Annotated in this window: 201 protein-coding genes, 5 tRNA genes, 3 rRNA genes, 3 pseudogenes and 1 riboswitch (2 of these 213 cut by a window edge); of the genes and pseudogenes, 102 read left to right on the top strand and 110 right to left on the bottom strand. The window is 55.1% G+C overall.

The annotated features are described in order from the left end of the window. Positions 1 to 761: the 3' portion of a 2-keto-3-deoxygluconate transporter gene (kdgT, locus tag HV242_RS01615; protein WP_014168273.1), read on the top strand. 232 nt of this gene lie to the left of the window's left edge; the window shows 761 of its 993 coding nt (coding positions 233-993); its start codon lies beyond the left edge, outside the window; the stop codon is at positions 759 to 761. 32 nt (positions 762 to 793) lie between these two features. Here kdgT and HV242_RS01610 read toward each other — a convergent pair whose 3' ends face one another. Next, the gene (locus HV242_RS01610) at positions 794 to 1,672 is read right to left on the bottom strand and encodes a diguanylate cyclase regulator RdcB family protein (protein ID WP_014168272.1); all 879 of its coding nucleotides are present in this window, start codon (positions 1,670 to 1,672) and stop codon (positions 794 to 796) included. Then, positions 1,669 to 4,023, bottom strand: coding sequence for a clamp-binding protein CrfC (crfC, locus tag HV242_RS01605; RefSeq protein WP_020882809.1), 2,355 nt, complete (start codon positions 4,021 to 4,023; stop codon positions 1,669 to 1,671). The genes HV242_RS01610 and crfC overlap by 4 nt, the downstream gene beginning before the upstream one ends. Positions 4,024 to 4,618: 595 nt before the next feature. On the opposite strand from crfC, the gene HV242_RS01600 reads away from it, so the two are divergent. The 16 genes from HV242_RS01600 (at position 4,619) to phnP (ending at position 16,270) form a co-directional block, all read left to right on the top strand. Continuing rightward, positions 4,619 to 4,954 carry a zinc ribbon domain-containing protein YjdM gene (locus HV242_RS01600; protein ID WP_020882810.1) on the top strand — a complete coding sequence of 112 codons (336 nt, stop codon included), beginning with the start codon at positions 4,619 to 4,621 and terminating at the stop codon, positions 4,952 to 4,954. Between the two features lie 80 nt (positions 4,955 to 5,034). Beyond that, positions 5,035 to 5,472, top strand: a complete 438-nt coding sequence (gene yjdN / locus HV242_RS01595; protein ID WP_014168269.1) for a VOC family metalloprotein YjdN — start codon at positions 5,035 to 5,037, stop codon at positions 5,470 to 5,472. A gap of 136 nt (positions 5,473 to 5,608) precedes the next feature. Next, positions 5,609 to 6,397: a phosphonate ABC transporter ATP-binding protein gene (phnC, locus tag HV242_RS01590; RefSeq protein WP_014168268.1), complete on the top strand. Its 789-nt coding sequence runs from the start codon at positions 5,609 to 5,611 to the stop codon at positions 6,395 to 6,397. 24 nt (positions 6,398 to 6,421) lie between these two features. Further along, positions 6,422 to 7,438 carry a phosphonate ABC transporter substrate-binding protein gene (gene phnD / locus HV242_RS01585; protein ID WP_014168267.1) on the top strand — a complete coding sequence of 339 codons (1,017 nt, stop codon included), beginning with the start codon at positions 6,422 to 6,424 and terminating at the stop codon, positions 7,436 to 7,438. Between the two features lie 52 nt (positions 7,439 to 7,490). Next, positions 7,491 to 8,270, top strand: a complete 780-nt coding sequence (gene phnE / locus HV242_RS01580; protein WP_181616879.1) for a phosphonate ABC transporter, permease protein PhnE — start codon at positions 7,491 to 7,493, stop codon at positions 8,268 to 8,270. A 20-nt stretch (positions 8,271 to 8,290) separates the two neighbouring features. Continuing rightward, positions 8,291 to 9,016 (top strand): phosphonate metabolism transcriptional regulator PhnF, encoded by a 726-nt coding sequence (phnF, locus tag HV242_RS01575; protein WP_020882813.1) that lies wholly within the window; start codon positions 8,291 to 8,293, stop codon positions 9,014 to 9,016. After that, positions 9,017 to 9,469: a phosphonate C-P lyase system protein PhnG gene (gene phnG, locus HV242_RS01570; RefSeq protein ID WP_020882814.1), complete on the top strand. Its 453-nt coding sequence runs from the start codon at positions 9,017 to 9,019 to the stop codon at positions 9,467 to 9,469. Further along, entirely contained in the window at positions 9,466 to 10,050 is a 585-nt protein-coding gene (gene phnH, locus HV242_RS01565) for a phosphonate C-P lyase system protein PhnH (RefSeq protein WP_014168263.1), read from the top strand. The genes phnG and phnH overlap by 4 nt, the downstream gene beginning before the upstream one ends. Continuing rightward, positions 10,050 to 11,114, top strand: a complete 1,065-nt coding sequence (locus HV242_RS01560) for a carbon-phosphorus lyase complex subunit PhnI (RefSeq protein ID WP_063858551.1) — start codon at positions 10,050 to 10,052, stop codon at positions 11,112 to 11,114. The genes phnH and HV242_RS01560 overlap by 1 nt, the downstream gene beginning before the upstream one ends. Further along, entirely contained in the window at positions 11,107 to 11,952 is an 846-nt protein-coding gene (gene phnJ / locus HV242_RS01555; protein WP_014168261.1) for an alpha-D-ribose 1-methylphosphonate 5-phosphate C-P-lyase PhnJ, read from the top strand. Before HV242_RS01560 ends, phnJ begins: the two co-directional genes overlap by 8 nt. Further along, entirely contained in the window at positions 11,949 to 12,704 is a 756-nt protein-coding gene (gene phnK / locus HV242_RS01550) for a phosphonate C-P lyase system protein PhnK (RefSeq protein WP_032679401.1), read from the top strand. The genes phnJ and phnK overlap by 4 nt, the downstream gene beginning before the upstream one ends. 9 nt (positions 12,705 to 12,713) lie before the next feature. Continuing rightward, a complete protein-coding gene (gene phnL / locus HV242_RS01545) occupies positions 12,714 to 13,394 on the top strand; it encodes a phosphonate C-P lyase system protein PhnL (RefSeq protein WP_014168259.1) in 681 nt (226 codons plus the stop codon). After that, a complete protein-coding gene (gene phnM, locus HV242_RS01540) occupies positions 13,391 to 14,527 on the top strand; it encodes an alpha-D-ribose 1-methylphosphonate 5-triphosphate diphosphatase (protein WP_014168258.1) in 1,137 nt (378 codons plus the stop codon). The genes phnL and phnM overlap by 4 nt, the downstream gene beginning before the upstream one ends. Continuing rightward, positions 14,524 to 15,075, top strand: coding sequence for a ribose 1,5-bisphosphokinase (gene phnN / locus HV242_RS01535; RefSeq protein ID WP_040018699.1), 552 nt, complete (start codon positions 14,524 to 14,526; stop codon positions 15,073 to 15,075). Before phnM ends, phnN begins: the two co-directional genes overlap by 4 nt. Beyond that, positions 15,068 to 15,502: an aminoalkylphosphonate N-acetyltransferase gene (phnO, locus tag HV242_RS01530; RefSeq protein WP_014168256.1), complete on the top strand. Its 435-nt coding sequence runs from the start codon at positions 15,068 to 15,070 to the stop codon at positions 15,500 to 15,502. Before phnN ends, phnO begins: the two co-directional genes overlap by 8 nt. A 9-nt stretch (positions 15,503 to 15,511) precedes the next feature. Continuing rightward, a complete protein-coding gene (phnP, locus tag HV242_RS01525) occupies positions 15,512 to 16,270 on the top strand; it encodes a phosphonate metabolism protein PhnP (RefSeq protein WP_014168255.1) in 759 nt (252 codons plus the stop codon). A gap of 55 nt (positions 16,271 to 16,325) precedes the next feature. On the opposite strand, the gene yjdP is transcribed toward phnP, so the two are convergent. Continuing rightward, complete coding sequence (gene yjdP, locus HV242_RS01520; protein ID WP_014168254.1) at positions 16,326 to 16,649, bottom strand: DDRRRQL repeat protein YjdP; 324 nt, start codon at positions 16,647 to 16,649, stop codon at positions 16,326 to 16,328. A 69-nt stretch (positions 16,650 to 16,718) separates the two neighbouring features. Further along, positions 16,719 to 19,001: an ATP-binding protein gene (locus tag HV242_RS01515; RefSeq protein WP_050737724.1), complete on the bottom strand. Its 2,283-nt coding sequence runs from the start codon at positions 18,999 to 19,001 to the stop codon at positions 16,719 to 16,721. 181 nt (positions 19,002 to 19,182) lie between these two features. On the opposite strand from HV242_RS01515, the gene HV242_RS01510 reads away from it, so the two are divergent. The 6 genes from HV242_RS01510 (at position 19,183) to HV242_RS01485 (ending at position 25,313) form a co-directional block, all read left to right on the top strand. Further along, positions 19,183 to 20,703, top strand: coding sequence for a sugar ABC transporter ATP-binding protein (locus tag HV242_RS01510; RefSeq protein WP_050737725.1), 1,521 nt, complete (start codon positions 19,183 to 19,185; stop codon positions 20,701 to 20,703). Beyond that, entirely contained in the window at positions 20,700 to 21,695 is a 996-nt protein-coding gene (locus tag HV242_RS01505) for an ABC transporter permease subunit (RefSeq protein ID WP_014168244.1), read from the top strand. The genes HV242_RS01510 and HV242_RS01505 overlap by 4 nt, the downstream gene beginning before the upstream one ends. A gap of 30 nt (positions 21,696 to 21,725) precedes the next feature. Continuing rightward, positions 21,726 to 22,667 (top strand): ABC transporter substrate-binding protein, encoded by a 942-nt coding sequence (locus HV242_RS01500; protein ID WP_014168243.1) that lies wholly within the window; start codon positions 21,726 to 21,728, stop codon positions 22,665 to 22,667. An 84-nt stretch (positions 22,668 to 22,751) separates the two neighbouring features. Further along, positions 22,752 to 23,438: a D-lyxose/D-mannose isomerase gene (locus HV242_RS01495; RefSeq protein WP_032681905.1), complete on the top strand. Its 687-nt coding sequence runs from the start codon at positions 22,752 to 22,754 to the stop codon at positions 23,436 to 23,438. 10 nt (positions 23,439 to 23,448) lie between these two features. Further along, positions 23,449 to 24,309 (top strand): ketose 1,6-bisphosphate aldolase, encoded by an 861-nt coding sequence (locus HV242_RS01490; RefSeq protein WP_032681907.1) that lies wholly within the window; start codon positions 23,449 to 23,451, stop codon positions 24,307 to 24,309. Further along, a complete protein-coding gene (locus tag HV242_RS01485; protein WP_086462941.1) occupies positions 24,306 to 25,313 on the top strand; it encodes a carbohydrate kinase family protein in 1,008 nt (335 codons plus the stop codon). The genes HV242_RS01490 and HV242_RS01485 overlap by 4 nt, the downstream gene beginning before the upstream one ends. Here the strand turns inward: HV242_RS01485 and HV242_RS01480 are convergent. Further along, positions 25,310 to 26,041 carry a response regulator gene (locus tag HV242_RS01480; protein ID WP_014168239.1) on the bottom strand — a complete coding sequence of 244 codons (732 nt, stop codon included), beginning with the start codon at positions 26,039 to 26,041 and terminating at the stop codon, positions 25,310 to 25,312. The two genes, HV242_RS01485 and HV242_RS01480, sit on opposite strands and share 4 nt — an antisense overlap. A gap of 255 nt (positions 26,042 to 26,296) precedes the next feature. Between HV242_RS01480 and fdhF the strand changes: the two genes are divergently transcribed. Together fdhF and HV242_RS01470 are read left to right on the top strand one after the other, a co-directional pair. Then, positions 26,297 to 28,444, top strand: a complete 2,148-nt coding sequence (gene fdhF, locus HV242_RS01475) for a formate dehydrogenase subunit alpha (protein WP_080471945.1) — start codon at positions 26,297 to 26,299, stop codon at positions 28,442 to 28,444. Between the two features lie 324 nt (positions 28,445 to 28,768). Next, entirely contained in the window at positions 28,769 to 29,443 is a 675-nt protein-coding gene (locus HV242_RS01470) for a tetratricopeptide repeat protein (protein ID WP_014168236.1), read from the top strand. Positions 29,444 to 29,516: 73 nt separating this feature from the next. Here the strand turns inward: HV242_RS01470 and gltP are convergent, their stop codons facing one another. Further along, positions 29,517 to 30,830, bottom strand: a complete 1,314-nt coding sequence (gltP, locus tag HV242_RS01465) for a glutamate/aspartate:proton symporter GltP (protein ID WP_013095082.1) — start codon at positions 30,828 to 30,830, stop codon at positions 29,517 to 29,519. 423 nt (positions 30,831 to 31,253) lie between these two features. Here gltP and acs point away from each other — a divergent pair, with 423 nt between their 5' ends. From acs to actP, 3 genes are all read left to right on the top strand, one after another. Next, entirely contained in the window at positions 31,254 to 33,212 is a 1,959-nt protein-coding gene (acs, locus tag HV242_RS01460; protein ID WP_020882831.1) for an acetate--CoA ligase, read from the top strand. 71 nt (positions 33,213 to 33,283) lie between these two features. Then, a complete protein-coding gene (locus tag HV242_RS01455; RefSeq protein ID WP_014168233.1) occupies positions 33,284 to 33,598 on the top strand; it encodes a DUF485 domain-containing protein in 315 nt (104 codons plus the stop codon). Then, on the top strand, positions 33,595 to 35,244 hold the full coding sequence (gene actP / locus HV242_RS01450; RefSeq protein WP_014168232.1) for a cation/acetate symporter ActP: 1,650 nt from the start codon (positions 33,595 to 33,597) through the stop codon (positions 35,242 to 35,244). Before HV242_RS01455 ends, actP begins: the two co-directional genes overlap by 4 nt. Positions 35,245 to 35,276: 32 nt before the next feature. Here actP and HV242_RS01445 read toward each other — a convergent pair whose 3' ends face one another. Together HV242_RS01445 and HV242_RS01440 are read right to left on the bottom strand one after the other, a co-directional pair. Then, positions 35,277 to 35,966, bottom strand: a complete 690-nt coding sequence (locus tag HV242_RS01445) for an LrgB family protein (protein ID WP_023310063.1) — start codon at positions 35,964 to 35,966, stop codon at positions 35,277 to 35,279. Next, positions 35,959 to 36,369: a CidA/LrgA family protein gene (locus HV242_RS01440; protein ID WP_032679393.1), complete on the bottom strand. Its 411-nt coding sequence runs from the start codon at positions 36,367 to 36,369 to the stop codon at positions 35,959 to 35,961. Before HV242_RS01440 ends, HV242_RS01445 begins: the two co-directional genes overlap by 8 nt. 102 nt (positions 36,370 to 36,471) lie before the next feature. Between HV242_RS01440 and HV242_RS01435 the strand changes: the two genes are divergently transcribed. Then, positions 36,472 to 37,353, top strand: a complete 882-nt coding sequence (locus HV242_RS01435) for a LysR family transcriptional regulator (RefSeq protein WP_025206385.1) — start codon at positions 36,472 to 36,474, stop codon at positions 37,351 to 37,353. Between the two features lie 48 nt (positions 37,354 to 37,401). On the opposite strand, the gene HV242_RS01430 is transcribed toward HV242_RS01435, so the two are convergent. From HV242_RS01430 to soxR, 4 genes are all read right to left on the bottom strand, one after another. After that, positions 37,402 to 39,048: a Na+/H+ antiporter gene (locus HV242_RS01430; RefSeq protein WP_014168228.1), complete on the bottom strand. Its 1,647-nt coding sequence runs from the start codon at positions 39,046 to 39,048 to the stop codon at positions 37,402 to 37,404. A 152-nt stretch (positions 39,049 to 39,200) separates the two neighbouring features. Continuing rightward, a complete protein-coding gene (ghxP, locus tag HV242_RS01425; protein ID WP_020882835.1) occupies positions 39,201 to 40,550 on the bottom strand; it encodes a guanine/hypoxanthine transporter GhxP in 1,350 nt (449 codons plus the stop codon). Positions 40,551 to 40,846: 296 nt separating this feature from the next. Then, positions 40,847 to 41,518 carry a glutathione S-transferase family protein gene (locus tag HV242_RS01420; RefSeq protein ID WP_063858549.1) on the bottom strand — a complete coding sequence of 224 codons (672 nt, stop codon included), beginning with the start codon at positions 41,516 to 41,518 and terminating at the stop codon, positions 40,847 to 40,849. Positions 41,519 to 41,820: 302 nt separating this feature from the next. Beyond that, positions 41,821 to 42,279 carry a redox-sensitive transcriptional activator SoxR gene (soxR, locus tag HV242_RS01415; RefSeq protein ID WP_014168225.1) on the bottom strand — a complete coding sequence of 153 codons (459 nt, stop codon included), beginning with the start codon at positions 42,277 to 42,279 and terminating at the stop codon, positions 41,821 to 41,823. 98 nt (positions 42,280 to 42,377) lie between these two features. Between soxR and soxS the strand changes: the two genes are divergently transcribed. Continuing rightward, positions 42,378 to 42,704 (top strand): superoxide response transcriptional regulator SoxS, encoded by a 327-nt coding sequence (soxS, locus tag HV242_RS01410; RefSeq protein WP_013095071.1) that lies wholly within the window; start codon positions 42,378 to 42,380, stop codon positions 42,702 to 42,704. A 6-nt stretch (positions 42,705 to 42,710) separates the two neighbouring features. Here the strand turns inward: soxS and HV242_RS01405 are convergent, their stop codons facing one another. Both HV242_RS01405 and HV242_RS01400 read right to left on the bottom strand, forming a co-directional pair. Continuing rightward, positions 42,711 to 44,276, bottom strand: coding sequence for an EAL domain-containing protein (locus HV242_RS01405; RefSeq protein ID WP_063858548.1), 1,566 nt, complete (start codon positions 44,274 to 44,276; stop codon positions 42,711 to 42,713). A 339-nt stretch (positions 44,277 to 44,615) separates the two neighbouring features. After that, on the bottom strand, positions 44,616 to 46,016 hold the full coding sequence (locus HV242_RS01400) for a sensor domain-containing diguanylate cyclase (protein WP_044857504.1): 1,401 nt from the start codon (positions 46,014 to 46,016) through the stop codon (positions 44,616 to 44,618). A gap of 489 nt (positions 46,017 to 46,505) precedes the next feature. On the opposite strand from HV242_RS01400, the gene HV242_RS01395 reads away from it, so the two are divergent. Continuing rightward, complete coding sequence (locus tag HV242_RS01395) at positions 46,506 to 46,787, top strand: YjcB family protein (RefSeq protein ID WP_063858547.1); 282 nt, start codon at positions 46,506 to 46,508, stop codon at positions 46,785 to 46,787. Positions 46,788 to 46,850: 63 nt separating this feature from the next. Here HV242_RS01395 and ssb1 read toward each other — a convergent pair whose 3' ends face one another. After that, positions 46,851 to 47,378 carry a single-stranded DNA-binding protein SSB1 gene (ssb1, locus tag HV242_RS01390; RefSeq protein ID WP_020882840.1) on the bottom strand — a complete coding sequence of 176 codons (528 nt, stop codon included), beginning with the start codon at positions 47,376 to 47,378 and terminating at the stop codon, positions 46,851 to 46,853. A gap of 251 nt (positions 47,379 to 47,629) precedes the next feature. Between ssb1 and uvrA the strand changes: the two genes are divergently transcribed. Next, positions 47,630 to 50,452, top strand: coding sequence for an excinuclease ABC subunit UvrA (gene uvrA / locus HV242_RS01385; protein ID WP_014168220.1), 2,823 nt, complete (start codon positions 47,630 to 47,632; stop codon positions 50,450 to 50,452). A 3-nt stretch (positions 50,453 to 50,455) separates the two neighbouring features. Here uvrA and HV242_RS01380 read toward each other — a convergent pair whose 3' ends face one another. The 8 genes from HV242_RS01380 to dnaB form a co-directional block, all read right to left on the bottom strand. Then, positions 50,456 to 50,809, bottom strand: coding sequence for an MmcQ/YjbR family DNA-binding protein (locus HV242_RS01380; protein ID WP_014168219.1), 354 nt, complete (start codon positions 50,807 to 50,809; stop codon positions 50,456 to 50,458). A 2-nt stretch (positions 50,810 to 50,811) separates the two neighbouring features. Continuing rightward, positions 50,812 to 51,228: a secondary thiamine-phosphate synthase enzyme YjbQ gene (locus tag HV242_RS01375; protein WP_014168218.1), complete on the bottom strand. Its 417-nt coding sequence runs from the start codon at positions 51,226 to 51,228 to the stop codon at positions 50,812 to 50,814. 113 nt (positions 51,229 to 51,341) lie between these two features. Beyond that, complete coding sequence (gene aphA, locus HV242_RS01370) at positions 51,342 to 52,055, bottom strand: acid phosphatase AphA (protein WP_014168217.1); 714 nt, start codon at positions 52,053 to 52,055, stop codon at positions 51,342 to 51,344. A 253-nt stretch (positions 52,056 to 52,308) separates the two neighbouring features. Then, the gene (tyrB, locus tag HV242_RS01365) at positions 52,309 to 53,502 is read right to left on the bottom strand and encodes an aromatic amino acid transaminase (protein ID WP_063858546.1); all 1,194 of its coding nucleotides are present in this window, start codon (positions 53,500 to 53,502) and stop codon (positions 52,309 to 52,311) included. Positions 53,503 to 53,577: 75 nt separating this feature from the next. After that, the gene (locus HV242_RS01360; RefSeq protein WP_063858545.1) at positions 53,578 to 54,588 is read right to left on the bottom strand and encodes an AAA family ATPase; all 1,011 of its coding nucleotides are present in this window, start codon (positions 54,586 to 54,588) and stop codon (positions 53,578 to 53,580) included. After that, complete coding sequence (gene pnuC, locus HV242_RS01355; protein WP_014168213.1) at positions 54,585 to 55,142, bottom strand: nicotinamide riboside transporter PnuC; 558 nt, start codon at positions 55,140 to 55,142, stop codon at positions 54,585 to 54,587. Before pnuC ends, HV242_RS01360 begins: the two co-directional genes overlap by 4 nt. Positions 55,143 to 55,164: 22 nt before the next feature. Continuing rightward, positions 55,165 to 56,244, bottom strand: a complete 1,080-nt coding sequence (gene alr, locus HV242_RS01350) for an alanine racemase (protein WP_050737729.1) — start codon at positions 56,242 to 56,244, stop codon at positions 55,165 to 55,167. A gap of 16 nt (positions 56,245 to 56,260) precedes the next feature. After that, a complete protein-coding gene (gene dnaB, locus HV242_RS01345) occupies positions 56,261 to 57,673 on the bottom strand; it encodes a replicative DNA helicase (protein ID WP_008503375.1) in 1,413 nt (470 codons plus the stop codon). Positions 57,674 to 57,739: 66 nt separating this feature from the next. On the opposite strand from dnaB, the gene HV242_RS01340 reads away from it, so the two are divergent. Further along, positions 57,740 to 58,723, top strand: a complete 984-nt coding sequence (locus tag HV242_RS01340; protein WP_014168211.1) for a quinone oxidoreductase — start codon at positions 57,740 to 57,742, stop codon at positions 58,721 to 58,723. Between the two features lie 184 nt (positions 58,724 to 58,907). Here HV242_RS01340 and pspG read toward each other — a convergent pair whose 3' ends face one another. From pspG to HV242_RS01320, 4 genes are all read right to left on the bottom strand, one after another. Further along, the gene (pspG, locus tag HV242_RS01335) at positions 58,908 to 59,150 is read right to left on the bottom strand and encodes an envelope stress response protein PspG (RefSeq protein ID WP_020882842.1); all 243 of its coding nucleotides are present in this window, start codon (positions 59,148 to 59,150) and stop codon (positions 58,908 to 58,910) included. 136 nt (positions 59,151 to 59,286) lie between these two features. Continuing rightward, positions 59,287 to 60,282 (bottom strand): tRNA dihydrouridine(20/20a) synthase DusA, encoded by a 996-nt coding sequence (gene dusA, locus HV242_RS01330; RefSeq protein ID WP_014168209.1) that lies wholly within the window; start codon positions 60,280 to 60,282, stop codon positions 59,287 to 59,289. Positions 60,283 to 60,364: 82 nt separating this feature from the next. Then, complete coding sequence (gene traF, locus HV242_RS01325; RefSeq protein ID WP_153853120.1) at positions 60,365 to 61,624, bottom strand: conjugal transfer protein TraF; 1,260 nt, start codon at positions 61,622 to 61,624, stop codon at positions 60,365 to 60,367. A gap of 221 nt (positions 61,625 to 61,845) precedes the next feature. Continuing rightward, positions 61,846 to 62,334, bottom strand: a complete 489-nt coding sequence (locus HV242_RS01320) for a cupin domain-containing protein (RefSeq protein WP_025206396.1) — start codon at positions 62,332 to 62,334, stop codon at positions 61,846 to 61,848. 115 nt (positions 62,335 to 62,449) lie between these two features. Between HV242_RS01320 and zur the strand changes: the two genes are divergently transcribed. Then, a complete protein-coding gene (gene zur / locus HV242_RS01315; protein WP_014168206.1) occupies positions 62,450 to 62,962 on the top strand; it encodes a zinc uptake transcriptional repressor Zur in 513 nt (170 codons plus the stop codon). Positions 62,963 to 63,010: 48 nt separating this feature from the next. Here the strand turns inward: zur and HV242_RS01310 are convergent, their stop codons facing one another. The 4 genes from HV242_RS01310 to HV242_RS01295 all read right to left on the bottom strand — a co-directional run bounded on the left by HV242_RS01310 (position 63,011) and on the right by HV242_RS01295 (position 65,826). Then, positions 63,011 to 63,220 carry a CsbD family protein gene (locus tag HV242_RS01310; protein WP_014168205.1) on the bottom strand — a complete coding sequence of 70 codons (210 nt, stop codon included), beginning with the start codon at positions 63,218 to 63,220 and terminating at the stop codon, positions 63,011 to 63,013. A gap of 119 nt (positions 63,221 to 63,339) precedes the next feature. After that, positions 63,340 to 64,677, bottom strand: coding sequence for an MATE family efflux transporter DinF (gene dinF / locus HV242_RS01305; RefSeq protein ID WP_014168204.1), 1,338 nt, complete (start codon positions 64,675 to 64,677; stop codon positions 63,340 to 63,342). A gap of 63 nt (positions 64,678 to 64,740) precedes the next feature. Further along, on the bottom strand, positions 64,741 to 65,349 hold the full coding sequence (gene lexA / locus HV242_RS01300) for a transcriptional repressor LexA (protein ID WP_014168203.1): 609 nt from the start codon (positions 65,347 to 65,349) through the stop codon (positions 64,741 to 64,743). 108 nt (positions 65,350 to 65,457) lie between these two features. Next, complete coding sequence (locus HV242_RS01295; RefSeq protein WP_014168202.1) at positions 65,458 to 65,826, bottom strand: diacylglycerol kinase; 369 nt, start codon at positions 65,824 to 65,826, stop codon at positions 65,458 to 65,460. 154 nt (positions 65,827 to 65,980) lie between these two features. On the opposite strand from HV242_RS01295, the gene plsB reads away from it, so the two are divergent. Further along, positions 65,981 to 68,401, top strand: a complete 2,421-nt coding sequence (plsB, locus tag HV242_RS01290) for a glycerol-3-phosphate 1-O-acyltransferase PlsB (RefSeq protein WP_050737730.1) — start codon at positions 65,981 to 65,983, stop codon at positions 68,399 to 68,401. Between the two features lie 65 nt (positions 68,402 to 68,466). Here plsB and ubiA read toward each other — a convergent pair whose 3' ends face one another. The 5 genes from ubiA to malK all read right to left on the bottom strand — a co-directional run bounded on the left by ubiA (position 68,467) and on the right by malK (position 73,557). Further along, complete coding sequence (gene ubiA, locus HV242_RS01285) at positions 68,467 to 69,336, bottom strand: 4-hydroxybenzoate octaprenyltransferase (RefSeq protein ID WP_025206398.1); 870 nt, start codon at positions 69,334 to 69,336, stop codon at positions 68,467 to 68,469. Positions 69,337 to 69,348: 12 nt separating this feature from the next. Next, positions 69,349 to 69,846, bottom strand: coding sequence for a chorismate lyase (gene ubiC, locus HV242_RS01280; protein WP_032679383.1), 498 nt, complete (start codon positions 69,844 to 69,846; stop codon positions 69,349 to 69,351). Between the two features lie 180 nt (positions 69,847 to 70,026). Beyond that, positions 70,027 to 70,980 (bottom strand): maltose operon protein MalM, encoded by a 954-nt coding sequence (malM, locus tag HV242_RS01275; protein WP_032681924.1) that lies wholly within the window; start codon positions 70,978 to 70,980, stop codon positions 70,027 to 70,029. A 114-nt stretch (positions 70,981 to 71,094) separates the two neighbouring features. Then, positions 71,095 to 72,405 (bottom strand): maltoporin, encoded by a 1,311-nt coding sequence (locus HV242_RS01270; RefSeq protein WP_020882848.1) that lies wholly within the window; start codon positions 72,403 to 72,405, stop codon positions 71,095 to 71,097. Positions 72,406 to 72,447: 42 nt separating this feature from the next. Further along, positions 72,448 to 73,557 carry a maltose/maltodextrin ABC transporter ATP-binding protein MalK gene (gene malK, locus HV242_RS01265; RefSeq protein WP_014168196.1) on the bottom strand — a complete coding sequence of 370 codons (1,110 nt, stop codon included), beginning with the start codon at positions 73,555 to 73,557 and terminating at the stop codon, positions 72,448 to 72,450. Positions 73,558 to 73,929: 372 nt separating this feature from the next. On the opposite strand from malK, the gene malE reads away from it, so the two are divergent. The 3 genes from malE to malG all read left to right on the top strand — a co-directional run bounded on the left by malE (position 73,930) and on the right by malG (position 77,636). Next, the gene (malE, locus tag HV242_RS01260; RefSeq protein WP_020882849.1) at positions 73,930 to 75,120 is read left to right on the top strand and encodes a maltose/maltodextrin ABC transporter substrate-binding protein MalE; all 1,191 of its coding nucleotides are present in this window, start codon (positions 73,930 to 73,932) and stop codon (positions 75,118 to 75,120) included. 66 nt (positions 75,121 to 75,186) lie between these two features. Continuing rightward, a complete protein-coding gene (malF, locus tag HV242_RS01255; RefSeq protein ID WP_020882850.1) occupies positions 75,187 to 76,731 on the top strand; it encodes a maltose ABC transporter permease MalF in 1,545 nt (514 codons plus the stop codon). A gap of 14 nt (positions 76,732 to 76,745) precedes the next feature. Beyond that, positions 76,746 to 77,636, top strand: a complete 891-nt coding sequence (gene malG, locus HV242_RS01250; protein ID WP_014168193.1) for a maltose ABC transporter permease MalG — start codon at positions 76,746 to 76,748, stop codon at positions 77,634 to 77,636. Between the two features lie 96 nt (positions 77,637 to 77,732). Here malG and psiE read toward each other — a convergent pair whose 3' ends face one another. Continuing rightward, positions 77,733 to 78,143: a phosphate-starvation-inducible protein PsiE gene (gene psiE, locus HV242_RS01245; protein WP_020882851.1), complete on the bottom strand. Its 411-nt coding sequence runs from the start codon at positions 78,141 to 78,143 to the stop codon at positions 77,733 to 77,735. A 129-nt stretch (positions 78,144 to 78,272) separates the two neighbouring features. On the opposite strand from psiE, the gene HV242_RS01240 reads away from it, so the two are divergent. Then, positions 78,273 to 78,788: a GNAT family N-acetyltransferase gene (locus HV242_RS01240; RefSeq protein ID WP_014168191.1), complete on the top strand. Its 516-nt coding sequence runs from the start codon at positions 78,273 to 78,275 to the stop codon at positions 78,786 to 78,788. 8 nt (positions 78,789 to 78,796) lie between these two features. Next, positions 78,797 to 79,252: an acyltransferase gene (locus tag HV242_RS01235; RefSeq protein ID WP_014168190.1), complete on the top strand. Its 456-nt coding sequence runs from the start codon at positions 78,797 to 78,799 to the stop codon at positions 79,250 to 79,252. A 38-nt stretch (positions 79,253 to 79,290) separates the two neighbouring features. Here HV242_RS01235 and HV242_RS01230 read toward each other — a convergent pair whose 3' ends face one another. The 5 genes from HV242_RS01230 to pgi form a co-directional block, all read right to left on the bottom strand. Next, positions 79,291 to 81,387, bottom strand: coding sequence for a YjbH domain-containing protein (locus tag HV242_RS01230; protein ID WP_014168189.1), 2,097 nt, complete (start codon positions 81,385 to 81,387; stop codon positions 79,291 to 79,293). Further along, positions 81,387 to 82,124: a capsule biosynthesis GfcC family protein gene (locus HV242_RS01225; protein ID WP_032679376.1), complete on the bottom strand. Its 738-nt coding sequence runs from the start codon at positions 82,122 to 82,124 to the stop codon at positions 81,387 to 81,389. The genes HV242_RS01230 and HV242_RS01225 overlap by 1 nt, the downstream gene beginning before the upstream one ends. Beyond that, the gene (locus tag HV242_RS01220) at positions 82,121 to 82,759 is read right to left on the bottom strand and encodes a YjbF family lipoprotein (protein WP_050737731.1); all 639 of its coding nucleotides are present in this window, start codon (positions 82,757 to 82,759) and stop codon (positions 82,121 to 82,123) included. The genes HV242_RS01225 and HV242_RS01220 overlap by 4 nt, the downstream gene beginning before the upstream one ends. A 118-nt stretch (positions 82,760 to 82,877) precedes the next feature. Beyond that, positions 82,878 to 83,120, bottom strand: a complete 243-nt coding sequence (gene yjbE / locus HV242_RS01215; RefSeq protein ID WP_014168186.1) for an exopolysaccharide production protein YjbE — start codon at positions 83,118 to 83,120, stop codon at positions 82,878 to 82,880. 367 nt (positions 83,121 to 83,487) lie between these two features. Further along, positions 83,488 to 85,137: a glucose-6-phosphate isomerase gene (pgi, locus tag HV242_RS01210; RefSeq protein ID WP_025206404.1), complete on the bottom strand. Its 1,650-nt coding sequence runs from the start codon at positions 85,135 to 85,137 to the stop codon at positions 83,488 to 83,490. A 375-nt stretch (positions 85,138 to 85,512) separates the two neighbouring features. Here pgi and lysC point away from each other — a divergent pair, with 375 nt between their 5' ends. From lysC to HV242_RS01195, 3 genes are all read left to right on the top strand, one after another. Further along, entirely contained in the window at positions 85,513 to 86,862 is a 1,350-nt protein-coding gene (gene lysC / locus HV242_RS01205; RefSeq protein ID WP_014168184.1) for a lysine-sensitive aspartokinase 3, read from the top strand. Between the two features lie 92 nt (positions 86,863 to 86,954). Beyond that, positions 86,955 to 87,899 carry a ketopantoate/pantoate/pantothenate transporter PanS gene (gene panS / locus HV242_RS01200; RefSeq protein WP_014168183.1) on the top strand — a complete coding sequence of 315 codons (945 nt, stop codon included), beginning with the start codon at positions 86,955 to 86,957 and terminating at the stop codon, positions 87,897 to 87,899. A 50-nt stretch (positions 87,900 to 87,949) separates the two neighbouring features. Next, positions 87,950 to 88,222, top strand: a complete 273-nt coding sequence (locus HV242_RS01195; RefSeq protein ID WP_014168182.1) for a YjbD family protein — start codon at positions 87,950 to 87,952, stop codon at positions 88,220 to 88,222. Here HV242_RS01195 and rluF read toward each other — a convergent pair whose 3' ends face one another. The 3 genes from rluF to metH all read right to left on the bottom strand — a co-directional run bounded on the left by rluF (position 88,223) and on the right by metH (position 94,656). Further along, a complete protein-coding gene (gene rluF / locus HV242_RS01190; RefSeq protein WP_050737732.1) occupies positions 88,223 to 89,092 on the bottom strand; it encodes a 23S rRNA pseudouridine(2604) synthase RluF in 870 nt (289 codons plus the stop codon). A 134-nt stretch (positions 89,093 to 89,226) separates the two neighbouring features. Next, positions 89,227 to 90,858 (bottom strand): Na/Pi cotransporter family protein, encoded by a 1,632-nt coding sequence (locus tag HV242_RS01185; RefSeq protein ID WP_020882860.1) that lies wholly within the window; start codon positions 90,856 to 90,858, stop codon positions 89,227 to 89,229. A 114-nt stretch (positions 90,859 to 90,972) separates the two neighbouring features. Then, positions 90,973 to 94,656 (bottom strand): methionine synthase, encoded by a 3,684-nt coding sequence (gene metH / locus HV242_RS01180; RefSeq protein WP_032681927.1) that lies wholly within the window; start codon positions 94,654 to 94,656, stop codon positions 90,973 to 90,975. 194 nt (positions 94,657 to 94,850) lie between these two features. On the opposite strand from metH, the gene iclR reads away from it, so the two are divergent. Continuing rightward, a complete protein-coding gene (iclR, locus tag HV242_RS01175) occupies positions 94,851 to 95,678 on the top strand; it encodes a glyoxylate bypass operon transcriptional repressor IclR (protein WP_020882862.1) in 828 nt (275 codons plus the stop codon). A 43-nt stretch (positions 95,679 to 95,721) separates the two neighbouring features. Here the strand turns inward: iclR and aceK are convergent, their stop codons facing one another. The 7 genes from aceK to HV242_RS01140 all read right to left on the bottom strand — a co-directional run bounded on the left by aceK (position 95,722) and on the right by HV242_RS01140 (position 106,686). Further along, the gene (aceK, locus tag HV242_RS01170) at positions 95,722 to 97,449 is read right to left on the bottom strand and encodes a bifunctional isocitrate dehydrogenase kinase/phosphatase (protein WP_020882863.1); all 1,728 of its coding nucleotides are present in this window, start codon (positions 97,447 to 97,449) and stop codon (positions 95,722 to 95,724) included. A gap of 88 nt (positions 97,450 to 97,537) precedes the next feature. After that, on the bottom strand, positions 97,538 to 98,842 hold the full coding sequence (gene aceA, locus HV242_RS01165) for an isocitrate lyase (protein ID WP_020882864.1): 1,305 nt from the start codon (positions 98,840 to 98,842) through the stop codon (positions 97,538 to 97,540). 31 nt (positions 98,843 to 98,873) lie between these two features. After that, a complete protein-coding gene (gene aceB / locus HV242_RS01160) occupies positions 98,874 to 100,475 on the bottom strand; it encodes a malate synthase A (protein WP_032681929.1) in 1,602 nt (533 codons plus the stop codon). Positions 100,476 to 100,745: 270 nt separating this feature from the next. Beyond that, the gene (gene metA / locus HV242_RS01155; RefSeq protein WP_014168174.1) at positions 100,746 to 101,675 is read right to left on the bottom strand and encodes a homoserine O-acetyltransferase MetA; all 930 of its coding nucleotides are present in this window, start codon (positions 101,673 to 101,675) and stop codon (positions 100,746 to 100,748) included. A gap of 177 nt (positions 101,676 to 101,852) precedes the next feature. Further along, positions 101,853 to 101,968 (bottom strand): 5S ribosomal RNA (gene rrf / locus HV242_RS01150). A 64-nt stretch (positions 101,969 to 102,032) separates the two neighbouring features. Then, positions 102,033 to 104,938: ribosomal RNA gene (locus HV242_RS01145) — 23S ribosomal RNA — on the bottom strand. A gap of 208 nt (positions 104,939 to 105,146) precedes the next feature. Continuing rightward, positions 105,147 to 106,686: ribosomal RNA gene (locus HV242_RS01140) — 16S ribosomal RNA — on the bottom strand. The 16S, 23S and 5S rRNA genes sit together here, the layout of an rRNA operon. Before the next feature lie 562 nt (positions 106,687 to 107,248). Here HV242_RS01140 and purH point away from each other — a divergent pair. Both purH and purD read left to right on the top strand, forming a co-directional pair. Then, positions 107,249 to 108,838: a bifunctional phosphoribosylaminoimidazolecarboxamide formyltransferase/IMP cyclohydrolase gene (gene purH / locus HV242_RS01135; protein ID WP_044857198.1), complete on the top strand. Its 1,590-nt coding sequence runs from the start codon at positions 107,249 to 107,251 to the stop codon at positions 108,836 to 108,838. A gap of 15 nt (positions 108,839 to 108,853) precedes the next feature. After that, positions 108,854 to 110,146 carry a phosphoribosylamine--glycine ligase gene (gene purD / locus HV242_RS01130; RefSeq protein ID WP_020882989.1) on the top strand — a complete coding sequence of 431 codons (1,293 nt, stop codon included), beginning with the start codon at positions 108,854 to 108,856 and terminating at the stop codon, positions 110,144 to 110,146. A 43-nt stretch (positions 110,147 to 110,189) separates the two neighbouring features. Here the strand turns inward: purD and HV242_RS01125 are convergent, their stop codons facing one another. The 5 genes from HV242_RS01125 to hemE all read right to left on the bottom strand — a co-directional run bounded on the left by HV242_RS01125 (position 110,190) and on the right by hemE (position 113,730). Next, the gene (locus HV242_RS01125) at positions 110,190 to 110,882 is read right to left on the bottom strand and encodes a DUF1481 domain-containing protein (protein ID WP_063858817.1); all 693 of its coding nucleotides are present in this window, start codon (positions 110,880 to 110,882) and stop codon (positions 110,190 to 110,192) included. 11 nt (positions 110,883 to 110,893) lie between these two features. After that, a complete protein-coding gene (hupA, locus tag HV242_RS01120) occupies positions 110,894 to 111,166 on the bottom strand; it encodes a nucleoid-associated protein HU-alpha (RefSeq protein WP_002445246.1) in 273 nt (90 codons plus the stop codon). Between the two features lie 186 nt (positions 111,167 to 111,352). Beyond that, a complete protein-coding gene (locus HV242_RS01115) occupies positions 111,353 to 111,943 on the bottom strand; it encodes a YjaG family protein (protein ID WP_014168169.1) in 591 nt (196 codons plus the stop codon). A 44-nt stretch (positions 111,944 to 111,987) separates the two neighbouring features. After that, positions 111,988 to 112,656 (bottom strand): deoxyribonuclease V, encoded by a 669-nt coding sequence (gene nfi / locus HV242_RS01110; protein ID WP_025206412.1) that lies wholly within the window; start codon positions 112,654 to 112,656, stop codon positions 111,988 to 111,990. 9 nt (positions 112,657 to 112,665) lie between these two features. Then, positions 112,666 to 113,730 carry a uroporphyrinogen decarboxylase gene (gene hemE, locus HV242_RS01105; RefSeq protein WP_020882986.1) on the bottom strand — a complete coding sequence of 355 codons (1,065 nt, stop codon included), beginning with the start codon at positions 113,728 to 113,730 and terminating at the stop codon, positions 112,666 to 112,668. Between the two features lies 1 nt (position 113,731). Between hemE and HV242_RS24440 the strand changes: the two are divergent. Beyond that, positions 113,732 to 113,821, top strand: a pseudogene (locus HV242_RS24440) (hypothetical protein); the annotation flags it as partial. Here the strand turns inward: HV242_RS24440 and nudC are convergent. Further along, positions 113,790 to 114,542, bottom strand: a pseudogene (gene nudC, locus HV242_RS01100) (NAD(+) diphosphatase); the annotation flags it as partial. The pseudogenes HV242_RS24440 and nudC overlap by 32 nt on opposite strands. 95 nt (positions 114,543 to 114,637) lie before the next feature. Here nudC and HV242_RS01095 point away from each other — a divergent pair. From HV242_RS01095 to HV242_RS01050, 10 genes are all read left to right on the top strand, one after another. Further along, positions 114,638 to 115,135, top strand: coding sequence for an Rsd/AlgQ family anti-sigma factor (locus tag HV242_RS01095; RefSeq protein ID WP_014168165.1), 498 nt, complete (start codon positions 114,638 to 114,640; stop codon positions 115,133 to 115,135). 98 nt (positions 115,136 to 115,233) lie between these two features. Next, positions 115,234 to 115,343, top strand: a riboswitch (TPP riboswitch). A 78-nt stretch (positions 115,344 to 115,421) separates the two neighbouring features. Beyond that, positions 115,422 to 117,317, top strand: a complete 1,896-nt coding sequence (thiC, locus tag HV242_RS01090) for a phosphomethylpyrimidine synthase ThiC (protein ID WP_063858815.1) — start codon at positions 115,422 to 115,424, stop codon at positions 117,315 to 117,317. Continuing rightward, a complete protein-coding gene (thiE, locus tag HV242_RS01085; protein WP_063858814.1) occupies positions 117,317 to 117,952 on the top strand; it encodes a thiamine phosphate synthase in 636 nt (211 codons plus the stop codon). Before thiC ends, thiE begins: the two co-directional genes overlap by 1 nt. Next, a complete protein-coding gene (locus HV242_RS01080; RefSeq protein ID WP_063858813.1) occupies positions 117,945 to 118,700 on the top strand; it encodes a HesA/MoeB/ThiF family protein in 756 nt (251 codons plus the stop codon). The genes thiE and HV242_RS01080 overlap by 8 nt, the downstream gene beginning before the upstream one ends. Next, a complete protein-coding gene (gene thiS, locus HV242_RS01075; protein WP_014168161.1) occupies positions 118,684 to 118,884 on the top strand; it encodes a sulfur carrier protein ThiS in 201 nt (66 codons plus the stop codon). The genes HV242_RS01080 and thiS overlap by 17 nt, the downstream gene beginning before the upstream one ends. A gap of 1 nt (position 118,885) precedes the next feature. Further along, complete coding sequence (gene thiG / locus HV242_RS01070) at positions 118,886 to 119,656, top strand: thiazole synthase (RefSeq protein WP_014168160.1); 771 nt, start codon at positions 118,886 to 118,888, stop codon at positions 119,654 to 119,656. Then, complete coding sequence (thiH, locus tag HV242_RS01065) at positions 119,653 to 120,786, top strand: 2-iminoacetate synthase ThiH (RefSeq protein WP_063858812.1); 1,134 nt, start codon at positions 119,653 to 119,655, stop codon at positions 120,784 to 120,786. The genes thiG and thiH overlap by 4 nt, the downstream gene beginning before the upstream one ends. Positions 120,787 to 121,115: 329 nt before the next feature. Further along, a complete protein-coding gene (locus tag HV242_RS01060; protein WP_181616878.1) occupies positions 121,116 to 122,657 on the top strand; it encodes a sensor domain-containing diguanylate cyclase in 1,542 nt (513 codons plus the stop codon). 180 nt (positions 122,658 to 122,837) lie between these two features. Continuing rightward, a complete protein-coding gene (locus HV242_RS01055; RefSeq protein WP_014068453.1) occupies positions 122,838 to 123,143 on the top strand; it encodes a PTS sugar transporter subunit IIB in 306 nt (101 codons plus the stop codon). 3 nt (positions 123,144 to 123,146) lie between these two features. Then, positions 123,147 to 123,464, top strand: a complete 318-nt coding sequence (locus tag HV242_RS01050) for a PTS lactose/cellobiose transporter subunit IIA (protein ID WP_014168157.1) — start codon at positions 123,147 to 123,149, stop codon at positions 123,462 to 123,464. Positions 123,465 to 123,523: 59 nt separating this feature from the next. On the opposite strand, the gene rpoC is transcribed toward HV242_RS01050, so the two are convergent. The 13 genes from rpoC to HV242_RS00985 all read right to left on the bottom strand — a co-directional run bounded on the left by rpoC (position 123,524) and on the right by HV242_RS00985 (position 137,589). After that, a complete protein-coding gene (gene rpoC / locus HV242_RS01045; protein WP_014168156.1) occupies positions 123,524 to 127,747 on the bottom strand; it encodes a DNA-directed RNA polymerase subunit beta' in 4,224 nt (1,407 codons plus the stop codon). Positions 127,748 to 127,823: 76 nt separating this feature from the next. Continuing rightward, complete coding sequence (rpoB, locus tag HV242_RS01040) at positions 127,824 to 131,852, bottom strand: DNA-directed RNA polymerase subunit beta (protein ID WP_020882980.1); 4,029 nt, start codon at positions 131,850 to 131,852, stop codon at positions 127,824 to 127,826. Positions 131,853 to 132,171: 319 nt separating this feature from the next. After that, the gene (gene rplL, locus HV242_RS01035) at positions 132,172 to 132,537 is read right to left on the bottom strand and encodes a 50S ribosomal protein L7/L12 (RefSeq protein WP_014168154.1); all 366 of its coding nucleotides are present in this window, start codon (positions 132,535 to 132,537) and stop codon (positions 132,172 to 132,174) included. A gap of 66 nt (positions 132,538 to 132,603) precedes the next feature. Then, complete coding sequence (gene rplJ, locus HV242_RS01030; RefSeq protein WP_004097644.1) at positions 132,604 to 133,101, bottom strand: 50S ribosomal protein L10; 498 nt, start codon at positions 133,099 to 133,101, stop codon at positions 132,604 to 132,606. 291 nt (positions 133,102 to 133,392) lie between these two features. Further along, complete coding sequence (rplA, locus tag HV242_RS01025) at positions 133,393 to 134,097, bottom strand: 50S ribosomal protein L1 (protein WP_006810530.1); 705 nt, start codon at positions 134,095 to 134,097, stop codon at positions 133,393 to 133,395. Positions 134,098 to 134,100: 3 nt separating this feature from the next. Next, the gene (gene rplK, locus HV242_RS01020) at positions 134,101 to 134,529 is read right to left on the bottom strand and encodes a 50S ribosomal protein L11 (RefSeq protein WP_008808007.1); all 429 of its coding nucleotides are present in this window, start codon (positions 134,527 to 134,529) and stop codon (positions 134,101 to 134,103) included. A gap of 155 nt (positions 134,530 to 134,684) precedes the next feature. Continuing rightward, on the bottom strand, positions 134,685 to 135,230 hold the full coding sequence (gene nusG / locus HV242_RS01015; protein WP_003862341.1) for a transcription termination/antitermination protein NusG: 546 nt from the start codon (positions 135,228 to 135,230) through the stop codon (positions 134,685 to 134,687). Between the two features lies 1 nt (position 135,231). Further along, positions 135,232 to 135,615, bottom strand: coding sequence for a preprotein translocase subunit SecE (gene secE, locus HV242_RS01010; RefSeq protein ID WP_003862342.1), 384 nt, complete (start codon positions 135,613 to 135,615; stop codon positions 135,232 to 135,234). Positions 135,616 to 135,844: 229 nt separating this feature from the next. Continuing rightward, on the bottom strand, positions 135,845 to 137,029 hold the full coding sequence (gene tuf / locus HV242_RS01005) for an elongation factor Tu (protein WP_014830236.1): 1,185 nt from the start codon (positions 137,027 to 137,029) through the stop codon (positions 135,845 to 135,847). 118 nt (positions 137,030 to 137,147) lie between these two features. Further along, positions 137,148 to 137,223, bottom strand: a tRNA-Thr gene (locus HV242_RS01000). Positions 137,224 to 137,229: 6 nt separating this feature from the next. After that, positions 137,230 to 137,304 (bottom strand) — tRNA-Gly (locus HV242_RS00995). A 116-nt stretch (positions 137,305 to 137,420) separates the two neighbouring features. Then, a tRNA-Tyr gene (locus tag HV242_RS00990) sits at positions 137,421 to 137,505 on the bottom strand. An 8-nt stretch (positions 137,506 to 137,513) separates the two neighbouring features. After that, positions 137,514 to 137,589 (bottom strand) — tRNA-Thr (locus tag HV242_RS00985). 315 nt (positions 137,590 to 137,904) lie between these two features. Between HV242_RS00985 and coaA the strand changes: the two genes are divergently transcribed. Next, on the top strand, positions 137,905 to 138,855 hold the full coding sequence (gene coaA, locus HV242_RS00980; RefSeq protein WP_025206418.1) for a type I pantothenate kinase: 951 nt from the start codon (positions 137,905 to 137,907) through the stop codon (positions 138,853 to 138,855). A 50-nt stretch (positions 138,856 to 138,905) separates the two neighbouring features. Here coaA and dppF read toward each other — a convergent pair whose 3' ends face one another. The 9 genes from dppF to HV242_RS00935 form a co-directional block, all read right to left on the bottom strand. Continuing rightward, positions 138,906 to 139,919: a dipeptide ABC transporter ATP-binding subunit DppF gene (gene dppF / locus HV242_RS00975; protein WP_020882631.1), complete on the bottom strand. Its 1,014-nt coding sequence runs from the start codon at positions 139,917 to 139,919 to the stop codon at positions 138,906 to 138,908. Then, a complete protein-coding gene (gene dppD, locus HV242_RS00970; RefSeq protein WP_014168148.1) occupies positions 139,916 to 140,899 on the bottom strand; it encodes a dipeptide ABC transporter ATP-binding protein in 984 nt (327 codons plus the stop codon). Before dppD ends, dppF begins: the two co-directional genes overlap by 4 nt. 10 nt (positions 140,900 to 140,909) lie before the next feature. Beyond that, entirely contained in the window at positions 140,910 to 141,812 is a 903-nt protein-coding gene (gene dppC / locus HV242_RS00965) for a dipeptide ABC transporter permease DppC (RefSeq protein ID WP_014168147.1), read from the bottom strand. Between the two features lie 9 nt (positions 141,813 to 141,821). Continuing rightward, the gene (gene dppB / locus HV242_RS00960) at positions 141,822 to 142,841 is read right to left on the bottom strand and encodes a dipeptide ABC transporter permease DppB (protein WP_020882632.1); all 1,020 of its coding nucleotides are present in this window, start codon (positions 142,839 to 142,841) and stop codon (positions 141,822 to 141,824) included. 161 nt (positions 142,842 to 143,002) lie between these two features. Then, positions 143,003 to 144,610, bottom strand: a complete 1,608-nt coding sequence (gene dppA, locus HV242_RS00955) for a dipeptide ABC transporter periplasmic-binding protein DppA (protein WP_014168145.1) — start codon at positions 144,608 to 144,610, stop codon at positions 143,003 to 143,005. A gap of 620 nt (positions 144,611 to 145,230) precedes the next feature. After that, positions 145,231 to 145,307, bottom strand: a tRNA-Pro gene (locus tag HV242_RS00950). Positions 145,308 to 145,398: 91 nt separating this feature from the next. Continuing rightward, a complete protein-coding gene (gene eptB / locus HV242_RS00945; protein WP_025206419.1) occupies positions 145,399 to 147,090 on the bottom strand; it encodes a kdo(2)-lipid A phosphoethanolamine 7''-transferase in 1,692 nt (563 codons plus the stop codon). A 261-nt stretch (positions 147,091 to 147,351) separates the two neighbouring features. Then, positions 147,352 to 148,554 (bottom strand): L-lactate MFS transporter, encoded by a 1,203-nt coding sequence (locus HV242_RS00940; RefSeq protein ID WP_050737616.1) that lies wholly within the window; start codon positions 148,552 to 148,554, stop codon positions 147,352 to 147,354. Between the two features lie 238 nt (positions 148,555 to 148,792). After that, the gene (locus HV242_RS00935; protein WP_050737617.1) at positions 148,793 to 149,491 is read right to left on the bottom strand and encodes an autotransporter domain-containing protein; all 699 of its coding nucleotides are present in this window, start codon (positions 149,489 to 149,491) and stop codon (positions 148,793 to 148,795) included. Between the two features lie 162 nt (positions 149,492 to 149,653). Here HV242_RS00935 and tag point away from each other — a divergent pair, with 162 nt between their 5' ends. Both tag and HV242_RS00925 read left to right on the top strand, forming a co-directional pair. Next, on the top strand, positions 149,654 to 150,235 hold the full coding sequence (gene tag / locus HV242_RS00930) for a DNA-3-methyladenine glycosylase I (protein WP_014168140.1): 582 nt from the start codon (positions 149,654 to 149,656) through the stop codon (positions 150,233 to 150,235). Beyond that, the gene (locus HV242_RS00925; RefSeq protein ID WP_032679358.1) at positions 150,213 to 150,653 is read left to right on the top strand and encodes an N-acetyltransferase; all 441 of its coding nucleotides are present in this window, start codon (positions 150,213 to 150,215) and stop codon (positions 150,651 to 150,653) included. The genes tag and HV242_RS00925 overlap by 23 nt, the downstream gene beginning before the upstream one ends. On the opposite strand, the gene HV242_RS00920 is transcribed toward HV242_RS00925, so the two are convergent. Continuing rightward, positions 150,622 to 152,901 carry a molybdopterin guanine dinucleotide-containing S/N-oxide reductase gene (locus tag HV242_RS00920; RefSeq protein WP_050737673.1) on the bottom strand — a complete coding sequence of 760 codons (2,280 nt, stop codon included), beginning with the start codon at positions 152,899 to 152,901 and terminating at the stop codon, positions 150,622 to 150,624. The genes HV242_RS00925 and HV242_RS00920 overlap by 32 nt on opposite strands. Before the next feature lie 212 nt (positions 152,902 to 153,113). Here HV242_RS00920 and HV242_RS00915 point away from each other — a divergent pair, with 212 nt between their 5' ends. From HV242_RS00915 to ghrB, 6 genes are all read left to right on the top strand, one after another. Next, positions 153,114 to 153,776, top strand: a complete 663-nt coding sequence (locus tag HV242_RS00915; RefSeq protein WP_014168137.1) for an OmpA family lipoprotein — start codon at positions 153,114 to 153,116, stop codon at positions 153,774 to 153,776. A gap of 124 nt (positions 153,777 to 153,900) precedes the next feature. Further along, the gene (locus HV242_RS00910) at positions 153,901 to 154,917 is read left to right on the top strand and encodes a LacI family DNA-binding transcriptional regulator (RefSeq protein WP_032679356.1); all 1,017 of its coding nucleotides are present in this window, start codon (positions 153,901 to 153,903) and stop codon (positions 154,915 to 154,917) included. Positions 154,918 to 155,020: 103 nt separating this feature from the next. Next, positions 155,021 to 155,770: a sugar phosphate isomerase/epimerase family protein gene (locus HV242_RS00905; RefSeq protein WP_020882639.1), complete on the top strand. Its 750-nt coding sequence runs from the start codon at positions 155,021 to 155,023 to the stop codon at positions 155,768 to 155,770. Positions 155,771 to 155,773: 3 nt separating this feature from the next. Then, a complete protein-coding gene (locus HV242_RS00900) occupies positions 155,774 to 156,712 on the top strand; it encodes a sugar kinase (RefSeq protein ID WP_014168134.1) in 939 nt (312 codons plus the stop codon). A gap of 108 nt (positions 156,713 to 156,820) precedes the next feature. Next, positions 156,821 to 158,101 (top strand): MFS transporter, encoded by a 1,281-nt coding sequence (locus HV242_RS00895; RefSeq protein ID WP_050737618.1) that lies wholly within the window; start codon positions 156,821 to 156,823, stop codon positions 158,099 to 158,101. 26 nt (positions 158,102 to 158,127) lie between these two features. Next, on the top strand, positions 158,128 to 159,102 hold the full coding sequence (gene ghrB / locus HV242_RS00890) for a glyoxylate/hydroxypyruvate reductase GhrB (protein WP_014168132.1): 975 nt from the start codon (positions 158,128 to 158,130) through the stop codon (positions 159,100 to 159,102). A 58-nt stretch (positions 159,103 to 159,160) separates the two neighbouring features. Here ghrB and cspE read toward each other — a convergent pair whose 3' ends face one another. Both cspE and HV242_RS00880 read right to left on the bottom strand, forming a co-directional pair. After that, the gene (gene cspE / locus HV242_RS00885; RefSeq protein WP_014168131.1) at positions 159,161 to 159,373 is read right to left on the bottom strand and encodes a transcription antiterminator/RNA stability regulator CspE; all 213 of its coding nucleotides are present in this window, start codon (positions 159,371 to 159,373) and stop codon (positions 159,161 to 159,163) included. Between the two features lie 245 nt (positions 159,374 to 159,618). Beyond that, positions 159,619 to 160,329 (bottom strand): DUF3053 domain-containing protein, encoded by a 711-nt coding sequence (locus tag HV242_RS00880; protein ID WP_050737619.1) that lies wholly within the window; start codon positions 160,327 to 160,329, stop codon positions 159,619 to 159,621. 331 nt (positions 160,330 to 160,660) lie between these two features. On the opposite strand from HV242_RS00880, the gene HV242_RS00875 reads away from it, so the two are divergent. Further along, positions 160,661 to 160,948, top strand: coding sequence for an HTH-type transcriptional regulator (locus HV242_RS00875; RefSeq protein WP_014168128.1), 288 nt, complete (start codon positions 160,661 to 160,663; stop codon positions 160,946 to 160,948). Between the two features lie 47 nt (positions 160,949 to 160,995). On the opposite strand, the gene HV242_RS00870 is transcribed toward HV242_RS00875, so the two are convergent. The 4 genes from HV242_RS00870 to HV242_RS00855 form a co-directional block, all read right to left on the bottom strand. Further along, entirely contained in the window at positions 160,996 to 162,615 is a 1,620-nt protein-coding gene (locus HV242_RS00870) for an ABC-F family ATP-binding cassette domain-containing protein (RefSeq protein WP_050737620.1), read from the bottom strand. Between the two features lie 272 nt (positions 162,616 to 162,887). Continuing rightward, positions 162,888 to 164,957 (bottom strand): glycine--tRNA ligase subunit beta, encoded by a 2,070-nt coding sequence (gene glyS / locus HV242_RS00865; protein ID WP_014168126.1) that lies wholly within the window; start codon positions 164,955 to 164,957, stop codon positions 162,888 to 162,890. A 9-nt stretch (positions 164,958 to 164,966) separates the two neighbouring features. Further along, entirely contained in the window at positions 164,967 to 165,878 is a 912-nt protein-coding gene (glyQ, locus tag HV242_RS00860; RefSeq protein WP_014168125.1) for a glycine--tRNA ligase subunit alpha, read from the bottom strand. Positions 165,879 to 166,039: 161 nt separating this feature from the next. Further along, positions 166,040 to 166,345 carry a YsaB family lipoprotein gene (locus tag HV242_RS00855; protein WP_014168124.1) on the bottom strand — a complete coding sequence of 102 codons (306 nt, stop codon included), beginning with the start codon at positions 166,343 to 166,345 and terminating at the stop codon, positions 166,040 to 166,042. 184 nt (positions 166,346 to 166,529) lie between these two features. On the opposite strand from HV242_RS00855, the gene HV242_RS00850 reads away from it, so the two are divergent. After that, positions 166,530 to 167,525, top strand: coding sequence for an acyltransferase (locus HV242_RS00850; protein WP_014168123.1), 996 nt, complete (start codon positions 166,530 to 166,532; stop codon positions 167,523 to 167,525). Here the strand turns inward: HV242_RS00850 and HV242_RS00845 are convergent. From HV242_RS00845 to xylA, 4 genes are all read right to left on the bottom strand, one after another. After that, positions 167,518 to 168,438, bottom strand: coding sequence for a GlxA family transcriptional regulator (locus tag HV242_RS00845; protein ID WP_050737621.1), 921 nt, complete (start codon positions 168,436 to 168,438; stop codon positions 167,518 to 167,520). The genes HV242_RS00850 and HV242_RS00845 overlap by 8 nt on opposite strands. Next, on the bottom strand, positions 168,438 to 168,977 hold the full coding sequence (locus tag HV242_RS00840) for an isochorismatase family protein (protein ID WP_020882645.1): 540 nt from the start codon (positions 168,975 to 168,977) through the stop codon (positions 168,438 to 168,440). The genes HV242_RS00845 and HV242_RS00840 overlap by 1 nt, the downstream gene beginning before the upstream one ends. Positions 168,978 to 169,080: 103 nt before the next feature. Then, a complete protein-coding gene (gene xylB, locus HV242_RS00835; RefSeq protein ID WP_050737622.1) occupies positions 169,081 to 170,535 on the bottom strand; it encodes a xylulokinase in 1,455 nt (484 codons plus the stop codon). Between the two features lie 71 nt (positions 170,536 to 170,606). After that, positions 170,607 to 171,929, bottom strand: a complete 1,323-nt coding sequence (gene xylA, locus HV242_RS00830) for a xylose isomerase (RefSeq protein WP_086462926.1) — start codon at positions 171,927 to 171,929, stop codon at positions 170,607 to 170,609. 371 nt (positions 171,930 to 172,300) lie between these two features. Between xylA and xylF the strand changes: the two genes are divergently transcribed. The 4 genes from xylF to xylR all read left to right on the top strand — a co-directional run bounded on the left by xylF (position 172,301) and on the right by xylR (position 177,277). Next, entirely contained in the window at positions 172,301 to 173,293 is a 993-nt protein-coding gene (gene xylF / locus HV242_RS00825) for a D-xylose ABC transporter substrate-binding protein (RefSeq protein WP_020882647.1), read from the top strand. A 71-nt stretch (positions 173,294 to 173,364) separates the two neighbouring features. Further along, on the top strand, positions 173,365 to 174,906 hold the full coding sequence (locus tag HV242_RS00820) for a xylose ABC transporter ATP-binding protein (RefSeq protein ID WP_020882648.1): 1,542 nt from the start codon (positions 173,365 to 173,367) through the stop codon (positions 174,904 to 174,906). Continuing rightward, positions 174,884 to 176,065 (top strand): xylose ABC transporter permease XylH, encoded by a 1,182-nt coding sequence (gene xylH, locus HV242_RS00815; RefSeq protein ID WP_063858525.1) that lies wholly within the window; start codon positions 174,884 to 174,886, stop codon positions 176,063 to 176,065. The genes HV242_RS00820 and xylH overlap by 23 nt, the downstream gene beginning before the upstream one ends. 33 nt (positions 176,066 to 176,098) lie before the next feature. After that, positions 176,099 to 177,277, top strand: coding sequence for a D-xylose utilization transcriptional activator XylR (gene xylR / locus HV242_RS00810; protein WP_020882649.1), 1,179 nt, complete (start codon positions 176,099 to 176,101; stop codon positions 177,275 to 177,277). A gap of 47 nt (positions 177,278 to 177,324) precedes the next feature. On the opposite strand, the gene HV242_RS00805 is transcribed toward xylR, so the two are convergent. Continuing rightward, positions 177,325 to 178,149, bottom strand: a complete 825-nt coding sequence (locus tag HV242_RS00805) for a protein bax (RefSeq protein ID WP_050737623.1) — start codon at positions 178,147 to 178,149, stop codon at positions 177,325 to 177,327. Between the two features lie 314 nt (positions 178,150 to 178,463). Here HV242_RS00805 and HV242_RS00800 point away from each other — a divergent pair, with 314 nt between their 5' ends. Both HV242_RS00800 and avtA read left to right on the top strand, forming a co-directional pair. Next, positions 178,464 to 180,494: an alpha-amylase gene (locus tag HV242_RS00800; RefSeq protein ID WP_044866230.1), complete on the top strand. Its 2,031-nt coding sequence runs from the start codon at positions 178,464 to 178,466 to the stop codon at positions 180,492 to 180,494. 180 nt (positions 180,495 to 180,674) lie between these two features. Further along, positions 180,675 to 181,931 carry a valine--pyruvate transaminase gene (avtA, locus tag HV242_RS00795; RefSeq protein ID WP_050737624.1) on the top strand — a complete coding sequence of 419 codons (1,257 nt, stop codon included), beginning with the start codon at positions 180,675 to 180,677 and terminating at the stop codon, positions 181,929 to 181,931. A 4-nt stretch (positions 181,932 to 181,935) separates the two neighbouring features. Here avtA and HV242_RS00790 read toward each other — a convergent pair whose 3' ends face one another. Further along, positions 181,936 to 182,391 (bottom strand): 4Fe-4S binding protein, encoded by a 456-nt coding sequence (locus tag HV242_RS00790; RefSeq protein ID WP_050737625.1) that lies wholly within the window; start codon positions 182,389 to 182,391, stop codon positions 181,936 to 181,938. A 3-nt stretch (positions 182,392 to 182,394) separates the two neighbouring features. Beyond that, entirely contained in the window at positions 182,395 to 183,213 is an 819-nt protein-coding gene (gene yiaJ, locus HV242_RS00785; protein ID WP_020882654.1) for an IclR family transcriptional regulator YiaJ, read from the bottom strand. Between the two features lie 223 nt (positions 183,214 to 183,436). Here yiaJ and yiaK point away from each other — a divergent pair, with 223 nt between their 5' ends. From yiaK to araD, 8 genes are read left to right on the top strand one after another with little or no spacing between them, the layout of a single operon-like run. Next, on the top strand, positions 183,437 to 184,435 hold the full coding sequence (gene yiaK / locus HV242_RS00780; RefSeq protein WP_014168108.1) for a 3-dehydro-L-gulonate 2-dehydrogenase: 999 nt from the start codon (positions 183,437 to 183,439) through the stop codon (positions 184,433 to 184,435). A 10-nt stretch (positions 184,436 to 184,445) separates the two neighbouring features. Continuing rightward, positions 184,446 to 184,913: a YhcH/YjgK/YiaL family protein gene (locus tag HV242_RS00775; protein ID WP_020882655.1), complete on the top strand. Its 468-nt coding sequence runs from the start codon at positions 184,446 to 184,448 to the stop codon at positions 184,911 to 184,913. 27 nt (positions 184,914 to 184,940) lie between these two features. Continuing rightward, on the top strand, positions 184,941 to 185,867 hold the full coding sequence (locus tag HV242_RS00770) for a DUF4862 family protein (RefSeq protein ID WP_050737626.1): 927 nt from the start codon (positions 184,941 to 184,943) through the stop codon (positions 185,865 to 185,867). 43 nt (positions 185,868 to 185,910) lie between these two features. After that, positions 185,911 to 187,230 carry an MFS transporter gene (locus HV242_RS00765; RefSeq protein WP_047742797.1) on the top strand — a complete coding sequence of 440 codons (1,320 nt, stop codon included), beginning with the start codon at positions 185,911 to 185,913 and terminating at the stop codon, positions 187,228 to 187,230. A gap of 48 nt (positions 187,231 to 187,278) precedes the next feature. Then, positions 187,279 to 188,784, top strand: coding sequence for an FGGY-family carbohydrate kinase (locus HV242_RS00760; protein WP_050737627.1), 1,506 nt, complete (start codon positions 187,279 to 187,281; stop codon positions 188,782 to 188,784). Further along, the gene (ulaD, locus tag HV242_RS00755) at positions 188,781 to 189,434 is read left to right on the top strand and encodes a 3-keto-L-gulonate-6-phosphate decarboxylase UlaD (RefSeq protein ID WP_050737628.1); all 654 of its coding nucleotides are present in this window, start codon (positions 188,781 to 188,783) and stop codon (positions 189,432 to 189,434) included. Before HV242_RS00760 ends, ulaD begins: the two co-directional genes overlap by 4 nt. A 2-nt stretch (positions 189,435 to 189,436) precedes the next feature. Beyond that, on the top strand, positions 189,437 to 190,297 hold the full coding sequence (locus tag HV242_RS00750; RefSeq protein ID WP_014168102.1) for an L-ribulose-5-phosphate 3-epimerase: 861 nt from the start codon (positions 189,437 to 189,439) through the stop codon (positions 190,295 to 190,297). Further along, entirely contained in the window at positions 190,291 to 190,986 is a 696-nt protein-coding gene (gene araD, locus HV242_RS00745; RefSeq protein ID WP_032679343.1) for an L-ribulose-5-phosphate 4-epimerase, read from the top strand. The genes HV242_RS00750 and araD overlap by 7 nt, the downstream gene beginning before the upstream one ends. Here araD and HV242_RS00740 read toward each other — a convergent pair whose 3' ends face one another. Then, positions 190,987 to 191,805 carry a helix-turn-helix domain-containing protein gene (locus tag HV242_RS00740; RefSeq protein WP_020882659.1) on the bottom strand — a complete coding sequence of 273 codons (819 nt, stop codon included), beginning with the start codon at positions 191,803 to 191,805 and terminating at the stop codon, positions 190,987 to 190,989. Between the two features lie 224 nt (positions 191,806 to 192,029). Here HV242_RS00740 and HV242_RS00735 point away from each other — a divergent pair, with 224 nt between their 5' ends. Continuing rightward, positions 192,030 to 193,430: an MFS transporter gene (locus HV242_RS00735; RefSeq protein WP_032679341.1), complete on the top strand. Its 1,401-nt coding sequence runs from the start codon at positions 192,030 to 192,032 to the stop codon at positions 193,428 to 193,430. Between the two features lie 10 nt (positions 193,431 to 193,440). Continuing rightward, positions 193,441 to 195,396, top strand: a complete 1,956-nt coding sequence (locus tag HV242_RS00730; RefSeq protein WP_050737629.1) for a glycoside hydrolase family 127 protein — start codon at positions 193,441 to 193,443, stop codon at positions 195,394 to 195,396. A gap of 95 nt (positions 195,397 to 195,491) precedes the next feature. On the opposite strand, the gene HV242_RS00725 is transcribed toward HV242_RS00730, so the two are convergent. After that, positions 195,492 to 196,232 (bottom strand): MipA/OmpV family protein, encoded by a 741-nt coding sequence (locus HV242_RS00725; RefSeq protein ID WP_050737630.1) that lies wholly within the window; start codon positions 196,230 to 196,232, stop codon positions 195,492 to 195,494. A gap of 117 nt (positions 196,233 to 196,349) precedes the next feature. On the opposite strand from HV242_RS00725, the gene HV242_RS00720 reads away from it, so the two are divergent. Further along, positions 196,350 to 197,315, top strand: coding sequence for a LysR family transcriptional regulator (locus HV242_RS00720; protein ID WP_062777982.1), 966 nt, complete (start codon positions 196,350 to 196,352; stop codon positions 197,313 to 197,315). Here HV242_RS00720 and exaC read toward each other — a convergent pair. From exaC to HV242_RS00690, 6 genes are all read right to left on the bottom strand, one after another. Then, positions 197,312 to 198,850, bottom strand: coding sequence for an acetaldehyde dehydrogenase ExaC (exaC, locus tag HV242_RS00715; protein WP_020882663.1), 1,539 nt, complete (start codon positions 198,848 to 198,850; stop codon positions 197,312 to 197,314). The two genes, HV242_RS00720 and exaC, sit on opposite strands and share 4 nt — an antisense overlap. Before the next feature lie 86 nt (positions 198,851 to 198,936). Continuing rightward, on the bottom strand, positions 198,937 to 200,784 hold the full coding sequence (gene selB / locus HV242_RS00710; protein WP_050737631.1) for a selenocysteine-specific translation elongation factor: 1,848 nt from the start codon (positions 200,782 to 200,784) through the stop codon (positions 198,937 to 198,939). Continuing rightward, positions 200,781 to 202,166, bottom strand: a complete 1,386-nt coding sequence (selA, locus tag HV242_RS00705; RefSeq protein WP_050737632.1) for an L-seryl-tRNA(Sec) selenium transferase — start codon at positions 202,164 to 202,166, stop codon at positions 200,781 to 200,783. Before selA ends, selB begins: the two co-directional genes overlap by 4 nt. A 103-nt stretch (positions 202,167 to 202,269) precedes the next feature. Further along, entirely contained in the window at positions 202,270 to 202,878 is a 609-nt protein-coding gene (locus HV242_RS00700; RefSeq protein ID WP_050737633.1) for a glutathione S-transferase, read from the bottom strand. Positions 202,879 to 202,967: 89 nt separating this feature from the next. Further along, positions 202,968 to 204,104, bottom strand: coding sequence for an HlyD family secretion protein (locus tag HV242_RS00695; RefSeq protein WP_014168091.1), 1,137 nt, complete (start codon positions 204,102 to 204,104; stop codon positions 202,968 to 202,970). A 2-nt stretch (positions 204,105 to 204,106) separates the two neighbouring features. Continuing rightward, the gene (locus HV242_RS00690; protein ID WP_014168090.1) at positions 204,107 to 204,463 is read right to left on the bottom strand and encodes a DUF3302 domain-containing protein; all 357 of its coding nucleotides are present in this window, start codon (positions 204,461 to 204,463) and stop codon (positions 204,107 to 204,109) included. Between the two features lie 655 nt (positions 204,464 to 205,118). Between HV242_RS00690 and HV242_RS00685 the strand changes: the two genes are divergently transcribed. From HV242_RS00685 to trmL, 9 genes and pseudogenes are all read left to right on the top strand, one after another. Beyond that, entirely contained in the window at positions 205,119 to 207,026 is a 1,908-nt protein-coding gene (locus tag HV242_RS00685; protein ID WP_014168089.1) for a PTS mannitol transporter subunit IICBA, read from the top strand. Positions 207,027 to 207,125: 99 nt separating this feature from the next. Beyond that, the gene (gene mtlD / locus HV242_RS00680; RefSeq protein WP_050737634.1) at positions 207,126 to 208,274 is read left to right on the top strand and encodes a mannitol-1-phosphate 5-dehydrogenase; all 1,149 of its coding nucleotides are present in this window, start codon (positions 207,126 to 207,128) and stop codon (positions 208,272 to 208,274) included. After that, entirely contained in the window at positions 208,274 to 208,861 is a 588-nt protein-coding gene (gene mtlR, locus HV242_RS00675) for a mannitol operon repressor MtlR (RefSeq protein WP_025206446.1), read from the top strand. The genes mtlD and mtlR overlap by 1 nt, the downstream gene beginning before the upstream one ends. A gap of 58 nt (positions 208,862 to 208,919) precedes the next feature. Beyond that, positions 208,920 to 209,282, top strand: a complete 363-nt coding sequence (locus tag HV242_RS00670; RefSeq protein ID WP_014168086.1) for a YibL family ribosome-associated protein — start codon at positions 208,920 to 208,922, stop codon at positions 209,280 to 209,282. A 285-nt stretch (positions 209,283 to 209,567) separates the two neighbouring features. Next, positions 209,568 to 211,223: an L-lactate permease gene (lldP, locus tag HV242_RS00665; protein WP_032680001.1), complete on the top strand. Its 1,656-nt coding sequence runs from the start codon at positions 209,568 to 209,570 to the stop codon at positions 211,221 to 211,223. Beyond that, complete coding sequence (gene lldR, locus HV242_RS00660) at positions 211,220 to 211,993, top strand: transcriptional regulator LldR (protein ID WP_044858573.1); 774 nt, start codon at positions 211,220 to 211,222, stop codon at positions 211,991 to 211,993. The genes lldP and lldR overlap by 4 nt, the downstream gene beginning before the upstream one ends. Then, positions 211,990 to 213,177: an FMN-dependent L-lactate dehydrogenase LldD gene (gene lldD, locus HV242_RS00655; RefSeq protein ID WP_050737635.1), complete on the top strand. Its 1,188-nt coding sequence runs from the start codon at positions 211,990 to 211,992 to the stop codon at positions 213,175 to 213,177. The genes lldR and lldD overlap by 4 nt, the downstream gene beginning before the upstream one ends. 182 nt (positions 213,178 to 213,359) lie before the next feature. Continuing rightward, positions 213,360 to 214,701 (top strand): annotated as a pseudogene (locus HV242_RS00650) (MFS transporter). 45 nt (positions 214,702 to 214,746) lie between these two features. Then, the gene (gene trmL / locus HV242_RS00645; RefSeq protein WP_044866019.1) at positions 214,747 to 215,220 is read left to right on the top strand and encodes a tRNA (uridine(34)/cytosine(34)/5-carboxymethylaminomethyluridine(34)-2'-O)-methyltransferase TrmL; all 474 of its coding nucleotides are present in this window, start codon (positions 214,747 to 214,749) and stop codon (positions 215,218 to 215,220) included. Here trmL and cysE read toward each other — a convergent pair. The 5 genes from cysE to HV242_RS00620 form a co-directional block, all read right to left on the bottom strand. Beyond that, positions 215,217 to 216,038, bottom strand: coding sequence for a serine O-acetyltransferase (gene cysE / locus HV242_RS00640; RefSeq protein WP_008502718.1), 822 nt, complete (start codon positions 216,036 to 216,038; stop codon positions 215,217 to 215,219). The genes trmL and cysE overlap by 4 nt on opposite strands. A 78-nt stretch (positions 216,039 to 216,116) precedes the next feature. Then, entirely contained in the window at positions 216,117 to 217,136 is a 1,020-nt protein-coding gene (gpsA, locus tag HV242_RS00635) for an NAD(P)H-dependent glycerol-3-phosphate dehydrogenase (protein ID WP_050737637.1), read from the bottom strand. Next, positions 217,136 to 217,603, bottom strand: a complete 468-nt coding sequence (gene secB / locus HV242_RS00630) for a protein-export chaperone SecB (protein ID WP_014168079.1) — start codon at positions 217,601 to 217,603, stop codon at positions 217,136 to 217,138. The genes gpsA and secB overlap by 1 nt, the downstream gene beginning before the upstream one ends. Positions 217,604 to 217,635: 32 nt before the next feature. After that, a complete protein-coding gene (gene grxC, locus HV242_RS00625) occupies positions 217,636 to 217,887 on the bottom strand; it encodes a glutaredoxin 3 (protein WP_044866021.1) in 252 nt (83 codons plus the stop codon). A gap of 11 nt (positions 217,888 to 217,898) precedes the next feature. Beyond that, positions 217,899 to 218,330, bottom strand: coding sequence for a rhodanese-like domain-containing protein (locus HV242_RS00620; RefSeq protein ID WP_014168077.1), 432 nt, complete (start codon positions 218,328 to 218,330; stop codon positions 217,899 to 217,901). 246 nt (positions 218,331 to 218,576) lie between these two features. Between HV242_RS00620 and gpmM the strand changes: the two genes are divergently transcribed. Genes gpmM through HV242_RS00605 form a run of 3 tightly spaced genes read left to right on the top strand, consistent with a single transcriptional unit; the run spans position 218,577 to position 222,350 of the window. Next, positions 218,577 to 220,121, top strand: coding sequence for a 2,3-bisphosphoglycerate-independent phosphoglycerate mutase (gpmM, locus tag HV242_RS00615; RefSeq protein WP_020882671.1), 1,545 nt, complete (start codon positions 218,577 to 218,579; stop codon positions 220,119 to 220,121). A gap of 33 nt (positions 220,122 to 220,154) precedes the next feature. Further along, a complete protein-coding gene (gene envC / locus HV242_RS00610) occupies positions 220,155 to 221,414 on the top strand; it encodes a murein hydrolase activator EnvC (protein WP_025206449.1) in 1,260 nt (419 codons plus the stop codon). Positions 221,415 to 221,417: 3 nt separating this feature from the next. Next, the gene (locus HV242_RS00605) at positions 221,418 to 222,350 is read left to right on the top strand and encodes a divergent polysaccharide deacetylase family protein (protein WP_050737638.1); all 933 of its coding nucleotides are present in this window, start codon (positions 221,418 to 221,420) and stop codon (positions 222,348 to 222,350) included. 69 nt (positions 222,351 to 222,419) lie between these two features. On the opposite strand, the gene HV242_RS00600 is transcribed toward HV242_RS00605, so the two are convergent. Further along, entirely contained in the window at positions 222,420 to 223,178 is a 759-nt protein-coding gene (locus tag HV242_RS00600) for a glycosyltransferase family 2 protein (RefSeq protein ID WP_044866025.1), read from the bottom strand. A gap of 324 nt (positions 223,179 to 223,502) precedes the next feature. Here HV242_RS00600 and HV242_RS00595 point away from each other — a divergent pair, with 324 nt between their 5' ends. Continuing rightward, entirely contained in the window at positions 223,503 to 224,636 is a 1,134-nt protein-coding gene (locus HV242_RS00595; RefSeq protein ID WP_237760700.1) for a glycosyltransferase family 9 protein, read from the top strand. A gap of 39 nt (positions 224,637 to 224,675) precedes the next feature. On the opposite strand, the gene tdh is transcribed toward HV242_RS00595, so the two are convergent. Both tdh and kbl read right to left on the bottom strand, forming a co-directional pair. Continuing rightward, positions 224,676 to 225,701 (bottom strand): L-threonine 3-dehydrogenase, encoded by a 1,026-nt coding sequence (gene tdh / locus HV242_RS00590; RefSeq protein ID WP_020882675.1) that lies wholly within the window; start codon positions 225,699 to 225,701, stop codon positions 224,676 to 224,678. 9 nt (positions 225,702 to 225,710) lie between these two features. Beyond that, positions 225,711 to 226,907: a glycine C-acetyltransferase gene (kbl, locus tag HV242_RS00585; protein WP_020882676.1), complete on the bottom strand. Its 1,197-nt coding sequence runs from the start codon at positions 226,905 to 226,907 to the stop codon at positions 225,711 to 225,713. Between the two features lie 215 nt (positions 226,908 to 227,122). Between kbl and rfaD the strand changes: the two genes are divergently transcribed. The 4 genes in view from rfaD to HV242_RS00565 are tightly spaced (at most 3 nt apart) and all read left to right on the top strand, a layout consistent with a single transcriptional unit that may run on beyond the window. After that, positions 227,123 to 228,055 (top strand): ADP-glyceromanno-heptose 6-epimerase, encoded by a 933-nt coding sequence (gene rfaD, locus HV242_RS00580; protein ID WP_008502707.1) that lies wholly within the window; start codon positions 227,123 to 227,125, stop codon positions 228,053 to 228,055. A 2-nt stretch (positions 228,056 to 228,057) separates the two neighbouring features. Continuing rightward, positions 228,058 to 229,104: an ADP-heptose--LPS heptosyltransferase RfaF gene (rfaF, locus tag HV242_RS00575; protein WP_020882677.1), complete on the top strand. Its 1,047-nt coding sequence runs from the start codon at positions 228,058 to 228,060 to the stop codon at positions 229,102 to 229,104. 3 nt (positions 229,105 to 229,107) lie between these two features. Beyond that, positions 229,108 to 230,091, top strand: a complete 984-nt coding sequence (gene rfaC, locus HV242_RS00570) for a lipopolysaccharide heptosyltransferase RfaC (protein ID WP_032679328.1) — start codon at positions 229,108 to 229,110, stop codon at positions 230,089 to 230,091. A gap of 3 nt (positions 230,092 to 230,094) precedes the next feature. Further along, a protein-coding gene (locus HV242_RS00565; RefSeq protein ID WP_032680004.1) for a glycosyltransferase family 9 protein crosses the window boundary here: on the top strand, positions 230,095 to 230,686 show its 5' portion. It continues 503 nt past the right edge of the window; the window shows 592 of its 1,095 coding nt (coding positions 1-592); the start codon lies at positions 230,095 to 230,097; its stop codon lies beyond the right edge, outside the window.

The raw sequence follows: 230,686 nt of genomic DNA, 5'->3' as shown, positions 1-230,686 counted from the left end.
TGATTACGAAAATTGCCGTGGCCTGGGTAGTGGCAATGATCTGTGCGATGTTCATTCCGGAGAATGGAATTCAGACCGGATTCTTCGCCGGATTATCGGTTCTGGCAATTGTCTCTGCGATGGATATGACCAACGGCGGTTTGTATGCCAGCCTGATGAACCAGTACGGCACCAAAGAAGAGTCAGGTGCATTTGTCCTGATGTCTCTGGAGTCCGGCCCGCTGATGACCATGCTGATTCTGGGCTCTGCTGGCCTGGCGTCCTTTGAACCCCACCACTTTATCGGCGCGATCCTGCCCTTCCTGATCGGTTTTGCTCTGGGTAACCTGGATCACGATCTGCGTGATTTCTTCAGCAAAGCCACACCGGTGCTGATCCCGTTCTTCGGTTTTGCGCTGGGTAACACCATCAACCTGAATGTCATCCTCGATACGGGTCTGCTGGGTATCGTGCTGGGCGTGGCGGTTATCATCATCACCGGTATTCCGCTGATTATTGCCGACCGGGTCATTGGGGGAGGAAACGGAACGGCGGGGATCGCCGCCTCTTCAGCCGCAGGTGCAGCCGTGGCCAACCCGGTAATCATTGCGCAGATTAACCCGGCTTTTGAACCGGTGGCCGCGTCCGCGACGGCACTGGTTGCAGCCAGCGTGATTGTAACTGCGATTCTGGTTCCCATCATCACCGCACTGTACGCAAAACGTGTCGGACATGTTGCTGAGGTTCAGACAGAGCCTAAGCCTGTTGAAACACACCACTAACCGGTGCTCCCCCTCCCGGTGAGAGGGGGATTTCAGCCACCAAAAATCTCTTCCACCATCCCATCCACAAGCCGTTTTGCCGAGCACAGCCTCGGCATACCCAGCGCGACAGTGTGCCAGCTTTGCGTCACCGACCAGCTCACCGGATGGTTATCCGCCTGACACCAGTCGCCCAGCCAGCCGAGCATGTCTTTATGATCTATCAATCCCGGCGACGCGGGCGTTGTCAGCCACTGATGGTAGAAATGGCGGGTGGAAGGAGAAGCGTTGATGCCCTGCGCAAGATAGTTTGCCGCCATACTGCGTAAGTTATCCTTGAGCATCGCCGCCACGTCTTCATTCGCCAGGCGACAGGCATCACCAAATGCGCCCCAGCGCAGCTCTTCCAGGACGACATAGCAACGCCCGGCCAGCGACCAGCCATCGTAGTGGCCGGCTCGCCAGCGGGTAAAAATTTGTTCACTGTGCTCACCCGCCTGCACCGTCAGCCCTCGCTGGGAGAGCGCCTTCTCTTTATAGGCGGCTCGTTGCGTAAAATGAGCGGAAAGCTCAGCGTACTGCTGAATCAGGCCGGGCGACTGCTGGGCCCGCGGGTTAGTCTGCTGACGCAGCGCAATCAATTTGTCTGCCATCAGCGTCAGCGCAAGGTGCCCGGGGTCAAGCATACCGGCCAGCTTTTCCGCCAGCCCCAGGCGCAGCGCCGCATTTTCATTAAGCATACCCGCCATCGCCCAGGGCCGTAGCCGGGTATGCGTCATGATCTCCTGGGTCAAACGCTCACGAAACTGCAGCTGTTGTGGTCCCGGGTGGGGATGACGCGCCGCGTCCACCCCCTGAACCAGATCGACCATAAATTTTGGATGAATACACTCCAGCGTTCGCCCGGGGCCGTCCAGTAGTTGTGTTGTCATGGTTGTTCTGCCGCGAATAGGGTTTGAATATCATCGCGTAACAGTCGGGTATCTTCCTGTATCCACGTCGCAGTCGTGATACTTTGCTTTAACAGCTGGCTGAGCGCTCGGGTCGAATGCTCATTTTGCTGACGTACTGCGAGGCTATCACGCAAACTTTCCTGTAACCCGGTCAGGCATAACGAAAATTCCGCAAAGAACGTTGCCATCCCCGCCGTAACAGAGACATCGACCTGGGCGGTCAAAGCTTTACGGATTTGTTCACAGAACTGATCGATATGCTGCTTGAATTTTTCATGCAGCTGTTCAATGTCAATGACATAGCGTGTGCGTGCAACAACATAATCTTCCCAGCCCCAGCCCGGGTTATTCAGCCAGCGAGAGACGGTTTCACGCATGCTCGCCGCGCCCGCTGGCTGGCCTGCCGGGCGGTGATCCTGCGCAATGGCATCGTTAAACAGCGCCCGGGTGTTGAAGTTAAGTTGATGCGCCTGAAACGCCGGGAAGCTTATCCGCGCGCGAAAACCCGCATGGCTGAGTTGTTCTTTAATACGCGTTTCGATTGGCCGCATGGCTTCATTCAGCGAGCGCGCCAGCGTCGACTCCAGTTGATCGAAGCGTAACGCCAGCTCCCGGCCGATCTTCGTCTGCGCATCCAGCATGATCAGCTCGCAGGAGGAGCGGATTTTACTCAGCGCAATTTGCGCCTGCCCTTCATCATCCAGTACCAGCTGTTTCAGCGCCTGCGGCTCGTCACGGCGAAGATCCCGCGGTTCGATGCCCGCCAGGTCGAGAACAGAGCGGGCGCTAAACACATGGCTAATCGCCTGCTGGAGTGAAGTATTCTGCGACATCATAAAGTCAGCGGTGGCGTTAAGCGCCTGCTCCACTTCATGCTTCACTTCGTCGCTCACCACGCGCTGACGCGTATGCAGTAGGGCCATGTCCTCTTCCAGGCGCGCGATATTCAATTCCAGCGCCTCAAAAGCGACCGTCAGCCCCTGGTAGCGGAAGTCGAGGTACTCCCGGGCATTTTGGGCGTAGTTAAGCAGCTTATGCGACGCCGAACGCAGAGCGAAGAGCGATGCATTGGCATAGGCGGCATAAATAAGCTTGCGGATCGGCTGTTCAAATAACGAATCTTCCCACAGCAAATCGGCAGCATGACGAATATGGTCGATGTCGTCCAAATCCTCCGTACGCCAGCGGCGTCCCAGCGCGGCTTCGGCAAAATCCTGAACCCAGCGCTGCTCCTTGTGATCCGGTAGCTGACCGTGGGTAGTCATCTCATAACGGGCGCGGTTCGCCAGATACGCCCACATCGACGAAACGGGATAAATTTGCCCCGGCGAAATATTCCCTTTCATTAAGGTGCCCGAGATCATCGCTTTAACCTGTTCTTCATCGTCGCTGTTACGATCTTTCTGATCGAATTTATTGACCAGCGCATACAGCGGCACCGATTTACCGGCGACTGAAATGGCCTGCCGGACCTCTTGATCGGAAATCGATTTGAGCTGGGTGTAATCCATCACCGCCAGCACCGCCGACGCGCGAGATAACTGCTCGCTCAGCATTTTTTGCAGATGCGGTTGCCCGGCCTCATTCGGCCCGGGGGTATCAAGCAGCGTCAGTTGCCCAAGGTGGGCATCCAGACCCGCGAGATGCACGAACTCCACTTCAATCACCGGAATGTGTTCGATGGCCGCATATTCAGAGAACGGAAATTCGACGCCCAATGCCTGTGAGAGCCTCACCAGGTCGTTAAGGCTTTTCAGACAATGAAATATCGGCTGCGCACCAAGGTGATGCTTCTCGAAAGCCTCACCTTTTTCAATTCTTTCCAGCAGCGTAATCATGTCCTTATCAATTTCCAGACGCTGCGCCAGCTTACCGCGATCGTAATCGCAGAGCTTTTTCTGTAACAGGAGGATTAATTCATCGATAGGAGAGACGTGAGCAAAATGGAGCACCGGCTCTTTCTGACCCGGCGTATGACGGATCAATGTCGGAAGCGCCGTCATCGGTCGGTTGCGGTTCGGCAACACTTCGGTTCCGACAATGGCATTAATGGTGGTCGATTTCCCCGCTTTCATGGTGCCCACAATTGCCAGCACCATTTCCAGACGGGTTATTTTCCGTAATTCATTATTCAGCATAGCCTGCTGGGCTTCGACACCCCGCGCACTAAAATGCAAAGGTAAGACGTTGTTCTTTTCACCCGTAATGGCTGCGGCGGTGCTTTCCAGCTTCGCCGTCGGCATTGATTTCAACGTATCAAGATTTTGCAGGGCGAGCTGTAACAAACGCTCTGCTTCCTGGCTTAATTCAAAAATGGTCTGTGTGTGCATGATAAAAGCCTTTCCTTAACGCAAATTTATTACTTTTATTAAGCCACTGGTTTTAATTATGTTGTTCAGGCTTATATGATCACGTGTGGAAAACATGTTCACCGAAATATAACTGATTGAAGATAATCAGAAATAAATCGCTATCCTTGCATGGCGTGTAAAGCTTCCCTCTGGCATGACAGCCAAAAGATAAAAGCCTGGCCCATTTTTAAGAAACTTCAGGATATATCATCATTATTTAACCACCTAAAAAGAGAGGTAATGCGTCACCGCCATAAGATATGAATGACGGGGAAGTCAGGAGATAAATAACAATGTGTCGCTTCACCTTATCCGAAATGGAGGTGCGTAGCAATTTGCTGCAATAAAATATTCGATATATTTACTGCCATTTCTTTCCACCGTGTTAATGCCGTCAGCATCGCTTAACTGACTGACAGGAAATGTCACTGGCGACACGCTTTTTGCTTTTTTTTTAAATAGAATATCACCGACAACGGTGTGGATTTGCGTTATACTTGCCCCCTTTTTCGGCACCCAGCCGTCATTTTGCTGGCACTTTCCAGCGTGTTACGCACTTTTTGAGGATAACCTTATGCAACTCCCACACTGCCCGAAATGCAATTCTGAATACACCTATGAAGATAATGGCATGTTCATCTGCCCGGAATGCGCTCACGAATGGAATGACGCCGAGCCGTCGCACGATACTGATACGCTTGTTGTAAAAGATGCGAACGGTAATCTGCTGGCTGATGGCGACAGCGTCACCGTGATTAAAGATTTGAAGGTTAAAGGCAGCTCTTCCATGCTGAAGATCGGCACTAAAGTGAAGAATATCCGTCTGGTAGAAGGCGACCATAATATTGACTGCAAAATTGACGGCTTTGGCCCGATGAAACTGAAATCAGAGTTTGTGAAAAAGAACTGATTTACCCGCCCGGTGGCGCTTCGCTTACCGGGCTGGCGAGAACTACACTTAACGGGCTCTTCTTACGTGAGGTATAGATTATGCCGTTAAGTCCCTACATCTCTTTCGCCGGTAACTGTGCCGAGGCCTCCGCCTTTTATCAGCACGCCGTCGGCGCAGAGCTCCTCTATAAAATCACCTTCGGTGAAATGCCAAAAGGCGACAGCAGCGAAGAAGGCTGTCCGTCTGGCATGCAGTTTCCGGATTCGGCGATCGCCCACTCGAATGTTCGCATTGCGGGCAGCGATATCATGATGAGTGATGGGCAGCCGCCCGGCAGCAAAGCGCAGTATGCCGGGTTCACGCTGGTGCTGGACACCCAGGACGTGGCGGAAGGCAAACGCTGGTTCGACAATCTGGCCGCGGAAGGCCATATCGAAATGGCCTGGCAGGAGACCTTCTGGGCGCACGGTTTCGGTAAAGTCACCGACAAATACGGCGTGCCGTGGATGATTAACGTCGTTAAGCAACAGCAGTGATCTTCTGGCGGTGGGCAGTCTGCCCCCGCCTGTCATCAAACTCCCCTCAACTCTTCAAACTCCCGCAACCGAGACTTAACCCAAATGTCATATTGATGCGCCAGCATGAGGCCACATTTATTGTGAGGCCCAGCATATGCAAACTGTTATCCGCGTCGAGAAACTGAGCAAGACCTTTCATCACAACAAGGCCCTGCATGCCGTTGATCTGACCGTCCAGCAGGGCGAAATGGTGGCGCTCCTGGGGCCATCCGGCTCTGGTAAATCCACCCTTATGCGTCATTTAAGCGGCCTTATCACCTGTGATAAGACCTCAGAAAGCCACGTCGAGCTGCTGGGCAACACCGTGCAGCGTGCAGGACGCCTGGCGCGGGATATCCGCAAAAGCCGCGCCCAGACGGGCTATATCTTCCAGCAGTTCAACCTGGTCAATCGCCTGACGGTACTGGAGAACGTGCTGATTGGCGCGCTCGGCAGCACCCCGTTCTGGCGTACCTGTCTGCGCTGGTTCTCCCCGTCTCAAAAGCAGGAAGCGTTGCAGGCGCTGACCCGCGTCGGAATGGCGCATTTCGCCCACCAGCGCGTCTCCACCCTGTCCGGTGGACAGCAGCAGCGCGTGGCTATCGCCCGTGCCCTGATGCAAAAAGCGCAAATCATTCTTGCCGATGAACCCATTGCCTCGCTGGACCCGGAATCGGCTCGCATCGTGATGGAAACCCTGCGCGACATCAACCTCAACGACGGCATCACCGTGGTGGTGACGCTGCACCAGGTGGACTACGCCCTGCGCTATTGCGAGCGCATCGTCGCGTTGCGTCAGGGGCATGTGTTCTTTGATGGCCCAAGCCATCAGTTTGATAACGACCGTTTCGACCATCTCTACCGCAGCATTAACCGCGTCGAAGAGAACGCGCAGGCTGCTTAATTAAAACCGATCCGAGGAAAGTACATGAGCTACAAAGCCGTTGCCGCGCTGGCGTTTACCAGCATGTTCAGCATAAGCACTCTGTTAAGCCCTGCGTACGCCCAGGAGCAGGAAAAAGCGCTGAACTTTGGCATTATTTCGACGGAATCACAGCAGAACCTGAAACCTCAGTGGGAACCGTTCCTGAAAGATATGGAAACCAAACTGGGGATCAAAGTGAACGCCTTCTTCGCCCCGGACTATGCGGGCATCATCCAGGGGATGCGCTTTAACAAAGTCGACATCGCCTGGTACGGTAACCTCTCCGCCATGGAAGCGGTGGATCGCGCGAACGGCCAGGTCTTTGCCCAGACCGTTGCCGCGGATGGCTCTCCGGGTTACTGGAGCGTGCTGATCGTCAATAAAGACAGCCCCATTAACAACCTGAACGACATGCTCGCCAAACGTAAAGAGCTGACGTTTGGTAACGGCGATCCCAACTCCACCTCTGGTTTCCTGGTGCCGGGCTATTACGTCTTTGCTAAAAACAACGCCTCTGCCAGCGAGTTTAAGCGCACCGTGAACGCCAGCCATGAAACCAACGCGCTGGCCGTGGCCAATAAGCAGGTGGATGTCGCCACGAATAACACCGAGAACCTCGACAAGCTGAAAACCTCGGCACCGGACAAGCTGAAAGCGCTGAAGGTTATCTGGAAATCCCCTCTGATCCCGGGCGACCCCATCGTCTGGCGCAAAAACCTGTCTGAGACCACCAAAGACAAGGTGTACGACTTCTTTATGAATTACGGCAAAACGCCGGAAGAAAAAACGGTTCTGGAACGTCTGGGCTGGGCACCTTTCCGCCCGTCAAGCGACCTGCAGCTGGTCCCGATTCGCCAGCTGGCGCTGTTTAAAGAGATGCAGGGCGTGAAGGACAACAAGGGCCTGAAGGAGGAGGAGAAGAGCAGCAAAGTGGCTGCGATTCAGGCTCAGCTCGAAGACCTTGACCGCCTGACCGCGGCGCTCGGCGCCATGAGCAGCGTGAATAAAGCGGTGCAATAACGCTTACCGCCCTCTCCCGGTGGGAGAGGGCATTCAGACCAAAGGGGCATACATGCAAACCATCACCCTCCCACCGCCGAAACGCAGCTGGTTCTCGCTTTTTAGCTGGGCCATTTTGCTTGCGGTGCTCGTTATCTCCTGGCAGGGCGCGGAAATGGATCCGCTGCTGCTGTTTAAAGATGCCGGCAATATGGCCACTTTTGCCGCCGACTTCTTCCCGCCTGATTTCAGCCAGTGGCAGGATTACCTCAGCGAAATGGCGGTCACTCTGCAAATCGCCGTCTGGGGCACCGCCCTGGCCGTCATCCTTTCTGTTCCGTTCGGCCTGATGAGCGCCGAGAACATCGTACCGTGGTGGATTTACCAGCCGATGCGTCGCCTGATGGACGCCTGCCGCGCCATCAACGAAATGGTCTTTGCCATGCTGTTCGTGGTGGCCGTCGGCCTGGGTCCGTTCGCCGGGGTGATGGCGCTGTTTATTCATACCACCGGCGTGCTCTCCAAGCTGCTCTCCGAAGCGGTGGAAGCTATCGAGCCGGGCCCGGTCGAAGGGATCCGCGCAACGGGCGCCAACAAAATTGAAGAGATTCTCTTCGGCGTACTGCCCCAGGTAATGCCGCTGCTGATCTCCTACTCCCTGTACCGTTTCGAATCCAACGTTCGTTCCGCCACCGTCGTCGGCATGGTGGGCGCAGGCGGTATTGGCGTCACGCTGTGGGAAGCGATTCGCGGGTTCCAGTTCCAGCAAACCTGCACCCTGATGGTGCTCATTATCATCACCGTCAGCCTGCTGGATTTTATGTCTCAACGTTTGCGTAAGCACTTCATCTGAGAAGCGAGGCTTTGATTTGTATGCACTTATCCAGACATCCGACCAGTTACCCTACCCGCTGGCAAGAGATAGCGGCAAAGCTCGAGGTGGAACTTCGCACCCACTACCGCTGCGGAGACTACCTGCCTGCCGAGCAGCAGCTTGCCGACCGCTATGAAGTGAACCGACACACGCTGCGCCGCGCCATTGATCAGCTGGTCGAGCGCGGCTGGGTGCAGCGCCGTCAGGGCGTCGGCGTGCTGGTGTTGATGCGCCCGTTTGACTATCCGCTCAATGCGCAGGCGCGTTTTAGCCAGAACCTGCTGGATCAGGGCAGCCACCCGACCAGCGAAAAACTGCTGTCGGTGCTGCGCCCGGCCTCAAGCCACGTCGCGGACGCGCTGGGCATTCAGGAGGGCGACAATGTCATCCACCTGCGTACCCTGCGTCGGGTCAACGGCGTGGCGGTGTGCCAGATAGACCACTACTTCGCCGACCTGGCGCTGTGGCCGGTGCTGCAAAATTTCTCCAGCGGCTCGCTGCATGATTTTCTTCAGGATGCCACGGGCATCGCGCTTAAACGTACCCAGACGCGCATCAGTGCCCGCCGCGCGCAGGCCAAAGAGAGCAAAGTGCTGGAGATCCCCAACATGGCTCCGCTGCTCTGCGTTCGCACCCTCAACCACCGTGACGGCGAAATAGACGCGACGGAATACTCCGTCAGCCTGACCCGCGCCGACATGATCGAATTCACCATGGAGCACTGAATGCATTTCGATACCTCCACCCGCCAGCGCTGGATGGGCGTACTGGCGCACAGCCAGCCCGCTGCGCTTTCGGACCGCATGCAGGCGCTGAATCTGACGCCGGAATATGACCTCATCCGCGCGCCGGAAATTGGTCTGGTGCAGATCCAGGCGCGTATGGGCGGTACCGGTGAGCGTTTCTTCGCCGGCGATGCCACCCTCACCCGCGCAGTGATCCGCCTGAACAGCGGCACGCTGGGCTACAGCTACGTGCTCGGGCGCGACAAACCACACGCCGAACGCTGCGCGGTGATTGACGCCCTGTTACAGGAACAACCTCATTTCCAGACCCTGATGGAAACCCTTATTGCCCCGCTGGAAGCCGACCGTGCCGCACTGATTGCCGCCCGCCAGGCCCAGATAAACACCAGCCGGGTCGACTTCTTTACGCTCGTTCGCGGAGATAACGCATGACGCTTCAACCCGCTTTTACCCTGGCCGTCCAGGATGCCCAACAAAGTTTTCGTCGCCTGCTGAAAGCCATGAGCGAACCGGGCGTCATCGTCTCGCTGCATCAGCTCTCTCAGGGCTGGCTGCCGCTGAATCTGGCGACCACCAGCGTACTGCTGACGCTCGCCGACAACGACACCCCGGTGTGGCTCTCTGGCGCGTTATCGAATGATATCGCCAGCCAGAACCTGCGCTTTCACACCAACGCCCCGCTGGTTGAACAACCCCGGCAGGCGGTGTTTGCCGTGGCCGACGAGCAAATCAGCCACGAGCAGCTTAATGCCCTGAGCGAAGGAAGCGCGGTGGCACCGGAGACCAGCGCCACGCTGATTTTGCAGGTATCAAGCCTGAGCGGTGGCCGCATGCTGCGACTCACGGGGGCGGGTATTGCCGAAGAGCGCATGGTCGCGCCACAGCTGCCGGAGTGCATCATTCATGAACTGACCGAACGCCCGCATCCGTTCCCACTCGGTATTGACCTGATCCTCACCTGCGGAGAACGCCTGCTGGCCATCCCTCGTACCACTCATGTGGAGGTGTGCTGATGTACGTTGCCGTCAAAGGGGGCGAGAAGGCTATCGCCGCCGCCCATGCCTTGCAGGCGCACAGACGACGGGGTGATGACGCGCTTCCCGAGCTCAGCGTCACCCAGATTGAGCAGCAGCTCAATCTGGCCGTCGACCGGGTAATGACTGAAGGCGGCGTCGCTGACCGCGAACTGGCGGCGCTGGCGCTGAAACAGGCCAGCGGCGACAACGTCGAAGCCATCTTCCTGCTGCGCGCTTATCGCACCACGCTGGCGAAACTGGCGGTGAGCGAACCGATCAATACGGCAGAAATGCGTCTGGAACGTCGTATTTCAGCGGTCTATAAAGACATCCCCGGTGGCCAGCTGCTTGGGCCCACCTATGACTACACCCACCGTCTGCTGGATTTCACCCTGCTGGCGAACGGCGAAACGCCCCAGTTGAACACCTCGGATGCAGAGCAGGTTCCCTCCCCGCACGTTTTTAGCCTGCTGGCGAAACAGGGTCTGGCGAAGGCCGAAGACGATACTGGCGCGCAACCTGACGACATCACCCGCACGCCGCCGGTTTACCCCTGTTCACGCTCGTCGCGCCTGCAGCAACTGATGCGCGGCGACGAGGGGTATTTACTGGCGCTGGCCTACTCCACCCAGCGTGGCTACGGCCGCAACCATCCGTTCGCGGCGGAGATTCGTAGCGGCTTCCTTAACGTCGAGATCGTGCCCGAAGAGCTTGGTTTTGCGGTGAACGTCGGCGAACTGCTCATGACCGAATGCGAAATGGTGAATGGATTTGTCGCCCCCGAGAACGAGGCCCCGCATTTTACCCGCGGTTACGGGCTGGTGTTCGGCATGAGTGAGCGCAAGGCGATGGCGATGGCGCTGGTCGACCGTGCCCTGCAGGCACCGGACTACGGCGAAGCGGTCTCCGGCCCGGCGCAGGACGAGGAGTTCGTGCTGGCCCATGCGGATAACGTCGAGGCCGCGGGCTTCGTTTCCCACCTCAAGCTGCCGCACTACGTCGATTTCCAGGCCGAACTGGAACTGCTGAAACGCCTGCAACGGGAGCGCGCACATGACTAACTTAAGCGGCTACAACTTTGCTTATCTGGATGAACAAACCAAACGCATGATCCGACGCGCCATTTTGAAAGCGGTGGCTATCCCCGGTTATCAGGTGCCGTTCGGCGGCCGCGAAATGCCCATGCCTTACGGCTGGGGTACCGGCGGCATTCAGCTGACCGCCAGCGTCATTGGCGAGTCGGACGTGCTGAAGGTCATCGACCAGGGGGCTGATGACACCACCAACGCCGTGTCGATTCGCCAGTTCTTTCAACGCGTGACGGGCGTCAATACCACCGAAAAAACCGAAGATGCGACGCTGATCCAGACCCGTCACCGCATTCCGGAAACGCCGCTGACGGAAGATCAGATTTTAATTTTTCAGGTGCCTATTCCGGAGCCCCTGCGCTTTATCGAGCCGCGTGAAACGGAAACCCGCACCATGCACGCCCTGGAAGAGTACGGCGTCATGCAGGTGAAGTTGTATGAGGATATCGCCCGCTTCGGCCATATCGCCACGACTTACGCCTATCCGGTCAAGGTCAATGGACGCTACGTGATGGACCCGTCCCCCATCCCCAAATTCGACAACCCGAAGATGGACATGATGCCTGCCCTGCAGCTGTTTGGTGCCGGGCGTGAAAAACGCATCTACGCCGTACCGCCTTACACCCGCGTGGAAAGTCTCGATTTCGACGACCACCCGTTTACGGTGCAGGAGTGGGACGAGCCGTGCGCCATTTGCGGCTCAAAACACAGCTATCTGGACGAAGTGGTGCTGGATGACACGGGCAAACGGATGTTTGTCTGCTCCGATACCGACTTCTGCCGCCAACAGAGCGAGGCGAAAAGCCAATGAAACCGCTGCTTTCGGTTAACAACCTGACTCACCTTTACGCGCCTGGCAAAGGCTTCAGCGACGTCTCGTTTGAGCTGTGGCCGGGCGAGGTGCTGGGCATTGTCGGCGAGTCCGGCTCGGGCAAAACCACCCTGCTGAAATCTATCTCTGCACGACTGACGCCGCAAAATGGCGACATTTTATATGAGGGCCGGTCGCTGTACGGCATGAGCGAGGCCGAACGCCGTCGCCTGCTGCGCACCGAATGGGGCGTGGTGCATCAACATCCCATGGACGGCCTGCGCCGGCAGGTCTCGGCCGGAGGCAATATCGGTGAAAGGCTGATGGCCACCGGCGCACGCCATTATGGCAACATCCGCGCCACGGCACAGCAATGGCTGAGCGATGTGGAGATCCCCACCTCGCGCATTGATGACCTGCCCACCACCTTCTCCGGCGGTATGCAGCAGCGCCTGCAGATTGCCCGCAATCTCGTCACTCACCCGAAGCTGGTGTTTATGGATGAACCCACCGGTGGGCTGGACGTCTCCGTTCAGGCGCGTCTGCTCGACCTGCTGCGCGGCCTGGTGGTGGAACTGAACCTGGCCGTGGTGATTGTCACCCATGATTTAGGCGTTGCCCGCCTGCTGGCGGACCGTCTTCTGGTGATGAAGCAGGGTCAGGTGGTGGAAAGTGGGCTGACCGACCGCGTACTCGACGATCCCCACCATCCGTACACCCAGCTGCTGGTGTCATCGGTATTGCAGAATTAAGAGGCCCCCATGATCCGCGTAGAAAATGTCAGTAAGACCTTTGTGCTCCACCAGCAAAACGGCGTGCGCCTGCCGGTCCTGCACAGCGCCTCTCTGGACGTTAGCAAGGGTGAATGCGTGGTGTTGCACGGCCATTCCGGCAGCGGCAAATCGACGCTGCTGCGCTCCCTGTACGCCAACTATCTGCCGGACGAAGGCCACATCTACATTCGTCATGGCAATGAATGGGTCGATCTGGTGCAGGCGCCGGCGCGTAAGGTGCTGGACGTGCGCCGCTCGACGATCGGCTGGGTCAGCCAGTTTTTGCGGGTGATCCCACGGATCTCCGCCCTGGACGTGGTCATGCAGCCGCTGCTGGACCTGGGCGTTCCGCGCGAGACCTGCGCCGCGAAAGCCGCCGGCCTGCTCACGCGCCTGAACGTGCCGGAACACCTCTGGCACCTTGCCCCGTCGACCTTTTCCGGTGGCGAGCAGCAGCGGGTGAATATCGCCCGCGGGTTTATCGTCGACTACCCGATTTTACTGCTTGATGAACCCACTGCCTCGCTCGACAGCAAGAACAGCGCGGCGGTGGTTGAACTGATCGAACAGGCCAAAGCACGCGGCGCGGCGATCGTGGGGATCTTCCACGACGACACCGTTCGCTCCCGCGTCGCAGACAGGCTGCACCCGATGGGGACGCTCGCATGATCGTGAATAACGTAAAGCTGGTGCTGGAAAATGAAGTCGTTGATGGCTCGATTGAGATCCAGGCCGGAGAGATCCGCGCCTTTGCGGAAACCCAGAGCCGCGCCCCGGAAGCGATGGACGGTGAAGGGGGCTGGCTGCTGCCGGGCCTTATCGAACTGCACACCGATAATCTGGATAAATTCTTTACCCCGCGTCCGAAAGTCGACTGGCCAGCTCATTCCGCAATGAGCAGCCATGACGCGCTGATGGTCGCCAGCGGCATCACCACCGTGCTGGACGCCGTAGCGATTGGCGACGTGCGCGACGGCGGCGACCGTCTGGAAAACCTCGAGAAGATGATCAACGCCGTGGAAGAGACGCAAAAACGCGGCCTTAACCGCGCCGAGCATCGTTTGCACCTGCGGTGTGAACTCCCGCATCACACCACTCTGCCGCTGTTTGAAAAGCTGGTGGACCGCGAGCCGGTCTCACTGGTCTCGTTGATGGACCACTCGCCGGGGCAGCGTCAGTTCGCCAGAATAGAGAAATACCGCGAGTACTATCAGGGAAAATACGCGCTGACCAACGAGGAAATGGCGCGTTATGAAGAGGAACAGAGACAGCTTGCGGCGCAGTGGTCTCAACCAAACCGGCTCTCCATTGCCGCCATGTGTCGGGATCGCAACATTGCCTTAGCCAGCCATGATGATGCGACGCATGAACATGTGCGCGAATCGCACCAGCTTGGCAGCGTAATCGCTGAATTTCCCACCACGTTTGAGGCAGCAGAAGCCTCCCGCACCCACGGCATGAACGTCCTGATGGGGGCGCCGAATATCGTGCGCGGCGGCTCCCACTCCGGCAACGTGGCGGCAAGCGCGCTCGCGTCGCTAGGTCTGCTGGATATCCTCTCGTCCGACTACTACCCCGCCAGCCTGCTGGACGCCGCCTTTCGGGTCGCGGCTGACGAAAACAATCGCTTTACGCTGCCGCAGGCGATTCGTCTGGTAACGAAAAACCCGGCAACGGCACTCAATCTTCACGATCGTGGAGAGATAGCTGAAGGTAAACGGGCGGATCTGGTGCTGGTTCACCGTAAGGGCGAGCACATCCATATCGACCACGTCTGGCGTCAGGGAAAACGGGTGTTCTGATGGGAAGACTAATCTGGCTAATGGGGCCGTCAGGCTCCGGTAAGGACAGCCTGCTGTCCGCGTTACGGCAGCGGGAACATCCCCAGCTTCTGGTTGCGCACCGCTATATCACCCGTGCGGCGAATGCCGGGAGTGAGAACCATATCGCCCTGAGCGAGCCGGAATTTTTCACGCGCGCCGGGCAAAATCTGCTGGCGCTTAGCTGGCACGCCAACGGTTATTACTACGGGATAGGCATCGAGACAGACCTGTGGCTGCACGCCGGGTTCGACGTGCTGGTCAACGGCTCACGCGCACACCTTCAACAAGCGCGCGCCCGCTATGAAGCAGCGCTGTTGCCGGTCTGTCTGCAGGTCTCACCTGATGTGCTGCGCAGCCGGTTGCAGAGCCGGGGTCGCGAAAACGCCAAAGAGATCGAGCAGCGGCTTGAACGTGCGGCGCGCTATACCCCATCGAACTGTCATATCCTCAATAACGACGGAAGTTTGCTACAGTCAGTCGATAACTTTTTAACGCTTATCCGTCAGAAGGAGAAACAGCATGCCTGACTGCCAGCTTCGCCCCGCCACTGCCGACGATGCGCAGATTGTTTACGCGCTGATTTGCGAACTCAAGCAGAGTGAGTTTGATCATCAGGCGTTCCACGCCGGGTATCTTGCCAATCTGCAGGACCACAATATGCGCTACCAGCTGGCTGAACTAAACGGCCAGGTGGTGGGCATGATTGGACTGCATATGCAGTTTCACCTGCACCACGCCAGATGGATTGGCGAGATCCAGGAGCTGGTGGTCATGCCGCAGGCGCGCGGTCTCAGGGTGGGCAGCCAGCTGTTGGCCTGGGCGGAGAACGTGGCGCGGCAGGCGGGCGCTGAACTGACAGAGCTATCCACCAGCGTGAAGCGCCTGGACGCTCACCGTTTTTATGCGCGTGAAGGATATACGCAGAGCCATTTTCGTTTCACCAAACTGTTGTAGAGGTGCACGATGAGTCTGACGATTACGTTAACGGGAACCGGTAGCGCTCAGCTGGTGCCGGTGTTTGGCTGCGACTGCGCCGCGTGTCGCCGGGCGCGTCTGCAGGATAACCATCGCCGTCGCCCCTGTAGCGCGGTAGTCAAATTCAACGATGCGGTAACGCTGCTGGACGCCGGTATCCCGCACCTGATGGACGACTGGCCGGCAGGCAGCTTTCAGCAGTTTTTACTGACCCACTACCATATGGATCACGTCCAGGGGCTGTTCCCCCTGCGCTGGGGCGTCGGTGCCCCTGTTCCGGTGTACGGTCCGCCAGACGAGTCGGGGTGTGACGACCTGTTTAAACACCCGGGGATTCTGGATTTCAGCCATACGGTAGAGCCGTTTGTGGTGTTTGAACTGCAGGGCCTGCGGGTCACGCCGCTGCCGCTGAATCACTCGAAAATCACCTTTGGCTACCTGCTGGAGTCCGCCCACAGTCGCGTGGCCTGGCTCTCCGACACCGCCGGATTACCCGATAAAACGGTAAAATTCCTGCTCAATAACCGGCCGCAGGCGATGATCATCGACTGCAGCCACGAACCGCGTGACGAAACGCCGCGCAACCATTGCGATCTGAATACGGTTATTGCCTTAAATGAGATCATCGGCTGTCCGCAGGTGATCCTGACCCATATCAGTCATCAGTTCGACGTATGGATGATGGATAACCCGCTACCCGATGGGTTCGAGGCGGGATATGACGGAATGACGTTGTTGCTGGATTAGGTTCTCCCCCTCTCTGGATGAGAGGGCGAGGCGTATGGATGCTAAACCGCGCGTATCAGCGATCGTAATCGTCTTCTAACCGGCGCTCATCTTCTTCTAACTGACGTCTGTCATCATCCAGCTGGCGTTGACGCTCATCCAGACGGCGACGGCGATCCTCCAGTTGCCTGCGGCGATCGTCATACTGACGGCTGTCGGTCTGGCGGCTGCGATCGTAGCGATCGTCGTCATCATCGCTACTGCGACTGCTGCTGGGGTTATAGGCATCGTTGATCGCCTGCTGAATATTGCCAATGGCTTCATCAATAACATCGGCGTGAGCCAGTTGGCTGGTAAGTGACAGCAGACCAAATAACAGAGCGGTAGAGTAACGTTTCATAAGACCAGACTCGCAGGTGGACTGGCCTTACGGTAATGAACAACAGCTGGCTGGGGTAGCGGAGGAATCTCAAATTACCATCACCTTGCGCAACGCCTGCGCCAGCTGTACACGGGTAAAAGGCTTACGCAGTAACGCCACGTCCGGCAGTTGCGGGTTATGCGTCGGACGCAAATCCTGGCCGCTGATCAGCAACACCGGAAGCTGCGGATAATGGCTGCGCACATGGTTGATCACCTCGGCACCGCTGAGGTTACCGGGCAGCATTAAGTCGCTAATGAACATGCCAATATCCGGTGACGCGTCCAGCATCTTCAGGGCCTGTTCGCCGTTGTCCGCTTCAAGCGTCAGATAGCCCAGCTGATGCAGCTGCTCGCACAGGGTCTGGCGGACATCGGCTTCATCTTCCAGCACCAGTACCAGGCGTTCATTTTCAACGGCAGCCGCGGCGGCCTGGGTCTCATCAGCAGAACGAACAGGCAGCGTCGAGCGTGGCAGATGCAGCCGCACGGTGGTCCCCTGCCCTGGCGCGCTTTCAATCTCCACGCGCCCACCGGACTGGCGTACAAAACCGTAGACCATCGACAGGCCTAATCCGCTACCGCTCCCGGTTTGCTTGGTCGTGAAGAACGGTTCGAAGACCCGGGATTTGACCTCCTGCGACATTCCACTTCCCCGGTCAATAACCTCCAGCGCCACCATATCCTGCCTGCGTCCGTCACTGCGGGTCACGCGCTGATTCCACGTGCGGATCTTAATAACCCCTGTCTGTCCCTCCATCGCATCGCGGGCGTTCATCACCAGGTTAATAATGGCGTTTTCCAGCTGGCTGACGTCTATCCACGCCGGCCACGCCGGTGATTGCGCTTCAATTTCCAGCGTCAGGGTGGCCGGCAGCGAGTGGTACATCAACTCCCGCAGGTTCTCGAGCAGCGGTTTCATCTCTACCGCGTGCGGCGTCAGGGATTGCTTGCGGGAAAACGCCAGCAGGCGCTGGGTCAGCACCGCACCACGCTCGGCGGCCTTGAGTGCCCGGGTGATACGCGGGGCGTCCTGTGAGTCAGGATCGGTGAGTTCCAGACTGCCAATGATCACCGCCAGCAGGTTGTTAAAGTCATGCGCCAGACCGCCCGTCAGCTGCCCGACGGCCTTCATCTTCTGGCTGTGCACCAACGCCTCTTCCAGCCCCTGACGCTCGATGCGGTCGATCTCCATCTGCGTGGTTTTTTCTTTCAGCAGGCGGGTGGTGTGGACAAGCGAGGCGGTGTTGCGGGCAAAAACGTTAAACGCTCGCGCCAGCTCACCCAGCTCATCACGGCGCTGCAGTCCGGGGACGGAAACATCCTGTTCGCCGTGGGCAAGGCGCGACATCGCCCGGGAGATGGCCGTCAGGTTGGAGGCCAGATTACGGTAGATATACCAACAGGCGCACCCGGTGATGATCAGCGCCAGCACGGCGAACACACTGATAAATACGCTGATGGAGCGCAGCTCCTGGTGACTCTGGGCAGTGCGCAGCCGGGAGGCCTGCGCCACCTGTTCAACGTACTGATTGATGTCGCTGTTTAATATCGCCACCAGCGCCTTGATGTGGAACATATACCAGCTGATCGCCAGATCGCTCTCCTCCAGCTGCGTCGAGAGCGGAACAAGCTTGTGAAGCTCGGCATTAAAATCGGGCAGGATAGCGTTCACCACGGGCTGCGTCACGCTCCGGGGCAGCGTTGCCGTCACGGCATCCAGCTGCTGAACCATGGCGCGCGGCGAGGGCGTTTCAATAGCGGCGATGATTAGCCTGTCCATTTCCATAAGCTGTTGCGCATCCGGGACGTTGCTGGCGTAACGGCGGTTGATGTCCTGCAGATGGCGCAAATAGCTCTGGCTTTGATAGAGCGCGCTGAGAAGCGCATTACGCTCCAGATGACGCCGCTGCCCGCGCTCCAGCATGCCCGTCACGCTCTGCTGTAACTCATTACTTCTCTGAATAATTCGCGCCACCAGCGCGGGCTCCTGTTGCGCCAGTGGCGCATCGGCAAGCTGTTCCAGCGAGTGACGCAGCGCCATCTGCGTCTGCTTCAGGCGCTCGGCTTCGCCCTTGTATTCCAGCGCGCCTACAACTTGCGATAGCCGTACCGCCGCCGTTGCCACATTGGCGGTATCGCGGGCGAGGTTCATGCTGCCGGTCATGTCATCCAGCGTCTGCTGCTGCACCTGTTCCTGGATCTGGCTGGCATGACGAAAGCCGAGCACCGCCACGCCGCTGACCATCAGCGTCACCGCCACCACCAACAGATTAAAAATCAGCAGGCGACCACGGGCGCTGGCAAAGAAGGGCGGACGGTGTGATGGCATACGGTAAGCTCCAGTGCAATGTGATGCCCTCACCCTGGCCCTCTCCTGCTGAGAGGGAAAAAGCGGGGAATTGTGATGTAAGTTAACTATTCATAACTATGACAAATATGAACGGCTTCTGACATTTTGCATTTACCAACCTGTGATGAAGTGCGGATATCGACATTCAAGGAGATCCGCCATGAGCAGAACCCCGGTACTGGAGATGCGCAACATTGCCAAAACGTTTGGCCATTTCCACGCGATCAAGGGTGTGGATTTGACGGTGTACCCCGGTGAGATCCACGCGCTGATGGGGGAAAACGGCGCAGGAAAGAGTACCCTGATGAAGATCCTCGCGGGGGCCTATACCGCCACCAGCGGCGAGATCCTGATTGACGGACAGCCGTTTCACATCAAAGGGCCAAAGGATGCGCTGGCCGCGGGTATCACCCTCATTTATCAGGAGATGCAGCTTGCCCCCAATCTGACCGTCGCTGAAAACATTTTCCTGGGCAGCGAGCTGTCGCGCGCCGGGCTGGTACAGCGCAAAGAGATGGCCGCACAGGCGCAGGCGGTGATTGACCGTCTGGGCGCGCACTTCAAGGCGACCGACCTGGTAATGAGGCTAACCATCGCCGAGCAGCAGCAGGTTGAAATTGCCCGCGCGCTGCACCGCAACAGCCGCATTCTGGTGATGGATGAACCCACCGCCGCCCTCTCCTCACGTGAAACCCATCGCCTGTTCGAGCTGATACTGCGCCTGCGAGAGGAAGGAATGGCGATTATCTATATCAGCCACCGCATGGCGGAAGTGTATGAACTCTCCGATCGCGTCAGCGTTCTGCGTGACGGGCAGTACGTCGGTAGCCTGACGCGCGACAAACTGAACGCCTCTGAGCTGGTGAAGATGATGGTCGGCCGTCCGCTAAGCGATCTGTTTAACAAAGAGCGCGATATCCCGCTCGGCAGCCCGCGTCTTAACGTGCATCACCTTACCGACGGCAAGAAAGTGCTCCCCTGCAGTCTGCAGGTGCGTTCCGGAGAAATTGTCGGGCTGGCAGGTCTGGTGGGCGCCGGACGTTCCGAACTGGCGCAGCTGATCTTCGGCGCGCGCAAAGCCACGGGCGGCATGATTGAGGTCGACGGCGAACCGGTGGTGATCCACTCCCCACGTGCCGCCATCGACAACGGGATCGGTTTTCTCACCGAGAACCGCAAAGAACAAGGGCTGTTCCTCGAGCTGGCCGCACAGGAGAACATCACCATGGCGACGCTGGAGCGCGACGCCACCTTCGGCATGCTGAACCGCAAAAAAGCGCAGACCATTTCTGACGATGCGATCGCCCTGCTTAACATCCGCGTGCCGCATTCACAGGTCCGCGCGGGTGGCTTGTCCGGGGGCAATCAGCAAAAGCTGCTTATCTCCCGCTGGGTGGCCATCGGCCCACGCATTCTGATTCTGGATGAACCGACGCGCGGCGTCGACGTCGGGGCGAAAAGTGAAATCTACCGCATCATGAACCAGATGGCGCGCAAAGGCGTGGCGATCCTGATGATCTCCAGCGAGCTGCCGGAAATCGTCGGCATGAGCGACCGCGTCTATGTCATGCGTGAAGGCAGCATTGCAGGTGAACTTCACGGAGCAGAAATTTCTCAGGAAAACATCATGACGCTGGCGACCGGCGTGAACGACTCTCATCATCAGGCGGTGCAACTATGACAAATTCAACCCATCCGCAGCAGGTGGCGAAGTCCGCCTCTGCCAAAAAAATGCTGATGAGCGATCTGATGCAGACGGTCGGCATTTTGCCCATCTTGATCCTGATTGTGGCGGTATTTGGTTTTATCGCGCCTAACTTCTTTACCGAAAGTAATCTGCTCAATATCACCCGCCAGGCGTCGATCAACATCGTACTGGCCGCAGGGATGACCTTCATCATTCTGACCGGCGGGATCGACCTCTCCGTCGGCTCCATTCTGGGCACCACGGCCGTGGCGGCGATGGTGGTGTCGTTAATACCTGAGTTCGCCATGCTTTCTATTCCGGCAGCGCTCATGCTCGGCCTGGTGCTGGGTTTGTTCAACGGCGCGCTGGTGGCTTTTGCCGGGCTGCCGCCGTTTATCGTGACGCTCGGTACCTATACGGCCCTGCGCGGTGCGGCTTATTTGCTGGCGGACGGTACGACCGTCATTAACTCCAACATTAACTTTGAGTGGATCGGCAATAACTACCTCGGCCCCATTCCGTGGCTGGTGGTGATCGCGCTGGCGGTAATTGTGCTGTGCTGGTTTATTCTGCGCCGCACCACGCTTGGCGTTCACATTTATGCGGTTGGCGGCAACATGCAGGCGGCGCGTCTGACAGGCATTAAGGTCTGGCTGGTGCTGTTGTTTGTGTACGGCATGAGCGGGCTGCTCTCGGGCCTGGGCGGCGTGATGAGTGCCTCGCGTCTCTACAGCGCCAACGGCAACCTGGGCATGGGCTACGAGCTGGATGCGATCGCGGCGGTGATCCTCGGCGGCACCAGCTTTGTCGGCGGGATCGGCACGATCACCGGCACGCTGGTGGGGGCGCTGATCATCGCCACGCTTAACAACGGCATGACGCTGATGGGCGTCTCCTACTTCTGGCAACTGGTGATCAAAGGGGCGGTGATCATCATAGCGGTGCTAATCGACAAATACCGTACCCGACACCATCAAAGTGCATAACAACAATACCCTACAAGCGAGGAAGAGAAGATGCGTTTGAAACCGTTAGTGACCGCGCTCTGTGCTGGCGCGCTGCTTGCCGCAACGCCGTTTGCGCAGGCGAAAGATCTGAAGTCCATCGGCGTGACGGTGGGCGACCTGGCCAACCCATTCTTCGTGCAGATCACCAAAGGTGCCGAGCTGGAAGCGCGCAAACTGGCGGGGGATAACGTCAAAGTGACGCTGGTCTCCAGCGGTTACGATCTCGGCCAGCAGGTGGCGCAGATCGACAACTTTATTGCGGCCAAAGTGGACATGATCATCCTTAACGCCGCGGATTCCAAAGGGATCGGCCCGGCGGTTAAACGCGCGAAAGAGGCCGGGATCGTGGTTGTCGCGGTTGACGTCGCGGCGGAAGGGGCGGATGCCACCATCACCTCCGATAACACCCAGGCGGGGGAAATGGCCTGTAAATACATTACTGACCGCCTGAAAGGCAAAGGCAACGTGGTCATCATCAACGGGCCGCCAGTGTCCGCGGTGCAAAACCGCGTCGAAGGCTGCCAGACCGAGTTCAAAAAACATCCGGATATCAAGGTGCTCTCTGATAACCAGAACGCCAAAGGTAGCCGTGAAGGCGGTCTGGAAGTGATGACCTCACTGCTGGCGGCCAATCCGAAGATCGACGGCGTGTTCGCGATTAACGATCCGACGGCGATCGGTGCCGATCTGGCGGCAAAACAGGCCCAACGCAATGAATTCTTTATCGTTGGCGTAGACGGCAGCCCGGACGGCGAGGAAGCGCTTAAGCGTGAGAACTCCCTGTTTGTCGCGACGCCGGCTCAGGATCCGCAGGTAATGGCGGCAAAAGCGGTTGAGATCGGCTATGACATTCTGCAGGGCAAACCTGCGCCTAAAGAGCCTGTGCTGATCCCGGTGACGATGATCGATAAAAAGAACGTCGGATCCTATAAGGGGTGGACAGTGAAGTGATGTAGTGCGGTTTGATGCCCTCACCCTGATCTTCTCTTCGCGGGAGAGTTGGGGTGAGGCCTGACATAGCGTCCAGGGGGCCCCATGAAACGCTCCGAAATCAATGAAATCCTTGGCCACACGCGGCAGTTCTTCTCCATGCACGATGTGCATCTCCCTCCCTTTGCCAGTTTTCCGCCGACGAAATGGCAGCAGCTTGACCCGGCCGCCTGGCAGGAAGTGTTTGATCTCAGGCTTGGCTGGGACGTAACGGCATTCGGCAGCGACCATTTTGCCGCACAGGGGCTAACGCTCTTTACCCTGCGCAATGGCTCACCGAACGGCGTGCCCTATGAAAAGTGCTATGCCGAAAAAATCATGCACGTCCGGGATGGTCAGGTGACGCCCATGCATTTTCACTGGCGTAAACGGGAAGACATCATCAACCGTGGCGGCGGAAACCTGATCGTCGAGTTATGGAATGCCGGCGCACATCAAGAACCTGAAAATACCGACGTGACCGTTACCCTCGACGGCTGTCTGCAGACCCACGCGCCCGGCAGTCAGTTACGCCTGCAACCCGGGGACAGCATCTGCCTCCCCCCCGGCCTGTACCACAGTTTCTGGGGCGAACGCGGTTTTGGCGACGTACTGGTGGGGGAAGTGTCATCGGTGAATGACGATGAACACGATAACCATTTTTTACAGCCCATTGCCCGCTATAACAATATCGAGGAAGACGAACCGGCGGTGCTGGTGTTGTGCAACGAGTACAACCTGTTTCGGAAATAAGGAGTAAATAATGCCATTGATTTCTCTTGCCGACGGTCTTGAGCACGCCAGGAAACACCGCTACGCGCTCGGCGCGTTTAACGTTCTCGACTCCCATTTTTTGCGCGCGCTGTTTGCTGCCGCGAAACAGGAACGCTCGCCGTTTATCATTAATATTGCGGAAGTCCACTTTAAGTATGTCTCCCTGGAGTCGCTGGTCGAAGCGGTCAGGTTTGAAGCCGCCCGTCATGATATTCCGGTGGTGCTCAACCTCGATCACGGCCTGCATTTCGAGGCGGTGGTACGTGCGCTGCGCGTAGGCTTCAGCTCCGTGATGTTTGATGGATCCACTCTGAGCTACGAAGAAAACATTCGCCAGACGCGGGAGGTGGTGAAGATGTGCCACGCGGTTGGCGTATCGGTAGAAGCGGAGCTGGGTGCGGTAGGCGGTGACGAAGGTGGCGCGTTGTATGGCCATGCGGATGAAGCGTTGTTTACGGACCCGCTGCGGGCGCGCGAGTTTGTCGATGCCACCGGCATTGATGCGCTGGCGGTCGCCATTGGCAACGCGCACGGTAAATACAAAGGCGAGCCAAAACTCGATTTCCCTCGTCTGGACGCCATTCGCCAGAAGACCGGCCTGCCGTTGGTCTTACACGGCGGCTCCGGCATCAGCGATGCCGATTTTCGTCGCGCCATCGAACTGGGGATCCATAAAATCAACTTTTATACCGGCATGTCACAGGCCGCGCTCTCCGCCGTTGAGCAACGGATGGCAAAACGTCAGCCTCTGTACGATGAATTTGCAGAACTGTTGCTGGGCATAGAGGAGGCGATTACCGATACGGTCGCCGCGCAAATGCGCATCTTTGGCAGCGCGGGGCAGGCATAATGGAACGTAAAGGGATTATCGCCGCCGGCAATATGCTGGTGGATCATGTCCACCAGATTGTGCAATGGCCGGAGCGCGGCTGGCTGGCGGAGATTACCCACAGCGAACGTTCAACCGGCGGTGCGCCGCTGAACGTCCTGCTGACGCTGGCCAAAATGCACGTTGGCCTGCCGCTGCAGGCCGTCGGCCTGATTGGCGAAGATAGCGACGGCGATTACATCCTGGCGATGCTCGACCAGTATCACGTCAACCGCCAGCGGGTGCAGCGCACGACCTTTGCGCCAACCTCTATGTCACAGGTTATGACCGACCCCAGCGGGCAGCGCACTTTTTTCCACTCCCCGGGCGCCAACCGTCTTCTGGATCTGCCCGCCTTCGACCGCCTCGACGGCGCGATGAAGATTTTCCATCTCGGCTACCTGTTACTGCTCGACAGCCTGGATATGCCCGATGACGAGTACGGCACCCGCAGCGCACGGCTGCTGGCCCAGATGCGCGATCAGGGGTATGAAACCTCGCTCGATCTGGTCTCGCGAAAGGGTGACCCGCGCTATCAGCCGCTGGTCCTCCCTGCCCTGCGCCATCTTGATTATCTGGTCATCAACGAACTGGAAGCCGGCGAGTTTAGCGGGCTGGAAATGCGCGACGAGAACGATGCCCCGCACATTGCCCATATCGCGGAAGCCGCCTCACAGCTTCTGGCGGCTGGGGTGCGTCAGCGGGTGGTGATCCACTGTCCGGAAGGGGCGTGGGGGTTAACACCGGACGATGAAGGGCGTTGGATCCCCTCCTGGTTGCTGGAGCGGGAAGAGATTATCGGCAGCGTCGGAGCGGGTGATGCCTTCTGCGCAGGCTTCTTATACGGCTGCCATGAAGCGTTGCCGCTGGTCGAGAGTATTTACCTGGCCCATGCCTGCGCGCGGGCAAGCCTGCTGGCTGCGAACGCCATTGATGGGGCAAAAACGCTGGCCGAGCTGCAGCTGTTTATTAAAGAGAATATTTAAGCCGCTTTCTCGCTGTGAGACACATCGGCAGCAAAGACGTAGCCCAGCCCCCGGACGGTTTTAATGAGTGCGGGCTGATGCGGGTTGGCTTCTATTTTACGGCGCAGGCGCATGATCAACACATCGATTGTGCGGTCGAACACCTCGGCACTTTCGCTGTGCGTCAGCTCGAGCAGTTGTTCCCGGCTGAGCACCCGCCGGGCGTTCTGGGTGAGCGCCAGCAGCAGACCATATTCTCCCTGGGTCAACGGTACGGGGTTACGCTGCGGATCGCTGAGTTCACAGCGGGAGGTATCCAGCGTCCAGCCATTGAACGTCACGCCCGCCACGCGTGGCACCGGGGTGTCTGCGGCCAGTGCCCCGGTACGGCGAAGCACGGCTTTAACCCGGGCAACCACCACGCGCGGGTTAAACGGTTTGCCAATATAATCGTCGGCCCCCATCTCCAGCCCCACCACCACGTCTGACTCACTGCCCAGCCCGGTCAGCATCACCACCGGCAGCTCCGGACGTTGCTTTTGCAGGTGCAGTAATACCTGCAGGCCGTTGATATCCGGCAGCATCATATCCAGCAGGACAAGGGCGATGTGTGGCTCATGCTGAACCAGACTCAGCGCGTCCTGGCCGTTATGGCAGACAAGCACGCTAAAGACGTGCTCACTCAGCACATCCTGCAGCAGCTCGCAGACTGCGGTATCGTCATCAACCACCAGAATCGCCGGTTTCATCGCATGCTTCCATCAGGGGATTATGTTAAGTCTGAACTATTCTGCCGTCGGCTCCAGCCAATTTGACTTTTACATGACGGAATTACAACCCATGTCACATCCACTGCCCATTCGACACGTCAATTTTGACGATTCGCTGTTTTTCGTCAGGGTTTTGCCCCTCTGTTGGCCGTAAAGTCTGCGGATACCCACAATAAAAACATGGCATAGAAGCTGCATAGTGGGGCGTAAGCATTGATTAACTGGAGCAGACTGATGAAAAAAGTCGTCACGGTTTGCCCTTATTGTGCCTCGGGTTGCAAGATCAACCTGGTGGTCGATAACGGCAAAATCGTCCGGGCGGAGGCCGCCCAGGGGAAAACCAACCAGGGCACGCTGTGCCTGAAAGGCTACTACGGCTGGGATTTTATTAACGATACCCAAATCCTTACCCCACGCCTGAAAACCCCTATGATCCGCCGCGAGCGCGGTGGCAAGCTGGAAGCCGTTTCCTGGAGCGAGGCGCTGGATTATGTCGCCACGCGCCTGAGCGCCATCAAAGCCAAGTATGGCCCGGATGCGATCCAGACTACCGGCTCTTCACGCGGTACCGGTAATGAAACCAACTATGTAATGCAAAAATTCGCGCGCGCCGTTATTGGTACCAATAACGTCGACTGCTGCGCTCGCGTCTGACACGGCCCATCGGTTGCAGGTCTGCACCAGTCGGTCGGTAACGGCGCTATGAGTAACGCGATCAACGAGATAGATAACACCGATCTCGTGTTTATTTTTGGCTATAACCCGGCGGATTCTCACCCTATCGTCGCGAACCACGTGATTCGCGCCAAACAGAATGGGGCGAAAATCATCGTCTGCGATCCGCGCAAAATTGAAACGGCACGTATTGCGGATATGCACATTGCACTGAAAAACGGTTCGAATATCGCGCTGTTGAATGCGATGGGCCACGTCATTATTGAGGAGAATCTCTACGACCAGGCGTTCGTCGCGACCCGTACGGAAGGGTTTGACGAGTATCGGAAAATTGTCGAAGGCTATACGCCGGAGTCCGTCGAAGCGATAACCGGCGTAAGCGCGCAAGAGATCCGTCAGGCAGCGCGGATGTACGCCGGGGCGAAAACCGCGGCCATTTTGTGGGGCATGGGCGTCACCCAGTTCTATCAGGGCGTGGAAACCGTACGCTCCCTGACAAGCCTCGCGATGCTGACCGGAAATCTGGGCAAACCGCATGTGGGCGTGAACCCGGTGCGTGGTCAGAATAACGTGCAGGGTGCGTGTGACATGGGCGCACTGCCGGATACCTATCCGGGCTATCAGTACGTTAAGTTCCCGGAAAATCGTGAGAAATTCGCGAGGGCCTGGGGCGTGGAGAGCCTGCCGGAACATACCGGGTATCGCATCAGCGAGCTGCCGCACCGTGCGGCACACGGTGAAGTGCGGGCTGCCTACATTATGGGTGAAGATCCGCTGCAGACCGACGCCGAGCTGTCAGCGGTGCGTAAAGGCTTTGAGGATCTCGAACTGGTGATTGTCCAGGACATCTTTATGACCAAAACCGCGGCGGCGGCGGATGTGATTTTACCGTCAACGTCATGGGGCGAGCATGAAGGTGTTTACACGGCGGCAGACCGCGGCTTCCAGCGCTTCTTCAAAGCGGTGGAGCCGAAGTGGGATCTGAAAACCGACTGGCAGATCATCAGCGAAATCGCCACCCGCATGGGTTATCCGATGCACTACAACAACACTCAGGAAATCTGGGACGAGTTGCGCAAACTGTGTCCGGACTTCACCGGTGCCACCTATGAGAAAATGGGTGAACTGGGGTATATCCAGTGGCCGTGCCGCGATGAGTCAGAGGCCGATCAGGGCACGTCGTATCTCTTTAAAGAGAAGTTCGACACCCCGAACGGACTGGCGCAGTTCTTCACCTGCGACTGGGTCGCGCCAATCGATAAACTCACCGATGAGTATCCGATGGTGCTCTCTACCGTGCGTGAAGTGGGCCACTACTCCTGTCGTTCGATGACCGGTAACTGCGCTGCGCTGGCGGCACTGGCGGATGAACCGGGCTATGCGCAGATCAACACCGCTGACGCAGAGCGTCTGGGTATTGAAGATGAAGCCCTGATCTGGGTGCACTCGCGTAAAGGACGCATCATTACCCGTGCGCAGGTCAGCGACCGACCTAACAAAGGGGCGGTCTATATGACCTACCAGTGGTGGATTGGTGCCTGCAACGAACTGGTGACGGAGAACTTAAGCCCGATAACCAAAACGCCGGAGTATAAGTACTGCGCCGTACGCGTGGAGCCGATTGCTGACCAGCACGCCGCGGAACAGTATGTGATTGACGAATATAGCAAGCTGAAAGCCAGACTGCGTGAAAGCGCGTTGGGTTAATGCTGTTAATTAATCGATGAATAAAAGGGGGTGACTTATTCACCCCTTTTTTATTTCTTAATAAGCTATTTATATTATCAATATATATTGTGCACGCTGCCCCGCAGCAATAATGTCATTAGCACCGAAATAAATACCCGGCTTTGTATTTTAATTCAGTGAGAGAATCTCCCCCGCGAGCGTCTAATACCCTCTTTCACAAGCATTATTGTGAGACGAAACGCGGTGGGCACCGGGAAATGTTCATTCACCTTTACCGCGCCCGTTTTTTTCTTCTGCGACGACGATTATACTGCGCGGCGTGTACCCAGATGATAAGAATCCATGAAATCAATTTTTCTGATGTTGTTATTTTTTACGTCACTCGTCCACGCGGATGAGATTGGCAGCCAGTACAAGCAACAGGCGGAAGCGGGTGACGCCCGCGCCCAGTATTACCTTGCCGATACCTACTTCAGTTCCGGCGACAGCAAGCAGGCCGCGCAGTGGGCAGAGAAAGCAGCAAAAGGGGGCGATGTCGACGCCATGGCGTTGTTATCGCAAATCCAGTTTACACAGGGCGATTACGCGCAGGCCAAAGCGCTGGCGCAGCAGGCCACTATCGCCGGCAGTAAACGTGGCGCAATTATGCTGGCACGCGTGCTGGTCAACACCCAGGCAGGGAAAACTGACTATCCACAGGCCATCGCACTGCTGCAAACGGCAACCGAAGATATCGACAACGACTCCGCGGTGGATGCGCAAATGCTGCTGGGGATGATTTATGCCAACGGCGTTGAGGTGGCGCAGGACGACGTCAAAGCCGCGTCGTGGTTCAAACGCAGCTCCTCCCTTTCGCGTACGGGTTACGCGGAGTACTGGGCCGGAATGCTGTTCCAGCAGGGCGAGAAAGGCTTTATAACGCCGAATAAGCAGAAAGCGCTCTACTGGCTGAACCTGAGCTGTACCGAAGGGTTTGATACGGGATGTGAAGAATTTGACGCGTTGAGTGGAGAGTAAAGTCTCTTACACGGCCCTCTCTTTTGGCAGAGAGGGAGTGCGAAAAGGCCGGGTTAACCCCGGCCTTTTTATTTTACTGGTCTGCGGTCTTATCAAAACGACCCAGCACTTCGCGTTCATACGCCAGCGCTTTTTTACGGTCGAATTTGTGCTCCCACTTAGCGATAACCAGCACCGCCAGGGCGTTACCCACTACGTTCAGCGCCGTACGCGCCATGTCGAGTATACGGTCGACACCGGCGATAAACGCCAGACCTTCCAGCGGGATCCCTACGCTGCCCAGGGTCGCCAGCAGGACGACAAAGGAGACGCCAGGTACGCCTGCGATGCCTTTTGAGGTCACCATCAGGGTCAGCACCAGCACGATCTCCTGCCACAGAGACAGGTCAATGCCGTACAACTGAGCAATAAAGATAGCCGCAATACTCTGGTACAGCGTTGAGCCGTCCAGGTTAAAGGAGTAGCCGGTTGGCACCACAAAGCTGGTAATCGACGCCGGCGCGCCGTAGGCCTCCATCTTCTCGATAATACGCGGCAGTACGCTTTCAGAGCTTGCCGTGGAGTACGCGAGAATCAACTCATCTTTGAGAATACGGATCAGGATCCAGATGCTCAGCCCACACAGGCGCGCCACAATTCCCAGCACCACCAGCGCGAAGAACAGGATGGCGAAGTGAACCAGAATCACCAGCTTCGCCAGCGGCCACAGGGAGGCGAAACCGAAGTTCGCCACGGTTACCGCGATAAGCGCAAACACCCCAACCGGCGCGTAGCGCATCACCATGTGAGTCACTTTGAACATGGTTTCAGAAATTGAGCGGAACACGGTGACCAGCGGTTCACGGTGCGTGGCAGGCAGGGAGGAGAGACCCAGACCAAACAACACAGAGAAGAAGATGATCGGCAGCATCTCGCCCTTCGCCATGGAAGCCACGATGTTGGTCGGCACCAGCGAAAGGATGGTTCCCATCAGGCCATGCGCGTGGCTCTGTACTTCAGCGGTAGTGCTTTGATATTTCGAAATATCCACCGTCGCCAGCTGCGACATATCGATCCCGGATCCTGGCTGGAACACGTTCGCCAGTGTGATCCCCAGAATGATGGCAATCGTCGTGATCACTTCGAAATAAAGAATTGTCTTCGCGCCGATACGGCCTAACTGTTTTGCATCCCCCACACCGGCAATGCCGACGACCAGCGTTGAGATAACAATCGGTACGACAATCATCTTGATCAGATGAATAAAGATATCTCCTGCCGGGGAGAGCAGGTTCGCAATCAGCCACTCGCGGCTGTCGCTGTGATAATGCAGGTAGCTACCCAGCAGGATACCCAGCACAAGGGCTAGCAAGATTTGCCAGGCCAGGCTGACTTTAACGTTTTTCATAGAAACTGACTTCCTCAATGAAGCGCCCTATTCACATAAACTGCATGAATATGGATACATACTGAAAGGGTATGAATTGTGTTGCGTTGGTTTATGGGATTTTTTAACGCGGCGTATGAGTATCATTTGCGCGGCATGTTGCGCAAGCCTTAAAGAACGGCACATTTCGCTGCAAAAAGCGGTCATGACGTGAGTTTGTCACAATTCCCATCAATAACTTTTTGTTATAAAAAGGCTTTTTTAATCGAAATTGTGAATAATCGGCACGGTGAATTATTTTCCTTCAAAGTTTCATTCGCTCATTTTTCATACTCTTCAAACAATGCGTGATCTGTAGCCCAAATAATAAACAAAGCTTGTAAAGCCCCTACTATTAACGTTTTTGCGACATATTATTAACATCTTACAAGGAGAAAAAAAGCCATGAGCCAAGTACATAAACACGACATTCCCGCAAACATTGCGGACCGTTGCCTGATAAACCCGGAGCAGTACCACGAGAAGTATCAGCAATCCGTCTCCAGCCCGGACGTCTTCTGGGGTGAGCAGGGCCATATTCTTGACTGGATTAAACCTTATCAGAAGGTGAAGAACACCTCCTTTGCGCCCGGCAACGTCTCCATTAAATGGTACGAAGACGGCACGCTGAACCTGGCAGCAAACTGTCTTGACCGCCACCTTGCCGAACGCGGTAATGAAACGGCCATTATCTGGGAGGGTGACGACGCCTCTCAAAGCAAACACATTACTTATAAAGAACTGCACCGCGACGTGTGCCGCTTTGCCAACGTTCTGCTGGAAAGGGGCATTAAAAAAGGCGACGTGGTGGCTATCTATATGCCAATGGTGCCTGAAGCGGCAGTAGCCATGCTGGCCTGCGCACGCATCGGTGCGATTCACTCGGTGATTTTTGGCGGCTTCTCACCGGAAGCGGTAGCCGGACGTATTGTCGATTCCAGCTCGAAACTGGTGATCACGGCCGATGAAGGCGTGCGCGCTGGCCGTGGCATTCCCCTGAAGAAAAACGTCGATGAAGCGCTGAAAAATCCGAACGTGAAAACCGTCAGCAACGTCATCGTCCTCAAGCGTACCGGCGGCAAGATTGACTGGAACGAAGGACGCGACCTGTGGTGGAGCGATCTGATTGAAAAAGCCAGCGACCAGCATCAGCCGGAAGAGATGAACGCGGAAGACCCGCTGTTTATTCTTTACACCTCCGGCTCAACCGGCAAACCGAAAGGCGTGTTGCACACCACCGGCGGCTATCTGGTCTATGCCGCTACCACCTTCAAGTACGTATTCGACTACCATCCGGGCGACATTTACTGGTGTACTGCCGACGTAGGCTGGGTCACCGGTCACAGCTACCTGCTATACGGCCCGCTGGCCTGTGGTGCCACTACGCTGATGTTTGAAGGCGTACCGAACTGGCCAACGCCGGCACGCATGTGTCAGGTGGTCGACAAACACAAGGTCAATATTCTCTATACCGCCCCAACGGCGATCCGCGCATTAATGGCGGAAGGCGATAAGGCCATTGAAGGCACTGACCGCTCTTCGCTGCGCATCCTCGGTTCCGTTGGCGAGCCCATCAACCCGGAAGCCTGGGAGTGGTACTGGAAGAAAATCGGCAACGAAAAATGTCCGGTAATGGACACCTGGTGGCAGACCGAAACCGGCGGCTTTATGATCACCCCTATGCCGGGTGCGACGCAGTTAAAAGCCGGTTCAGCAACTCAACCGTTCTTCGGCGTACAACCTGCGCTGGTGGATAACGAAGGCAATCCGCTGGACGGAGCCACCGAAGGCAATCTGGTGATCACCGATTCCTGGCCGGGCCAGGCGCGTACCCTGTTCGGCGATCACGAGCGCTTCGAGCAGACCTACTTCTCGACCTTTAAAAATATGTACTTTAGCGGTGACGGCGCCCGGCGTGACGAGGACGGTTATTACTGGATAACCGGGCGCGTGGACGACGTGCTGAACGTCTCCGGCCACCGTCTGGGTACCGCGGAGATTGAATCCGCGCTGGTATCTCATCCGAAGATCGCCGAAGCCGCCGTCGTCGGGATCCCACACAACATTAAAGGCCAGGCGATTTACGCCTACGTCACGCTGAATCATGGCGAAGAGCCGTCACCAGAGCTGTATGCCGAGGTGCGCAACTGGGTACGTAAAGAGATTGGCCCGCTTGCCACGCCGGACGTGCTGCACTGGACCGACTCTCTGCCGAAAACCCGCTCAGGCAAAATTATGCGCCGCATATTGCGCAAAATCGCAGCCGGTGACACCAGCAACCTCGGTGATACCTCAACGCTTGCCGATCCTGGCGTGGTGGAAAAACTGCTCGAAGAGAAGCAGTCCATCGCAATGCCATCGTAACGCGATCTCCCCTCTCCCCCCGGGAGAGGGAATAAAAAAACCTCCCCTATAAATACTTCTGGAGACCTCTGATGAATAACGATATTTGTCAGCAGATAGAGAATAGTGCGCACTACAGGGAGCTCGTGGATAAACGGCAACGGTTTGCCTTCTTACTTTCCATCATCATGCTGATTATTTACGTCGGCTTTATTCTGCTGATTGCCTTTGCCCCACACTGGCTCGGTACGCCGCTGCACGCGGGCACCAGCGTCACGCGCGGAATTCCGATTGGGATTGGCGTGATAATCATTTCGTTTGTGCTGACCGGCGTGTACGTCTGGCGCGCCAATGGCGAATTCGATCGTCTTAACAGAGCAGTCCTGGCTGAGGTAAAAGCATCATGAAGAGAGTCCTGACGGCGCTTGCCGCCACACTTCCCTTTGCCGCCAACGCCGCTGATGCCATCACCGGCGAGGTACAGCGCCAGCCAACCAACTGGCAGGCGATTATCATGTTCCTGATTTTCGTGCTGCTGACGCTGTACATCACGTACTGGGCCTCGAAACGCGTGCGCTCCCGTAATGATTACTACACCGCAGGCGGCAACATTACCGGTTTTCAGAACGGGCTGGCGATTGCAGGCGACTTTATGTCCGCCGCCTCCTTCCTCGGTATCTCCGCGCTGGTGTACACCTCCGGCTACGATGGTCTGATTTACTCCCTCGGCTTCCTTGTGGGCTGGCCGATTATTTTGTTCCTGATCGCAGAACGCTTGCGCAACCTGGGCCGCTATACCTTCGCAGACGTGGCCTCCTACCGGCTGAAGCAGGGGCCGATTCGTACCCTCTCCGCCTGCGGCTCGCTGGTGGTGGTCGCGCTGTATCTGATTGCGCAGATGGTCGGCGCGGGTAAATTGATCGAACTGCTGTTCGGCCTGAACTACCACATCGCGGTGGTGCTGGTGGGTGTGCTGATGGTGATGTACGTCCTGTTCGGCGGCATGCTGGCCACGACCTGGGTGCAAATCATCAAAGCGGTCCTGCTGCTGTTCGGCGCCAGCTTTATGGCCTTTATGGTCATGAAACACGTCGGGTTCAGCTTCAATAATCTGTTCACTGAAGCGATGGCGGTACACCCGAAAGGGGAAGCGATCATGAGCCCTGGCGGGCTGGTGAAAGACCCTATTTCTGCGCTTTCGCTCGGTCTGGGTCTGATGTTTGGTACGGCTGGCTTGCCACACATCCTGATGCGTTTCTTCACCGTGAGCGATGCGCGTGAAGCGCGCAAAAGCGTCTTCTACGCCACGGGCTTTATGGGTTACTTCTACATCCTGACCTTTATCATTGGTTTTGGCGCCATCATGCTGGTGGGGGCGAATCCGGCGTTTAAAGACGCGGCGGGCGGGCTGATTGGCGGTAACAACATGGCGGCAGTGCATCTGGCCGACGCGGTAGGCGGTAATCTGTTCCTTGGCTTTATCTCGGCCGTGGCCTTCGCCACCATCCTCGCGGTGGTTGCCGGGCTGACGCTGGCGGGCGCGTCTGCGGTATCGCACGACCTCTATGCCAACGTTATCCGCAAAGGAGCAAGCGAACGTGATGAGCTGAAAGTCTCGAAAATCACCGTGCTGGTGCTGGGCGTGGTCGCTATTCTGCTGGGGATTTTGTTCGAGAAGCAGAACATCGCCTTTATGGTGGGGCTGGCCTTCTCCATTGCGGCAAGCTGTAACTTCCCTATCATCCTGCTCTCCATGTACTGGTCAAAACTGACCACACGTGGGGCGATGATTGGCGGCTGGCTGGGGCTTTTGACGGCCGTGATTCTGATGGTCCTTGGCCCGACGATTTGGGTACAGATCCTCGGTCACGAAAGCGCTATCTTCCCGTATGAATACCCGGCGCTGTTCTCCATTGCCGTGGCGTTTATTGGTATCTGGGTCTTCTCCGCGACCGATAACTCGCCGGAAGGTAACCTGGAGCGTGAGAAATTCCGCGCCCAGTTTATCCGCTCACAAACGGGTCTGGGCGTCGAGCAAGGCCGCGCGCACTAACCTCGTCTCCCCGGCCTTACTGGCCGGGGAAATCAGAACATCACCCACGCCACCAGCGGTGCAATCAATACCATCACCACGCCCGAGAGCATCATCACCAGGCTTGCCACCACCCCTTCCTGCTGCCCGAGTTCATACGAACGTGCCGTTCCCGCACCGTGCGATGCCGCGCCAAATCCCGCCCCTTTCGCCATTCCTTCACGGATCGACAGCCGCAAAAAAAGCATGTCGCCAACCGCCATCCCGAAGACGCCCGTCACGACCACAAATAACGCGACCAGATCCGGCTGTCCGCCGAGCGGCTTGGCCGCGGCCAGCGCAAACGGGGTGGTGACCGAACGGACGGCCAGGCTGCGCTGAATTTCATCGGGCAGCGTAAACAGCCGGGCCAGCCAGACGGAACTGCAGACCGCCACCACCGTGGCCGTGATCACGCCAGCGCTGAGCGACATCCAGTGGCGTTTGATGATCGCCAGGTTGTCATACACCGGTACCGCAAAGGCAATGGTCGCAGGCCCCAGTAGCCACAGCAGCCAGTGGGATTCCCCAATGTAGTTCTGCCAGGAGATATGCCCGAAGACCAGCATCAGGACCAGCAGGATCGGCGTGAAGACCAGCGGCATCAGCGGCAGCGCGTGAAAACGGCGATACAGCCGTTTATTGGCAAAGTAGATCGCCAGGGTGGCAATCAGGCACAACACGCTTATCTGGAAGTTAGTCATGCTTTTGCCTGCTGATTTCAAACCGATACACTTTATCAACCACCCAGGCGGTGGCCCCCAGCACCATCAGCGTGCTCAGCGCAATGACCGCGAAGATACGCCAGCCATCTACCCTCAGCAGTTGCGCATAGTTCACCACCGCGACCACGGCAGGCACAAAGAACAGCAGCATCTCCGCCAGCAGCCAGCGCGCGCCGGCGCGTACCCAGTTGAGGGGGATAACGCGGCAGAGGATAAGCGTCAGCATCAGTACCATTCCGACCAGGTTGGCAGGCAGCGGCAGATGCAACCAGTTGACAAGATATTCCGCGAAAACAAACAGTCCCGCATAAAGCAGTACCTGAACCGGTACCTGAAGTCGTTGCACAACGGCAGGCGTAACACGGCTTAACGCCACGGCCATGGGGGTTTTCCTCAAAAATGAGACGAGGCGCCAGTATAGTGAGCGCACGTAATGGACTGAAATGAATTAAAATCATCAAAGGTATAGTTCCGAGGAATAATCATGGACATAAGAACGCTGCGCTATTTTGTCGAAGTGGTTCGTCAGCAAAGTTTTACCCGCGCAGCGGAGAAGTTGTTTGTCACCCAACCCACCATCAGCAAGATGCTGAAAAACCTCGAAGATGAACTGAACTGCACCCTGCTTATCCGCGACGGACGCAAGCTGCTGCTGACCGATACCGGGCGGGTCGTCTTTGAACGCGGGCTGGCGATCCTGGCGGAGTTCCGCCAGCTGGAAGCGGAGCTTGGCGATATCAATCACCTGACAAAAGGGCTGCTGCGCCTCGGCATCCCACCGATGGTTGGGATGATGATGGCCGGCCCCATCAGCCTGTTTCGCCAGCGTTATCCCGGCGTTGAACTGAAAATTTCCGAGTTTGGCGGCTTAACGGTTCAACAGGCCGTCACCAACGGCGAGCTGGATGTCGCCATGACCGCCCTCCCCGTGGAGGAAGAGAGCGGTCTGGCGACGCTGCCGCTCTTTAGCCATCCGCTGTGCGTGCTGGTCCCCCGCTCTGGTGACTGGCTGAAGGTCGACACGGTGAAACCCGAACGGCTCGGTGAACACCCGCTGCTGATTTACAACGAAGATTTCGCCCTCAGCCGCCAGCTGATGGCGCTGTTTAATCAACACAACGTGAAGCCGCGCATTGCGGTGCGCAGCGGGCAGTGGGATTTCCTGGCCGCGATGGTGCAGGCTGGCGTCGGCATTGCGATATTGCCGCAGCCGATTTGCGAACGGCTCGATAAAAACACCCTGCGCTGGATCCCGCTGGAAAGCGATTTGCACTGGCAGTTAGGGATGATTTGGCGCGAAGGGGTTTATTTATCGCACAGCGCGCAGGCGTGGCTGAAATGCTGTGAAGGGTTTTGGGTTCCCTGACCCTCTCCGGGCGGAGAGGGTCAGGGTGAGGGCATCAGCCCGCACGGGCTACTGATTCTCTATCAGCAAGGCTTCCAGCAAATCCAGATCGTGCAGCAGTTTTTGCAGCGTCTCATTGCTGATTTGCCGCGTGGCGCGCAGGTGGTACAGCTCCGCACGCTCTGAGCGCAGCGCCGCCAGACGGAACCGGCGCTCCAGGTTCTCCTCCTGCAGCGAACTTTCCACATCGTTGCGGCCATCGGCACGACGACGCAGGTTACCAATCACGCGCGAGCTCACTTCAGTCAGCAGCTGGTTGTCGATGTTCTCTTCCGTGTCCGCCGCAAGACGTTCTTCCATCTTCTGAATGGCCACAATCGCCACTTCGGCGGTCGCCGCGCGGGCAATACGCTCCTCTTTATGCTGCTGAGTCGAGTCACCCGTCTCAATATGCTGCAGCAGAAGAGGCAGCATTATCACGCCGACAAACAGTGAGAACAGAATCACCCCTGCCGCCAGGAACACCAGTTCATAGCGCGCCGGGAAGACATCGCCCGTGGGCAGCAGCAGCGGAATGGACAGCACACCGGCAAGCGTAATCGCCCCGCGAACGCCAGCAAAAGAAGCAATCAGCAGCTCCCGCGTGGTCCACGAGCCGAACTCCATCGGTTTTTTCGTCAGGAAGCGCATGCTGAATTTTTTCATCGTCCACAGCCAGCCGAAACGCACCAGCATCAGCGCCATGTAGATCAGCACGATATCGGTGAACAACATCCACGTTTCGACGTTCGGGTCGGCCTCGGCCGCCACCAGCGAGGATTCCATGATGCCCGGCAACTGCAGGCCCAGGAGCAGGAACACCATCCCGTTAAAGACAAATTCCAGCATCGCCCAGGTGCTGTTTGCACGCAGGCGCATGGCCAGCGGCGCGCGGCGCATTACGCCGGAGCGGGTGATGGTCATCCCTGCCGCCACCGCCGCCAGAATGCCCGACACGCCGATATGTTCGGCAATCAGGTAAGAGGCAAACGGCAGAAGGAACAGCAGCACAATCTGTGTCGCCGGTTCATCGCCGCCCCAGCGGCTGAGGAAGCGCAGCGAACGACCATACAGCCAGCTCACCACAAACCCGGCCAGGATACCGCCAATCGCCACCTTGAAGAATTCCAGGGTCGCGCCGCCTACGGTAAAGATCATCGTGCCCATCGCGACGGCCACGGCAAATTTCAGGGCAACCAGGCCAGAGGCGTCATTCATCAGCGCCTCACCCTGTAAAATCCCCATGATTTTCTTCGGAATACGGCCTTCACCGACAATGCCGGACAACGCCACGGCATCGGTTGGTGACAGCACCGCGGCCAGCGCAAAGGCCGGAATTAACGGAATGCCCGGTACCGCCCAGTAGATCAGGAAGCCAATCCCGACCACCGTGACCACCACGAGCGCCAGCGCCAGACCTAATATCTCTCGCCCGTGCTCAAGGAATTCACGCGTGGGCGTTTTCCAGCCATCGGCAAACAGCAGCGGCGGAATAAACAGCACGAGGAACAGTTCGGGGTCGAACTCCACGTGCAGGCCAAACGTCGGCCACGCCAGCAGCGCGCCGATGGCAATTTGCATTAATGGCAGGGGGACCTGAAAGGGCAGTACGCGTGTGACTACCCCGGATAGCGAGACCACAAGAGTCATGATGAGTATTGTGAAGAAGATTTCCATGCGTTCCCTGTTTGCTGTGTTTCTTAAAAGCCAAACCTAAGGCGTCGTGCCTGTTATTCTATCTTCCCCAGAGTAACGCAAAAGACAACGGGATGAGTCCTGAAAATAAAAACGGGCGGCCTGAGCCACCCGTTTTCGCATCAATGGACAACTTAGATTGCCCAGCCGCCCGCGTAGAACGCCACCAGCGCGACGGCAATCACAACGGTGCCGATGTTCAGCTTGCGCCACTCGCCGGAGACCAGACGCCCAATCACCAGCGACGCGAAACCGATCATGATGCCGGTCACGATATTACAGGTCAGCACGATAAAGACCGCCGTGATGAGGCCTGACATCGCATCCACAAAATCAGCAAAATCGATTTTCGCCACGTTGCTCAGCATCAGCAGACCAACGTACATCAGCGCAGGTGCGGTCGCGTAGGCCGGCACCAGGTAGGAGAGCGGAGAGAGGAACAGGATCAGCAGGAACAGCACGCCAACGGTAATGGCCGTCAGGCCAGTTTTACCGCCTGCCGCCGTACCCGCAGCGGACTCGATATACACCGCAGCCGGAGCCGCGCCCACCAGACCCGAGAAGACGCTGCTCAGGGAGTCGGTGGTCAGCGCTTTGCCGCCATCGATAATCTGACCGTCTTTATCCAGCAGGTTCGCCTGACCCGCGACGGCACGGATGGTACCCGTTGCATCAAACACCGCGGTCATCACCAGCGCCAGCACGCTTGGCAGGATCACCGGGTTCAATGCCCCCATGATATCCAGACTGCCAATCAGAGAGTTGCCTTTGTCATCGCTCAGCGACGGCATGGCGAAAATCCCGGAGAAGTGAACGTTAGGATCGAAAATCAGGCCAACAATGGACACCCCGATAATGGTCAGCAAAATGCCGCCCGGGACTTTCAGTTTTTCCAGACCAATAATTACCGCCAGACCGATCAGGGACATAATGACCGGGAAGCTCGCGAAATGACCCAACGCCACCGGCAGACCGTCCAGCGGATTCTTGATCACCAGGCCGACGCCGTTTGCGGCAATCAGCAGCAGGAACAGCCCGATACCAATGCCGGTGCCATGCGCCACGCCCTGAGGCAGGTTGCGCAAAATCCAGCTACGGATGCCGGTGGCGGAGATAACGGTAAACAGTACCCCCATCAGGAACACGGCGCCGAGCGCAACCGGTACGCTGATGTGCTGACCCAGAACCAGGCTGAAAGCGGTAAAGGCGGTCAACGAGATTGCACAACCGATTGCCAGCGGCAGGTTCGCCCACAGGCCCATCACGATGGAGCCAACGCCCGCCACGAGACAGGTAGCAACAAAGACGGCCGCCGGTGGGAAGCCCGCTTTACCCAGCATACCCGGAACGACAATGACGGAGTAAACCATCGCCAGAAACGTGGTCAGACCGGCAACGATTTCCTGACGCACGGTGCTGCCGCGAGCCGAAATTTTAAAGATGGCGTCAAGCGAACCGCCAGTACGCGCAGATGGCGTAGACATAGAAAACATCCCCTGAGAGTTTTTATAGAAAGTCCGTAAGCATGGTGGAGACGCCACTGCCAGCTAAACGTCAAATCCGTGTTTTGCATTTGCGACGAAAGGGGCGTCACAGAAAAAGCAAACGTTTAGCTCCGCGCTTACAAACGGGTGGTCAAATTAAGGCAAACGATTATCTAGCCTAATCCCCGCCCTTTTCAACTGAACTTTATCGTTTTTCGCTAAAATTCCCTTATGACGCTGAAGAAATAAACAGAGGATGCGCAAACGTTATCGTCTGTGCGCAATTTGTTTACATTTCACTCCCCACCCGGAATCGATAACGGGCCACCTTGCTCCAGCGTTTTTTGCCAGCCAGGGCTGCTCTCCACTTTTTTCTTCCAGGCCTGGGTATGCGGGAGGTTATCGATGCCACCTCGCGCCAGCAGGGCAAAAATCGGGAAGCTCATCTGAATATCCGCCATGCTGAGCGTATCGCCGGCAAACCAGCTGTTTTCGGCAAGATGCGACTCAATAAAGCGTGCATGGGTTTCAAGCTGGCGGTTGAGATACGCTTTTTGCACTCCCTGCCCCAGCGCTTTACCCAACGTGCGGATACCAAACGGCACGGGCGGCTTACCGAGGCTACTGAAAACCAGCTTCATCAACAGCAGCGGCATTAGCGAACCTTCGGCATAGTGCAACCAGAAGCGGTATTGCACCTTATGCGCAGGATCCAGAGGCTTAAGCCGCGACTCCGGATCGTAGGTTTCCTGAAGATATTCGAGGATGGCCCCCGACTCGGCGAGGATCAGGCCGTTATCTTCAATAACCGGCGATTTGCCCAACGGGTGCACTTTTTTGAGCGACTCAGGCGCCAGCATGCTCTTTTCGCGCTGGTAACGAACAATCTCATAGGGCAGGGAAAGTTCTTCCAGCGCCCAGATCACACGGTGTGAGCGGGACTGGTTCAGGTGGTGTACCGTGAGCATTGTGTTCTCCTTTTATTCATACTTTTTAACTATAGAAAATCGAACAACACCGCGAAAAAAATTCGCCTAAAAAATGGCCTGACCGACTGGCGAAAAGACGGGTCTTGCATAGAATTAAAGTGTCAGCACAATCCGGAACCTCCCCAACACGCTCGACATGAGGGGTGCTGATGTCGGGGGAAACCCTCCCGTGAACCAGCGGGATAGAGTGAAAGACAAAGACCGGGAAAAACTAAAGCGCCCTTTTGTGGCGCTTTAGTTCTTTATGAGGTGCGGTATGAGGTGCGGTTTTCCGCCGGATCTCAGTCTTCCTCCAGCAATCGCGCCCCTGTCCCCTGCTCACCCAGCCTGTCGCCCGGGTTACGCAACGGACAATCACTGCGCGACAAACAGCCGCAGCCAATACATCCGTCCAGTTCATCACGCAGCGCTACCAGCGTGTGAATGCGTCGATCCAGCTCTTCACGCCACTGAGAGGAAAGCTCTTTCCACTCTTTCGGGCTGAGAGAGTGCCCTTCCGGCAGCACGCCGAACGCATCGCCGATGGTGGCCAGGGGGATTCCGATTCGTTGGGCAATTTTGATAATCGCGACATAACGGAGCACGTCACGCGTGTAGCGTCGCTGGTTTCCGGCGTTTCGGATGCTTTTAATTAACCCTTTGCTTTCATAGAAGTGGAGCGCCGACACCGCAACACCGCTTCGCTTCGCCACTTCGCCGGGGGTTAACAACGCTTTAATTCGCGGCAATCTCTTTTCCATAAAACCTCTTTACCTCAAGTTAACTTGAGGAATTATACTCGCCCGCAGAGAAAACGACGAATCAACCAGGGCAGTTGTATCTACAGAGGGGCAACCTTATGTCGCATCAGCAAATTATTCAGACACTTATTGAATGGATTGATGAACATATCGACCAACCGTTGAACATTGATGTGGTCGCTAAAAAATCCGGCTATTCGAAATGGTATTTACAGAGAATGTTCCGTACCGTTATGCACCAGACGCTGGGTGAGTACATTCGTCAGCGCAGACTGCTGCTGGCGGCGCAGGCCTTACGCTCAACGCAGCGGCCCATTTTTGATATCGCGATGGATCTGGGATATGTGTCGCAACAAACCTTTTCCCGCGTGTTTCGCCGCGAGTTTGACCGCACACCGAGCGACTATCGCCACCAGTTGAATTAATGGCTCTCAATGCAAAGGTTGCTGCTGCCAGGTCATAAACTCCTGGGGCGGCATCGCTTTCGCGAAGTGCCATCCCTGACAGAACTGAACGCCACGCTTCAACAACCAGCTCACCTGCTCTGCTGTTTCCACCCCTTCCGCAATGGTTTTAAGCCGCAGGCTTTGTGCCATCTCAATAATATGCTCGGCGATAAGGTGGCTGGTGCTGTTGGTTGTTAGGGTGTCGATAAAGGATTTGTCGATTTTCAGAATATCGACATTCAGCGAATAAAGGTTGTGCAGGTTAGAGTAACCCGTTCCAAAATCATCAATCGCCACTTCGTAACCCGCCTGACGGAACGCCTGAATAACCGGAGTGGTTTTAGGGACATCAATAAAACCGCGCTCCGTGACTTCGATTTTAATTTGCTGCGCACGCACGGCGTAGTGTCGGGCCTTGTCCGAAATCATGGCGATCAGCCGTGAAGAGTGGAAATCCGTGGCCGACAGGTTAATCGAAATATAGAGATGCGGATGCGTTGCCAGGAATGTGCCCAGATCGCTGAATACCTCTTCGACAACATAATCCGTAATTCGCTCGCTCATGCCCTCTTTTTCCGCCAGCGGAATAAATTCAGCCGGGCTCATGACCGGCCCGTTAAAGCCAGGCCAGCGTAATAACGCCTCGGCTCCCACGCACTGGTTGTTCTTGATATCAATAATCGGCTGATAGTGAACACAAAGCTGGCGTTTATTGAGCGCTCGCTGCAGTAACCGCCCGGGAGAATTGAGTTCACGATGGGTGCGAGACCACACCAGCAAAATAATTATGCTGCAGATCATCCCCAGCGGTAGCGTCAACGTCGCCTGGTGATAAAGCATTTCATAAAAACGTTTATTCGACGTCGACACGATAGCGGCAATAGGCCGTTTTGGGGATTTGACGACTGTATAAAAACGGTTATCTTTTTGAAATACCGATTCCTTATCCCGAATCATCGAACTTAATAAAGAAACATTCGCGCGCTGACTGACGGAAAAGAATGCATTCGTTACCGTGTCGTATACCCCCCACGAAAGGGAATGATCTGTCGACATTACTTCGCTGTAGGAAAGCGGATTGACCACCACAACATAATTTCCGCGCTGCATATATGTCATTTTATAGCCAGTAAAAAATGGCGTATCGCGATAATAATAGATAGCAACGTCAGGTTTACGTGTGTAATTAGCCGTGGATATCAGATAAGGTTTGGCGGGTGTAAAAACGGTCGAACAAAGAAAATTCTGACCTTCTGCATAAATTAAATCCGCAACAAACAGACGACCCCGAACAACGTTCAACATATATTGGCGATGTTCTGGTGTACAACGCTCACCCTGATATTTTTCAGCCTCGTCGCGGGCCAGATCAACCTGTTGAATTACCAGCTCTGTTTTGTCTAACGCCAGTTCAGCAAAGGTGCGTAGTTGGGCGCTTGTTTCCGACACGGCTCTTATCTGGGCAAACCATAGCGCAAGCATCACCGGCAGCATAACTACCATGATGATCCCTACCACCCTGAGCATCTTGCGCCGCGCGCTACGATTCATTTCCCGCCCTATATCCCTGCATGTTGTACGCCTGTAGTAATGAAGGCCGGATGCTTTGTTTAACAGGTGATTACGTTGCATGAATCATGCGAAGTTAGCAACTGACTTTTAGTATTAAAAATCTTAATTTTCGTTATGACGATAATATTTTCCCGTAAGCTAAACTGTAAGTATTCGTTCCGTTTCAATTAAGGAAAATAATTATCCAGCGGGTACGGGAGGTTTGAAGATAACACAACAGAGGATCGTTGATTAAGCCAAACTTCTGGCAGTGTGAAAAAACAACAACGGCAACATGACATTTTATGCTATTTACTCGCGCGTATTTTGTTTTTTGATTTATAAATAATCAGCAGCCACCACCGTTTTCCCCCGACCCGTACGCTTGGCGTCATATAATGCTTTATCGGCACGCATCAGTAATCCAGAAGTATCGCGTTGGCCCTGGCAGACCTCCACCGCCCCGGCGCTGAATGACAGCACCAGCTTTTTCTCTCCCACCACCAGCGGGTTGGTTTTGAGGGCAGTACGTAGCCTCGCCGAAAAAAGGGCGCCCGCGTTGCCGTCGGTTCGCGCCAGCAGGAGTAAAAACTCCTCGCCGCCCACACGGCCAAGCGCAGCGTTCTCGGGGCTTAACTCACGGATAGCCTGGCAAAAGTGGATAAGCGCCCGATCGCCCACCTGATGCCCCCACCGATCGTTGATCTGTTTGAAAAAATCCAGGTCAAACATGAGCACGCAAAAATGGCTGTCAGCATCCTGCCTGGCATTTGCCGCCAGCGCGGATTCCAGCTGCTGTAAAATGGTTGAACGGTTAAAACACCCGGTAAGATCGTCCGTGGTGGCTTTCACTTCCAGCTGCTGTTCGGCTTTTTTACGCTCGGTAATATCAAGCCCGATATTCAGGACTGAGCTGTCCGGCAGCAGAATGTTTGACCACAAAACCGTCAACGGCGTACCGTCTTTACGCAGTGGATGCCACTCGTACATATCCTTTAGCGGCGAGACATTTACCGACTCCCTGACCCGTCGCCGCTCTTCCGGGTCGGGGTAAAACAGTGAGAGCGGATCGGCATGGGCGCTGATCTCCGCCATTGTCCAGCCAAACACTTTTTCACACTCAGCATTCCACAGCACGCAGCGGTTAAATTTATCGAATGAGTTCATTAAAACAGGCGCTCGTTCAAACAAGGTTTTATATTGGGTCACCACACGCTGCATTTCCTGCGCTGTTTTTTCACGAACGATAATTTCTGAAAAATAGTCTTTTAATTTTTCGACCAGTACCGCAACAATACTTTTCAGGATGGCCAGAGAATATAACGGCTCAGCAAACGCCAGAAAAAAATAGCCGCTGCCTTGTCCGTTATGGGTTGAAAGCTTACATAACACCCCGCTTTGCAATTGCGAATAGCCAGGATGATGAGCGGAGAATAATGCGCGGCCGATATTCTCTTTCCAGTAGACGACCCGCCACGCACGGTGATGCTTCTCCAGCAGGGTACCGGCAAGAAAATCGGCCACCTCAAATGAGTGACAGGTCACTTCACCGGCACAGACCACGCGCTGTAGCCCGTCAGTATCAACGCTAATCCAGGCCAGGCTTGCCCCGAAGGCCCGGTTGATCGTCTCAAGCATCTCACTCAGCGAACAATGGGCGTGAAGCTGGGGCATCAGATCTGCCAGCGCATGCAACGCCCGCAGGCTGTCATTAACAATCTCACGTCGTTTTTCTTTCATTTTTTTCGCAGATTATTATGCGTTAAACCGGACGCAACTTTCTTCAGATTCAAAAATCGGCGAGCCAGAGCAGGATGCTGAATATCAGCACAGCTGGAGTGCGAGACGTTGTGTGTAATTAAAAACGTACAAAGAGAAAAAAACCAATAAAATTCAAAAACCTGAATTATAGAATGCGAGTAAATTTATTTATCCACTCAAGCATAATCCAAAGGGTTGTTGCTGTAAACGTTCTACAGCACACCTCAATTTGCAGAGGATTTGTTATCTCAATGAATTTATTACCTGGAAGCGATAAAAGGGGGTCATTAGCGTGCAAAGATATATTTTCCCCTCAATCCTCGTGCGACGCCTGGCTGTGATAATTCCTGCTTTTTTCACCCGTCTGAGGCTGGCGAATAAATCAGCAAATGTGATATAGTTCACACATATTGTGTAACGAGAAACACTGTTTCATTCAGTTCGTCTGCTTTGTTGAGGATGGGTTTTATGGAAACCATTACTACCAGCATGGTTCTCCTGCGCTGGCCTTTGTTAAGTGCGGTGCTGATGTTCCTGGCCAGCACGCTAAACATTCAGTTTCGTAAATCTGACTATGCTGGCCTTGCTGTCATCAGCACCCTGTTGGGGTTGGGCGCAGCATGCTGGTTCGCAACGGGCCTGCTTGGCATCACCCTGCTGGATCTCGCTGCCGTCTGGGAAAATATTAAAGTGGTCATGGTGGAAGCCATGAGCCATACCCCGCCAGACTGGCCGATGGTGATTACCTGATCCCTGAGATGAATAAAAAAACCCAGACCGAGGTCTGGGTTTTTTATTTTAAACAGTCGGATATCAGAACGGAATATCGTCGTCGAAGTCCATTGGGGGTTCGTTAGACGGTGCTGGCGCGGACTGCTGCTGTGGGCGAGACTGCGCGCCACCGCTGAACTGGTTGCCGCCCTGTGGCTGCTGAGGCTGACCCCAACCGCCCTGCTGCTGCTGACCGCCACCTGCTGGTGCGCCACCGCCCTGACGGCCACCGAGCATCTGCATGGTGCCACCCACGTTGACCACAACTTCCGTGGTGTACTTCTCAGCGCCGGCTTGATCGGTCCATTTGCGGGTACGCAACTGGCCTTCAATATAAACCTGAGAACCTTTACGCAGATACTCACCAGCCACTTCCGCCAGTTTGCCAAACAGCACAACGCGGTGCCATTCGGTCTGCTCTTTCATCTCACCGGTCGCTTTATCACGCCAGGATTCGGAAGTAGCCAGCGTAATGTTGGCAACTGCGCCACCACTCGGCATGTAGCGTACTTCCGGGTCCTGGCCCAGATTACCGACGAGAATCACCTTGTTTACGCCTCTGCTGGCCATGTTCGTGTCTCCTGAATACGTTTCTTAATAGTGTAAACGCGCGAGTGTACCATTTCCACGCTGCAATTTGCATAGTTGCGTAGTCGGTTCCGAAATCTCTCGCGAACTCGACATTGTTACACAGTGAATCAGAAAATGCATTCCAATACTGTATATTCAAACAGGTCATTTTGTGTCATAATTAGCCGTTTCTGACAGCCGTTTGTCCTTCAAACAAACCAGGCAATCCGTGTTCCAACCGGGAAAGGTGAATGGATAAGATCGAAGTTCGGGGCGCCCGCACCCACAATCTCAAGAATATCAACCTCATAATCCCTCGCGACAAACTCATCGTCGTGACCGGGCTTTCGGGGTCTGGCAAATCCTCACTGGCTTTCGACACTTTATATGCCGAAGGACAGCGTCGTTACGTGGAGTCACTCTCTGCATACGCACGTCAGTTCCTGTCACTGATGGAAAAACCGGATGTAGACCATATTGAAGGGTTATCACCTGCTATCTCCATTGAGCAGAAATCCACCTCGCATAACCCGCGTTCAACGGTTGGTACGATTACCGAAATTCATGACTACCTGCGTCTGCTGTATGCACGCGTGGGTGAGCCGCGCTGCCCGGATCACGACGTCCCGCTGGCCGCGCAGACCGTAAGCCAGATGGTGGATAACGTGCTGTCGCAGCCGGAAGGTAAACGCCTGATGCTGCTGGCGCCCATCATTAAAGAGCGTAAGGGCGAGCACACCAAAACGCTGGAGAACCTGGCAAGCCAGGGCTATATCCGCGCCCGTATCGACGGCGAAGTGTGTGACCTGTCGGATCCGCCTAAGCTGGAGCTGCAGAAGAAGCACACCATCGAAGTGGTGATTGACCGTTTCAAAGTCCGTGACGATCTGGCGACCCGCCTGGCCGAATCCTTCGAAACCGCGCTGGAACTCTCTGGCGGTACGGCCGTGGTCTCCGATATGGACAACCCGAAAGCGGAAGAGCTGCTCTTCTCCGCCAACTTTGCCTGTCCGATTTGTGGTTACAGCATGCGCGAGCTGGAGCCGCGTCTGTTCTCGTTCAACAACCCGGCGGGCGCCTGTCCGACGTGTGACGGACTGGGCGTACAGCAATATTTTGACCCGGACCGCGTGATCCAAAACCCGGAGCTGTCGCTGGCTGGCGGTGCGATCCGCGGATGGGATCGCCGCAACTTCTACTATTTCCAGATGCTGAAGTCGCTGGCAGAGCACTATAAATTCGACGTCGAAGCCCCGTGGGCCAGCCTGAACCCGAACGTGCACAAAGTGGTGCTGTTCGGTTCCGGCAAAGAGAACATCGAGTTCAAGTACATGAACGATCGCGGTGATACCTCCGTGCGCCGTCACCCGTTTGAAGGGGTGCTGCACAATATGGAGCGCCGCTACAAAGAGACCGAATCCAGCGCGGTTCGCGAGGAGCTGGCGAAGTTTATCAGCAACCGTTCCTGTGCGACCTGTGAAGGTACGCGTCTGCGCCGTGAAGCTCGCCATGTGTTTGTTGAAAACACGGCGCTGCCGACCATCTCAGACATGAGCATCGGTCACGCGATGGACTTCTTCAACAACCTGAAGCTCTCCGGCCAGCGCGCCAAAATCGCGGAAAAAGTGCTGAAAGAGATCGGCGATCGTCTGAAGTTCCTGGTGAACGTCGGCCTGAATTACCTGACGCTTTCCCGCTCCGCAGAGACCCTCTCCGGTGGCGAAGCTCAGCGTATCCGCCTCGCGAGCCAGATTGGCGCAGGCCTGGTCGGCGTGATGTATGTACTGGATGAACCCTCAATCGGCCTGCACCAGCGTGACAACGAGCGTCTGCTCGGCACGCTTGTCCACCTGCGTAATCTCGGTAACACGGTGATTGTGGTTGAGCACGATGAAGACGCGATTCGCGCCGCTGACCACGTTATCGATATCGGCCCGGGCGCTGGCGTACACGGCGGCCAGGTGGTCGCGGAAGGAACGCTGAAAGATATTATGGCGGTGCCGGAGTCATTGACCGGCCAGTACATGAGCGGCAAGCGCAAGATTGAAGTGCCGAAACAGCGTGTACCGGCGAACCCGGAAAAAGTGCTGAAGCTGACCGGCGCCCGCGGCAATAACCTGAAAGATGTGACGCTGACGCTGCCGGTTGGGCTGTTTACCTGTATCACCGGCGTATCCGGTTCCGGTAAGTCGACGCTGATCAACGATACGCTGTTCCCGATTGCGCAGACGCAGCTGAACGGCGCGACGCTGGCCGAACCGGCGCCGTACCGTGACATCCAGGGGCTGGAGCATTTCGATAAAGTGATCGATATCGATCAGAGTCCAATCGGGCGGACTCCGCGTTCCAACCCTGCCACCTATACGGGCGTATTCACACCCGTACGTGAACTGTTTGCAGGTGTGCCGGAAGCGCGTTCACGCGGGTATACGCCAGGACGTTTCAGCTTTAACGTGCGCGGCGGACGCTGTGAGGCGTGCCAGGGCGACGGGGTTATCAAGGTTGAGATGCACTTCCTGCCGGATATTTACGTGCCGTGCGACCAGTGCAAAGGCAAACGCTATAACCGCGAAACGCTGGAGATTAAGTACAAAGGCAAAACCATCCACGAAGTGCTGGATATGACCATCGAAGAGGCGCGTGAGTTCTTTGACGCGGTCCCTGCGCTGGCGCGTAAGCTGCAGACGCTGATGGATGTGGGCCTGACCTATATTCGTCTGGGGCAGTCTGCCACCACGCTGTCTGGCGGTGAAGCACAGCGCGTGAAGCTGGCGCGTGAGCTCTCCAAACGCGGTACCGGCCAGACGCTGTACATTCTCGATGAGCCGACCACCGGTCTGCACTTTGCCGATATCCAGCAGCTGCTTGATGTTCTGCATCAGCTTCGCGATCAGGGCAACACGATTGTGGTCATTGAACACAACCTGGACGTGATTAAAACCGCGGACTGGATTGTCGATCTCGGCCCGGAAGGCGGCAGCGGCGGCGGTGAAATCCTCGTCTCCGGTACGCCAGAGACCGTTGCAGAGTGCGAAGCCTCGCACACCGCGCGCTTCCTCAAACCGTTGCTGTAATTGTCACACGGAGAGTTGCTGTCGGGTCGCTTCCGGCAGCAGCTCTACCGCCTGCTGATAAGACGCGTCCACCAGATAGTAAATTTGCGAACCCGGCAGTGAACCGTCGAGATAAACGGTGCTCCAGTGCGCTTTGTTGAGATGCTTGCTTGGCCGGACGTCATGGTGCTGCTGGCGTAACAGCTCCGCCAGTTCCGGGCTGGTTTTCAGCGACGCCGCCGGGCGACCCTCAACCTCTTTCACCATCGCAAACAGAATATCCCCCACTTTAATCTGCGTGGCTTTCCAGTCGCTGTGAACGCTCTGCTCCGCGCCAGGTTTACTCATGCAGTACTGAAGTAGCTCCGAAATTGTCATCTTTATTCCCCTTGTAGCGTTGCGATAATTTTACGCGAACCACCGTGAATACGATGTTCTCCCAGCCAGATCCCTTGCCACGTTCCCAGCAGTAACCGACCATTGTGCACCGGCAGCATCAGCGATACGCCCAGCAGAGAGGATTTGATATGCGACGGCATGTCATCTGCTCCCTCATAGTCATGTTCATAAGGGGCGTTGTCCGGAACGGTTTTGAGAAAATGCTGCTCCATGTCAGACCGGACGGTGGGATCGCAATTTTCATTAAGCGTGAGAGAGGCTGATGTGTGCTGAAGCAGCAGATGCAGTAACCCCGTCCTGATGCGCGAGAGGTCGCGAATTTGCCCAATGACTTCATCAGTCACCAGATGAAATCCACGAGGTTTCGCGCTTAAGGTCAGGGTCTGTTGATACCACATGTGCTGCTCCGTTATGAAAGATGAATCTTTCTAAGTGTGCAGCAAGAAAGCGAAAGGTAAAACCCACAGCGGCGAGATTTGATTAAAAAAGAGGCAGCCTCGCCGCCCGGCGGTTAATACTCAGAATTAACAATCACTTCTTCGCCAAACTTTCCGGCCATGGGCAACGGTCGATACGTAGAGTTTGAGGCGCGTAACACCCTGATCCCTCTGGCTCCGACGTCATGCGCGGCGGTGATATCGTTATCTGAATCGCCATAGAAGACTTTGATGTTCTTCTGTTCCAGCCATTGGGTTTTGGTGTTTTGGCCGGGTTTGTCGCCGGCAAAAATAACCGGATTCATGCTGGAAGCCGGGATCTGAAAATCATCCTGCAGCGTTTTAGAGACGGTTTCGGTTTTGGTCTGGCTGCGTCCGGTCACAAAGTAAATGCTGTCACCGCGTTTAACGTGCATGGCGATAAGCGCGCGCGCCACCTCTTTAGGAATGCTGAACTCGTCCCAGCCGTTATTCATCTTTTCCCAGAACTCGGGGTTCTTCAGATACGCTTCGCTGTCCGGTGAGTAGGTTTTTTTGCCCCGCCAGAATCCCGGGCTGGAAAACAGGACCGTATCGTCGATATCAAAGCCTACAGCCATTGGCGGGCGCCCTAACAGGCTATTTTCGATTTGGGCTACGGATACCCAGTGAACAGGTGCTTGCTCGGCAAGCATGGCGGCTGTTGTGCCGGTGTAAAGCGGCGTCGGTGCGGAAGCGCGCGCGACGACGGCACTATTTAGCGAGAACAATAAGCAGGCGGCGCTGAGCGCCAGTGTGATCTTGCGCATGTTTTCCCCTGAATATTCAGTTTGTTATCGTTTTATTTTGAGTGAATGGTCAAAAAACTATCCGACCATAACCCCGGGGGGAGATGAAGGGAAGGAGTTTTTACTTATGAAGCTGAATAAAAAGAAGAAGATCACAAAGCGCGGATGGGGTCTGAAAGCCCGGTAGACGCAGCGCCACCGGGCAAGATTTTTGTGCGTCCTGATGCTCTCATTCGGCCCTCTCCCGCAGGGAGAGAGGGATGATAGTGAGTGCTTACATCACTGCAGCAAACGCCTGCGCAACACGATGAACGTTGCTGGCATTAAGCCCCGCCACGCACATACGGCCGCTGGAAATCAGGTAGACGCCGAACTCTTCACGCAGGCGATCGACCTGAGCCGCGCTGAGGCCGGTGTAGCTGAACATCCCGCGCTGCTTAAGCAGATAGTCAAAATTATGCCCTGGGACGGCCTCTTTCAGCACGTCGACCAGCTCCTGACGCATTGTCAGGATGCGCTTGCGCATAGATTCCACTTCGGCGAGCCACGACGCTTTCAGCCGATCGTCACCCAGCACCGTGGCGACTACCTGCGCACCAAAGTTTGGCGGGCTGGAGTAAATGCGGCGTACGGTCGCCTTCAGCTGACCGAGCACACGCCCGGCCGCTTCAGCGTCCTCACAGACCACTGACAGGCCGCCGACGCGCTCACCGTACAGGGAGAAGATTTTTGAGAACGAGTTGCTGACCAGCGCAGGCAGTCCGGCGCTGGCAACGGCGCGGATAGCGTAGGCATCTTCTTCCATGCCCGCGCCAAAGCCCTGATAGGCGATGTCGAGGAAGGGGATCAGGTTACGCGTCTTCAGCACGTCGATTACCGCATCCCACTGGGCATTAGTCAGGTCTGCACCGGTCGGGTTATGGCAGCACGGATGCAGCAGAACAATACTGCGCTCCGGCAGCGTATTCAGTTTTTCCAGCAGCGCGTCAACGCGCACGTCGTTGGTTTCGCTGTCAAACCACGGATAGGTCTGCACCGTAAAGCCAGCGCCCTCAAAAATCGCCACGTGGTTTTCCCACGTCGGGTCACTGACCCACACGCCAGAATCCGGGAAGTATTTTTTCAGAAAGTCAGCGCCAACTTTTAATGCGCCCGAGCCACCCAGCGTCTGGATGGTCGCCACCCGTTTTTGTGTCAGCACGGCGTGATCGGCACCAAACAGCAGCGGCGCAATGGTATTGCGGTAGCTGTTTAACCCTTCCATTGGCAAATAGAGCGAGGCCCCGTGCGGGACGGCGTTAAGACGCGCTTCCGCTTCTGCCACGGCTTGCAGCTGAGGAATAATGCCCTCCTCGTTGTAATACAAACCAATACTGAGGTTAACTTTGTCGCTGCGAGGATCTTCTTTGAAACGCTCCATTAAGGAGAGAATGGGGTCGCCGGCATAGGCGTCAACTTTCTGAAACACGCGATGATTCTCCGGAATTCGATGAGGCAGGGATTTCAACAATAAACCGGATATGACAGAAGATCGAGAGCGATATCAGATCCGTTCCTGCAGATGTCGTCGAATCTGTTCAATGCGTTCAGCGAGCGAACCAGAAACAGACAGATAGGGGATATTTCTGTCTGTTAACGCGCGGATATACCATGCCTGTTGTCGCTGGCGGAATGCAGCCCCCTGACGGGTACCATCCTGAACAAAAGGAAACTCATCGCCACAGAGCACCACCAGAGAATATGCGCGCCCGGCTAATTCCTCTAGCTCGCGTGGCGCGCTGCCAAACTGGTCGAGCATATAAAACAGCGTGGTTAAGGGCGAGGTATCGCAAACCAGGAAGGGAGCCGTGCTGGCCATCGCTTCACGACGCACCTGCTCGCGGGCAATATGCAGCAGATCGTCGCATCCCAGCACGCCGTTCTTCTCTTCCCAGTATTCTCGGCCAAACTCGGCGACAAACGGGGCGTTGAGCGTCGTCGCCAGCGCGCGGGAAAGCGTGCTTTTCCCTGTCGATTCGCCCCCCAATAAACAAATCCGAAAGACAAAGCTACGGTAGACCTCCGGGGACATCATCGTGCGGTAGCGATGGACGTCAGAACGTATCAGGGTTCCCGAGGGCGCATCAGGCCCTTTCGGACGCTGGAGGCGGACATGCGTAACCTGCTTGCCAAAACGCTGGCTTAACACCGCCGCAAATCCGTCGCCGTAGTCTTCGGCGGTAAATACGGCCTGTGGCTGGCAGCGAAGTATTTTTTCACACAGCGTTGCCACGTAATGCCGGTGAAGATCGGCATCCGCATCATTATGCGGCAGTGGTTCAAGCGCATGGGTCGCGATGACCTCCGGCGTGAGCACAAGGTGATGACATTGCGGGAAGCGCGCGGTTAACCAGTGAAGGCGCTTGTCGGGGTCATAACCCGGAATTTCCGGACGCGAATAACTGATGATATAGACCGTCCCACACTGGGCCAGCGCAGCATTTATCAGCGCTTCATGCCCCACGTGTAATGGCGCAAATTTGCCCACAACCAGACCGTCGCGATAAGGCTTCACTGGGCGCGAATCTCCTTACGCCACTGATATAAACCGTGCCAGGCATTAAACCAAAACACCAGATATAAACCCGCGGTCAAATGCAGATCTCTCATCGCATATAACGGTACCGCCAGCGTGTTTACAGCCAGCCAGACGTACCAGTTCTCCAGGCGTCGCCCCATTAACATAAACTGTGCAAGCACGCTAAATGTCAAAATAACGGAGTCCACCCAGGGGGCCCAGGCGTTAGTGTAGCGATGCAAGATCAGGCCATAACCCGCGGCCACCAGCAGGGCGCAGGCGAGCAGGATGAAGAAATGCCTGGGCGGGGTACGCCGAACGGGCAATACCTCCCCGCGATGACCTTTGAGCCAGTGCACCCAGCCGGTGATGCTGGTGATGATGAAAAAGAGCTGCAGGGTAACGTCTGCGTAAAGCTGAACCGAATAAAAGACCCAGCCATAAAGCCCACTGCCGATGATGCCTATCCACCACGTGTGAATACTGTTTCTGGCAGCCAGCCAGACCGAGAGGGCATAAGCCAGACAAGCGGCCATTTCGGATGGTGACATTACCCCTCCCTGGAAAGGTCTGTTAGTCGATGTACTTCATCGCAACCCTTGATGTCAGGCGCGTGATAAGTTCGTAAGCACTCACTTTTGTGATTTCAGCGATGCGTTCAACAGGCAAACCCTCACCCCACATCACCACGTCATCACCCGGTTTATCCTGTGCATCTGGCCCGAGGTCAATGCAGATCATGTCCATCGCCACGCGGCCCACGATGTTCGCTTCACGGCCATTGACCAGTACCGGCGTGCCGGACGGCGCGGCACGGGGATAACCGTCGCCATAGCCCATCGCCACCACGCCAAGGCGTGTGTCGCGCTCGCTGATCCAGGTTCCGCCGTAGCCCACGGGTTCACCCGCTTTGTGATCGCGCACGGCAATCAGGTTAGACACAAGGGACATTACCGGCTGGAAACCAAAATCCGGCCCCCAGGGTCTGTTCTCCAGCGGAGAGACGCCGTAAAGAATAATGCCTGGACGCGCCCAGTCGAAGTGCGACTGCGGCCACAGCAAAATACCGCCAGACGCGGCAATGGAGCGCATTCCTGGCTTGCCTTCGCAGAAAGTATTAAAAATATCCAGCTGCTGCTCGGTCGCGCCACACTCGGGTTCATCGGCACGGGCAAAGTGGCTCACGATATTCACCGGCTGACGGACGTTTTTGCACTGACACAGACGCTGATAAAACGCGTCCGCCTTTTCCGGGCGCACGCCCAGACGGTGCATGCCGGTATCGAGCTTCATCCAGACGGTGACCGGCTCACTCAGCTCGGCGGTTTCCAGCGCCGCGAGTTGTTCTTCGTTATGTACCGCGGTGTGCAGATGCTGGTCAGCAATGGTCGGCAGATCTGCCGCTTCAAAAAAGCCTTCCAGCAGCAAAATCGGTTGAGTGATCCCACCCGCGCGCAGGCGGATGGCTTCTTCAAGACGGGCGACGCCAAAGGCGTCGGCATCGGGGAGCGTTCGCGCGGTCTCAATAAGACCGTGTCCGTAAGCGTTCGCTTTCACGACTGCAACGAGTTTACTGGCGGGAGCCAGTTCACGCAGACGTTGCAGGTTGTGTCGCAGAGCGCGGCGGTTAATGACTACAGTTGCCGCTTGCATTTGAATTCCTTAGAAATTACTCATCATCATATTGAGGACCGGCGTAGTTGTCGAAACGCGACCACTGTCCGTTAAAGGTCAGACGTACCGTACCGATAGGGCCGTTACGTTGTTTACCAATAATAATTTCGGCGATCCCTTTCAGGTCGCTGTTCTCGTGATAAACCTCATCACGGTAGATGAACATGATTAAGTCGGCATCCTGCTCGATGGAGCCCGATTCACGCAGGTCGGAGTTGACCGGGCGCTTATCAGCACGTTGTTCCAGGGAGCGGTTAAGCTGCGACAGCGCCACCACGGGCACATGCAACTCTTTGGCTAACGCCTTGAGCGAGCGGGAAATCTCCGCGATTTCCAGCGTACGGTTGTCGGACAGCGACGGCACGCGCATCAGCTGAAGGTAGTCAATCATGATAAGGCCAATACCGCCATGTTCACGGGCGATACGGCGCGCACGGGAGCGCACTTCCGTCGGCGTCAGGCCGGAGGAGTCATCGATATAAATATTCCGTTTTTCCAGCAGGATACCCATGGTGCCGGAGATACGCGCCCAGTCCTCATCGTCGAGCTGGCCGGTACGGATACGGGTCTGATCCACGCGCGACAGCGACGCCAGAGAACGCATCATGATCTGTTCTGATGGCATCTCAAGACTGAAGATAAGAACCGGCTTGTCCTGCAACATCGCCGCATTTTCGACGAGGTTCATCGCAAATGTCGTTTTACCCATGGAGGGACGCGCCGCAACGATAATCAAATCCGACGGCTGCAGACCCGCGGTTTTCTTATTGAGATCGTCATAGCCGGTGTTCACGCCGGTGACACCGTCGTGCGGCTGCTGGAACAGTTGCTCAATACGCGCGACGGTAGCATCAAGCACATCAGCGATATTTTTCGGGCCTTCGTCTTTATTTGCCCGGCTTTCCGCGATTTTAAAGACGCGGGACTCGGCGAGATCAAGCAGGTCTTCGCTGGTACGCCCCTGCGGATCAAAACCGGCTTCGGCGATCTCATTCGCCACCGAGATCATCTCACGAACAACAGCACGTTCGCGCACGATATCGGCATAAGCGCTGATATTCGCCGCACTTGGCGTATTTTTTGACAGTTCCGCCAGGTAAGCAAACCCACCCACGCTGTCCAGTTGCCCCTGACGCTCCAGCGATTCCGCGAGCGTGATAAGGTCAATCGGGCTGCCCGACTCCTGCAGACGTGCCATTTCAGTAAAGATATGACGGTGCGGACGGGTATAGAAATCCTCGGACACCACGCGCTCGGCGACGTCGTCCCAGCGTTCGTTATCCAGCATTAAACCGCCCAACACCGACTGTTCCGCTTCAATCGAGTGCGGCGGGACTTTTAATCCTGCGACCTGGAAATCACGCTCGCGAGGTTCAGTCTGTTTGTTGAAGGGTTTGTTTCCTGCCATAGTGAATGGAGTTACCGAGATAAAGAGTGGGTCGAAAGATTACCATATTTTTCTGACGGAGGGAGCATGGCAACGCGCATTGAATTCCAGAAACATGGTGGGCCAGAAGTGTTAAACGCGGTGGAGTTTACCCCCGCAGCGCCTGGTGAAAACGAAGTACAGGTTGAAAACAAAGCCATCGGCATTAACTACATCGACACCTATATTCGCGGCGGTCTCTATCCGCCTCCCTCCATGCCAAGCGGACTGGGAACGGAAGCGGCAGGCGTCGTGCTCAAAGTGGGCAGCGCCGTTAAGCATATTAAAGAGGGCGATCGCGTGGTGTACGCGCAATCCGCGCTGGGTGCCTACAGTTCCGTGCACAACGTGCCGGCCGATAAAGCCGCCCTTCTGCCAAATGCCATCTCGTTTGAACAAGCGGCCGCCTCATTCCTGAAAGGACTCACGGTCTATTATCTGCTGCGCAAAACCTATGAGATCAAACCTGACGAGCAGTTCCTGTTTCATGCCGCGGCGGGCGGCGTGGGGCTGATCGCCTGTCAGTGGGCCAAAGCGCTCGGTGCAAAACTTATCGGCACGGTGGGCAGTGCACAAAAAGCCCAGCGCGCGCTTCAGGCCGGCGCCTGGCAGGTGATTAACTACCGTGAAGAGAGCATTGCTGAGCGCCTCAAAGAGATAACCAACGGCAAAAAGGTGCGCGTGGTTTATGACTCGGTGGGTAAAGATACCTGGGAGGCGTCGCTGGATTGTCTGCAGCGTCGCGGGCTGATGGTGAGCTTCGGCAACGCCTCGGGCGCTGTGACCGGCATTAATCTTGGCATTCTCAACCAGAAAGGGTCGCTGTATGTGACTCGCCCTTCCCTGCAGGGGTATATCACTAACCGGGAAGAGCTGATCGAGGCCAGCAACGAGCTCTTTTCGCTGATCGCCAGCGGCGTGATTAAAGTGGATGTGGCGGAGGCGCAGAAATACGCGCTAACCGATGCCAGGCGTGCACATGAGGTGCTGGAGAGCAGAGCGACACAGGGTTCAAGTCTGTTAATTCCCTGACCCCTAAAAAGAAATTGGGCTTCCCGTGGGAAGCCCTTTCTTTTTTTAGTTCGGCTGTATGTAGGGTACAGCTCGATGAATTCTTTAGCGGCAGTCATAGTGACAGATTCGATAAGTAAATCCTATTCTGTTCTAAGCAATGCTGCCGGAAAAGTTGCAGGTATGTGACGAACACCTCAATACCTTAGTAACGAAAACGGTTATTGCGCTGATAAGTGGGCAGTTTTGGTGATTTAATCGCCCGTATCACCCACACCACGGCAATGGCCAGCAGCAGCCACGGCAGGAGCTTCAGCGTCAGGGCAAATAATCCCCCGATAAACATGACCACCGTCGCCACGACGATAGCCGCCAGAATCCCGAGCAGGGAAATCCCCGTCATCATCAGCATGACAAAAAAGCCAATCACAAAAAGTAGTTCTAACATGGTGCTCTCCCACGCGTTCCCGAATGATACCGCGATCATTACAAGAATCATGCCAACCATAACCCGCTGTTCTTAAAGCAAAACGCCCCGCACGGGTGTGCGAGGCGTGGTGAATTTGACGATCTTTTAGCGAAAATTATCGCTTATCAGCGACCAGACGTAGCGCGTGTTCCAGCACCTCGATATCTGCACCGGCTTTATGCGCGTTCTCGCTAAGGTAGCGACGCCACTGGCGTGCTCCCGGGATCCCCTGGAACAGGCCCAGCATATGACGGGTGATATGACCAAGATACGTCCCGTTACTCAGCTCACGCTCAATGTAGGGATACATGGCGCGTACCACGGCCACCGGGTCGGTATCTGCGCCTTCAACGCCAAAGATTTCCCTGTCGACCGTCGCCAGAATGCCTGGATTTTGATACGCCTCGCGCCCGACCATTACGCCATCCATATGCTCCAGGTGTGTTTTGGCCTCTTCCAGCGATTTAATGCCGCCGTTGATCGACATCGTGAGCTGCGGGAAGTCACGTTTTAGCTGGTACACGCGCGGGTAGTCCAGCGGCGGGATTTCACGGTTCTCTTTCGGGCTAAGTCCGGAGAGCCAGGCTTTACGCGCATGGATGATAAACATCTCGCACTCGCCTTTTCCGGAGACCGTATTGATAAAATCGCAGAGAAATTCGTAGCTGTCCTGGTCGTCAATGCCGATACGGGTCTTGACCGTCACCGGAATGGAAACCACATCGCGCATCGCCTTGATGCAGTCTGCCACCAGGGATGCATTGCCCATCAGACACGCGCCGAACATGCCGTTCTGCACACGATCAGACGGACAGCCAACGTTAAGGTTAATCTCGTCATAGCCGCGCGCTTCTGCAAGCTTCGCACACTGCGCCAGCGCAGCAGGATCGCTACCGCCAAGCTGCAGCGCAACCGGATGCTCTTCTTCGCTGTAGGCCAGATAGTCGCCCTTTCCGTGAATAATTGCTCCGGTGGTCACCATTTCGGTGTACAGCAGCGTATGGCGGGAGAGCTGACGCAGGAAGTAGCGACAGTGTCTGTCCGTCCAGTCGAGCATCGGCGCAATGGAGAAACGGTGTGCAGGGAAAGCAGTCTGTAATTCTGACGACATGGCGAAGTTTTAAGCATCTGGTGAAAAGGGGGCGCTACTATAGCACAAAGAAAAGCCGGAGGCGCAGCGCCTCCGGTGCACTTTAGAAGGTCATGCTCAGCTGGGCGCCTGCGCCCCAGGTCTCGTCTTCACCGTACAGGCCCATCAGGTCGACATGGACCGTGTTAAACGGTGCAAAACCGACACCGCCAGTGAAGACATTGCTGTCGTTACCTTTCATGTCAGCACGGAAACCCGCACGCACCGCCAGCCAGTTCAGCGGCGTCACTTCGGCGCCTACGCCAACATACTGAGAAGTGTCTTCGCTTTTGAAGCCTTTGGTTTCCGTCAGATCGCCATCGGCGGTTAACGTCACCAGATCGTTATGCCAGGCGGCACCTGCGGTAACCAGAGGGCGGATCTGGTAGGTGTCTTTATAGCTCACCACCTCCCCCGTGCGCCCGTTGCGGATGCGAATGTCTTTGGTGTCGATATCGCGTGACATCAGGTTTTGTCCGCTCACGCCGACCGTCCAGTGCTCACCAAAATCGGCCGCGATACCGGCATCAACGTTAAAGCCGGTGTCGTCAGTACGGTAGCGACTGTCGTTCCACTTGTTGCTGTCATAATCGTAAATGGAGGTGGTGTAGTTATAGACCCAGGTCTTTTGCAGTTTTGGAGTGACGCCAACAGACACCGGAACACCGCCAAGCTCGAACTGACGCGCCACCGCGATACCATAGTCGGAGACAATTGCCGCCCGGCCAGACGCCGTTGAGTTGAGGTTTTTCGTGATTTGATCGGTGCCGTTCAGCGCAGCGTCCAGTGCAACGCCGGCAGCCACCGCATCACTGCGTTGAATACCGCGCAGGTAATCAATATCTTGCTGATCAATAGAAGAACTGACGCGTCCGTGGGCATAGCCTTTAGCCATAAAGGCCACGGAAAGGACATCGTTAGGAATACTGACGGCTATCCCCGCCCCCGCCGTGGCGCGTGCCGTTTTGCCCTTAAGATAATCCAGCTCATCGGCGAGATCTTTCGCCGCGCCCTGGAACTGGTTGATGGAACCTAACGGGTTGGTAATGATCTCAATCGGTGTAAGGTTATCAACCACGTCTTTGTAATGGTTGATTTTATCATTGATGGTATCAATCTCATCCTGAAGATTGTCTTCATCGGTCACCTGCACGCCAGCGGACGGTAAAATGACCGTCACATCGTCGTCCGGTTTCGCCTTCGCCAGTAGCGCAGGGTTGATTAACGCCCCGCTGCCATAGTTTCCGGCCGCGACACCCGTGCCCCCCATGGCGTCGCTACGTGATTCTGTCCAGGTATTGGCTGCTCCCGCCTGATTTGCCATAAACAAGGAGACAGCGATGCTAACCACCGAAAATTTAAAATGTTTTTTCACAGTATGCTCGTCTTATAGTCTGTTATTAAATAACCCCTGTCTGTTATCTCCCAAACAGGAACGAACTATTGCTGTGAATAAGTGCAAAAAGACCCGCTATTTCCTTAAGTTAAATCCCCTCCAGGCCTGTAGTTATTTGTGACGGCCCTCAATATTTATAGAAGAGGAAATTATTTTTTCCCAGGTTTTCCATCGTGCGGTCCAAAAAACTGAGGAGGGTGGTCTACCCAGCGATCTTCGCGCGTGGCGGCGTACTCCGGATTAAGCGGGTAATAGATACGGTTATGCTTCTTGTTGGCCTCACCCACCACCAGAAGCCGTACCTCTTCGTCGGTGTTGTTGATGAAGGTATGACAGACCCCGGTTCCGGCGGGAAAGCCCACGCTGTCGCCAGGTTCAAGTTTCCATAAATATCCGTTAATCCAGGCTTCAGGGTAGCCTTCAAGCACGTAGATAAACTCTTCTTCGTCGCTTTCAGCATGTGGATAAGAGGTCCGTCGGCCTGGCGGTAAACGCTCATGGTGTATACCAATGCGTCCAAGGCCGAGCTTACGCGCCAGCGGTGCGCCAATGGCAAAGCGTTCACTACTGTCGGGATAGGTTGAGTCATCTGCGCCTTCTACGTCGCGCCAGTGTCGAATACAGTCAGGTCTTTTCATCGTTTATTCCCCGGATTGCGTTGCGTCAGGTATAGCACAGCCTGGCGGATCTCGGTGTTTTTAGCAGAACATGATAAAGTGGGGGTTTTCCAGCCTATAACATCCGGGGTGCTAAATGGATAAGTCCACAAAAGAGCTGTTAGCGCAGGCAGAAAAGCTGTGCGTGCAACGCAATGTGCGCCTGACTCCGCAGCGCCTTGAAGTATTACGTTTGATGAGCCTGCAGCAGGGCGCGATCAGCGCGTACGATCTGCTTGATCTGCTGCGCGAAAGCGAGCCACAGGCTAAACCGCCAACGGTGTACCGCGCGCTGGATTTCCTGCTGGAACAGGGCTTTGTGCATAAAGTTGAATCGACAAACAGCTATGTGCTGTGCCATCTGTTCGATCAGCCAACCCATACGTCGGCCATGTTTATCTGCGATCGCTGCGGCAGCGTGAAGGAAGAAGGTGCGGAAGGCGTTGAAGATATTATGCATACGCTGGCAGCCAAAATGGGCTTTGCGTTGCGTCATAACGTGATTGAAGCGCACGGCCTGTGCTCAGCCTGCGTAGAGGTAGAAGCCTGTCGACACCAGGATGAGTGCCAGCACGACCATTCGGTACTGGTGAAGAAAAAGCCGCGTTAACGGCAAAAGAAAAGGCGGCCCGAAGCCGCCCTCAGGGGGAGTAAAGGATTACCAGCGATAATCGTTACGGGTTTCCCAGTCTTTCACTTCGTTTTCAGCACGATCTTTCTCGTAGCCGTAACGTTCCTGAATTTTACCCACCAGCTGATCGCGTTTACCTTCGATGATGGTCATATCATCATCCGTCAGCTTACCCCACTGTTCTTTCGCTTTACCTTTGAACTGCTTCCAGTTGCCGCCGATTTCGTCTTTATTCATAATCGTGTCCTCGTGTTAAGCGTCTGTAAGTTTCGTCCGCTTCGTTCTTTTCTGCTGGACGTGATTATTATTGTAGTTAAGGATCCGGCAGTTGTTTTTATATTCGGAATCTTTAACCGTCACGATATATCGTGGCGGGAAGGCAGCCAGGTGTTATTTCGCCAGTGACGATGCCAGATAAAGGCCAGCGACAGGCCACGTAACGCGAGGAAAACCGCCAGAGCCAGCCACAAACCGTGGTTGCCCAGATACGGCAGCGTCAGCAACGTCAGACCAAATCCCGCCGCAGCGACCGCCATGCTATTGCGCATCTCCGCACCTCGCGTCGCGCCAATAAACATGCCGTCCAGCAGATAACACCACACGCCCACCACCGGTAAGATTGCCTGCCAGAAGAGATAGTGACTCGCCAGTTCGCGCAGCGATGGGAGGGAGGTGAGTAAGGCAACGATCTGTTCACCCAGACAGGCGTAAATGAGTGCAAACGCCAGCGCCACCAGGCCTGACTGACGACAGGCGGCCCGCCACACCTCGCGGAGCTGGCCGCTTTCGCGTGCGCCATACGCTTGCCCGGAATGGGCTTCAACGGCATAGGCAAAGCCATCCAGCGCATACGCGGTAAAGGTGAGCAGCGTCATCAGGACCGCATTAACCGCGACGATCTCCGGCCCAAGTCGCGCCCCAAAGACCGTCAGCGCGCCAAAGCAGAGCTGAAGCAGTAACGAGCGCAGCATAATGTCGCGGTTAAGCGCCAGCAGCGTGCGGATATTACCGCGCCACGCGGTTTTGAGCATCGCAAGTGAGATACCGCGCAGGGCCAGCACGCGCCAGACCATCCACAGGCCGATGAAAAAGGTACCGTATTCTGCAATTGCCGTCGCCAGCGCGGCGCCCTGCACGTTCATATGCAGACCCATCACCAGCCAGACATCAAGCACGATGTTGAGAAGATTGCCTGCCACCAGCAGAATGACTGGCGCACGGGCATACTGCACGCCGAGTAACCAGCCAAGCAGAACCAGGTTCGCCAGTGATGCAGGCGCGCTGAGCCAGCGAATTTCAAGGAAGCGCCGCGCCTGCTCAAGTACCGCCTCGCTCCCGCCAACGACATGCAGCGCCAGATCAATTAGTGGCGTGCGCAACACCACGATCAGCGCACCCGCGCCCAGGGCAAGGATCAAGGGTTGTACCAGCGCACGCGCCAGACGCAACGGATCTTTTGCGCCGTACGCCTGAGCCGTAAGCCCGGTGGTACTCATGCGCAAAAAGAGCAGCAGCATAAAAAGGAAGCTGGTTGCCGTCGCGCCGATCGCGACGCCGCCCAGATAAACGGGGGAATCCAGATGACCAATAACAGCCGTGTCTACCAGTCCCAGCAGAGGGACGGTGATATTGGAAAAAATCATTGGCAGTGCAAGACGCCACAATGCCTTATCTGATGTCGTCAGCAGTGACATGAAAAATACCGGCAGTGGAGATTGAATCAGGCTACGGCAGGTCCGTAGCCTGTTATGACATGATTACAGCCATTCACCGTTGCGGATAACCCCAACAGCCAGCCCTTCAATAGAGAAGTTATGTTCGCGGAGATCCACCACAATCGGGGAGAACTCGTTGTTTTCAGGCAGCAACTGGACGGTGTTACCCTGCTTTTTCAGACGCTTAACGGTAACTTCATCGTCAATACGCGCGACCACAACTTGCCCGTTGCGCACGTCCTGGGTTTTATGAACTGCGAGCAGATCGCCGTCCAGAATACCGATATCTTTCATCGACATGCCGCTGACGCGCAGCAGGAAATCTGCGCTCGGTTTAAACATGCCCGGGTCAACCTGATAGTGACCTTCAATATGCTGTTGTGCCAGCAAAGGTTCACCTGCCGCGACACGGCCCACCAGCGGAATGCCTGTCTCTTCTTCCACCAGCAGACGGATGCCACGTGAAGCGCCCGATACAATCTCAATGACGCCTTTACGCGCCAGCGCTTTCAGGTGTTCTTCGGCAGCATTCGGAGAACGGAAACCCAGACGCTGAGCGATCTCCGCACGCGTGGGTGGCATACCCGTCTGGCCGATATGATCCCGGATGAGATCAAACACCTCTTGCTGCCTGGTCGTTAACGCTTTCATTCCGCCCCCTGGGTGTATATACAGTTATGCTGTGAGTATATACAGTCAAAGGCGATTTTGGAACCAAAAACTGCACAAAAAACCAGGGACTTAATTATTTCTCGAGGCTTATCGGAAATGTGACCAAAGCAGCGTGACCCAGGTGATGACCGCAGTGATAATCGCCAGCAATACGGCAGCAGACCCCATGTCTTTCGCCCGGCCGGAGAGCTCATGGAAATCAGAGCCGATACGGTCCACCACGGCCTCAATAGCGCTATTGAGAATTTCCACTATCATCACCAACAGCACGGAGCCGATCAACAAAACGCGGGTAATCGCATCAACATCAAGGAAACAGGCGATAATCACCGCGATGATAGCGGCGACGCCCTCCTGGCGAAACGCGGCTTCATTGACCCACGCGGCACGGAAACCTTTCCATGAATAGCCGGCGGCTTTGATGATTCGGGTCAACCCAGTGGTATTATTGGCCATTAAAAGAACCTTTTAATTAAAATAGCGTCAGTAACAGTAGGCGCAGCGTGTTTCGCTGCTGCCTGAAGTATGACGGGTAACAACAGAAATTTTGCGCGCTTTCTGTTATCCTTGCGCCGCAATTGCATTATTAACCAGAGGCTTTACATCGTTTATGTCCGGCTGGCCACGAATTTACTACAAATTACTTAATTTACCATTAAGCGTCCTGGTAAAAAGCAAGTCTATCCCAGCGGAACCCGCGCTGGAATTGGGGCTCGATACGTCACGCCCAATTATGTACGTTTTGCCTTATAACTCGAAGGCAGACCTACTGACGCTTCGCGCCCAGTGTCTGGCGCATGATTTACCTGACCCGCTTGAACCCCTCGAAGTCGACGGCACTCTGCTGCCGCGCTATGTGTTCATTCACGGCGGGCCGCGCGTGTTTACCTATTACACGCCAAAGGAAGAGTCCATCAAGCTTTTCCACGACTATCTCGACCTGCACCGCAGCAATCCGGGTCTGGATGTGCAGATGGTGCCGGTATCGGTGATGTTTGGTCGCCGCCCGGGCAGAGAGAAAGGTGAAGAGAACCCACCGCTGCGCATGCTTAACGGCATTCAGAAATTCTTCGCGGTCTCCTGGCTGGGACGTGACAGCTTCGTGCGTTTCTCCCCGTCCGTTTCGCTGCGCCGTATGGCGGACGAACACGGCACCGACAAGATTATCGCGCAGAAACTGGCGCGCGTGGCGCGTATGCACTTCGCCCGTCAGCGTCTGGCTGCCGTCGGCCCGCGTCTTCCTGCACGTCAGGACCTGTTCAACAAGCTGCTGGCCTCCAAAGCGATTGCCAGGGCCGTTGAAGACGAAGCGCGCAGCAAAAAGATTTCCCATGAGAAAGCACAGCAGAACGCTATTGCGCTGATGGAGGAGATTGCCGCGAACTTCTCTTACGAGATGATTCGTCTTTCCGATCGTATTCTGGGCTTTACGTGGAACCGCCTCTATCAGGGCATCAACGTTCATAACGCCGAGCGCGTACGCCAGTTGGCCCATGATGGCCATGAGATTGTCTATGTCCCCTGCCACCGCAGCCACATGGACTATCTGCTCCTCTCCTATGTGCTCTATCACCAGGGTCTGGTACCGCCGCACATCGCTGCCGGCATTAACCTGAACTTCTGGCCAGCCGGCCCGATTTTCCGCCGCCTGGGGGCGTTCTTTATCCGTCGTACCTTTAAGGGCAACAAGCTCTACTCCACCGTATTCCGTGAATATCTTGGCGAGCTGTTCAGCCGCGGTTATTCCGTTGAATACTTCGTGGAAGGGGGTCGCTCCCGTACCGGTCGTCTGCTCGATCCTAAAACCGGCACGCTGTCGATGACCATTCAGGCGATGCTGCGCGGGGGAACCCGCCCGATCACTCTGGTACCCATCTACATTGGCTACGAGCACGTGATGGAAGTGGGCACCTACGCCAAAGAGCTGCGCGGTGCGACCAAAGAGAAAGAGAGCCTGCCGCAGATGCTGCGCGGCCTGAGCAAGTTACGCAACCTTGGCCAGGGCTACGTCAACTTTGGCGAGCCGATGCCGCTGATGACCTACCTGAACAACCATGTTCCAGAGTGGCGCGAGTCTATCGATCCTATCGAAGCGATTCGCCCGGCCTGGCTGACGCCTACGGTCAACAGCATCGCCTCTGAACTGATGGTGCGTATTAACAACGCCGGTGCGGCAAACGCCATGAACCTGTGCTGTACGGCGCTTCTGGCCTCTCGTCAGCGTTCACTGACCCGTGAACAGCTTACGGAGCAGCTGGATTGCTATCTCGACATGATGCGCAACGTGCCGTACTCGGTGGATTCGACCGTACCGGTAAGCACGGCAAGCGAGCTTATCGAGCATGCCCTGCAGATGAACAAGTTTGAAGTCGAAAAGGACACCATCGGCGACATCATCATTCTCCCGCGCGAGCAGGCGGTGCTGATGACTTACTATCGCAACAACATCGCGCATATGCTGATGCTGCCCTCGCTCATGGCGGCCATCATCACTCAACATCGTCACATCTCGCGTCAGGAGCTGTTGCGTCATGTTGAAACGCTCTATCCAATGCTGAAAGCGGAGCTGTTCCTGCGCTGGGACAAGGACGAACTGGCGACTGAGCTGGATAAACTGACCGAAGAGCTGCGTCGTCAGGGGCTGATTACCGTCACGAATGACGAGCTGCATATCAATCCGTCACGGTCCCGTACCCTGCAACTGCTGGCGGCGGGCGCGCGTGAAACGCTGCAGCGCTACGCCATTACCTTCTGGTTGCTGAGCGCGAATCCGTCCATTAACCGCGGTACGCTTGAGAAAGAGAGCCGGACGCTGGCACAGCGCCTGTCTGTTCTGCACGGGATTAACGCCCCGGAATTCTTCGACAAAGCGGTCTTCAGCTCTCTGGTGCTGACGCTGCGTGATGAAGGGTTTATCAGTGATACGGGCGATGCCGAGCCGGAAGAGACGCTGAAGGTGTACCAGATGCTGGCCGAACTGATCACGTCTGATGTGCGTTTAACGATTGAAAGTGCGACGCAAGGCGAGTGAAGCGTGCAGCGGTCTGATGACCTGCGATGAAAACAAAAACGGCAGCCTTCTGGCTGCCGTTTTTTTTACGAAAAGTAGCTCATCGCCAGCCCTAAAAACAGCACCAGACCGACATAGTTGTTATTCATAAACGCCTTGAAGCAGGCTTCACGCTCCCGTTTCGCAATCAGCTTCTGCTGGTAGACAAACAGCATTCCCGCCACCAGCACGGCCCAGTAAAACGCCCAGTTGAGCCCGTTCAGGTAACCCATCGTCACCATCAACGCCAGCACCGCAACCTGCAGGATACCGATGATCAGCTTGTCATGACGTCCGAAGAGGATCGCCGTCGATTTAATGCCAATCTTCAGGTCATCGTCGCGGTCTACCATCGCGTATTGCGTGTCGTATGCCACGGCCCAGAGAATGTTCGCCAGGAACATCAGCCAGCAGCTTAACGGGACGGACTCACTCACCGCCGCAAACGCCATCGGGATCGACCAGCCAAACGCCGCGCCCAGCACCACCTGAGGCAGGTGGGTGTAGCGCTTCATGAACGGATAAACCCAGGCCAGAGCCAGGGCCGCGACTGAAAGCAGAATGGTCATGGTGTTCAGGGTTAACACCAGCAGGAAAGAGAGCAGCACCAGTACGATAAACAGCGTACGGGCCTCTTTTTCGGTCACTTGCCCGCTGGGCAACGGACGATGGGCCGTACGTTTTACGTGCCCGTCGAATTTACGATCCGCATAGTCATTGACCACGCAGCCCGCCGCACGCATCAGCCAGACGCCTGCAATGAACACCCCCAGGATCCACAGCGGCGGTACCCCTGGTGTTGCTACCCATAGCGCCCAAAGGGTCGGCCACAGCAGCAGCAGCGCGCCGATGGGTTTATCTGTACGCATCAAGCGGTGATAAGCCAACAGCTTATTCTGCGTCAGGCTCCACTCCATTTTTTCTTCCTCTTAGTACAACGGCGATGCCGGTAAAAAAAGCTCCGTCAGTATTAACGGTTTACCGCTCAGGCGAAGGCGGGAACGACGCCCCCACAGTTCGGCATCGCGACCAATCTCAATAAAATCCCGGGTAAGCTCGGACGACGTGAAAAGATAGCGCCCCAGCGGCGTATTCCCCAGCCGTTGTAGCGCCAGCTCTGGCCCGGAAAGGGTGGACTCGGGAACGACCGTTCGTCCGGCAAGCCATGGCTCACCGTCCGCACAGAGTAAAATTTCGCGCAGCCAGTAGCGTTCTTCCTGCGGCAACAGCGGCAGCTCAGAGGCGATGTCAGCGCAAGAGACAAACCCTTCCTGAACCAGGGTCACCGTAACGGTTTTGCCCTGCTGCTCGAAACGTTTAGTCATGGAATCTTCCAGCAGCAGCCAGTCCAGTTGCTCCGGGTCAAGCGCAGGTATTTGGTCGAAATAGCGCAGCGCACGCAGTTGCGTTAGCGCGGGGTGTGACATGCCAGACTCTCCGATACATAACGTAATGGCATTGTATCGCAGAAAAGCGGATTGAGGGGGGCCAAACGTTATTTAACGATCACGATCGCAACAAGAGCGCAACAGCCCGTGTGACACCAAAAAAAGTGCGCCCACTCAGGCGCACTAAACTACTAACAAATCAGCACTGTGGGGAAACGGTTACCCCTTGCCTTTTACACTGCTGATAAAGGTGGAACGGGCAGTGGTTGAACCTAAACGTTCGGCTTCATCAAGCAGTTTCAGCGCTTTGTCGACATCGCCGCGCTTCACCGCCTGCTTAATGGCGTTATTGAAGTATTCTTCGGTGTCGTTCAGTACCGGCTCGGCTTTCTTCGCCGGAGCTGGGGCTGCGGTTGCAGCCGGAGCCGCCGCCGTAGCAACGGGTGCGGCATACACAGGCGCAGCAGTGTTCCCCACCGTGACCGGGCCTGTACCGGATGAACCAAACAGAGGGCCAACCAGTACGCTGGAAGCACTGTTTGTTGAGACTTTCAGCTTCAGCAGCCCGTCGGTGACATGACGCGCTAACGGATCCGGGATATCCGGAACAGAGTTACCGGTTCCTTTGGCATAGGCTTTTGCCGGATCGGTGAGCTTAGTGGTCTGCTGCAAATCTTTGTCCGTGGTGAAGACCAGGACATAAATCTTCTGCTGTCCCAGAGCAGGCGTCAGGCGCATTTTGCCTTCGAGGCGGTCAGCGCTCATGACGCCAGGTTCCTGGTAGCCAAAATAGTCGCTCGGGAAGAAGGCAGATGGCGTCAGATTTTGGTCCAGAATCAGGACGTTAGGTGCAAATACGCTGGTCTGCTTGCTTACTTCGCTGGTCAGCGTCAGGGTCAGCTCACCAATATTGGCCGGGACGCTGAAAGCGGCAACCGGACCGGCAATCCCCGGCACGTTAAGCTGTTGGCCTGCCGCAGAAAGTTGGGTTGACTGGGTTTTAGATTGGTCAACCGGCGTCCAGGTCAGTTGCTGGAGCGCCGCCGCCGGAATGGCAGGCGCAGCGCTGGTATTTTGTGGCACGAAATTGACATCTGCGAAGGTGATCGCCGGAACACAGGCCAGCAGCCCCGCAGAGAGGCACAGCGCGACGAGACTTTTCTTCATTTTCATTGTTATTACCTCTGATAGCGTGAGCACTGCGGTGGCCAGGCAATAGCGCGCAGCACCCTAAGGATAGAGGGGCTTGCGCCCCTCTTTTTAGGTCATTACGTCAGGTCTACCGAATTACCACCAGATTTCCATCTGGGCACCGAAGGTCCACTCGTCGGAGTCGCCACGGCTGAAGGTTTTCGCGGAAGTGTCGCTATACGCTACGCCAGAGGTGTAACCTGCGCCTGAGTCGTTGTTCGCATAGCCCCATTTCTCATCCCACTTCGCGTAGGTTGCGAAGACACGGATAGCCGGGCGAGACCAGATGCTGTCGCCTGCCTGCCATTGCTGTGCCAGGGTGATTTTGTATTGGCTGTTTTTCTCGTCAGTTTTCTGAGACTTAACGTTGTCGTAGCCCACTTCAAGCAGGGTGCTCATGATTGGCGTCCATTTGAACATTGGACGCACGCCGACAGTCCACCACTCTGTACCATTGTTGTTGTCACGATCGATATTCTGGTACATACCGACGTACATCAGGTCCCAACGGTCTGCCAGGGTGATTGCACCGTGGTCCAGCACACGCCACATGGAACCGTCGTTATCAATGCTACCGCCCTGCGGAATACCTTTGCCGTTAGAGGTCATGGAGTCCGTACCGTACTGCAGCACGAACTTGTTGAAGCCTTTCAACATGCTCTGGGTGTGTTCAGCGGTGAACAGCCAGCCATCTTTAGAGGCGCCAGGCTGCAGATAGTAGTCGTCAGGAATGTTGGTGTGACCATAGTCAACACCCAGTTCCAGTGTACCACCCGGGTTGGTTTCCAGGCCGGCCAGACGGACGTCGAAGACATCGTTTGGTACTACGTTGTCATAAATACGGTCGCCGTTCGCATCACGATCGGCGAAGGTTGCAGAACCGCCGGACTCGGAAGAACGGGTCGCGGCCAGAGACAGTTTACCGAAGCCCAGATCGATGTTTTCGATACCCGCACCAGGACCAGAGATATCCCAGTAGTAGAAGTCGATCATGTGGACGTCATGACGCTGATAGAAACGCTTACCGGCCCAGATGGTGGAGCCTGGCAGCCATTCAATCAGGTTTTTACCCTGCACGTTTGCTTCACGGAAGGCCGGGCTGGTGGATTCCCAGTCATTCTGCTGAGAAACGGAATACGCAACGTTAGTGTCGAAATAGAAGCTCTTATCGCCCTCTTTCCACACTTCCTGACCCAGTTTCAATTCGGCGTAGGTTTCACATTCGTTACCGAGACGGTATTTACTTTGTGCACCGGTTGCCTGGAAACATTGTTGTTCACCGCCACTCCCGGTCCAGCCAATGCCAGAACGAGCATAACCTTTAAAGTCCACGGCACCCGCGTGTGCAGACAAAATGCCTGCCGTCACGGCGATTGCCAGAGGAAGCTTGCGCAGAGTAATCATCATTCTATCTCCTGAGATCATTGCTTTTCTTTGTAATTGGAATGCTTAAACGCCTGGCTCTTTGTGCAACCGACGACATGCGGTGCCATCCTCACGGAACAGATGGCAACGCTCTGGCGGCAAACCGATAGCGAATGTGGCACCCTCTTCTACCAACACCACGTCATTCTGGCGGTAGACCAGGTTCTGACGGATGGCGGGGATCTGGATATGAATCTGTGTTTCGTGACCAAGTTGTTCGACGACCTGAACGTCACCTTCCAGCGTCACATCGGCGATGTGGCTCGGCAGTAAATGCTCAGGACGAATACCGAGGGACATATTGGCCCCCACCTGTACGTTGGCGCTGTCGACCGGCAGCCACACTTGCTGACGGTTTGGCAGCTCCACCTGTACCTGTTCAATGGCTGTCGCGGTCACTTTGACGGGCAGGAAGTTCATCTTTGGCGAGCCAATAAAGCCCGCAACAAAGCGGTCTGCCGGGTAGTGATAAAGCTCCAGCGGTTTACCCACCTGCGCCACGCGACCGGCGTCCAGCACCACAATTTTGTCGGCCAGCGTCATCGCTTCGACCTGATCGTGGGTGACGTAAATCATCGTGCGGCCAAGACGTTTGTGCAGACGGGAGATTTCGATACGCATCTGGACGCGCAGAGCGGCATCCAGGTTAGAAAGCGGTTCATCGAGCAGGAACACACGCGGTTCGGCGACCAGCGTACGGCCAATTGCCACACGCTGACGCTGACCACCAGAAAGGGCTTTTGGTTTACGCTCAAGCAGGTGTGCCAGCTGTAACACTTCCGCCACCTGCGTGACACGCTGGTTAATCACCTCTTTTTTCGCGCCCGCCAGCTTCAGACCGAAGGACATGTTCTCGGCTACGGAAAGATGGGGATAGAGTGCATAAGACTGGAAAACCATGCCGACGCCACGTTCGGCAGGCGGAATGTCATTCATTCGGGTATCACCAATCAGCAAATCGCCGCTGGTGATGGTTTCAAGACCGGCAATCATACGCAGCAGAGTTGATTTACCGCAGCCAGATGGGCCGACAAATACCACGAATTCACCTTCGTGGATGTCCAGATTGATGTCTTTCGACACCACAACGTCACCCCAGGCTTTCGTTACATTACGCAGCTGTACGCTCGCCATGCCCTTCTCCCTTCGTTACAACCTGTCACCGACAGAAACATTCAAGATAAGTTCACTATGGGGTATCCATTACTTTCGTGAATCCTCCACCCCCCGGCTTTTTTATGGGGGAGGAGGCGGGAGGATGAGAGAGCAGGCTCTGCGACCGCCGCTGGAGGGCTGAGGCGAAATTCGTGAAGCCACCTGCAAAATTCACTGTGTTTTTATGTGCGCCAGCACTCATAACTTAAATTTATGTAACGGAGATCACACAAACGGGGGGTGGGGCGTAGGGGTTGGGAGGATGGAAAGAGGATGTCAAATAAGGAGACTGAGTCACGTTGAACCACCTCAGTGTATCCACGAGCACATCACCAAAAAAGGATGGCAGATATGAAGATCAAGACTGGCGCACGCGTTTTCGCATTGTCCGCCCTTGCAGCAATGATGATTTCCGCACCGGCTCTCGCCAAAATTGAAGAAGGTAAGCTGGTTATCTGGATTAACGGCGATAAAGGCTATAACGGCCTGGCCGAAGTGGGCAAGAAATTCGAGAAAGACACCGGTATCAAAGTTACCATTGAACACCCGGACAAACTGGAAGAGAAATTCCCGCAGGTTGCTGCAACGGGTGACGGTCCGGACATCATCTTCTGGGCACATGACCGTTTCGGTGGCTACGCCCAGTCGGGTCTGCTGGCTGAAGTGACGCCGGACAAAGCTTTCCAGGACAAACTGTACCCGTTCACCTGGGATGCCGTTCGCTATAACGGCAAGATCATCGCTTACCCAATCGCGGTAGAAGCGCTGTCTCTGATTTACAACAAAGACCTGGTACCCAACCCACCGAAAACCTGGGAAGAGATCCCGAAACTGGATAAAGAGCTGAAGGCGAAAGGTAAGAGCGCGCTGATGTTCAACCTGCAGGAACCGTACTTCACCTGGCCGCTGATTGCTGCCGACGGCGGTTACGCGTTCAAATTTGAAAACGGCAAATATGACGTGAAAGACGTGGGCGTGGACAACGCTGGCGCGAAAGCAGGCCTGACCTTCCTGGTTGACCTCATTAAGAACAAACACATGAACGCGGATACCGACTACTCCATCGCAGAAGCGGCGTTTAACAAAGGCGAAACCGCGATGACCATCAACGGTCCGTGGGCCTGGACCAACATCGACAAGAGCAAAATCAACTACGGCGTAACCCTGCTGCCAACCTTTAAAGGCAAGCCGTCTAAACCGTTCGTTGGCGTGCTGAGCGCAGGTATTAACGCTGCCAGCCCGAACAAAGAGCTGGCGAAAGAGTTCCTGGAAAACTACCTGCTGACCGATCAGGGTCTGGATGAAGTGAACAAGGACAAACCGCTGGGCGCGGTTGCGCTGAAATCCTTCCAGGATCAGTTGGCGAAAGACCCCCGTATCGCGGCAACCATGGATAACGCCCAGAAAGGCGAAATCATGCCGAACATCCCACAAATGGCAGCGTTCTGGTACGCCACCCGTACCGCCGTCATCAACGCTGCAAGCGGTCGTCAGACGGTTGATGCTGCGCTGAAAGATGCTCAGGGTCGTATCACGAAGTAAGGCTTTTATCCCCTCTCTCCCCTGCGGAGAGAGGGAGAACAAAATGTGTTGTAGAGGAAGAACCCCATGGATGTCATTAAAAAGAAACACTGGTGGCAAAGCTCTGCCCTGAAGTGGTCTGTAATGGGTCTGCTGTGTCTGCTGGTGGGTTACCTTGTTGTTTTAATGTACGTACAAGGGGAATATCTGTTCGCCATCATGACGCTGATTTTAAGCTCTGCTGGCCTGTATATTTTCGCCAACCGTAAAGCCTATGCCTGGCGATATGTTTACCCGGGCGTGGCCGGGATGGGTCTGTTTGTCCTGTTCCCGCTGATTTGTACCATTGCTATCGCGTTCACCAACTACAGCAGCACCAACCAGCTTGCTCAGGAACGCGCCCAACAGGTGCTGATGGACCGCTCTTATCAGGCGGGCAAAACCTTTAACTTCGGCCTGTATCCTGCGGGCAGCGAGTGGAAGTTAGCACTCACTGACGAAGAAACCGGCAAAAATTATGTCTCTGACGCTTTCAAATTTGGCGGCGAGCAGAAGCTGGCCTTAAAAGAGGCTGCGGCCCTGCCGGAAGGCGAACGCGCTAACCTGCGCATCATTACGCAGAACCGTCAGGCGCTGACGCAGCTTACCGCCCAACTGCCGGACGAAAGCAAAGTGACCATGAGTTCACTGCGCCAGTTCTCCGGGACACAACCGCTCTATACGCTGGCGGACGACGGCACGCTGACCAACAACCAGAGCGGCGTGAAGTACCGTCCAAACAACGACATTGGTTTCTACCAGTCCATTACGGCTGATGGCAAATGGGGTGATGACAAGCTCAGCCCGGGCTACACCGTGACGATAGGCTGGGACAACTTCACCCGCGTCTTCACCGATGAAGGGATCCAGAAACCGTTCTTCGCCATCTTTGTCTGGACCGTAGTGTTCTCCATACTGACGGTGATCCTGACCGTTGCCGTGGGCATGGTGCTGGCGTGTCTGGTGCAGTGGGAATCTCTGAAAGGGAAAGCCATTTACCGCGTGCTGCTTATTCTGCCGTATGCCGTCCCGTCGTTTATCTCGATTCTGATTTTCAAAGGGCTGTTTAACCAGAGCTTCGGTGAAATCAATATGATGCTGAGCGCGTTGTTCGGCATCAAACCGGCCTGGTTCAGCGACCCCATCACCGCCCGCTCGATGATTATCATCGTGAACACCTGGCTCGGTTATCCGTACATGATGATCCTGTGCATGGGCCTGCTGAAGGCGATTCCGGACGATTTGTACGAAGCCTCGGCAATGGATGGCGCGGGTCCGTTCCAGAATTTCTTTAAGATTACGCTGCCGCTGCTCATTAAGCCGCTGACGCCGCTGATGATTGCCAGCTTTGCCTTCAACTTTAACAACTTCGTGCTGATTCAGCTGTTGACCAACGGTGGGCCTGATCGTCTTGGCACCACCACGCCGGCAGGCTATACCGACCTGCTCGTCAGCTACACCTACCGTATCGCCTTCGAAGGCGGCGGCGGTCAGGACTTCGGTCTGGCGGCAGCGATTGCCACCCTGATCTTCCTGCTGGTTGGCGCTCTGGCGATTGTGAACCTGAAAGCAACACGCATGAAATTCGACTAAGGAGGGCACAGAATATGTCTATGGTCCAACCCAAATCTCAGAAACTGCGCCTCTTCGCGACGCATTTAGGGCTGCTGATTTTTATCGCGGCAATCATGTTCCCGCTGCTGATGGTCATCGCCATCTCCCTGCGTGCCGGTAACTTCGCGACCGGGAGCCTGATCCCGGATGAAATCTCCTGGGAGCACTGGAAGTTAGCGCTGGGCTTCAGCGTTGAACACGCGGATGGCCGCGTCACGCCACCGCCGTTCCCGGTGCTGTTATGGCTGTGGAACTCGGTGAAAATTGCCGGGATTACCGCGATTGGAATTGTCGCACTCTCCACGACCTGTGCTTACGCCTTTGCCCGTATGCGTTTCCCGGGTAAGGCCACGCTGCTGAAAGGGATGCTGATTTTCCAGATGTTCCCGGCGGTACTGTCACTGGTGGCGTTGTATGCCTTGTTTGACCGACTGGGCCAGTACGTGCCGTTTATCGGCCTGAACACCCACGGTGGCGTCATCTTCGCCTATCTTGGCGGTATCGCGCTGCATGTGTGGACCATCAAAGGGTATTTCGAAACCATCGACGGCTCGCTGGAAGAAGCGGCGGCGCTGGATGGCGCGACCCCGTGGCAGGCATTCCGTCTGGTGCTTCTGCCGCTGTCGGTGCCGATCCTGGCGGTGGTCTTTATCCTGTCGTTTATCGCAGCCATCACCGAAGTGCCGGTCGCTTCCCTGTTACTGCGTGATGTCAACAGCTATACGCTGGCCGTCGGTATGCAGCAATACCTCAATCCGCAGAACTATTTGTGGGGCGACTTTGCTGCGGCGGCTGTACTCTCCGCCATCCCTATCACCGTCGTGTTCCTGCTGGCGCAGCGCTGGCTGGTGAATGGCCTGACGGCGGGCGGTGTGAAAGGTTAAGTTTCATTTGTTATGCCACTGCAACCCTCAACTTTAGACGTATTGTATTGACCCAACTTGTGACTGTTGTTAGGCGGCCTCCGGGCCGCCATTTTTTTATTCCCGTTTCAGCCGTTTCGAATTGCACAGCCAGAGCGTGATCACCAGCAGCAGGATCGCCGCCGAATAGATCAGTACGTCGAGCGGGGAGGTATGATCCACGATGATCAGCCGCACAATCGCGGTGATCCCGATGTAAACAAAATAGCGTAGCGGGAAGTGAAAGCCTGACTGGAAATACTTCACAATCAGCGCGATAAATTCAAAGTAGAGAAAGTAAACCACCAGGCCTTCCACCAGCTCATATTTGCTGGTTTGTTCAGGGGCGAACAGCACATCCGCCAGATGCACCGTCTCTTTGCCTAAAAAGACGACCAGTATCAGGCCAAGGCTCAGCAGACCGAGGTTCAGCACGGTCTGGAGGATTGTTGAGATAAACTCAACGCGCGGGCGAGTCAGGGATGTCATAGAGCACCTCATTCTCCAGGGCGAGGTTCCTGTATAACGCAAAAATGTGACGGTGATCTATATTTTTTGTTTATATTATGTTCAGAGCTGTGGCATGTTGCACTGTGACACGCTTATTTCGACGAAGGGATGATGAAATTAACCATTCAACGCGCCACCGTGGATGATGCAAAACAGCTGAGTGAAATGGGGTATGCCAGCTACCGGCATCACTTTGGGCATCTATGGGAAAGCCAGACAGAGCTTGCCGCCTTTCTTGAGCAAGAATACGCGCCGCAGGCGATAGCAGACAGCCTGCTGCAGCCGGGCACTTACTGGCTCATTGCCAGCGCACAGACACCCGTCGGTTTCGCAAAATTCTCAACCCAGCAGACCATCGAGCCCGAGGGGCTGTCGGGTACGCTCCTGCATAAACTCTATTTATTGCCGGATGCCACGGGACACCGCTACGGCGAGCAACTCCTTGCGGAAGTGATTCGCCAGGCAAAAGCCTGTTCGGAAAATCTGCTGTGGCTGGAAGTCCTCGAAAAGAACCCTCGCGCACGCCGGTTTTACGAAGCGCAGGGGCTGAAACATGTCAAAGACACCCTCTTCGTCACTGCGGCGCAAACCAGCACCCTCCATATTATGTCGATGCCAGTCTAAGGAGATGTATGCCAGAGCAACGCCAGACGGCTATTCGTCATGTTGTCTGCGGCGAAAACGTCGTCATTTACGAACCCGCGAATCTTTATGAGTGTTCGCTGGGCGATAACGTCTTTATCGGCCCGTTTGTTGAAATCCAGGCTAACTCGCACATCGGTGCTGACAGCAAAATTCAGTCCCATACCTTCATCTGCGAGTACGTCACCGTCGGCGAGCGCTGTTTCATTGGCCATGGGGTGATGTTCGCCAACGATATGTTCCGCGACGGTAAACCCAATGCCGACCGGCGCAGCTGGGGACACATTCGCGTGGGCAACGACGTTTCAATCGGCAGCGGGGCCACCATTCTGGCTGTCTCAATTTGCGATGGGGCGGTGATTGGGGCGGGAAGCGTGGTGACAAAGTCCATCACCGAGAAAGGGGTTTACGCCGGCAACCCGGCGAGGCTGTTGCGGCGTTTGTAAGGTGCCCGGCAGGCGTAACGCTACCGGGCACTCACGCATCATCTGAAGTTGATGTTCTTATCGCTGGTCATGTCGTACAGCTGGAATTTACGTCCCAGCTGCTGACCACCGTCACGCGTCAGCGGCGTCCAGCCAATTGCCGCACGGCTGCGGGTTGGGCCTGACGAGAACAGATCCAGCGGAATGGAGACGTACACGCCTTTGGTGAAGTCCCCTTCCCCGTACTCGTCCGGCGAGACGTTAGTGATCGTGGCATAGCCACCGACCACCACACCGCTGTCGAAGTGTTTAGAGATATCCAGCGTGCCGCCTTTATCCCCCGCCAGATACTGACCAACGCTGGCTTTCACCAGTACGTCCGGGGCAAACGACGGCGTCCAGTAGGCCGTCAGGTGGCCGGTTTTAACGCTGTAGTCGGTGAACTTCATCATGTCCTGCGCGCTGCGCCAGTCACGCTGTTTCACGTAGTTGGCATCAAGACCGAACGCCCAGTTGCTGTCTACCGGACGGTAGAGCACTTCAGCCCCCGCGCCGCCAAACATCGTTTCCAGATAACCGCCGTAAACCTGGCCGTAGAAACCGTTACCAAAGTACTGGAAGTAGTTGGCCTGCAGGTTGTTTACGTAAGCGTCGTTCTGCACATATTCACGTACACGAGTACGCACGCGCGGCAGCTTCGAGTCGTTCGGCGGGTTGGTATAGTTGAACTTGTCGTAGTTGTTGGCAAGGTTACCGAACAGGCTGCCGGTGGTCAGCAGGTGGTCGGTGACCCACAGATCCGCCGTCGCCATGACGCCCAGCTGATACATGTAGAAGTTTTCTGGCCCACCAACAGACTGGTTCAGTACCGGATCGATATGGAAATCAAAGCGCGACTTATCGATATACCAGCCCTGCTCGGTGGTGTCTGGCACCACTGGCTCAACGCGTTTTTGCACCAGCTCGGTTTCATGCCCAAGCGGTTCGCCTTCCAGATGGCGCTTAAGGCTGGCGACATCCGTTTCCGTCGTAACCTGCGGCATGTTCAGACGGTTTTCGGTCACGCGGATCGTACTGATCCCGTCCGGCAGATCGTTCATGATGATCCGGTTGGCGCGTTCGATCCCTTCCCGCGAGTCGCGGTATTTCACCTGCTCGCCGGTCACGTACAGCGTATCGCCTTTCACCTGAATCTTCGGATCCGCCAGACCGGCGTTGTATTTCAGCAGGGTCAGCTGGTTCGCCACGACGGAGTGCTGCAGAATGGCATCCTGCGGCTCCGGCTGGTAGGCAGGGCGCGCGTTGTCGTTGTAGTGTGGCCGCATATCGTTAAAGTTGGTACGCAGCGTCACGCCAAACATCACGGTATTGCCACGCTCATAGCTGAGGTTAACGTCAGCCCAGTCAGCCACACGGTAAATGGCACCGACGTTAAATTTGCTCTTCTGCTCAATCTTGCCGGCGAAATCCTGTGAATAGTCATTCCCTTCGTATTCCAGCTTCAGGCGCAGCGGCTGCCAGGGCGTCTGGTACTCTACGCCGCCAAACAGCGAGGCCGGGCCGTGGAACATCTGGTCGCCGTTGATGGAGCCCGCTTTCTGATAGCTGTTATCGCGATAGCAATATTTGTCGCTGTAGGAGCAGAACGGGTTTTTCACGTTGCCGCTGGTGCCCAGATACCCCCAGCCGAGACCGAGTGAGAAATCAAACGGTCCCCAGGCTTTGCTGGCCACAACGTATTCCGCATCAAACAGACCGGTACCGCCGATATCCCGCGCGCCAACGGAGACCTGCGGCATCCAGTAACTCTCTTCCCACAGACGCAGCTTCACGTCGAACGCTTTATCTTTGTAGGTCTGATCGCCGGAGAAGGACTCGACGCTGCTGTACCGTTTGGTGCGCACGTCAGTGTAGCGCAGCGTGGTTTCGAGCCACGGAAACAGCTGTACAGCGGCGGAGTAGTAGCGGTACTGATCGTTATCACGGTAGTTGAGGCTGATTTCCCCTTCCCGCGCCATGCGCGCGGTAGGCGTTTGCAGTAAACCGACGCCGCCGAAATCTGACTGAGACGGGCCAATGGGTGCCGGATACGTTTCTGCATGGCAGGCGGCACTCACGCACAACGCCAGCATGCTATAGAGATAGGTTCTTTTCATTATTCCGGTATCCGCTGTTTCAGGGAGTGAAGGATATCGGCGTTCAGCCCGTCATATGCCTTCGTCCAGAAATGGTCGGCAAAACCGACAAAAATGACGCTGCCTGGCATCGGTTCGATATGGCGTTTATTCCAGTAGGCTACCGGTGCTTTTTGCGTTTGGCCGTCCGGGTACACCACCCATGCGTAGCTCTTATCCGCACCGCTCAACAAATTTTGTTCATCGAGATAGCTCGCCACATCGCGACCCGGCATAAACGGCTTGTCACCGGGACTGCTGACAAGCCCGAACACGGTAATGGTAGAAGGCTGAACAGGTAGCCAGAGCGTGTACTCACCTTCCAGTGACGGGTTAGCCGTTTCCGCGACGCGAACGTGGTCCGGATCGAGATTGACCGGCAACCGTCCGGTGACCTTCAGCGCCTTAAGCTGCTGGCGAAGGCTGTTAATGGCCGCCGCGTCGTCACCCTCTTCCTGCTCCGCCAGCCCTGTTAGCCTGGCGAGCAGCGCGTTGTGTTGTTGCTCCGCCACCACCGTCGCCTGTCGTTCACTGATGACCGCACCCGGCCACCAGCTGTTCGCCAGCCTTGGCTGGCCGACGAGATCGATTAAGTGTCCGGCGTTGGTCAATGTTTTAGGCTTCGTATTGTCCTGCGTATAGACTTTCACCGTCCCGGCAGACCATGCGAGCGGCGTAGCAAAGCTTGCGATCAGCGCCACGCGAATAAGTGTTTTCATGATTTCGCGGCCTTGATCAGCGTGGTTTTGACCGGGAAGAATCCGGCACCAAGATACTGTAACGACTGGCGTATCTGGCCGTCATCGTCCACCCAGAAGCGGTTATGCCAGGTTGCCTGATCGGTAGTGACCTCTTCATCCAGCACGCGAACCCGAGTTTCGTCGCTGCCCACATTGACGCTGTCCGTGCCATCCCAGCGGAAGGTGGAGCGGGTGGTGGCATAGCGAACCTGCTTGTGTTCGGTCCAGCCCATCGTGCGGGTCCAGCTTGCCCCGTCGGTTATCTGGTTCGGCTTGTTCAGCGGATCGGCAGCGAGATTGTTGACTTCAAGCAGGTTGTCGCCCCCGAGCAGGGTTTTCACGATACGGCTATGCTGCGTTACGATGGTGGCCTGATCCTGTGTCACCCATTTCTGCTGCCCGTTTTCATCGAAAGCGAGCACCACAAACAGCTGTGGGCCATCGTTGAGCTGCATGTACTGACTGGCATAGGGCATGTTCTGAAGTTCGTCATCGGTCAGATGCACGCCCGGCGTACCGAACATGCTTTCCCACAGTGAATGGCCCAGCCCTTTGGTGGTGGCCGAGCATGCCTGCAAAAGCAGACAAATCAGGATGATCCCAGGTCGCTTCACGACTCTTCTCCGCATTATTGCCGGGTGATGCTGCGCTTACCCGGTCTACAGGTCCCGAAGGCTACTGAAAAGCCAGAATAACCACACCGAAGTGTGGTTATGATTAAAACACCCGTTATTACTGGGTGCTGGTGGTCGTGGTGGTCGTGGTTCCGGTATTGGAGCCATCACCGCCACCGGTTGCCGCCAGGGCGACACCCACGGCTGAACTTACGGTGCTGGCGCTGGACGCGGTAGAAATCCCCGCAGACGCAGACGTCGCAGCCGAACCTGCCGCTTCTCCGACCTGAACCGGAGCCGCATTAACAGATGTCGCCGCAAGCGCAGATATGGCGAAAATGCCATACAGTACTTTCTTCATAAGAATTTCCCTTCATTTAATGAATGGAGATTTGCCCAAAAAGAATTTCAGGCGGATTCGAGTATACACAACTAAAGGAGAGGGTTTGCCGTAGGGGTAAATAGAAGAAGGGTTTTCGGACAATTGGATAAAATGGAAACAAAAGGACGATTAGATAATAATATAACTTATATAAATCAATGGAATAGAATTAGAACCCGTAATGGTAATTATCCGTATTTTCCTAAAATAAACCGCAGCAATTAACAGGTTAACGACTATTTTCAGATTAAACTCACTGCCGGAATTTGAGTTTAATAACAGACATCAGGAATTATCCGATAAAAAAATGCCGGCATTTCGCCGGCACTTTTTCATGACACTTTAATTACGCGCGCCATGCTTTATAACGGTTGATCAGACCATTTGTGGAGCTGTCGTGGCTGTTAATCGCGTTATCGTCACCCAGTTCAGGCAGGATACGGTTTGCCAGCTGTTTACCCAGCTCAACGCCCCACTGGTCAAAGGTGAAGATGTTCAGGATAGCGCCCTGAGTGAAGATCTTATGCTCGTACAGGGCAATCAGCGCCCCCAGGCTGAACGGCGTAATTTCGCGCAGCAGGATGGAGTTGGTTGGACGGTTGCCTTCGAACACTTTGAACGGCACAACGTGATCCAGCGTGGCCGGATCTTTACCCTGGTCGCGGTATTCCTGCTCAACCACGTCACGAGACTTACCGAACGCCAGCGCTTCAGTCTGTGCGAAGAAGTTAGACAGCAGCTTCGGATGGTGGTCTGACAGCGGGTTATGGGTAATGGCCGGGGCGATGAAATCGCACGGAACCATTTTGGTGCCCTGGTGGATCAGCTGATAGAACGCATGCTGGCCGTTAGTGCCTGGCTCGCCCCAGATGATTGGGCCAGTCTGGTAATCCACGGCGTTACCGTTACGGTCAACGTATTTACCGTTGGATTCCATGTTGCCCTGCTGGAAGTAGGCCGCAAAACGGTGCATGTACTGGTCGTATGGCAGAATCGCTTCGGTTTCAGCCCCGAAGAAGTTGTTGTACCAGATACCAATCAGCGCCAGCAGCACAGGCAGGTTTTTCTCAGGTGCTGTGGTGGAGAAGTGTTTATCCATCGCATGCGCGCCGGAGAGCAGCTCAACAAAGTTGTCGAAGCCGACGGAGAGGATGATCGACAGGCCGATAGCGGACCACAGAGAGTAACGACCGCCCACCCAGTCCCAGAACTCGAACATGTTCGCGGTGTCGATACCGAACTCGCTAACGGCTTTCCCGTTGGTCGACAGCGCGGCGAAGTGTTTCGCCACGTGCTTGTTGTCGCCTGCGGTTTTCAGGAACCAGTCGCGCGCGCTGTGGGCGTTGGTCATGGTTTCCTGAGTGGTGAAGGTTTTAGACGCGACCAGGAACAGGGTCGTTTCCGGATTCACGTTCTTCAGCACCTCGGCGATGTGGGTACCATCGACGTTAGAAACAAAGTGCATGTTGAGGTGGTTTTTGTATGGGCGCAGCGCTTCGGTGACCATGAATGGGCCAAGGTCAGACCCGCCGATACCGATGTTAACGACATCCGTAATCGGTTTGCCGGTGTAGCCTTTCCAGCTTCCGGAGATGATCGCTTCAGAGAAAGCTTTCATCTTTTCCAGCACCGCGTTCACTTCCGGCATCACATCTTTGCCGTCAACGACAATCGGAGTATTGCTACGGTTACGCAGCGCCACGTGCAGCACGGCACGGTCTTCGGTGCGGTTGATCTTCTCACCGGAGAACATGGATTTGATGGCGTCGGCCAGCTCAGTCTCTTTCGCCAGATCCTGCAGCTTCGCCAGCGTTTCTTCGGTAATGCGGTTTTTGGAGAAATCCACCAGCATCAGGTCATCGAAGGTCGCGGAGAACTTATTGAAACGATCGGCATCTTTCGCGAACAGGTCCGCGATGGTGACGTCTTTCATTTCATCATAATGTTTCTGTAGTGCCTGCCAGGCAGCGGTCTGCGTTGGGTTGATGTTTTTCATTAGCAATACTCTTCTGATTTGAGAATTGTGACTGCGGTCGATTGTAGCGCCTGCAAATAAAAATTGTGATGGTTTTTATGCCATTGCCCTGGCCTGCATCAAACACAGGTGAAAAGACCCGAAAAGTATAGCTGCTGAAACGCCCTTCAGGGGCGGCGAAATGTCGGTCAAAAGGCGGTAAAAAGAAGCATAAAATATGGCCCTGTTATAAGTCCTGTTACTGAGGGGTACCCCCCCATAAAAAATCCGCATAATCCCAGCATTGACAGGACCTCCCCCACATTTTATTTATAGGGCCGTATTTTGCGCCTGCACCTGTTCTCGTTTCATTCTTGTGCCAAGGTCGCTTTATTCATTCCCTGACACGAGGTTGTTATGACGAGTTTTGTGGTCGCCAAATTTGGCGGCACCAGTGTGGCCGATTACGATGCCATGAACCGCAGCGCCGATGTGGTGCTGGCCGATCCGAATACCCGCCTGGTGGTGCTTTCCGCCTCTGCTGGCGTGACGAACCTGCTGGTTTCTCTGTCTGAAGGACTGGAAGCAACCGAACGTTTCGTTAAGCTGGACGCACTGCGCAAAATTCAGTTCAACATCCTTGAACGTCTGCAGAATCCGAACGTGATCCGTGAGGAAGTGGAACGCCTGCTGGAAAATATCACTACCCTGGCTGAAGCCGCCTCTCTGGCGACCTCCACCGCGCTGACCGATGAACTGGTCAGCCACGGCGAGCTGATGTCCACGCTGCTGTTCGTGGAGATCCTCCGCGAGCGTAACGTCCATGCCCAATGGTTTGACGTGCGTAAAGTCATGCGCACCAGCGATCGCTTTGGCCGTGCCGAGCCGGATGTTGAAATGCTGGCCGAGCTGACCCAGCAGCAGCTGGCCCCGCGCCTGGCAGAAGGGATGGTGATCACTCAGGGCTTTATCGGTAGCGAAGCCAAAGGCCGTACAACAACGCTTGGCCGCGGCGGCAGTGACTATACGGCAGCCCTGCTCGGCGAAGCGCTGCATGCCACCCGTGTGGATATCTGGACTGACGTGCCGGGTATTTACACCACCGACCCGCGCGTGGTCTCTGCGGCGAAACGCATTGATGTGATCGCGTTTGAAGAGGCGGCAGAAATGGCCACCTTCGGCGCGAAAGTATTGCACCCGGCGACGCTGTTGCCGGCCGTGCGCAGCGATATCCCGGTCTTCGTTGGCTCCAGTAAGGATCCCAAAGCAGGCGGTACGCTGGTGTGCAAGAAAACCGAAAACCCGCCATTGTTCCGAGCGCTGGCCCTGCGCCGCCGCCAGACGCTGGTGACGCTGCACAGCCACAATATGCTGCATTCTCGCGGTTTCCTGGCGGAAGTGTTTGGCATCCTCGCGCGCCATAATATCTCCGTGGATTTGATCACCACATCCGAAGTGAGCATCGCGCTGACGCTGGACACCACTGGCTCCACGTCAACCGGCGACACCCTGCTGACGCAGTCGTTGCTGATCGAACTCTCTGAGTTGTGCCGCGTGGAAGTGGAAGAAGATCTGGCGCTGGTTGCTATCATCGGCAACAAGCTGTCGCGTGCCTGCGGCGTGGGTAAAGAGGTCTTCGGCGTACTCGACCCGTTCAGCATTCGTATGATTTGCTACGGCGCCTCCAGCTACAACCTCTGCTTCCTGGTGCCAGCCGATCAGGCCGAGCAGGTCGTGCAAAAACTTCATCAGAATTTGTTTGAATAAAATTCGTTAGCACGATAAACAATACCTATAAGCCGGGCACAGACCCGGCTTTTTTATAACTAAACAACACGACAATACTGCAAGGACTATCTATGTTATCCGCCATCACCCGGCTGTTCCCGTTGTGGGCACTGCTGCTTTCCGTACTCGCGTATTACACTCCCACCCACTTTACGGGCATTGGCCCGTGGGTCACGACGCTGCTGATGCTGATTATGCTCGGCATGGGCGTACACCTGAAAATTGACGACTTCAAACGCGTTCTGTCGCGCCCAGCCCCCGTAGCGGCAGGAATTTTCCTGCACTACCTGGTCATGCCGCTTGCGGCGTGGCTGCTGGCCATGGCCTTTAAAATGCCGCCAGATTTATCCGCCGGTATGGTGCTGGTCGGCAGCGTGGCCAGCGGCACGGCATCCAATGTGATGATTTACCTGGCAAAAGGTGATGTGGCGCTCTCGGTGACCATCTCTTCCGTTTCAACGCTGGTGGGCGTGATTGCCACGCCGCTGTTAACGCGTCTGTATGTGGATGCGCAGATTCAGGTAGACGTCATGGGGATGCTGCTCAGTATTCTGCAGATTGTGGTGATCCCGATTGCGCTGGGCCTGGTGATTCACCATCTGTTCCCACGCGTGGTCAAAGCCGTTGAACCGTACCTGCCTGCCTTCTCGATGGTCTGTATTCTGGCCATCATCAGCGCCGTGGTTGCCGGCTCTGCATCGCACATTGCCTCAGTGGGCTTTGTGGTGATCATCGCGGTGGTGTTGCATAACACCCTTGGTCTTTTGGGCGGTTACTGGGGCGGGAAGCTGTTTGGTTTCGACGAATCTACCTGTCGTACGCTGGCAATCGAAGTGGGGATGCAAAACTCGGGGCTGGCCGCAGCACTGGGCAAGATCTACTTCTCGCCGCTGGCAGCCCTGCCGGGTGCGCTGTTCTCCGTCTGGCATAATCTGTCCGGCTCGCTGCTGGCAGGCTACTGGTCAGGCAAACCCATTAATGAGCCCGCGAAAAAAGATGCAGTGAAACAGGGTTAATTTCCTTCGCTTGCTTTACACTGGAGCCTCCCCTTCAGGAGGCTTCAGCAATGGCTACACCACGTTTGACCCAGAAAGACATGACGGAAGCTGAGCAGCGCGAACTGAAAACGCTCCTCGACCGCGCTCGTATCGCCCATGGCCGCACGCTGACTAACGCCGAAACCAATCAGGTTAAAAAAGAGTACATCGATAAATTGATGGCTCAGCGTGAAACTGAGGCGAAACAAGCCCGCAAGCTGAAAAAAGAGCAGGCTTATAAACCCGATAAAGAAGCGACCTTTTCCTGGTCAGCCAATACCTCACCCCGTGGAAGGCGCTAATTAGCGCCCTTTCTTTTTACGGCCCGGCTGGACGAAGCGTTTGCCCGCAGGCTTGCCGCGGCTTTTCTCTTCTGATGGCGGCGCTTTCACCACCGGACGCTTAATGGCCTGGGTTTTCGGTTTGGCTTTCGTTTTTGGCTTCGCTTCAGACGATGAATTCTCGATGAGCCTGAACAGCTCAATCAGTTCGTCATCCGTTAAATCACGCCACTCGCCCAGTGGAATACCGGACAGACTCACGTTCATAATGCGCGTACGTTCGAGCTTCACCACGTCATAACCGAAGTGCTCGCACATCCGGCGGATCTGACGGTTTAAGCCCTGCACAAGGGTAATGCGGAAAGCAAACGGCGCCTCTTTCTTCACCTTGCACTTCTTCGTGACGGTCCCCAGAATCGGCACACCTGCGCCCATACCGTGGATAAAGTCGTCCGTGACCGGCTTATTGACCGTGACGATGTACTCTTTCTCGTGGTCGTTACCGGCACGCAGAATTTTGTTCACCAGATCGCCGTGGTTGGTCAGGAAAATCAGCCCCTGTGAGTCTTTATCAAGGCGGCCAATCGGGAAGATACGGCTGCTGTGATTAACGAAATCAACAATGTTGTCCCGCTCGCCGTCTTCCGTGGTACTGACGATGCCAACCGGCTTATTCAACGCGATAAATACCAGGTCTTCCGCATCACGCGGTTCAATGAGCTGACCATTCACTTTGACCACGTCACCGGGGACGACCTGATCACCGATGGTGGCGCGTTTGCCGTTGAGGAACACGTTACCCTGTTCAATGTAACGGTCCGCCTCGCGACGTGAGCAGATCCCGCTCTCGCTAATGTATTTGTTTAATCGTGTTGATTGAGTTGGCAGCATAGTTTCTCCTGTAAAGGCGAAATATACCTTAGGTTTGGGCTGGTAAAAAGATTAGCCGACGGTTACCGGGCATCATGCCCGGCGTAAACCTGCTGGTTTTGAGGTTAACCACCTTATCAAGGCGCTTTCAGAGATTAATATTCATCTCGATCGTCGTCTTCATCCGGCTGCTCCATGACGCTATAAGCGACCGCGCAGAATAACGAGTTGAGACGCTTCATGTCCCCCAGCAACCCCAGGTGCAGGGAGCTGGTTTCAATGCTCTGGACGTTCTGCTGGTGCAGTCGTTCAACGTGGGCGTGCGAGTAGCGCCGGTTGAGGATACGGAATCGATGTTTGTTACGACGCAAGCGGCGTGCGCTCGGTACGTCGCTGGAGAAGAAGACCAGCATCGCCAGCTTCAGGTTGCTCAGCAACTGCTCGTGCAGCGCCTCCAGCTCCTTCAGGCCTTCAACCGAGAAGGCGCGGCGCGCGGCAAGGGATTTGTCAGCAATTTCACTTCCCATACGCTCCACGATATCCGAGGCCTGTTCGAGGTTAAGCGACATTTCGATGATTTCCGCCCAGCGGCGGGACTCTTCCTCTGCCAGTTCATCCTGCGGAATACGCGCCAGGTAGAGCTTGATGGCGGTATAGAGCACGTTGATATCGTCCGCCAGCCTGCGCAGCTCTTTCTCTTCTCGCGGCTCTCCGTGCATGACCTTTTGCAGCCCTTCAAGCATCGTTTCCATGGCATCGCCCATGCGCAGCGTCTCGCGCGCGGCATTAGCCAGCGCCAGTGCCGGGGTATCCAGCGCGGAGGTGTCCAGATGCTTAGGTTTCAGACGCGCATCCAGCTCCGGTTCATCCCGGATAAGCCGTTCGCAGAAGCGGGCCATGGGTTCAGCAAAAGGCACCATCGCCAGGCAACGCACCAGGTTGTAAAACACGTGGAAATAGATAACCAGCTCAGCCTTCGGTAACGGGAGATTGTCCATCAGGTTAGCCAGCGGATAGACAAACGGCAGAATAATCAGGCTGCCCACCAGCTTAAACAGCAGGCTTCCAAGCGCCACGCGCCGGGCTGCAGCGTTTGCGGCGCTGTTATTGAGCATCGCCAGCAGGCCAGAGCCAAGGTTGGCCCCGATCACCAGACACAGCGCGACCGGGAAAGAGATCGCCCCCGCGGCGGTTAACGTCGCCGTCAGCAGCACGGCGGCCAGGCTGGAGTAACTGACGATGGCAAATACCGCGCCGATCAACGCATCCAGCATGATGTCCCCGGTCAGCGAGGCAAAGATGACCTGAACGCCGTTGGCCTCGGTGATGGGGGTCACCGCCTGCACAATCAGCTCCAGCGCCAGCAGGATCAACCCAAGGCCAATCCCCACGCGGCCAAGCTGTCCGGCACGCGTCTGCTTACGGCCAAGGAAGAAGATGACACCGATAAAAATCAGCAGCGGCGACAGCCAGGAGAGATCGAAGGTCAGGATACGCGCCATCAGCGCGGTCCCCACGTCAGCGCCCAGCACAATGACCAGCGCGGGTGCCAGCGCCACCAGATCCTGCGCCACAAACGAGGTCACGAGCAGGGTCGTCGCATTACTGCTCTGCACCAGTGCCGTCACGCCGATGCCCGCGCAGAAGGCGAGCGGCTTCTTCTCAACGCTGCTGCTGAGAACGGTGCGTAAGCGCGCGCCAAAGACGCGCATAACGCCGGTACGGACAATATGCGTGCCCCATACCAGCAGTGCTACTGCGGAAAGCAAGTGTAACAGGGTCAGCACGGAAGGTTCTCCTCCTTATCGTTCTACGTTTTTATGATTCAGTATAAGGGTTTAAACGTAAGAAAGAGACAGGGCGCCTAATGAGCGCCCTGTTTGTTGTAAGGAAAAGTGACGTTAGTCAGCGTCGTAGCCTAAATTGGGTGCCAGCCAGCGTTCAACCTCTGAGACACTCATACCTTTGCGCAGGGCGTAATCTTCAATCTGATCGCGCTGCAGCTGCGCGACGGCGAAGTATTTGCTGTCGGGATGGCTGAAATACCAGCCGGACACCGATGCCCCAGGCCACATGGCGAAAGACTCGGTGAGCTTCATGCCGGTATGGGCTTCTACATCCAGCAATGTCCAGATAGTGCCCTTTTCGGTGTGTTCCGGGCAGGCTGGATAGCCCGGAGCCGGACGAATCCCCTGGTAGTTTTCGCGGATCAGCTCCTCGTTGCTGAGATTCTCATTGGCCGCGTAGCCCCAGTGCACCTTGCGCACGCGCTCGTGGAGGTACTCTGCGAAGGCTTCCGCCAGACGATCGGCAATCGCTTTCACCATGATTTTATTGTAATCATCGTGCTGCGCGTCGAACGCCTCCGCCAGCGCATCTTCCTCAAGACCCCCGGTCACGGCAAACGCCCCGATATAATCCGCTTTCCCGGAAAGCTTCGGTGCAACGAAATCGGCCAGGCAGTAGTTAGCAAAGCCCACTTTCTCGGTTTGCTGGCGCAGATGGCGACTTACTGCCAGCACGTGCGTGCGGGTCTCGTCGCGATAAATTTCGATGTCGTCGCCCACACGGTTCGCCGGGAACAGGCCCACCACGCCGCGCGGGTTGAGGCTTTTCTGCGCGCTCAACTGGTCAAGCATTTCGTTGGCGTCGTTGAACAGGCGTTTGGCTTCTTCCCCGACCACCTCATCTTCAAGGATGCGTGGATATTTGCCCGCCAGTGACCAGGTCATGAAGAACGGTGTCCAGTCGATGTAGTTGCGCAGCGTCTCAATGCTGGCAGTAACGTCCTGAACGCCCAGACGATGCGCCACAGGGGGCGTATAGCTGGCCCAGTCAAACGCCAGATCGTTATCGCGCGCGGCCTGGAGTGTCACCGGCGGCGTCCGCGGTTTTTTACGGCCATGCTGAATACGCACGGTCTCGTACTCTTTGCGGGTACGCGCGACAAAATCATCACGCTGGGTGGCAGACAACAATGCCGACACGACGCCCACGGTACGCGAGGCGTTTTGCACATAAACCGTCGGGCCACTGTAGTTCTGCTCGATTTTCACCGCCGTGTGCGCTTTGGACGTTGTCGCCCCGCCAATCAGCAGTGGAATGGTAAAGCCCTGACGTTCCATCTCTTTCGCCACGTTGACCATCTCGTCCAGCGACGGGGTAATCAGCCCGGAAAGTCCAATCAGGTCAGCATTCACTTCGCGCGCAGTTTTGAGGATTTTATCCGCCGGCACCATCACGCCAAGATCGATAATCTCGTAGTTATTACACTGCAGTACGACGCCCACAATGTTCTTACCGATGTCATGCACGTCGCCCTTCACGGTGGCGATCACCATTTTACCGTTGCTGGAGCCTTTCTCTTTGCTGGCTTCGATAAAGGGTTCGAGATAGGCCACCGCCTGCTTCATGACGCGTGCGGATTTCACCACCTGCGGCAGGAACATTTTGCCTTCGCCAAACAGATCGCCGACCACGTTCATGCCGTCCATCAGCGGCCCTTCGATCACTTCAATCGGGCGCGTCGATTGCTGACGTGCTTCTTCGGTGTCCTGTTCAATAAACTCGGTAATCCCTTTTACGAGTGAGTATTCCAGACGTTTTTTCACGTCCCAGGCACGCCACTCCGCCTGCTGAATGTTTACCGATGCATCGGATTTACTGCCGCGGTATTTCTCGGCCAGATCCAGCATGCGCTCGGTGGCATCATCTCGCCGGTTGAGGATCACGTCTTCTACGGCGTCGCGCAGTTCCGCCGGCAGGTCGTCGTAAATGGCCAGCTGTCCGGCGTTAACGATCCCCATGTCCATACCGTTACGGATAGCGTAATAGAGGAACACGGCGTGGATAGCTTCACGCACCGGATCGTTACCGCGGAAGGAGAATGACACGTTCGATACGCCGCCGGAGATCAGCGCATGCGGCAGCTCGCGTTTGATGTCTTCACACGCGCCGATAAAGTCCTGCGCGTAGTTATTGTGCTCTTCAATACCTGTAGCAACCGCGAAGATGTTCGGGTCGAAGATGATGTCTTCCGGCGGGAAGCCCACCTCTTCGGTCAGAATTTTGTATGCGCGGCGACAAATCTCAATTTTGCGCGCACGGGTATCGGCCTGGCCCATTTCATCGAAGGCCATCACCACCACGGCGGCACCATAACGGCGCACCATCTTCGCGTGGTGGATAAAGGTATCAACGCCTTCTTTCATCGAGATGGAGTTAACAATGCCTTTACCCTGAATACACTTCAGCCCTTTCTCGATGACTTCCCACTTAGAGGAGTCAATCATGATCGGCACCCGGGCAATGTCCGGCTCGCCGGCAATCAGGTTGAGGAAGCGCACCATCGCCGCTTCGGCGTCGAGCATTCCCTCATCCATATTGATGTCGATGATCTGGGCGCCGCTCTCAACCTGCTGGCGGGCCACGTCCAGCGCTTCACTGTACTTCTCTTCTTTAATCAGCCGTTTGAATTTCGCCGAACCGGTCACGTTAGTCCGCTCCCCGACGTTCACAAACAGGCTATCGTCACCGATGGTCAACGGCTCAAGGCCGGCCAAACGGCAGGCAACCGGCAGCGTAGGCAGTTGACGCGGCGGCAGACCCGCCACCGCATTGCTCATCGCGGCAATATGCTCTGGCGTGGTACCGCAGCAACCACCGACGATATTCAGAAAACCGGATTCGGCCCACTCGCGGATTTGCGCCGCCATGGTGTCTGCATCCAGATCGTATTCACCAAAGGCGTTCGGCAGGCCGGCGTTCGGGTGTGCGGTGACATAGCATTCAGCGATGCGCGAAAGTTCCTGCACATACTGGCGCAGCTCATCGGGACCCAGCGCGCAGTTCAGGCCGAAGGAGAGCGCTTCAGCGTGACGCAGGGAGTTGTAAAAAGCTTCTGTGGTCTGGCCGGAGAGGGTACGACCAGAGGCGTCGGTGATGGTACCGGAAATCATGATCGGCAGGTCGACGCCCAGCGCCTCGAACTCCTCTTTCACCGCGTAAATCGCGGCTTTGGCATTGAGGGTGTCGAATACCGTCTCAATCAGGATCAGATCGGAACCGCCTTCCACCAGCGCTTTGGTCGATTCACGATACGCCGCCACCAGCTGATCAAAGCTGATGTTACGAAAGGCCGGGTCGTTCACATCGGGTGAAATCGACGCGGTACGGTTGGTCGGGCCAAGCACCCCGGCCACGTAGCGCGGTTTGTCCGGCGTACGGGCTGTCCATTCATCAGCGCAGGCGCGGGCCAGCTTTGCCGCGGCAAGGTTTATCTCCGCCGACAGGGATTCCATCTGGTAATCCGCCATGGCGATGGTTGTCGAGTTAAAGGTGTTGGTTTCGACGATATCCGCACCCGCCTCGAAATACGCGTTGTGGATCGCCGAAATGACCTGTGGTTTGCTGAGCACCAGAAGGTCGTTGTTACCTTTGAGGTCGCATGGCCAGTCGGCGAAACGCTCGCCGCGGAAATCGTCTTCACTCAGACGATAGCTCTGGATCATGGTACCCATGCCGCCGTCCAGCACCAGAATTCGTTTATTTAACTGCGCACGCAGTTGCTCTACTTTGCTGCTCACACTTGCTCCCGACAACGCTCAACCAGGCCAAAAGGCCAGCAGTCCATACTGGCACAATCTCGCAGGGTGTAAAAGTCACACAGCGGTAACATGAGACATGTTCACTATCACTCATCCGATCAGTCAGGATAACGGTTGCAAAATCACCAAATAAAACGAAAATGATTTCCACGATACAGAAAAAGGAGTTCGTCATGGTCACGACCGTTCCCGCTAAACGCGGCAGAAAACCTGCTGCCACCACCGCCGCCTCTCAGGGCGGACAGGTTCAATCGCTCACGCGCGGTTTGAAGCTGCTGGAATGGATAGCCGAGTCACACAGCAGCGTGGCCCTGACAGAGCTGGCACAGCAGGCTGGCCTGCCAAACTCAACGACCCATCGACTGTTGACCACGATGCAGCAGCTGGGCTTTGTGCGCCAGGTGGGCGAGCTGGGACACTGGGCGGTGGGCGCACATGCGTTTATCGTCGGCAGCAGCTTCCTGCAGAGCCGCAACCTGCTGGCGATTGTGCACCCTATTCTGCGTAAGCTGATGGAAGATTCCGGCGAGACGGTAAACCTGGCCGTGCTCGACCAGAGCGACCATCAGGCCATTATCATCGACCAGGTACAGTGCACGCAGCTAATGCGTATGTCGGCACCGATTGGCGGCAAGCTGCCGATGCATGCCTCCGGGGCGGGGAAAGCGTTTCTGTCGCAGCTCAGCGAAGAGCAGGTCACCGGGCTGCTGCACCGTAAAGGGCTGCACGCCTACACCCACGCCACGCTGGTCTCACCGGTACATCTGAAAGAAGATCTGGCCCTGACCCGCAAGCGCGGCTATTCGTTTGATGACGAGGAGCATGCGTTAGGCCTGCGCTGCATTGCAGCCTGCATCTTTGACGAGCACCGCGAGCCGTTTGCCGCCATTTCGATCTCCGGACCGATTTCCCGTATGACCGATGACCGCGTCACGGAGTTAGGTGCGCTGGTGATTAAGGCGGCGAAAGAGGTCACGCTGGCATATGGCGGGATTCGATAACATCGGGTGCACCTGAATCCCTCTCCCGTCGGGAGAGGGGGCATTACACCGCATATCGGATGCAAAACCGTTGTTTGCGGCGATAGGCATACACATCTTCCACATGCCCATTCTTGATGCGCGTCTGCAGGCCCCGCCAGTAGCTGGCGCGGAACAGGTCATCATGCATCTCTTCAAACAGTGGCCTGATGCGCGGGTCAGCGCACAGCCAGTGGCGAAACTCCTCAGGAAAGACATCTCCCGGTGAGATGCTGTACCACGGCTCGCCGGACAGTTCATCTTCCGGATAGCGGGGCTGCGGTATATCGCGGAAATTCACCTCAGTCATATAGCAAATTTCATCATAATCGTAGAACACCACCCGCCCGTGACGGGTGACCCCGAAGTTTTTAAACAGCATGTCACCCGGGAAGATATTCGCGGCGGCAAGCTGACGGATAGCGTTGCCGTATTCTTCAATGGCATCACGCAGTGCCTGACCTTCGGACTGCTCCAGCCAGATATTGAGTGGGATCATGCGGCGTTCGATATAGAGATGGCTGATGGCAATTTTGTCGCCCAGATCGGTGATTTTCGCCGGCGCTTCCTGCAGTAATAACGCCATTAATGCCGGATCGATCTGCTGCTTATCCAGCACAAAGTTCTCGAACTCCTGGGTGTCCGCCATTCGCCCGACGCGATCGTGCTCTTTAACCAGCTGGTAGCAGGCGCGGACGTGAGCAGCGGTCATCTCCTTCTGCGGCGCGAACGTATCTTTGATGACCTTAAACACCCGATCAAAACCCGGCAGGGTAAAGACCAGCATCACCATGCCGCGAATACCGGGGGCTTCGATAAATTGCTCATCTGCCGTGGTGACATAGCGCAGATATTCCCGATAGCTTTCCGTCTTGGCGTGTTTCTGACAGCCAATGGCCATGTACAGCTCGGCGGTGGTTTTCCCCGGCAGGATCTCGCGCAACCACTCCACCAGAGCAGCAGGCAGCGGGGCATACACCATAAAGTAGGAGCGGGCGAAACCAAAGACAATGCTGGCCTCGGCGCTGGTCGTCAGGCAAGTATCAACAAACAGTTCACCGTCATCGGTACGATGGATGGGTAACAGAAACGGCACAATGGCCGACGGTGTCATCAGTTTACCGACCAGCCAGGCGGCCTTATTACGGTAAAAAAGCTCATTGGCAACCTGCAAATGGCTTTGCCCGAGCACCTCTTCGCCAAAGGTCTCCTTGAGATGCGCAGAGATATAGCCGATATCACGGGTTTTATTCTCCCAGGGCAAACGCAGCGGCAAATCCGTTAATACGCGATGCAGGAGTTTTTCCCAGCCGCGATCGGGAAAGAAATCCTTCGCCAGCGGACGCGGAATAGTGCGAAAGCGGCGTTCCGGCTGAGAGCTAAAGATAAATAACCGCTCAGGAGATAATGAGCGGTGGTCAAATAACCGGCAATAGACGGAGTTGAAAAAGCTCTCCGCAATCTCGAAGCGCGGGTAATCAGGTAACAGATGGGTGTAATGCTCCTTCACGCGCAGTAAAAACTCCGCGTCAGGGATTTTGCCGTCGGTAATGCAACGCAACTGCTCCACCACCAGACCCACATGGTGGTCGTAAAGGTGGATTCGCTGCTTCATGGCCTGCTGAACCGCATGCCAGTCGGCGTGCTCAAAACGCTGCTGCGCGCCGGATGTGACTTCCAGGAAACGTCCGTACTGGGCATCGAAGCCCTGCAGAATAGTTTGGGCAATCAGTAATTCCAGACCACGCGACATTGTTCATGCTCCCTCACCCCGGCCCCCTCCCGACGGGAGAGGGAGTATGTTCACAGGCCCGGTAGCGTGCCACCGGGCATTACACGGCTCAGAACTGGGCTTCTTCCGTCGATCCCGTTAAGGCGGTGACGGAGGAGGTGCCCCCCTGGATGATAGTGGTCACGTTATCGAAGTAACCGGTCCCGACCTCCTGCTGATGCGAAACGAAGGTATAGCCCTCTTTACCGGCAGCAAATTCCGGCTGCTGCACCTTCTCAACGTAATGCTTCATGCCTTCACCCTGCGCGTAGGCATGCGCCAGGTCGAACATGTTGAACCACATGCTGTGAATGCCAGCCAGCGTGATGAACTGATATTTGTAGCCCATGTCGGACAGTTGCTGCTGGAAGCTGGCGATGGTTTTATCGTCCAGTTTCTTCTGCCAGTTGAAGGACGGCGAGCAGTTATAGGCCAGCAGTTTGCCCGGATATTTGGCGTGGATAGCATCGGCAAAGCGTTTTGCCAGCGCCAGGTCCGGCGTGGAGGTTTCGCACCAGACCAGGTCCGCATACGGTGCATATGCCAGCCCACGGCTGATCGCCTGTTCAATGCCAGCATGGGTACGATAAAACCCTTCGCTGGTGCGTTCACCGGTAATGAACTCGCTGTCGTAAGGATCGCAGTCAGAAGTGATCAGGTCAGCCGCATCCGCATCGGTACGGGCAATCACCAGCGTGGGTACGCCGAGCACGTCAGCCGCCAGACGCGCCGCAACCAGCTTCTGAATCGCTTCCTGGGTTGGGACAAGGACTTTCCCGCCCATGTGTCCGCATTTCTTCACTGACGCGAGCTGGTCTTCGAAGTGAACGGCCGCTGCACCGGCCTCAATCATCGATTTCATCAGCTCAAAGGCGTTCAGCACGCCGCCGAATCCCGCTTCCGCATCCGCGACGATTGGCAGAAAATAGTCAATAAAACGCGGATCGTTTGGCTCAATGCCTGCCGCCCACTGGATCTGATCCGCACGGCGGAAGGTGTTGTTGATCCGATCCACCACGGTTGGTACCGAGTTTGCCGGATAGAGCGACTGATCCGGATACATGCTGGAGGCCAGGTTGGCGTCCGCCGCAACCTGCCAGCCGGAAAGATAGATGGCTTCGATGCCGGCTTTCGCCTGCTGCAGGGCCTGGCCGCCAGTCAGCGCGCCGAGGCTATTGATGTAACCTTTTTTGGCACCGCCGTGCAGCAGATCCCACATTTTCGCCGCGCCGCGCTGCGCCAGGGTACATTCCGGGTTGACCGAGCCACGCAATTTCACCACCTCTTCCGCGCTATACGGGCGGCGGATGCCTTCCCAGCGAGGTTGGGTCCACTCTTTCTTCAATTCTTCGATTTGTTGGGTACGGGTTTTCATGTGCAGATGCTCCATATTGTTGTGGGGTGAATTACGCCAGGAAGCGGTAGCCCGGCAGGGTCAGGAAGTCGATTAAGTCATCGGATGTGGTGATTTGCTCCATCAGGCGTGCGGCGTCATCAAAACGTCCGCTGCTGAAGCGGTGTTCACCCAGTTCGTCCTGGATCACCCGCATCTCTTCGGCCAGCATCTGACGGAACAGGGATTTGGTCACCGGCTTGCCGTTGCTGAGCGTTTTTTGATGGTGGATCCACTGCCAGATTGAGGTACGAGAGATTTCGGCGGTAGCGGCATCTTCCATCAGGCCGTAGATCGGCACGCAGCCGTTACCGGAGATCCACGCTTCAATGTACTGGACGGCTACGCGGATATTGGCGCGCATGCCCTCTTCCGTACGCTCGCCCGCACACGGTGCCAGCAGGTGTTCTTCAGCCGTTGGGGCATCCTCATCACGCGTCACAAACAGCTGGTTTTTGTTCTCACCGAGTACGCGGTTGAAGACGTCCATTGCCGTATCCGCCAGACCCGGATGCGCGATCCACGTTCCGTCATGGCCATTTCGTGCTTCAAGCTCTTTATCGGCTTTCACCTTGTTGAGCACCTGATTGTTACGTTCAGCATCTTTGCTTGGGATAAATGCCGCCATTCCCCCCATCGCAAAGGCCCCACGCTTGTGGCAGGTCTTAATCAACAGGCGTGAGTAGGCACTCAGGAACGGTTTATCCATGGTGACAACCTGGCGATCCGGTAGTACACGATCGGGATGATTTTTCAGGGTCTTGATGTAGCTGAAGATGTAATCCCAGCGTCCACAGTTCAGCCCAACAATATGGTCGCGCAGCGCATGCAGAATTTCGTTCATCTGGAACACGGCAGGCAGCGTTTCAATCAGCAGGGTGGCTTTAATGGTGCCGCGCGGCAGGTTGAAACGATCTTCCGTGAAGCTAAACACTTCACTCCACCAGGCCGCTTCCTGCCAGGCCTGTGTTTTCGGCAGATAGAAATAGGGGCCGCTGCCTTTTGCCAGCAGATTCTTGTGGTTGTGGAAGAAATAGAGGGCGAAGTCAAACAGACTGCCCGGAATGGCTTCGCCACGCCAGGTGACATGCTTTTCAGGCAGATGCAGTCCACGTACGCGACAGATCAGAACCGCCGGATTGGGTTTCAGTTGATAGATTTTGCCGGCTTCGTTGGTATAGCTGATGGTGCCATTTACGGCATCGCGCAGATTGATTTGCCCGTCGATGACCTTATGCCAGTCCGGCGCCAGTGAGTCCTCAAAATCTGCCATAAAGACTTTTACGTTCGCGTTCATGGCGTTGATCACCATTTTGCGCTCCACCGGGCCGGTGATTTCGACGCGCCGATCCTGTAAATCATCCGGAATGCCGCGGATTTTCCACTCACCACGGCGAATGGAAGCGGTTTCCGAAATAAACCCAGGCAACTTGCCATCATCAATTTCCTGCTGCTGATGAATGCGTGCCGCCAGCAGCTTATTGCGCGTTGGCGTAAAGCGGGTCACCAGTTCGGTCAGGAATTCGACAGCGTCTGCTGTCAAAATTTGCTGTTCTTGCTCGCCATGCGGCTGGGTAAAGGCCAGTTCATCGACCGTCGTTGCCTGTTGAGTCATTACTCTGCTCCTCATCAAAGATCCAAAATCACGCCCCCGATGCGAACGAAAGATCGTTGTGTAGTTTTCGCTCAGCAGAATTAAGACTATCTATATTTTTTCCAAAATCAAAAACAATTTCCATTTTAATTATTAAATGCATTTAACGCATTGATTAATATGAAATTAAAGTTTTATTGTTTGTTGAGTGACATTTCGGAAATGAAAAAGGCACCCGAAGGTGCCTGATGTGAATAGCTGAAACGCTTTAGGATCGTTTAGTGCAGAAGATTACTCCAGCGTTGGATTCATGTGGCGCAGATCGTATGGTGTGATCTGGTAGACGTAATAGTTGAGCCAGTTCGTAAACAGCAAATTCCCGTGGCTACGCCAGGTGGCTCTCGGTTTGTTCTGTGGATCGTTTTTGGGGAAATAGTTGTACGGAACGTCCGGATTCAGACCGGCTTCAACGTCACGGAAATACTCCGACGCGAGGGTGTTCGGATCGTACTCAGGATGGCCGGTAACAAAGGCAATGCGCTTGTCTTTACTGGCAAACAGGTAAGCATCCCCGTCTTCGGTTTCGGCCAGGATATCGAGATCGGTGTAATCACGAATCAGCTGTGCCGGAAAATCGGCGTAGCGCGAGTGTGGGGCCAGGAAGGAGTCATCGAACCCGCGCGTCAACAGGGCGTGAGGTTGAACAAGGTGGTGCTCGTAAACACCTGAAAGCTTCTCAGTGCGGGTTTGTTTGGGGATCCCATAGAGGATATTCAGGGCGGCTTGCACCGCCCAACAAACAAACAGCGTGGACGTGACGTGATCTTTAGCCCACTCCAGTACCTGTTTGATCTGCGGCCAGTAGGCAACATCATTAAATTCGACCAGGCCCAGCGGTGCACCGGTCACAATCAGCCCATCGAAGTTTTCGTCGCGAATGTCGTCGAAGTTACAGTAAAAATTATTCAGATGCTCAGAAGGCGTATTTCGCGACTCACGGGCATCGATTCGCAGCAGCTGGATATCAACCTGCAGCGGCGAGTTCGAAAGCAAACGCAGGAACTGGTTCTCTGTTTCGATCTTTTTCGGCATCAGATTGAGAATAAGCACCTTCAGTGGGCGAATTTCCTGACCTGTAGCGCGTGAAGTCGTCATCACAAAGACGTTTTCATCACGTAAGAAATTGACGGCTGGTAGCTCGTCCTGCACCCGAATCGGCATAACCTCATATCCTCGCAGCATACGTATAAACGTTTAGACATCCAGACAGCTAACGATACCCAGAAACAGGCTGAATGTCGAGTCTGCAAGCGGAAGGTGAGAAAGTTTCAAGGAGGAAGTAAGAAGCCCCAAAGCAAAAAACCCCGCACCATACGGTACGGGGTTCTTTTAATTGATGCCTGGCAGTTCCCTACTCTCACATGGGGAGACCCCACACTACCATCGGCGCTACGGCGTTTCACTTCTGAGTTCGGCATGGGGTCAGGTGGGACCACCGCGCTAAAGCCGCCAGGCAAATTCTGTTAATCTGTATCAGCTGAAAATCGTCTCTCATCGCCAAAACATCTTCGGCGTTGTAAGGTTAAGCCTCACGGTTCATTAGTATCGGTTAGCTCAACGCATCGCTGCGCTTACACACCCGACCTATCAACGTCGTAGTCTTCAACGTTCCTTCAGGAGACTTAAAGTCTCAGGGAGAACTCATCTCGGGGCAAGTTTCGTGCTTAGATGCTTTCAGCACTTATCTCTTCCGCATTTAGCTACCGGGCAGTGCCATTGGCATGACAACCCGAACACCAGTGATGCGTCCACTCCGGTCCTCTCGTACTAGGAGCAGCCCCCCTCAATTCTCCAGCGCCCACGGCAGATAGGGACCGAACTGTCTCACGACGTTCTAAACCCAGCTCGCGTACCACTTTAAATGGCGAACAGCCATACCCTTGGGACCTACTTCAGCCCCAGGATGTGATGAGCCGACATCGAGGTGCCAAACACCGCCGTCGATATGAACTCTTGGGCGGTATCAGCCTGTTATCCCCGGAGTACCTTTTATCCGTTGAGCGATGGCCCTTCCATTCAGAACCACCGGATCACTATGACCTGCTTTCGCACCTGCTCGAGCCGTCACTCTCGCAGTCAAGCTAGCTTATGCCATTGCACTAACCTCCTGATGTCCGACCAGGATTAGCTAACCTTCGTGCTCCTCCGTTACTCTTTGGGAGGAGACCGCCCCAGTCAAACTACCCACCAGACACTGTCCGCAACCCGGATCACGGGTCTACGTTAGAACACCAGCCATTAAAGGGTGGTATTTCAAGGTTGGCTCCACGCAGACTGGCGTCCACGCTTCAAAGCCTCCCACCTATCCTACACATCAAGGACCAGTGTTCAGTGTCAAGCTATAGTAAAGGTTCACGGGGTCTTTCCGTCTTGCCGCGGGTACACTGCATCTTCACAGCGAGTTCAATTTCACTGAGTCTCGGGTGGAGACAGCCTGGCCATCATTACGCCATTCGTGCAGGTCGGAACTTACCCGACAAGGAATTTCGCTACCTTAGGACCGTTATAGTTACGGCCGCCGTTTACCGGGGCTTCGATCAAGAGCTTCGCGTTGCCGCTAACCCCATCAATTAACCTTCCGGCACCGGGCAGGCGTCACACCGTATACGTCCACTTTCGTGTTTGCACAGTGCTGTGTTTTTAATAAACAGTTGCAGCCAGCTGGTATCTTCGACTGATTTCAGCTCCACCCGCAGGGGCTTCACCTACATATCAGCGTGCCTTCTCCCGAAGTTACGGCACCATTTTGCCTAGTTCCTTCACCCGAGTTCTCTCAAGCGCCTTGGTATTCTCTACCTGACCACCTGTGTCGGTTTGGGGTACGATTTGATGTTACCTGATGCTTAGAGGCTTTTCCTGGAAGCAGGGCATTTGTTACTTCAGCACCGTAGTGCCTCGTCATCACACCTCAGCGTTAACAAGGAACCGGATTTACCTGGAACCTCCGCCTACATGCTTAAACCGGGACAACCGTCGCCCGGCTAACATAGCCTTCTCCGTCCCCCCTTCGCAGTAACACCAAGTACAGGAATATTAACCTGTTTCCCATCGACTACGCCTTTCGGCCTCGCCTTAGGGGTCGACTCACCCTGCCCCGATTAACGTTGGACAGGAACCCTTGGTCTTCCGGCGAGCGGGCTTTTCACCCGCTTTATCGTTACTTATGTCAGCATTCGCACTTCTGATACCTCCAGCACCCCTCACAGGACACCTTCAACGGCTTACAGAACGCTCCCCTACCCAACAACACATAGTGTCGCTGCCGCAGCTTCGGTGCATGGTTTAGCCCCGTTACATCTTCCGCGCAGGCCGACTCGACCAGTGAGCTATTACGCTTTCTTTAAATGATGGCTGCTTCTAAGCCAACATCCTGGCTGTCTGTGCCTTCCCACATCGTTTCCCACTTAACCATGACTTTGGGACCTTAGCTGGCGGTCTGGGTTGTTTCCCTCTTCACGACGGACGTTAGCACCCGCCGTGTGTCTCCCGTGATAACATTCTTCGGTATTCGTAGTTTGCATCGGGTTGGTAAGCCGGGATGGCCCCCTAGCCGAAACAGTGCTCTACCCCCGAAGATGAATTCACGAGGCGCTACCTAAATAGCTTTCGGGGAGAACCAGCTATCTCCCGGTTTGATTGGCCTTTCACCCCCAGCCACAAGTCATCCGCTAATTTTTCAACATTAGTCGGTTCGGTCCTCCAGTTAGTGTTACCCAACCTTCAACCTGCCCATGGCTAGATCACCGGGTTTCGGGTCTATACCCTGCAACTTAACGCCCAGTTAAGACTCGGTTTCCCTTCGGCTCCCCTATACGGTTAACCTTGCTACAGAATATAAGTCGCTGACCCATTATACAAAAGGTACGCAGTCACCCCATAAAAGAGGCTCCCACTGCTTGTACGTACACGGTTTCAGGTTCTTTTTCACTCCCCTCGCCGGGGTTCTTTTCGCCTTTCCCTCACGGTACTGGTTCACTATCGGTCAGTCAGGAGTATTTAGCCTTGGAGGATGGTCCCCCCATATTCAGACAGGATACCACGTGTCCCGCCCTACTCTTCGAGTTCACAGCCTGTGTGCTTTCGTGTACGGGACTGTCACCCTGTACCGTGCGACTTTCCAGACGCTTCCACTAACACACAAGCTGATTCAGACTCTGGGCTGCTCCCCGTTCGCTCGCCGCTACTGGGGGAATCTCGGTTGATTTCTTTTCCTCGGGGTACTTAGATGTTTCAGTTCCCCCGGTTCGCCTCGTTAACCTATGTATTCAGTTAACGATAGTGTGTCGGAACACACTGGGTTTCCCCATTCGGACATCGCCGGGTCAAAGGTTCATATCACCTCGCCGGCGCTTTTCGCAGATTAGCACGTCCTTCATCGCCTCTGACTGCCAGGGCATCCACCGTGTACGCTTAGTCGCTTAACCTCACAACCCGAAGATGTTTCTTTCGATTCATCACCGGTTTGCGAAAATTTGAGAGACTCGAACACACATAACATGTGTGTCGTTTCAATTTTCAGCTTGATCCAGATTTTTAAAGAGCAAAATTTCACAATGCACTTCGCAGTACATTTTGAAATTTATCATTCATCAGACAATCTGTGTGAGCACTACAAAGGCAGGTTCTTTAAGGTAAGGAGGTGATCCAACCGCAGGTTCCCCTACGGTTACCTTGTTACGACTTCACCCCAGTCATGAATCACAAAGTGGTAAGCGCCCTCCCGAAGGTTAAGCTACCTACTTCTTTTGCAACCCACTCCCATGGTGTGACGGGCGGTGTGTACAAGGCCCGGGAACGTATTCACCGTAGCATTCTGATCTACGATTACTAGCGATTCCGACTTCATGGAGTCGAGTTGCAGACTCCAATCCGGACTACGACGCACTTTATGAGGTCCGCTTGCTCTCGCGAGTTCGCTTCTCTTTGTATGCGCCATTGTAGCACGTGTGTAGCCCTACTCGTAAGGGCCATGATGACTTGACGTCATCCCCACCTTCCTCCAGTTTATCACTGGCAGTCTCCTTTGAGTTCCCGGCCGGACCGCTGGCAACAAAGGATAAGGGTTGCGCTCGTTGCGGGACTTAACCCAACATTTCACAACACGAGCTGACGACAGCCATGCAGCACCTGTCTCAGAGTTCCCGAAGGCACCAAAGCATCTCTGCTAAGTTCTCTGGATGTCAAGAGTAGGTAAGGTTCTTCGCGTTGCATCGAATTAAACCACATGCTCCACCGCTTGTGCGGGCCCCCGTCAATTCATTTGAGTTTTAACCTTGCGGCCGTACTCCCCAGGCGGTCGACTTAACGCGTTAGCTCCGGAAGCCACGCCTCAAGGGCACAACCTCCAAGTCGACATCGTTTACGGCGTGGACTACCAGGGTATCTAATCCTGTTTGCTCCCCACGCTTTCGCACCTGAGCGTCAGTCTTTGTCCAGGGGGCCGCCTTCGCCACCGGTATTCCTCCAGATCTCTACGCATTTCACCGCTACACCTGGAATTCTACCCCCCTCTACAAGACTCTAGCCTGCCAGTTTCGAATGCAGTTCCCAGGTTGAGCCCGGGGATTTCACATCCGACTTGACAGACCGCCTGCGTGCGCTTTACGCCCAGTAATTCCGATTAACGCTTGCACCCTCCGTATTACCGCGGCTGCTGGCACGGAGTTAGCCGGTGCTTCTTCTGCGGGTAACGTCAATTGCTGCGGTTATTAACCACAACACCTTCCTCCCCGCTGAAAGTACTTTACAACCCGAAGGCCTTCTTCATACACGCGGCATGGCTGCATCAGGCTTGCGCCCATTGTGCAATATTCCCCACTGCTGCCTCCCGTAGGAGTCTGGACCGTGTCTCAGTTCCAGTGTGGCTGGTCATCCTCTCAGACCAGCTAGGGATCGTCGCCTAGGTGAGCCGTTACCCCACCTACTAGCTAATCCCATCTGGGCACATCTGATGGCAAGAGGCCCGAAGGTCCCCCTCTTTGGTCTTGCGACGTTATGCGGTATTAGCTACCGTTTCCAGTAGTTATCCCCCTCCATCAGGCAGTTTCCCAGACATTACTCACCCGTCCGCCACTCGTCACCCGAGAGCAAGCTCTCTGTGCTACCGTTCGACTTGCATGTGTTAGGCCTGCCGCCAGCGTTCAATCTGAGCCATGATCAAACTCTTCAATTTAAGTTTGATGCTCGTGAATTAAACTTCGTAATGAATTACGTATGTTCACTCAGAGACTTGGTATTCATTTTTCGTCCGAGGACGTTAAGAATCCATGTCACTTTGAGTGCCCACACAGATTGTCTGATAAATTGTTAAAGAGCAGTTGCGACGCGGCTTACAGCTCACCGTCGCGAGGTGGCGTATATTACGCTTTCCTCTTTCAGAGTCAACCCTGATGTTCAGGATTTTTTCTCTTCAACCGACCGGGTTAACTGTGAAGTGATTCACATCCGCCGTGTCGATGGAGGCGCATTATAGGGAGTTCTCTGCAGGCCGCAACCGCTAAATGACAGAAAAATGACTGACTGCTGCATTCCCCAGCAAAACCCCGCCTTATACCCTTTTACACACAGACTTATCCACAGAGATACGAAAAAGTGAAAATTCGCGAGCGTTGCGCAAACGTTTTCGTTAAAATGCTCGCGCTTAACAAGGATGCCTCGTCAGGTGTGTTAGATGAGTTTTTCGCTGGAAAATTCATCTAACGCTCTCTGTAATCGTGAAATCCAGGGGATTTACCATGCAACAACGTCGTCCAGTCCGCCGCGCTCTGCTCAGTGTTTCTGATAAAGCCGGTATCGTCGAATTCGCTCAGGCACTTTCTGCACGCGGTGTGGAGCTGCTTTCTACAGGTGGTACCGCTCGCCTGTTAGCAGAGAAAGGTCTGCCGGTAACCGAAGTGTCCGATTACACCGGTTTTCCGGAAATGATGGATGGACGCGTCAAGACCCTGCACCCGAAGGTCCACGGCGGTATTCTTGGTCGTCGCGGCCAGGACGACGGCATTATGGAAAAGCATGATATCGCGCCAATCGACATGGTCGTCGTTAACCTCTACCCGTTCGCGCAGACCGTTGCCCGCGAAGGCTGCTCTCTGGAAGACGCCGTCGAAAACATTGATATCGGCGGCCCAACCATGGTGCGCTCAGCGGCTAAGAACCATAAAGATGTTGCCATCGTGGTGAAGAGCAGCGACTACAACACCATTATTAATGAGATGGATGCCAACGAAGGGTCGCTGACGCTGGAGACGCGTTTCGACCTCGCCATCAAAGCATTCGAGCACACCGCCGCGTACGACAGCATGATCGCCAACTACTTCGGTAGCCTGGTGCCTGCTTATCATGGCGAAAGCACTGAACCTTCCGGCCGCTTCCCGCGTACGCTGAACCTGAACTTCATTAAGAAGCAGGATATGCGTTACGGAGAGAACAGCCACCAGCAGGCTGCCTTCTATATAGAAGAAGAGGTAAAAGAAGCCTCTGTTGCGACCGCACAGCAGGTTCAGGGCAAGGCACTCTCCTATAACAACATCGCTGACACCGATGCAGCGCTCGAGTGCGTGAAAGCGTTCAGTGAACCCGCCTGCGTAATCGTGAAGCACGCGAACCCATGTGGCGTAGCGGTAAGCGCCTCCATTCTTGACGCCTATGATCGCGCGTATAAAACCGACCCTACCTCCGCATTCGGCGGCATTATCGCCTTCAACCGCGAGCTGGACGCTGACACAGCACAGGCCATCATCTCCCGTCAGTTTGTCGAAGTGATCATCGCTCCTTCTGCATCCGACGAAGCCCTGAAAATCACCGCGGCAAAACAGAACGTGCGCGTACTGGTGTGCGGCCAGTGGGCTGAGCGCGTACCGGGTCTGGACTTCAAACGCGTGAACGGCGGTCTGCTGGTTCAGGATCGCGATCTGGGCATGGTCACCGCGGGCGATCTGCGCGTCGTGACGAAACGCCAGCCTACCGAGCAGGAACTGCGTGACGCGCTGTTCTGCTGGAAGGTTGCGAAGTTCGTGAAATCCAACGCGATTGTCTATGCAAAAGAGAACATGACCATCGGAATAGGCGCAGGCCAGATGAGCCGCGTTTACTCCGCGAAAATTGCCGGTATCAAAGCGGCCGATGAAGGTCTGGAAGTGAAAGGCTCGGCAATGGCCTCTGACGCCTTCTTCCCGTTCCGTGACGGTATCGACGCTGCTGCGGCAGTGGGCATTACCTGTGTTATCCAGCCTGGCGGCTCAATCCGTGACGACGAAGTCATTGCCGCTGCTGACGAACACGGCATTGCGATGATCTTCACCGACATGCGTCACTTCCGCCATTAATCCACGGAGCAGAAAATGAAAGTATTAGTCATTGGTAATGGCGGGCGCGAGCACGCTCTGGCGTGGAAAGCGGCCCAGTCGCCGCAGGTGAAAACCGTCTTTGTGGCACCGGGTAATGCCGGTACTGCGCTGGAACCCACGTTACAGAACGTCGCTATCGGCGTGACCGATATCCCGGCCCTGTTGAGCTTTGCTCAGCAGGAGAAAATCGATTTGACCATCGTGGGTCCGGAAGCGCCGCTGGTGATTGGCGTCGTTGACGCCTTCCGGGCTGCTGGCCTGCAAATCTTCGGCCCAACGGAAGGGGCTGCACAGCTGGAAGGTTCGAAAGCCTTCACCAAAGATTTCCTCGCACGTCATAACATCCCGACGGCGGAATATCAGAATTTCACCGAAGTAGAGCCAGCCCTGGCTTACTTACGTGAAAAAGGTGCGCCTATCGTTATCAAAGCCGACGGTCTGGCCGCCGGTAAAGGCGTTATCGTGGCGATGACGCTCGAGGAAGCCGAAGCCGCGGTTCAGGATATGCTGGCAGGCAACGCCTTTGGCGATGCGGGCCATCGCATCGTGATTGAAGAGTTCCTTGACGGTGAAGAGGCGAGCTTTATCGTGATGGTCGACGGCGAGCATGTTCTGCCGATGGCCACCAGCCAGGATCATAAACGCGTTGGCAATGCAGATACCGGGCCGAACACCGGCGGTATGGGCGCTTACTCCCCTGCCCCTGTGGTCACTGACGAAGTGCATCAGCGCACCATGGACCGCATTATCTGGCCAACCGTCAAAGGCATGGCTGCTGAAGGTAATACTTACACCGGTTTCCTCTATGCAGGCCTGATGATCGACAAGCAGGGCAATCCGAAGGTGATTGAGTTCAACTGCCGCTTCGGCGATCCGGAAACACAGCCAATCATGCTGCGCATGAAATCTGACCTGGTGGAACTGTGTCTTGCCGCCTGTGAAGGTAAGCTGGATGAGAAAACGTCTGAGTGGGATGAACGTGCTTCTCTGGGCGTGGTGATTGCTGCGGGGGGTTATCCGGGTAATTACAATACCGGTGATGAGATTCACGGTTTACCGCTGGAAGAAGTAGAAGGCGCGAAGGTATTCCACGCCGGCACGAAGCTGTCTGACGACGATCGCGTGCTGACCAATGGCGGCCGTGTACTGTGTGCGACCGCGCTGGGTCACACCGTTGCAGAAGCACAGAAGCGTGCCTATGCGCTGATGGCAGATATTCACTGGAACGGTAGCTTTAGCCGCCAGGATATCGGCTATCGCGCAATTGCGCGTGAGCAGGGCGAGTAATTCTTCAGCCAGCCCCTCTCCCGTCAGGGAGAGGGGACGTCACTCAAAAACTCTTTTCTGTCGGCTGCCAGGTGCAGAAGTCTTCGTTCGCGACCAGCAGCAGTTGAGAACCTTCCGGCGCTTCCAGCCACGCCACACTCACTTCCATTGATGAATGCCGCTGACGGCGCTCAATATGTTCGGTTGCCCAGGCTTCAAGCTCAGGCTTAACGGTTTGCCCTTCGCAGGTTGTTACCGTGCCATCGGCATGCCAGCGCCCCTGGCGCAGCACAACGCGTCCCTGACGCAGCGCATCGCTGGTCTGGCGGATTTGTTCGGCAAGATAACGATAGAGTGCGACTTGATCGCTGGAAAGCTGCTGTTTTTGACCGCTGACTTCCCGCTGCATAAAGCTCAGCTCACCATGGTCATCAAAACGCACTTTCACATGTTTGGGGGTCTTGCTGTAGACATTCAGTTCTATCAGCGACAGGTCATCGCCCTGCCAGCGATACTCCGCGGTCGACGTATTGCCGTTATGCCACGGACTGAAAGCAGAAAGCAGATGCACTTCGCCGCCAGAATCTTTGCGCCAGATCCTCACCGCACCCTGGTTGTCAGCGTAGCCGCTGGCGGTAAACGGTGGCAGAGAGGTGTCGTGGCTACAGGCGGACAGAAACATCACGCCCGCCAGCGCGAAAAGACCACGCCAGACAGACAAAAGGGGCGTTGCCGCCCCTTCGTTAAAACTGTTCACTGCCACGCGTCTTACTTAACAGCGTCTTTCAGTGCTTTACCAGAAACAAATGCCGGCACGTTAGCTGCGGCGATTTTGATTTCTTTACCGGTCTGCGGGTTGCGGCCAGTACGCTCAGCGCGGTGGTTCACTTTGAAGGTACCGAAACCAACCAGTTGTACAGCATCACCTTCTTTCAGAGACTCAGTAATAGCAGCCAGGGTAGATTCCAGAGCAGCTTTAGCCTGCACTTTAGACAGATCAGCCTTGTCCGCAATTACATCAATCAGTTGAGTCTTGTTCATAAGTTATCCTTTCAATGTGTTTATCGCTTGCTAAGCATCGAGTGCGACGAAAATGCCAAAAAAGCACTCTCCTGCATACACGCACCGATAGCCACTTTTTTTCGCCCCCCAAATGTAGACCAGACAAGGGGCGAAAGGGAAGAGTCGAGGAGCGACAAAACGAGCGTTATATCAAGTTTTGTTGTCTCATTGGTTAAAAATTATACCAATATTGCTCTCACCAGCCTCACGTAAGTCCGCACGGAGCCCTTTTATCAGCTCAATATCGCGTTCTTCACACTCTGCCAGCAGGCGGAAAATTTCCCACTGGATATCCCATTCCTGCTCAACCGCGGGGTTCACTCGCAGCTCTTCGTCGGTCATTTCCCGACCTTCCTGGGTCATTTCCAGCATCGCGACGGTCGTAATGGATGCCTTGCTGACTTCGATAGCATGCTCCAGGGTTTCACCGCTCAGACGGGAATGAATCAGTTCGCTTAATGCCACGCAGGCATCAATGGCCGGATAGACACCATACAGGTCGTAGTCATCCGCAGCCGGGATCGCCTCTTCAAGCTTTTCAAGCTGAGAGTCGAAGTTCACCTTAGCGTCTTTGACCGTCAGCGTCTCCCAGATTAAATCCAGGATGCGGCGATAAATCTGCCCTTCACCAAAGCCTGTCTGCTTGCAGAACGCGGCATAGTTGGGATACATGCGCTCGCACAGGCAAGCCATAAAAGTCACGTGCTGCCAGCTTTCCAGCTTCTCAAGGCGCAGATGAATCGGGTTTTGTAGCATGATGAGGTCTCGAATCGAAAATTAGCCGCAGTTTACCTGAATCATCACTGAATTTCTTGCCAACGCGTAAAAGCCGGACGCCCTGACGCTACCGCATCAGCCCAGCGGGTGGGCTCCGGTAAGCGATACCCTTTCATGCAGCGCTGCACCCACGCCAGCGCACTGTCCGTGCTCACCCGATGCCCGGTGGCGATAAACAGGGGGTTACAACGCGCTTTACTGCGCCAGACCCACGCCAGTTGCTCACCCTTATCGATGAGAGGTGCCAGCGCGCCTGGCTCGGCGGAGAGCGGCTCAAACGCACCGCACAGGCGTTTTTTAGCCACACCAATGGTGGGGACATCCACCAGCAGCCCAAAATGGCTGGCGACACCTAAGCGGCGCGGATGAGAGATACCATGGCCGTCGACAAACAGCAGGTCGGGTTTTTGCGAGAGTTGCTCCCACGCTGCCAGCAGCGCGGGATATTCACGAAATGAGAGAAAGCCAGGAATGTACGGCATGGTGGTGGCGATACGCGCCACCTTGTACTCCACCAGTTCCAGCGAGGGATACTTCAGCAGCACCATTGCCGCCCGCGTCACTTCACCTCCCTGCTCAAACCCCACATCTGCTCCGCCAATGTACTGCGGCGGGTCTGTGTCCAGACGATCCTCACGGATCACGGATGAGGCCAGTTCTATCTGTTGAGCGCGTAATGACGCGAGATCCATAACCACTCCTTACTGATGATAATGTGCAGAAAGTCGGTGCACCGCCTCCACAAACGCGCCAGCGTGTTCTGGCGGTACATCCTGATGAATACCGTGCCCGAGGTTGAACACGTGTCCTTCGCCCTGACCGAAACCAGCAAGAATGGAGGCCACCTCTTCCTCAATACGGGCAGGCTGAGCATAGAGCATAGACGGGTCCATGTTGCCCTGCAGCGCCACTTTGTCACCCACGCGACGGCGCGCATCGGCAATATCGGTTGTCCAGTCGAGACCCAACGCGTCACAGCCGGTTGCGGCCATGGCTTCCAGCCACTGCCCGCCGCCTTTGGTGAACAGCGTCACCGGTACCCGGCGACCTTCGTTTTCACGCAGCAGGCCATCGACGATTTTATGCATGTAATACAGCGAGAACTGCTGGTAATCGCGCCCGGTCAGCACGCCGCCCCAGGTATCGAAAATCATCACCGACTGCGCGCCTGCTTTAATCTGCGCGTTAAGATAGAGTGTGACGCTCTTCGCCAGCTTGTCGAGCAGCGTATGCAGCGCCTGTGGCTCCGCGTACATCATCTTTTTAATGACGGTAAAGGCTTTGCTGCTGCCACCTTCCACCATATAGGTCGCCAGCGTCCACGGGCTGCCTGAGAAGCCAATCAGCGGCACTTCGCCTTTCAGTTCACGGCGAATTGTGCGCACGGCGTTCATCACATACCCCAGCTCCTGCTCAGGATCCGGTACCGGCAGCTTATCAACGTCGGCTTTGCTTTTGATCGGGGAGGTGAAACGCGGACCTTCACCGGTTTCGAAATAGAGCCCAAGGCCCATGGCATCCGGAATGGTCAGAATGTCCGAAAAGAGAATAGCGGCATCCAGCGGGTAGCGGCGCAGCGGCTGGAGCGTCACTTCGCAGGCCAGCTCGGCATTTTTGCACAGCGACATAAAATCACCCGCCTGCGCACGCGTGGCTTTGTACTCTGGCAGATAGCGCCCCGCCTGGCGCATCATCCACACCGGGGTGACATCAACGGGCTGGCGCAGCAGCGCACGCAGATAACGATCGTTCTTCAGTTCGGTCATTTTGCAGTTCCTTATTGCGTCAGTCCGTGAGTGTAACACTACTCATACTCGGCCCGACACATTGCCACGGTATCTTCTATCAGCCGACGGGCTACCGTTCCCGGCGGGGGTAACAGTGGCAAATCGTCATAACGGTACCAGTTCGCGTCCAGCAGCTCTTTCTGGTCGATAACAATCTCACCGCTATCGTATTCGGCCATAAACGCCGTCATCAGCGACTGCGGGAACGGCCACGGCTGAGACGTCACGTAACGCAGGTTCTTCACCCGGATCCCGCTCTCTTCCATTACTTCACGCGCCACCGCCTGCTCCAGCGTTTCGCCCACTTCAACGAACCCGGCAAGAACAGTATGAATGCCGTTGCGATGGCGGGTATGTTGCGCCAGCAGGATGTAATCGTCTCGCCGGATAGCGACGATAATGCACGGCGCAATCTGCGGATAATAGCGTTCACGGCAGTGGCTGCAGAGCATGGCCCACTCGGTTTTGCTCGGGTGCATGGTATGCCCGCAGTATCCGCAGTATTTATGCGATCGGTAAAACTCGGCCAGCTGCACGCCACGGCCTGCCAGCTGGAACAGGCCCACATCGAGATCCAGCACCTGACGAACAGATCCCATGTCCTGGCGGCGAGGCTGCTGGATCAACCACACCGGCTCCCCTTGCCACTCGCCGATCTTCAGTGCAGGCTGACCAACGAGATCGAAACGATCGGCAGTGCCATGGGGTATTTCCCCACCGGGCAGCCATAATTTTTGTTCGTGACTGACAATCCACCAACCCAGATCTGATTTTTCAATAATACGATCCATATCTATTGCACTACCTTCGCTTCACTGACATGTTGTTAGCATTGTGGTTACATTTTGGATAAGCAGAATCAATTCTAAACCTTGCGGAGTCGAACATGTTAAACCAGCTAGAAAGCCTGACTGAGCGCGTTAGAGGAAGTAACAAACTGGTGGATCGCTGGCTACATGTGCGCAAGCATCTACTCGTGGCTTATTACAATCTGGTCGGTATTAAGCCTGGCAAAGAATCGTTTATGCGGCTGAATGAAAAAGCGCTGGATGATTTTTGTCAGAGCCTGGTCGACTACCTGTCCGACGGCCATTTCAATATTTATGAACGCATTATCCGCGAAATGGAAGGCACTAGCCCGTATTTAACGGCATCCAAACTCTACCCGCTGCTGGAAGCCAATACCCAGCAGATCATGAATTACTACGATTCCACCCTCGAGAACGCCATCGATCACGACAACTACCTTGAGTTTCAACAGGCGCTGTCCGATCTCGGCGAAGCGCTGGAAGAGCGATTCTCGCTGGAAGATAAGCTGATCGCCCTCGTACTGGATAACGATTCTAAGGCCAGCAACGAAGATAACATCGCGCGGCCTGCTTGAGTTCTTAATCGTTAACGAGTAGTTTACAAACATTCGCCCCTCTCAGGAGGGGGTATTACACGAAATCATTCATGCGATAGCGTGAACGATGGCGTGTAAATTTCTTGTCGGAGTGCCCAGTGTGAAAGCACGGGCTGAGACCGTTAATTCGGGATCCGCGGAACCTGATCAGGCTAATACCTGCGAAGGGAACAAGAGTAAAACTGCTGTAGTATCGCCCCCGGGCGATCTCCTCTTGCTTCATCCGTCGTCTGACAAGCCATGTCCTTCACTTTTGGAATGAGCTATGTCTACTACTAAACTGACCCGCCGCGAACAGCGCGCACACGCCCAACACTTCATCGACACCCTGGAAGGCACCGCTTTCCCGAACTCTAAGCGTATTTACATCACCGGCTCTCAGGCGGGTATCCGCGTTCCGATGCGCGAAATCCAGCTTAGCCCGACGCTTCTTGGCGGCAGCAAAGAAAACCCGCAGTATGAAGACAACGAAGCCGTGCCAGTCTACGACACGTCTGGCCCGTACGGCGATCCTGATGTGGCCATTAACGTGCAGCAGGGTCTGGCAAAACTGCGCCAGCGCTGGATTGACGCGCGTAACGACTGCGAAGAACTGACGGTTCGCAGCTCTGCCTACACCAACGAGCGTCTGGCCGACGACGGCCTGGACGAACTGCGCTTCGCGGGCCTGCTGACGCCGAAACGTGCGAAAGCGGGCAAATGCGTTACCCAGCTGCACTATGCGCGTCAGGGGATCGTCACCCCGGAGATGGAGTTTATCGCCATCCGTGAAAACATGGGCCGTGAGCGCATCCGTAGCGAAGTACTGCGCCACCAGCATCCGGGCGAAGGTTTCGGTGCCCGCCTGCCGGAAAACATCACCCCGGAGTTTGTGCGCGATGAAGTGGCCGCTGGCCGCGCGATTATCCCCGCCAACATCAATCACCCGGAATCCGAACCGATGATTATCGGCCGCAACTTCCTGGTGAAGGTCAACGCCAATATCGGTAACTCCGCGGTCACCTCCTCCATCGAAGAAGAGGTCGAGAAGCTGGTCTGGTCAACGCGCTGGGGCGCGGACACGGTAATGGATCTCTCCACCGGGCGTTATATCCACGAAACCCGCGAGTGGATCCTGCGTAACAGCCCGGTGCCTATCGGAACGGTGCCGGTCTATCAGGCGCTGGAGAAAGTGAACGGTATCGCTGAAAACCTCACCTGGGAAGCGTTCCGCGACACGCTGCTGGAGCAGGCTGAACAGGGTGTAGACTACTTCACCATCCACGCGGGGGTGCTGCTGCGCTACGTGCCGATGACCGCGAAGCGTCTGACCGGCATTGTCTCGCGCGGGGGCTCAATCATGGCGAAGTGGTGTCTGTCTCATCATCAGGAAAACTTCCTCTACGAACACTTCCGCGAGATCTGCGAAATCTGTGCCGCTTACGACGTCTCGCTGTCGCTGGGCGACGGCCTGCGCCCTGGTTCCATTCGTGATGCCAACGACGAAGCGCAGTTTGCCGAACTGCACACGCTGGGCGAGCTGACCAAAATCGCCTGGGAGTATGACGTGCAGGTGATGATTGAAGGCCCGGGCCATGTCCCCATGCAGATGATCCGCCGCAATATGACGGAAGAACTGGAGCACTGCCATGAAGCACCATTCTATACCCTGGGGCCGTTGACCACCGATATTGCCCCGGGTTACGACCACTTCACCTCCGGAATTGGTGCGGCGATGATCGGCTGGTTCGGTTGCGCCATGCTCTGCTATGTGACGCCAAAAGAGCACCTCGGTCTGCCCAACAAAGAGGACGTGAAGCAGGGGCTTATCACCTACAAAATTGCCGCCCACGCTGCGGACCTGGCGAAAGGCCATCCGGGCGCGCAAATTCGCGATAACGCGATGTCGAAGGCCCGCTTTGAATTCCGCTGGGAAGATCAGTTTAACCTCGCGCTCGACCCGTTTACCGCCCGCGCCTATCACGACGAAACCCTGCCGCAGGAGTCCGGCAAAGTGGCCCATTTCTGCTCCATGTGTGGGCCAAAATTCTGCTCGATGAAGATCAGCCAGGAAGTGCGTGACTACGCCGCCGCGCAAACCATTGAAGTGGGCATGGCGGATATGTCAGAAACCTTCCGCGCGAAAGGCGGCGAAATCTACCTCAAAAAAGAGGAGGCGTAATGTACCAGCCCGATTTCCCACCCGTGCCCTTTCGTTTGGGGCTCTACCCGGTGGTGGACAGCGTGGAGTGGATTGCCCGCCTGCTGGAGGCAGGTGTACGCACGCTACAGCTGCGCATCAAAGATAAACGCGATGAGGAGGTGGAAAACGATGTCGCCGCCGCCATCGCGCTGGGGCGTCGGTATCACGCCCGCCTGTTTATCAACGACTACTGGCGACTGGCGATAAAGTACCAGGCCTACGGCGTGCATCTGGGTCAGGAGGACCTGGAGACCACAGACCTGAATGCCATCCGGGAAGCCGGTTTGCGCCTGGGTGTCTCGACCCATGACGATATGGAGATTGACGTGGCACTGGCGGCACACCCTTCGTACATTGCGCTTGGACACGTCTTCCCGACGCAAACTAAACAGATGTCCTCCGCGCCACAAGGGCTGGCACAGCTGGCGGCTCACGTGAAGCGTCTTGCGCAATACCCGACCGTGGCCATCGGCGGGATTAGCCTTGAACGCGCGCCGGCCGTGCTGGATACCGGTGTCGGCAGTATCGCCGTCGTCAGTGCCATCACCCAGGCCGCAGACTGGCAGGCCGCCACCCGGCAGCTCTTACAACTGGCAGGAGCAGGCGATGAATGATCGTGACTTTATGCGCTATAGCCGCCAGCTCCTGCTGGAGGATATCGCCATCGACGGGCAGCAAAAGCTACTCGCCAGCCGGGTTTTGATTGTCGGGCTGGGCGGATTAGGCGCGCCTGCCGCGCTCTATCTGGCCGGTGCAGGCGTGGGCACGCTGGTACTGGCCGATGACGACGAGGTGCATCTTAGCAACCTGCAGCGTCAAATCCTCTTTACCACCGAGGATATCAACCAGCCCAAAGTACACATTACCCGCCAGCGCCTGAACCAGCTGAACCCGGATATTGAGCTCATTGCGTGTCAGGAGCGGCTCAGCGGCGACAATCTGCTCCGAGAAGTCGCCCTGGCCGACGTGGTGCTGGACTGCACCGACAATATGGCAACCCGCCAGGCGATCAACGCCGCCTGTGTCGCAAAAAATACGCCGCTTATCACCGCCAGCGCGGTGGGATTCGGCGGGCAGATGATGGTCCTGACACCGCCGTGGGCGCAGGGCTGCTATCGCTGTCTGTGGCCAGACGATGCTGAGCCAGAGCGTAACTGTCGCACCGCGGGCATTCTTGGCCCGGTTGTGGGGGTGATGGGTACCCTGCAGGCGCTCGAGGCCATCAAGCTGCTCAGCGGAATGGAGACCGAGCGCAACATGTTGCGGTTATTTGACGCCCGCTCCAGCGGATGGCGTCATCTGGCGTTACACCGTGCCAGCCACTGCCCGGTATGCGGAGGCGGCAATGCGCATTCTGTTTAACGATGAGCCGATGAAATGCGAGGACGGGCTCACCGTTGCCGTGCTGCTCGATAAGCTTCGCCAGCTCAAGCCGGGAACGGCGCTGGCGCTCAATCAACAGATCCTGCCGCGCGAGCAGTGGGAACATCAGCAGGTCAGTGAAGGCGACCAGATCCTGCTGTTTCAGGTTATCGCAGGGGGCTGAGATGTTACGTATTGCCGATAAAGTCTTTGATTCACATCTGTTTACCGGAACCGGGAAATTCGCATCACCCCAGCTGATGGTCGATGCCATCCGTGAAAGCGGCAGCCAGCTGGTCACGCTGGCGTTAAAGCGCGTGGATCTGCGCCATCACAGTGATGCCATTCTGGCGCCTTTACTGGAAGCTGGCGTCACGCTACTGCCAAATACTTCCGGCGCGAAAACGGCCGAAGAGGCCATTTTCGCCGCCCAACTGGCGCGTGAAGCGCTCGGCACACGCTGGCTGAAGCTGGAAATTCACCCGGATGCTCGCTGGCTGTTGCCCGACCCGATCGAGACGCTGAAAGCGGCAGAAAAGCTGGTACAACAAGGGTTCATCGTTCTGCCTTACTGCGGTGCCGATCCGGTACTCTGCAAACGTCTGGAAGATGTTGGCTGCGCCGCCGTTATGCCGCTGGGCGCGCCTATTGGCTCCAACCAGGGGCTGGAAACCCGGGCAATGCTGGAGATCATCATTGAGCAGGCCACCGTGCCGGTGGTGGTGGATGCGGGTATTGGTGTACCAAGCCATGCCGCGCAGGCGCTGGAGATGGGGGCGGACGCGGTGCTGGTAAACACGGCCATCGCGGTTGCCGACGATCCGGTCATGATGGCGCGCGCGTTTCGCATGGCGGTGGAGGCTGGCCTGCTGGCACGGCAATCAGGCCCTGGCTCACGCAGTTTTCAGGCGCAGGCCACCAGCCCGCTGACCGGTTTTCTGGAGGCAATCTCATGACCACCTTTACCGACCGCTGGCGGCAGCTTAACTGGGACGACATTGCCCTGCGCATCAACAGCAAAACGCCGGTCGACGTCGAGCGCGCACTGAATGCACGCCATCTGACCCGCGACGATTTAATGGCCCTGCTCTCCCCTGCGGCCAGCGCTTACCTGGAACCGATGGCCCAGCGCGCCCAGCGTCTCACCCGACAGCGCTTTGGCAACACGGTGAGCTTTTACGTCCCGCTCTATCTCTCAAACCTGTGCGCCAATGACTGTACCTACTGCGGCTTCTCCATGAGCAACCGCATTAAGCGTAAGACGCTTGATAAGGAGGAGATCGCGCGCGAGTGTGCGGCTATCCGGGAAATGGGCTTCGAGCATCTCCTGCTGGTCACTGGTGAGCACCAGGGCAAAGTCGGAATGGACTATTTCCGCCAGCACCTTCCTGCCATTCGTCGTCAGTTCGCCTCGTTGCAGATGGAAGTGCAGCCCCTGTCGCAGGATGAGTATGCGGAGCTCAAAACGCTCGGACTGGATGGAGTGATGGTCTATCAGGAAACGTACCACGAAGCGACCTACGCCCGGCATCACCTGAAGGGCAAGAAACAGGACTTCTTCTTCCGCCTTGAAACACCGGACAGGCTCGGACGTGCCGGGATCGACAAAATTGGTCTTGGTGCGCTGATTGGGCTTTCCGATAGCTGGCGCGTGGATTGTTATATGGTGGCGGAACATCTGTTGTGGCTTCAGCAGCACTACTGGCAGAGCCGCTACTCCATCTCCTTCCCCCGGCTGCGCCCGTGTGCTGGCGGGATTGAACCGGCCTCACTCATGGACGAGCGCCAGCTGGTACAAACGATCTGCGCGTTTCGCCTGCTTGCCCCGGAGGTTGAATTATCGCTCTCAACACGTGAATCACCGGCGTTCCGCGACCGCGTGATCCCGCTTGCGATAAACAACGTGAGCGCATTTTCCAAAACACAGCCGGGCGGTTACGCCGATGATCACCCTGAACTGGAGCAGTTTGCCCCGCATGATGGACGACGTCCGGAAACGGTCGCCGCGGCCCTGAGCGCGCAGGGGCTGCAGCCGGTCTGGAAAGACTGGGACAGCTGGCTGGGAAGAGTCTCGCAATTACGCTGAAACATACTGCAACTCCGCAGAAATAAAACGAGGCGCCACGGAGAGTCACAACCGGATGATTGTCAGCTATCGTCCGGTTTTTTATTGTCATGTGGTCAGCAACGGACGCTGACCAGGGCGAAAAGCTTCTTCCTCGTTTCGCCCTGCCTCTGACTTATCGTGCACACTGAATTTCTGATTTTATGAGTAATTTCTTAGCCATTCTTAAGATAAATCATCTCGTCTGAAATCGTGTTCCGTATAATTCACAGCTAACCGCAGGACTGCGACTATGCTGAGAGGATATCGGCAGACGAAAAGCATTCACCCTCAGGAATGATGTACAACTCATGGCACTTCACAGCAAAAAACTCTCTTTTACCCGGCCAATAATGGCCAGCTTCGCGGGGATACTGTGCAGTTTTGCACTGATCGCTGTCGTGGTTACGCTTTCGCAACGAAAGGATTTTCTTGAGGATTATCATAAAATTAATGGTAATTTCACGCATAATCTGGCGGTTAACTATACCGAATCAATGTTACGTGAAAACGACTATATTCTTGGTCGTTCTGCGATGTACTTTTCCCGCAACGAGATACTGAATGAGACGCTGAACGTCAACCCGACGCAAGGGTTGCAGATGTTGATGCATTTGCAAAACCTGATGCCGACCGTGTCATCCATCTCGCTGGCCGACACGGAGGGGCATTATTTGCACGTTCCAGAAGCGCCTCCCACGGAAAAGAGTAAAAACGTCGATCCGCGGACGCGCCCGTGGTTTGTCGCCCACGCGGAAGCCAGTATTTTCAGCCATTATACCCACCCTTATATGGACTACTTTACCGGGCATCCAACGGTCACGCTTTATAAGCCGTTGATTTCAACAGAAGGCAGACTCAAGGGAACGCTCGCCTTTCATCTTGATTTGGCGTCGATGGGGTATACCCTTCGACAGATGGTGGCTCCTGTACAAGGGGAATTCTTCGTCGTCGAGCGCGACGGAACCGTGGTGCTTCATCCTGACACGGGCGCGCTGTTCAAAAAATACGTGAGCGAAGCGCTGATGGACAAAATGACCAGCGGCGAGGGTCATTTATACGACCGGAAAAGTAAAACCTGGTATTACTACTACTCCTTCACTAACCCGGATTGGTTTGTCATCTACCGGGTCTCTGGCGCGACCCTGACGGATATTACCCGCCACGAAACCACTATCGTTGGCTGGGGATTTGCACTGGCGGCGATTATTATCATTCTCTTCGGTTTGTACCTTCGCCATGCCTCGCGTACCGTGCTGATGCATATTATCAACGCCATCAAAACTGGCGACGTCAGCCAGGCACCGCGTCTGGAAGCGATGCTGAGTCATACCATCCAGTCGAATAAAGAGCGTGAGATGGCATATGTCCGCCAGGCAACCCACGATGCGCTAACAGGCTGCAAAAACCGCCGCGCGTTCGATACCGATGTGGAAGAGTTAATGGCGGCTCAACAGCCTTTCGCACTGGCGCTGGTGGACATCGATAACTTCAAATCAATCAACGATACCTGGGGCCACCTTAGCGGCGATATTGTCCTGCGTAACGTGGCGCGTGAAGGGATCCAGATCATGCAACCGCACCACATCTCGGTGTACCGGTATGGTGGAGAAGAGTTTGCGGTGGTCTTCGAGGCTGCGCAAATTGCTAATGCAATCTCGTTGCTGGAAGCGTGGCGTACCACCATTGAAAAACGTGTCTGGCGCGAAGAAAACCTGCAGGTCACGTTCAGTGCAGGCCTGGGGGAATGGCATTTCGAACCGCTGGAGCAATTTGTCGGGAGCGTGGATAACGCACTTTACAGCGCAAAACAACAGGGTAAAAACCGCATCCTTCAGACCTCCATCCGTTAATTTCTTCCCTCCCACGCTGTCCGTTTCGACGGGCAGCGTGCGCTTTCATGCAAAATTGTAACCGGTTTCAGAAAATCACCCATTTCTTTGTGATGCCTGACACACAATCGCGGTAAAGCGGTTGTTGAAGCGGTCTGCACGGGATAATTATCAATAAACACATGTAGATCGAGGCTGATTATGAAGAACATCGTTTTATGCTGTGCAGCGGGAATGTCAACCAGCATGCTGGTTCAACGTATGAAAGACGCCGCGCAGAAAAAAGGGGTTGAAGTCACCATTAAAGCCGTTCCGGTTGCGGAGTTTAAAGATAATATCGCGACGGCTGACATCGTATTGCTGGGGCCACAGGTTAAATACGAGCAGGCTAAACTTCAGGCGCAGGCCGATCCGCTGGGTAAAAAGGTCGCGGTTATCGACATGATGGATTACGGCATGATGAAAGGTGATGTCGTCCTGGAAAAAGCGCTTAAATTACTGGAGTGACCCGTGGAAGATTTAGAAACAACGATCATGGAACTGCTGGTCAACGCGGGAGCAGCGCGCAGTGCTGCCCTTACGGCGTTGCAGATGGCCCGTAAAGGTGACTTTGACGAAGCCGAAAAGGCGATGGAAGAGTCGCGTGAATACGTGAAACATGCCCACACCATCCAGACGCAGCTGATTGGTCTTGATGAAGGGACCGGAAAGCTGCCGGTTAACCTGATCACCGTCCACTCTCAGGATCACCTGATGAACGCGATGGTCATTCAGGACCTGGCGGGCGATATGATTGAGCTGTATCGTCGGCTACCGCTGATAAACTGAAAAATATGCAGACATAAAAAAACCCGCCGAAGCGGGTTTTTTATTTGCTGAATCAACGATTACTCGTTGTCAGAACCACCCAGACCTGCGTTCAGCAGTTCTGCCAGGCTCGCGGATGCATCTTCAGCAGTTACCTGCGGTGCAGCTGGCAGTTCGCCTGCAGCACGACGACGCATACGATCCTGATGGTACGCATAACCGGTACCAGCCGGGATCAGACGACCCACGATAACGTTCTCTTTCAGACCGCGCAGTTCATCACGCTTACCTGCTACAGCGGCTTCGGTCAGGACACGCGTGGTCTCCTGGAACGATGCTGCAGAGATGAAGGACTCGGTTGCCAGAGACGCTTTGGTGATACCCAGCAGATCGCGCGAGAAGGTCGCAGCGATTTTGCCGTTCGCTTCCAGATCGCGGTTAGCGATCTTGACGCGTGAGTATTCAACCTGCTCGCCTTCCAGGAACTCAGAGCTGCCTGCGCTATCGATGGTTGCTTTACGCAGCATCTGACGAACGATAACTTCGATGTGTTTATCGTTAATCTTAACGCCCTGCAGACGGTATACGTCCTGTACTTCGTTAACGATGTAACGAGTAACAGCATGCACACCACGCAGACGCAGGATGTCGTGCGGCGCTTCTGGACCGTCGGAAACCACGTCACCACGTTCTACACGTTCACCTTCGAACACGTTGAGCTGACGCCATTTAGGAATCATCTCTTCGTACGGCTCGCTGCCATCTACTGGGGTGATAACCAGACGGCGTTTACCTTTGGTCTCTTTACCGAAGGAGATGATACCGCTGATTTCAGCCAGGATTGCAGGCTCTTTCGGACGACGTGCTTCGAACAGATCCGCAACGCGTGGCAGACCACCGGTGATGTCCTTGGTACCGCCGGATTCCTGAGGAATACGCGCCAGGGTGTCACCAGAACTGATCTGTACGCCATCTTCCAGCTGTACAATCGCTTTACCCGGCAGGAAGTACTGCGCAGGCATATCGGTACCAGGGATCAGAACGTCGTTACCCTGAGCATCAACGATTTTCAGTGCAGGACGCAGATCTTTACCACCGGCAGTACGCTCAGCAGAGTCCAGAACGACCAGAGAAGACAGACCGGTCAGCTCGTCGGTCTGACGAGTAATGGTCTGGCCGTCGATCATGTCAGTGAAGCGGATGAAACCACTTACTTCGGTGATAACCGGCATGGTGTGTGGATCCCAGTTTGCAACGGTTTCACCGCCGGCAACCTGCTCGCCATCACCTTTCGCCATAACAGCACCGTAAGGCACTTTATAGCTCTCTTTGGTACGACCGAATTCGTCGATCAGCTTCAGCTCGGTGTTACGAGAGGTCACAACCAGCTTGCCTGCGGAGTTAACAACAGACTTCGCGTTGCTGAGCTTGATGCTACCTTTGTTTTTCACCTGGATGCTGGATTCAGCAGCCGCACGAGATGCCGCACCACCGATGTGGAACGTACGCATCGTCAGCTGTGTACCCGGTTCACCGATGGACTGTGCCGCGATAACACCGATTGCTTCACCTTTGTTGATGATGTGGCCACGCGCCAGGTCACGACCATAGCAGTGCGCACATACACCGAAATCGGTGTCACAAGATACAACGGAACGAACTTTCACAGAGTCAACAGAGTTCGCTTCCAGCAGGTCACACCACTGTTCGTGCAGCAGCGTGTTGCGTGGAACCAGAATGTCTGCGGTACCCGGCTTCAGAATGTCTTCCGCGGTTACACGACCCAGTACGCGATCGCGCAGCGGCTCTTTAACATCACCACCCTCGATAACCGGGGTCATGGTGATACCTTCGAGGGTGCCACAATCGTCTTCGGTCACAACCAGATCCTGCGCAACGTCAACCAGACGACGCGTCAGATAACCGGAGTTCGCTGTTTTCAGTGCGGTATCCGCCAGACCTTTACGCGCACCGTGAGTAGAGATGAAGTACTGGAGTACGTTCAGACCTTCACGGAAGTTCGCGGTGATTGGCGTTTCGATGATGGAGCCATCTGGCTTCGCCATCAGACCACGCATACCTGCCAGCTGACGAATCTGTGCTGCAGAACCACGCGCACCGGAGTCGGCCATCATGTAAATGCTGTTGAAGGAAACCTGCTGCTCTTCTACGCCGTCACGGTTAATCACGGTTTCGGTTTGCAGGTTATCCATCATCGCTTTGGATACACGATCGTTCGCCGCAGCCCAGATATCGATAACTTTGTTATAGCGTTCGCCCGCGGTAACCAGACCAGACTGGAACTGCTCCTGGATCTCAGCAACTTCGGCTTCCGCTTCAGAGATGATCTCGTGTTTCTTCTCTGGGATAACCATGTCATCGATACCAACAGATGCACCTGAACGCGCTGCATATGCAAAGCCGGTGTACATTGTCTGGTCAGCGAAGATAACCGTCGGCTTCAGACCCAGAATGCGGTAACAGGTGTTCAGCATTTTGGAGATCGCTTTCTTACCCAGCGCCTGGTTGACGATGGAGAAAGGCAGACCTTTCGGTACGATCATCCACAGAATGGCACGGCCAACGGTCGTGTCTTTCAGGCTGGTTTTCGCAACGAATTCGCCGTTAGCATCTTTTTCATATTCAGTGATACGCACTTTGACACGCGCATGCAGAGAGGCCAGGCCAGCGCGATAGATACGCTCAGCTTCTTTAGGGCCAGTCAGCACCATGCCTTCGCCTTTGGCGTTAACACAGTCACGGGTCATGTAGTACAGACCCAATACAACGTCCTGAGAAGGAACGATGATTGGTTCACCGTTCGCTGGAGACAGGATGTTGTTAGTAGACATCATCAGCGCACGCGCTTCGAGCTGGGCTTCCAGCGTCAGCGGTACGTGAACAGCCATCTGGTCACCATCGAAGTCGGCGTTATATGCCGCACAAACCAGCGGGTGCAGCTGGATAGCTTTACCTTCGATCAGTACCGGTTCAAATGCCTGGATACCCAGACGGTGCAGTGTTGGTGCACGGTTCAGCAGTACCGGGTGTTCGCGGATAACTTCGTCCAGGATATCCCAAACGACAGCTTCTTCACGCTCAACCATTTTCTTAGCGGCTTTGATGGTGGTGGCCAGGCCACGCAGTTCCAGCTTGCCGTAGATGAACGGTTTGAACAGCTCCAGTGCCATTTTCTTCGGCAGACCGCACTGATGCAGACGCAGGTATGGACCTACGGTGATAACAGAACGACCGGAGTAGTCAACACGCTTACCGAGCAGGTTCTGACGGAAACGACCCTGTTTACCTTTGATCATATCGGCCAAAGATTTCAGAGGACGTTTGTTAGAACCGGTGATCGCACGACCGCGACGACCGTTATCCAGCAGGGCATCTACCGCTTCCTGCAGCATACGTTTTTCGTTACGTACGATGATGTCCGGCGCAGCCAGATCCAGCAGACGTTTCAGACGGTTGTTACGGTTGATAACGCGACGATACAGATCGTTCAGATCCGACGTTGCGAAACGACCACCATCCAGCGGAACCAGCGGACGCAGATCTGGCGGCAGAACCGGCAGAACGGTCAGGATCATCCACTCTGGTTTGTTACCAGACTGAACGAACGCTTCCAGCAGTTTGATACGCTTGGTCAGCTTTTTACGCTTGGTTTCGGAGTTGGTTTCGTTCAGCTCTTCACGCAGCTGCTCGCACTCTTGCTCCAGGTCCATGCTTTTCAGCAGGGCCTGAATAGCTTCCGCACCCATCTTCGCGTCGAATTCGTCACCGAACTCTTCCAGCGCGTCCAGATACTGTTCTTCGGTCAGAATCTGGTGGCGTTCCAGGTTCGTCATACCGCCTTCGATAACCACATAAGATTCGAAGTACAGAACACGTTCGATATCGCGCAGCGGCATATCCAGCAGCAGGCCGATACGGGACGGCAGAGATTTCAGGAACCAGATGTGCGCAGTTGGAGATGCCAGTTCGATGTGGCCCATGCGCTCACGGCGCACTTTGGTCTGGGTCACTTCAACGCCGCACTTCTCACAGATCACACCACGGTGTTTCAGGCGCTTGTACTTACCGCACAGGCACTCGTAGTCTTTTACTGGCCCGAAAATTCGTGCACAGAAAAGGCCGTCACGCTCAGGCTTGAACGTACGGTAGTTGATGGTTTCAGGCTTTTTAACTTCACCGAAAGACCATGAACGGATCATGTCTGGCGAAGCCAGAGCAATTTTGATCGCATCAAACTCTTCGGTTTTAGTCTGCGCTTTCAGAAACTTTAATAAATCTTTCACGGATTTGCTCCCGTCGGAGTTAGCACAATCTGGTGTCGGGGGTTAGCCCGACACCAGTGACCTGTTTGAGCGAGAATTACTCGTCTTCCAGTTCGATGTTGATACCCAGCGAACGAATCTCTTTCAACAGTACGTTGAAGGACTCTGGCATGCCCGGTTCCATCTGATGATTGCCGTCCACGATGTTTTTATACATCTTGGTACGACCGTTCACGTCATCAGACTTAACGGTGAGCATTTCCTGCAGGGTGTATGCTGCGCCGTATGCTTCCAGCGCCCACACTTCCATCTCCCCGAAGCGCTGACCACCGAACTGCGCCTTACCACCCAGCGGCTGCTGAGTAACCAGGCTGTAAGAACCGGTAGAACGAGCGTGCATCTTGTCGTCGACCAGGTGGTTCAGTTTCAGCATGTACATGTAACCTACGGTTACCGGACGCTCGAACTGTTCACCGGTACGGCCATCAAACAGCGTAATCTGACCAGACGTTGGCAGACCACCCAGTTGCAGCAGCTCTTTGATTTCAGCTTCTTTTGCACCGTCGAATACCGGCGTTGCAATCGGCATACCTTTGCGCAGGTTCTCTGCCAGACGCAGCACTTCTTCATCGCTGAAGGTGCTCAGGTCGACTTTCTGACGAACGTCGGTACCCAGATCGTAGGCACGCTGGATGAATTCGCGCAGTTTCGCGACTTCTTCCTGCTGTTTCAGCATGGCGTTGATCTTATCGCCGATACCTTTCGCAGCCATACCCAGGTGGGTTTCCAGAATCTGACCGATGTTCATACGAGACGGTACGCCCAGTGGGTTCAGTACGATATCTACCGGCGTACCGTTAGCATCGTGCGGCATATCTTCGATCGGGTTGATCTTAGAGATAACACCCTTGTTACCGTGACGACCTGCCATCTTATCACCAGGCTGGATCTGACGTTTAACAGCCAGATACACCTTAACAATCTTCAGCACGCCTGGTGCCAGATCGTCGCCCTGAGTGATTTTACGGCGTTTCGCTTCGAGTTTTTTCTCGAACTCGTGTTTCAGTTCGTCATACTGCTCAGCCAGCTGTTCCAGCTGATTTTGTTTCTCTTCGTCGGTCAGGCCCAGTTCCAGCCAGCGATCGCGTGGCAGTTTGTCGAGCTTCTCAGCTTCAACGCCACCGGCAACCAGCACCGCATAGATACGGCTGAACAGACCCGCTTCGAGGATCTGCAGTTCTTCAGACAGGTCTTTCTTAGCCTGTTTGAGCTGCATCTCTTCGATTTCCAGTGCACGCTTATCTTTTTCAACGCCGTCACGGGTGAAGACCTGAACATCGATAACCGTACCGGAAACACCGTTTGGTACACGCAGAGAAGAGTCTTTAACGTCAGACGCTTTCTCACCGAAGATAGCACGCAGCAGTTTCTCTTCTGGCGTCAGCTGGGTTTCACCTTTCGGCGTTACCTTACCAACCAGAATGTCGCCGCCGGTCACTTCTGCACCGATGTAAACGATACCGGATTCATCCAGTTTGGAGAGCGCAGCTTCACCCACGTTAGGGATGTCAGCGGTGATCTCTTCTGGCCCCAGCTTGGTGTCACGGGACACACATGCCAGTTCCTGAATGTGGATGGTAGTGAAACGATCTTCCTGAACCACACGCTCGGAGACGAGGATGGAGTCTTCGAAGTTGTAACCGTTCCACGGCATGAACGCTACGCGCATGTTCTGACCGAGCGCCAGTTCACCGAGGTCAGTGGACGGACCGTCTGCCAGCACGTCGCCGCGCTCAACGGGCTCACCCAGAGACACACAAGGCATCTGGTTGATACAGGTGTTCTGGTTAGAACGGGTGTATTTGGTCAGGTTATAAATGTCGATACCTGCTTCGCCCGGGTACATCTCGTCTTCGTTAACTTTGATAACGATACGGGAAGCATCCACGTACTGAACAGTACCGCCACGTTTAGCCACCGCAGTAACACCGGAGTCAACGGCAACAGCACGTTCCATACCGGTACCAACCAGCGGCTTATCAGCACGCAGAGTTGGAACGGCCTGACGTTGCATGTTCGCACCCATCAATGCACGGTTGGCGTCATCGTGTTCCAGGAACGGGATCAGGGACGCACCGACGGATACCACCTGCTGGGTGGATACGTCCATGTAGTCAACCTGGTCGCGGCTGAACAAGCTGGATTCGCCTTTGCTACGGCAGGTAACCAGATCTTCTACAAAGTGGCCTTCGTCATCCAGGTTGGAGTTCGCCTGAGCGATAACGTAGTTGCCTTCTTCGATAGCAGACAGGTAGTGAATTTCGTCAGTTACAACACCGTCGGTCACTTTACGGTACGGCGTCTCAAGGAAACCGTATTCGTTAGTCTGTGCGTACACGGACAGGGAGTTGATCAGACCGATGTTTGGACCTTCAGGCGTTTCGATTGGACATACGCGACCGTAGTGAGTCGGGTGTACGTCTCGAACTTCGAAGCCTGCACGTTCACGGGTCAGACCGCCTGGGCCGAGTGCAGAGATACGACGTTTGTGCGTGATCTCAGACAGCGGGTTGTTCTGGTCCATGAACTGAGACAGCTGGCTGGAACCGAAGAACTCTTTCACTGCTGCAGAAATCGGCTTGGCGTTGATCATATCCTGAGGCATCAGGGTATCCAGATCGCCCAGAGACAGACGCTCTTTCACCGCACGCTCAACACGTACCAGGCCAACGCGGAACTGGTTTTCCGCCATTTCGCCTACGGAACGGATACGACGGTTGCCGAGGTGGTCGATATCGTCCACTTCGCCTTTGCCGTTACGGATATCGATGAGCTTCTTCATCACTTCGATGATGTCGTCTTTGCTCAGGATACCGGAACCTTCGATCTCATCACGCAGCAGAGAACGGTTGAACTTCATACGACCAACCGCGGACAGATCGTAGCGGTCTTCGGAGAAGAACAGGTTCTCGAACAGGCTTTCAGCCGCTTCGCGAGTCGGTGGTTCACCAGGGCGCATCATGCGGTAGATTTCTACCAGCGCGCTCAGACGATCGGTCGTTGGATCGACGCGGATAGTCTCAGAGATATAAGGACCGTGGTCCAGATCGTTGGTGAACAGCGTTTCGATGCGTTTGTGGCCAGACTGGCTCAGCTTAGCCAGCAGATCCAGGCTCAGCTCCATGTTCGCCGGGCAGATCAGCTCGCCAGTTGATTCATCAACGTAATCTTTCGCGGCTACTTTTCCAGCAATGTATTCAACCGGAACTTCGATGAGTTTGATATCATCTTTTTCCAGCTGACGGATGTGGCGCGCGGTAATACGGCGGCCTTTTTCCACATACACTTTGCCGTCGGCTTCGATGTCGAACGACGCGGTCTCACCACGCAGACGCTCTGGCACCAGCTCCATCTGCAACTTGTTGTCGCGGATTTCAAAGATTACTTTCTCAAAGAACAGGTCCAGGATCTGTTCAGTGGTGTATTGCAGCGCACGCAAAATGATGGTCGCAGGCAGTTTACGACGACGGTCGATACGGACAAACAGGTTGTCTTTAGGATCGAACTCGAAGTCCAGCCAGGAACCACGGTAAGGAATGATACGCGCGTTATACAGTACTTTACCGGATGAGTGTGTTTTACCTTTATCGCTGTCGAAGAAGACACCCGGGCTACGATGCAGCTGGGAAACGATAACACGCTCAGTACCGTTGATGACGAAAGTACCGTTGTCTGTCATGAGTGGAATTTCACCCATGTAGACTTCTTGTTCTTTAATGTCTTTTACGGTGCCTTCTGGCGCTTCGCGCTCATAGATCACCAGACGCAGTTTTACGCGCAGCGGTGCGGAATAGGTCACGCCACGGATCTGACATTCCTGAACGTCAAACACCGGTTCGCCAAGGCGGTAGCTGACGTACTGCAGCTCGGAGTTACCGCTGTAGCTCTGAATCGGGAACACGGAACGGAAGGCTGCTTCCAGGCCGTACTGCCCTTCAGGATCTTGCTCGATAAACTTCTGGAACGAGTCAAGCTGGATAGAAAGGAGATATGGAATGTCCAGAACTTGTGGACGTTTACCAAAATCCTTACGAATACGTTTTTTCTCGGTATAGGAGTAAACCATAGGGTTCCTCAGCTCGCTGACAAGTCGACCCATCTGTCCGACGAAGGGACAGTTTGTGCAACACCATTTTGTGGACCGGAAAATTGAATACTTTCCGCAATACCTGTTGCTATCACGCTTAAATCATTTCGTCGCGATTTACACAGAGCGCGCACCCTGTCGCAATATATTAAGTCGTCGATAGAAACATGCATTGTCAGGACAACCAGTAGTCAAACAGTGTGAAATGCTACTGATGCCTTACAGCGCAAAAAGGCTGGTGACTAAAAAGTCACCAGCCATCAGCCTAATGACTTAGGCTGCAACCAGAAAAGTTGGCTTATTTAACTTCAACTTCAGCGCCAGCTTCTTCCAGAGATTTTTTCAGTGCTTCTGCGTCGTCTTTGCTCACGCCTTCTTTCAGCGCAGCTGGAGCAGCTTCTACCAGGTCTTTAGCTTCTTTCAGACCCAGGCCAGTTGCACCACGTACTGCTTTGATAACAGCAACTTTGTTAGCGCCAGCAGCTTTCAGAATTACGTCGAATTCAGTTTTTTCTTCAGCAGCTTCAACCGGGCCAGCAGCTACAGCTACAGCAGCAGCAGCGGAAACACCGAATTTTTCTTCCATTGCAGAGATCAGTTCTACAACGTCCATTACGGACATAGCTGCAACTGCTTCAATGATTTGATCTTTAGTGATAGACATTTAAATTGTTCCTGAAAATCAGAATAAGTTTATACGTAAGCAAATGCTTTATAAAGATAACTGCGATTAAGCAGCTTCTTTTGCATCGCGAACAGCAGCCAGAGTGCGAACCAGTTTGCCAGCCGAAGCTTCTTTCATGGTTGCCATCAGGCGTGCAATTGCTTCTTCGTAGGTCGGCAGGGTTGCCAGGCGATCGATTTGCGATGCCGGGATCAACTCACCTTCAAAGGCTGCAGCTTTGACCTCAAATTTTGCATTCGCTTTCGCGAACTCTTTGAACAGACGAGCAGCAGCGCCCGGGTGTTCCATAGAGTATGCAATAAGGGTCGGACCAACAAACGTGTCTTTCAGGCACTCGAAAGGAGTACCTTCAACTACGCGACGCAGCAGGGTGTTACGAACAACACGCATGTATACGCCAGCTTCACGACCTGCTTTACGCAGTTCAGTCATTTTGTCTACAGTAACGCCACGGGAATCCGCAACTACTGCAGACAGCGCGCCTTTGGCTACTTCGCTGACTTCAGCAACAATCGCTTGTTTGTCTTGAAGATTTAAAGCCATTAGCTTTGCTCCTGGATGTTTGCCGGAACTCATGTTCCGGAACTCACTTCACTCTCCCCAACGGAAAGAGCGTCTTAATACGGTGAGCAGAAACAAGCCAGAGTATCCAAAAATAATCTTAGCGTTCTGTCACCGTCTACGCAGGGCATTAAGTTTCTTGCGAAACACCTGCGGTCTTCGACGGAGGCCTGGATTAGGCCAGGCTCCAACGAACAAATCTTTTAGCCGCTAACTTTTGTTAGCAAACGTGGGGGTAAGATTGTAGACAAAATCACCGCCCACGTAAAGGCATTAGTTTGCAGCAGCGCTCAGGCCAGCCTGGTCAACTGCAACACCTGCACCCATGGTGGTGGAGATGCTAACTTTCTTGATGTACACGCCTTTCGCCTGAGTTGGTTTTGCTTTTTTCAGCGCAACCAGCAGAGCTTCCAGGTTTTCTTTCAGTTTGTCAGCGTCAAAGTCCACTTTACCGATGGTGGTGTGGATGATGCCGTTTTTGTCGTTACGATAACGAACCTGACCTGCTTTAGCGTTCTTAACAGCTTCAGCAACGTTAGGGGTTACAGTACCCACTTTCGGGTTTGGCATCAGGCCGCGTGGACCCAGAACCTGGCCCAGCTGGCCAACAACGCGCATTGCATCTGGAGAAGCAATAACAACGTCAAAGTTCATTTCGCCTTTCTTGATCTGGTCAGCCAGATCTTCCATACCTACCAGTTCAGCGCCGGCAGCTTTAGCCGCTTCAGCGTTTGCACCCTGAGCAAATACAGCTACGCGTACGGAACGGCCAGTACCGTGTGGCAGTACAGTTGCACCACGAACGTTCTGATCAGATTTACGAGCATCGATGCCCAGGTTAACAGCAACGTCAACGCTTTCAACGAACTTAGCGGTAGCCAGTTCTTTCAGCAGAGCGATAGCTTCGTTGATGTCGTACTGTTTGGTCGCATCAACTTTGTCACGGATCACGGACATGCGCTTGGTCAGTTTAGCCATTTCTTAGTCCTCCACTACCAGGCCCATGGAACGTGCAGTACCTTCGATTGAGCGAGTCATCGCTTCAATGTCGGCACCAGTCATGTCGGCAGCTTTGGTCTGCGCGATTTCCTGCAGCTGAGCGCGGGAAATTTTACCCACTTTGTCTTTGTTCGGTTTACCGGAACCAGACTTGATACCCGCCGCTTTCTTCAGCAGAACTGCTGCTGGAGGGGTTTTGGTAACGAAAGTGAAAGAACGGTCAGCGTATACAGTGATAACAACTGGGATTGGCAGACCTTTTTCCATGGATTCGGTTTTGGCGTTGAACGCTTTACAGAATTCCATGATGTTCACACCCTGCTGACCCAGAGCTGGACCAACTGGTGGACTTGGGTTCGCCATACCTGCTGCAACCTGCAGCTTGACGTAGGCTTGTACTTTCTTAGCCATTCTAAAATCCTCTGATTGGGTGATAACGCCTCAAGGAGGCTCCCCGTGAATAAAATCGTTTTACAGGCCGCAGCCCATAAAAACAAAAGGCGCGAAATTGTATTCCAATCTCGCGCCTTGTGCAACGATTAAATCGTCGCTTTTTTGATCGCTGCTTAGGCTTTTTCTACCTGGGCAAAGTCCAGTTCTACCGGGGTCGCACGACCGAAGATAGAAACGGACACTTTCAGGCGGGACTTTTCGTAGTCCACTTCTTCAACCACGCCATTAAAGTCAGCAAACGGACCGTCATTAACACGAACCATTTCACCCGGTTCAAACAGCGTTTTCGGACGCGGCTTATCACCCACCTGCTGCAGGCGGTTCATAATCGCATCAACTTCTTTGTCGCTGATTGGTGCCGGACGGTCAGACGTGCCGCCGATAAAGCCCATCACGCGCGGTACGCTGCGCACCAGGTGCCAGCTCGCGTCGTTCATAACCATCTGAACCAGCACGTAACCCGGGAAGAATTTACGCTCGCTTTTGCGACGTTGGCCGCCACGGATCTCGACCACTTCTTCGGTCGGAACCATAACTTCGCCAAATAACTCTTCCATGTTGTGTAATTTGATATGCTCACGCAGCGACGTTGCTACGCGGCCTTCAAAACCGGAAAACGCCTGAACGACGTACCAGCGCTTTTTAGGGGCTTCAGACATCTCAGAACCTCAGGCCAGTGATAAAGGATACCAGGCGAACCAGAATACCATCCAGTCCCCACAGGATCAGTGACATTACAGCGGTAACCGCCGCTACGATCAGCGTGGTGTGCAATGTTTCCTGGCGAGTCGGCCAAATTACCTTGCGGACTTCGGTACGCGCTTCGCGAGCAAAAGCGACAGTCGCTTTGCCTTTTGTCGTCAACAGCGCGACACCACCCGCTGCAGCAATCAGAATTACCACTGCAAGCGCGCGTAGCGGCAGCATCATGTCACGATAAAGGTAGTTGCCGACAATCGCTACGATCAGCAGCACGGCTACGACTACCCATTTCATCGCTTCCAGGCCGCGCCCGCTCCCTTGAGCTTCGGTATTCGCACTCATAAACCAACCTGTCAGAAGTATTCTACAAACATTTTCACCCCGCGATTGCGAGGCAAACCAAATCGAAATGCTAATTCGCTTTTCGGATTATACGCTCTCTGCAGAGCCTGTCTCAGCAATGATTATGACAAATTTAATCACTGATGAGCCAGGTTCTGATCTGAAAGCGTGCAAAAAGGGCATCAAATGATGCCCTTTTATTGCGCATTGCGTCAAATGTTATCAGCAATTAGCCGAGAACTTTAGCAACCACGCCCGCGCCAACGGTACGGCCACCTTCACGGATTGCGAAACGCAGACCGTCGTCCATCGCGATTGGGTGGATCAGCGTCACAACCATCTTGATGTTGTCGCCTGGCATTACCATCTCAACGCCTTCTGGCAGTTCAATGGTACCGGTCACGTCAGTTGTACGGAAGTAGAACTGTGGACGGTAGCCTTTGAAGAACGGAGTATGACGGCCGCCTTCGTCTTTGGACAGGATGTACACTTCAGATTCGAACTTGGTGTGTGGCTTGATTGAGCCTGGCTTAGCCAGTACCTGACCACGTTCGATTTCTTCACGTTTGATACCACGCAGCAGAACACCTACGTTCTCACCAGCACGGCCTTCGTCCAGCAGTTTGCGGAACATTTCAACGCCAGTACAGGTAGACTTAGCAGTCTCTTTGATACCAACGATTTCAACTTCTTCGCCAACTTTGATGATACCGCGCTCAACACGGCCGGTAACAACGGTACCACGACCGGAGATGGAGAATACGTCTTCGATTGGCAGCAGGAACGGCTTATCAATCGCACGCTCTGGTTCTGGGATGTAAGAATCCAGGAAGCCAGCCAGTTCGATGATTTTCGCTTCCCACTCAGCGTCGCCTTCCAGCGCTTTCAGCGCGGAACCACGAACGATTGGAGTGTCGTCGCCTGGGAAATCGTACTGAGACAGCAGTTCACGAACTTCCATCTCTACCAGTTCCAGCAGCTCTTCGTCATCAACCATGTCACATTTGTTCAGGAACACGATGATGTAAGGAACGCCTACCTGACGACCCAGCAGGATGTGCTCACGGGTCTGAGGCATTGGGCCGTCAGTCGCAGCAACAACCAGGATCGCGCCGTCCATCTGCGCAGCACCGGTGATCATGTTTTTAACATAGTCGGCGTGGCCTGGGCAGTCTACGTGTGCGTAGTGGCGAGTCGGGGTGTCGTACTCAACGTGAGAGGTGTTGATGGTGATACCACGAGCTTTTTCTTCTGGTGCGTTATCGATCTGGTCGAATGCACGAGCAGAACCACCGTAGGTTTTAGCCAGAACGGTAGTGATTGCAGCGGTCAGCGTTGTTTTACCATGGTCAACGTGGCCGATAGTACCGACGTTAACGTGCGGTTTTGTACGTTCAAACTTTTCTTTAGACATCGATTGTCCCTCTAAGACACGGATAAATCGGTGATATCACCACATCAACCAGGCGAAATGCCTGAATTGTTGAATACAGTAAAATTGAAACAGAGAGAAACGGGAAGGAGAAGTGAAGTGGTGCTGATACCCAGAGTCGAACTGGGGACCTCACCCTTACCAAGGGTGCGCTCTACCAACTGAGCCATATCAGCACGTATTGGAGCGGGCAGCGGGAATCGAACCCGCATCATCAGCTTGGAAGGCTGAGGTAATAGCCATTATACGATGCCCGCATCCTGAAACTCGGCTACCCAGTTCTTTCTGTAACAAAAAAAGAGATTTCTCTCTTTTTAGGTTCGAGCTGATTCAATTTTCAAACCAGCTCCGGCGGCTTAACGCTGCCAGAAAGTGGTGGTGGGGGAAGGATTCGAACCTTCGAAGTCTGTGACGGCAGATTTACAGTCTGCTCCCTTTGGCCGCTCGGGAACCCCACCGGACTTGATGGTGCCGACTACCGGAATCGAACTGGTGACCTACTGATTACAAGTCAGTTGCTCTACCTACTGAGCTAAGTCGGCATCAAGTAGCGCGCATTCTATGGAGACATGCGCAGTCATGCAACTAAAAAATTGCATAAAACGTTCTTTCGCTCACATTTTATTCGAAACCAGGGTTAACCGCTGTAAATTCATCCACTCAAGGTCAAAAATTCAACATCAGCGCCCGATTTACACCACTTATACCGTATCGTGATGACTCCCGCGTAAAGCATCGCTTCCCCATATTTTTTCTTATTATTCCTGTCATCTGGTGTTAACCTCCTGCCCATTGTCCAAAATTAACTATGTTGAGCCCGGACGCGCTGTGTTGTGCTGGCTCACTGAAGCATGCTTATGAGCAAAAAAGAGCAAACGTTAATGACACCTTATCTTCAGTTTAACCGTAGCCAGTGGGCTGCACTGCGTGACTCCGTCCCGATGACGCTGACGGAAGGCGAAATCGCACGGTTAAAGGGGATAAACGAAGATCTGTCGCTGGAAGAAGTGGCAGAAATCTATTTACCACTCTCGCGCTTGCTTAACTTCTATATCAGCTCCAACCTGCGCCGTCAGGCGGTGCTGGAGCAGTTCCTCGGGACGAACGGCCAACGCATTCCTTATATCATCAGCATTGCAGGCAGCGTGGCCGTCGGTAAAAGCACCACCGCACGTGTATTGCAGGCGTTACTGAGCCGCTGGCCAGAACACCGCAGCGTGGAGCTCATCACCACTGACGGTTTCCTGCACCCGAATGAGGTGTTAAAGGAACGCGGGCTAATGAAGAAGAAGGGCTTCCCGCTCTCTTATGATATGCACCGTCTGGTGAAGTTTGTCTCTGACCTGAAATCGGGCGCGCCTAACGTGACGGCTCCGGTCTATTCGCACCTGATCTACGATCGCATCCCGGGTGGAGACAAAACGGTGGTTCAGCCGGATATCCTGATCCTCGAAGGGTTAAACGTCCTGCAAAGCGGGATGGATTATCCTCACGATCCCCATCATGTGTTTGTCTCTGACTTCGTCGATTTCTCTATTTATGTCGATGCGCCGGAAGACCTGCTGCAGAACTGGTATATCAACCGCTTCCTGAAGTTCCGTGAAGGGGCGTTCACCGATCCTGACTCCTATTTCCACCACTACGCCCAGCTTTCTGAAGAAGAAGCCATTAATGTGGCGCGAGGGCTGTGGAATGAGATCAACTACGTGAACCTGAAAGAGAACATTCTGCCCACACGTGAGCGCGCCAGCCTGATCCTCACCAAGAGTGAGAAACACGCTGTCGACCAGATCCGTCTGCGCAAGTAATCACGCAGACATAAAAAAACCGGCTTAGCGCCGGTTTTTTTATTGATGGATTACGCCATCGGCTTTTCGCCATTCTCATCCTGATCGACCGCGAAGCAGGCAACCAGCTGACCGCCATAATCCTTGAGCTGTGGCTGCAACTGGGTGCACGGGCCAAAGCGGCGACTGCAGCGGGCGTTGAATGCACAGCCTGGAGGCGGATTCAGCGGGCTGGGCAATTCACCCGTCAGCTTGATACGCTCACGACGATCGTCAGGGTTCAGACGCGGGGTCGCAGACAGCAGCGCCTGGGTGTACGGGTGACGAGGATGAGTAAAGATCTGCTCTTTTGTCCCCTTCTCCACGCAGCGCCCCAGATACATCACCATCACTTCGTCGGCAATGTGCTCCACAACCGACAGGTCGTGCGAAATAAACACGTACGACAGCCCCATGTCCTGCTGCAGATCCATCATCAGGTTCAACACCTGCGCACGCACAGAAACGTCGAGGGCTGATACCGGCTCATCGGCGATGACCACGTCAGGGTCGAGCATCAAACCACGCGCAATCGCGATACGCTGGCGCTGGCCGCCAGAGAACATATGCGGATAACGATCGTAATGCTCGGTCTTCAGGCCTACTTTCGCCATCATCGCCAGCGCTTTTTCACGACGCTGCTCTTTGTTCAGATTGCTGTTAATCAGCAGGGGCTCTTCCAGAATCTGTCCCACTTTTTTACGCGGGTTCAACGATCCGTACGGGTTCTGGAACACAATCTGGATTTTCTGACGGCGCAGTTTCTGCGCCTGCGGATCGTGCTTGAGCAGGTCCTGTCCCTGATAATAGAGCTCACCGCCGGTGGGGACTTCAATCATTGTCAGCAAACGACCCAACGTCGATTTGCCACAGCCTGACTCACCGACCACCGCCAGCGTTTTGCCGCGTTCAAGGGTAAAGGATACGCCATCCAGCGCTTTCACCAGGCGTTCAGGCGCAAACAGCCCCTTCTTCACCGGATAGTATTTTTTCAGGTCGATAGCCTGCAACAGCGGTTGTTGCGTGGTGGCCTGTTGCGTACTCATAGTGTTGGCCTCCCGGCATCATCGAGTGGGTAGTGGCATTTCGACTGACGACCGTCAGCAAGCAGGTTGAGCTCTGGCTCTTCTGCACGACATTTGTCTGTGGCATACGGACAACGCGGATTAAGCAGGCAGCCCTGCGGTCGGTCATATTTACCCGGTACGACGCCCGGAAGTGATGCCAGGCGCGCTTTGTCCTGGGCAAACTCCGGCAACGCACGCAAAAGCGCCTGCGTATACGGGTGACGCGGCGCGCGGAAAATATCGTGCGAATGTCCAGTCTCGACCACCTGCCCTGCATACATCACGATAATTTTGTGCGCCGCTTCGGCCACCAGCGCCAGGTCATGCGTAATCAGCACCAGCGCCATGTTCTCTTTCTGCTGCAGTTCCAGCAGCAGCTCGATGATCTGCGCCTGGATAGTCACGTCCAGTGCCGTTGTCGGTTCATCCGCAATCAGCAGTTTTGGCCGACAGGCAATCGCCATGGCGATCATCACACGCTGGCTCATCCCACCGGAGAGCTGGTGCGGGTAAACGTCCAGACGCGATGCCGGGTCAGGGATACCAACCTGATTCAGCAGATCGATCGCACGCTGACGCCGGGTCTTCTTATTCCCGCCCTGGTGCACCTTGATGGCTTCCATAATCTGGAATCCCACGGTGTAACAAGGGTTCAGGCTGGTCATTGGGTCCTGGAAGATCATCGCCACTTCCGCACCGACCAGCTGGCGGCGCTGCTTTTCGGAGATACGCTGCAGGTCCTGACCGTTAAACTCCAGACTTTCGGCCATGACGCGGCCGGGATAATCAATCAGCCCCATGATGGCCAGTGAACTGACCGACTTACCGGAACCCGACTCACCCACAATGCCGACCACTTCGCCCTGATTTACGCTGTAGCTGATGCGGTCCACGGCGCGAAACGGAGTGCCTTCGTCACCAAAGTGCACCGATAATTTATCTACATTTAATAACGCCATCTCGTGCCTCTTACTGCTTCAGTTTGGGATCAAGTGCATCACGCAGGCCATCACCCATCAGGTTAAATGCCAGCACCGTCAGCAGGATTGCCAGACCCGGGAAGGTCACAACCCACCAGGCGCTTTGGGCGAACTGCAACACATCGGAGAGCATGGTGCCCCACTCCGGTGTTGGCGGCTGCGCACCCATGCCCAGGAAGCCAAGAGCGGCCATATCAAGAATGGCGTTAGAGAAACCGAGCGACGCCTGAACAATCAGCGGCGCCAGGCAGTTCGGGAAGATGTTGACGAACATTTGACGCATCGCGCCAGCACCCGCCACGCGGGAGGCCGTTACGTAGTCGCGGTTTACTTCCACCAGCACCGCCGCACGCGTGAGTCGCACATAGTGGGGAAGCGCCACGAAGGTTAATGCCAGCGCGGCGTTACTGATCGACGGACCAAAAATCGCCACCAGTACCAGCGCCAACAGCAAGCTGGGCAGCGCTAGCATGATGTCGACGATACGCATGATGATGTTATCGATAATGCCGCCGAAGTAGCCAGCAACCAGACCGAGTACGATCCCCATAACCAGCGACAACACGACCACCAGGCAGCCGACCAGCAGCGACAAACGCGCACCGTACATCAGACGCGACAGCACATCGCGGCCCACGTCATCAGTACCCAGCAGGTGCGACAGGCTACCGCCGTCCTGCCATGCTGGCGGTGCCAGCAACGCATCACGGAATTGATCCGCCGGGTTATACGGTGCAAGCACGTTGGCAAACACCGCAATCAGGATCATGACAGAGACATAAACCAGCCCCACCACCGCGCCTTTGTTGCGCTTGAAGTAGTGCCAGAATTCCTGCAGCGGCGTCATGGGAACCGGTGCAGTAACCACTTTATTTTCAGAAACGTGTGACATGATGGCCCCTTACTTCTTATGACGAATACGCGGGTTCACCACGCCGTAGAGCAAATCGACCAGCAGGTTGACGAGAATAATCATCGTCGCGACCAGCAATACCCCGCCCTGCACTACCGGATAATCACGGCGTTGCAGTGCGTCAATCAGCCAGCGTCCGAGGCCCGGCCAGGAGAAGATGGTTTCGGTCAGGATCGCACCCGCCAGCAACGTCCCCACCTGCAGACCAATAACGGTCACCACCGGCAGCATGGCGTTACGCAGGGCGTGAACGATAATGACGCGCATACGCGTCAGACCTTTGGCGCGTGCGGTGCGAATGTAATCCTCACCCAACACTTCCAGCATTGAAGAACGGGTCATACGCACGATTACCGCCAGAGGAATGGTGCCGAGCACCATCGCAGGCAGGATCATATGTGCCACCGCATCAATGAAATTACCCTCTTCGCCCCAGATAGCCGTATCGATCAGCATAAAACCGGTCAGAGGATTCGTATCATCCAGGAAGACCATATCGCTGACGCGTCCGGAGACCGGCGTCAGGTTTAGCTGCACCGAGACCAGCATGATCAGCATCATGCCCCACCAGAAGATAGGCATGGAGTAACCTGTCAGCGCCAGGCCAACAGCCGTATGGTCGAAAATAGAGCCACGTTTCACGGCAGCCAGGACCCCAACAGGGATACCCACCGCAGTGGCGAAAATCATGGCGCAGACACCAAGCTCCAGTGTCGCTTTAAAACGCGGCACGAACTCGTCCCACACCGGAAGACGGCTTTTCAGCGAAATCCCTAAATCACCGTGCAACACGCCCCAGATATAGTTGAGGTATTGCTGCCACAGTGGTTTGTTCAGGCCAAGCTCAGCCAGCAGCTGTGCATGGCGTTCAGGTGAAATACCACGCTCGCCCGCCATAATCATTACCGGGTCGCCGGGGATCATATGGACGAAGGCAAAAGTGAGAAGGGTGATACCGATAAACGTGGGGATAACAAGTCCCAGACGTCGGAGGATGAACTGCAACATAACCCGGATTCTCTCTGATGACGTACAACCAGTTGGCGTGACGTCTGTATTGCTCACAAATGTAAATTCCCTCTCTCTTCAGGAGAGGATTAGGATGAGGGAATGCATGCACGCCCTCACCCCTGCCCTCTCCGTGAAGGAGAGGGTGAACACCCTACTTATTATTCAACAGAGACGTTTTCGAAGTGGTGTTTGCCCAGTGGATCAACCACGTAGCCCTTCACTTCTTTACGCACTGGTTCGTACACGGTGGAGTGAGCCACAATCAGAGCCGGAGCCTGATCGTGCATCACAACCTGAGCCTGTTTGTACAGCTCGATACGTTTGTTGTGATCGTCGGTCGCACGCGCCGGCTGGATCAGGTCTTCAAACGGCTTGTAGCACCAGCGAGAGTAGTTAGAACCGTCTTTCGCGGCTGCACAGCTGAACAGGGTAGCGAAGAAGTTGTCCGGATCCCCATTGTCACCGGTCCAGCCCATCATCACCGCCTGATGCTCACCCGCTTTGGCACGCTTCAGATACTCGCCCCACTCGTAGGTCACAATCTTGGCCTGAACGCCCACTTTAGCCCAGTCAGCCTGAACCATTTCAGCCATACGGCGTGCGTTCGGGTTATACGGACGCTGTACTGGCATCGCCCACAGCTCAACGGTAAAGCCTTTCTCCTGGCCTGCTTCTTTCAGCAGCGCTTTCGCTTTCTCAGGATCGTAGGTGTAGTCTTTAACGTCGTCGTTATAGCCCCACATGGTTGGTGGGATCAGGTTCTTGGCGGCAACACCCGCGCCCTGATAGACCGCTTTAATGATCGCTTCTTTATTCACCGCGTAGGTCAGCGCCTGACGGACTTTCACGTCATCAAACGGTTTCTTCTCGGTGTTGAAGGAGAGGTAACCCACGTTCAGACCAGCCTGCTCCAGCAGGTTGATGTTTTTATCCTGCTTCATGCGCGCGATGTCAGCCGGGTTCGGGTATGGCATGACCTGGCATTCGTTTTTCTGCAGTTTTGCGTAACGCACAGAAGCATCAGGCGTGATGGAGAAGACCAGACGGTCGATCTGCGGCTTGGTGCCCCAGAAGCCCGGGAAGGCTTTATACAGAATACGGGAATCTTTCTGGTACTGCAGAAGCTGGAACGGACCGGTACCGATTGGGTTCAGGTCCACTTTCTCCGGGGTGCCGGCTTTCAGCATGTTGTCCGCGTACTCTTTAGACAGAATAGAGGCGAAGTCCATAGCCAGGTCAGCCAGGAATGGTGCTTCCGGACGCGTCAGCACGAACTGAACGGTTTTATCGTCCACTTTTTTCACTTCAGCGATCAGGTCCTGCAGGCCCATCCCTTCGAAGTATTCATAGCTGCCGCCAGACACTTTGTGATACGGGTTCTGAGCGTTTTTCTGACGGTCGAAGGAGAACACAACGTCATCGGCGTTAAAATCGCGCGTTGGTTTGAATTCTTTATTGTCCTGCCACTTCACGCCCTGGCGCAGGTGGAAGGTATAGGTCTTACCGTCTTCGCTGACGTCCCACTTCTCCGCCAGACCTGGGATCACTTCCGTGGTACCGGTTTTGAATTCAACCAGACGGTTATAGATAGGCACAGAGCTTGCGTCGTAAGTCGTACCAGAGGTAAAGAGCTGTGGGTTAAAGCCTTCCGGCGAGCCTTCAGAACAGTAAACCAGGGTTTTTGCCTGTACGCTTGCTGCCACGGTCATAGCCACCAGGCTCAGACCAAGCTTCAGCATCCCTGACTTCTTCAAGGAAATACTCATTATTCTGCTCCAATGTGATGTTTTGCTTTGTTGTGTTACGCCGCCAGACCTTTATTTATTTTTTACCCGGTCCGGTCGGTGATGCCCGAAGGCGTTTAAGGGATGGAGAATCCTTTCAGAAGAGCGTTTGAGTTGCAGCGCAGATCGTCCCTGAAATGCCCCTCATGCCCTACAATCTGTCAACAGAATGTGAAAACGTCAATACAGGTGACGGGGATTTACGCTGAGTGTGAGAAACCGCAAACAAAGATTAAAAAAACTATGTATGCCAGTTTTCAGCAGGGAAATTTATGCTACTCGCTATGTTGCAGCACAATTATCTTCATATTTCGCAACAATCAGTGATTAACTTTTATTCAGATCGGGTAAATTTTCTTGCAGAACGGTGATTATCTGAGCACTAAATACCGCGAACGTTAAAACGCACAGCGAAAAATGCTGAGGTTATCCATAAGCAACGCGAAAAAAGATCATTCTATATATAAAAAAATACAATGGATTATGTCACAAAATCGTTAACAGACAGGAAGAAGGCGGGATAAGGTGCGTTTTGGTGAATCAGGATGAGTAAGCTGCTAATGCAAAAAGGGCTAACCTTGCGGTTAGCCCTTCTTTAAATGTGGTCGGCGAGAGAGGATTCGAACCTCCGACCCACTGGTCCCAAACCAGTTGCGCTACCAAGCTGCGCTACTCGCCGAATGCGGAGCGCATCTTACTGCTGAGGTGCGCCCCCGTCAATCCCTTAAATTAAAAAAGCCCTTCAACTGGCGATATTCTCGCCAGACGCGTTACTGCGCGGCTTTCGCCTTGCTATCAGGGAGTTTGCACCAGTTGTTATTTTCGTTGATACCGCCGTCAGGAGAGGTATAACCCAGGCAACCCAAAATGGTGTCGTACAGCTCAACATGACGACGCGGCACCTTCATGTCTGCCTCTTTTTTCAGGTGGGCAAACATCTTCGCTTTCTCCGGGTCTTCGAGGTACTTGTCCGACATCCACACCATCATGGGCACGCGGAACTGTTCCGGAGGAGCCATATTACGTGGCGTACCATGCAGGTGCTCAAATTCATTAATTGACTCACCGTGATCCGCTGCATAGAACACAATCGCTTTCTTATCGCGTACCTGGTCAATCACCGAATCGATAAAGTGATCCACATACAACACTGAGTTATCGAAAGAGTTAATCAACTGGTCTTTGGTACAGTCTTTATCCACACCAATACATTCCGGCGTCCACCTGGCAAAGCTACGCGGATAACGTTGGGTGTAATTAAAGTGCGATCCTTTGGTATGCAGAATAATCATATGCTTTCCATCAGGATTCCCATTAAGAGAGAGCTTCATCTCATTAATCAGCAACATATCATCGACAGACTTGCCACGGTTACGTGGCTCCGCACCGATTTGCTCACGATAGGCAATGTTCTGCGCCATGGTGTTACTGTAGAACCACATCTCGCTTTGCATTGCATACAGGGCGGAAGTAAAGCCGAGTTGGTGAAGCACCGAGAAGACATTTTGCTCTTTCAGTGTTCGCTGCGGGTTATCGCTCGCTCCACCCTCGCGCACAAACATGCAGCGTAAGGAGAGCTTGGTGGCGGTGTCACAGGAGTAACCGCGATAGGCAACCAGGTTTTTCTCCTGAGCCAGTTTAGGCGTGGTATCACGGTCATAACCCAGAATGCCCATATGATCCCAACGTGTCGTTTCACCAATGATAAAAACGACATAGGTATCATCGATATCTTTTGGCGCGTCATAGGTAAATTTCTTTGCCGGGTTCAACAACGATTTGTTATCAGAGGATTCGTCCACCTGTGCCCAGGCATACAGCCCCAGTGCAGAAATCCAGTTTGACGGCAAATAAGAATTTGCAACCACACCACCGTAGCTTGGCATGTCCACGCCAGACGTACGCTCATAATTTTTCTGCTTCACTTCCAGCAAGCGAATCGGCCCCCAGACCATCAACCCAGCGAGCAGCACAATCGCGACACTTCTGAAACGTTTCCCCGGCGTGCGAATCTGGTGTACCAGCGTGTACCGGCAGCGGTTGCTCCAGATGAGCAGCAGAGGCAAGGTACTGACTGCCACCAGCCAGAGAATAAAGTGCAGACCAACGACCTCTTTAGAGAGATCTATATCCGTCGTCATCACCGAAGCAATAATGCCGTAGCCAATGACAACGTTCATAAAAGTCATGTAATAACTGGCACCAGCGGAGCACAGCACAATAAACGTTGCCAGTACTCGCCATACGCGGCGGCCAAAGAGGGTGAGAACCCGGAATAAAAAGAAGGTGACCAGTACAGCAGCGACCAATTCGACAACCGCTGCAACTCCTTTCCAGACGGTAAAATCGTGCGCATACCCGTCAAACCGACGGAAAAAAACTGCGCCATTCATAAACAGGCCGATGTACAACGCCAGCAAAAAGCAGAGCTTTTGTTGCGCCATCGATTTAATGTATTTCATGCAAGCTACCCGGAAAAAGGGACGGTACCACCGCCCACTCGGTATTAAAAGTAGGCAGATTAGATATACGCTCAGGGGATCGTTAATCAGAAACGTCTACAAGCGTGGTAAGTAGACCACAGGGATGGGAAAAAGTGGCAACAGAGAATGTGATCGGTGCAGTTATTTACAAAAAAGCAAATCCTGAAACCGACGTTTTCATCTAAGCCTCAGTTTTTAAGATAATAAAAAGGCCGGATAACCGGCCTTTTTTTGTTGTCGTCAGGCATGCGCTTCGTTAAAGACTTCACGCTGCGGCTGGCGAATGGTGGTCGACAAGGCCAGCGAGATTATCAGCAAAGCAAATATCACGCAGAAGGTCACATAGAACCCACCGAACAGCGAGGCGATTAACGAGCCGCAGATACTGCCGATGCCAAAGCCCAGATAGATAACACCATAGTTTTTCGCCAGATTGTTCAGGCCGAAGAACTCACTGACCAGCGACGGGAAGACTGTAATCGTGCCGCCGAAATTAAAGGCCACACAGGCAATTGCGGCGAAGAACGTGGCTTCGTTCAGTGGGGCAAACAACAGCGCCGCCATCCCCACCAGCGAAACAACCTGCCCGATGGTAATTACGCGGATACGGGCAATTTTGTCAGACAGAATCCCAAGCACCAGACGGCCAGAGAGGTTGGCAATGGAGATGACGGTGACCGCATTCGCCGCTGTTGCCGCATCCAGTTTCACCATTCCCTGAGCAATATCTTTCGCCACCCCAATCACATACAGACCGCTCATGCAGGCTGTCAGGAACATGACCGCCAGCATCCAGTACTGTGGTTGACGCATAGACTGCGCGAGGGTGAAATCATTCTCCACCACACCGTTAACGGTTTTCACTTCCTGCTGCGGCGCATCTTTCATCAGCGTGGCGCCGAACAGGATCATGACCAGAACGATAGCGCCCCAGATCATGAACGTTTTTTCGAGCCCCACGGAAGCAAGCAGGTGGGAATCGATAAATTTAAAACCGAGGCTCCCCAGGCCATAGGACCCGATGGCAAACGCAGAGATTAAGCCTTTACGTTCCGGGAACCACTTCACACAGTTTGACAGGGTCAGCAGATAACCTGCACCGTCGGCAAGTCCCACCAGCACCCCGGCGCTCAGCCACAGCATCAGCAGGTTGCTGGAATGCGCCGTCAGGAAAAAGCCCACGCCCAACAAGATACCGGATGCCATCGTCACCCGCCTCACGCCAAATCGCTCCTGCAATTTTCCCGCGACGGAAGATGAAAGCGCCAGCCCGAGGCTCAGCAAGCCGAAGGAGAACGCCACCTGGCTGACTGGTGCACCAAGCTTATCGGAAAGCGCACTGTTAAACAGGCTCCAGGTATAGACCGACCCCAGCGCAAACTGGGTCACGATGGTGCCAAAAAGCGTTAGCCAGCGCGTACGGTTGTAAGTTGATGTGTTCATGGCAGTTGTCCTGCAAGAGAAAGTAAGGGAATTCGCTGAGGACAACGATAAACAAAACCTTAATATGCCTGGGGTAAAACGGCATGAAATGCAGGAGGAATGGAATGAAATGCCATAAATCGGGAATGAATGACCTTGCCGGGGAATGAAGCGACGGCGTGTTAGTGACTGCTATCGCTACAACCCCCACGGCTATTGTATTCAGGATGTTATCGGAACGTTTAAAAAAGTAACAACCTTAAAAATTAGCGCTCACGCCCAGGGTGTACATAAACTCCTCACCGGTGGTGGTGTATTCCCCTTGTGCCAACGACGCATAGGCCGCCATATGCGTATTAAACGGAATATCCGTTCCGACGGTTACATCCATCCAGTTGCCGCTTTGCGTCGGTGCCGGCGTCTGTGGCATCCCAAACTGGGATTTCCACTGGTTTTCACCAAACTGCTGGTTATAGCTTATCTGCGCCCACGGGCGAAGCTCGCCGTACTGTGTATCCACGCGCCAGCCGAGCGTGCTGACGCTGGCATGCCAGAGTGGGTCGGTAAGCCCCTGCGTCGTCGCGCTGTCACCAAATTCGTTGATCATCATCGGTGCCGTGCCGTCATAACGCCACGCCATCACCGGACCGGTCGTGATACGCCCTGACACCGGAATGTTCCAGCCCACGGTCATGGCCCCTGCCGGCGTGGAACCCGACGGTAAACTCAGGGCAAGCCCGGGGGCATTTTGTGAGGACTGAATCCGCTCGGCGAGAATATCCTCATAACGCGGTTGGTGATCCGCATCCCATGTATAGCGTTCCGCCGTATTACTTTGGGCGTCTGAAACGATATATTCCTGTTGCCAGGCAAATGCTGTATTACAAAAAAACAGACAGGCTGAAATCCCCGCCAGGCCAGAAACAGCATGGCGACCACTGATTTTTTTTATCATCATCAAAGCGACTCCAGAGAGAGCCGAATTCGGCGATATTTGTCATTGTTTAGGAAGAGTTTTGCGGGCATATGGCCCTGTATTAACTATTGTCTTTATAGTAGACACGTCAAGCCTGACAGAATGAAAATTTTGCGATAACCGTTTCATTAAGGGAGATAACCGATGCAGCGTTGCGGTTGGGTAAGCCAGGATCAGCTTTATATCGACTATCACGATCGGGAATGGGGCGTACCGGAGACAGAAGGGAAAAAGCTTTTTGAGATGATCTGCCTGGAAGGTCAACAGGCGGGCTTGTCATGGATTACGGTGCTTAAGAAACGGGAAAACTATCGTAATGCTTTCCATCAGTTCGATCCGGTCGCCGTCGCTGCCATGACCGAGGACGATGTGGAACGGCTGGTCCAGGATGCAGGCATCATCCGCCATCGCGGTAAGATCCAGGCCATCATTGGTAACGCGCGCGCTTATCTGGCGATGGAGCAAAACGGAGAACCGTTCTCAGAATTTGTCTGGACGTTTGTGAACAACACGCCACAAATTACCCAGGCCGCCACGCTCGCGGAGATCCCGGCCTCCACCCCGGCGTCGGATGCGCTCTCTAAAGCGCTGAAAAAACGCGGCTTTAAATTTGTCGGCTCCACCATCTGTTACGCCTTTATGCAGGCCTGTGGCCTGGTCAACGACCACGTTACCGGCTGCGTCTGTCATCCAGGGAGGCACCATGATCCGCAAATGGGAAAGTGATAATGCCGGGCCACTCCTGAGTCTGTGGCTTGAAAGCACCACGGAGGCGCACCCGTTTATCAGCGCAAGCTACTGGAAAGAGAACGAAGGTATGGTGCGGGATGTATACCTGCCCGCCGCCGAAACCTGGGTATGGGAAGAGGATGGAATGCTGCGCGGCTTTATCAGCGTCATGCAGTCCCAGTTTGTAGGCGCGCTGTTTGTCTCAACTGATTTTATTGGTCGGGGGATTGGGCGTGCGCTGCTGAACCATGTTCAACAGCGCTTCCCGTATTTAAGCCTGGAGGTCTACCAGAAAAATGTCCGGGCGGTGAATTTCTATCATGCACAGGGTTTTCGCATTGAAGACAGCGCCTGGCAGGATGACACTCAGCACCCAACGTGGATCATGAGCTGGCAGGCGGATCAAACGCCGTGAGCGTAAGCTCGGGTCCCTGATATTTCTCGACCCAGGCCAGCGCCGTGTTCCCCGCGCAGCCATTCCCCAGCTTCGAGCTGGGGAGATCTTTGGTCAGAACGTTTACTGCACCGTTTTTACAAATACCGCCTTCGCTCGGCTCCAGGTCTGGCCATGCCCCCTGGTGAATGCAGATAACGCCAGGTTTAATCCCGTCGCTCACCACCGCCCCTGCCAGCACCTGGCCACGCTGATTCCAGACGCGAACCACGTCACCGTCAACGATCCCACGCGCGCGCGCATCTGCGCTGTTCAGGGTCACGGGCTCTCGCCCGGCAACCGCATACCGCTCGCGCAGTGATGAATAGTTAAGCTGGCTGTGCAGGCGATGGGCAGGATGGGCCGATAACACCTGCAGCTGTTCCGGCTGGGCATTACCGTGCCACTCGTCCGGCTCAAGCCACGTTGGATGCGCCGGACAGTCGGCATACTTAAATTGGGCGATACGCTCGCTGTAGATCACAATCTTCCCGCTCTCGGTTTTCAGCGGATGGTTCTCCGGGTCGCGGCGGAAATCGGCGAAGCGAACAAACTGCGCATTCTGTTCACTCTCCGGCATCTCAATAATCTGGTTCGCTTCCCAGAATTGTGCAAATGGCGGCAGCGTCACGCCCTGCGGGGCCCCGCGCTGACCTGCAATCTGGTAGAACGTCTCCAGCCACTGCAAATCCGTTTTGCCCTCGGTAAAACGCTCGCGCCCCCCCGTTTCCCACAACTCGCTCAGCTCAGCAAACACCTCAAAATCATCACGCGCCTCATCACGCGGCGCTACGACGCGCTTCATCGGTACCATATGCTGATTGCTGTAGTCACCGGTCATGGTGAGGTCGTTACGCTCAAACGAGGTGGTCGCCGGCAGCACAATATCGGCATGTTTGGCTGAGGCGGTCCAGAAGCATTCTGAGATAACCACCAGTTCTGGCTTCTGCCAGGCGCGGATCAGGCGATTCGTGTCCTGGTGATGAGTAAAGTTCGCGCCGCCGGCCCACCAGACAAACCGGATATCCGGGAAGTGGCGATCCAGACCGTTGTGCTGATAAAACCCGCCCGGGTTTTCCAGGGCTTCAACAATGCGCGCCACCGGGATTTTATCCACGGCATCTACACCGCCCTGAATCGAGCCCTGCAGAGAAGCCAGCACTGCCGCTTTGCGGGTCGGGTTGCCGCCATTGGCGAAGTGATAAGAGAGACCAAACCCACCGCCCGGCGTACCAATCTGCCCTAGCATGGCGGCCAGCGTCACGAGCATCCAGTGTTTCTGCTCACCGAACTGCTGGCGCTGCATCCCCCATCCGGACATTAACATCGTGGTGTTTTGGTGGAATAACGCCGCTAGTTCACGCAGTTTGGCCGCAGGAACCCCACAAATCTCTGCCGCCCACTCTGCCGTTTTGGCCATACCGTCTGTAATGCCCGTCAGATAGTCGGCGAAGTTGTCAAAACCGGTGGTACAGCGTGCGAGGAACCCGGTATCGTGCCAGCCGTTCTCCACCAGCGTATGGGCAATGCCCAGCATCATCGCCACGTCGGTGCCCATATGCGGGGCAATCCACTCGGCGCTGTCGCCGAAGAAGTCCATGGTTTCCGAGCGCATCGGGTCAATGCAGATGATGCGTTTGCCGCTTTTACGCAACGCATCGAAATACGGGATCCCCTGCTCGTCACTGGCATTCCACGCGATTTTCAGGGTGTTGAGCGGGTTGGCGCTCCACAGCACCACCACATCGGTGTGCTCCAGCACCAGCGGCCAGCTGGTCTGCTGCTGATACACTTCGTTACCGCCCACCACGTAGGGCATGATCGCCTGCGCTGCGCCGGTGGAGTAATCACCAAGATGGCCGGTATACCCCCCGGCCAGACTCATATAGCGCTGCAGTAACGTCGAAGCCTTATGCAGCACGCCATTTGAACGCCAGCCGTAAGATCCGGCAAAAATAGACGACGGGCCATACGTGTCGCGAATACGTTTGTGCTGCGCATGGATCAGCGCCAGCGCGTCATCCCAGCTCACCCGGACAAACTCATCCTGACCACGAATACCCTGCGGCTTGTCTGGCGACGTCAGAAATCCTTTACGCACCATCGGCCAGCGCACGCGCGTTTTGCTGTGCACCTGATCGCGAACGACGGTCTGTAAAGAGTTGGGATGTTGCGTTGGCAATGCTCCGCGAGACGACAGAACATTTTCGCCATCGGTCTCGACCAGCATCGGCCCCCAGTGGGCGGCGGTCAGAATCGTTTTTGTTGAGGTGCTCAAGCGTGCGCTCCTGGTTGCGTGCAGGTTTTACGGCCTTCTTAGTGAGGCAGTTTATGGTTTGTCACAAATTTCAGAGTTATACCCGGAATTTTCTCCGTATCTGGACGTCATAATCAACTGCCACGCGCGTCGTGGCAAAGAATAAAAAGGATTAAGGAAATAAGATGAAAAAACGCGTATTCGTTATTGCCGCTCTGGTGAGCGGTGCACTGGCTGTTTCTGGCTGCACAACAAACCCTTACACCGGTGAAAGCGAAGCAGGTAAATCCGGCATCGGTGCAGGTCTCGGCTCGCTGGTAGGGGCCGGTGTGGGCGCACTCTCCTCCTCCAAGAAAGACCGCGGCAAAGGCGCGTTAATTGGCGCAGCGGCAGGTGCAGCCCTGGGCGGCGGCGTGGGTTATTACATGGATGTGCAGGAAGCAAAACTGCGCGACAAAATGAAAGGTACCGGCGTGAGCGTGACGCGCAGCGGCGATAACATCATCCTGAATATGCCAAACAACGTCACCTTCGACAGCAGCAGCGCAACGCTGAAACCTGCAGGGGCGAATACCCTGACCGGCGTGGCAATGGTGCTGAAAGAGTACAACAAGACCGCGGTGAATGTGATCGGTTATACCGACAGCACCGGCAGCCAGGATCTGAATATGCGCCTGTCTCAGCAGCGTGCCGATTCTGTGGCCAGCTCGCTGATCACGCAGGGCGTTGCAGCAAACCGCATCCGCACCAGCGGCATGGGCCCTGCAAACCCTATCGCCAGCAACAGCACGGCGGAAGGCAAAGCACAGAACCGTCGCGTTGAGATTACCTTAAGCCCAATTCAGTAAGGGCTGCCCCCCTCTTCCAGGGGGAGAGGGGGATAAGGGTGTCATGCCGCCACATCGGCATGAACCGCTTGCCATCGCTAATTTTCCCGCTAAGGTGTTCTCACTCACTTCAGGGAATTCAGCGATGAGCAAACCAACACGGGCCACAATCAGCGACGTGGCGAAAGCCGCCAAAACCGGTAAAACCAGCATTTCACGCTACCTCAACGGCGAGAAACACCTGCTGTCCGATGCGCTGCTCGCTCGTATTGAACAAGCTATTGCCGATCTCGACTACCGCCCGAGCCTTATGGCGCGCGGACTCAAACGGGGTCGTACCCGTCTTATCGGGCTTATCATCGCCGATATCACCAACCCCTACTCCGTCAACGTTTTGAGCGGAATTGAAGCCGCCTGTCGCGAAAAGGGCTTTACGCCGCTGGTCTGTAACACCAACAACGAAGTCGATCAGGAGCTGCATTACCTGGATCTGCTGCGCAGCTATCAGGTCGAAGGGATTGTGGTGAATGCCGTGGGCATGCGTGAAGAGGGCTTAAACCGCCTGCAGCAATCCTCCCTGCCGATGGTTCTCATCGACCGCAAAATTCCGGAATTCGCCTGCGATGTCGTCGGGCTGGATAACACTCAGGCGGCGACAACCGCCACTGAGCATCTGATTGAACAGGGCTTTGAAGCCATCCTGTTTCTGAGCGAACCTCTGGGCATGGTCAACACCCGTCGTGAGCGACTGAGCGCGTTTCGTGCCACGCTGGAGCGTTACCCCGGCGTGATTGCCGAGAATGCCGAAACGCCCCTCCACGAAGCCGATCAGCTCGACAATACCCTGCGGCAGTTCCACACCCGCCATCGCGGAATGCGTAAAGCCGTTATCTCTGCCAACGGGGCGCTGACCCTGCAGGTCGCCCGCTCGCTTAAGCGCATCGGCCTGCACTGGGGAAGCGATATCGGTCTGCTGGGGTTCGACGAACTCGAGTGGGCAGAACTGGCTGGCGTCGGGATCACCACCCTCAAACAACCCACCTGGCAGATTGGCTATGCCGCTGTTGAACAAGTGGTTCGTCGTATTGAAGGCACCAGCGATGCCGTTCGCGAACAGGTATTTTCCGGCGAGTTGATTGTTCGCGGCTCCACCGCCCGTTAATTTTCCCTTGTGATACCGATCATAAATTCAACATCCTGACCTTTTCTTTGGAACCGGTTCCATCTAGCGTAATAGTATTAATGTATTGCGATGGAGTCCGACGATGGGCAGAAAAATCATGGTGGTCACAGCCGCGTATGGCGCGGAACAGGTGCGACAGGCAGGTGGTCAACGGGCAATGCTGCCCGTCATTGCGGGCGCGGGTGCCGACGGCGTCGAGATCCGCCGCGAGCTGTTCAACAGCGAAGAGCTGCTGGCGCTGCCCGCGCTGGGTGAATCCATTGAGCTGCTGGGCCTGCTGGCATGCTACTCCGCCCCTGCTGCCCTGTTTATGCCCGATGGCACCCTCAACCCTGACCTGCCCCGTTATCTCAGCGAAGCCAGTACCCTGAATGCGCTGTGGCTCAAGGTCTCACTGGGTCATTTCAGCGACACCCAGCCGCTTCACGCCCTGCGTGCCCTGCTCGATGAAAGCGGTATGGCCCTGGTGGTGGAAAACGACCAGACCGACTGCGGCCAGCTTGCGCCGATGCAGCGCTTCAAAACCGCCTGCCGGGACATGGCGCTGCCCGTCACGCTGACGTTCGACATGGGCAACTGGCTGTGGGTGGGCGACTCCCCGGAAGAAGCCGCGCGCCATCTGGCCTCCGCAGTGAGCTATATCCACGTTAAAGCCGCCGTGCCGCATAAAGAAAATTTCCGCGCCGTGGCGCCGGATCGGGCCGATGCGCGCTGGCTGGATCTGCTTTGTCAGCTGCCCGCCGATGCCCCGCGTGGTATCGAGTTCCCGCTGGAAGGGGCGGATTTAACCGCCGTCACCCGTCATTACGTAAACCTGCTGCGTGAGGAGTAAACCATGCACAAGACGCTGGATGTGATCACTATCGGCGAAGCCATGGCGATGTTTGTCGCCACCGAAACGGGCGACCTGAGTACGGTGGAGCACTTTATCAAACGCGTGGCGGGGGCTGAGCTGAACGTCGCGACCGGCCTGGCGCGCCTGGGTCTGAATGTCGGCTGGGTCAGCCGCGTGGGTGATGACAGCTTTGGCCATTTCGTTCTCGATTCGCTGAAAAAAGAGGGCATTGATGCTTCCGGCGTCACCCTCGATGGACGCTTCCCGACCGGTTTCCAGCTTAAATCGAAAGTCGAAAATGGAACCGATCCCATTGTGGAGTATTTCCGTAAAGGGTCTGCGGCGAGCCACCTCTCAGTCGAGGATTACCACGCCCACTATTTCGCCTCCGCACGCCATCTGCATCTGAGCGGCGTGGCGGCCGCGCTTTCAGCCAGCTCGTATGCCTTACTGGATCATGCCGCAACCACCATGAAGGCTCAGGGGAAAACGATCTCATTCGATCCTAACCTGCGCCCGGTACTGTGGAAAAGCGAAGCGGAAATGGTCGAGAAGCTGAATCGTCTGGCGTTTCAGGCTGACTGGGTTCTGCCGGGCGTGAAAGAAGGAATGATCCTGACCGGTAAAAACACCCCTGAAGGGATTGCCGATTTTTACCTTAACAAAGGGGTAAAAGCGGTGGTGCTGAAAACTGGCGCCGATGGCGCCTGGTTTAAAACGGCTAACGGCGAGCAAGGCGCAGTCGCGGCCGTGAAGGTCGATAACGTGGTTGATACCGTCGGCGCTGGCGATGGTTTTGCCGTGGGGGTCATTAGTGCCCTGCTGGAAGGCAAACCGCTGCAGCAGGCCGTCGCCCGGGGCAATAAAATTGGCTCGCTGGCAATCCAGGTGCAGGGCGACAGTGAAGGATTACCGACCCGCGCGCAGCTGAACGAATAAATTCCGTTTCCCTCCCCCTCTCCTCAGGTAGGCCAGGGGGAAACAAAACAAACCACCGTGTACCCTACATACAACGGCGGTACAAACCTCAACAACAGAGGCAAGCCTATGAACAGTTCGACCAATGCAGTAAAACGCTGGTGGTACATCATGCCAATCGTGTTTATCACGTACAGCCTGGCGTACCTTGATCGTGCCAACTTCAGTTTCGCGTCCGCGGCAGGGATCACCGAAGACCTGGGGATCACCAAAGGTATCTCTTCGTTGCTGGGTGCCCTTTTCTTCCTGGGCTACTTCTTCTTCCAGATCCCCGGCGCTATCTATGCGGAGCGTCGCAGCGTCCGCAAATTGATTTTCGTTTGCCTGATCCTGTGGGGTGCCTGCGCCTCACTGACCGGCGTGGTGAATAATATTCCTGCTCTGGCAGCCATTCGCTTTATTCTTGGGGTCGTTGAGGCAGCGGTAATGCCCGCGATGCTGATTTATATCAGCAACTGGTTTACCAAATCCGAACGCTCACGAGCCAATACTTTCCTGATCCTCGGTAACCCGGTCACCGTGCTGTGGATGTCGGTGGTTTCTGGCTACCTGATCCAGTCCTTCGGCTGGCGTGAAATGTTCATTATCGAAGGGGTACCAGCGGTTATCTGGGCATTCTGCTGGTGGATGCTGGTAAAAGATAAACCTGCGCAGGCGAAATGGCTCTCCGAAGATGAAAAAGCCGCTCTGCAGGCGCAGCTGGATAAAGAACAGCAAGGCCTGAAAGCAGTGCGTAACTACGGCGAAGCATTCCGCTCACGTAACGTGATTCTGCTCTGCGCCCAGTATTTCACCTGGAGCATTGGCGTGTACGGTTTCGTACTGTGGCTGCCATCGATTCTCCGCAATGCCGGTGAAAACCTTGGCATGGTGGAAGTGGGCTGGCTGTCATCCGTGCCTTACCTCGCAGCAACAATCGCCATGATCATTGCGTCATGGGCATCGGACAAAATGCAGAACCGTAAGCTGTTTGTCTGGCCGCTGCTGCTGATCGCTGCCTTTGCCTTCATGGGTTCCTGGGCCGTCGGCGCGAACCATTTCTGGGTCTCTTACACCCTGCTGGTGATTGCGGGTGCGGCAATGTACGCCCCTTATGGACCGTTCTTTGCGATCATCCCGGAGATGCTGCCGCGTAACGTGGCAGGCGGCGCGATGGCACTGATTAACAGTATGGGGGCGCTGGGCTCGTTCTGCGGCTCCTGGTTTGTGGGTTACCTGAACGGAGCAACCGGCAGCCCGTCCGCATCGTACATATTTATGGGGGTAGCGCTTTTCGCCTCCGTGTGGCTTACTCTGATTGTTAAGCCTGCTAATAATCAACAATTACCTGTCGGCGCACGCCACGCCTGAATCCTTAAAAATCAACGGAGATTAGCATGAAGCCGTCCGTCATTTTGTATAAAGCACTGCCGGAAGATCTGCAGAAACGCCTTGAGGAACACTTCACCGTTACCCAGGTGAAGAACCTCAGCCCGGAAACCGTGGCGCAGCACGCCGATGCGTTCGCCAGCGCCGAAGGTTTGCTGGGTTCAAGCGAAAAAGTGGATGTCGCCCTGCTGGAGAAAATGCCGAAGCTTCGTGCTACCTCTACCGTTTCCGTGGGCTATGACAACTTCGACGTGGATGCCCTTAACGCCCGCAAGATCCTGTTGATGCATACGCCACATGCGCTGACGGAGACCGTGGCCGACACGCTGATGGCGCTAGTCCTCAGCACGGCGCGCCGTGTGGTCGAAGTGGCCGATCGCGTCAAAGCTGGCGAATGGACAAAAAGCATTGGTCCGGACTGGTTTGGGGTGGATGTTCATGGCAAAACGCTGGGCATCGTTGGCATGGGCCGTATTGGCCTGGCTCTGGCGCAGCGCGCACATTTTGGTTTTAACATGCCGATTCTGTATAACGCGCGTCGTCATCACAGTGAAGCCGAAGAACGTTTTAACGCCCGCTACTGCGAGCTGGATACGCTGCTGCAGGAAGCCGATTTTGTCTGTCTGATCCTGCCGCTGACGGACGAAACCCGTCATCTTATCGGTAAAGAGGCGTTTGAAAAAATGAAGAAAACGGCCATTTTCATCAACGCGGGTCGTGGCCCGGTGGTGGATGAGAAGGCGTTGATTGAGGCTCTGCAACAGGGTGAGATCCACGCTGCCGGTCTTGACGTGTTTGAACAGGAACCGCTGCCGGTGGACTCCCCGTTGCTTTCATTGCCCAACGTGGTGGCCCTGCCCCACATCGGCTCAGCAACCCATGAAACACGCTACAATATGGCTGCAACCGCGGTAGACAACCTGATCGCTGCCCTTAGCGGAAAGGTGGAAATCAATTGCGTTAACCCGCAGGTTCAGCGATAGAAATGAAAAAACCCGCCAGAAGGCGGGTTTTTAAAATTTGTGCTACTGGGTTGGAAGCTTACAGGCTTACAACGTTACCAGCTGCTGGGCCTTTAGCGCCGCTTTCGATGGTGAAGGAAACTTTCTGACCTTCATCCAGAGATTTGTAGCCTTCGTTCTGGATAGCAGAGAAGTGTACGAACACGTCTTTAGAGCCATCGTCAGGAGTGATGAAGCCGAAACCTTTATCAGCGTTGAACCATTTTACCAGACCAGTCATTTTAGCAGACATAGAATTACCTTAATTAACAAATATATTGTGCCTTCCGGCTTGATGGATTGTGTTACAGATTTTTAAGCGATGAAGGAAGGGTCACTACGAAGGGTATCTATGGATAACAATCTGGACTGCTTTACTAAACTGCTTTAGGTCTGTGTAACAAACCGACCTGTATAGTTATACCGATGTGGTAGAAGAATAACAAGCGTTATTTTCGCCCGGAATAAAAAACCCCGCCTGAGGCGGGGTTTTCCGATTTATTCTGTGGCAGCGACCGCTGCACTCCACGCCTGACTAAAGGCCTGGTGCTGGGAGGCCAGTGGCCCAATCAGCGCATTATACTGGCTTGCCTGCTGCGAGGTCGGGAACTGAATACCGTTGGCCACAAAGCTCACCTGAGTGCCCTGCTGGGAGATGAAGTCCCCCACCTGAACCAGCTGCTGCGTGAAAATTTGCGCGGCTGGGATCAGCGGTTGCATCGCTTCAGAAGGTTTCGACACCACTTTCTCATACACTTTGTCGAAGACCGGTTTGAGATCGTCGCCCTGCTTCAGCGCGGAACGTGACGCGTCCGCCTGCATTTTCGCATTCTGCAGCTGTTGGCTCAGCACGCCGAGCGCACCGTTGGACTGGCGCAGCGGTTCACGTTGCGTCATGTAATCCTGCGGGACGCGAATAGCGTTCACGCTATCCACAACCGGACGGATACCGGAATCCATCGCCTGGCTCACCTGCTCTGAATAACCATAAAGAATGGCGTAATCAGACACGAAGGGGCCAAACTGTTTTTTCTGATCCGCAGTCAGCGTCGGCAACCGTTCACCGCTGCGCATCACCGTATTCTGTAGAAAATCGATAAACGCTTTGCGCTGATCGCCTTCTTTATCAAAACACCCACTCAGGCTAACAACTATCAACAACGCCGCAATAGGCGCAAACCAGCGAGAGCAGGACTTTCCTGTCGCCATTTCATTACTCCTTTCACCCAAAAAAGCGCACACCGGCACACGCGTGCCCGACGCTGACAAGGATAGTCCAGGTCAGCCCTGCAAGATACTCTTTTCATGCAAAACGGCTATTGCCGTTTTATTTCTTACTATTTACAAAAAAATACCTGGCGAAGCCGACATAAGCGTAATCAGGTAATTAGTCTCACCCTGGCAACGGCTGAAACGCATAAAGCGATCGTTACCGCACGATTAATCACATCCGTGACGATCCGTCGTTTGTATTAGGGACTATTCTTAACAGGCTCTCTGATGTTCTTGATCCCGGTATGTGATTTAAGAGGAGTCCTCAATGGAATATAAAGATCCTGAGCTTGAGCTGCTGAGCAGCCTGGAACAGATTATTTTTAAAGATGTACCGCAGACGTTAACCCTGCAACAAAGATCCAATCCCTTTAAAGAATATGAGCAATTGCGCAAAGGGACTGGATTAAAAACTGAAGAATTCGCCAGAGCGATGGGTGTCAGCGTGGCTATGGTGCAGGAGTGGGAGTCAAAACGCGAAAAACCCACCCCAACCGAGCTAAAGCTGATGCGCCTGATTCAGGCCAACCCTGCACTCAGCAAGCATATAGCATGATGCAGTAAAGTAAGTTACCGCCCCCCGCCTTTGCGGGGGCTTGTGTTTTAAAGGGAGGCACACCGCCAACCCGCCTCTTCCCAGACCAGTTCATGCGTCAATGCTAACCCCCGCAAAAAAGCCTCATCGTGAGAAACCACCAGCAATGCCCCGGGGAAACCGGCCAGTGCGGCTTCAATCGCCTCGACCGAGGCCAGATCCAGATGGTTGGTCGGTTCATCCAGCAGTAAAAGCTGCGTAGCGTCTTCACGCCACAAGACACAGGCCAGAGCAGCCTTGAGACGTTCCCCGCCGCTCAGCTCAGCCAGCGGAAGCGCCACTTTGTCAGCGCCCAACTGAAGCTGCGCTAAACGGGTTCGCAGCACACCCTCTTCCAGAGGTGTATGACTCAGATTGAGATGCGCCATCACCGACTGCGAAAGATCGAGCTGCGACAGATGTTGATCGAGATAAGCGCAGTTTACCGATACCTTACACGTTCCTGAGAGCGGAGCCACTTCGCCGAGAATGGCTTTTAAAAGCGTCGATTTACCGCAGCCGTTTGGTCCTTTTAGCGCCACGCGCATCGGTCCGTCCATCCGCCAGTTGGTCGGCGGGAGAGTGACGTGTGGCAGCACCAGCCCCTCCATCACCAGCACCTGTTTCCCCTCAGCAATCTGGCTTCCAGGCAACGTGAACATCACCGGATTCTCCTCTTCAACTCGCTCCCGGGCCTTGTTCACCGCAGCATTCAGCGCTTCATGTTGATCGCCATGCTGTTTTTTCCAGGCGCCAATGCGCTCTTTGGCGGCCATTTTGTATTTGACCCGCTCGAACGAGGCGATATTAAGGTTATCGACCGTACGTAACGTCTTCGCCGAACGCCGCTGGCTTTCGTCATGCTCTTTTTGCATCCGCGCGCGGGTGCGTTTGCGTTCTGTTGCCGCATGTTCCAGTGCCGCACGGGCTGCCTGCTGTTCGGCGTCCCGCTGATGCGTATAGTCGTCGTAACTGCCACCGTAGTGGCGAAGACCCGAGGCGCTCAGTTCAAGAATACGCGGTACCTTCGCCAGCAGTTCACGGTCGTGGGAGGCCACCAGCACGCCCCCCTGATAACGGGCGAGCTGGTCGTAGAACCACTCACGTCCCTGCCGGTCGAGATGGTTGGTGGGTTCGTCCAGCAGCAGATAATCCGCATCAGCCGTAAACGCGCCACAGAGCAACGCGCGAATGCGCTCGCCGCCACTGAGTTCCATGGCTGATTTATCCGGGTCAAATGGTGGAAGTTTTGCGTGGAAAAACGCCTCGCTCAGACGTTCCGCTACATCCCAGTGTCCGTCGAGTAACGCCAAATCATCGGGCTGGTAGTCACCGCTGTCGATGCGCTTACGCGCCGCAAAAATCGCCTCATACCCCAGCAGCTCAGCAAGCGTGGTTCGCGGGGAGATATCGGGCTGTTGTGCCACATAAGCGTGCGTTGCAAAACGTTCGATATGACCGCTGGCAGGTTCATCACACCCTGCCAGCAAACGTAGCAGACGTGTTTTACCGCTGCCGTTGCGGCCAACCAGCGCGCACAGTGACGGCGCCAGAGAAAGATTCAGTGGACCAAAAAGGGTATCGCCCGTCGCAAACTGACAGGTCACCTGATGCAAAATAAAAGAAGGGGATTGCGCAAAATGAGCCATAAGCACTCCTGAATGAAATCAAAACATCCCCTGCCGACGCGGTCGCGTTTAGCAAGGATCGAAATTCATCAGTCGTGTTTGTTCATTTTCGGGATGCGCTCCTGAGGGAGAAATATAACGAGAAACAGGATAACGGTAATTTGCTGACCATTTCAAGGTGAATTTTTAGGCGATTGCACTGCGCTTAGCTGGTCCACAAAAAAACGAGACATAAAAAAACCCGCCGAAGCGGGTTTTTCTCATCTGCTGGCCCGTCACCGGGCACATGCACGTTACTGCAGCAGCGAAATATCCGCCACGCGCAGGAACAGCTCACGCAGTTTTTCGAGCATAGAGAGACGGTTGATACGCAGCTCTTTATCTTCCACGTTCACCATCACTTTCTCGAAGAAGGCATCGATGACATCACGCAGTTCCGCCAGCTCCACCAGGGCTTCCTGGTAGCGGCCTTCGGCGAAATACGGCTCCAGCTTGTCACGCAGTACCACAACCTGCATCGCCAGGGCGATCTCTTCTGGCTCTTTCAGCGTCGCAGCGTTCACACGCTCGTTCAGCGTTTCGTCGGATTTCGCCAGAATGTTAGAGACACGCTTGTTAGCCGCGGCCAGTGCAGATGCCGCTTCCAGCGTACGGAAGTGGGAAACTGCCTTCATACGCGCATCGAAATCTGCCGGACGGGTTGGACGACGTGCCAGTACCGCCTGAATGGTATCGACGGTGTAACCTTCGTCCTGATACCACGCACGGAAGCGACCAAGCATAAAGTCGATCACATCGTCGACCACGTTGGCGTTGGTCAGCTTATCACCGTACAGACGTACCGCTTCTTCAGTCAGGGTCTGCAGATCCAGGTTCAGGTTCTTTTCAACGATGATACGCAGCACGCCCAGGGCAGCACGACGCAGCGCAAACGGGTCTTTGTCGCCTTTTGGATGCTGGCCGATGCCAAAGATACCTGCAAGGGTGTCCATCTTATCGGCAATCGCGACCGCACAAGCCACCGGATTAGACGGCAGCGCGTCACCCGCAAAGCGCGGCTGATACTGCTCGTTCAGGGCCACGGCCACATCTTCCGCTTCACCGTCGTGACGCGCGTAGTGCATCCCCATCACACCCTGGGTGTCGGTAAATTCGAACACCATATTGGTCATCAGGTCACACTTGGACAGTAAACCCGCGCGCGTTGCGTGGTTCACATCCGCACCGATTTCACGTGCGATCCAGCCAGACAGCTCCGCAATACGGTCAGTCTTGTCGCGCAGCGTACCCAGCTGTTGCTGGAACAGCACCGTCTGCAGACGTGGCAGGTGATCTTCCAGACGCTTTTTACGGTCGGTGTTGAAGAAGAACTCGGCATCCGCCAGACGTGGACGCACCACTTTCTCGTTACCGGAGATAATCTGGATCGGATCTTTTGATTCAATGTTCGCCACGAAGATGAAGTTTGGCAGTAGCTTGCCGTCGTTGGCGTAAACCGGGAAGTACTTCTGGTCACCCTTCATGGTATACACCAGCGCTTCAGCCGGCACGGCCAGGAATTTCTCTTCGAACTTCGCGGTCAGTACCACTGGCCATTCAACCAGAGAGGTTACTTCTTCCAGCAGGCTGTCGCTCAGATCCGCTTTACCGCCAATCTTACGCGCCGCGTCTTCCGCATCCGCCTTGATTTTGGCTTTACGCTGTTCGTAGTCAGCAATAACTTTACCGCGCTCCAGCAGGATCTGCGGATACTGGTCAGCATTGTCGATGGTGAACTCAGGCTCGCCCATGAAGCGGTGCCCACGGATCACGCGATCGGACGCCACACCCAGGATGGTGGCCGGAATAACGGTATCGCCCAGCAGCAGCGTCACGGTGTGCACAGGACGCACGAAGTGCACGTCGCTTGCGCCCCAGCGCATCAGTTTTGGAATCGGCAGCCTGGCCAGCGACGTGGCGATCATGTCAGGCAGCAGCGCTTGCGCACTTTCACCTTTCACATGTGCACGGTACAGCAGCCACTCGCCTTTATCGGTGGTCAGACGCTCAGCCTGATCGACGGTGATACCACAACCACGCGCCCAGCCTTCAGCCGCTTTGCTTGGCTTGCCTTCAGCATCAAACGCCTGAGCAATCGCCGGGCCACGTTTTTCAACTTCACGATCCGGCTGAGACGCCGCCAGGTTCGCCACTTTCAGCGCCAGACGACGCGGAGCAGCAAACCATTCAATTTTACCGTGTGCCAGGCCAGCGTTATCCAGCTCAGCAGTCACGTTCGCAGCAAAAGATTCAGCCAGGCTGCGCAGGGCTTTTGGTGGCAGCTCTTCGGTGCCAATTTCCACCAGGAAAGTTTTCTCAGACATGGCCGCCTCTTATTTGTTTCGGTTGCACATCGGGAAGCCAAGGGCTTCACGGGACGCATAGTACGCTTCTGCAACGGCTTTGGTCAGGGTACGAATACGCAGAATGTAGCGCTGACGTTCAGTCACGGAGATGGCTTTGCGGGCGTCCAGCAGGTTGAAGCTGTGGGCGGCCTTCAGAATACGCTCGTAAGCAGGCAGCGGCAGCGGAGACTCCAGCGCCAGCAACTGCTGCGCTTCTTTCTCGTACTGCTCGAAGCAGGTGAACAAGAAGTCCACATCCGCGTATTCGAAGTTATAAGTGGATTGCTCCACTTCGTTCTGATGGAACACGTCGCCGTAGGTGGTTTTACCCAGCGGGCCGTCGCTCCAGACCAGGTCGTAAACGCTGTCTACGCCCTGAATATACATGGCCAGACGTTCCAGACCGTAGGTGATTTCGCCGGTAATCGGTTTACATTCCAGACCGCCAACCTGCTGGAAGTAAGTGAACTGCGTCACTTCCATACCGTTCAGCCACACTTCCCAACCCAGACCCCAGGCACCCAGCGTTGGGTTCTCCCAGTTATCTTCCACGAAACGGATGTCGTGAATGGTTGGATCCATACCCAGCTCTTTCAGTGACCCGAGGTACAGTTCCTGAATGTTGTCTGGCGATGGCTTAATCACCACCTGGAACTGATAGTAATGCTGCAGACGGTTCGGGTTTTCGCCGTAACGGCCATCGGTCGGACGACGTGAAGGTTGCACATAAGCAGTCGCCATTGGCTCCGGCCCCAACGCGCGTAAGCTGGTCATTGGGTGTGAAGTGCCTGCGCCTACTTCCATGTCCAAAGGTTGAACAATGGTACAGCCCTGACGAGCCCAGTAATCCTGTAAGGTCAGGATCAGGCCCTGGAAGGTCTTGGTATCAAACTTTTGCATAGTATGTCGTGCTGGATACGTGTGGTTTTAAATGGAAGGGACCAGTATACCCGCTGCCTGCAAGATATACAGTACGAAACGGGTTTGTTTAGGGAAAATTGGGGAAATAAGCCACCACGCCAGGCAGCTGCCGGCGTCTGGCTGTTGATTATGCGAGCGGCTTAGCGCATGGAGAGATGTAAAAACTGACCGTCTGCGTCAAACGAACAGACAAAGCCCTCTTTACGGGACGTATGGCCTTTCAGCTCATAACTCCCCTGGAATCGCTCAAATCCGGTGACATCAATGTTCTGCGCATCCGAGTTATAGCGGCGCGCAGCCTGATCCTTACAGAACTGCTCCATATTCAGGGAGCGTTCCGGGCTGATTTTTCCCTGCTGTGCTTTTTGCACGGGTGCAGAGGGTGGCGTACTGCATCCTGCCAGGATAAACAGCAGAAAGAGTGACGCCGCACGCTTCATCATCATTTTTATTACCGCCCTGTTCAGTGGCTGTTATTTTTAGTAGCAAAGCTTTTATAGATTATGCCCTGGCATTCTGCGGACCTCGCGGCTTTCAAACAAGGCTGCTCAATAAAACTCAGAATTTTCCAGAGAGAGGCTTCAATACAATCGCAGTCACACTGAATTTACAAGGGATGATGAGGAACTGATGTCGTCAAAAATTAGCTGGATTGATAATCTGCGAGGAATAGCGTGTCTGATGGTGGTCATGATCCACACGACGACCTGGTATGTCACCAATGCGCACAGTATCAGCCCTGTTAACTGGGATATAGCCAATATTCTTAACTCCGCATCGCGGGTCAGTGTGCCGTTGTTCTTTATGATTTCCGGCTTTCTCTTTTTTGGCGAGCGTAGCGCGCAACCGCGTCATTTTATCCGCATCGCCGCCTGCCTGGGCTTCTACAGCGCCGTGGCCTTGCTCTATATCACCCTGTTCACCTCGATTAACGCCGGGCTATCACTCAAATACCTTCTGCAAAAACCCGTCTTCTACCATCTGTGGTTTTTCTTCGCCATTATCGTTATCTATCTGGTTTCCCCACTGATTCAGGTGAAAACCGTGAGCGGGAAAATGCTGCTGGCGCTGATGGTGGTCATTGGCATCATAGCCAACCCGAATACGGTCTCGCAGAAAATTGATGGTTTTGAATGGTTACCGGTCAATCTCTATATCAACGGCGATACCTTTTACTACGTGCTCTACGGCATGCTGGGGCGAGCTATCGGGATGATGGACACCCAAAAACGCGGCATGAACGGGCTATGTGCAGCGCTGTTTATCATCGGCGTGATCGTGATTTCGCGTGGAACGCTGCATGAACTGCAATGGCGCGGCAATTTTGCCGATACCTGGTACCTGTATTGCGGCCCGATGGTCTTCATCTGTGCCGTATCCCTGCTTACGCTCGCCAAAAACACCCTGAACGCACGCCCTCTGCCGGTGCTGAGCGTTATCTCCCGACACTCGCTCGGAATATACGGTTTTCACGCGCTGGTGATCCACGCCCTGAGAACGAGAGGGGTCGAGTTCAAAAGCTGGCCGGTGCTGGATATCCTCTGGATTTTCACCGTCACGCTGATGGCGAGCCTGCTGCTGTCAATGCTGCTGCAGAAGGTCGACACCCGCCGCTTCGTCAGTTAACGCTGCGCTGTCGGGCACGATGATACTGGCGCGGGGAGGAAAACCCCGCGGCCAGTGAGGCCTGTTCCACGCCACGCCCTTGCAACAGCCACTGTTCAGCCACCGCCAGACGCAACTGCTCCAGATAGTCGCGAACGCTTATCCCTAAATGCGTCTGAAAAAGCCGCGTTAAATGGCGCGGGCTGACATACGCCAGAGCGGCAATCTCGGGTAAAGCCCAGGCTTTGTGCGGCTCGGTGGTAAGCGCATCCTGCGCACGATGAATGGCCGGGTGAAGATGATTGCGGTAGCGTAACCATGGCGACAGCTGGGGATCGTCCCCGGAGCGACGAAACCAGACCACCATTTCGCGCGCCACGGCCAGCGCTTTTTCTGCGCCACACAGACGGTTAATCATATGCAGCGCCAGGTCGATACCCGAGGTGATGCCGGCGCTGGTCCAGATATTCTCATCCTGCACGAAGATCCGGTTTTCTTTGATGATTGCCGTCGGAGCCGCCGTACGCAAACGGCTTATAACGTCATGATGCGTTGTGCACTGCCGGTGGTTTAGCAAGCCCGATTTTGCCGCCAGCAACGCCCCTGAACAGACACACATGACGGTGATATCCTGACGATGAATGTGCGGCTGCAGGCGCATTAACCAGTGCTGGATCAGCTGCGCCTGCGGCGTTGAGAACTGAAAGCGGGAGTCGCTTACCCCCGGCAGCACCAGCAAACTGCCCTCAGGCAAGCTTTCCGGCAGCGGCTGAATACCGCCCATCATCAGACCAATCGACGTCGGAACCTCTGCCTGCGGACCAATGTAATGCAGGCGAAACGCGTCCCCTGCCAGCACAAAGGTCTCTGCCGGGCCCGTCATGTCTAATGACAGCACCCCAGGCAACATCACAAACCAGACGTCGATGCTCATTACAGTGACTCCAGCGTCTCCGCAACCGTTTTAATGTCGGCAAACCGCCCGGCCAGTACCGTCTCGGTACGATGACGCAGTTCCTCTGCGCTCAGGGTTATCCCCTTGTGCGTCATTGGAAACGTGAGCGTTGCCTCGCTAACAAAGGTCACAGCATAGCCCAGATCGGATGCCACCCGCGCAGTGGTTTCACAGCATTGCTCCGTGCGAATGCCGCACACGATGAGCTGATTAATGTCTCGCTCACGCAGCCAGCGGTCAAGCCCGGTATCCGTGAACGCATTATGGACGTGTTTCTGGAAGACCACGTCCGGCTGATGACGTAAAAAGGCCATCGGTTTGACATAGCCGCTTTGCAGTGTGAACGGACCGTCTTCATCTACATGGAAAATATCAACGACAGGAATGCCACGCGCCTGGCAGCCCTCAATCAGCCCCAGCATCGCCTGCTGAAAGGCAGGAATTTCATCCTCCTGCCAGTAATGACGATGATGAAAAGACTGCTGAGTATCGATGTTGATTAATGCAGTACGTGACATGTTGAATCTCCTCGCCAGTGGGTATGACACCATACTGGCAAGGAAATGAAGGCCCGCACAGACCTAAAAAGGACAACCTCGTGCCTCTGACAGACAACCGTATTTACGACATCAGCGGCAGCAGCTGTTGGTAGATTTTGCGAAAGACCTCGCGTCTTTGCGCATAACGCGCATGACGTGCCGCGTCAGGCAGATGCGCCTGTTCCAGTTGAAGCTGCGGTAACAGCTGAGAAAGCGGCGTTTCCGGGTTCATGGCAATCTGTGCCAGTCGCGCTGCACCGAGCGCAGGCCCCACATCACCACCGGTACGAAAATCGAGCTGCAGTCCGCTGATATCAGACAGCATCTGGCGCCAGTAGCTGCTACGCGCACCGCCGCCAATCAGGGTGATACTCGCCGGCGTCACACCGCAGTCATGTACCACGTCCATTCCGTCCGCAAGGGCATATCCCACGCCTTCCAGAACGGCACGAGCCAGTTCCGCCGGACCATGCTGATGGGTTAACCCAAAGAATACCCCTTTCGCTTCCGGGTTGTTATGCGGCGTGCGCTCGCCGGAAAGATAGGGTAAAAACCAGACGGTACCCGCACTTTCATCCGCCTGCTGTGCAGCAGCAATCAGTGCCGGAACATCAGCCATCCCGGTCAGTTTCGCGGCCCAGTCAAGGCAAGAGGCGGCGCTCAACATAACCGACATCAGATGCCATTTTCCCGGCAGCGCATGGCAGAAACTGTGAACGGCACTTTCAGGATTACTGCGATAACCCTCGCTGACCGCAAAATAGACGCCAGACGTTCCCAGCGAAAGCATCGCCTGCCCGGCTTCCACCATCCCGACCCCCACGGCACCCGCCGCGTTGTCACCGCCACCGGCCACCACCGGGACAGCGGGCATATTCCAGCGTTCTGCGACGGCTGTCTGTAAGGTACCCGTTATCTCACTGCCCTCATAGAGCGCTGGCATATGTTCGCGGGTCAGGTGGCAGGCATCGAGCATGGCCTCACTCCAGTCACGCTTGGCCACGTCGAGCCACATCGTGCCGGCAGCGTCGGACATGTCGCTGGCGAAATCACCCGTCATGCGAAAACGCAGATAATCTTTTGGCAGTAAAACTTTCGCCACCTGACGGAAAATTTCCGGCTCATGGCGGTGTACCCACAGTAACTTTGGTGCGGTAAAACCGGGCATCATCAGGTTGCCGGTAATACTGCGGGAGGTGGGTACTCGCTCTTCAAGGAGTGCGCACTCTTCTGCACAGCGACCATCGTTCCAGAGAATGGCCGGTCGCAGAACGTGATGCTGACTGTCCAGTAACGTCGCGCCGTGCATTTGCCCGGCAATGCCGAGGGCTTTGACGTCACGCAGACTGTGCTGTTCACCTAGCGCTTTGATTGCACGATCCGTTGCCAGCCACCACTGCTCCGGATCCTGTTCCGACCATAGCGGATGCGGACGTGAGACCTGCAGCTTTTCTGTCTGCGTTGCTAACACGTCGCCCTGCTCGCTTAACAGGATGGCTTTCACACCCGATGTGCCAAGATCAATCCCGATATACATTCGGTGACTCCTTTAACAGAAATGCCCGGTGGCGCGACGCTTACCGGGCTTACGTTATTATCTACTCGCTGTTATTTATCGAACAGGTAGTGATTAACCAGGTTTTCCAGCAGCTCCTGATGCCCGCTCTGATGCTGCGGTGCCAGTTGATGTTGTTCAGCGTACTTCGCGACGTCCGCAAGCGATAACTGGCCTTTCAAAATTTGCTGACCCAGCTCACTGTTCCAGCCGCTATAACGCTTCGCGACACGTTTATCCAGTTCACCGTCTTCAATCATACGGGCGGCGACTTTGAGCGCCAGCGCCATGGTATCCATTGCGCCAATATGGCCATAGAACAGGTCGTATTTGTCGGTGCTCTGACGGCGCACTTTGGCATCGAAGTTCAGCCCGCCGGTGGTGAAACCACCCGCTTTGATAATTTCATACATCACCAGCGCATTCTCTTCCACGCTGTTCGGGAACTGGTCGGTATCCCAACCCAGTTGCGCATCGCCGCGGTTTGCATCAACAGAACCGAAGATACCCAGCGCGATAGCAGACGCGATCTCGTGATGGAAAGAGTGGCCGGCCAGCGTGGCATGGTTGGCTTCAATGTTAACTTTGATCTCTTTTTCCAGGCCGAACTGTTTCAGGAAGCCGTACACGGTAGCAACGTCGTAGTCGTACTGGTGCTTCGTAGGTTCCTGAGGCTTCGGTTCGATCAGCAGCGTACCGCGGAAACCGATTTTGTGTTTATGGTCGACCACCATCTGCATAAAGCGGCCAATCTGCTCGCGCTCCTGACGCAGGTCGGTGTTGAGCAGGGTTTCATAGCCTTCACGACCGCCCCACAGCACATAGTTTTCGCCCCCCAGCTGATGCGTGGCGTTCATTGCGGTAACCACCTGCGTTGCCGCCCAGCTAAACACTTCCGGATCCGGATTGGTTGCCGCACCCGCGCCATAGCGTGGGTTGGTAAAGCAGTTGGCCGTACCCCACAGCAGCTTCACGCCGCTTTGCTGCTGCTTAGCCGCCAGCACATCCACCATCTGCGCGAAATTGTTCAGATACTCTTTCAGTGAGGCGCCTTCCGGCGACACATCCACGTCATGGAAGCAGTAGTAGGGCACGTTCAGTTTGTGGAAGAATTCAAAGGCGACATCGGCTTTACGCTTCGCCAGCTCGATGGCCTCACCCGGCTGCTGCCATGGACGGTCAAAGGAACCCACGCCGAACATATCGGCTCCGTTCCAGCAGAAGGTATGCCAGTAACAGGCGGCAAAGCGCAAATGATCTTCCATGCGCTTACCCAGCACCAGCTCATCCGGGTTGTAGTGACGAAATGCTAAAGGATTGGTTGTTTTCGGGCCTTCGTAACGAACACGATCGAGTTGGTCGAAATAAGCTTGCATATTGAGCTCCATAATCAGGGTATGCGGCGAGTCGTTGATACAGGAGTAATAGTGAATAGACATTTTGGCTTGCTCAATTACGTTATTTCACACTGCTATTGAGAGAATGCACAACTGTGCGCTGGCTCGCAAAATAATGTGCAGGCAAACTATTTTTCGGTCCCTCTTCCATAATCAAATGTAATTAAGACGTTACGTATTTTAAAATTCGATCGCGGTCATAAATTCAGAAATAAACCAAATATCATAATGCGAAGATAAAAATCTGTAATTGCCAGCCTGCCTTTCCCCGTTAAAAATTTGCTGCGTCCCAGCAGTGAATGTTTCTTTTATCTCAGCAACACATACCCCTACAAAAAGGCCCTATAATTATGAAGATAAAGAACCTGTCCCTTACTCTCTGCACTACGCTCCTCCTTGCAAGCTTTGCCGGGCATGCCAAGGAAGTCAAAATTGGCATGGCGATTGACGATCTGCGCCTTGAACGTTGGCAGAAAGATCGTGATATTTTTGTGAAAAAAGCGGAATCACTTGGCGCGAATGTGTTTGTGCAATCTGCGAACGGCAACGAAGAAACGCAAATGTCGCAAATTGAGAATATGATCAACCGCGGCGTCGATGTGCTGGTCATTATCCCTTATAACGGCCAGGTATTAAGTAACGTCGTTAAAGAAGCCAAACAAGAAGGCATAAAAGTCTTAGCCTATGACCGTATGATTAATAATGCGGATATCGATTATTATATTTCGTTCGACAATGAAAAAGTGGGTGAATTACAGGCTAAAAGCCTGATCGACAAAGTACCTCAGGGCAATTATTTCCTGATGGGCGGCTCGCCGGTTGATAACAACGCCAAGCTGTTCCGCGAAGGGCAAATGAAAGTCCTGAAGCCGTATATCGACAGCGGTAAGATTAAAGTGGTCGGCGATCAGTGGGCGGATGGCTGGCTGCCAGAAAACGCGCTGAAAATCATGGAAAACGCCTTAACCGCCAACAACAACAAAATCGATGCTGTCGTCGCATCCAACGATGCCACCGCAGGGGGCGCAATCCAGGCACTCAGCGCCCAGGGGCTGGCAGGAAAAGTGGCTATTTCGGGTCAGGATGCCGACCTCGCGGGCGTCAAACGCATCATGGCAGGCACACAAACCATGACCGTCTACAAACCGATTACCCAGCTTGCGAATACAGCGGCGGAAATTGCCGTGGAGCTGGGAAATGGTAAGCAACCTAAGGCAGACGCGACGCTGAATAACGGGCTTAAAGATGTTCCGGCTCGTCTGCTCACCCCCATTGAAGTCAATAAAGAGAACATTGACGCCACCGTCATTAAAGACGGTTTCCACAAGAAGAGTGAACTGTAATCCAGCGCGCCCCTGCTCTGCGGGGGCGCATCGAGTTGTACTGTTCTTCCCTCGGGTCATGTGGAGCAGTTATGCCTTATTTACTTGAAATGAAAAGCATCACCAAGCGCTTTGGCGCGGTGAAAGCGGTCGACAACGTCAGTCTGCGGCTCAATCCCGGCGAAGTGGTCTCGCTGTGTGGCGAAAACGGATCGGGCAAATCGACGTTGATGAAAGTGTTGTGTGGGATCTACCCGCACGGCAGTTACGAAGGCGAAATTGTCTTTGCCGGTGAAGTGATTCAGGCGACACACATTCGCGATACCGAACGCAAAGGCATCGCCATCATCCACCAGGAGCTGGCGTTGGTGAAGCACCTCACCGTGCTGGAGAACATTTTTCTGGGGGCCGAAATTTCACGTCATGGCGTACTGGATTACGACACCATGACGCTACGCTGTGAAAAACTGCTGGCCCAGGTAAGTCTCGCGATCTCCCCGGATACGCGCGTCGGTGATCTTGGCCTCGGGCAACAACAGCTGGTTGAAATCGCCAAGGCGCTGAACAAACAGGTAAGGCTGCTGATCCTCGATGAGCCAACGGCCTCCCTCACCGAGCAGGAAACGGCCGTCCTGCTCAATATCATTCGCGATCTGCAAAACCACGGCATTGCGTGCATCTACATTTCGCACAAGCTCAATGAGGTAAAAGCCATTTCGGACACCATCTGTGTGATCCGCGACGGTCAGCACATCGGCACACGTGAAGCTGCCGGCATGAGTGAAGATGACATCATCACCATGATGGTGGGGCGCGAGCTCACGGCGCTCTATCCAAACGAACCGCACACCACGGGTGACGAAGTGTTACGCGTGGAAAACCTCACCGCGTGGCATCCCGTTAACCGCCACATCAAGCGCGTTAATGACGTCTCGTTTTCCCTTCACAGCGGCGAAATCCTCGGTATTGCGGGGTTAGTCGGGGCCGGGCGCACTGAAGCCGTCCAGTGCCTGTTTGGCGTGTGGCCGGGCCGCTGGGAAGGCCGTATTTTTATCGACGGACAGCCGGTAAAAATCGAGAACTGCCAGCAGGCGATTGCCCACGGTATCGCCATGGTACCGGAAGATCGCAAGAAAGATGGCATCGTCCCGGTCATGGCGGTGGGTAAAAACATCACGCTTGCCGCTCTCGATAGGTTCTCCGGTGCGCTGAGCAGCCTCGATGATGCTGCTGAGCAGCAGTGCATTCTCCAGTCGCTCGCCAGACTCAAGGTTAAAACATCCTCCCCGGAACTGGCCATTGGACGCCTGAGCGGGGGCAACCAGCAGAAGGCAATCCTGGCGCGCTGCCTGCTCCTCAACCCACGCATATTGATACTGGACGAGCCGACGCGTGGGATCGATATCGGCGCCAAGTACGAAATCTACAAACTGATTAATCAGCTTGTACAGCAAGGGATTGCCGTCATTGTCATCTCGTCTGAGTTACCCGAAGTGCTCGGCCTGAGCGATCGCGTGCTGGTCATGCACGAGGGAAAACTGAAAGCCAATCTGATTAACCAGAACCTGACGCAGGAGCAGGTGATGGAAGCCGCTTTAAGGAGCGAACGTCATGTCGAAAAGCAATCCGTCTGATATTAAAGTCGCTGTTCCGACGCCCGGCGCGTTTGCCGGGCTAAAAGCGCTGAACCTGCAGGTTTTCGTGATGATCGCGGCGATTATTGCCATCATGTTGTTCTTTACCTGGATGACCGATGGCTCGTACTTAAGCGCGCGTAACGTCTCTAACCTGCTGCGTCAGACTGCCATTACCGGCATCCTCGCGGTGGGCATGGTATTCGTGATTATCTCGGCGGAAATCGACCTGTCGGTGGGGTCGATGATGGGTCTGCTTGGTGGCGTGGCGGCCATTTTTGACGTCTGGCTTGGCTGGCCACTGCCGCTGACCATTGCGGTTACGCTGGTGCTGGGCCTGCTGCTGGGCGCCTGGAACGGCTGGTGGGTTGCCTACCGTAAAGTCCCGTCGTTCATTGTCACGCTGGCGGGGATGCTGGCCTTCCGCGGGATCTTAATTGGCCTTACCAACGGCACCACCGTCTCCCCTACCAGTGCAGCCATGTCACAAATTGGTCAGAGCTACCTCGCCGATAGCGTCGGCTTTACGTTCGGTGTGATTGGGTTGCTGGCGTTTGTGGCCTGGCAGTGGCGTGGACGAATGCGCCGTCAGGCGTTGGGTCTGGCATCGCCAGCGTCAACGTCCACAGTCGGTCGTCAGGCACTCACTGCGGTCATTGTACTGGGCGCAATCTGGCTTCTGAACGACTATCGCGGTGTCCCGACGCCGGTATTGCTGCTGGCACTGTTGCTGCTGGCCGGGATGTTTATGGCCACGCGCACCGCGTTTGGTCGCCGTATTTATGCCATCGGCGGCAACCTTGAGGCTGCTCGCCTTTCAGGGATCAACGTCGAGCGCACCAAACTCGCCGTCTTCGCCATTAACGGCCTGATGGTTGCTATCGCCGGGTTGATCCTCAGCTCGCGTCTGGGGGCGGGTTCTCCCTCGGCCGGGAACATCGCCGAGCTGGACGCTATCGCCGCCTGTGTCATTGGCGGCACCAGCCTCGCAGGCGGTGTCGGCAGCGTGGCAGGCGCGGTGATGGGGGCATTTATCATGGCTTCGTTGGATAACGGGATGAGTATGATGGACGTCCCGACGTTTTGGCAGTATATCGTCAAGGGGGCCATTCTTTTGCTGGCAGTCTGGATGGACTCTGCAACCAAGCGACGAGCCTGATAACAATATTGTGACTTATTTGGGAAGTTAGCCATGTTTGAAAAGCGTCACCGCATCACGTTGTTATTCAATGCCAACAAAGCCTACGACCGTCAGGTGGTGGAGGGCGTTGGTGAATATTTGCAGGCGTCGCAATCCGAGTGGGATATTTTTATCGAAGAAGATTTCCGAACCCGTCTCGAAAACATCAAAGAGTGGCTGGGCGATGGGGTCATCGCTGACTACGACGACCCCGTCATTGAGCAATTGCTGACTGACGTCGACGTTCCGATTGTCGGCGTCGGCGGCTCTTACCATGCGCCCGAGCACTATCCGCCGGTCCACTATATCGCCACCGATAACCATGCGCTGGTTGAGACCGCCTTCCTGCATTTGAAAGAGAAAGGCGTCCATCGCTTCGCATTTTATGGTTTACCGTCAACCAGCGGCAAGCGCTGGGCAGTTGAGCGTGAACATGCTTTCTGCCAGCTTGTCGCGCAGGAGAAGTACCGCGGCGTGGTTTATCAGGGGCTGGAGACCGCGCCGGAAAACTGGCAGCACGCGCAAAACCGACTGGCGGACTGGCTGCAAACCCTGCCGCCGCAAACCGGCATTATTGCCGTCACGGATGCTCGTGCCCGCCACGTTTTGCAGGTCTGCGAACATTTACACATTCCGGTGCCGGAAAAACTGTGCGTCATTGGCATCGATAACGAGGAGCTGACGCGTTACCTCTCTCGCGTGGCGCTCTCGTCCGTTGCACAGGGTACGCGTCAGATGGGCTATCAGGCGGCGAAGTTACTGCATCGTCTGCTGGATAAAGAAGCGTTGCCGCTTCAGCGCTTACTGGTTCCCCCAGTCCGCGTAGTCGAACGCCGTTCAACGGATTACCGCTCCTTAAGCGACCCGGCAGTTATTCAGGCCATGCACTACATTCGCAACAACGCCTGCAAAGGGATTAAGGTCGATCAGGTGCTGGACTCGGTGGGCATTTCCCGTTCGAATCTGGAGAAGCGGTTTAAAGAGGAAGTGGGCGAAACCATTCATGCGGTCATCCACGCCGAGAAACTGGAGAAAGCACGCAGCCTGCTGATCTCCACCTCATTGTCGATCAACGAAATCTCACAGATGTGCGGTTACCCGTCGCTGCAATATTTTTATTCGGTGTTCCGAAAGGAGTATGAAAGTACGCCAAAAGAGTACCGGGAGCGTCACAGCGAAGTGATGATGTAGAAAAAAGAGAAAAGAAAACGCCTTCCGATGGAAGGCGTTTTTTTGAATTACATATGTGCGGCGATTAAGCGCTGGTTATCCTGGTACATCGCGAACAGATAGTTGTTATAGCTCTGTCCCTTGGTCGAATAACCTTTCAGCTTGTGGATCATCGTGCTGGCCGTCACTTCCTGATCCGCTTTACGCAGCTGAGCGCGCGATTTACGGAACGATGAGTAGGCCGGATGCGTGTTCAGATTCACCACGTAGGCATTCACAGAATCTTTCACCGATTCAAACTGAGAATAACCTTTCACCTTACCTGGTGCATTGTTACAACGCCCCTTGATACATTTCATACCAAACAGGTTGTTGTTATTACGCGCCAGTTTCGAGGTACCCCAGCCACTTTCGGCTGCAGCCATGGTCGCAACCATGCTCCCCGGGATAATGTCGACACGCTCTAAGAGAGAGTTCCACGGCACACGGCGCGTGTTACCGTTCCAGCTCACCTTGTAGCGTTTGGTGATATCTTTCAGGCGCGCGCGTTCTGATGGCGACCAACGGCTGTCGTACTGTTTGGCAATCAACCAGTTACGATCCGCAGTAATCGCGGCGTTTTGACTTGTGATGTAAGGCATTACCGTCCGGAGAAACGCTTTTTTCCTTGGTGTTCCGGAAGGGTATTTTCGCAAATCAGGAAGTGAACTACTCTTTGCACTATTGCGAGAATACTCTTGTTTACTGCTAACCTTACTACTTGTCGTCTTTATTGCGTGGGCTTTCTTACTCGTTGTATCCGTGTGCGTCTTCGCAAGCACCTCACCCGAAAATGCCATGGTGAGTAACATGAGTATCGCGGCCCCATATCGTCGAATGGGAGTCGATATCATTAGGTCTCCTGGTCGGATATAAACATTCCAACACCTTATTTTTTTCACAAATTTGAGAGCGGAATCTCAAATCATAACAAAAATAGACTGCAAGAGCACGTATAGAAATAGTCCAATTCCGAAACTATGTCACCTGAAACCTGCTCACATAAGCATCAATTCTGAAAAATTGTGCACGAACTCGCAGATAACTTCCTAATTTTGCGCGGGATCACTCATCCTCACGCGTCATCCTTGCAGAAAGCCCTGGGGGATGAGTTTTTACCCCACACCTGATGGCACACTGGTCAAAAATGCCGCGACAGGAAAATGGAATGAAACGCACCGCATTAGCTTTTCTGATGTTACCCGCACTGGCTCATGCTGACTGGTCATCACCGGGTTTCAACGCCTTTAGCGCCGAAGGTACCGGGATATTCACCAGCCAGGCAAAGCTTGCGAAGGGTACTCGCCCTCTTACGCTGAGTTTTGACAACACGTGCTGGCAGCCAACGGATGCAATAAAACTCAATGAGATGCTGTCGCTTAAAAAATGTGACGGCACGCCGCCGCAGTGGCGACTGTTCCGCGACGGCGAGTATCAGATGCGTGTCGATACCCGCTCCGGTACGCCCACACTGATGCTGACTATTCAGAGCGCAGCGGAACCGTCGGTTGCAAACGTTACCCGCCAGTGTCCGAAGTGGGACGGTAAGCCCCTGACGCTTGAAGTTGGCAACGATTTCCCGGAAGGATCGGTGGTCCGTGATTTCTACAGCAAACAGACTGCAACAGTGCAGAATGGAAAAATCACCCTGCAACCCGCCGCCAACAGCAACGGCCTGCTGCTGCTTGAACGCGCCGAAACCGACAAACCTGCGCCGTTTAGCTGGCAAAACGCCACCGTCTATTTCGTGCTGACTGATCGCTTTGTCAACGGCGATCCCTCTAACGATAACAGCTATGGACGCCACAAAGATGGCATGCAGGAGATCGGCACCTTCCACGGTGGCGATCTCAAGGGGCTTACAACCCGGCTCGATTATTTACAGCAGCTGGGCGTGAATGCGCTCTGGATAAGCTCCCCGCTGGAGCAGATCCACGGCTGGGTTGGCGGTGGCACCAAAGGTGACTTCCCCCACTACGCCTATCATGGCTACTACACCCAGGACTGGACCACGCTTGATGCCAACATGGGCACCGAAGATGATTTACGCCACCTTGTCGATGAAGCGCATAAACGCGGGATCCGCATCCTGTTTGATATCGTCATGAACCACACGGGTTACGCGACGCTCGCAGACATGCAGGCGTTCCAGTTCGGGGCCCTTTATCTGCAGGGTGATGAACTGAAAAAAACGCTGGGCGAGCACTGGACGGACTGGAAGCCGGGAGCAGGCCAAAGCTGGCATAGCTTCAATGATTACATCAACTTCAGCGACAAAGCCGCCTGGGAAAAATGGTGGGGTAAAAAGTGGATCCGCACCGACATTGGCGATTATGACAATCCCGGCTTCGACGATTTAACCCTGTCGCTGGCGTTCCTGCCGGACCTGAAAACGGAGTCGACGACCCCTTCCGGTTTACCCAACTTCTACCAACATAAACCTGATACCCACGCGAAGGCCATTTCGGGCTACACCCCGCGTGATTACCTGACCCACTGGCTCAGCCAGTGGGTACGTGACTATGGCATTGACGGTTTCCGTGTGGATACGGCAAAACACGTGGAACTCGAGGCCTGGCAGCAGTTGAAAGATCAGGCAAGCCAGGCGCTGGCAGCCTGGAAAGGCGCGAACCCCGACAAAAAACTCGACAATACCCCGTTCTGGATGACCGGCGAGTCATGGGGCCACGGCGTGATGCAAAGCGATTATTACCGCCACGGGTTTGACGCGATGATCAACTTTGATTATCAGGAGCAGGCAGCAAAAGCGGTCGGTTGTCTGGCGGACATCGACCTGACCTGGCAGCAGATGGCGGAAAAACTGCAAAGCTTCAATGTCCTGAGCTATCTCTCGTCGCATGACACACGCCTTTTCCGTGAAGGCGGCCAGCGTGCCGCAGAGCTGCTCCTGCTCGCCCCGGGCAGCGTACAAATTTACTACGGAGATGAATCCGAGCGGCCATTCGGACCGACAGGGTCTGATCCATTACAGGGCACCCGCTCGGATATGAACTGGCAGGACGTGACGGGCAAGCAGGCCTTAACCGTCGCCCACTGGCAGGTTCTGGGCCAGTTCCGCGCCCGTCATCCCGCAATAGGTGAAGGCAAACAAACCACGCTGTCGCTGAAAGAAGGCTACGGCTTCGTTCGCGAGCACAATGGCGATAAGGTCATGGTGGTGTGGGCAGGTAATCAATAACGACGCAAACCGGTTCCCTCTCCCCCTCCGGGAGAGGGATATTTCACCAGAACAATCCACTACCTAAATACCTTCTCACCACATAAAACAACAATCCCGACCGCATCTCTCGATTTGCACCAGCACGGTGCTAGCGTTATGGTTACCCACTTTCAAAATAAGCTCGACAGATCACCTGCTATGACGTTTTCACTTTTCGGCGACAAATTCACCCGCCATTCAGGCATTACTCGCCTGATGGAGGACCTCAACGACGGGCTGCGCACACCAGGCGCCATCATGCTCGGCGGCGGAAACCCGGCTCAAATCCCGGAGATGAACACCTATTTTCAGACGCTGCTGGCTCAGATGCTGGAAAGCGGGAAAGCAACCGATGCGCTTTGCAACTACGATGGCCCGCAGGGTAAAACCGAACTGCTGACACTGCTTGCTGAAATGCTGCGCAAAGAGCTGGGTTGGGATATCGAACCACAGAATATTGCACTGACAAACGGCAGTCAGAGCGCATTTTTCTACTTGTTTAATCTGTTCGCAGGCCGTCGCGCCGACGGCACCACCAAAAAAGTGCTGTTCCCGCTGGCACCAGAGTACATCGGCTATGCCGATTCCGGCCTCGAAGAGGATCTGTTCGTCTCGGCGCGCCCGAATATTGAGCTGCTGCCAGAAGGCCAGTTCAAATATCACGTCGACTTTGAACATCTGCATATTGGTGAAGAGACGGGCATGATCTGCGTATCACGCCCAACCAACCCAACGGGCAACGTCATCACCGACGACGAACTGATGAAGCTGGATGCGCTGGCGAATCAGCACGACATCCCGCTGGTGATTGATAACGCTTATGGCGTGCCGTTCCCGGGGATCATCTTCAGCGAAGCACGTCCGCTGTGGAACCCGAACATCGTCCTGTGTATGAGCCTTTCCAAGCTGGGTCTGCCGGGCAGCCGTTGCGGGATCATCATCGCCAATGAAAAAATCATCACCGCCATTACCAACATGAACGGCATTATCAGCCTTTCCCCGGGGGGAATCGGCCCGGCGATGATGTGCGAAATGATCAAACGTAATGACCTGCTGCGCCTGTCGAACGAGGTTATCAAGCCGTTCTATTACCAGCGGGTACAGGAAACGCTCGCCATTCTTCGCCGCTACTTACCGGAAGAACGCTGCCTGATCCACAAACCTGAAGGGGCAATTTTCCTGTGGCTGTGGTTTAAGGATCTGCCGATCACCACCGAGCTTCTCTACCAGCGCCTGAAAAAGCGCGGCGTGTTGATGGTGCCGGGTGATTACTTCTTCCCGGGTCTGGATAAGCCGTGGCCGCATACGCATCAGTGCATGCGCATGAACTACGTGCCCGATCCGGAGAAAATCGAAGCGGGCGTGAAAATTCTCGCCGAAGAGATTGAGTACGCCTGGCGCGAAGATAGCCAGTAACGCGTTACGCCAGATTATGCAGCCGTTCGTTGCGTAATCTGGCGGGGTCAACGCAGCGCAGCGCGTGGGTTGGGCACGCCTCCACACAGGCGGGTCCAGCCTCGCGATCTGCGCACAAATCACATTTCACCGCCTGAACGCGGTTCCCCACCCGCTGAACCTGCATTGCCCCAAACGGGCACGCTACCACACAACTTTTACAGCCAATACAGCGCGCCGGCTCCACCCGCCAGGCACCCGCGGTGTGGCGAATCGCCTGTGTCGGACAAACAGTGGCACAAGGGGCATCTTCACACTGATGGCAGCCCACAGCCGTAGTGAATGCGCCGCCTTTGACCACCCGAATGCGGGGCGTAAACGCGCCTGCAGAAAGCATTCCCTGATGCGACACCACGCAGGCCACTTCGCAGGTACGGCAGCCAATGCATTTTTCCGTATCAGCCAGGATAAATCGGTTCATCTGTCACGCTCCGCGCACGTTAAAACCCAGCTCTTTTGAGATAGCCTCTGCCGTTTCCCGCAGCGGTTTCAGCAGGTTTTTTTCACCAATTTGCTTCATGCGGGACGTCGAGAGCGAAATGGAGATCGCGTACGGCACGCGGCCATGAATATCAAACACCGGTACGGCAAGACAGGAGACGCCCAGCTCGTTCTCTTCTTTATCCATCGCCATGCTGTGCTCGCGGATTTCCGCCAGCTCGTCATACATCGCGCTCAGCTCGGTAATCGTGTTGCGGGTGAGCGGCTGGATCTGCTCCTGATGGCTCTGCCAGTAGCTCGCCACATAGTCCTGATGACCAAACGCCATGTAGATTTTGCCCATCGCCGAACAATAAAGCGGCATATGCTGACCGATGTAAGCGCGCGTGCGCAGCATACCGGTTGTGGGCTCCAGCTTATAAATCAGAATGGCGTGATCGTCCTCGCGGCTTGAGAAGTTCACCGTCTCACCGGTGGCGATATTCAGCGTCTCAAGGTGCGGGGCCGCCACGTGAATGATATTCAGCGACGACAGCGCCTTTTGCCCGACGGCGATAAATTTGGTGGTCAGGCGGTAGCTGCCCGCCGCAGGCGCCGGGGTAACGTACCCGCACGACTGTAACCCCTGCAGTAAGCGGTGCACGGTGCTTTTATTCAGCCCTGCCAGTTCCGATAAATGAGCCAACGGACACCCGTTCGGGTAGTTGCTGAGGATCTCAATCAGCATCAGGCCGCGAAACAAGCTCTGGCTACCTGCTGGCCTCTCTTTTTCTTGCGTCATTTCGCTCTCTTTCGTGCTCATCCAATGGCTCCTTTTTATCGCGTCCTGATGGTAGCGCAAAGTGTGGTTCAGTTCACGATCTCAACAGAAAAAACACAACCAGTTGATTTTAATCGATTTTGAAAATCATGAATGTCGTTGATCTGGCAAAATTTGATCGCTATATTTGAAATCAGATTTCGCATAGTGAAATTTAGCGATAAAAAAGCACTCGCACTTGCCCCGACAAAACAGGAGAACAGGGATGAAAGTGACCTTTGAAGAGTTAAAAGCGGCGTTCAGGCGGGTCCTGGTCGATCGCGGCGTAAAAGCGGACACCGCCGACGCCTGCGCGGAGATGTTTGCCCGCACCACGGAATCGGGCGTCTATTCACACGGGGTTAACCGCTTCCCTCGTTTCATTCAGCAACTTGATGCCGGCGACATCATTCCTGATGCCCAGCCAACACGGGTGACCTCGCTGGGTGCCATCGAACAGTGGGATGCCCGACGTTCGATTGGCAACCTGACGGCGAAAAAGATGATGGATCGCGCCACCGAACTGGCCGCCGACCACGGTATCGGCCTGGTGGCACTGCGAAACGCCAACCACTGGATGCGCGGCGGCAGCTACGGCTGGCAGGCCGCAGAGAAGGGGTACATCGGGATCTGCTGGACTAACTCCATTGCCGTCATGCCAGCCTGGGGCTCGAAAGCGTGCTGCATCGGCACTAACCCTCTGATCGTGGCGATTCCGTCTACGCCGATCACAATGGTCGATATGTCGATGTCAATGTTCTCCTACGGCATGCTGGAAGTGAATCGCCTGGCCGGGCGCACGTTGCCGGTGGATGGGGGCTTTGATGATGAAGGGCACCTCACCAGAGAACCTGGTGTGATCGAGAAAAACCGCCGCATTCTGCCGATGGGCTACTGGAAAGGTTCGGGCTTATCCATCGTCCTCGACATGATCGCAACCCTGCTCTCCAACGGATCCTCCGTTGCGGAAGTGACCCAGGACAACAGCGACGAATATGGCGTGTCACAAATCTTTATCGCCATCGAGGTCGATCGTTTGATCGACGGACCCACCCGCGATGCCAAACTGCAGCGCATCATGGACTTTATCATCAACGCCGAGCGGGCTGATGACAACGTCGCGGTTCGACTGCCGGGTCATGAATTCACACGTCTGCTCGAAGAGAACCGCCGCAACGGCATCACCATTGACGACAGCGTGTGGGCGAAAATCCAGTCTCTGTAAGGAGTGGACCATGATTTTAGGACATATTTCGCAGCCAAATCCGTGTCGCCTGCCGCGGGCGATAGAGAAAGCACTCGATTTTCTGCGCACCACGGATTTCACGGCGCTGGCACCTGGCGTGGTGGACATTGACGGACGTAACATTTTTGCTCAGGTGCTCGACCTCACCACCCGGACGTGGGATGAGAACCGTCCCGAAGTGCACCGTCGCTATCTGGACATACAGTTTCTGGCATGGGGTGAAGAGAAAATCGGTGTCGCCATTGATACCGGCAATAACGAAATAAGCGAATCGCTGCTGGAACAGCGGGATATTATTTTTTATCACGGCAGCGAAAATGAATCATTTATAGAAATGACGCCCGGCACGTACGCCATATTTTTTCCGCAGGATGTTCACCGTCCTGCCTGCATTAAAAATAAGGTATCGGCAATTCGTAAAATTGTGGTGAAAGTAGCAATCAGCGAAATAGATTAATTTTCTGAACTCTATTGGGAATGCGAAATGACTAACACCGGTTTTATAATTGGTGCGTACCCCTGCGCACCCTCGTTTCACCAGCAAGGGGAACAAGAAGAGCAGGACTTCTGGCGAGCGCTTTCCGATACGCCAGATATTCGCGGGCTGGAGCAACCGTGTCTTGAGGATCTCCATCCGTTGGGTGACGAATGGCTGTTCCGCCATACGCCGGGAGACTGGCAAATGGTGGTTACCGCGGTGATGGAAACCATGCGCCGCCGCGGCACAAATGGCGCGTTTGGCCTGGCCTCTGCCGATGAAGAACAGCGCAAAGCCTGCGTTGAATATTACCGCCATCTGCTGCGAAAGATTGATGCCATCAATACTCGCTTTCCAGGCAAAATTATTGCCCTGGAGATGCAAGCCGCGCCGCAGGCGGGAAACCCGTCTGTTGAACAAGCTACCGCTGCGTTTTCCCGTTCTGTACGTGAAATCACCTCATGGGACTGGTCATGCGACCTGGTGCTTGAACACTGCGATGCCATGACCGGCCCCGCGCCACGCAAGGGGTTTTTGCCCTTAGCGCAGGTGCTTGAGGTGGTGAAAGAAACGGATATCAGCGTATGCATTAATTGGGCGCGGTCGGCTATCGAAGGACGCAATACCACGCTGCCGCCTGAACATGTTAAAGCTGCACTTGAGGCCGGGAAGCTGGGCGCACTGATGTTCTCCGGGACCTCCGTTCGCGGAGCGTACGGCGAATGGCAGGATCTGCACGCGCCATTTTCCCCGTTCTGCGCCGACAGTTTAATGACCACCGAACAGGTAAAAGCACTTTTTACTGCGGCGAGCGCCGCAACATTGAAATTCTCCGGTATTAAATTACTGGAAATAAATTCTAATGCTAACGTCAGCCATCGCATCTCTATTTTGCGCGACGGCATTAGTGAAATGAAAAAAGCAACGCAATAACAATAAAAATCTTATTCCGGTTACATTCACTGAGATATTAAATATGAATATTTCTACTCATGCTCTACAAGCGGATATTCCGCGCCAGCGCTGGTTAAGAATCATTCCGCCTATTCTTATCGCCTGTATTATTTCATATATGGACCGCGTGAATATCGCATTTGCGATGCCAGGCGGTATGGATGAAGAGTTAGGTATCTCTGCCACCATGGCAGGCCTGGCGGGTGGGATCTTCTTTATCGGTTATCTGTTCCTGCAGGTGCCCGGCGGCAAGATTGCCGTGCATGGCAGCGGTAAGAAGTTTATTGGCTGGTCGCTGGTTGCCTGGGCGGTGATTTCGGTCCTGACCGGCGTTGTGACCAACCAGTATCAACTGCTGGCACTGCGCTTCTTACTCGGTGTGGCAGAAGGCGGGATGCTGCCCGTGGTGCTCACGATGATCAGTAACTGGTTCCCGGATGCCGAACGCGGCCGCGCCAATGCGATTGTCATCATGTTTGTTCCCATTGCGGGGATCATCACCGCGCCCCTGTCGGGCTGGATTATCACCGCACTTGACTGGCGCTGGCTGTTCATCATTGAAGGGCTGATGTCCATTGTGGTGCTGGTGCTCTGGGTGTTCACCGTCTACGACCGCCCGCAGGAGGCTCGCTGGATCTCCGAGGCCGAGAAAAATTATCTGATACAAACGCTGGCCGCAGAACAGCAGGCTATTGCCGGAAAAGCGGTGAAAAATGCCTCGCTGAGGGCGGTTCTGTCCGACAAAACCATGTGGCAGCTGATTGCCCTGAACTTCTTCTACCAGACCGGGATTTACGGTTACACCCTCTGGCTGCCGACCATTCTCAAAGAGCTGACGCATACCAGCATCGGCCAGGTGGGAATGCTCGCCATCCTGCCTTATGTCGGCGCCATTGCGGGCATGTTCCTGTTCTCCTCACTGTCTGACCGTACCGGCAAGCGCAAGCTGTTCGTCTCCCTGCCGCTGATTGGCTTCGCGCTCTGCATGTTCCTCTCCGTGGCGTTGAAAGAGAACATCTGGCTGGCCTATGCCGCGCTGGTGGGCTGTGGCTTCTTCCTGCAGTCCGCTGCGGGTGTGTTCTGGACGATTCCGGCGCGCCTGTTCAGCGCAGAGATGGCCGGTGGCGCTCGCGGCGTGATTAACGCCCTGGGTAACCTCGGTGGGTTCTGTGGCCCTTACGCGGTGGGCGTGCTGATCACCCTCTACAGCAAAGATGCCGGGGTGTATTGCCTCGCGGTTTCGCTGGCGCTGGCCTCGCTGCTCGCCCTGATGCTACCGGCGAAATGCGATGCCGGAGCGGAACCCAACCCCGGCGTGAACCCGCATAAGCACGCAGCCTGATCCCCCCGCCCTCTCCTGAAGAGAGGGCGTAAGACAAGAGAGTCAACGATGAGTGAAAAAGAGCCCTTCTGGCTGGGTATCGATTGTGGCGGAACGTATCTGAAAGCCGGTCTGTACACCCGCCAGGGCCAGGAAGTCTGTATTGAGCGCCGCGCGGTTGCCACACTCAGCCCACACGCAGGCCACGCTGAGCGGGATATGCACCAACTCTGGCAGCAGTGCCACACCACCGTCGCCCTGCTGCTTAAAAATGCCGACATTGGCGGCGCACAAATCAAAGGCGTCGGGATATCGGCACAGGGTAAGGGACTGTTTTTACTGGACAATCATGACCAGCCGCTCGGCAACGCCATGCTCTCCTCTGACCGCCGGGCGCTGGAGATTGTACAGCGCTGGCAGCAGGACGGTATTCCTGAAAAGCTTTATCCGCATACGCGCCAGACGCTATGGACGGGGCATCCCGCCTCCCTCCTGCGTTGGGTGAAAGAGAATGAACCGCACCGTTATCAGCAGATTGGCTGTGTGATGATGGCGCACGACTACCTGCGCTGGTGCCTCACCGGCGTTAAAGGGTGTGAAGAGAGCAACATCTCTGAATCCAATCTCTACAACATGAACACCGGGCAGTACGATCCGCAGCTCACACGCTGGCTCGGCATCGATGAAATTGACGGCGCACTGCCGCCGATCGTCGGTTCAGCAGAAATGTGCGGGGAAATCACCACTCAGGCCGCCGCCCTGACCGGTCTCGCAGCGGGTACACCCGTTGTGGGGGGGCTGTTTGATGTGGTTTCCACCGCGATCTGCGCCGGGTTACATGACGACAGCACGCTCAACGCCGTGATGGGCACCTGGGCTGTCACCAGCGGGATCGCCAACGGTATAGGCCATAACGAGCCGTATCCCTATGTGTATGGGCGCTACGTTCATCCGCAGCACTACATCGTTCACGAAGCCAGCCCCACCTCGTCCGGTAACCTCGAATGGCTAACCACACAGTGGGGCGACATGTCATTCGATGCGATCAACCAGGCCGTGGCCAGCCTGCCGAAAGCCGGAAGCGATCTGCTCTTCCTGCCGTTCCTCTATGGCAGCAACGCCGGGCTGGAGATGACCTGCGGGTTTTACGGCATGCAGGCCCTGCACACCCGCGCGCATCTGTTGCAGGCGGTCTATGAAGGTGTGGTCTTCAGCCACATGACCCATCTTAACCGCATGCTACAGCGCTTCACGCACGTGCAGGCATTGCGCGTAACCGGCGGCCCTGCCCATTCGGATGTGTGGATGCAAATGCTCGCGGACGTCAGCGGTCTGGCAATAGAACTGCCGCAGGTCGAAGAGACCGGCTGTTCCGGCGCGGCGCTGGCCGCGCTGGTGGGTACCGGCGTTTATCCCGATTTCCGCACCGCGCAGCAGGCTGTCAGACATCACATTCGCGTCATCACACCCGACAAGCATGCCCATGCGGCCTACCAGCGCAAGTATCAGCGCTACCAGCTACTGATTTCAGCACTACAGGGCTATCACGCCCATGTTAAGGAGCACGACCTATGAGCCGACCATTACTGCAGCTGGCGCTCGACCATACCTCACTTCAGGCCGCACAGCGCGACGTCGAGCGGCTTGCGGATCACGTCGATATTATCGAAGCAGGCACCATTTTGTGTCTCACCGAAGGGCTTAATGCCGTGCGCGCACTGCGCCAGCAGTGCCCGGAAAAAACGATCGTGGCTGACTGGAAAGTGGCCGATGCCGGAGAAACGCTGGCTGAACAGGCGTTTGGCGCAGGCGCGAACTGGATGACCATTATCTGCGCCGCGCCGCTGGCAACCGTCGAGAAGGGTCACGAGGTGGCTCTGCGCTGCGGCGGGGAAATTCAGATGGAGCTGTTTGGTCACTGGACGCTGGATGATGCGCGTGAATGGCACCGTATCGGGGTCACACAGGCCATTTATCACCGTGGGCGCGACGCACAGGCCAGCGGCCAGCAGTGGGGCGAAGTAGATCTCGCCAGCATGAAAGCCCTCTCGGATATCGGCCTGCAGCTCTCGATCACCGGCGGCATTACCCCCGCCGACCTGCCGCTGTTTAAGCAGATCAATGTGAAAGCGTTTATTGCCGGACGGGCACTGACAGGCGCGGCCAACCCACCGCAGGTGGCCCATGCATTCCATTCACACATCCGCGACATCTGGGGGGAGTAACCATGCGTCAGCATCCGTTAGGTATCTACGAAAAAGCGCTGCCGAAAGCGCTCACCTGGCCAGAGCGCCTGGTGCTGGCAAAAAGCTGCGGATTTGATTTTGTCGAGATGTCGATCGATGAAACCGATGAGCGTCTGTCCCGCCTTGAGTGGAACACCGCGCAGCGCGCCTCTCTGGTTGAGGCGATGCTGGAAACCGGGGTCGCGATCCCGTCGATGTGTCTGTCTGCCCACCGCCGTTTCCCGTTTGGTAGCCGGGACGAGACCGTCCGCGAGCGCGCACGCGCCATCATGACCAAAGCCATCCGTCTGGCGCGCGATCTCGGTATTCGCACCATCCAGCTTGCCGGGTATGACGTCTATTACGAAGAACATGACGAAGGTACCCGGCAACGCTTTGCCGAAGGGCTGGCATGGGCCGTGGAGCAGGCCGCCGCCGCGCAGGTCATGCTGGCAGTGGAGATCATGGATACCGCGTTTATGAACTCCATCAGCAAATGGAAAAAGTGGGACGAAATGCTCGCTTCGCCATGGTTCAGCGTTTATCCGGACGTCGGCAACCTGAGCGCGTGGGGTAACGATGTGGCCGCCGAGCTGACGCTGGGCATCGATCGCATCGCCGCCATCCACCTGAAAGATACCCAGCCCGTGACTGAACAAAGCCCCGGACAGTTTCGTGACGTACCGTTCGGTGAAGGGTGCGTCGATTTCGTGGGCATATTTAACACGCTGAATCAGCTCAATTATCGCGGCGCATTTCTGATTGAAATGTGGACTGAAAAAGCCAAAGAGCCGGTACTGGAAATCATCCAGGCACGCCGCTGGATTGAAGCCCGGATGCAGGAAGGAGGGATGACATGTTAGAACAACTCAAAGCCGAGGTCCTGGCGGCAAACCTGGCGCTGCCCGCCCACCAGCTGGTGACTTTCACCTGGGGCAACGTCAGTGCGGTGGATCGTGAACGCGGCCTGATGGTGATTAAACCCTCCGGCGTGGAGTATGACGTGATGTCCGCAGAGGATATGGTGGTGGTGGACATTGCCACGGGCCAGGTGGTCGAGGGGGTTAAAAAACCCTCTTCCGACACGCCAACCCACCTGGCGCTGTATCGCCGTTACCCTGAAATTGGCGGCATTGTGCATACCCATTCCCGCCACGCCACTGTCTGGGCGCAGGCAGGGCAGGATTTACCGGCATGGGGTACCACGCACGCTGACTATTTTTATGGTGCTATCCCCTGCACGCGGTTGATGACCCCGGCTGAAATTGCGGGTGAATACGAATACCAGACCGGTGAAGTGATCATCAAAACCTTTGAGGAGCGCGACGTAAACCCGATGCAAATCCCGGCGGTGCTGGTGCATTCTCACGGCCCGTTCACCTGGGGAAAAAATGCGGCCGATGCGGTACATAACGCTGTGGTGCTGGAAGAGTGCGCCTTTATGGGGCTGTTTTCACACCAGCTTGCGCCACAGCTACCGACGATGCAGCAGGAATTGCTCGATAAACATTATCTGCGCAAGCATGGAGCAAAAGCCTACTACGGGCAGTGATCACCCGGAATTAATATGCTCCTTACAGTACCGCCGTTTCCAGACGGCGGGCGTTAAGCCGGTATGCTTTGAAAATATCTGCCGGAAATACCCGACATCATTAAAACCGCAGCGGGTTGCCACTTCGGTCAGGGACGCAGAGTCGTTCAGCAACAGTTTTTCTGCCGCCCTGACGCGCTGGCGATGGATCGCTTCCGTCAGGGTTAAGTGAAAGGTCCGGCGAAATACGCGTCCCAGATAATCGGCATTGCAGTGCAAGGCTTTTGCCAGTTGCGATGTGGAAAGCGGCAGATGAAACTGCGTGCGAATAAGCTGTTTTGCCTTCCATGCCATGGCCGCGCCGGCTTCATCGGCTCTGTCTTCATAACCTGAGGAGATCGACACTTGCTGTAAAATCAGCAGCAAAATCATTTCCAGCGCCACGCTTCGCTGTAATTTTTCCTGCTCACTCAGGAATTGCCGGAATAGCGCAATCACATATTGAGCATCGCGCACGCAGCAATGTTGTTCAATGGCCACCGGAAAAGCATGTGGCAAAGGCGACGATTGCCCTTCGACCTCAAAATGCAGCCAGTAGAACCGCAGGTCCGCCGGGAAATCTTCTGTCCCCACGTGTCGACGCGCCGGCCAGAGCAGTAAGCTCTCTCCCGCTTTCACCTCAAAGAGCGTGTTTTCTTCCTGGATCGTTAATGTCCCTTTTTCAACGAAGATAATCTCCCACGAAGTTAATTTGCGCGCCGGATGCCGGCCCACGCCCCGGGAAATAAAGAGCCCACCATTTTGCACTTTAATCGGAAGCGCTATGGATAATTCAAGCATGGATATTCACCATTCCGCTCTGATTGCCATTAATATTCATCTTATGCTTTGATTATTAATGAATATCTTCCTGCCTTCCCGATCGAAATCACAAATTTATCATCAGGTCGGAATCGTCACCTTTTTATACTTTTCCCTTCCCTTGTTGGCCTGAGCGTTCGGTGCAGAATGAATGGGGTACCTTGCATAAATACGATAAAAATCGATTACCGAGGAGTTACCTCATGACTTCCACACCGATTACAGAATCACAGGTCGTACAAGGGGCTATGGATGACCGCCTGTCAGTCCGCGAAAAAATAGGCTACGGCCTGGGTGACGCGGGTGGCACGGTCATTACCTGCCTGATCATGAATTTTCTTACCTTCTTCTACACCGACGTTTTTGGTCTGACGCCTGCGCTCGTTGGCACGCTGTTTATTGCCCTGCGCGTGTTTGATGCCATTTCCGATCCGGTGATGGGGGTGATTGCCGACCGAACACAAAGCCGTTGGGGGCGTTTTCGCCCGTGGCAGCTGTGGGTGGCGCTTCCTGTCGGGGTTATCGGTGTACTGACCTTCACCGTGCCTGACGCCAGCATGGGGGTGAAAATCGCCTGGGCGTTTGGTACCTATCTGCTGTTGTCAGTGGGCTATACCGCCATCAACGTGCCCTACTGCGCGCTGATCAACACCATGACCACCCGCCACAGCGAGGTCATCTCCTGCCAGTCATGGCGCTTTGTGCTGTGCGGTGTGGCGGGCTTTTTGGTCTCTGTTGGCCTGCCGTGGCTGGTCGCAGCGCTGGGCGAGGGCAACGCTGCCCGAGGCTATCAACTCGGCGTTGGGGTGTTGTGCGCCATCGCCGTGGTGATGTTCCTCTGCTGCTTCTTCTGGGTGCGTGAGCGCGTCCCGCTGGCGCTGATGGGCAAATTCACCTTACGCGAGCACCTGGCCGGCCTGCGCAACAACGATCAGCTCCTGCTGATGCTGGTGATGTCATTCCTGCTGATCAACGTCTTCAACATTCGTGGCGGCGGCTACATGTACTTCATCACCTACGTGCTCCAGGGCAGTACCGCTTATACCTCGCTGTTCTTCACGATGGTGACCTTTGCGGCCATTCTCGGCGCGGTGATCGTGAATCCCCTTTCTCGCCGGAATGATACCGTCAAACTCTATTACTACACCAACCTCGTGCTGGCCGCGCTCGCGGCGGGAATGTGGTTTCTGCCAGGCGGTCCGGCTCATCAGACGCTCTGGCTGATCGTTATTCTGAGTAACGGCGTCATTCTCGGTTTTACCCTGCCCCTGCACTTCTCGCTGATGGCATTTGCAGATGACTATGGTGAGTGGAAAAACGGGGTACGTTCATCTGGCATGAACTTCGCTTTTAATCTGTTTTTCATCAAGCTCGCCTGGGCGTCCAGCGCCGGGATCATCAGCCTGGTGTTTATCGCCGTCGCCTACCAGCCGGGCGCGGGCAACCAGACGCCAGCCTCGTTACAGGGAATTACTGCGATGGAGACACTGCTCCCCGCCCTTTTCCACCTGCTGCTGGCGGTCTCAATCCGCTGGTGCAGACTCAACAATCCCATGATGTCGCGCATTGCCACCGATCTGCGCCAGCGTCACGTATCGTCCTGAGGAGAATGACATGTCCATAATGGAAGCCGACCTGCACACACTGAACATCAACGACCCGTTTCTCGGCCAGTATCAGCGGCTGGTGCGTGATGTGGTGATCCCCTACCAGTGGGATGCGCTAAACGATCGCGTTATCGAAGCCGAACCGAGTCACGCCATCACCAACTTCCGCATTGCGGCAGGGCTGGAACAGGGGGAGTTCTATGGAATGGTGTTTCAGGACAGCGACGTGGCGAAATGGCTGGAAGCCGTCGCGTGGTCGTTGTGCCAGAAGCCCGACCCGGAACGCGAAAAAACCGCCGATGAGGTAATTGAGCTGATTGCGGCGGCGCAGTGTGACGATGGCTATCTCAACACCTACTTCACGGTGAAAGCACCCGGTGAGCGCTGGACGAACCTTGCCGAATGCCACGAACTGTACTGCGCCGGACATATGATTGAAGCTGGCGTGGCCTATTTTCAGGGGACCGGAAAACGCCGTCTGCTGGATGTGGTATGCAAACTGGCGGACCATATCGACCGGGTCTTTGGCCCCGGCGAGGAGCAGCTTCACGGTTATCCGGGCCATCCGGAAATTGAGCTGGCGCTTATGCGGCTTTACGACGTCACTCAGGAACCGCGTTACCTGGCCCTTGTGAAATATTTTATCGACACGCGCGGCACGCAGCCTCATTTCTACGATATCGAATATGAGAAACGGGGCCGGACATCGTACTGGAACACGTACGGCCCGGCGTGGATGGTCAAGGACAAAGCCTATAGCCAGGCGCATCAACCGCTTGCCGAACAACACACCGCCATCGGCCACGCGGTTCGATTTGTCTATCTGATGGCGGGCATGGCGCATCTTGCTCGCCTGAGTCATGACGAGGGTAAACGCCAGGACTGCCTGCGACTGTGGAATAACATGGCCCAGCGACAGCTCTATATTACCGGCGGGATCGGCTCGCAAAGCAGTGGCGAAGCCTTCAGCAGCGATTACGATTTGCCTAACGATACGGTATATGCCGAAAGCTGCGCCTCCATTGGCCTGATGATGTTTGCCCGCCGGATGCTGGAGATGGAAGCGGACAGCCAGTACGCCGACGTGATGGAGCGTGCCTTATACAACACGGTACTGGGCGGCATGGCGCTGGACGGTAAACATTTCTTCTATGTGAACCCGCTGGAGGTACACCCTAAAACACTGGCATTTAATCATGTCTACGACCACGTTAAGCCGGTTCGCCAGCGCTGGTTCGGCTGCGCCTGTTGCCCGCCCAATATCGCCCGCGTGCTCACTTCGCTGGGCCACTATCTCTATACCGTTCGTCAGGACGCGCTCTTTATCAACCTCTTTGTGGGGAACAACGTCGCCATACCGGTAGATGAGGGCACCTTACAGCTACGGATTAGCGGTAATTATCCGTGGCAGGAAGAGGTCAACATCGAGGTCACCTCACCTGCCCCGGTGACCCACACGCTGGCACTACGTTTACCGGACTGGTGCGCAAGCCCGGCCGTGTCACTGAACGGCGAAAGGGTCACGGGTGATGTCTCCCGGGGGTATCTGTACCTCACCCGCCGCTGGCAGGAGGGAGATACCCTTACGCTGACCTTACCCATGCCGGTCCGGCGCGTGTACGGTAACCCGCTGGTACGCCAGCAGGCCGGCAAAGTCGCGCTGCAGCGTGGCCCGCTGGTCTACTGCCTGGAAGAGGCCGACAATGGCGCGAACCTGCATAACCTCTCCCTGCCTGAGCAGAGCGAATTTCGGGTCTTTGAAGGAAAAGGGATCTTTGCGCACAAGATACTGATTCAGGCGGAGGGCATCGCGCGTCACGCTGATGAGGAAGGCACGCAGGCACTGTGGCAGTACGATCGCGCCCCGGTGCAGCGCCAGCCCCGGACGTTGACCTTTATTCCGTGGTTCAGCTGGGCAAACCGGGGAGAAGGGGAAATGCGGATTTGGGTGGATGAGGCCTGAAGACATCTGTCCTGTCAGCCTCACTCCCCCCCTCTCCCACAGGCGCGGGAGATAAAAACCGAGGCCGGGTAAGGCAATCGCCACCCGGCTTTAGATCAGAAACGCCAGGACATGCCGGTCATCAGCGCGAAGCTGTCTTCGCGGTCGATCATCGGACTGTTCTTCACGTCGTCAGGTAACACGGTATAGACCGCGCTGGCGTTGATGAACAGATTCTGGGTTAACTGATATTTAGCCGCGAGCCCCACATACGGCGTCCAGCTATCACCTGCGGTGTATTCATTGAGGCCTGAGCGGCGAGACTCATTGCCGGATACGCCGTAGTAGTAATCGTTATAGCTTTCGTCGCTGTAGAAAATACCTACCGATGGCGTCAGCGTCAGACGTTCCATCCGAACCGGACGGAAGTATGAGATTTCACCGATCACGCCGCCGCTCTCATCCATCGCATCACCCGAGACCGCCACTTTCAGCGAGCCCCAGTGTTCATGGCGGTAGTACGCCCCGCCGAGAAACGCTGATGCTTTACGCTCATCGAGGTGTTTCATCTGAGCGTCGTCGTTATCTTCAGGATCAAATCGCAGTGGCATCCACGATGCGGTCATGCTGAATTCATTTTTTTCGTCTTTCCACAGCATCCATCCGCCGGTGGTCTGGCGAATATAAAACCGGTCGCCTTCATAGCTAATTAACGGTACCGCCGTGGTATTTTCGTTATAACCTTTATAAGGCGACTCATTAAATACAGCCCCCGCCCCAAGTGAAAAGTCACCAGCCATTGCAGATGATGTTGCAAATAACGTGGCTGCGATGAGTAAATTGTATTTAATAGTCATTACATGTAATCCATTTAGACGCCAAACAAGCGAGGCGAATAATAATGGTTACAAATTTGCCAATGCAACGCTGCAGTTTATATAATATTATATATAAAAACATATAGATGGGTGCGCATGATGAATAAGTTCCAGCTAAAACCACGCGAGTTAAAAATTATTTCCGTCATCGCAGCCACCCACAGTATTGGCGATGCCGCAGCCCTGCTGGGCATGGCACAGGCTAACGTCAGTAAATACCTTTCTGATTTTGAAACGCGTGTCGGTCTTAAGGTATTTGAGCGCACGACCCGTCAACTGGCGCTAACCCAGTTTGGCGAAGCGTTACTCCCCTACATTGACGCCACGCTGGATAAAAATAGCCAGCTCATTAATTTCATTGCTGATTATAAGCATGAGAAGCGCGGAAAAGTGACCATTTACGCCCCAACGGGTATCGTGATGTATCTGGCGCGACACGTGATCCATCAGATTGAGGACATCGGTGATATCCGTATCTCGTTAAAAACGTACAACCTGGATCGTAATGAATATTCCGAAGGGGTCTCGTTCCCCGATGATTGCGATATTCTCATTACCTATGCTCAGCCGAAAGATGAAAGTCTGGTCGCCAGTGTATTAACGAAATATTCCGTCACGGCATTTGCCACTGAAGAATATTTGAAAAACCACCCCTTAACCGGACCTGAAGATTTAATTAATCACTCCTGTATTTTAATAGACTCGATGCTGGTGGATGAGGCGAACATCTGGCGTTTTCGCGTCCACGGCAGTGAGACCGTATATGATTACAGAGTGACCGGAAATTATATTTGCGACAATACGCAGACGGCGCTGGAACTGGCCCGAAATAATCTCGGTATTGTTTTTGCGCCGAAAGAAAGCCTGAAAAAAGAACTTAAGAGTGGTTCTCTGGTTCCCTGCTTCCCGCATCAGGAAGAGTGGTGGCTCGACCTGACGGCAATATTCCGCAAACGTGAATACCAGCCCTGGCGCGTGCAGTACATTCTGGACGGCGTACTGAACTGCCTGCGTCAGCAAATTGCTCAGGCTGCCCAGGGGCAACCTGAGCTGGAGGGTTAGAACAGCCCCAGTGGTTTATCGGAATAACTCACCAGCAGGCATTTCGTCTGCTGGTAATGCTCCAGCATCATCTTGTGGGTTTCACGCCCGATGCCCGACTGCTTATAGCCTCCAAAGGCCGCGTGCGCCGGGTAAGCATGGTAGCAGTTGGTCCACACGCGCCCGGCCTGAATGCCCCGCCCCATTTTATAAGCCAGATTACCGTTGCGGCTCCAGACGCCAGCCCCGAGGCCATACGGCGTATCGTTAGCAATCTCCAGCGCCTCTTCCATCGTTTTGAAGGTGGTGACGGCCAGCACCGGTCCGAAAATTTCCTCCTGGAAGACGCGCATGTTGTTTTTGCCGAACAGGATCGTCGGCTCCAGGTAATACCCGTCCTGCAGATCGCCGCCCAGCATTTTACGACGACCGCCGGTCAGGACATCCGCCCCTTCTTTCTTGCCGATATCAATGTAGTTGAGGATAGTGTCCATCTGCCCGTGCGAGACCTGCGCGCCCATCTGGGTCACGTTATCAAGCGGGTTACCGCTGCGGATAGACTCGACGCGGCGAATGGCTCGCTCCATAAAGCGCTCATAGATAGACTCCTGCACCAGCGCGCGGCTTGGGCAGGTACAGACTTCACCCTGGTTAAAAGCAAACAGCGCAAAGCCTTCCAGGGCTTTATCGAAGAAGGCATCCTCTTCCTCCATGACGTCGGCGAAGAAAATGTTCGGCGATTTACCGCCCAGCTCCAGGGTCACTGGAATGATGTTCTGGGTCGCGTACTGCATGATCTGCTGACCCACTTCCGTCGACCCGGTAAACGCGACTTTGGCGATCCGTTTTGAGGTCGCCAGATATTCCCCTATCTCACCCCCCGCCCCGTTCACCACGTTAATCACGCCTGGCGGGAGAAGGTCGCCAATGACTTCCATCAGCAGCAGGACTGACAGCGGGGTCAGGCGGGCCGGTTTGAGCACAATGCAGTTACCCGCCGCCAGCGCGGGCGCCATTTTCCAGCTCGCCATCAGCAACGGGAAGTTCCACGGAATGATCTGCCCCACCACGCCCAGCGGTTCGTGGAAGTGGTACGCCACGGTGTCGCTGTCTACCTCGCTAATTCCGCCCTCCTGAGCGCGAATACAGGAGGCAAAATAGCGGAAGTGGTCAATGGCCAGCGGCACGTCTGCCGCCATCGTTTCACGGATTGGCTTGCCGTTATCCCAGGTTTCCGCCGTTGCCAGTAGCTCCAGATTCTGTTCCATCCGGTCAGCGATTTTGAACAATATCGCCGCTCTGTCCTGAACAGAGGTATGCCCCCATTTGTCTTTGGCTTTGTGCGCGGCGTCCAGCGCCAGGTCGATATCCCCCTTGCCGGAGCTGGCTATTTCACACAGCGGCTGGCCGGTAACGGGCGTCAGATTGGAATAGTATTCGCCGCCGACGGGTGCAACCCAGTCGCCGCCGATAAAGTTTTCATAACGGGGCTTCAGCTTGAGGGGAAAACCATACTCGCCAGGCTGGATACGCGATGAGGGAGGATTGTTTGTCATGACCGTCTCCTTGCTGTTGGTGTACAACAAGGGTAGTTCCGGCTGGCGATTTCCTCGCCAGCCGGTAACGGTGTTTACGACGGGGGTCACGGAGTTTCAGGAAATAATAACGAATCCCGCAATAAATGATCGTTGCCACGACGACGGGTAAAGCCGATGCGGTTGAAATATTCCAGGATCTGAATCGCCAGCTTGCGCCCGACGTTCAGCCGATCGCGGAAATCTGCTGCGCAGGTCGTGCCTCGCGCCTGATCCAGCTCGCGGATCAGGTTAGCAAACGCCACAATGCGATCGTTACGGTAATAACGATCTTTCACGATCGCGACGATTAATCCCTGCTGCGCCGCATGGCGCAACACCTGGCGCATCACCTGTTCGTCGGTATTCGTTTCACGTGCGAGATCGCGAACCCACCACGGCTCGTCGCCAAACAGCGGAGCCACTTTCTGCCATATCGCCTCTTGCCCGGCGTTGAACCCGGCTTTGTGATCCGGCAGATGCAGCCAGCCGTGGTGGCTTTTTATCAGCCCACTTTCGCGCATGTTTTCAATCAGCAGCAGCACCAGCGCATCGTTTTCCATCGGCAACGCCATGCGTCGCAGGCGTTCACGTCCCGGGCCGGGTTCATCCTGATGCTGTTCATGGTAAGTGGCGAGCGTGGTCAGTACCTTGCGCTGCCAGCATGCTGCGACCGGGGCATTCAGTAAATTGTTACCCGCCTGAATAAAGCCGGGCTCCTGGGTCAGCAGGCGTAATCCTTCCGCGCTGAGCTGACGAGCCCATGCGAAATCGCTCAGATTGACGGCACCGCGCTCAAGATGAACAAGCAACGCGGCTTTATCATCCGCGGCCTGCGCCAGCGCTCCCAGCCATTGCAGATACTCCGGCTTGCGCTTGCCGCGACGCGGCGGGTTGAGCGTGACCACCCGCGCCCCGGCCAGCGTCTCCCGGGCCGAAATGTCACGCAGTACCAGACGGTCATTATCCGCGAGCCACAGTGGCGAATCGAAAACCAGTTCGGCAAGGTCGTTTTCCAGCAGTGACACGCGCCCGGTGATATGGCTGGCCGCGTGGTGGATATGCAGCGGCTGCCATTGGGTCAGCGGCACATGCGTCTGCAGGGCGACGATCGCCCGCTCAGAAGGCTCTGGCGGTGCACCGGCCAGCAGCCAGTCGCCACGGTTAAGCTTCTCTTTTTCCGCATCGCCCGCAATATTGAGCGCGATCCGCTGCCCGGCATGGGCATGCTCTACGGGCTGGTTCTGCGCATGCAAACCGCGCACACGCATCGGGGCGTTGGCGCCCGTGAGCCATAAGGTATCGCCCACGTTCACTTCACCGCTCAGCGCGGTACCGGTGACCACCAGCCCCGCGCCTTTAACGGTAAAGGCCCGGTCGATCGCCAGACGGAAACGATGATGGCTGGCATGCTCGCGTGAGGGAAGCTGCTGCAAATGGTGGCGAAGTTCGTCAATACCGCGCCCTTCTGTCGCCACGGTGACGAACAATGGCGCATCGGCAAATCCATACTCCCGCAAGGTCGCCTGTACGGTTTCGCGCACCGCGTTGAGTCGCGCCTCATCGACGCGGTCAGCTTTGGTCAGCGCAACGGTCAGCTGCGGGTTGCCCGTCAGCTGTAAAATTGCCAGATGTTCACGCGTTTGCGCCATCACGCCGTCATCACAGGCCACTACCAGCAGAGCATGATCGATGCCACCGACGCCCGCCAGCATGTTAGAAAGAAACTTCTCGTGTCCCGGTACATCAATAAAACCCAGCACCCGGCCATCAGGCTGAGGCCAGTAGGCATAGCCCAGATCGATGGTCATGCCGCGTTTTTTCTCTTCCGGCAGACGATCGGCATTCACCCCGGTCAGGGCCTGTAATAAGGTGGTTTTTCCGTGGTCGACGTGACCGGCGGTGGCAATAATCATTTCAACAGCATCTCCAGAAATCGCGCTTCATCTTCAAGACAGCGTAGATCCAGCCACATTCGGCCATCGTAAATGCGCCCGATAACCGGTGCTGGCAAGGCACGCCAGCGCGCCGACAAAGCGTCAAGCTGGCTGCCGCGCCCGTCACGGGGTGTAAACGTGAGCGCCGCGCTGGGCAGCCTGTCCACCGGCAGTGAACCGCTGCCGATCTGCGACTGACAAGCTTCAAGGCGCACGTCAAAATCGGGGTAGTGCGGCGCAATGTGTGGCAAGAGAAGCTCACCCTGGGCGCGAATTGAGGCGGCATCACGGGCCAGCAGGCGCAGCGTGGGCAGCCGTTCAGCCAGTTTTTCCGGGTAGAGATAAAGGCGCAGCGTCGCTTCCAGCGCAGCAAGCGTCATTTTATCGGCTCGCAGTGCACGCTTGAGCGGGTGCTGCTGCAGCTTCGCAATAAGCGCACGTTTACCCACGATAATCCCCGCCTGCGGGCCGCCAAGCAGTTTGTCGCCGGAGAAACTCACGAGACTGACGCCCGCCGCAATCATCTCCTGCGGCATGGGCTCTTTTGGCAGACCGTACTGGCTCAGATCGACCAGCGAACCGCTACCGAGGTCGGCCACCACCGGCACACCCAGCTCACGGCCCAGCTCCGCCAGCTCCGCCTCTTCAACGGTTTTTGTGAATCCGGCTATCTGGTAATTACTGGTGTGGACCTTCATCAGCAGCCCGGTATTTTCATTCACTGCCGCGCGATAATCTTTTGCATGCGTGCGGTTGGTGGTGCCCACTTCATGCAGGGTACAGCCCGCCTGGCGCATAACATCCGGAATGCGAAACGCACCGCCAATCTCGACCAGCTCGCCACGGGAAACCACCACCTCTTTACCGCTGGCGGTCGCTGCCAGCATTAACAGTACCGCCGCCGCGTTGTTATTCACGATGCAGGCATCTTCCGCGCCGGTCAGCTCGCAGAGCAGGTCTGCCAGCGCCCGATCGCGATGTCCGCGCCCTGCGCCGTCCAGATCGTACTCAAGCGTCACGGGGGAACGCATGGCCTGCACGACCGCAGCGACGGCCTCTTCTGCCTGTTGAGCGCGACCAAGGTTGGTGTGCAGCACGGTTCCCGTCAGGTTGATGACCGGGCGTAACGCGCTTTGTGCTTTCTCCTCGAGCCTCAGCTCCACTTCCTGCCCCCACGCCGCACACCAGTCCGGCAATGCATTTTCTGTCTGAATATGGCTGCGGGCTTCGTCCTGAAGCAGACGTAATATTTCAACCGTCGCGGTATGGCCGAACCGCGCAACGGCAGCATGCACGCGCGGCTCGCGAAGAAGACGGTCGGTTGCAGGGATCTGGCTGTACAGGGAGTGATGAGTTGTCATGAAAGCGCCTGGCGAGTAAATATCATCCCCCCTCCCGACGGGAGAGGGAGTCAACATAAGAAGGGATTGTACCGCCTCCTGCTGCGAAGTGTTATAACCCGCATCAAGCCTTTGGCGGTTCGGTACGGGCAAAGCTCTCGCGCTGAAAGAGTGTTTCTGCAAGCTTCACCAGCAATGGACGGTCGACGCACCAGCCGGGGGAAACGCGGCGGAAATTGAGATAACCGATGGCGCAGGCAATGGCTATCGTTGCCAGGTTCAGGCTATCGGGTTGAATTTTTCCCTCCCGGATAAGCTGTTCGCACCAGTCCAGGCTGCGGCTGATTTTTTCACGCTGGCGTAACAGTTCCGTTTCAGACTGCTGGGCGGCGGGTCTTGCCTGCTCGCGTACGGACGTTAACGCCGCATCCATAATACCGTCGGCCAGCGCTTCAATTTGCTTCATTGCCAGCGCCGCGTTTGGATCGGCCGGTAACATCGCCGGGGCCACGCCGAGCAGCTCGATGTACTCCGCAATAATGGGGGAATCAAACCAGTACTGGCCTTCGTCTGTTACCAGCGTCGGCACTTTTCCCAGCGGGTTGTACTGCGCCACACCGTTTTCAGCGTGATAAGGCTGTTCATTGACGAACTCGAATTCAATCCCTTTCTCCAGCAGGAGAATCGAGATTTTTCGCACGAAGGGACTGGTGTAGCTGCCGATAAGTTTCATTGCCTGATCCTTGATGCCGAAAAAAGTCAGTATGGATCAAGCGATGAAAAAAGGGCAGGTATGCGTGTCGCATTCCTGCCCTGAAGGGGTTAGTGATCGAGATAGAGGTAGTGCATCCAGCTGGTCATACGCAGCAGCACCTTACGCATTACCGAGACGTGAGCAAAGTGATCCGAATAGACCGCCACCTGAGCATAAATGCCGTCGGGCAGCGCATCGACATCAGCATTCGGCTCCAGCTCGATAGTGCCTAATACGCCATCGGTACCAGGGATCACGGTCAGCGACTGCAGCGCACCCTGCGCCTGGTATGATCCCCCCGGCACCACCGGCAGAATACTGGTGAGCTTGCCGGAGAAGACCTGGCCCGGCAGCGCGTTGAAGACCACTTCCGCTTCGTCGCCCGGCTTCAGACGCAGCAGCGAGTTCTGACGGAACTGGGCCACAATCTGGCGTTTCTGTTCAGGAATAAAGACCATGACCGGGCGCAGCGGCAGCGCGGCAGCATAGGTCCCCGGACGAATCAGCACCTGCGTGATATAGCCATTGCTCGGCGCACGCACCACGGTCTGATCCAGGTTGTATTTCGCTTCAGCAAGCTGAGCGCGCAGGGAAGCAACCTGGGATTGCTCACCGTTGACCATACTGTCTAACTGACTTTGTATTTGCGTCTGTTCAGCCACCGAGCCTTTTACCAGCGCATCCTGCGCCAGATAGTTTTGCCGTGCGTTGTCGATATCGCTTTCAGAGAACGGGTTAACCTTTGCCCGGCTGCCTTTCAGGTAGCGCTGGTAATCTTTATACAGGCGGTCACGTTCAGCGGACACGCGCGTGGTATTGGCGACCGCTTCCGCAAGCTGCGCTTTGAGATTGTCGATATTGTGCGTGGCGGTGACCAGGTCGGCCTGCAGTCTGTCGACGCGCGCCTGATAGCGGCCCGGATCAAGTTTAAATAACACTTCGCCTTTTTTAATTAGCTGGTTATTTTTATCGGTAACTTCACTCACTACCCCAGTAACCTGCGGCGTAATCGGAATGGAAATAACCGCTTTTTGCGCCGTAAAGGTATAGGGATGGTTATAGTTCATCAACAGGATAAGCCCGGCGACAATAAACACCCCGCCTAATGTTGCGGTCGCGAGGGTCCACTGGTTTACCGGAATACGGAATATTTTAAAAATGGCCCAGGCAAAGGCCACATAGGTCAAAATAATCAGCAGATCCATGATTAGTGCTCCAGCGTGTTCTTGTCAGCCGTGGGAGGTACCGCTGCCAGTTTTTGTTCTAATTCGGCCACACGTTTAGTCAGAGCATCCATACCCGGGACCTCATCAGGTTTTGAGATGTGGTTCTGCATCCCCCAGCCGCGATCTTCGCGGTACAACGTGGCCCAAATCCACAGGAACGGCCAAATCGCATGGAGCGTAAACAGGCTAATCCATCCCGCCGTATGAATGGCATCCGCATGGGGATGATTCCGTTTTTTGGCCATATTATAAGGAATATCATGGATGGCGATGATTCCGTAAAAAAGAACCAGAAATACAAAAATCAATACGCCCAGCGCAAAATAGTTGAGAAACATATTCTCCTCACTTAAACAACGTCAACTCATTAAATTAATAAAACGGTACGCAACCTAATTAATTTTTTATAAATACGAGGTGTACTTATATTTCAGAGCCGGGGAGTATCGTTTTTTATAATATCTCCATGCAAGTTTATAAGCGTGTCAAAATATATCCTGAATAATAATAGACTTAACCTTACAATATGAGCGTAACGTACCTTATTGCTTTTCGCCATACCACACATGAAAAGTCATTTTTTAGCTTTATGTGTGACTTCATGACATCCTGGCGTTGAATCGCCAGGCAGAATTTGTCGCCGATCACATCCGGAGAATTCTGCATAAAAATTTTTTGTGAAATTAGTCACAATCCAGAAACAAACTCACGACAACCAAATGTGATTTACATCACAGAAGTGGGTGGTTTTTGCTTTATTTATCGCCATCGTATTTTTTTTATCCACTATTTTTGTGACGAAGATCACTTCATTCATGTCTGCACCCCCTACATTTACGTGATTCATATCACACAAATTCCCGTCATCTGGACAGTTGAACGATTCAGTGCCAGATTTCACAGCATCAGAACAGGGCCCGGCTACCTCTGCCGCCTCATTAACAATAAACCTCGGGCCGCAAGCCTAAGCGTAAACAGAAGAAGGGGTGTTTTATGTCATCCGATTTCAAGATCAAAGTTCAAAGCTTTGGTCGTTTCCTCAGCAATATGGTGATGCCAAATATCGGCGCGTTTATCGCGTGGGGTATCATCACTGCGTTGTTCATTCCGACAGGGTGGTTGCCTAACGAAACGCTGGCGAAACTTGTTGGCCCAATGATTACCTACCTGCTGCCGCTGCTTATCGGGTTTACCGGTGGTCGTCTGGTGGGTGGAGACCGTGGTGGCGTTGTGGGTGCCATCACGACGATGGGGGTTATCGTCGGTGCGGATATGCCGATGTTCCTCGGTGCAATGATTGCGGGCCCTCTGGGCGGCTGGGCAATTAAGAAATTCGACGTCTGGGTTGATGGCAAGATCAAATCCGGCTTCGAAATGCTGGTGAACAACTTCTCTGCGGGCATCATCGGTATGATCCTCGCGATTCTGGCGTTCCTCGGCATTGGCCCTGCGGTTGAAGTGCTGTCCAAAGTTCTGGCGGCAGGCGTTAACTTCATGGTTGCGCACGACATGCTGCCGCTGGCGTCTATCTTTGTTGAACCGGCGAAAATCCTGTTCCTCAACAACGCCATTAACCACGGTATCTTCTCACCGCTGGGCATTCAGCAGTCTCATGACCTCGGCAAGTCCATCTTCTTCCTGATTGAAGCCAACCCGGGCCCGGGCATGGGTGTTCTGCTGGCGTACATGTTCTTTGGTCGCGGCAGTGCGAAACAGTCTGCGGGCGGTGCGGCTATCATCCACTTCCTGGGCGGTATCCACGAAATTTACTTCCCTTACGTGCTGATGAACCCACGTCTGATCCTGGCCGTTATCCTCGGCGGTATGACGGGCGTGTTCACCCTGAGCGTGCTGGGCGGTGGTCTGGTTTCTCCGGCCTCTCCAGGCTCCATCCTGGCGGTTCTGGCGATGACCCCGAAAGGTGCCTATTTCGCTAACATCGCAGCCATCTGTGCGGCAATGGCCGTCTCCTTCGTGGTCTCTTCTATCCTGCTGAAAACCAGCAAAGTGAAAGAAGATGACGATATCGAAGCGGCAACCCGTCGTATGCATGACATGAAAGCCGAATCAAAAGGCGCAACGCCGCTGGCGGCGGGCGATGTCTCTAACGACCTGAGCCACGTACGTAAAATCATCGTGGCCTGTGACGCGGGTATGGGTTCCAGCGCCATGGGTGCCGGCGTGCTGCGTAAGAAAGTGCAGGATGCGGGTCTGACCAACATCTCCGTCACCAACAGCGCCATCAACAGCCTGCCTGCAGATGTTGACCTGGTGATTACGCACCGCGATCTGACCGAACGTGCGATGCGTCAGGTTCCTCAGGCACAGCACATTTCGCTGACCAACTTCCTGGACAGCGGCCTGTACACCAACCTGACCGAACGTCTGGTGGCCGCGCAGCGTCATGAAGATAACGAAGTCAAAGTCCGCGACAGCCTGAAAGACAGCTTTGACGCGAACGACAGCCACCTGTTCCGCCTGGGCGCAGAAAACATCTTCCTGGGCCGCACGGCGTCCCACAAGGAAGAGGCGATTCGCTTTGCCGGTGAACAGCTGGTGAAAGGCGGCTACGTGCAGCCTGAATACGTTGACGCGATGCTGGAGCGTGAAAAGCTGACCCCAACCTATCTGGGTGAATCCATTGCGGTTCCACACGGTACGGTTGAAGCGAAAGACCGCGTACTGAAAACCGGCGTGGTGTTCTGCCAGTATCCGGATGGTGTACGCTTCGGTGAAGAAGAAGACGACATCGCCCGCCTGGTGATTGGTATCGCCGCTCGCAACAACGAGCACATCCAGGTGATTACCAGCCTGACCAACGCGCTGGATGACGACTCTGTCATTGAACGTCTGGCCAACACCACCAGCGTGGAAGAAGTGCTGGCGCTGTTGAACAAGTAACGGAACCTCTTCCCTCTCCCCCTGTGGGGAGAGGGTTAGGGTGAGGGCAAAGCCTCACCCCAGCCCTCTCGGGTAAAAACATTGATTAAGGTTAATACTATGAAAGCATTACATTTTGGCGCAGGTAATATCGGTCGTGGCTTTATCGGTAAACTGCTGGCAGACGCAGGCATTACGCTGACATTCGCCGATGTGAATCAGGTAGTCCTGGATGCCCTGAATGCCCGTCATAGCTATCAGGTACACGTGGTAGGCGAAAACGAGCAGGTTGAGACGGTGTCTGGCGTTAATGCGGTAAGCAGCATTGGCGAAGACGTTATCGACCTCATCGCCAGTGTCGATCTGGTGACCACGGCCGTTGGCCCGGTGGTGCTTGAGCGCATTGCCCCTGCGGTGGCGAAAGGCCTGGCAAAACGTAAAGCGCAGGGCATCGACACACCGCTGAACATCATCGCCTGTGAAAACATGGTGCGCGGCACCACGCAGCTGAAAGGCCATGTGCTCGCCGCCGTCGCGGACGAAGATAAAGCCTGGGTGGAAGCGCACGTCGGCTTTGTGGATTCCGCCGTTGACCGTATCGTTCCGCCATCAGAATCCGCCACCCACGATCCGCTGGAAGTGACCGTGGAAACCTTCAGCGAGTGGATCGTCGATAAAACCCAGTTTAAAGGCGCACTGCCAACCATTCCGGGGATGGAATTAACCGATAACCTGATGGCCTTTGTCGAACGTAAACTCTTCACGCTGAACACCGGGCATGCTATAACCGCGTACCTCGGAAAATTGGCCGATCATCAGACCATTCGTGACGCGATCCTCGATGAGAGCATCCGTGCGGTGGTTAAAGGGGCAATGGAAGAGAGCGGCGCGGTGCTGATCAAACGCTACGGTTTTGATGCTGAGAAACATGCAGCATACATCCAGAAAATCCTCGGTCGTTTTGAAAACCCGTATCTGAAAGATGACGTTGAGCGCGTAGGCCGTCAGCCACTGCGTAAACTGAGCGCGGGCGATCGCCTGATTAAACCGCTGCTGGGCACGCTGGAGTATGGTCTTGCGCACGCCAACCTGGTGAAAGGGATTGCCGCCGCGATGCATTACCGCAGCGAACAGGATCCACAGGCGCAGGAGCTGGCTCAGCTGATTAACGATAAAGGCCCGCAGGGTGCGCTGGCGCAGATCTCGGGTCTGGATGCTAACAGCGACGTGGTTGTGGAGGCGGTGAACGCTTACAACGCAATCAAATGATGCAGAGTGCGGCGCAGGATAGCCTGCGCCCAAATAACAGATTGTCAGATATGCAGGCAATAATGGAACAAACCCAGGCCTTTGAAAATCGCGTGCTTGAGCGTCTGAATGCTGGCAAAACCGTACGAAGTTTCCTGATTGCCGCCGTCGAGTTGCTAACCGAGGCGGTGAATATTCTGGTACTTCAGGTGTTTCGCAAAGACGACTACGCGGTAAAATATGCTGTAGAACCGTTACTGGACGGAGACGGACCGCTGGGCGATTTATCGGTACGTCTGAAGCTGATTTATGGTCTTGGCGTGTTGAACCGACAAGAGTATGAAGATGCCGAGCTGCTGATGGCACTGCGCGAAGAGTTAAATCATGACGGTAATGAGTACACCTTTACCGATGATGAGATCCTTGGCCCCTTCGGCGAGCTACACTGCGTCACCGCGCTTCCCCCTGCTCCCCATTTTGATAACAGTGACCCTGAGCTGTACGCGATGCAAAAGCTGCGTTATCAACAGGTTGTCCGTTCCACAATGGTCCTTTCCCTGACTGAGCTGATTTCCCGAATCAGCTTAAAAAAAGCGTTTCAGAAGTAAGCCTGCTCACATTGGTGTATCCTTCCCTGTAAATTCCCCGTTTTCAGAGTTATTTGTCATGAAAGAAGTCGAAAAGAACGAAATTAAACGCCTGAGCGACCGCCTGGATCTGATCCGCCACCAGATGGCTGGTCTCTCGCTGGTTGAATCCGCCGAGAAGTATGCCGAGCTGGAGAAAGAGAGTGAGAAGCTTGAAGCGGAAATCGAGCGTCTGCGCGAAGTCAAAGGCCAGAAGCTGAGCAACGAAGCCCAAAAGCTGTTGAGCATGCCGCACCGTCGCGCCATCACTAAAAAAGAGCAGGCCGACATGGGCAAGCTGAAGAAAAGCGTCCGTGGCCTGGTGGTGGTTCATCCCATGACCGAGCTTGGTCGCGAAATGGGTCTGAAAGAGATGACGGGTTTTTGTAAGACCGCGTTTTGATCGTCCCCTGCCCTCTCTCCCAGGCGAGAGGGCGAAAACCACACCGCGTCGCCCCCCTCACCGCTTAAAATTGGCCCAACCAATCTCCCGGTAATCACTTTCCTGGTTCACAATTCCACTAATTCCCCTCACAAAATCATTGCCGACCCATAACAACTGGTTAACCATTTATTGTCATTCACCCTACAACACAATATTGGCAGGACCACTTTTACACAGTTTGTGACGCAGAGATGAGCGGAGACTCACCCGCTACGCCGACTGTCTGGTCCTCAGGAGACCTGCATGAGCCTCTGGCAACAAAACTACGATCCGGCTGGCAATATCTGGCTGTCGAGCCTGATCGCATCGCTTCCGATCCTGTTCTTCTTCTTTGCGCTGATTAAGCTCAAGCTGAAGGGATACCTGGCCGCGACGTACACCGTTGCCATCGCGCTGATGGTGGCACTGTTCTTCTATAAAATGCCGGTCGATCGCGCGCTGGCCTCCGTCGTCTATGGTTTCTTCTACGGCCTGTGGCCGATTGCGTGGATCATCATCGCGGCGGTCTTTGTCTACAAAATCTCGGTGAAAACCGGGCAGTTCGACATTATCCGCTCATCGATACTTTCCATTACCCCGGACCAGCGTCTGCAGATGCTGATTGTCGGTTTCTCCTTCGGGGCCTTTCTGGAAGGGGCGGCCGGGTTTGGCGCACCGGTTGCCATCACCGCGGCGCTGTTAGTCGGGCTGGGGTTCAACCCGCTTTACGCTGCAGGTCTTTGTCTGATCGTTAACACCGCGCCGGTGGCGTTTGGTGCGATGGGGATCCCGATTCTGGTCGCCGGGCAGGTCACCGGTCTGGACAGCTTTGAAATTGGCCAGATGGTTGGCCGTCAGCTGCCGTTCCTGACCATCATCGTGCTGTTCTGGATCATGGCGATTATGGATGGCTGGCGCGGCGTGAAAGAGACATGGCCTGCGGTGGTCGTCGCTGGCGGCTCGTTTGCCATTGCCCAGTATCTCAGCTCGAATTTCCTCGGCCCCGAATTGCCGGACATTATCTCTTCACTGGTGTCGCTGGTCTGCCTGACGCTGTTCCTGAAACGCTGGCAGCCGGTACGCATCTTCCGTTTCGCCGATATGGGTGCTTCACACGTCGATCAAACCCTGGCACGTACCGGTTATACCGCGGGACAAATCATTCGCGCATGGTCTCCGTTCCTGTTCCTGACCGCCACGGTTACGCTCTGGAGTATTCCACCGTTTAAGGCCCTGTTCGCACCGGGTGGCGCACTGTATGAGATGGTCATTAACATCTCCGTGCCGTTCCTCGACAAGATGGTCGCCCGTATGCCGCCCGTGGTGCACGCCGCCACGCCGTATGCCGCGGTGTATAAATTTGACTGGTTCTCGGCAACCGGCACCGCAATCCTGTTTGCCGCTATCCTGTCTGTGGTGTGGTTACGCATGAAGCCAGCGGCTGCAGTACAGACTTTTGCGGCTACCATTAAGGAGCTGATGCTGCCGATCTACTCCATCGGCATGGTGCTGGCGTTCGCGTTTATCTCGAACTATTCCGGCCTGTCATCGACACTGGCGCTTGCGCTGGCGCATACCGGCCACGCCTTCACGTTCTTCTCGCCGTTCCTCGGCTGGCTGGGGGTGTTCCTGACCGGTTCAGATACCTCATCTAACGCCCTGTTTGCGGCCCTGCAGGCGACGGCAGCCCAGCAGATTGGCGTGTCGGACATCCTTCTGGTGGCCGCCAATACTACCGGCGGCGTGACCGGCAAGATGATCTCACCGCAATCCATCGCCATTGCCTGTGCGGCGGTGGGACTGGTCGGTAAAGAGTCGGACCTGTTCCGCTTTACCGTGAAACACAGCCTGATATTCACCTGTATGGTCGGGGTGATCACGACCCTGCAGGCCTATGTCTTAACCTGGATGATCCCATGATAGTCATGCCCAGACGCCTGTCCGACGAGATTGCCTCTCGCGTACGGGCGCTGATTGAAGAACAACAGCTGGAAGCGGGCATGAAATTGCCCGCCGAGCGCCAGTTCGCCGCCCAACTGGGTGTATCTCGTAACTCACTGCGTGAGGCGCTGGCGACGCTGGTCAGCGAAGGGGTACTGGTAAGCCGTCGGGGCGGCGGCACCTTTGTCCGCTGGCAGCACGATGACTGGTCCGAGCAAAACATCGTGCAGCCGCTTAAAACACTGATGGAAAACGACCCGGACTACAGCTTCGACATCATTGAAGCGCGGCACGCCATCGAAACCAGTACCGCCTGGCATGCGGCCATGCGGGCCACTGAAGCCGACAAAGAGAAGCTCAAAGCCTGCTTTGACGCCACCCAAAGCAGCGACCCGGACATCGCCTCGCAGGCGGACGTGCGGTTTCATCTGGCGATTGCCGAAGCGTCGCACAACGTCGTTCTGCTCCAGACCATGCGTGGTTTCTTCGATCTGCTGCAATCCTCCGTGAAGCAGAGCCGCCAGCGTATGTATCTGGTCCCGCCGGTATTTGCCCAACTGACCGAACAGCACGAAGCGGTACTCAACGCCATTCTGGCCGGAGATGCTGAGGCCGCGCGCAAAGCGATGATGGCGCATCTGGGGTTCGTGCACACCACCATAAAACGATTCGATGAAGATCAGGCCCGACAGGCGCGTATTACCCGTCTGCCTGGCGACAGTGATATTTCCAGGGAGAACAAAGCATGATTATTTCAGCAGCCAGTGACTATCGCGCCGCAGCGCAGCGCATTTTGCCGCCGTTCCTGTTCCACTATATCGACGGTGGGGCATATGCCGAATACACCCTGCGCCGCAACGTGGAAGATCTGTCGGAAGTGGCGCTGCGCCAGCGCGTGCTGAAAGATATGTCTGAGCTGAGCCTTGAGACAACGCTGTTTAACGAAACGCTTTCCATGCCAGTGGCCCTTGCGCCAGTCGGTTTGTGCGGCATGTACGCCCGCCGGGGTGAAGTCCAGGCGGCAGGGGCAGCGGATGCCAAAGGTATTCCGTTTACCCTCTCCACCGTCTCCGTCTGCCCGATTGAAGAAGTGGCCCCGACCCTCCAGCGTCCGATGTGGTTCCAGCTGTACGTCCTGCGCGATCGCGGCTTTATGCGCAACGCGCTGGAGCGTGCCAAAGCCGCGGGCTGTTCAACGCTGGTCTTTACCGTTGATATGCCGACGCCTGGCGCCCGTTACCGTGATGCCCACTCCGGGATGAGCGGCCCAAATGCTGCCCTGCGTCGCTACTGGCAGGCAGTAACGCACCCGCAATGGGCCTGGGATGTCGGTGTGAATGGTCGCCCGCACGATCTGGGGAATATCTCGGCCTATCTCGGTAAACCCACCGGGCTGGAAGATTACATCGGCTGGCTGGCGAATAATTTCGATCCGTCCATCTCGTGGAAAGACCTGGAGTGGATCCGCGAATTCTGGGACGGCCCAATGGTGATCAAAGGGATCCTCGATCCGGAAGATGCCCGCGATGCCGTGCGCTTTGGCGCTGACGGTATTGTGGTCTCTAACCACGGCGGACGTCAGCTTGACGGGGTACTCTCTTCCGCACGCGCACTGCCGGCGATTGCCGATTCGGTGAAAGGTGATATCGCTATCCTCGCCGACAGCGGTATCCGCAACGGGCTTGACGTGGTGCGTATGATTGCCCTTGGCGCAGACAGCGTATTGCTCGGACGCGCATATCTTTATGCACTGGCTACGGCTGGTCAGGCAGGGGTGGCGAATCTGCTCAACCTGATCGAAAAAGAGATGAAAGTGGCGATGACGTTGACCGGCGCAAAAACGATTCGCGAAATCAGCAAGGACTCCCTGGTGCAGGAGTTGGGTAAATTACCCGCCGCACTGGCACCGCTTGCCCAGGGTGACGCAGCCTGACGCCCGTCTGATTCTCCTTCCCCTCTCCTCGCGTCCGAACTCCCCTCGGGCGCTTTTTTTTGTCAAAAATAACATCTAGGTAACATATTGGATAAGAAAATTTGACATACCTGTGCCGCACGCAATTGTATAGACAAGCAAATACAAGAACACAAAAACACCATCACATCAGAGGGGAGCGTATGAGATATTCAGGTCAGGTGGATATTCAGCAGGTGATCGACGACAGTCCCTTTTCCGGGTTTCACTGGGTGCTCATCGTGCTGGGCTTTTTGGTGCTGGCGATCGATGGTTTCGATACCGCAGCAATGGGCTACATTGCGCCCACGCTGTCGGCAGAATGGGGCATACACAAACAGGATCTGGGACCGGTACTGAGCGCAGCACTGCTCGGGCTGTCGCTGGGAGCGCTGGTCGCAGGCCCGGTATCGGACCGGATAGGCCGCAAGCGCGTACTGGTCTTTTCTTGTCTGTTCTTCGGCCTTTCAAGCCTGGGGACGGCCTGGGCACAAAGCCTTAACACCCTGACGCTATGGCGGTTTCTGACGGGCCTGGGGCTGGGTGCCGCCATGCCGAACGCCATCACCCTCATCTCAGAGTTTGCCCCTCAGCGCTGTCGCGCCATGGCGATTAATACCATGTACTGCGGCTTCCCGCTGGGCGCGGCCGGCGGTGGGGCGATATCGTCCTGGCTTATCCCGCATCATGGCTGGCGAAGCGTACTGCTGACCGGCGCGATAGCACCGCTGATATTAACGCTGCTGCTGATGCTGTTTTTACCGGAATCGGTGAAATATCTGGTGCAGCGCGAGAAAGACATGATGCAGATCCGCCGTATCGCCAGCCGTTTCGCCCGCACGACCCTCGATGGCGTCACCGGTTTCTTCCTCGCAGAGGATCGGGTCGCCGCCAAAAAAAGGGAGCGTAGCACAGCTGTTTTCACAGCCGTGGTTGCCCGGCACCCTGATGCTATGGGTAACCTATTTTATGGGGCTGGTGATTTATTACGTCCTGCTTAGCTGGATGCCGACGCTGATGCTGGGGATGGGCTATCCCCTCGCGGAATCCGCATGGCTCACCTCGCTGTTCACCTTCGGCGGTACCGCAGGCATCCTTCTCGCGGGCTGGATGATGGATCGCTGGGAGGCACACAAAGTGGTCGCAGGTGGCTTTGTCCTGACCATGCTGCTCATTCTGGCGCTCGGCATTGAACATAACCATATCGCCCTGTTTGGCGGCTTGATTTTCCTGATGGGGATCGCGATGAACGGCGCACAATCGGGAATGCAGACGCTGGCAGCCACCTTTTATCCTACCGAGTGTCGCGCAACGGGCATTGCCTGGATGCAGGGCATTGGCCGCTTTGGTGGCGTGGCGGGCACCATGACCAGCGCGCAGCTTCTCTCCATGCAGTGGCAGGCAGACAGTATTTTGATGATCCTTAGCCTGCCCGCCCTGCTGGCGGCCGCGGCAACCTTCTACAAAATGCTGCGTTGCCGCTCGCAGGATCTCGGCGTCGCATAAGCGGCCCGGTTTCTGCTATTCTGCCCCCGCAATTAAGGGGGCAGCATGCTTAACATCGTTTTATTCGAACCAGAAATTCCGCCGAATACCGGCAATATTATCCGCCTGTGCGCCAACACCGGTTTTCGTCTGCATATCATCGAGCCGATGGGTTTTACGTGGGACGACAAACGTCTGCGCCGCGCGGGGCTGGATTATCATGAATTTACGGCCGTGGTTCGCCATCATGATTACGCCGCGTTTCTTGAAAGCAAAAACCCACAGCGCATGTTCGCCCTGACCACCAAAGGTACGCCGGCACATAGCGCCGTGCGCTATCAGGACGGTGATTATCTGATGTTTGGCCCGGAAACGCGCGGCCTGCCGGCCACCATTCTTGATGCCCTGCCCGCTGAGCAGAAGATTCGTATTCCGATGATGCCGGACAGCCGCAGCATGAACCTGTCAAATGCGGTGTCGGTGGTGGTGTATGAAGCATGGCGCCAGCTGGGATACCCAGGCGCCATTCTCAGAAGTTAAATACCGTCACCATACTCAAACGTATGGTGAATACCGTTGAAGTGCTGATCCATATCCATCGACGGTTTGTCGCTGTCTGGTTTACCGACAATACGTGCCGGTACGCCAGCGGCGGTCGTGTGCGGCGGAACAGGCTGCAGAACAACCGAACCGGCGCCAATCTTCGCACCACGACCCACTTCGATGTTGCCGAGGATCTTGGCGCCCGCGCCAATCATCACCCCTTCACGGATTTTCGGATGGCGATCGCCGCTGGTTTTACCGGTACCGCCTAACGTGACCGACTGCAGAATCGAAACGTCATCTTCAATCACCGCGGTTTCACCGACGACAATGCCGGTGGCATGGTCTAGCATGATCCCGCGGCCAATTTTCGCGGCCGGGTGAATATCCACCTGGAAGGTCACGGAAACCTGGTTTTGCAGGAAGATAGCCAGCGCGCGGCGGCCTTCATTCCACAGCCAGTGGCCGATGCGATACGCCTGCAAGGCATGAAAACCCTTCAGATACAGCAACGGCGTAGAGTATTTGTCCACCGCCGGGTCACGCGTGCGCACGGCCTGGATATCACAGGCGGCAGAAGCGATCATTTCAGGGTCAGCGGCATAGGCCTCTTCCACCACTTCACGAATGGCGATGGCGGGCATAATCGAGGAAGCCAGTTTATTGGCGAGCATATAGCTCAGGGCGCTGCCGAGGTTTTCGTGCTTGAGTAGCGTCGCATGATAGAAACTGGCCAGCATTGGCTCGCAGTCAGCCAAAGCCCGGGCTTCAGCTTTAATATTGTTCCAGACGATATCCAGTTCTTCACACGGCATTGCTTACTCCAGACGACATGTTAATGACCGGCCAGTTCTGTGCTGGCCGGGTCATAGTGCTAACAAGAATCCCTGCGACTAGTTACTGCTGCGTTCATCCTTGCGCGAACGACCTAATAAGGTCAATGCTGCCTCGCGCGCATTTTTTCCGCAATACAATACCTGATAAATTTCCTCGGTTATTGGCATTTCGACACCAAAACGGTGCGCCAATTCGCGAACTTCTTTGGTATTGCGATAGCCTTCAACCACTTGACCAATCTTCTCCTGCGCGCCTTTCACATCCATGCCCTCACCGAGCATCATGCCAAAGCGGCGGTTACGGGACTGGTTGTCGGTACAGGTCAGCACCAGATCGCCCAGGCCCGCCATGCCCATGAAGGTGGTCGGATCGGCACCCAGTGCTGCGCCAAGGCGGGACATCTCGGTTAAGCCGCGCGTAATCAGTGCGGTACGTGCGTTGGCACCAAAGCCAATCCCGTCGGACATTCCGGCGCCGATCGCAATCACGTTCTTCACCGCACCGCCCAGCTGTACGCCGATAAAATCGGGGTTGCTGTAAACGCGGAAACTTTTGCCGCAGTGCAGCAAATGCTGAAGATCGTCGGAGAAGGCCTGATCGGTTGATGCCAGCGAGATCGCCGTCGGCAGGCCAGCGGCCAGCTCTTTAGCAAACGTCGGCCCCGAGATAACCGCCAGCGGGATGTCATCACCCAGCGCTTCGCGGGCGACATCCTGCAACAGGCGTCCGGTTTCGGCTTCCAGCCCTTTGGTGGCCCATACAATGCGCGCATCAGGGCGCATCAGCGGCTTGATCTGACGCAGTACTTCGCCAAACACATGGCTCGGCACCACAATCAGAATGTTGCGGCTGGCCGCCAGCGCGGTCGCAAGGTCACTTTCAAGGTGCAGGGAGTCTGGGAACGGAACGTCCGGGAGGAACGCCACGTTGGAACGGTCGCGTTGCAGCGTCGCGATATGTTTTGGGTCGTGGCCCCAGAGAACCACTTCGTGACCATTTCTTGCCAGCGTGATGGCAAGAGCGGTGCCGTATGAGCCGGCACCGATCACAGTCATTGACGCATTAAGAGTGCTCATCAGGCATCCTGATGTTGTTCAGTACCTTCGCCAGCTTGCTGCTGCAGATAGTTCATGAACAGCGCATCAAAGTTAACTGGCGCAAGGTTCAGTTGCGGGAATGTACCGCGAGAAACCAGGCTGGTGATGCATTCGCGAGCATACGGGAACAGAATGTTCGGGCAGTATGCACCCAGGCAGTGCGCCATCTGGTTGCCTTCGATGCCGCCGATGGAGAAGATGCCGCCCTGCTGAACTTCACACAGGAATGCAGTCTCTTCGCCCAGAGAGGCAGTAACAGTCACACGCAGTACGACTTCATACACGTCATCCGCCAGTTGGGTAGATGCGGTATCAAGATCAAGTTTAACCTCTGGCTGCCAATCTTTCTGGAAAACGTGTGGCGCATTTGGCGCTTCGAAAGAGACATCCTTGGTGTAGATACGCTGGATCTGGAAAGTCATTTCGGTGTTGTTTTGTTCTGACATGGAAAAACCCTTTTTAATTGTCCTAAAGTCTCTTAGCTCAGCAGCGGATCGAGTCCACCACGGGCATCGAGCGCATACAAGTCATCACAGCCGCCAATGTGCTGCGCATCAATAAAAATCTGCGGAACCGTCGTACGACCACTACGTTGGATCATCTCTTCGCGTTTAATCGCATCACCGTCAATCGGCAGTTCTTTGAACGCTACGCCTTTGCTGTTCAGAAGCGCTTTTGCACGGTGGCAGAACGGGCACGTTGATTTGGTGTAGATCTCGATATTGGCCATTACTGAACTCCTTATTTACCGCGAACCAAAGGAAGATTTTCCCCGCTCCAGCCGGAAATACCTTCTTTCAGAACCGTTACGTTTTCGAAGCCTGCTTTATGCAGCGCGCTGGCAGATTCCTGCGCCTGCATACCGGTCGCGTCAACAACGATAATCGGCTGGGCTTTATGTTTCTCAAGCTCACCAACGTTGTTCGCTTTGATTTCAGCAGGTAACAGGTTGATAGCACCAGCAATGTGACCTTTACGGAAATCGTCACGCTGACGCAGATCGACCACGACGGCATCTTCTTTGTTAATCAGACGCGTCGCTTCACCACGGGTGATAACCTTAATCTTAGACGTCAGGCCTTTAAATGTGGTGAACAGCACAGCAGCCAGCAGGCCAATCCACGCGATGCTCAGAACCGGATGGCGGCTAACGAATTGCATAATTTCTTGCATGGAGGGTAACTACTCCGACTTAGTGATTAAAAAAACCAGGACAGGAGTATACCTGTGCGTTGTGGCAAATACAGCCAGCGACCATAACCTAATCCATTTTCTGAGGCCTGCCACCTAAAAAATTGCCTCAAAAGCGACCGCTAAGCACCTTGCCCCTGCGCTTTCTTTGATCTTCTGCGGCTATTTGATCGATTCAGCTGTAGTAAAATTACGCAAATTTTGACTCTTGAGCATGAGGTTGTCGCAATGTCGGTTTCTAAAAAACCTATGGTACTGGTGATTCTGGATGGCTATGGCTACCGTGAAGATCAACAGGATAACGCCATTTTCAACGCCAAAACGCCGGTGATGGACGCGCTGTGGGCAAAACGTCCCCACACCCTGATTGATGCGTCCGGGCTGGAAGTGGGTCTGCCAGATCGTCAGATGGGCAACTCCGAAGTTGGCCACGTAAACCTGGGTGCAGGTCGTATCGTGTATCAGGACCTGACGCGTCTGGACGTTGAAATCAAAGAACGTACCTTCTTCAACAACCCAGTACTTTGCGGCGCGGTGGACAGAGCCGTGGCGGCCGGTAAAGCAGTTCATATCATGGGTCTGCTCTCAGCCGGTGGCGTACACAGTCACGAAGATCACATTATGGCGATGGTTGAACTGGCGGCTGAGCGCGGCGCAGAAAAAATCTATCTGCACGCTTTCCTGGACGGTCGTGATACACCACCACGCAGCGCAAAAGGTTCACTGGCCTCCTTCGAAAACAAATTCGCCGCACTTGGCAAAGGACGTGTGGCCTCTATCATCGGGCGCTACTACGCAATGGACCGCGACAACCGTTGGGATCGCGTTGAACAGGCCTATGACCTGATGACGCTGGCAAAAGGTGAATTCCAGTTCGCGACCGCGGTGGAAGGTCTGGAAGCCGCTTACGCGCGTGATGAAAACGATGAATTCGTGAAAGCAACCGTCATTCGTGCTGAAGGCCAGGCTGATGCCGCCATGGAAGACGGCGATGCGCTGATCTTCATGAACTTCCGTGCTGACCGCGCGCGTGAAATCACCCGTGCGTTCGTGAACAGTGATTTCGACGGTTTCACCCGTAAGAAAGTGGTGAAGATCGACTTTATTCAGCTGACCGAATACGCCGCTGACATCAATGCGCCATGCGCTTATCCACCCGCATCACTGGCCAATACCTTCGGTGAGTGGATGGCGAAGAACGACAAGACACAGCTGCGTATCTCCGAAACCGAGAAATATGCCCACGTCACCTTCTTCTTTAACGGCGGTGTTGAAGAGCCGTTCAAAGGCGAAGATCGTATTCTGATTAACTCACCCAAAGTGGCTACCTACGATCTGCAGCCAGAAATGAGCTCTGCCGAGCTGACTGAAAAACTGGTTGCGGCAATCGAAAGCGGCAAATACGACACCATCATCTGTAACTACCCGAACGGCGACATGGTGGGTCATACCGGCGTGATGGAAGCCGCCGTAAAAGCGGTTGAAGCGCTGGATCACTGTGTTGAGCAGGTCGCGAAAGCGGTTGAATCCGTTGGCGGCCAGCTGCTCATCACCGCTGACCACGGTAACGCAGAACAGATGCGCGACCCGGCAACCGGCCAGGCGCACACCGCTCACACCAACCTGCCTGTTCCGCTGATTTATGTGGGTGATAAATCACTGAAAGCAGTGGAAGGCGGCAAGCTTTCCGACATCGCGCCAACCATGTTGTCGCTGATGGGCATGGAGATCCCTGAAGAGATGACTGGTAAGCCGCTGTTCATCGTGGAATAATCGCTCCCCATGAGGGGAAAGGCGATTTTTTCAATCACATGGGTCGTGAAGCCGCTTAGGTTATCAGTCAGACCTCTGCTTTGCGCCAGCGCACTCAGCGCTGGCGTATTGCTGTGCGCCGCATCCGCCCACGCGGATGACCGTGACCAGCTGAAATCCATTCAGGCCGATATCGCCGCGAAAGAGCGTGCGGTACGCCAGCAACAGCAGCAACGCTCTGCTCTGCTCGCTCAGCTTAAGCAGCAGGAAGAAGCCATCTCCGCTGCCGCACGTAAATTACGTGAAACGCAAAACACCCTCGCCCAGTTGAATAAACAGATCGACGAAATGAACGCGTCGATTGCCAAACTGGAACGCCAGCGTGATGCCCAGGAACGCAACCTTGCCGCACAGCTTGATGCTGCTTTCCGCCAGGGTGAGCACACGGGCCTTCAGTTGATCCTCAGCGGTGAAGAGAGCCAGCGCGGTCAGCGTCTGCAGGCCTACTTTGGTTATCTGAACCAGGCGCGTCAGGAGACTATCGCGCAGCTGAAACAGACGCGCGAAGAGGTCACCACGCAAAAAGCCGAGCTCGAAGAGAAGCAGAGCCAGCAACAGACGCTGCTCTACGAACAGCAGGCGCAACAAGCGAAGCTCGAGCAGGCCCGCAACGAGCGCAAGAAAACCCTTTCCGGTCTCGAGTCCTCTATTCAGCAAGGCCAAAGCCAGCTGAGCGAAATGCGCGCCAACGAATCGAAACTGCGTAACAGTATCGCCCGCGCGGAAGCGGCGGCGAAAGCGCGCGCCGAAAAAGAGGCCCGCGAAGCGCAGGCCGTACGCGACAAGCAGCAGGAAGCCTCACGCAAAGGTACGACCTACAAGCCAAGCGAAAGCGAACGCTCCCTGATGTCACGTACCGGCGGTTTAGGCTCCCCTCGTGGTCAGGCTTACTGGCCCGTGCGCGGTACAATTCTGCATCGCTATGGCGAACAGCTGCAGGGTGAACTACGTTGGAAAGGGATAGTTATCGGTGCGTCTGAAGGTAGCGAAGTAAAAGCCATCGCCGATGGCCGTGTGATTCTGGCCGACTGGCTGCAGGGTTACGGGCTTGTGGTAGTGGTGGAACACGGTAAAGGCGATATGAGCCTTTACGGCTACAACCAGAGCGCACTGGTCAGCGTTGGTACTCAAGTGCGCGCCGGCCAACCCATCGCCCTCGTGGGCAGCAGTGGCGGTCAGGGCCGCCCGTCACTCTATTTCGAAATTCGTCGCCAGGGTCAGGCGGTCAATCCACAGCCGTGGTTGGGAAGATAAGTTTTGCTTCAATTTCGTCGAATTGTTCTCTCCTTCGCCAGTGCACTGGCGCTGGCAGCACCGGTCTACGCTGGCAAACTCGCGATAGTGATTGATGACTTCGGTTATCGTCCGCACACCGAGAATCAGGTGCTGGCGATGCCGGCCGCCATCTCTGTTGCCGTCCTCCCGAATGCGCCGCACGCGCGTGAAATGGCGAGCAAAGCGCATAACAGCGGCCATCAGGTTCTCATCCATCTGCCGATGGCACCGCTCAGCAAGCAGCCGCTGGAAAAAGATACTTTGCGTCCTGATATGAGCAGCGATGAGATCGATCGCATCATTCGCGATGCTTACAATAAAGTGCCGTACGCCGTCGGGCTGAACAACCACATGGGTAGCGCGATGACCTCCAGCCTGTACGGGATGCTCAAAGTGATGCAGTCGCTGGAGCGCTATAACCTCTATTTCCTCGACAGCATGACCATCGGCAACAGCCAGGCGATGCGTGCCGCGCAGGGTACAGGCGTGAAGGTAATAAAGCGCAAGGTGTTCCTCGATGACACCCAGAACGACGCGGATATCCGCGGGCAGTTCAATCGCGCCGTACAGCTAGCACGACGCAATGGCTCGGCTATTGCTATCGGCCACCCGCATCCGTCTACCGTTCGCGTTCTGCAGCAGATGCTGCCGACATTGCCGTCTGATATTACGCTGGTTCGTCCTGGCGATCTGCTGAATGAGCCACAGGTTGATACGTCGCGTCCTGGCAATGCACAGCCACCGGTAACGCAGCCGCGCAATCCATTCAGGGGTGTGAAAATTTGCAAGCCTAAGCAGTCACCAGAGCCTGTATATGCTACTCGATTCTTTACCGTGATAGGGGAAAGTATCAGCCAAAGTTCCTTAGTGAAATATATGCAGCATCAATGGCAAGGCTGGGGTAAAAAAGCATAATTGGCCCGCCAACGCAGGCGGGCAGAGCATGGCAACGAGATGAGTGCCCGGATACTTCCTGCATGCGGGCTATTTTTTATCCTCAAACTGATACCAGGCTTTGAAATATTTGAGAAAACTGTATAGCGTTGCATAGAGTCCCGTCACGACGCCCACTTTCCCCTGCCGCCAGGCACCACTGAAAAGATACCATTTAAAAAACGCCCCAATGGCACTAATAAGGCCTCGTCCAATTGAAGGGCGGATCTTCTGATATTTGACCAACCTTGTTGTATAGCTATTGAGCTTATTAAACACTTCATTCAGGTCATAAAAGGTATCATGGCGTACTTGCCCAGCCATGATGAAAGCATTAAGTTCACCTTCCACCTTGTCATCTACTGGTCGGAGATTAAATCTTGCACAGGTGCGATTAAAAAGACGTACAGGGAAATCTGGCGACGATACTGGATAGATAGTACGAACTTCTTTTCCGAGTACGTACCAGTGTCGAGCAATACGCCAGGCATGATCTGGTGGAGGCTCAGCCCCACTCTTCAGATTCAGAATAAAGGATACAGTCAGGTCATCCAGGATTTCATCGCTATCCATGCATAACACCCAATCATGAGATGCAAGACTCACCGCATAGTTCATTTGGTCCCCATGCATCGTATATTGTCTATAGATAGGGCTTAAATTATAACTTTCACAAATGGATAGCGTGTTATCTTTACTTCCGGAATCAACAACAATCATTTCATCTGCAATTTTAAGAAGAGGAGGCAGAACATGGTTAAGAACCCTGGCTGAATTGCAGGTGAGTAAACAAACAGTTAACTTGAACATTCCCTTACTCTTTTCGAAAATGACCTACACAATTGTAGCAGGGAAAGTGTATTTAAGTGAATATCGAAACAATCAGCAAATAATAAATAAAATCGTCTTTTGTGACATCCATTCCATACTCTTCATTCCTTAAAGTAGGCCTGTAAACATACTTTTGCCTTTATCCAGGCACTAAAAAGTACTGTTTGACCAGTAGAGAGTGACCTGCACAGCGCGCCAAGCATTCTAACCCTTTGAAATTATTAAACAAAAAATTAATTCCTCATTAAAATAGATGTTCACATTACTTATCATTATGCTTATACTGTTAGCAGAATGTTTAAAATGTGGTTTGTCAAACAAATGAAAAAAATCATCCTTTATTTTAAAGCACTTAATCGTCAACGAAATCATAAGACTCATGAATTAAAACGTCGGCTTAAACTCTATAAATTATCTAAAAACATTCCCGATAAAAGAGGCAAACCTTTCGATAGTTCCTCAGTAAAGCGGATCCTCTTTCCTTTTTTAGATTTAGGGATTGGTGATGCCGTTTGTCATACCGGAATGTGGAGAGAACTGAAAAAGGCTGGGTATATTGTCCAGATCGCGGCAGAAGAAAGAAACAGGGCTTTATTTGAAAAAATCGTTGATATTGATGAGATTTTTATCATTGATATCAATGAGTTAAACTCCATCTCACAAATAGAGACTGACCTGATCATTAATCCTTATGCATGGATGAAAAGAAAAGAGCTCTTTAGTGTACAACTGCTGCAGAAAACGCAATATAAATATGCGATGAGTTTTGGTGGCTGGCTTAATAAGCCCTACAATTTACAACTGCCAGCGGAGGGAGACTTTCACATTACTGATCCACAGAAAAAGATGCTTACTGCATTAAATATTCAAACGAAACACTTATCTTACTCTTTACCAGCGTTACCGAGCCACGAAGAGACTATTAATGAGTATCTTCTTCCTTTTAAAGGAAAAAAGTGGATCGTAATCAACCCCTTTGCCAGTGTAGATGAGCGAAGTCTTAGTCGCGAGCAATTAGTAAGCCTAATTTCAAAAATTTCAGAACCAAAAAATAATCATATTTTCATTGTTGGTGAAAGAAAAAAGACTGAAAAATTAAACATTCAGGATCCTGCAGTTTCCGTATCTATTTTCCCGTCATTATGGGACACCGTTGCGCTAATCAAGCAGGCAGACCTTGTCATTTCAGTGGATACCGCTATTGTCCATATTGCCTGCGCTTTAGATAAAAAGCTCGTAGCTATATATTACTCAATGCTTCTTGATCATAATAAGAATTACGAAGGCAATAAAATATTCGGCCCGATAGGCGAAAATGCAAAACAACTTATTTTCAATAAATACGATAGAAAAATCGACATAAATTTAATTGCCACTGAAGCCAAGAATATTTTAGATGGCAAATGCGTTATAGAAGAAAAAGATAAATACCTGTGATGAAAGCCGGCCGGATTTAAATCCGGCCGGCTTTTACTCTCAATCCCAGCTCAGGATAACCTTTCCGGACTGGCCAGAGCGCATCGCGTCAAAGCCTTCCTGGAACTCATCGATGGAGAAGCGATGGGTGATAATCGGAGACAGGTCCAGACCAGACTGGATCAGTGCCGCCATCTTGTACCAGGTTTCGAACATCTCGCGGCCGTAGATACCTTTGATGAACAGCCCCTTGAAGATAACCTTGTTCCAGTCGATAGACATATCAGACGGTGGAATGCCCAGCATCGCAATACGTCCGCCGTGGTTCATGGTGTCCAGCATGGTGCGAAACGCCGGTGGTGCGCCGGACATCTCAAGACCCACGTCAAAACCTTCGGTCATGCCCAGCTCTTCCATCACGTCGCTCAGGCTCTCTTTTGAGACATCCACCGCGCGGGTCACGCCCATTTTGCGCGCCAGGGACAGGCGATACTCGTTCACATCGGTAATCACCACATTGCGGGCACCAACGTGCTTCGCCACCGCGGCAGCCATAATCCCGATGGGACCCGCGCCGGAAACCAGCACATCTTCGCCGACCAGGTCGAAAGAGAGCGCCGTGTGTACCGCGTTGCCGAAGGGATCAAAGATAGAGGCCAGATCGTCAGAAATGTTGTCCGGGATTTTGAACGCGTTAAACGCCGGGATCACCAGGTATTCTGCGAAGCAGCCCGGACGGTTCACGCCCACGCCGATTGTGTTACGGCACAGGTGCGTGCGTCCACCGCGGCAGTTACGGCAGTGACCACAGGTAATATGACCTTCACCCGAGACGCGGTCGCCAATGTTGAAGCCTTTTACTTCCTGACCCATGCCCACCACTTCGCCGACATATTCGTGGCCCACGACCATCGGTACCGGAATGGTTTTCTGCGACCACTGGTCCCAGTTATAGATATGAACGTCAGTGCCGCAAATGGCGGTTTTACGAATTTTGATCAGCAGATCGTTATGACCGACTTCCGGCTCCGGCACGTCGGTCATCCAAATCCCTTCTTCCGCTTTCAGTTTGGATAACGCTTTCATCACACGTCCTCAGGCAATTACGCCCAGCTGTTTGCCGATGCGGGTAAAGGCTTCCACCGCACGTTCAATTTGTTCAGGCGAATGCGCCGCAGACATCTGGGTGCGGATACGCGCCTGGCCTTTTGGTACCACCGGGAAGAAGAACCCGGTAACGTAAATTCCTTCTTTCTGCAGCTCGCGGGCAAAATTCTGCGCCACAACCGCATCGCCCAGCATCACCGGAATAATGGCGTGATCGGCACCGGCGAGCGTAAACCCTGCGGCACCCATTTTTTCACGGAACAGGCGGGCGTTTGACCACAGACGGTCGCGCAGCTCAGCGCCAGACTCCACCATTTCCAGGACTTTAATGGATGCGGCAACGATCGCCGGCGCCAGCGAGTTGGAGAACAGGTATGGACGGGAACGCTGGCGCAGCCACTCAACCACCTCTTTACGCGCAGCAGTATAACCCCCTGACGCGCCGCCCAGCGCTTTACCCAGCGTACCGGTGATAATGTCCACGCGACCCATTACGTCACAGTATTCGTGAGATCCACGGCCGTTCTCACCAACAAAACCGACGGCGTGTGAATCATCAACCATCACCAGCGCATCGTATTTATCTGCCAGGTCGCACACGCCCTTCAGGTTGGCAATCACGCCATCCATAGAGAACACGCCGTCGGTGGCGATCAGCACATGGCGGGCACCTGCTTCACGTGCTTCTTTCAGCCGCGCTTCCAGTTCAACCATGTCGTTGTTGGCGTAGCGGAAGCGCTTCGCTTTACACAGGCGCACACCGTCAATGATAGAAGCGTGGTTCAGGGCGTCGGAGATAATCGCATCTTCTGCGCCGAGCAGCGTCTCAAACAGACCACCGTTGGCGTCGAAGCACGAGGAGTACAGGATCGCATCTTCCATCCCCAGGAAGTCCGCCAGCTTTTTCTCAAGCTGCTTATGGCTGTCCTGCGTACCGCAGATAAAGCGTACGGAGGCCATACCGAAACCGTGGGTGTCCATGCCTTGTTTTGCCGCGGCAATCAGCTCAGGGTGATTCGCAAGACCTAAGTAGTTGTTCGCACAAAAGTTGATCACATGGCTGCCATCGGCAACGGTGATGTCCGCCTGCTGAGCAGACGTGATAATACGCTCTTCTTTGAACAACCCTTCCGCACGTGCGGTGTCGAGGTCGCTGTTTAACTGTTTGTAAAAATCACCACGCATTGCAATTCTCCAGACTCGGCAAATTTTGGCACATATTACCCAACCCTGGCCGCCATGACGAGATGACACATTATCTCTTCTCGTTTTTGCAGCATAAATCACGTGTACCCTTGCGCTATGTCGGTGAATGGCTGAAGGGCAGCCATACTAATGATATGATAAGAACATTAGCGTCCGGGATTGTCCCCGGACTCCACACTTCAAAGGTTACAGTTATGATCATCGTTACCGGCGGCGCGGGCTTTATCGGCAGCAACATTGTTAAGGCCCTCAATGACAAAGGCATCACCGACATTCTGGTGGTGGACAACCTGAAAGACGGCACCAAGTTTGTAAACCTGGTGGATCTGAACATCGCTGACTATATGGATAAAGAAGACTTCCTTATCCAGATTATGGCAGGTGAAGAGTTCGGCGAGATCGAAGCCATCTTCCACGAAGGCGCATGTTCTTCCACCACCGAGTGGGACGGCAAGTACATGATGGACAATAACTATCAGTACTCCAAAGAGATCCTGCATTACTGCCTGGAGCGTGAAATTCCGTTCCTGTACGCCTCTTCTGCAGCAACCTACGGTGGCCGTACGTCAGACTTTATCGAATCCCGCGAATATGAGCAGCCGCTGAACGTCTATGGCTACTCCAAATTCCTGTTCGACGAATACGTGCGTCAGGTTCTGCCTGAAGCCAATTCCCAGATTGTGGGTTTCCGTTACTTCAACGTGTACGGACCGCGCGAAGGCCACAAAGGGAGCATGGCGAGCGTCGCGTTCCACCTGAACACGCAGCTGAACAATGGCGAAAGCCCGAAACTGTTTGAAGGCAGTGACGGCTTCAAGCGTGACTTCGTCTACGTAGGCGACGTGGCGGCAGTGAACCTGTGGTTCTGGGAAAACGGCGTCTCCGGTATCTTTAACCTGGGGACAGGCCGTGCGGAATCCTTCCAGGCCGTGGCGGACGCCACCCTGGCGTACCACAAAAAAGGCAGCATTGAATACATTCCGTTCCCGGACAAACTGAAAGGTCGTTACCAGGCCTTCACGCAGGCGGATTTGACCAACCTGCGTGCGGCGGGTTACGACAAACCGTTCAAGACCGTTGCCGAAGGCGTAACGGAATATATGGCCTGGCTGAACCGCGACGCGTAAGTATGAAAATTCTGGTGATCGGCCCGTCATGGGTGGGCGACATGATGATGTCGCAAAGTCTCTATCGCACGCTCAAGGCGCGTTATCCCCAGGCGATAATTGATGTGATGGCACCTGCCTGGTGCCGTCCGTTGTTATCGCGTATGCCGGAAGTTAACGAGGCGATCCCAATGCCGCTCGGCCACGGCGCGCTGGAAATTGGTGAACGTCGCAAGCTCGGCCATAGCCTGCGCGAAAAGCGCTATGACCGCGCCTATGTCTTGCCTAACTCCTTTAAATCCGCCCTGGTACCCTTCTTTGCGGGCGTCCCCCATCGCACCGGCTGGCGTGGAGAAATGCGCTACGGTCTGCTGAACGACGCGCGCGTGCTTGATAAAGACGCCTGGCCACTCATGGTCGAGCGCTACGTCGCGCTGGCCTATGACAAAGGCGTGATGCGCAGCGCAAAAGATCTGCCGCAACCGCTGCTCTGGCCCCAGCTCCAGGTCAACGACGGCGAGAAATCCCACACCTGCAACGCGTTTGGAATTTCATCAGAACGCCCTATGATCGGTTTCTGCCCGGGAGCAGAGTTCGGCCCGGCAAAACGCTGGCCGCATTATCATTACGCTGAGCTGGCAAAACAGCTGATCGATGAAGGTAATCAGGTCGTGTTGTTTGGCTCGGCGAAAGACCACGAGGCGGGTAACGAAATTCTGGCTTCGCTGAATACAGAACAGCAGGCATGGTGCCGTAATCTGGCAGGGGAAACCCAGCTGGAACAGGCGGTAGTTTTACTTGCCGCCTGTAAAGCCGTCGTCACCAACGACTCAGGCCTGATGCACGTCGCCGCTGCGCTCAACCGGCCGCTGGTTGCTCTGTATGGCCCCAGCAGCCCTGACTTTACGCCACCGCTTTCTCATAAAGCGCGCGTCATACGTCTGATCAGCGGTTATCACAAGGTGCGAAAAGGCGATGCGGCTGAAGGCTATCACCAGAGCCTGATCGACATCACGCCCGAGCGTGTCCTTGAAGAGCTCAACGAGCTGCTGTTGAGTGAAGAAGGATAACGGATGCGGGTATTGATCGTTAAAACCTCTTCAATGGGCGATGTCCTGCATACTCTACCGTCGCTCACCGACGCCATGCAGGCCATTCCCGGCATTCGTTTTGACTGGGTGGTGGAGGAGGGCTTCGCACAGATCCCCACCTGGCATGAAGCAGTAGACCGCGTGATCCCGGTTGCTATCCGCCGCTGGCGTAAAGCGTGGTTCTCAGCACCGATTAAGGCTGAACGTCAAGCCTTCCGTGATGCGGTGCAAGCGCAGCGTTACGATGCCATCATTGACGCACAGGGTCTGGTCAAAAGCGCCGCGCTGGTCACGCGTCTGGCGCACGGCGTAAAGCACGGTATGGACTGGCAAACCGCCCGCGAGCCGCTGGCGAGCCTGTTCTATAATCGCCGCCACCATATCGCGAAACAGCAGCACGCCGTGGAGCGCACCCGCGAGCTGTTTGCGAAAAGCCTCGGCTATGCAAAACCGGACACGCAGGGTGATTACGCTATTGCGCAGCATTTTTTGCGCGATGCGAAGACGCACACACCGCCCTATCTGGTCTTTCTGCATGCCACAACGCGCGATGATAAGCACTGGCCGGAATCACACTGGCGAAGACTCATTGAGCTAATGCAACCGACCGGCATCCATATTAAACTCCCGTGGGGCGCAGAACACGAAAGGCAACGCGCAGAGCGTTTGGCCGCGGGTTTTTCAAATGTGGAAGTGTTACCTAAACTCACGCTGGCTCAGGTTGCCGCGCAACTGGCAGGCGCCAATGCCGTCGTATCCGTGGATACCGGATTAAGCCATTTAACCGCAGCGCTGGATCGCCCCAATATCACCCTTTTCGGTCCGACCGACCCGGGGCTGATTGGGGGGTACGGTAAAAACCAGCATCAAATGGTCAGTCCGACGCAGCAGATGAGAGACATTACCGCAGATGCGATTTTTTCGTTTTTACAGGGCAGCCATCGGCTTTCTAACAGGGATATTTAACCCATGAGTTATGTATTTCTGCTGATTTTACTTTTTCCGGTGAAACTCATCCGGAAGCTGTTTCGCAAAGACACGGGCAGAAACCTTGTCATTCAGACAGCCAAAATCGGTGACTTTATCAATGCAACGCCTCTACTGGCGTATCTGCAAAAAAGCGATGTGCTGATCAGCCGCAGCGTTAACGCATTGGCTCAGCATGACGACAGTATCGAAGAGATCTTTTTTGTGGAGCAGCAAAAGCGCAACCTGTGGCGTAAGCTCTGCTTCGCCTGCCGGATCATGAATCGCTACGACAATGTCTATCTGCTGCAGCCCAACAGTGTGAATCTCTTTTTCGCCTCAGCCTGTAATGCAAAAAACAAACAATTTTTAAGCACTTATACGCGCAGGTGGTACCACGGAATTTTTTATGCCACGGCTGATGGTACTGTTGAGCATGGCAAAAAGACGCTGTCCGTCACTAACTATCTCAAGCTCGCCGATCGCGCGCTCACCTGGCAGGACGCACCCAAGCACGCCACAAAGCCCCTGTTCAAGCCTGCGGTTTACCCGCAAATTCTCGATAAACCCGGGGTTATCCGAATTGGTATCAGCA

It is taken from the genome of Enterobacter sp. RHBSTW-00593 (genome assembly GCF_013784105.1).
GTDB classification, from domain to species: domain Bacteria; phylum Pseudomonadota; class Gammaproteobacteria; order Enterobacterales; family Enterobacteriaceae; genus Enterobacter; species Enterobacter ludwigii.
The sequence above is the reverse complement of the archived record's forward strand: the minus strand, read 5'-3'. Positions and strand labels throughout refer to the sequence as shown.

What these genes read in the sequence shown, in the direction of transcription:
- ghxP (WP_020882835.1), bottom strand. Translation starts at nt 40,550, where the DNA reads ATGTCTACGCCATCTGCGCGTACTGGCGGTTCGCTTGACGCCATCTTT.
- exaC (WP_020882663.1), bottom strand. Translation starts at nt 198,850, where the DNA reads ATGACAAACAATCCTCCCTCATCGCGTATCCAGCCTGGCGAGTATGGT.
- thiS (WP_014168161.1), top strand. Translation starts at nt 118,684, where the DNA reads ATGCGCATTCTGTTTAACGATGAGCCGATGAAATGCGAGGACGGGCTC.
- ubiC (WP_032679383.1), bottom strand. Translation starts at nt 69,846, where the DNA reads ATGTCACACCCCGCGCTAACGCAACTGCGTGCGCTGCGCTATTTCGAC.
- HV242_RS01430 (WP_014168228.1), bottom strand. Translation starts at nt 39,048, where the DNA reads ATGGAAATCTTCTTCACAATACTCATCATGACTCTTGTGGTCTCGCTA.
- HV242_RS01395 (WP_063858547.1), top strand. Translation starts at nt 46,506, where the DNA reads ATGGAAACCATTACTACCAGCATGGTTCTCCTGCGCTGGCCTTTGTTA.
- HV242_RS00880 (WP_050737619.1), bottom strand. Translation starts at nt 160,329, where the DNA reads ATGGCGACAGGAAAGTCCTGCTCTCGCTGGTTTGCGCCTATTGCGGCG.
- dnaB (WP_008503375.1), bottom strand. Translation starts at nt 57,673, where the DNA reads ATGGCAGGAAACAAACCCTTCAACAAACAGACTGAACCTCGCGAGCGT.
- HV242_RS01225 (WP_032679376.1), bottom strand. Translation starts at nt 82,124, where the DNA reads ATGAAAACACTTATTCGCGTGGCGCTGATCGCAAGCTTTGCTACGCCG.
- rplJ (WP_004097644.1), bottom strand. Translation starts at nt 133,101, where the DNA reads ATGGCTTTAAATCTTCAAGACAAACAAGCGATTGTTGCTGAAGTCAGC.
- malK (WP_014168196.1), bottom strand. Translation starts at nt 73,557, where the DNA reads ATGGCGAGCGTACAGCTGCGTAATGTAACGAAAGCCTGGGGTGACGTT.
- HV242_RS01610 (WP_014168272.1), bottom strand. Translation starts at nt 1,672, where the DNA reads ATGACAACACAACTACTGGACGGCCCCGGGCGAACGCTGGAGTGTATT.
- rfaD (WP_008502707.1), top strand. Translation starts at nt 227,123, where the DNA reads ATGATCATCGTTACCGGCGGCGCGGGCTTTATCGGCAGCAACATTGTT.
- rplL (WP_014168154.1), bottom strand. Translation starts at nt 132,537, where the DNA reads ATGTCTATCACTAAAGATCAAATCATTGAAGCAGTTGCAGCTATGTCC.
- HV242_RS00820 (WP_020882648.1), top strand. Translation starts at nt 173,365, where the DNA reads ATGCCTTATTTACTTGAAATGAAAAGCATCACCAAGCGCTTTGGCGCG.
- HV242_RS01440 (WP_032679393.1), bottom strand. Translation starts at nt 36,369, where the DNA reads ATGGCCGTGGCGTTAAGCCGTGTTACGCCTGCCGTTGTGCAACGACTT.
- plsB (WP_050737730.1), top strand. Translation starts at nt 65,981, where the DNA reads ATGTCCGGCTGGCCACGAATTTACTACAAATTACTTAATTTACCATTA.
- HV242_RS01455 (WP_014168233.1), top strand. Translation starts at nt 33,284, where the DNA reads ATGAATAACGATATTTGTCAGCAGATAGAGAATAGTGCGCACTACAGG.
- nfi (WP_025206412.1), bottom strand. Translation starts at nt 112,656, where the DNA reads ATGGATCTCGCGTCATTACGCGCTCAACAGATAGAACTGGCCTCATCC.
- HV242_RS00760 (WP_050737627.1), top strand. Translation starts at nt 187,279, where the DNA reads ATGAGTGAAAAAGAGCCCTTCTGGCTGGGTATCGATTGTGGCGGAACG.
- xylF (WP_020882647.1), top strand. Translation starts at nt 172,301, where the DNA reads ATGAAGATAAAGAACCTGTCCCTTACTCTCTGCACTACGCTCCTCCTT.
- HV242_RS00600 (WP_044866025.1), bottom strand. Translation starts at nt 223,178, where the DNA reads ATGTTCAAGTTAACTGTTTGTTTACTCACCTGCAATTCAGCCAGGGTT.
- thiC (WP_063858815.1), top strand. Translation starts at nt 115,422, where the DNA reads ATGTCTACTACTAAACTGACCCGCCGCGAACAGCGCGCACACGCCCAA.
- tag (WP_014168140.1), top strand. Translation starts at nt 149,654, where the DNA reads ATGCAGCGTTGCGGTTGGGTAAGCCAGGATCAGCTTTATATCGACTAT.
- soxR (WP_014168225.1), bottom strand. Translation starts at nt 42,279, where the DNA reads ATGGAAAAGAGATTGCCGCGAATTAAAGCGTTGTTAACCCCCGGCGAA.
- dppC (WP_014168147.1), bottom strand. Translation starts at nt 141,812, where the DNA reads ATGTCACACGTTTCTGAAAATAAAGTGGTTACTGCACCGGTTCCCATG.
- HV242_RS00920 (WP_050737673.1), bottom strand. Translation starts at nt 152,901, where the DNA reads ATGCTGGTCGAGACCGATGGCGAAAATGTTCTGTCGTCTCGCGGAGCA.
- coaA (WP_025206418.1), top strand. Translation starts at nt 137,905, where the DNA reads ATGAGCAAAAAAGAGCAAACGTTAATGACACCTTATCTTCAGTTTAAC.
- glyQ (WP_014168125.1), bottom strand. Translation starts at nt 165,878, where the DNA reads ATGCAAAAGTTTGATACCAAGACCTTCCAGGGCCTGATCCTGACCTTA.
- phnF (WP_020882813.1), top strand. Translation starts at nt 8,291, where the DNA reads ATGCACTTATCCAGACATCCGACCAGTTACCCTACCCGCTGGCAAGAG.
- nusG (WP_003862341.1), bottom strand. Translation starts at nt 135,230, where the DNA reads ATGTCTGAAGCCCCTAAAAAGCGCTGGTACGTCGTTCAGGCGTTTTCC.
- pnuC (WP_014168213.1), bottom strand. Translation starts at nt 55,142, where the DNA reads ATGTCACCATCCGAAATGGCCGCTTGTCTGGCTTATGCCCTCTCGGTC.
- lysC (WP_014168184.1), top strand. Translation starts at nt 85,513, where the DNA reads ATGACGAGTTTTGTGGTCGCCAAATTTGGCGGCACCAGTGTGGCCGAT.
- grxC (WP_044866021.1), bottom strand. Translation starts at nt 217,887, where the DNA reads ATGGCCAATATCGAGATCTACACCAAATCAACGTGCCCGTTCTGCCAC.
- HV242_RS00790 (WP_050737625.1), bottom strand. Translation starts at nt 182,391, where the DNA reads ATGAACCGATTTATCCTGGCTGATACGGAAAAATGCATTGGCTGCCGT.
- HV242_RS00940 (WP_050737616.1), bottom strand. Translation starts at nt 148,554, where the DNA reads ATGAACACATCAACTTACAACCGTACGCGCTGGCTAACGCTTTTTGGC.
- araD (WP_032679343.1), top strand. Translation starts at nt 190,291, where the DNA reads ATGTTAGAACAACTCAAAGCCGAGGTCCTGGCGGCAAACCTGGCGCTG.
- hupA (WP_002445246.1), bottom strand. Translation starts at nt 111,166, where the DNA reads ATGAACAAGACTCAACTGATTGATGTAATTGCGGACAAGGCTGATCTG.
- panS (WP_014168183.1), top strand. Translation starts at nt 86,955, where the DNA reads ATGTTATCCGCCATCACCCGGCTGTTCCCGTTGTGGGCACTGCTGCTT.
- lldD (WP_050737635.1), top strand. Translation starts at nt 211,990, where the DNA reads ATGATTATTTCAGCAGCCAGTGACTATCGCGCCGCAGCGCAGCGCATT.
- crfC (WP_020882809.1), bottom strand. Translation starts at nt 4,023, where the DNA reads ATGCACACACAGACCATTTTTGAATTAAGCCAGGAAGCAGAGCGTTTG.
- HV242_RS01480 (WP_014168239.1), bottom strand. Translation starts at nt 26,041, where the DNA reads ATGAAACCGGCGATTCTGGTGGTTGATGACGATACCGCAGTCTGCGAG.
- HV242_RS00910 (WP_032679356.1), top strand. Translation starts at nt 153,901, where the DNA reads ATGAGCAAACCAACACGGGCCACAATCAGCGACGTGGCGAAAGCCGCC.
- HV242_RS00805 (WP_050737623.1), bottom strand. Translation starts at nt 178,149, where the DNA reads ATGATATCGACTCCCATTCGACGATATGGGGCCGCGATACTCATGTTA.
- rluF (WP_050737732.1), bottom strand. Translation starts at nt 89,092, where the DNA reads ATGCTGCCAACTCAATCAACACGATTAAACAAATACATTAGCGAGAGC.
- cspE (WP_014168131.1), bottom strand. Translation starts at nt 159,373, where the DNA reads ATGTCTGCTAAAATGACTGGTCTGGTAAAATGGTTCAACGCTGATAAA.
- pspG (WP_020882842.1), bottom strand. Translation starts at nt 59,150, where the DNA reads ATGTTAGAACTACTTTTTGTGATTGGCTTTTTTGTCATGCTGATGATG.
- phnC (WP_014168268.1), top strand. Translation starts at nt 5,609, where the DNA reads ATGCAAACTGTTATCCGCGTCGAGAAACTGAGCAAGACCTTTCATCAC.
- alr (WP_050737729.1), bottom strand. Translation starts at nt 56,244, where the DNA reads ATGCAAGCGGCAACTGTAGTCATTAACCGCCGCGCTCTGCGACACAAC.
- HV242_RS00915 (WP_014168137.1), top strand. Translation starts at nt 153,114, where the DNA reads ATGAAAAAACGCGTATTCGTTATTGCCGCTCTGGTGAGCGGTGCACTG.
- HV242_RS01500 (WP_014168243.1), top strand. Translation starts at nt 21,726, where the DNA reads ATGCGTTTGAAACCGTTAGTGACCGCGCTCTGTGCTGGCGCGCTGCTT.
- HV242_RS00800 (WP_044866230.1), top strand. Translation starts at nt 178,464, where the DNA reads ATGAAACGCACCGCATTAGCTTTTCTGATGTTACCCGCACTGGCTCAT.
- HV242_RS01055 (WP_014068453.1), top strand. Translation starts at nt 122,838, where the DNA reads ATGAAGAACATCGTTTTATGCTGTGCAGCGGGAATGTCAACCAGCATG.
- HV242_RS01380 (WP_014168219.1), bottom strand. Translation starts at nt 50,809, where the DNA reads ATGACAATTTCGGAGCTACTTCAGTACTGCATGAGTAAACCTGGCGCG.
- mtlD (WP_050737634.1), top strand. Translation starts at nt 207,126, where the DNA reads ATGAAAGCATTACATTTTGGCGCAGGTAATATCGGTCGTGGCTTTATC.
- hemE (WP_020882986.1), bottom strand. Translation starts at nt 113,730, where the DNA reads ATGACCGAACTGAAGAACGATCGTTATCTGCGTGCGCTGCTGCGCCAG.
- phnE (WP_181616879.1), top strand. Translation starts at nt 7,491, where the DNA reads ATGCAAACCATCACCCTCCCACCGCCGAAACGCAGCTGGTTCTCGCTT.
- HV242_RS01060 (WP_181616878.1), top strand. Translation starts at nt 121,116, where the DNA reads ATGGCACTTCACAGCAAAAAACTCTCTTTTACCCGGCCAATAATGGCC.
- thiH (WP_063858812.1), top strand. Translation starts at nt 119,653, where the DNA reads ATGACCACCTTTACCGACCGCTGGCGGCAGCTTAACTGGGACGACATT.
- HV242_RS00935 (WP_050737617.1), bottom strand. Translation starts at nt 149,491, where the DNA reads ATGATGATAAAAAAAATCAGTGGTCGCCATGCTGTTTCTGGCCTGGCG.
- thiG (WP_014168160.1), top strand. Translation starts at nt 118,886, where the DNA reads ATGTTACGTATTGCCGATAAAGTCTTTGATTCACATCTGTTTACCGGA.
- phnP (WP_014168255.1), top strand. Translation starts at nt 15,512, where the DNA reads ATGAGTCTGACGATTACGTTAACGGGAACCGGTAGCGCTCAGCTGGTG.
- lexA (WP_014168203.1), bottom strand. Translation starts at nt 65,349, where the DNA reads ATGAAAGCGTTAACGACCAGGCAGCAAGAGGTGTTTGATCTCATCCGG.
- HV242_RS00700 (WP_050737633.1), bottom strand. Translation starts at nt 202,878, where the DNA reads ATGAAACTTATCGGCAGCTACACCAGTCCCTTCGTGCGAAAAATCTCG.
- HV242_RS00875 (WP_014168128.1), top strand. Translation starts at nt 160,661, where the DNA reads ATGGAATATAAAGATCCTGAGCTTGAGCTGCTGAGCAGCCTGGAACAG.
- HV242_RS01195 (WP_014168182.1), top strand. Translation starts at nt 87,950, where the DNA reads ATGGCTACACCACGTTTGACCCAGAAAGACATGACGGAAGCTGAGCAG.
- gpmM (WP_020882671.1), top strand. Translation starts at nt 218,577, where the DNA reads ATGTCGGTTTCTAAAAAACCTATGGTACTGGTGATTCTGGATGGCTAT.
- HV242_RS00595 (WP_237760700.1), top strand. Translation starts at nt 223,503, where the DNA reads ATGTGGTTTGTCAAACAAATGAAAAAAATCATCCTTTATTTTAAAGCA.
- secB (WP_014168079.1), bottom strand. Translation starts at nt 217,603, where the DNA reads ATGTCAGAACAAAACAACACCGAAATGACTTTCCAGATCCAGCGTATC.
- HV242_RS01115 (WP_014168169.1), bottom strand. Translation starts at nt 111,943, where the DNA reads ATGCTACAAAACCCGATTCATCTGCGCCTTGAGAAGCTGGAAAGCTGG.
- HV242_RS01375 (WP_014168218.1), bottom strand. Translation starts at nt 51,228, where the DNA reads ATGTGGTATCAACAGACCCTGACCTTAAGCGCGAAACCTCGTGGATTT.
- dppB (WP_020882632.1), bottom strand. Translation starts at nt 142,841, where the DNA reads ATGTTGCAGTTCATCCTCCGACGTCTGGGACTTGTTATCCCCACGTTT.
- purD (WP_020882989.1), top strand. Translation starts at nt 108,854, where the DNA reads ATGAAAGTATTAGTCATTGGTAATGGCGGGCGCGAGCACGCTCTGGCG.
- HV242_RS01515 (WP_050737724.1), bottom strand. Translation starts at nt 19,001, where the DNA reads ATGCCATCACACCGTCCGCCCTTCTTTGCCAGCGCCCGTGGTCGCCTG.
- lldP (WP_032680001.1), top strand. Translation starts at nt 209,568, where the DNA reads ATGAGCCTCTGGCAACAAAACTACGATCCGGCTGGCAATATCTGGCTG.
- aceB (WP_032681929.1), bottom strand. Translation starts at nt 100,475, where the DNA reads ATGACTCAACAGGCAACGACGGTCGATGAACTGGCCTTTACCCAGCCG.
- dppA (WP_014168145.1), bottom strand. Translation starts at nt 144,610, where the DNA reads ATGAGTATTTCCTTGAAGAAGTCAGGGATGCTGAAGCTTGGTCTGAGC.
- ssb1 (WP_020882840.1), bottom strand. Translation starts at nt 47,378, where the DNA reads ATGGCCAGCAGAGGCGTAAACAAGGTGATTCTCGTCGGTAATCTGGGC.
- HV242_RS01445 (WP_023310063.1), bottom strand. Translation starts at nt 35,966, where the DNA reads ATGACTAACTTCCAGATAAGCGTGTTGTGCCTGATTGCCACCCTGGCG.
- selA (WP_050737632.1), bottom strand. Translation starts at nt 202,166, where the DNA reads ATGACAACTCATCACTCCCTGTACAGCCAGATCCCTGCAACCGACCGT.
- HV242_RS00840 (WP_020882645.1), bottom strand. Translation starts at nt 168,977, where the DNA reads ATGTCACGTACTGCATTAATCAACATCGATACTCAGCAGTCTTTTCAT.
- acs (WP_020882831.1), top strand. Translation starts at nt 31,254, where the DNA reads ATGAGCCAAGTACATAAACACGACATTCCCGCAAACATTGCGGACCGT.
- HV242_RS00670 (WP_014168086.1), top strand. Translation starts at nt 208,920, where the DNA reads ATGAAAGAAGTCGAAAAGAACGAAATTAAACGCCTGAGCGACCGCCTG.
- dppF (WP_020882631.1), bottom strand. Translation starts at nt 139,919, where the DNA reads ATGAGTACGCAACAGGCCACCACGCAACAACCGCTGTTGCAGGCTATC.
- ubiA (WP_025206398.1), bottom strand. Translation starts at nt 69,336, where the DNA reads ATGGAGTGGAGCCTGACGCAGAATAAGCTGTTGGCTTATCACCGCTTG.
- HV242_RS00845 (WP_050737621.1), bottom strand. Translation starts at nt 168,438, where the DNA reads ATGAGCATCGACGTCTGGTTTGTGATGTTGCCTGGGGTGCTGTCATTA.
- ghrB (WP_014168132.1), top strand. Translation starts at nt 158,128, where the DNA reads ATGAAGCCGTCCGTCATTTTGTATAAAGCACTGCCGGAAGATCTGCAG.
- selB (WP_050737631.1), bottom strand. Translation starts at nt 200,784, where the DNA reads ATGATTATTGCCACCGCCGGTCACGTCGACCACGGAAAAACCACCTTA.
- HV242_RS00685 (WP_014168089.1), top strand. Translation starts at nt 205,119, where the DNA reads ATGTCATCCGATTTCAAGATCAAAGTTCAAAGCTTTGGTCGTTTCCTC.
- HV242_RS01340 (WP_014168211.1), top strand. Translation starts at nt 57,740, where the DNA reads ATGGCAACGCGCATTGAATTCCAGAAACATGGTGGGCCAGAAGTGTTA.
- phnD (WP_014168267.1), top strand. Translation starts at nt 6,422, where the DNA reads ATGAGCTACAAAGCCGTTGCCGCGCTGGCGTTTACCAGCATGTTCAGC.
- HV242_RS00740 (WP_020882659.1), bottom strand. Translation starts at nt 191,805, where the DNA reads ATGCTTGAATTATCCATAGCGCTTCCGATTAAAGTGCAAAATGGTGGG.
- HV242_RS00925 (WP_032679358.1), top strand. Translation starts at nt 150,213, where the DNA reads ATGATCCGCAAATGGGAAAGTGATAATGCCGGGCCACTCCTGAGTCTG.
- ulaD (WP_050737628.1), top strand. Translation starts at nt 188,781, where the DNA reads ATGAGCCGACCATTACTGCAGCTGGCGCTCGACCATACCTCACTTCAG.
- HV242_RS01400 (WP_044857504.1), bottom strand. Translation starts at nt 46,016, where the DNA reads ATGAAAGAAAAACGACGTGAGATTGTTAATGACAGCCTGCGGGCGTTG.
- iclR (WP_020882862.1), top strand. Translation starts at nt 94,851, where the DNA reads ATGGTCACGACCGTTCCCGCTAAACGCGGCAGAAAACCTGCTGCCACC.
- pgi (WP_025206404.1), bottom strand. Translation starts at nt 85,137, where the DNA reads ATGAAAAACATCAACCCAACGCAGACCGCTGCCTGGCAGGCACTACAG.
- rpoB (WP_020882980.1), bottom strand. Translation starts at nt 131,852, where the DNA reads ATGGTTTACTCCTATACCGAGAAAAAACGTATTCGTAAGGATTTTGGT.
- phnL (WP_014168259.1), top strand. Translation starts at nt 12,714, where the DNA reads ATGATCCGCGTAGAAAATGTCAGTAAGACCTTTGTGCTCCACCAGCAA.
- purH (WP_044857198.1), top strand. Translation starts at nt 107,249, where the DNA reads ATGCAACAACGTCGTCCAGTCCGCCGCGCTCTGCTCAGTGTTTCTGAT.
- HV242_RS00725 (WP_050737630.1), bottom strand. Translation starts at nt 196,232, where the DNA reads ATGACTATTAAATACAATTTACTCATCGCAGCCACGTTATTTGCAACA.
- HV242_RS01495 (WP_032681905.1), top strand. Translation starts at nt 22,752, where the DNA reads ATGAAACGCTCCGAAATCAATGAAATCCTTGGCCACACGCGGCAGTTC.
- soxS (WP_013095071.1), top strand. Translation starts at nt 42,378, where the DNA reads ATGTCGCATCAGCAAATTATTCAGACACTTATTGAATGGATTGATGAA.
- glyS (WP_014168126.1), bottom strand. Translation starts at nt 164,957, where the DNA reads ATGTCTGAGAAAACTTTCCTGGTGGAAATTGGCACCGAAGAGCTGCCA.
- gpsA (WP_050737637.1), bottom strand. Translation starts at nt 217,136, where the DNA reads ATGAGCACTCTTAATGCGTCAATGACTGTGATCGGTGCCGGCTCATAC.
- aphA (WP_014168217.1), bottom strand. Translation starts at nt 52,055, where the DNA reads ATGCGCAAGATCACACTGGCGCTCAGCGCCGCCTGCTTATTGTTCTCG.
- dinF (WP_014168204.1), bottom strand. Translation starts at nt 64,677, where the DNA reads ATGTCACTGCTGACGACATCAGATAAGGCATTGTGGCGTCTTGCACTG.
- yjbE (WP_014168186.1), bottom strand. Translation starts at nt 83,120, where the DNA reads ATGAAGAAAGTACTGTATGGCATTTTCGCCATATCTGCGCTTGCGGCG.
- HV242_RS01470 (WP_014168236.1), top strand. Translation starts at nt 28,769, where the DNA reads ATGAAATCAATTTTTCTGATGTTGTTATTTTTTACGTCACTCGTCCAC.
- actP (WP_014168232.1), top strand. Translation starts at nt 33,595, where the DNA reads ATGAAGAGAGTCCTGACGGCGCTTGCCGCCACACTTCCCTTTGCCGCC.
- HV242_RS01080 (WP_063858813.1), top strand. Translation starts at nt 117,945, where the DNA reads ATGAATGATCGTGACTTTATGCGCTATAGCCGCCAGCTCCTGCTGGAG.
- malF (WP_020882850.1), top strand. Translation starts at nt 75,187, where the DNA reads ATGGATGTCATTAAAAAGAAACACTGGTGGCAAAGCTCTGCCCTGAAG.
- xylH (WP_063858525.1), top strand. Translation starts at nt 174,884, where the DNA reads ATGTCGAAAAGCAATCCGTCTGATATTAAAGTCGCTGTTCCGACGCCC.
- yjdN (WP_014168269.1), top strand. Translation starts at nt 5,035, where the DNA reads ATGCCGTTAAGTCCCTACATCTCTTTCGCCGGTAACTGTGCCGAGGCC.
- HV242_RS00770 (WP_050737626.1), top strand. Translation starts at nt 184,941, where the DNA reads ATGACTAACACCGGTTTTATAATTGGTGCGTACCCCTGCGCACCCTCG.
- HV242_RS01600 (WP_020882810.1), top strand. Translation starts at nt 4,619, where the DNA reads ATGCAACTCCCACACTGCCCGAAATGCAATTCTGAATACACCTATGAA.
- yiaK (WP_014168108.1), top strand. Translation starts at nt 183,437, where the DNA reads ATGAAAGTGACCTTTGAAGAGTTAAAAGCGGCGTTCAGGCGGGTCCTG.
- yiaJ (WP_020882654.1), bottom strand. Translation starts at nt 183,213, where the DNA reads ATGAGCACGAAAGAGAGCGAAATGACGCAAGAAAAAGAGAGGCCAGCA.
- psiE (WP_020882851.1), bottom strand. Translation starts at nt 78,143, where the DNA reads ATGACATCCCTGACTCGCCCGCGCGTTGAGTTTATCTCAACAATCCTC.
- HV242_RS01560 (WP_063858551.1), top strand. Translation starts at nt 10,050, where the DNA reads ATGTACGTTGCCGTCAAAGGGGGCGAGAAGGCTATCGCCGCCGCCCAT.
- xylR (WP_020882649.1), top strand. Translation starts at nt 176,099, where the DNA reads ATGTTTGAAAAGCGTCACCGCATCACGTTGTTATTCAATGCCAACAAA.
- malE (WP_020882849.1), top strand. Translation starts at nt 73,930, where the DNA reads ATGAAGATCAAGACTGGCGCACGCGTTTTCGCATTGTCCGCCCTTGCA.
- trmL (WP_044866019.1), top strand. Translation starts at nt 214,747, where the DNA reads ATGCTTAACATCGTTTTATTCGAACCAGAAATTCCGCCGAATACCGGC.
- aceA (WP_020882864.1), bottom strand. Translation starts at nt 98,842, where the DNA reads ATGAAAACCCGTACCCAACAAATCGAAGAATTGAAGAAAGAGTGGACC.
- xylB (WP_050737622.1), bottom strand. Translation starts at nt 170,535, where the DNA reads ATGTATATCGGGATTGATCTTGGCACATCGGGTGTGAAAGCCATCCTG.
- rfaC (WP_032679328.1), top strand. Translation starts at nt 229,108, where the DNA reads ATGCGGGTATTGATCGTTAAAACCTCTTCAATGGGCGATGTCCTGCAT.
- phnG (WP_020882814.1), top strand. Translation starts at nt 9,017, where the DNA reads ATGCATTTCGATACCTCCACCCGCCAGCGCTGGATGGGCGTACTGGCG.
- phnH (WP_014168263.1), top strand. Translation starts at nt 9,466, where the DNA reads ATGACGCTTCAACCCGCTTTTACCCTGGCCGTCCAGGATGCCCAACAA.
- HV242_RS00730 (WP_050737629.1), top strand. Translation starts at nt 193,441, where the DNA reads ATGTCCATAATGGAAGCCGACCTGCACACACTGAACATCAACGACCCG.
- tdh (WP_020882675.1), bottom strand. Translation starts at nt 225,701, where the DNA reads ATGAAAGCGTTATCCAAACTGAAAGCGGAAGAAGGGATTTGGATGACC.
- HV242_RS01270 (WP_020882848.1), bottom strand. Translation starts at nt 72,405, where the DNA reads ATGATGATTACTCTGCGCAAGCTTCCTCTGGCAATCGCCGTGACGGCA.
- metA (WP_014168174.1), bottom strand. Translation starts at nt 101,675, where the DNA reads ATGCCGATTCGGGTGCAGGACGAGCTACCAGCCGTCAATTTCTTACGT.
- malM (WP_032681924.1), bottom strand. Translation starts at nt 70,980, where the DNA reads ATGAAAATGAAGAAAAGTCTCGTCGCGCTGTGCCTCTCTGCGGGGCTG.
- malG (WP_014168193.1), top strand. Translation starts at nt 76,746, where the DNA reads ATGTCTATGGTCCAACCCAAATCTCAGAAACTGCGCCTCTTCGCGACG.
- HV242_RS00765 (WP_047742797.1), top strand. Translation starts at nt 185,911, where the DNA reads ATGAATATTTCTACTCATGCTCTACAAGCGGATATTCCGCGCCAGCGC.
- HV242_RS00850 (WP_014168123.1), top strand. Translation starts at nt 166,530, where the DNA reads ATGTCGTCAAAAATTAGCTGGATTGATAATCTGCGAGGAATAGCGTGT.
- rfaF (WP_020882677.1), top strand. Translation starts at nt 228,058, where the DNA reads ATGAAAATTCTGGTGATCGGCCCGTCATGGGTGGGCGACATGATGATG.
- avtA (WP_050737624.1), top strand. Translation starts at nt 180,675, where the DNA reads ATGACGTTTTCACTTTTCGGCGACAAATTCACCCGCCATTCAGGCATT.
- HV242_RS01405 (WP_063858548.1), bottom strand. Translation starts at nt 44,276, where the DNA reads ATGAATCGTAGCGCGCGGCGCAAGATGCTCAGGGTGGTAGGGATCATC.
- aceK (WP_020882863.1), bottom strand. Translation starts at nt 97,449, where the DNA reads ATGTCGCGTGGTCTGGAATTACTGATTGCCCAAACTATTCTGCAGGGC.
- cysE (WP_008502718.1), bottom strand. Translation starts at nt 216,038, where the DNA reads ATGCCGTGTGAAGAACTGGATATCGTCTGGAACAATATTAAAGCTGAA.
- dppD (WP_014168148.1), bottom strand. Translation starts at nt 140,899, where the DNA reads ATGGCGTTATTAAATGTAGATAAATTATCGGTGCACTTTGGTGACGAA.
- HV242_RS01310 (WP_014168205.1), bottom strand. Translation starts at nt 63,220, where the DNA reads ATGAATAAAGACGAAATCGGCGGCAACTGGAAGCAGTTCAAAGGTAAA.
- HV242_RS00720 (WP_062777982.1), top strand. Translation starts at nt 196,350, where the DNA reads ATGATGAATAAGTTCCAGCTAAAACCACGCGAGTTAAAAATTATTTCC.
- phnK (WP_032679401.1), top strand. Translation starts at nt 11,949, where the DNA reads ATGAAACCGCTGCTTTCGGTTAACAACCTGACTCACCTTTACGCGCCT.
- eptB (WP_025206419.1), bottom strand. Translation starts at nt 147,090, where the DNA reads ATGAAATACATTAAATCGATGGCGCAACAAAAGCTCTGCTTTTTGCTG.
- HV242_RS00690 (WP_014168090.1), bottom strand. Translation starts at nt 204,463, where the DNA reads ATGTTTCTCAACTATTTTGCGCTGGGCGTATTGATTTTTGTATTTCTG.
- traF (WP_153853120.1), bottom strand. Translation starts at nt 61,624, where the DNA reads ATGGCAAATCAGGCGGGAGCAGCCAATACCTGGACAGAATCACGTAGC.
- phnO (WP_014168256.1), top strand. Translation starts at nt 15,068, where the DNA reads ATGCCTGACTGCCAGCTTCGCCCCGCCACTGCCGACGATGCGCAGATT.
- HV242_RS00900 (WP_014168134.1), top strand. Translation starts at nt 155,774, where the DNA reads ATGCACAAGACGCTGGATGTGATCACTATCGGCGAAGCCATGGCGATG.
- HV242_RS00855 (WP_014168124.1), bottom strand. Translation starts at nt 166,345, where the DNA reads ATGATGATGAAGCGTGCGGCGTCACTCTTTCTGCTGTTTATCCTGGCA.
- HV242_RS01490 (WP_032681907.1), top strand. Translation starts at nt 23,449, where the DNA reads ATGCCATTGATTTCTCTTGCCGACGGTCTTGAGCACGCCAGGAAACAC.
- yjdP (WP_014168254.1), bottom strand. Translation starts at nt 16,649, where the DNA reads ATGAAACGTTACTCTACCGCTCTGTTATTTGGTCTGCTGTCACTTACC.
- HV242_RS00895 (WP_050737618.1), top strand. Translation starts at nt 156,821, where the DNA reads ATGAACAGTTCGACCAATGCAGTAAAACGCTGGTGGTACATCATGCCA.
- HV242_RS00735 (WP_032679341.1), top strand. Translation starts at nt 192,030, where the DNA reads ATGACTTCCACACCGATTACAGAATCACAGGTCGTACAAGGGGCTATG.
- uvrA (WP_014168220.1), top strand. Translation starts at nt 47,630, where the DNA reads ATGGATAAGATCGAAGTTCGGGGCGCCCGCACCCACAATCTCAAGAAT.
- rplK (WP_008808007.1), bottom strand. Translation starts at nt 134,529, where the DNA reads ATGGCTAAGAAAGTACAAGCCTACGTCAAGCTGCAGGTTGCAGCAGGT.
- HV242_RS00695 (WP_014168091.1), bottom strand. Translation starts at nt 204,104, where the DNA reads ATGGATCTGCTGATTATTTTGACCTATGTGGCCTTTGCCTGGGCCATT.
- HV242_RS01095 (WP_014168165.1), top strand. Translation starts at nt 114,638, where the DNA reads ATGTTAAACCAGCTAGAAAGCCTGACTGAGCGCGTTAGAGGAAGTAAC.
- HV242_RS01295 (WP_014168202.1), bottom strand. Translation starts at nt 65,826, where the DNA reads ATGGCCAATAATACCACTGGGTTGACCCGAATCATCAAAGCCGCCGGC.
- HV242_RS01435 (WP_025206385.1), top strand. Translation starts at nt 36,472, where the DNA reads ATGGACATAAGAACGCTGCGCTATTTTGTCGAAGTGGTTCGTCAGCAA.
- rplA (WP_006810530.1), bottom strand. Translation starts at nt 134,097, where the DNA reads ATGGCTAAACTGACCAAGCGCATGTCCGTGATCCGTGACAAAGTTGAT.
- HV242_RS00870 (WP_050737620.1), bottom strand. Translation starts at nt 162,615, where the DNA reads ATGGCTCATTTTGCGCAATCCCCTTCTTTTATTTTGCATCAGGTGACC.
- HV242_RS00620 (WP_014168077.1), bottom strand. Translation starts at nt 218,330, where the DNA reads ATGCAAGAAATTATGCAATTCGTTAGCCGCCATCCGGTTCTGAGCATC.
- HV242_RS00775 (WP_020882655.1), top strand. Translation starts at nt 184,446, where the DNA reads ATGATTTTAGGACATATTTCGCAGCCAAATCCGTGTCGCCTGCCGCGG.
- gltP (WP_013095082.1), bottom strand. Translation starts at nt 30,830, where the DNA reads ATGAAAAACGTTAAAGTCAGCCTGGCCTGGCAAATCTTGCTAGCCCTT.
- lldR (WP_044858573.1), top strand. Translation starts at nt 211,220, where the DNA reads ATGATAGTCATGCCCAGACGCCTGTCCGACGAGATTGCCTCTCGCGTA.
- xylA (WP_086462926.1), bottom strand. Translation starts at nt 171,929, where the DNA reads ATGCAAGCTTATTTCGACCAACTCGATCGTGTTCGTTACGAAGGCCCG.
- kbl (WP_020882676.1), bottom strand. Translation starts at nt 226,907, where the DNA reads ATGCGTGGTGATTTTTACAAACAGTTAAACAGCGACCTCGACACCGCA.
- HV242_RS00905 (WP_020882639.1), top strand. Translation starts at nt 155,021, where the DNA reads ATGGGCAGAAAAATCATGGTGGTCACAGCCGCGTATGGCGCGGAACAG.
- dusA (WP_014168209.1), bottom strand. Translation starts at nt 60,282, where the DNA reads ATGTCGTCAGAATTACAGACTGCTTTCCCTGCACACCGTTTCTCCATT.
- zur (WP_014168206.1), top strand. Translation starts at nt 62,450, where the DNA reads ATGGATAAGTCCACAAAAGAGCTGTTAGCGCAGGCAGAAAAGCTGTGC.
- phnJ (WP_014168261.1), top strand. Translation starts at nt 11,107, where the DNA reads ATGACTAACTTAAGCGGCTACAACTTTGCTTATCTGGATGAACAAACC.
- HV242_RS00750 (WP_014168102.1), top strand. Translation starts at nt 189,437, where the DNA reads ATGCGTCAGCATCCGTTAGGTATCTACGAAAAAGCGCTGCCGAAAGCG.
- thiE (WP_063858814.1), top strand. Translation starts at nt 117,317, where the DNA reads ATGTACCAGCCCGATTTCCCACCCGTGCCCTTTCGTTTGGGGCTCTAC.
- tuf (WP_014830236.1), bottom strand. Translation starts at nt 137,029, where the DNA reads ATGTCTAAAGAAAAGTTTGAACGTACAAAACCGCACGTTAACGTCGGT.
- HV242_RS01230 (WP_014168189.1), bottom strand. Translation starts at nt 81,387, where the DNA reads ATGAAAAGAACCTATCTCTATAGCATGCTGGCGTTGTGCGTGAGTGCC.
- HV242_RS01240 (WP_014168191.1), top strand. Translation starts at nt 78,273, where the DNA reads ATGATGAAATTAACCATTCAACGCGCCACCGTGGATGATGCAAAACAG.
- HV242_RS01510 (WP_050737725.1), top strand. Translation starts at nt 19,183, where the DNA reads ATGAGCAGAACCCCGGTACTGGAGATGCGCAACATTGCCAAAACGTTT.
- HV242_RS01235 (WP_014168190.1), top strand. Translation starts at nt 78,797, where the DNA reads ATGCCAGAGCAACGCCAGACGGCTATTCGTCATGTTGTCTGCGGCGAA.
- HV242_RS01505 (WP_014168244.1), top strand. Translation starts at nt 20,700, where the DNA reads ATGACAAATTCAACCCATCCGCAGCAGGTGGCGAAGTCCGCCTCTGCC.
- mtlR (WP_025206446.1), top strand. Translation starts at nt 208,274, where the DNA reads ATGCAGAGTGCGGCGCAGGATAGCCTGCGCCCAAATAACAGATTGTCA.
- secE (WP_003862342.1), bottom strand. Translation starts at nt 135,615, where the DNA reads ATGAGTGCGAATACCGAAGCTCAAGGGAGCGGGCGCGGCCTGGAAGCG.
- phnM (WP_014168258.1), top strand. Translation starts at nt 13,391, where the DNA reads ATGATCGTGAATAACGTAAAGCTGGTGCTGGAAAATGAAGTCGTTGAT.
- HV242_RS01320 (WP_025206396.1), bottom strand. Translation starts at nt 62,334, where the DNA reads ATGAAAAGACCTGACTGTATTCGACACTGGCGCGACGTAGAAGGCGCA.
- HV242_RS01420 (WP_063858549.1), bottom strand. Translation starts at nt 41,518, where the DNA reads ATGCTCACGGTACACCACCTGAACCAGTCCCGCTCACACCGTGTGATC.